The sequence below is a fragment of the Aliirhizobium wenxiniae genome, assembly GCF_014201355.1.
GTDB classification, from domain to species: domain Bacteria; phylum Pseudomonadota; class Alphaproteobacteria; order Rhizobiales; family Rhizobiaceae; genus Neorhizobium; species Neorhizobium wenxiniae.
On the sequence record NZ_JACHEG010000002.1, the window covers coordinates 966304 to 1194576 of the forward strand.

Annotated in this window: 216 protein-coding genes, 5 tRNA genes and 1 riboswitch (2 of these 222 cut by a window edge); of the genes, 87 read left to right on the plus strand and 134 right to left on the minus strand. The window is 58.9% G+C overall.

The features are described from left to right. The 3 genes in view from HNQ72_RS12580 to flhA are tightly spaced (at most 9 nt apart) and all read right to left on the minus strand, a layout consistent with a single transcriptional unit that may run on beyond the window. Window positions 1–74: the 5' portion of a hypothetical protein gene (locus tag HNQ72_RS12580; protein WP_183992566.1), read on the minus strand. 337 nt of this gene lie to the left of the window's left edge; the window shows 74 of its 411 coding nt (coding positions 1–74); it begins with the start codon at window positions 72–74; the stop codon falls past the left edge of the window. Window positions 75–83: 9 nt separating this feature from the next. Beyond that, window positions 84–836 (minus strand): flagellar biosynthetic protein FliR, encoded by a 753-nt coding sequence (fliR, locus tag HNQ72_RS12585; protein ID WP_183992567.1) that lies wholly within the window; start codon window positions 834–836, stop codon window positions 84–86. Then, window positions 833–2923 (minus strand): flagellar biosynthesis protein FlhA, encoded by a 2091-nt coding sequence (gene flhA / locus HNQ72_RS12590; RefSeq protein ID WP_183992568.1) that lies wholly within the window; start codon window positions 2921–2923, stop codon window positions 833–835. Before flhA ends, fliR begins: the two co-directional genes overlap by 4 nt. A gap of 262 nt (window positions 2924–3185) precedes the next feature. Between flhA and HNQ72_RS12595 the strand changes: the two genes are divergently transcribed. Continuing rightward, window positions 3186–5447 (plus strand): DUF1217 domain-containing protein, encoded by a 2262-nt coding sequence (locus tag HNQ72_RS12595; RefSeq protein WP_244654383.1) that lies wholly within the window; start codon window positions 3186–3188, stop codon window positions 5445–5447. Window positions 5448–5552: 105 nt separating this feature from the next. Here HNQ72_RS12595 and HNQ72_RS12600 read toward each other — a convergent pair whose 3' ends face one another. From HNQ72_RS12600 to HNQ72_RS12645, 10 genes are all read right to left on the minus strand, one after another. Beyond that, complete coding sequence (locus tag HNQ72_RS12600) at window positions 5553–6224, minus strand: response regulator transcription factor (RefSeq protein ID WP_183992561.1); 672 nt, start codon at window positions 6222–6224, stop codon at window positions 5553–5555. A 267-nt stretch (window positions 6225–6491) separates the two neighbouring features. Further along, entirely contained in the window at window positions 6492–7061 is a 570-nt protein-coding gene (locus HNQ72_RS12605) for a lytic transglycosylase domain-containing protein (RefSeq protein WP_373289446.1), read from the minus strand. Then, window positions 7021–8487 carry a flagellar hook-length control protein FliK gene (gene fliK / locus HNQ72_RS12610; protein ID WP_183992570.1) on the minus strand — a complete coding sequence of 489 codons (1467 nt, stop codon included), beginning with the start codon at window positions 8485–8487 and terminating at the stop codon, window positions 7021–7023. Before fliK ends, HNQ72_RS12605 begins: the two co-directional genes overlap by 41 nt. Beyond that, a complete protein-coding gene (locus tag HNQ72_RS12615) occupies window positions 8484–9740 on the minus strand; it encodes a chemotaxis protein (protein WP_183992571.1) in 1257 nt (418 codons plus the stop codon). The genes fliK and HNQ72_RS12615 overlap by 4 nt, the downstream gene beginning before the upstream one ends. Before the next feature lie 12 nt (window positions 9741–9752). Continuing rightward, window positions 9753–11084, minus strand: a complete 1332-nt coding sequence (locus HNQ72_RS12620) for a MotB family protein (protein WP_183992572.1) — start codon at window positions 11082–11084, stop codon at window positions 9753–9755. Further along, a complete protein-coding gene (locus HNQ72_RS12625) occupies window positions 11077–11724 on the minus strand; it encodes a FliH/SctL family protein (RefSeq protein ID WP_183992573.1) in 648 nt (215 codons plus the stop codon). The genes HNQ72_RS12620 and HNQ72_RS12625 overlap by 8 nt, the downstream gene beginning before the upstream one ends. A gap of 195 nt (window positions 11725–11919) precedes the next feature. Further along, complete coding sequence (locus HNQ72_RS12630; RefSeq protein ID WP_148144381.1) at window positions 11920–12885, minus strand: flagellin N-terminal helical domain-containing protein; 966 nt, start codon at window positions 12883–12885, stop codon at window positions 11920–11922. Between the two features lie 299 nt (window positions 12886–13184). Then, a complete protein-coding gene (locus HNQ72_RS12635) occupies window positions 13185–14066 on the minus strand; it encodes a flagellin N-terminal helical domain-containing protein (RefSeq protein ID WP_183992574.1) in 882 nt (293 codons plus the stop codon). Window positions 14067–14368: 302 nt separating this feature from the next. After that, on the minus strand, window positions 14369–15253 hold the full coding sequence (locus HNQ72_RS12640) for a flagellin N-terminal helical domain-containing protein (RefSeq protein WP_183992575.1): 885 nt from the start codon (window positions 15251–15253) through the stop codon (window positions 14369–14371). A 321-nt stretch (window positions 15254–15574) separates the two neighbouring features. After that, window positions 15575–16456, minus strand: a complete 882-nt coding sequence (locus HNQ72_RS12645) for a flagellin N-terminal helical domain-containing protein (RefSeq protein ID WP_183992576.1) — start codon at window positions 16454–16456, stop codon at window positions 15575–15577. A 388-nt stretch (window positions 16457–16844) separates the two neighbouring features. Here HNQ72_RS12645 and HNQ72_RS12650 point away from each other — a divergent pair, with 388 nt between their 5' ends. Then, the gene (locus tag HNQ72_RS12650) at window positions 16845–18773 is read left to right on the plus strand and encodes an O-linked N-acetylglucosamine transferase, SPINDLY family protein (RefSeq protein WP_183992578.1); all 1929 of its coding nucleotides are present in this window, start codon (window positions 16845–16847) and stop codon (window positions 18771–18773) included. Window positions 18774–19156: 383 nt separating this feature from the next. Continuing rightward, window positions 19157–19618 (plus strand): hypothetical protein, encoded by a 462-nt coding sequence (locus HNQ72_RS12655; protein ID WP_148144387.1) that lies wholly within the window; start codon window positions 19157–19159, stop codon window positions 19616–19618. Window positions 19619–20051: 433 nt separating this feature from the next. Here HNQ72_RS12655 and fliP read toward each other — a convergent pair whose 3' ends face one another. Genes fliP through HNQ72_RS12705 form a run of 10 tightly spaced genes read right to left on the minus strand, consistent with a single transcriptional unit; the run spans window position 20052 to window position 26191 of the window. Further along, a complete protein-coding gene (gene fliP / locus HNQ72_RS12660; RefSeq protein ID WP_183992579.1) occupies window positions 20052–20786 on the minus strand; it encodes a flagellar type III secretion system pore protein FliP in 735 nt (244 codons plus the stop codon). Then, window positions 20783–21283: a flagellar basal body-associated FliL family protein gene (locus HNQ72_RS12665; RefSeq protein WP_183992580.1), complete on the minus strand. Its 501-nt coding sequence runs from the start codon at window positions 21281–21283 to the stop codon at window positions 20783–20785. Before HNQ72_RS12665 ends, fliP begins: the two co-directional genes overlap by 4 nt. Before the next feature lie 33 nt (window positions 21284–21316). Then, window positions 21317–22036, minus strand: coding sequence for a flagellar basal body L-ring protein FlgH (gene flgH / locus HNQ72_RS12670; protein ID WP_183992582.1), 720 nt, complete (start codon window positions 22034–22036; stop codon window positions 21317–21319). Continuing rightward, window positions 22033–22590, minus strand: a complete 558-nt coding sequence (locus tag HNQ72_RS12675; protein WP_244654382.1) for a MotE family protein — start codon at window positions 22588–22590, stop codon at window positions 22033–22035. Before HNQ72_RS12675 ends, flgH begins: the two co-directional genes overlap by 4 nt. Continuing rightward, on the minus strand, window positions 22587–23708 hold the full coding sequence (locus tag HNQ72_RS12680; protein WP_183992583.1) for a flagellar basal body P-ring protein FlgI: 1122 nt from the start codon (window positions 23706–23708) through the stop codon (window positions 22587–22589). Before HNQ72_RS12680 ends, HNQ72_RS12675 begins: the two co-directional genes overlap by 4 nt. Next, the gene (gene flgA, locus HNQ72_RS12685) at window positions 23705–24193 is read right to left on the minus strand and encodes a flagellar basal body P-ring formation chaperone FlgA (RefSeq protein WP_244654381.1); all 489 of its coding nucleotides are present in this window, start codon (window positions 24191–24193) and stop codon (window positions 23705–23707) included. The genes HNQ72_RS12680 and flgA overlap by 4 nt, the downstream gene beginning before the upstream one ends. Before the next feature lie 21 nt (window positions 24194–24214). Then, on the minus strand, window positions 24215–25003 hold the full coding sequence (flgG, locus tag HNQ72_RS12690; RefSeq protein WP_148144393.1) for a flagellar basal-body rod protein FlgG: 789 nt from the start codon (window positions 25001–25003) through the stop codon (window positions 24215–24217). A gap of 20 nt (window positions 25004–25023) precedes the next feature. Further along, entirely contained in the window at window positions 25024–25371 is a 348-nt protein-coding gene (gene fliE / locus HNQ72_RS12695) for a flagellar hook-basal body complex protein FliE (protein WP_183992584.1), read from the minus strand. A gap of 2 nt (window positions 25372–25373) precedes the next feature. Next, complete coding sequence (flgC, locus tag HNQ72_RS12700) at window positions 25374–25787, minus strand: flagellar basal body rod protein FlgC (protein ID WP_148144395.1); 414 nt, start codon at window positions 25785–25787, stop codon at window positions 25374–25376. Between the two features lie 2 nt (window positions 25788–25789). Beyond that, window positions 25790–26191, minus strand: coding sequence for a flagellar basal body rod C-terminal domain-containing protein (locus tag HNQ72_RS12705; RefSeq protein WP_183993119.1), 402 nt, complete (start codon window positions 26189–26191; stop codon window positions 25790–25792). Between the two features lie 222 nt (window positions 26192–26413). Here HNQ72_RS12705 and flgF point away from each other — a divergent pair, with 222 nt between their 5' ends. The 8 genes from flgF to flhB all read left to right on the plus strand — a co-directional run bounded on the left by flgF (window position 26414) and on the right by flhB (window position 34183). Next, window positions 26414–27148, plus strand: coding sequence for a flagellar basal-body rod protein FlgF (gene flgF / locus HNQ72_RS12710; protein WP_183992586.1), 735 nt, complete (start codon window positions 26414–26416; stop codon window positions 27146–27148). 101 nt (window positions 27149–27249) lie between these two features. Next, window positions 27250–28587 (plus strand): flagellar protein export ATPase FliI, encoded by a 1338-nt coding sequence (fliI, locus tag HNQ72_RS12715; protein ID WP_373289445.1) that lies wholly within the window; start codon window positions 27250–27252, stop codon window positions 28585–28587. A 2-nt stretch (window positions 28588–28589) separates the two neighbouring features. Further along, a complete protein-coding gene (locus tag HNQ72_RS12720) occupies window positions 28590–29159 on the plus strand; it encodes a hypothetical protein (RefSeq protein ID WP_183992589.1) in 570 nt (189 codons plus the stop codon). A 127-nt stretch (window positions 29160–29286) separates the two neighbouring features. After that, window positions 29287–30159, plus strand: a complete 873-nt coding sequence (gene motA / locus HNQ72_RS12725; protein ID WP_148144399.1) for a flagellar motor stator protein MotA — start codon at window positions 29287–29289, stop codon at window positions 30157–30159. A 5-nt stretch (window positions 30160–30164) separates the two neighbouring features. Continuing rightward, window positions 30165–31118, plus strand: a complete 954-nt coding sequence (locus HNQ72_RS12730) for a FliM/FliN family flagellar motor switch protein (RefSeq protein WP_183992591.1) — start codon at window positions 30165–30167, stop codon at window positions 31116–31118. A 71-nt stretch (window positions 31119–31189) separates the two neighbouring features. Continuing rightward, a complete protein-coding gene (gene fliN / locus HNQ72_RS12735; protein WP_183992593.1) occupies window positions 31190–31768 on the plus strand; it encodes a flagellar motor switch protein FliN in 579 nt (192 codons plus the stop codon). Between the two features lie 33 nt (window positions 31769–31801). Further along, window positions 31802–32845 carry a flagellar motor switch protein FliG gene (gene fliG / locus HNQ72_RS12740; RefSeq protein WP_148144402.1) on the plus strand — a complete coding sequence of 348 codons (1044 nt, stop codon included), beginning with the start codon at window positions 31802–31804 and terminating at the stop codon, window positions 32843–32845. Window positions 32846–33103: 258 nt separating this feature from the next. Then, window positions 33104–34183 carry a flagellar biosynthesis protein FlhB gene (gene flhB / locus HNQ72_RS12745; protein ID WP_183992594.1) on the plus strand — a complete coding sequence of 360 codons (1080 nt, stop codon included), beginning with the start codon at window positions 33104–33106 and terminating at the stop codon, window positions 34181–34183. A 13-nt stretch (window positions 34184–34196) separates the two neighbouring features. Here the strand turns inward: flhB and visR are convergent, their stop codons facing one another. The 14 genes from visR to HNQ72_RS12815 form a co-directional block, all read right to left on the minus strand. Continuing rightward, window positions 34197–34943, minus strand: coding sequence for a transcriptional regulator VisR (gene visR / locus HNQ72_RS12750; RefSeq protein ID WP_183992596.1), 747 nt, complete (start codon window positions 34941–34943; stop codon window positions 34197–34199). 12 nt (window positions 34944–34955) lie between these two features. Next, window positions 34956–35678, minus strand: coding sequence for a transcriptional regulator VisN (gene visN, locus HNQ72_RS12755; RefSeq protein ID WP_244654421.1), 723 nt, complete (start codon window positions 35676–35678; stop codon window positions 34956–34958). A 307-nt stretch (window positions 35679–35985) separates the two neighbouring features. After that, window positions 35986–37659 (minus strand): flagellar basal-body MS-ring/collar protein FliF, encoded by a 1674-nt coding sequence (gene fliF / locus HNQ72_RS12760; protein WP_183992599.1) that lies wholly within the window; start codon window positions 37657–37659, stop codon window positions 35986–35988. Window positions 37660–37801: 142 nt separating this feature from the next. Continuing rightward, window positions 37802–38191 (minus strand): chemotaxis protein CheT, encoded by a 390-nt coding sequence (gene cheT / locus HNQ72_RS12765; protein ID WP_183992600.1) that lies wholly within the window; start codon window positions 38189–38191, stop codon window positions 37802–37804. 31 nt (window positions 38192–38222) lie between these two features. Continuing rightward, window positions 38223–38780, minus strand: a complete 558-nt coding sequence (gene cheD, locus HNQ72_RS12770; protein WP_183992601.1) for a chemoreceptor glutamine deamidase CheD — start codon at window positions 38778–38780, stop codon at window positions 38223–38225. Next, on the minus strand, window positions 38777–39166 hold the full coding sequence (locus tag HNQ72_RS12775; protein ID WP_119938792.1) for a response regulator: 390 nt from the start codon (window positions 39164–39166) through the stop codon (window positions 38777–38779). Before HNQ72_RS12775 ends, cheD begins: the two co-directional genes overlap by 4 nt. Next, window positions 39167–40216 (minus strand): protein-glutamate O-methylesterase CheB, encoded by a 1050-nt coding sequence (cheB, locus tag HNQ72_RS12780; RefSeq protein ID WP_183992603.1) that lies wholly within the window; start codon window positions 40214–40216, stop codon window positions 39167–39169. After that, window positions 40213–41121 (minus strand): protein-glutamate O-methyltransferase CheR, encoded by a 909-nt coding sequence (gene cheR / locus HNQ72_RS12785; RefSeq protein ID WP_183992605.1) that lies wholly within the window; start codon window positions 41119–41121, stop codon window positions 40213–40215. The genes cheB and cheR overlap by 4 nt, the downstream gene beginning before the upstream one ends. Then, window positions 41118–41603, minus strand: coding sequence for a chemotaxis protein CheW (locus HNQ72_RS12790; protein ID WP_183823327.1), 486 nt, complete (start codon window positions 41601–41603; stop codon window positions 41118–41120). The genes cheR and HNQ72_RS12790 overlap by 4 nt, the downstream gene beginning before the upstream one ends. A gap of 8 nt (window positions 41604–41611) precedes the next feature. Beyond that, complete coding sequence (locus HNQ72_RS12795; RefSeq protein ID WP_183992606.1) at window positions 41612–43831, minus strand: chemotaxis protein CheA; 2220 nt, start codon at window positions 43829–43831, stop codon at window positions 41612–41614. 16 nt (window positions 43832–43847) lie between these two features. Then, window positions 43848–44213, minus strand: coding sequence for a chemotaxis response regulator CheY1 (gene cheY1, locus HNQ72_RS12800; RefSeq protein WP_119938787.1), 366 nt, complete (start codon window positions 44211–44213; stop codon window positions 43848–43850). A gap of 2 nt (window positions 44214–44215) precedes the next feature. After that, window positions 44216–44509 carry an STAS domain-containing protein gene (locus HNQ72_RS12805; protein ID WP_148144413.1) on the minus strand — a complete coding sequence of 98 codons (294 nt, stop codon included), beginning with the start codon at window positions 44507–44509 and terminating at the stop codon, window positions 44216–44218. Next, window positions 44509–46137, minus strand: a complete 1629-nt coding sequence (locus HNQ72_RS12810) for a globin-coupled sensor protein (RefSeq protein WP_183992607.1) — start codon at window positions 46135–46137, stop codon at window positions 44509–44511. Before HNQ72_RS12810 ends, HNQ72_RS12805 begins: the two co-directional genes overlap by 1 nt. Window positions 46138–46508: 371 nt before the next feature. Further along, window positions 46509–48893, minus strand: a complete 2385-nt coding sequence (locus HNQ72_RS12815; RefSeq protein ID WP_183992608.1) for a cellulose synthase — start codon at window positions 48891–48893, stop codon at window positions 46509–46511. A 243-nt stretch (window positions 48894–49136) separates the two neighbouring features. Here HNQ72_RS12815 and bcsN point away from each other — a divergent pair, with 243 nt between their 5' ends. From bcsN to HNQ72_RS12830, 3 genes are read left to right on the plus strand one after another with little or no spacing between them, the layout of a single operon-like run. Beyond that, window positions 49137–50180 (plus strand): cellulose biosynthesis protein BcsN, encoded by a 1044-nt coding sequence (gene bcsN, locus HNQ72_RS12820; protein ID WP_183992609.1) that lies wholly within the window; start codon window positions 49137–49139, stop codon window positions 50178–50180. Window positions 50181–50220: 40 nt separating this feature from the next. Continuing rightward, window positions 50221–52398 (plus strand): UDP-forming cellulose synthase catalytic subunit, encoded by a 2178-nt coding sequence (gene bcsA / locus HNQ72_RS12825; protein WP_183992610.1) that lies wholly within the window; start codon window positions 50221–50223, stop codon window positions 52396–52398. A 9-nt stretch (window positions 52399–52407) separates the two neighbouring features. After that, window positions 52408–54903 (plus strand): cellulose biosynthesis cyclic di-GMP-binding regulatory protein BcsB, encoded by a 2496-nt coding sequence (locus tag HNQ72_RS12830; protein ID WP_183992611.1) that lies wholly within the window; start codon window positions 52408–52410, stop codon window positions 54901–54903. Between the two features lie 5 nt (window positions 54904–54908). On the opposite strand, the gene HNQ72_RS12835 is transcribed toward HNQ72_RS12830, so the two are convergent. Next, window positions 54909–55457 (minus strand): DNA-3-methyladenine glycosylase, encoded by a 549-nt coding sequence (locus tag HNQ72_RS12835; protein ID WP_183992612.1) that lies wholly within the window; start codon window positions 55455–55457, stop codon window positions 54909–54911. 196 nt (window positions 55458–55653) lie between these two features. Here HNQ72_RS12835 and HNQ72_RS12840 point away from each other — a divergent pair, with 196 nt between their 5' ends. Next, entirely contained in the window at window positions 55654–55890 is a 237-nt protein-coding gene (locus HNQ72_RS12840; RefSeq protein ID WP_183992613.1) for a hypothetical protein, read from the plus strand. A gap of 161 nt (window positions 55891–56051) precedes the next feature. On the opposite strand, the gene HNQ72_RS12845 is transcribed toward HNQ72_RS12840, so the two are convergent. Then, window positions 56052–56312, minus strand: coding sequence for a hypothetical protein (locus tag HNQ72_RS12845; RefSeq protein ID WP_183992614.1), 261 nt, complete (start codon window positions 56310–56312; stop codon window positions 56052–56054). Between the two features lie 290 nt (window positions 56313–56602). Here HNQ72_RS12845 and HNQ72_RS12850 point away from each other — a divergent pair, with 290 nt between their 5' ends. The 10 genes from HNQ72_RS12850 (at window position 56603) to HNQ72_RS12895 (ending at window position 63750) form a co-directional block, all read left to right on the plus strand. Continuing rightward, window positions 56603–57034 (plus strand): DUF2948 family protein, encoded by a 432-nt coding sequence (locus HNQ72_RS12850; protein ID WP_183992615.1) that lies wholly within the window; start codon window positions 56603–56605, stop codon window positions 57032–57034. 54 nt (window positions 57035–57088) lie between these two features. Further along, window positions 57089–58387: a histidinol dehydrogenase gene (gene hisD / locus HNQ72_RS12855; protein WP_183992616.1), complete on the plus strand. Its 1299-nt coding sequence runs from the start codon at window positions 57089–57091 to the stop codon at window positions 58385–58387. Between the two features lie 3 nt (window positions 58388–58390). Further along, complete coding sequence (locus tag HNQ72_RS12860) at window positions 58391–58864, plus strand: UPF0262 family protein (RefSeq protein WP_183823350.1); 474 nt, start codon at window positions 58391–58393, stop codon at window positions 58862–58864. A gap of 1 nt (window position 58865) precedes the next feature. Further along, window positions 58866–59357 (plus strand): arsenate-mycothiol transferase ArsC, encoded by a 492-nt coding sequence (locus tag HNQ72_RS12865; RefSeq protein ID WP_244654380.1) that lies wholly within the window; start codon window positions 58866–58868, stop codon window positions 59355–59357. Between the two features lie 142 nt (window positions 59358–59499). Further along, the gene (infA, locus tag HNQ72_RS12870; RefSeq protein ID WP_004435948.1) at window positions 59500–59718 is read left to right on the plus strand and encodes a translation initiation factor IF-1; all 219 of its coding nucleotides are present in this window, start codon (window positions 59500–59502) and stop codon (window positions 59716–59718) included. Between the two features lie 26 nt (window positions 59719–59744). Continuing rightward, window positions 59745–60365 (plus strand): Maf-like protein, encoded by a 621-nt coding sequence (locus tag HNQ72_RS12875; protein WP_183992617.1) that lies wholly within the window; start codon window positions 59745–59747, stop codon window positions 60363–60365. A 177-nt stretch (window positions 60366–60542) separates the two neighbouring features. Continuing rightward, window positions 60543–60761, plus strand: a complete 219-nt coding sequence (gene yacG / locus HNQ72_RS12880; protein WP_183992618.1) for a DNA gyrase inhibitor YacG — start codon at window positions 60543–60545, stop codon at window positions 60759–60761. Between the two features lie 523 nt (window positions 60762–61284). After that, window positions 61285–61360 (plus strand) — tRNA-Phe (locus tag HNQ72_RS12885). Window positions 61361–62108: 748 nt separating this feature from the next. Beyond that, window positions 62109–63026, plus strand: coding sequence for a tyrosine-type recombinase/integrase (locus tag HNQ72_RS12890; protein WP_244654379.1), 918 nt, complete (start codon window positions 62109–62111; stop codon window positions 63024–63026). Window positions 63027–63351: 325 nt separating this feature from the next. Next, window positions 63352–63750: a hypothetical protein gene (locus HNQ72_RS12895; protein ID WP_183992619.1), complete on the plus strand. Its 399-nt coding sequence runs from the start codon at window positions 63352–63354 to the stop codon at window positions 63748–63750. A 77-nt stretch (window positions 63751–63827) separates the two neighbouring features. Here HNQ72_RS12895 and HNQ72_RS12900 read toward each other — a convergent pair whose 3' ends face one another. From HNQ72_RS12900 to HNQ72_RS12915, 4 genes are all read right to left on the minus strand, one after another. Continuing rightward, window positions 63828–64388 (minus strand): D-glycero-alpha-D-manno-heptose-1,7-bisphosphate 7-phosphatase, encoded by a 561-nt coding sequence (locus tag HNQ72_RS12900; RefSeq protein ID WP_183992620.1) that lies wholly within the window; start codon window positions 64386–64388, stop codon window positions 63828–63830. A 1-nt stretch (window position 64389) separates the two neighbouring features. Beyond that, window positions 64390–64959, minus strand: coding sequence for a D-sedoheptulose-7-phosphate isomerase (locus HNQ72_RS12905; RefSeq protein ID WP_183992621.1), 570 nt, complete (start codon window positions 64957–64959; stop codon window positions 64390–64392). After that, on the minus strand, window positions 64956–66440 hold the full coding sequence (gene rfaE1, locus HNQ72_RS12910; RefSeq protein ID WP_183992622.1) for a D-glycero-beta-D-manno-heptose-7-phosphate kinase: 1485 nt from the start codon (window positions 66438–66440) through the stop codon (window positions 64956–64958). Before rfaE1 ends, HNQ72_RS12905 begins: the two co-directional genes overlap by 4 nt. Window positions 66441–66546: 106 nt before the next feature. Continuing rightward, window positions 66547–68769 carry a capsular polysaccharide export protein, LipB/KpsS family gene (locus tag HNQ72_RS12915; protein ID WP_183992623.1) on the minus strand — a complete coding sequence of 741 codons (2223 nt, stop codon included), beginning with the start codon at window positions 68767–68769 and terminating at the stop codon, window positions 66547–66549. A gap of 332 nt (window positions 68770–69101) precedes the next feature. Here HNQ72_RS12915 and HNQ72_RS12920 point away from each other — a divergent pair, with 332 nt between their 5' ends. Continuing rightward, window positions 69102–70391 carry a discoidin domain-containing protein gene (locus tag HNQ72_RS12920; protein WP_183992624.1) on the plus strand — a complete coding sequence of 430 codons (1290 nt, stop codon included), beginning with the start codon at window positions 69102–69104 and terminating at the stop codon, window positions 70389–70391. Here HNQ72_RS12920 and HNQ72_RS12925 read toward each other — a convergent pair. Next, window positions 70382–70759 (minus strand): hypothetical protein, encoded by a 378-nt coding sequence (locus HNQ72_RS12925; protein WP_183992625.1) that lies wholly within the window; start codon window positions 70757–70759, stop codon window positions 70382–70384. The two genes, HNQ72_RS12920 and HNQ72_RS12925, sit on opposite strands and share 10 nt — an antisense overlap. A gap of 201 nt (window positions 70760–70960) precedes the next feature. Here HNQ72_RS12925 and HNQ72_RS12930 point away from each other — a divergent pair, with 201 nt between their 5' ends. Both HNQ72_RS12930 and HNQ72_RS12935 read left to right on the plus strand, forming a co-directional pair. Then, on the plus strand, window positions 70961–71869 hold the full coding sequence (locus tag HNQ72_RS12930) for an FkbM family methyltransferase (RefSeq protein WP_183992626.1): 909 nt from the start codon (window positions 70961–70963) through the stop codon (window positions 71867–71869). Between the two features lie 561 nt (window positions 71870–72430). Further along, complete coding sequence (locus tag HNQ72_RS12935; protein WP_183992627.1) at window positions 72431–73948, plus strand: capsular polysaccharide export protein, LipB/KpsS family; 1518 nt, start codon at window positions 72431–72433, stop codon at window positions 73946–73948. A gap of 30 nt (window positions 73949–73978) precedes the next feature. Here the strand turns inward: HNQ72_RS12935 and HNQ72_RS12940 are convergent, their stop codons facing one another. Continuing rightward, window positions 73979–74446 (minus strand): hypothetical protein, encoded by a 468-nt coding sequence (locus tag HNQ72_RS12940; protein ID WP_183992628.1) that lies wholly within the window; start codon window positions 74444–74446, stop codon window positions 73979–73981. Window positions 74447–75106: 660 nt separating this feature from the next. Next, window positions 75107–75196 (minus strand) — tRNA-Ser (locus HNQ72_RS12945). Window positions 75197–75553: 357 nt separating this feature from the next. Here HNQ72_RS12945 and HNQ72_RS12950 point away from each other — a divergent pair. From HNQ72_RS12950 to HNQ72_RS12960, 3 genes are all read left to right on the plus strand, one after another. Further along, window positions 75554–76258 carry a GntR family transcriptional regulator gene (locus tag HNQ72_RS12950; protein ID WP_183993121.1) on the plus strand — a complete coding sequence of 235 codons (705 nt, stop codon included), beginning with the start codon at window positions 75554–75556 and terminating at the stop codon, window positions 76256–76258. A gap of 117 nt (window positions 76259–76375) precedes the next feature. Further along, window positions 76376–77338, plus strand: coding sequence for a dihydrodipicolinate synthase family protein (locus HNQ72_RS12955; RefSeq protein WP_183992629.1), 963 nt, complete (start codon window positions 76376–76378; stop codon window positions 77336–77338). Between the two features lie 107 nt (window positions 77339–77445). Continuing rightward, window positions 77446–78690, plus strand: a complete 1245-nt coding sequence (locus HNQ72_RS12960; RefSeq protein ID WP_183992630.1) for an NAD(P)/FAD-dependent oxidoreductase — start codon at window positions 77446–77448, stop codon at window positions 78688–78690. Here the strand turns inward: HNQ72_RS12960 and HNQ72_RS12965 are convergent. Further along, entirely contained in the window at window positions 78687–79262 is a 576-nt protein-coding gene (locus HNQ72_RS12965; protein ID WP_183992631.1) for a hypothetical protein, read from the minus strand. The two genes, HNQ72_RS12960 and HNQ72_RS12965, sit on opposite strands and share 4 nt — an antisense overlap. Window positions 79263–79514: 252 nt before the next feature. On the opposite strand from HNQ72_RS12965, the gene HNQ72_RS12970 reads away from it, so the two are divergent. Beyond that, a complete protein-coding gene (locus HNQ72_RS12970; RefSeq protein WP_183992632.1) occupies window positions 79515–81290 on the plus strand; it encodes a putative bifunctional diguanylate cyclase/phosphodiesterase in 1776 nt (591 codons plus the stop codon). Window positions 81291–81354: 64 nt separating this feature from the next. Here HNQ72_RS12970 and HNQ72_RS12975 read toward each other — a convergent pair whose 3' ends face one another. The 11 genes from HNQ72_RS12975 to mscL form a co-directional block, all read right to left on the minus strand. Then, window positions 81355–82197, minus strand: a complete 843-nt coding sequence (locus HNQ72_RS12975; protein ID WP_183992633.1) for an oxidoreductase — start codon at window positions 82195–82197, stop codon at window positions 81355–81357. A gap of 201 nt (window positions 82198–82398) precedes the next feature. Then, window positions 82399–83691, minus strand: a complete 1293-nt coding sequence (gene murA / locus HNQ72_RS12980) for a UDP-N-acetylglucosamine 1-carboxyvinyltransferase (protein WP_183992634.1) — start codon at window positions 83689–83691, stop codon at window positions 82399–82401. A gap of 105 nt (window positions 83692–83796) precedes the next feature. Then, on the minus strand, window positions 83797–84042 hold the full coding sequence (locus HNQ72_RS12985; protein ID WP_183992635.1) for a hypothetical protein: 246 nt from the start codon (window positions 84040–84042) through the stop codon (window positions 83797–83799). Between the two features lie 71 nt (window positions 84043–84113). Continuing rightward, the gene (locus HNQ72_RS12990; RefSeq protein WP_244654377.1) at window positions 84114–84794 is read right to left on the minus strand and encodes an SDR family oxidoreductase; all 681 of its coding nucleotides are present in this window, start codon (window positions 84792–84794) and stop codon (window positions 84114–84116) included. Then, the gene (gene hutX / locus HNQ72_RS12995) at window positions 84787–85317 is read right to left on the minus strand and encodes a heme utilization cystosolic carrier protein HutX (protein ID WP_183992636.1); all 531 of its coding nucleotides are present in this window, start codon (window positions 85315–85317) and stop codon (window positions 84787–84789) included. Before hutX ends, HNQ72_RS12990 begins: the two co-directional genes overlap by 8 nt. Window positions 85318–85344: 27 nt before the next feature. Beyond that, window positions 85345–86700, minus strand: a complete 1356-nt coding sequence (gene hutW / locus HNQ72_RS13000) for a heme anaerobic degradation radical SAM methyltransferase ChuW/HutW (RefSeq protein ID WP_183992637.1) — start codon at window positions 86698–86700, stop codon at window positions 85345–85347. Between the two features lie 113 nt (window positions 86701–86813). Further along, the gene (locus tag HNQ72_RS13005) at window positions 86814–87950 is read right to left on the minus strand and encodes a cupin domain-containing protein (RefSeq protein ID WP_210319572.1); all 1137 of its coding nucleotides are present in this window, start codon (window positions 87948–87950) and stop codon (window positions 86814–86816) included. A gap of 114 nt (window positions 87951–88064) precedes the next feature. After that, window positions 88065–88877: a polysaccharide deacetylase family protein gene (locus HNQ72_RS13010; RefSeq protein ID WP_183992638.1), complete on the minus strand. Its 813-nt coding sequence runs from the start codon at window positions 88875–88877 to the stop codon at window positions 88065–88067. A 99-nt stretch (window positions 88878–88976) separates the two neighbouring features. Beyond that, on the minus strand, window positions 88977–90011 hold the full coding sequence (galE, locus tag HNQ72_RS13015) for a UDP-glucose 4-epimerase GalE (protein WP_183992639.1): 1035 nt from the start codon (window positions 90009–90011) through the stop codon (window positions 88977–88979). Window positions 90012–90166: 155 nt separating this feature from the next. Further along, on the minus strand, window positions 90167–91342 hold the full coding sequence (locus tag HNQ72_RS13020) for a pyridoxal phosphate-dependent aminotransferase (RefSeq protein WP_183992640.1): 1176 nt from the start codon (window positions 91340–91342) through the stop codon (window positions 90167–90169). A 115-nt stretch (window positions 91343–91457) separates the two neighbouring features. Beyond that, window positions 91458–91889, minus strand: a complete 432-nt coding sequence (gene mscL / locus HNQ72_RS13025; protein ID WP_183992641.1) for a large conductance mechanosensitive channel protein MscL — start codon at window positions 91887–91889, stop codon at window positions 91458–91460. A 210-nt stretch (window positions 91890–92099) separates the two neighbouring features. Between mscL and HNQ72_RS13030 the strand changes: the two genes are divergently transcribed. Further along, a complete protein-coding gene (locus HNQ72_RS13030; protein WP_183992642.1) occupies window positions 92100–95612 on the plus strand; it encodes a hybrid sensor histidine kinase/response regulator in 3513 nt (1170 codons plus the stop codon). 208 nt (window positions 95613–95820) lie between these two features. Next, entirely contained in the window at window positions 95821–97062 is a 1242-nt protein-coding gene (locus HNQ72_RS13035; protein ID WP_183992643.1) for an OpgC family protein, read from the plus strand. 79 nt (window positions 97063–97141) lie between these two features. On the opposite strand, the gene HNQ72_RS13040 is transcribed toward HNQ72_RS13035, so the two are convergent. The 5 genes from HNQ72_RS13040 to HNQ72_RS13060 form a co-directional block, all read right to left on the minus strand. After that, window positions 97142–98110 (minus strand): bile acid:sodium symporter family protein, encoded by a 969-nt coding sequence (locus HNQ72_RS13040; protein ID WP_183992644.1) that lies wholly within the window; start codon window positions 98108–98110, stop codon window positions 97142–97144. Window positions 98111–98227: 117 nt separating this feature from the next. Beyond that, window positions 98228–99001, minus strand: a complete 774-nt coding sequence (locus HNQ72_RS13045; RefSeq protein ID WP_183992645.1) for an amino acid ABC transporter ATP-binding protein — start codon at window positions 98999–99001, stop codon at window positions 98228–98230. Further along, entirely contained in the window at window positions 98998–99678 is a 681-nt protein-coding gene (locus HNQ72_RS13050) for an amino acid ABC transporter permease (RefSeq protein WP_183992646.1), read from the minus strand. The genes HNQ72_RS13045 and HNQ72_RS13050 overlap by 4 nt, the downstream gene beginning before the upstream one ends. Window positions 99679–99820: 142 nt before the next feature. Beyond that, a complete protein-coding gene (locus HNQ72_RS13055) occupies window positions 99821–100606 on the minus strand; it encodes an amino acid ABC transporter substrate-binding protein (RefSeq protein ID WP_183992647.1) in 786 nt (261 codons plus the stop codon). A gap of 150 nt (window positions 100607–100756) precedes the next feature. Further along, window positions 100757–101167: a hypothetical protein gene (locus HNQ72_RS13060; RefSeq protein ID WP_183992648.1), complete on the minus strand. Its 411-nt coding sequence runs from the start codon at window positions 101165–101167 to the stop codon at window positions 100757–100759. A gap of 551 nt (window positions 101168–101718) precedes the next feature. Between HNQ72_RS13060 and HNQ72_RS13065 the strand changes: the two genes are divergently transcribed. Continuing rightward, entirely contained in the window at window positions 101719–102423 is a 705-nt protein-coding gene (locus tag HNQ72_RS13065) for an ABC transporter ATP-binding protein (RefSeq protein WP_210319574.1), read from the plus strand. Then, window positions 102420–103223, plus strand: a complete 804-nt coding sequence (locus HNQ72_RS13070; protein ID WP_183992649.1) for an ABC transporter permease — start codon at window positions 102420–102422, stop codon at window positions 103221–103223. Before HNQ72_RS13065 ends, HNQ72_RS13070 begins: the two co-directional genes overlap by 4 nt. A gap of 19 nt (window positions 103224–103242) precedes the next feature. Here HNQ72_RS13070 and HNQ72_RS13075 read toward each other — a convergent pair whose 3' ends face one another. From HNQ72_RS13075 to HNQ72_RS13090, 4 genes are read right to left on the minus strand one after another with little or no spacing between them, the layout of a single operon-like run. Continuing rightward, the gene (locus HNQ72_RS13075) at window positions 103243–105456 is read right to left on the minus strand and encodes a 3-hydroxyacyl-CoA dehydrogenase NAD-binding domain-containing protein (protein ID WP_183992650.1); all 2214 of its coding nucleotides are present in this window, start codon (window positions 105454–105456) and stop codon (window positions 103243–103245) included. Between the two features lie 13 nt (window positions 105457–105469). Then, window positions 105470–106678: an acetyl-CoA C-acetyltransferase gene (locus tag HNQ72_RS13080; protein ID WP_183992651.1), complete on the minus strand. Its 1209-nt coding sequence runs from the start codon at window positions 106676–106678 to the stop codon at window positions 105470–105472. A gap of 40 nt (window positions 106679–106718) precedes the next feature. Then, window positions 106719–106961, minus strand: a complete 243-nt coding sequence (locus HNQ72_RS13085) for a hypothetical protein (RefSeq protein ID WP_183992652.1) — start codon at window positions 106959–106961, stop codon at window positions 106719–106721. Between the two features lie 51 nt (window positions 106962–107012). After that, window positions 107013–108806 carry an acyl-CoA dehydrogenase C-terminal domain-containing protein gene (locus tag HNQ72_RS13090; protein ID WP_183992653.1) on the minus strand — a complete coding sequence of 598 codons (1794 nt, stop codon included), beginning with the start codon at window positions 108804–108806 and terminating at the stop codon, window positions 107013–107015. 461 nt (window positions 108807–109267) lie between these two features. Between HNQ72_RS13090 and HNQ72_RS13095 the strand changes: the two genes are divergently transcribed. From HNQ72_RS13095 to HNQ72_RS13110, 4 genes are all read left to right on the plus strand, one after another. Then, window positions 109268–113131: a peptidoglycan-binding protein gene (locus HNQ72_RS13095; protein ID WP_183992654.1), complete on the plus strand. Its 3864-nt coding sequence runs from the start codon at window positions 109268–109270 to the stop codon at window positions 113129–113131. Between the two features lie 319 nt (window positions 113132–113450). Beyond that, window positions 113451–114377: a sulfite exporter TauE/SafE family protein gene (locus HNQ72_RS13100; RefSeq protein ID WP_183992655.1), complete on the plus strand. Its 927-nt coding sequence runs from the start codon at window positions 113451–113453 to the stop codon at window positions 114375–114377. Next, window positions 114377–115177, plus strand: coding sequence for a TIGR02186 family protein (locus HNQ72_RS13105; RefSeq protein ID WP_183992656.1), 801 nt, complete (start codon window positions 114377–114379; stop codon window positions 115175–115177). The genes HNQ72_RS13100 and HNQ72_RS13105 overlap by 1 nt, the downstream gene beginning before the upstream one ends. An 85-nt stretch (window positions 115178–115262) precedes the next feature. After that, window positions 115263–117065 carry a chloride channel protein gene (locus HNQ72_RS13110; protein ID WP_183992657.1) on the plus strand — a complete coding sequence of 601 codons (1803 nt, stop codon included), beginning with the start codon at window positions 115263–115265 and terminating at the stop codon, window positions 117063–117065. 45 nt (window positions 117066–117110) lie between these two features. On the opposite strand, the gene HNQ72_RS13115 is transcribed toward HNQ72_RS13110, so the two are convergent. After that, a complete protein-coding gene (locus HNQ72_RS13115; RefSeq protein ID WP_183992658.1) occupies window positions 117111–117899 on the minus strand; it encodes a DUF4394 domain-containing protein in 789 nt (262 codons plus the stop codon). 286 nt (window positions 117900–118185) lie between these two features. Here HNQ72_RS13115 and HNQ72_RS13120 point away from each other — a divergent pair, with 286 nt between their 5' ends. From HNQ72_RS13120 to HNQ72_RS13140, 5 genes are all read left to right on the plus strand, one after another. Further along, on the plus strand, window positions 118186–118737 hold the full coding sequence (locus HNQ72_RS13120) for a sigma-70 family RNA polymerase sigma factor (protein WP_373289444.1): 552 nt from the start codon (window positions 118186–118188) through the stop codon (window positions 118735–118737). Continuing rightward, window positions 118734–119459 carry an anti-sigma factor gene (locus HNQ72_RS13125; RefSeq protein ID WP_183992659.1) on the plus strand — a complete coding sequence of 242 codons (726 nt, stop codon included), beginning with the start codon at window positions 118734–118736 and terminating at the stop codon, window positions 119457–119459. Before HNQ72_RS13120 ends, HNQ72_RS13125 begins: the two co-directional genes overlap by 4 nt. A 103-nt stretch (window positions 119460–119562) precedes the next feature. Next, a complete protein-coding gene (locus HNQ72_RS13130) occupies window positions 119563–120480 on the plus strand; it encodes an alpha/beta hydrolase family protein (protein WP_183992660.1) in 918 nt (305 codons plus the stop codon). Window positions 120481–120555: 75 nt separating this feature from the next. Next, complete coding sequence (locus HNQ72_RS13135) at window positions 120556–120993, plus strand: universal stress protein (protein WP_148148291.1); 438 nt, start codon at window positions 120556–120558, stop codon at window positions 120991–120993. A gap of 40 nt (window positions 120994–121033) precedes the next feature. After that, window positions 121034–121306, plus strand: a complete 273-nt coding sequence (locus tag HNQ72_RS13140; RefSeq protein ID WP_183992661.1) for a hypothetical protein — start codon at window positions 121034–121036, stop codon at window positions 121304–121306. A 32-nt stretch (window positions 121307–121338) separates the two neighbouring features. On the opposite strand, the gene pdeM is transcribed toward HNQ72_RS13140, so the two are convergent. Both pdeM and HNQ72_RS13150 read right to left on the minus strand, forming a co-directional pair. Then, entirely contained in the window at window positions 121339–122082 is a 744-nt protein-coding gene (gene pdeM / locus HNQ72_RS13145; protein WP_244654375.1) for a ligase-associated DNA damage response endonuclease PdeM, read from the minus strand. A gap of 190 nt (window positions 122083–122272) precedes the next feature. Then, on the minus strand, window positions 122273–124801 hold the full coding sequence (locus tag HNQ72_RS13150) for a ligase-associated DNA damage response DEXH box helicase (protein ID WP_210319575.1): 2529 nt from the start codon (window positions 124799–124801) through the stop codon (window positions 122273–122275). Between the two features lie 88 nt (window positions 124802–124889). Between HNQ72_RS13150 and HNQ72_RS13155 the strand changes: the two genes are divergently transcribed. Together HNQ72_RS13155 and HNQ72_RS13160 are read left to right on the plus strand one after the other, a co-directional pair. Further along, on the plus strand, window positions 124890–125393 hold the full coding sequence (locus HNQ72_RS13155) for an RrF2 family transcriptional regulator (protein ID WP_183992663.1): 504 nt from the start codon (window positions 124890–124892) through the stop codon (window positions 125391–125393). 37 nt (window positions 125394–125430) lie between these two features. Further along, a complete protein-coding gene (locus HNQ72_RS13160; protein ID WP_183992664.1) occupies window positions 125431–125892 on the plus strand; it encodes a carboxymuconolactone decarboxylase family protein in 462 nt (153 codons plus the stop codon). A gap of 10 nt (window positions 125893–125902) precedes the next feature. On the opposite strand, the gene HNQ72_RS13165 is transcribed toward HNQ72_RS13160, so the two are convergent. From HNQ72_RS13165 to HNQ72_RS13175, 3 genes are all read right to left on the minus strand, one after another. Further along, the gene (locus tag HNQ72_RS13165; protein WP_183992665.1) at window positions 125903–126547 is read right to left on the minus strand and encodes a YitT family protein; all 645 of its coding nucleotides are present in this window, start codon (window positions 126545–126547) and stop codon (window positions 125903–125905) included. A gap of 1 nt (window position 126548) precedes the next feature. Then, on the minus strand, window positions 126549–127109 hold the full coding sequence (locus HNQ72_RS13170; protein WP_183993127.1) for a YitT family protein: 561 nt from the start codon (window positions 127107–127109) through the stop codon (window positions 126549–126551). Between the two features lie 219 nt (window positions 127110–127328). Then, entirely contained in the window at window positions 127329–128258 is a 930-nt protein-coding gene (locus HNQ72_RS13175; protein ID WP_183993128.1) for a class I SAM-dependent DNA methyltransferase, read from the minus strand. Window positions 128259–128399: 141 nt separating this feature from the next. Between HNQ72_RS13175 and HNQ72_RS13180 the strand changes: the two genes are divergently transcribed. After that, window positions 128400–128666, plus strand: coding sequence for a DUF6460 domain-containing protein (locus HNQ72_RS13180; RefSeq protein ID WP_183992666.1), 267 nt, complete (start codon window positions 128400–128402; stop codon window positions 128664–128666). Window position 128667: 1 nt separating this feature from the next. Further along, window positions 128668–129168 (plus strand): CAP domain-containing protein, encoded by a 501-nt coding sequence (locus tag HNQ72_RS13185; protein WP_183992667.1) that lies wholly within the window; start codon window positions 128668–128670, stop codon window positions 129166–129168. Window positions 129169–129231: 63 nt separating this feature from the next. On the opposite strand, the gene HNQ72_RS13190 is transcribed toward HNQ72_RS13185, so the two are convergent. Both HNQ72_RS13190 and HNQ72_RS13195 read right to left on the minus strand, forming a co-directional pair. Next, window positions 129232–130323 carry a quinone-dependent dihydroorotate dehydrogenase gene (locus tag HNQ72_RS13190; protein ID WP_183992668.1) on the minus strand — a complete coding sequence of 364 codons (1092 nt, stop codon included), beginning with the start codon at window positions 130321–130323 and terminating at the stop codon, window positions 129232–129234. Next, a complete protein-coding gene (locus HNQ72_RS13195; RefSeq protein WP_148148298.1) occupies window positions 130320–130667 on the minus strand; it encodes a DUF952 domain-containing protein in 348 nt (115 codons plus the stop codon). Before HNQ72_RS13195 ends, HNQ72_RS13190 begins: the two co-directional genes overlap by 4 nt. A 131-nt stretch (window positions 130668–130798) precedes the next feature. Here HNQ72_RS13195 and HNQ72_RS13200 point away from each other — a divergent pair, with 131 nt between their 5' ends. From HNQ72_RS13200 to HNQ72_RS13210, 3 genes are all read left to right on the plus strand, one after another. Further along, window positions 130799–131209 carry a hypothetical protein gene (locus HNQ72_RS13200; protein WP_183992669.1) on the plus strand — a complete coding sequence of 137 codons (411 nt, stop codon included), beginning with the start codon at window positions 130799–130801 and terminating at the stop codon, window positions 131207–131209. A gap of 197 nt (window positions 131210–131406) precedes the next feature. Then, window positions 131407–132054 (plus strand): response regulator transcription factor, encoded by a 648-nt coding sequence (locus HNQ72_RS13205; protein WP_183992670.1) that lies wholly within the window; start codon window positions 131407–131409, stop codon window positions 132052–132054. 201 nt (window positions 132055–132255) lie between these two features. Next, window positions 132256–132918, plus strand: a complete 663-nt coding sequence (locus HNQ72_RS13210; protein WP_183992671.1) for a S24 family peptidase — start codon at window positions 132256–132258, stop codon at window positions 132916–132918. A 45-nt stretch (window positions 132919–132963) separates the two neighbouring features. Here the strand turns inward: HNQ72_RS13210 and HNQ72_RS13215 are convergent, their stop codons facing one another. After that, window positions 132964–133839, minus strand: coding sequence for a transporter substrate-binding domain-containing protein (locus HNQ72_RS13215; protein ID WP_183992672.1), 876 nt, complete (start codon window positions 133837–133839; stop codon window positions 132964–132966). Between the two features lie 81 nt (window positions 133840–133920). On the opposite strand from HNQ72_RS13215, the gene HNQ72_RS13220 reads away from it, so the two are divergent. Then, on the plus strand, window positions 133921–135870 hold the full coding sequence (locus HNQ72_RS13220) for a glycosyltransferase family 2 protein (RefSeq protein ID WP_183992673.1): 1950 nt from the start codon (window positions 133921–133923) through the stop codon (window positions 135868–135870). A 50-nt stretch (window positions 135871–135920) separates the two neighbouring features. On the opposite strand, the gene HNQ72_RS13225 is transcribed toward HNQ72_RS13220, so the two are convergent. After that, window positions 135921–136973: a glycoside hydrolase family 5 protein gene (locus HNQ72_RS13225; protein ID WP_183992674.1), complete on the minus strand. Its 1053-nt coding sequence runs from the start codon at window positions 136971–136973 to the stop codon at window positions 135921–135923. A gap of 303 nt (window positions 136974–137276) precedes the next feature. Between HNQ72_RS13225 and HNQ72_RS13230 the strand changes: the two genes are divergently transcribed. After that, complete coding sequence (locus tag HNQ72_RS13230) at window positions 137277–137528, plus strand: KTSC domain-containing protein (protein WP_244654374.1); 252 nt, start codon at window positions 137277–137279, stop codon at window positions 137526–137528. A gap of 82 nt (window positions 137529–137610) precedes the next feature. Here HNQ72_RS13230 and HNQ72_RS13235 read toward each other — a convergent pair whose 3' ends face one another. Next, window positions 137611–138342, minus strand: coding sequence for a Crp/Fnr family transcriptional regulator (locus HNQ72_RS13235; protein WP_183992675.1), 732 nt, complete (start codon window positions 138340–138342; stop codon window positions 137611–137613). Window positions 138343–138513: 171 nt separating this feature from the next. On the opposite strand from HNQ72_RS13235, the gene HNQ72_RS13240 reads away from it, so the two are divergent. Next, on the plus strand, window positions 138514–138666 hold the full coding sequence (locus HNQ72_RS13240) for a hypothetical protein (protein ID WP_183684937.1): 153 nt from the start codon (window positions 138514–138516) through the stop codon (window positions 138664–138666). 126 nt (window positions 138667–138792) lie between these two features. Here HNQ72_RS13240 and HNQ72_RS13245 read toward each other — a convergent pair. Together HNQ72_RS13245 and HNQ72_RS13250 are read right to left on the minus strand one after the other, a co-directional pair. Then, a tRNA-Gly gene (locus tag HNQ72_RS13245) sits at window positions 138793–138866 on the minus strand. A gap of 121 nt (window positions 138867–138987) precedes the next feature. Then, on the minus strand, window positions 138988–140079 hold the full coding sequence (locus HNQ72_RS13250) for a 2'-deoxycytidine 5'-triphosphate deaminase (RefSeq protein WP_183992676.1): 1092 nt from the start codon (window positions 140077–140079) through the stop codon (window positions 138988–138990). Between the two features lie 149 nt (window positions 140080–140228). Continuing rightward, a riboswitch (SAM riboswitch) is annotated at window positions 140229–140306 on the plus strand. Window positions 140307–140352: 46 nt separating this feature from the next. On the opposite strand from HNQ72_RS13250, the gene HNQ72_RS13255 reads away from it, so the two are divergent. Together HNQ72_RS13255 and apaG are read left to right on the plus strand one after the other, a co-directional pair. Beyond that, the gene (locus tag HNQ72_RS13255; RefSeq protein WP_183992677.1) at window positions 140353–141531 is read left to right on the plus strand and encodes an O-succinylhomoserine sulfhydrylase; all 1179 of its coding nucleotides are present in this window, start codon (window positions 140353–140355) and stop codon (window positions 141529–141531) included. A gap of 219 nt (window positions 141532–141750) precedes the next feature. After that, complete coding sequence (gene apaG, locus HNQ72_RS13260; RefSeq protein ID WP_183992678.1) at window positions 141751–142143, plus strand: Co2+/Mg2+ efflux protein ApaG; 393 nt, start codon at window positions 141751–141753, stop codon at window positions 142141–142143. Window positions 142144–142168: 25 nt separating this feature from the next. Here the strand turns inward: apaG and HNQ72_RS13265 are convergent, their stop codons facing one another. The 4 genes from HNQ72_RS13265 to HNQ72_RS13280 all read right to left on the minus strand — a co-directional run bounded on the left by HNQ72_RS13265 (window position 142169) and on the right by HNQ72_RS13280 (window position 146096). Beyond that, the gene (locus HNQ72_RS13265) at window positions 142169–142729 is read right to left on the minus strand and encodes a hypothetical protein (RefSeq protein WP_183992679.1); all 561 of its coding nucleotides are present in this window, start codon (window positions 142727–142729) and stop codon (window positions 142169–142171) included. Between the two features lie 18 nt (window positions 142730–142747). Continuing rightward, window positions 142748–143734 carry an Hsp33 family molecular chaperone gene (locus tag HNQ72_RS13270; RefSeq protein ID WP_183992680.1) on the minus strand — a complete coding sequence of 329 codons (987 nt, stop codon included), beginning with the start codon at window positions 143732–143734 and terminating at the stop codon, window positions 142748–142750. Window positions 143735–143929: 195 nt separating this feature from the next. Then, a complete protein-coding gene (argF, locus tag HNQ72_RS13275) occupies window positions 143930–144847 on the minus strand; it encodes an ornithine carbamoyltransferase (protein WP_183992681.1) in 918 nt (305 codons plus the stop codon). Between the two features lie 52 nt (window positions 144848–144899). Beyond that, entirely contained in the window at window positions 144900–146096 is a 1197-nt protein-coding gene (locus tag HNQ72_RS13280; RefSeq protein WP_183992682.1) for an aspartate aminotransferase family protein, read from the minus strand. A gap of 405 nt (window positions 146097–146501) precedes the next feature. Between HNQ72_RS13280 and HNQ72_RS13285 the strand changes: the two genes are divergently transcribed. Together HNQ72_RS13285 and HNQ72_RS13290 are read left to right on the plus strand one after the other, a co-directional pair. Further along, the gene (locus HNQ72_RS13285; RefSeq protein ID WP_183992683.1) at window positions 146502–147041 is read left to right on the plus strand and encodes a GcrA family cell cycle regulator; all 540 of its coding nucleotides are present in this window, start codon (window positions 146502–146504) and stop codon (window positions 147039–147041) included. A 199-nt stretch (window positions 147042–147240) separates the two neighbouring features. After that, complete coding sequence (locus HNQ72_RS13290) at window positions 147241–147675, plus strand: PACE efflux transporter (RefSeq protein WP_183992684.1); 435 nt, start codon at window positions 147241–147243, stop codon at window positions 147673–147675. A gap of 79 nt (window positions 147676–147754) precedes the next feature. Here the strand turns inward: HNQ72_RS13290 and phoB are convergent, their stop codons facing one another. From phoB to phoR, 7 genes are all read right to left on the minus strand, one after another. Next, window positions 147755–148438, minus strand: coding sequence for a phosphate regulon transcriptional regulator PhoB (gene phoB / locus HNQ72_RS13295; protein ID WP_112458346.1), 684 nt, complete (start codon window positions 148436–148438; stop codon window positions 147755–147757). Between the two features lie 29 nt (window positions 148439–148467). Further along, window positions 148468–149181 (minus strand): phosphate signaling complex protein PhoU, encoded by a 714-nt coding sequence (phoU, locus tag HNQ72_RS13300; RefSeq protein WP_183992685.1) that lies wholly within the window; start codon window positions 149179–149181, stop codon window positions 148468–148470. Window positions 149182–149228: 47 nt separating this feature from the next. Further along, entirely contained in the window at window positions 149229–150044 is an 816-nt protein-coding gene (pstB, locus tag HNQ72_RS13305) for a phosphate ABC transporter ATP-binding protein PstB (protein WP_148148315.1), read from the minus strand. Window positions 150045–150056: 12 nt separating this feature from the next. After that, window positions 150057–151373, minus strand: coding sequence for a phosphate ABC transporter permease PstA (gene pstA, locus HNQ72_RS13310; RefSeq protein WP_183992686.1), 1317 nt, complete (start codon window positions 151371–151373; stop codon window positions 150057–150059). Next, window positions 151370–152854: a phosphate ABC transporter permease subunit PstC gene (gene pstC / locus HNQ72_RS13315; protein WP_183992687.1), complete on the minus strand. Its 1485-nt coding sequence runs from the start codon at window positions 152852–152854 to the stop codon at window positions 151370–151372. The genes pstA and pstC overlap by 4 nt, the downstream gene beginning before the upstream one ends. Window positions 152855–153018: 164 nt before the next feature. Further along, complete coding sequence (locus HNQ72_RS13320; protein ID WP_183992688.1) at window positions 153019–154053, minus strand: substrate-binding domain-containing protein; 1035 nt, start codon at window positions 154051–154053, stop codon at window positions 153019–153021. Window positions 154054–154245: 192 nt separating this feature from the next. Further along, window positions 154246–155463: a phosphate regulon sensor histidine kinase PhoR gene (gene phoR / locus HNQ72_RS13325; protein WP_183993130.1), complete on the minus strand. Its 1218-nt coding sequence runs from the start codon at window positions 155461–155463 to the stop codon at window positions 154246–154248. A gap of 229 nt (window positions 155464–155692) precedes the next feature. On the opposite strand from phoR, the gene ppk2 reads away from it, so the two are divergent. Further along, on the plus strand, window positions 155693–156571 hold the full coding sequence (gene ppk2 / locus HNQ72_RS13330; protein WP_183992689.1) for a polyphosphate kinase 2: 879 nt from the start codon (window positions 155693–155695) through the stop codon (window positions 156569–156571). Between the two features lie 28 nt (window positions 156572–156599). Here ppk2 and HNQ72_RS13335 read toward each other — a convergent pair whose 3' ends face one another. Beyond that, complete coding sequence (locus HNQ72_RS13335; protein ID WP_183992690.1) at window positions 156600–157835, minus strand: hypothetical protein; 1236 nt, start codon at window positions 157833–157835, stop codon at window positions 156600–156602. A gap of 247 nt (window positions 157836–158082) precedes the next feature. Between HNQ72_RS13335 and HNQ72_RS13340 the strand changes: the two genes are divergently transcribed. From HNQ72_RS13340 to HNQ72_RS31240, 3 genes are all read left to right on the plus strand, one after another. Next, on the plus strand, window positions 158083–159039 hold the full coding sequence (locus tag HNQ72_RS13340; protein ID WP_183992691.1) for an NAD(P)H-dependent flavin oxidoreductase: 957 nt from the start codon (window positions 158083–158085) through the stop codon (window positions 159037–159039). 116 nt (window positions 159040–159155) lie between these two features. Then, window positions 159156–159231, plus strand: a tRNA-Thr gene (locus HNQ72_RS13345). A gap of 66 nt (window positions 159232–159297) precedes the next feature. Further along, window positions 159298–159543: a DUF6538 domain-containing protein gene (locus HNQ72_RS31240; RefSeq protein WP_373289419.1), complete on the plus strand. Its 246-nt coding sequence runs from the start codon at window positions 159298–159300 to the stop codon at window positions 159541–159543. Here the strand turns inward: HNQ72_RS31240 and HNQ72_RS13350 are convergent. Together HNQ72_RS13350 and HNQ72_RS13355 are read right to left on the minus strand one after the other, a co-directional pair. Next, window positions 159466–160617: a ceramide glucosyltransferase gene (locus tag HNQ72_RS13350; protein WP_183992692.1), complete on the minus strand. Its 1152-nt coding sequence runs from the start codon at window positions 160615–160617 to the stop codon at window positions 159466–159468. The two genes, HNQ72_RS31240 and HNQ72_RS13350, sit on opposite strands and share 78 nt — an antisense overlap. Before the next feature lie 149 nt (window positions 160618–160766). Then, window positions 160767–161882, minus strand: a complete 1116-nt coding sequence (locus HNQ72_RS13355; protein ID WP_183992693.1) for an NAD(P)/FAD-dependent oxidoreductase — start codon at window positions 161880–161882, stop codon at window positions 160767–160769. 128 nt (window positions 161883–162010) lie between these two features. On the opposite strand from HNQ72_RS13355, the gene HNQ72_RS13360 reads away from it, so the two are divergent. From HNQ72_RS13360 to nadE, 4 genes are all read left to right on the plus strand, one after another. Then, on the plus strand, window positions 162011–162964 hold the full coding sequence (locus HNQ72_RS13360) for a D-2-hydroxyacid dehydrogenase (protein ID WP_183992694.1): 954 nt from the start codon (window positions 162011–162013) through the stop codon (window positions 162962–162964). Window positions 162965–163118: 154 nt separating this feature from the next. Then, entirely contained in the window at window positions 163119–163379 is a 261-nt protein-coding gene (locus tag HNQ72_RS13365; protein WP_183992695.1) for an acyl carrier protein, read from the plus strand. Window positions 163380–163395: 16 nt separating this feature from the next. After that, on the plus strand, window positions 163396–164949 hold the full coding sequence (locus HNQ72_RS13370; protein ID WP_183992696.1) for a class I adenylate-forming enzyme family protein: 1554 nt from the start codon (window positions 163396–163398) through the stop codon (window positions 164947–164949). Continuing rightward, window positions 164946–165944 carry an NAD(+) synthase gene (gene nadE / locus HNQ72_RS13375; protein ID WP_183992697.1) on the plus strand — a complete coding sequence of 333 codons (999 nt, stop codon included), beginning with the start codon at window positions 164946–164948 and terminating at the stop codon, window positions 165942–165944. Before HNQ72_RS13370 ends, nadE begins: the two co-directional genes overlap by 4 nt. Before the next feature lie 12 nt (window positions 165945–165956). On the opposite strand, the gene HNQ72_RS13380 is transcribed toward nadE, so the two are convergent. Together HNQ72_RS13380 and HNQ72_RS13385 are read right to left on the minus strand one after the other, a co-directional pair. Further along, window positions 165957–167081, minus strand: coding sequence for a hypothetical protein (locus HNQ72_RS13380; RefSeq protein ID WP_183992698.1), 1125 nt, complete (start codon window positions 167079–167081; stop codon window positions 165957–165959). A 93-nt stretch (window positions 167082–167174) separates the two neighbouring features. Further along, a complete protein-coding gene (locus HNQ72_RS13385; protein WP_183992699.1) occupies window positions 167175–167567 on the minus strand; it encodes a PRC-barrel domain-containing protein in 393 nt (130 codons plus the stop codon). Window positions 167568–167801: 234 nt separating this feature from the next. Between HNQ72_RS13385 and HNQ72_RS13390 the strand changes: the two genes are divergently transcribed. The 3 genes from HNQ72_RS13390 to pgi all read left to right on the plus strand — a co-directional run bounded on the left by HNQ72_RS13390 (window position 167802) and on the right by pgi (window position 172620). Beyond that, complete coding sequence (locus HNQ72_RS13390) at window positions 167802–169496, plus strand: long-chain fatty acid--CoA ligase (RefSeq protein ID WP_183992700.1); 1695 nt, start codon at window positions 167802–167804, stop codon at window positions 169494–169496. Between the two features lie 143 nt (window positions 169497–169639). Further along, window positions 169640–170887, plus strand: coding sequence for an alpha/beta hydrolase (locus tag HNQ72_RS13395; RefSeq protein ID WP_183992701.1), 1248 nt, complete (start codon window positions 169640–169642; stop codon window positions 170885–170887). Window positions 170888–170994: 107 nt separating this feature from the next. Continuing rightward, a complete protein-coding gene (gene pgi, locus HNQ72_RS13400) occupies window positions 170995–172620 on the plus strand; it encodes a glucose-6-phosphate isomerase (protein WP_183992702.1) in 1626 nt (541 codons plus the stop codon). 75 nt (window positions 172621–172695) lie between these two features. Here the strand turns inward: pgi and HNQ72_RS13405 are convergent, their stop codons facing one another. From HNQ72_RS13405 to pyrC, 4 genes are all read right to left on the minus strand, one after another. Then, on the minus strand, window positions 172696–173622 hold the full coding sequence (locus tag HNQ72_RS13405) for a carbohydrate kinase family protein (RefSeq protein WP_183992703.1): 927 nt from the start codon (window positions 173620–173622) through the stop codon (window positions 172696–172698). Between the two features lie 57 nt (window positions 173623–173679). Continuing rightward, complete coding sequence (locus HNQ72_RS13410; RefSeq protein WP_183992704.1) at window positions 173680–174375, minus strand: orotate phosphoribosyltransferase; 696 nt, start codon at window positions 174373–174375, stop codon at window positions 173680–173682. A gap of 148 nt (window positions 174376–174523) precedes the next feature. Beyond that, window positions 174524–175705 carry a GGDEF domain-containing protein gene (locus HNQ72_RS13415; protein WP_183992705.1) on the minus strand — a complete coding sequence of 394 codons (1182 nt, stop codon included), beginning with the start codon at window positions 175703–175705 and terminating at the stop codon, window positions 174524–174526. Window positions 175706–175832: 127 nt separating this feature from the next. Next, on the minus strand, window positions 175833–176873 hold the full coding sequence (gene pyrC / locus HNQ72_RS13420; RefSeq protein WP_183992706.1) for a dihydroorotase: 1041 nt from the start codon (window positions 176871–176873) through the stop codon (window positions 175833–175835). Between the two features lie 249 nt (window positions 176874–177122). On the opposite strand from pyrC, the gene HNQ72_RS13425 reads away from it, so the two are divergent. Then, window positions 177123–178046, plus strand: a complete 924-nt coding sequence (locus HNQ72_RS13425) for a tetratricopeptide repeat protein (protein WP_183992707.1) — start codon at window positions 177123–177125, stop codon at window positions 178044–178046. Here HNQ72_RS13425 and HNQ72_RS13430 read toward each other — a convergent pair whose 3' ends face one another. From HNQ72_RS13430 to HNQ72_RS13445, 4 genes are all read right to left on the minus strand, one after another. Continuing rightward, entirely contained in the window at window positions 178047–179087 is a 1041-nt protein-coding gene (locus tag HNQ72_RS13430; protein WP_183992708.1) for a 4-hydroxyproline epimerase, read from the minus strand. A 226-nt stretch (window positions 179088–179313) separates the two neighbouring features. Next, window positions 179314–179390: transfer RNA gene (locus HNQ72_RS13435), tRNA-Arg, on the minus strand. Window positions 179391–179524: 134 nt separating this feature from the next. After that, window positions 179525–181021 carry a sensor histidine kinase gene (locus HNQ72_RS13440; protein ID WP_183992709.1) on the minus strand — a complete coding sequence of 499 codons (1497 nt, stop codon included), beginning with the start codon at window positions 181019–181021 and terminating at the stop codon, window positions 179525–179527. A 149-nt stretch (window positions 181022–181170) separates the two neighbouring features. Next, the gene (locus HNQ72_RS13445) at window positions 181171–183183 is read right to left on the minus strand and encodes a methyl-accepting chemotaxis protein (RefSeq protein ID WP_183992710.1); all 2013 of its coding nucleotides are present in this window, start codon (window positions 183181–183183) and stop codon (window positions 181171–181173) included. Window positions 183184–183658: 475 nt separating this feature from the next. On the opposite strand from HNQ72_RS13445, the gene rpmH reads away from it, so the two are divergent. From rpmH to argB, 5 genes are all read left to right on the plus strand, one after another. Further along, the gene (gene rpmH / locus HNQ72_RS13450; protein ID WP_112458319.1) at window positions 183659–183793 is read left to right on the plus strand and encodes a 50S ribosomal protein L34; all 135 of its coding nucleotides are present in this window, start codon (window positions 183659–183661) and stop codon (window positions 183791–183793) included. 24 nt (window positions 183794–183817) lie between these two features. Continuing rightward, entirely contained in the window at window positions 183818–184210 is a 393-nt protein-coding gene (gene rnpA / locus HNQ72_RS13455; protein ID WP_183992711.1) for a ribonuclease P protein component, read from the plus strand. Continuing rightward, window positions 184207–186015, plus strand: coding sequence for a membrane protein insertase YidC (yidC, locus tag HNQ72_RS13460; RefSeq protein WP_183992712.1), 1809 nt, complete (start codon window positions 184207–184209; stop codon window positions 186013–186015). The genes rnpA and yidC overlap by 4 nt, the downstream gene beginning before the upstream one ends. A 134-nt stretch (window positions 186016–186149) precedes the next feature. Further along, entirely contained in the window at window positions 186150–186797 is a 648-nt protein-coding gene (gene yihA, locus HNQ72_RS13465) for a ribosome biogenesis GTP-binding protein YihA/YsxC (RefSeq protein ID WP_210297746.1), read from the plus strand. Window positions 186798–187455: 658 nt separating this feature from the next. Further along, window positions 187456–188343: an acetylglutamate kinase gene (argB, locus tag HNQ72_RS13470; protein ID WP_183992713.1), complete on the plus strand. Its 888-nt coding sequence runs from the start codon at window positions 187456–187458 to the stop codon at window positions 188341–188343. 50 nt (window positions 188344–188393) lie between these two features. Here argB and HNQ72_RS13475 read toward each other — a convergent pair whose 3' ends face one another. Continuing rightward, window positions 188394–189296 (minus strand): DMT family transporter, encoded by a 903-nt coding sequence (locus tag HNQ72_RS13475; protein WP_183992714.1) that lies wholly within the window; start codon window positions 189294–189296, stop codon window positions 188394–188396. A 105-nt stretch (window positions 189297–189401) separates the two neighbouring features. Here HNQ72_RS13475 and HNQ72_RS13480 point away from each other — a divergent pair, with 105 nt between their 5' ends. Beyond that, window positions 189402–190115, plus strand: coding sequence for a pyrimidine 5'-nucleotidase (locus tag HNQ72_RS13480; RefSeq protein WP_183992715.1), 714 nt, complete (start codon window positions 189402–189404; stop codon window positions 190113–190115). 120 nt (window positions 190116–190235) lie between these two features. Continuing rightward, window positions 190236–190895, plus strand: coding sequence for an EF-hand domain-containing protein (locus tag HNQ72_RS13485; protein WP_183992716.1), 660 nt, complete (start codon window positions 190236–190238; stop codon window positions 190893–190895). An 83-nt stretch (window positions 190896–190978) separates the two neighbouring features. On the opposite strand, the gene HNQ72_RS13490 is transcribed toward HNQ72_RS13485, so the two are convergent. Next, complete coding sequence (locus HNQ72_RS13490) at window positions 190979–191839, minus strand: LOG family protein (protein ID WP_183992717.1); 861 nt, start codon at window positions 191837–191839, stop codon at window positions 190979–190981. 138 nt (window positions 191840–191977) lie between these two features. Here HNQ72_RS13490 and dapD point away from each other — a divergent pair, with 138 nt between their 5' ends. From dapD to HNQ72_RS13505, 3 genes are read left to right on the plus strand one after another with little or no spacing between them, the layout of a single operon-like run. Next, complete coding sequence (dapD, locus tag HNQ72_RS13495) at window positions 191978–192838, plus strand: 2,3,4,5-tetrahydropyridine-2,6-dicarboxylate N-succinyltransferase (protein ID WP_183992718.1); 861 nt, start codon at window positions 191978–191980, stop codon at window positions 192836–192838. Between the two features lie 15 nt (window positions 192839–192853). After that, complete coding sequence (dapE, locus tag HNQ72_RS13500) at window positions 192854–194050, plus strand: succinyl-diaminopimelate desuccinylase (protein ID WP_183992719.1); 1197 nt, start codon at window positions 192854–192856, stop codon at window positions 194048–194050. After that, window positions 194034–194630: a hypothetical protein gene (locus HNQ72_RS13505; protein WP_183992720.1), complete on the plus strand. Its 597-nt coding sequence runs from the start codon at window positions 194034–194036 to the stop codon at window positions 194628–194630. Before dapE ends, HNQ72_RS13505 begins: the two co-directional genes overlap by 17 nt. On the opposite strand, the gene truA is transcribed toward HNQ72_RS13505, so the two are convergent. The 3 genes from truA to def are packed head-to-tail and all read right to left on the minus strand — an operon-like array spanning window position 194624 to window position 196901. Beyond that, window positions 194624–195382 (minus strand): tRNA pseudouridine(38-40) synthase TruA, encoded by a 759-nt coding sequence (gene truA, locus HNQ72_RS13510; RefSeq protein ID WP_183992721.1) that lies wholly within the window; start codon window positions 195380–195382, stop codon window positions 194624–194626. The two genes, HNQ72_RS13505 and truA, sit on opposite strands and share 7 nt — an antisense overlap. Then, on the minus strand, window positions 195382–196329 hold the full coding sequence (gene fmt / locus HNQ72_RS13515) for a methionyl-tRNA formyltransferase (protein WP_183992722.1): 948 nt from the start codon (window positions 196327–196329) through the stop codon (window positions 195382–195384). Before fmt ends, truA begins: the two co-directional genes overlap by 1 nt. 56 nt (window positions 196330–196385) lie before the next feature. Then, on the minus strand, window positions 196386–196901 hold the full coding sequence (gene def / locus HNQ72_RS13520) for a peptide deformylase (RefSeq protein WP_183992723.1): 516 nt from the start codon (window positions 196899–196901) through the stop codon (window positions 196386–196388). 112 nt (window positions 196902–197013) lie between these two features. Here def and HNQ72_RS13525 point away from each other — a divergent pair, with 112 nt between their 5' ends. The 3 genes from HNQ72_RS13525 to HNQ72_RS13535 all read left to right on the plus strand — a co-directional run bounded on the left by HNQ72_RS13525 (window position 197014) and on the right by HNQ72_RS13535 (window position 201688). Then, on the plus strand, window positions 197014–198216 hold the full coding sequence (locus tag HNQ72_RS13525; RefSeq protein ID WP_183992724.1) for a DNA recombination protein RmuC: 1203 nt from the start codon (window positions 197014–197016) through the stop codon (window positions 198214–198216). A gap of 49 nt (window positions 198217–198265) precedes the next feature. After that, window positions 198266–199165 carry a ribokinase gene (locus HNQ72_RS13530; protein WP_183992725.1) on the plus strand — a complete coding sequence of 300 codons (900 nt, stop codon included), beginning with the start codon at window positions 198266–198268 and terminating at the stop codon, window positions 199163–199165. Between the two features lie 186 nt (window positions 199166–199351). Beyond that, on the plus strand, window positions 199352–201688 hold the full coding sequence (locus HNQ72_RS13535; protein ID WP_183992726.1) for a methyl-accepting chemotaxis protein: 2337 nt from the start codon (window positions 199352–199354) through the stop codon (window positions 201686–201688). Window positions 201689–201732: 44 nt separating this feature from the next. On the opposite strand, the gene HNQ72_RS13540 is transcribed toward HNQ72_RS13535, so the two are convergent. Next, window positions 201733–202674: a nucleoside hydrolase gene (locus tag HNQ72_RS13540; protein WP_183992727.1), complete on the minus strand. Its 942-nt coding sequence runs from the start codon at window positions 202672–202674 to the stop codon at window positions 201733–201735. 189 nt (window positions 202675–202863) lie between these two features. Between HNQ72_RS13540 and HNQ72_RS13545 the strand changes: the two genes are divergently transcribed. Together HNQ72_RS13545 and HNQ72_RS13550 are read left to right on the plus strand one after the other, a co-directional pair. Further along, window positions 202864–203292, plus strand: a complete 429-nt coding sequence (locus tag HNQ72_RS13545; RefSeq protein ID WP_148145966.1) for an Hsp20 family protein — start codon at window positions 202864–202866, stop codon at window positions 203290–203292. A gap of 43 nt (window positions 203293–203335) precedes the next feature. Next, window positions 203336–203593, plus strand: coding sequence for a BQ00720 family protein (locus HNQ72_RS13550; protein ID WP_148145967.1), 258 nt, complete (start codon window positions 203336–203338; stop codon window positions 203591–203593). Window positions 203594–203617: 24 nt separating this feature from the next. Here HNQ72_RS13550 and trmB read toward each other — a convergent pair whose 3' ends face one another. The 16 genes from trmB to HNQ72_RS13630 all read right to left on the minus strand — a co-directional run bounded on the left by trmB (window position 203618) and on the right by HNQ72_RS13630 (window position 217718). Then, window positions 203618–204322: a tRNA (guanine(46)-N(7))-methyltransferase TrmB gene (gene trmB, locus HNQ72_RS13555; RefSeq protein ID WP_183992728.1), complete on the minus strand. Its 705-nt coding sequence runs from the start codon at window positions 204320–204322 to the stop codon at window positions 203618–203620. A 96-nt stretch (window positions 204323–204418) separates the two neighbouring features. Beyond that, window positions 204419–205681, minus strand: coding sequence for a methionine adenosyltransferase (gene metK / locus HNQ72_RS13560; RefSeq protein ID WP_183992729.1), 1263 nt, complete (start codon window positions 205679–205681; stop codon window positions 204419–204421). 174 nt (window positions 205682–205855) lie between these two features. Beyond that, window positions 205856–206272: a helix-turn-helix domain-containing protein gene (locus HNQ72_RS13565; protein ID WP_148145970.1), complete on the minus strand. Its 417-nt coding sequence runs from the start codon at window positions 206270–206272 to the stop codon at window positions 205856–205858. A gap of 147 nt (window positions 206273–206419) precedes the next feature. Continuing rightward, complete coding sequence (gene lnt, locus HNQ72_RS13570) at window positions 206420–208021, minus strand: apolipoprotein N-acyltransferase (RefSeq protein ID WP_183992730.1); 1602 nt, start codon at window positions 208019–208021, stop codon at window positions 206420–206422. A gap of 75 nt (window positions 208022–208096) precedes the next feature. Next, window positions 208097–209272, minus strand: coding sequence for a hemolysin family protein (locus HNQ72_RS13575; RefSeq protein ID WP_183992731.1), 1176 nt, complete (start codon window positions 209270–209272; stop codon window positions 208097–208099). Between the two features lie 10 nt (window positions 209273–209282). Continuing rightward, the gene (ybeY, locus tag HNQ72_RS13580) at window positions 209283–209792 is read right to left on the minus strand and encodes an rRNA maturation RNase YbeY (protein ID WP_183992732.1); all 510 of its coding nucleotides are present in this window, start codon (window positions 209790–209792) and stop codon (window positions 209283–209285) included. 21 nt (window positions 209793–209813) lie between these two features. Next, window positions 209814–210872 carry a PhoH family protein gene (locus tag HNQ72_RS13585; protein ID WP_112507201.1) on the minus strand — a complete coding sequence of 353 codons (1059 nt, stop codon included), beginning with the start codon at window positions 210870–210872 and terminating at the stop codon, window positions 209814–209816. A gap of 23 nt (window positions 210873–210895) precedes the next feature. After that, window positions 210896–212320 (minus strand): tRNA (N6-isopentenyl adenosine(37)-C2)-methylthiotransferase MiaB, encoded by a 1425-nt coding sequence (miaB, locus tag HNQ72_RS13590; protein WP_183992733.1) that lies wholly within the window; start codon window positions 212318–212320, stop codon window positions 210896–210898. A gap of 55 nt (window positions 212321–212375) precedes the next feature. Then, window positions 212376–213179 carry a lyso-ornithine lipid O-acyltransferase gene (gene olsA, locus HNQ72_RS13595; protein WP_183992734.1) on the minus strand — a complete coding sequence of 268 codons (804 nt, stop codon included), beginning with the start codon at window positions 213177–213179 and terminating at the stop codon, window positions 212376–212378. Between the two features lie 24 nt (window positions 213180–213203). After that, on the minus strand, window positions 213204–213632 hold the full coding sequence (locus HNQ72_RS13600) for a Fur family transcriptional regulator (RefSeq protein WP_183992735.1): 429 nt from the start codon (window positions 213630–213632) through the stop codon (window positions 213204–213206). 39 nt (window positions 213633–213671) lie between these two features. Next, complete coding sequence (locus HNQ72_RS13605; protein WP_183992736.1) at window positions 213672–214166, minus strand: GNAT family N-acetyltransferase; 495 nt, start codon at window positions 214164–214166, stop codon at window positions 213672–213674. Between the two features lie 3 nt (window positions 214167–214169). Beyond that, window positions 214170–214808, minus strand: coding sequence for a tRNA (adenosine(37)-N6)-threonylcarbamoyltransferase complex dimerization subunit type 1 TsaB (gene tsaB, locus HNQ72_RS13610; RefSeq protein ID WP_183992737.1), 639 nt, complete (start codon window positions 214806–214808; stop codon window positions 214170–214172). Window positions 214809–214826: 18 nt separating this feature from the next. Beyond that, window positions 214827–215393 (minus strand): NifU family protein, encoded by a 567-nt coding sequence (locus HNQ72_RS13615; protein ID WP_183992738.1) that lies wholly within the window; start codon window positions 215391–215393, stop codon window positions 214827–214829. Window positions 215394–215506: 113 nt separating this feature from the next. Next, window positions 215507–215998 (minus strand): universal stress protein, encoded by a 492-nt coding sequence (locus tag HNQ72_RS13620; RefSeq protein WP_183992739.1) that lies wholly within the window; start codon window positions 215996–215998, stop codon window positions 215507–215509. 111 nt (window positions 215999–216109) lie between these two features. Then, complete coding sequence (trpS, locus tag HNQ72_RS13625) at window positions 216110–217174, minus strand: tryptophan--tRNA ligase (RefSeq protein ID WP_183992740.1); 1065 nt, start codon at window positions 217172–217174, stop codon at window positions 216110–216112. Between the two features lie 145 nt (window positions 217175–217319). After that, window positions 217320–217718: a VOC family protein gene (locus HNQ72_RS13630; protein WP_183992741.1), complete on the minus strand. Its 399-nt coding sequence runs from the start codon at window positions 217716–217718 to the stop codon at window positions 217320–217322. A 368-nt stretch (window positions 217719–218086) separates the two neighbouring features. On the opposite strand from HNQ72_RS13630, the gene HNQ72_RS13635 reads away from it, so the two are divergent. Then, window positions 218087–218572, plus strand: coding sequence for a YcbK family protein (locus HNQ72_RS13635; protein ID WP_183992742.1), 486 nt, complete (start codon window positions 218087–218089; stop codon window positions 218570–218572). A 31-nt stretch (window positions 218573–218603) separates the two neighbouring features. Here the strand turns inward: HNQ72_RS13635 and murJ are convergent, their stop codons facing one another. From murJ to mutS, 8 genes are all read right to left on the minus strand, one after another. Continuing rightward, window positions 218604–220178 carry a murein biosynthesis integral membrane protein MurJ gene (murJ, locus tag HNQ72_RS13640; RefSeq protein WP_183992743.1) on the minus strand — a complete coding sequence of 525 codons (1575 nt, stop codon included), beginning with the start codon at window positions 220176–220178 and terminating at the stop codon, window positions 218604–218606. A gap of 13 nt (window positions 220179–220191) precedes the next feature. Then, the gene (locus tag HNQ72_RS13645; protein ID WP_183992744.1) at window positions 220192–223002 is read right to left on the minus strand and encodes a [protein-PII] uridylyltransferase; all 2811 of its coding nucleotides are present in this window, start codon (window positions 223000–223002) and stop codon (window positions 220192–220194) included. A 160-nt stretch (window positions 223003–223162) separates the two neighbouring features. Next, on the minus strand, window positions 223163–224173 hold the full coding sequence (locus HNQ72_RS13650; protein ID WP_183992745.1) for a helix-turn-helix domain-containing protein: 1011 nt from the start codon (window positions 224171–224173) through the stop codon (window positions 223163–223165). 136 nt (window positions 224174–224309) lie between these two features. Continuing rightward, window positions 224310–225239 (minus strand): MYG1 family protein, encoded by a 930-nt coding sequence (locus HNQ72_RS13655; protein ID WP_183992746.1) that lies wholly within the window; start codon window positions 225237–225239, stop codon window positions 224310–224312. Between the two features lie 94 nt (window positions 225240–225333). After that, window positions 225334–225816 (minus strand): transcription elongation factor GreA, encoded by a 483-nt coding sequence (greA, locus tag HNQ72_RS13660; RefSeq protein ID WP_183992747.1) that lies wholly within the window; start codon window positions 225814–225816, stop codon window positions 225334–225336. A 138-nt stretch (window positions 225817–225954) separates the two neighbouring features. Next, on the minus strand, window positions 225955–227055 hold the full coding sequence (locus tag HNQ72_RS13665) for an RDD family protein (protein ID WP_183992748.1): 1101 nt from the start codon (window positions 227053–227055) through the stop codon (window positions 225955–225957). Further along, window positions 227045–227236: a DUF4339 domain-containing protein gene (locus HNQ72_RS31245; protein ID WP_183992749.1), complete on the minus strand. Its 192-nt coding sequence runs from the start codon at window positions 227234–227236 to the stop codon at window positions 227045–227047. Before HNQ72_RS31245 ends, HNQ72_RS13665 begins: the two co-directional genes overlap by 11 nt. A gap of 131 nt (window positions 227237–227367) precedes the next feature. Continuing rightward, window positions 227368–228273 carry the 3' portion of a DNA mismatch repair protein MutS gene (gene mutS / locus HNQ72_RS13675; protein ID WP_373289443.1) on the minus strand. It continues 1746 nt past the right edge of the window, so 906 of the gene's 2652 nt are visible here — the last part of the coding sequence; the start codon falls outside the window, past its right edge; its stop codon occupies window positions 227368–227370.

Genomic DNA, 228273 nt, shown 5'->3' on the forward strand with positions numbered 1-228273 from the left:
TCGATCATCTTCTCTATATGCCGCTGGACGCTGACGAGGCGCTTGAGCTTCTTGGATCTGTCCATATCCGCCATTGTCCGCTCCTATAGATTGCCGAAGATGACGAAGAAGCCATCGGCAAACTGGTCGAGAATTGCCGCCATGCCGAAATAAATCAGCAGGATACCGCCTGCCAGCGCGAAAGGCGTGGAAATGAAGTAGAGAGGGATTTGCGGCGCCAGCTTGTTGATGAGGCCAACGACCACGTTGAACAGCAGGCCGTAAAGGATGAAGGGACTCGCGAGCCTCAACATGATCATGAAAGAGGCGGAGAGCGTGTCCGTCAGACTGACCAGCGAGCGTTGCGAGCCGATCAACGAGCCCACCGGAATGCTCTGATAGGATTCGGCCAGCTCCTTGATCATGTAATGGTGGAAATCCAGAACAAAAAGGATGAGAAGCGCGCCCGTTGCCAGAAGACTGGTCAGCGAGTTGTCGGAACTGTCTTCGAATATGTCTCCCGAAGGCGTGGCATTGAACGAAATGGCCATGCCGATTATCGCACCCGCAAACTGGATGCCGAGAACATAGATACGCGCGACGAGGCCAAAGATGACGCCCGTCATCGTCTCGGAGAAGATCGTCACGAGGAAGACTTCGGGCGCGGCCGAGGCGGGCGGATAGAGGATATCCCAGAACAAAGGCAAAAGCGCCAGCGATAACGCCAGCGCCAGAAAAAGCCTGATCTGCATCGGCAGACGTGCCGATGAGAACCCTGGCATCATCATCACGCATCCACCTATTCGGCAGAATGCCAGGAAAAGCGCCATTATGGCGCCCTGGGGATCGGGGATCATGAAATCGAACCGAGTATCTTAATTTCCGTGCCTTTTGCCAACTCGACGTGGGAGAGCACCGGAAGCGTCGAGAACAGGCGTTCGGTGATCATGCGGACATAGGAGCGCGTTTCGGGCAGGGTAACAAGTACAAAAGGCAGACCCTCGTCCATGAATTCACGGATAACCTTGCTTGCCTCGTTGCTGAACTCTTCCAGATGGCGGGGATCGATATCGAATTCGATCACTTCACCCTTGGCGTCGCGCTTGAGCGCCTGCTGGAAAATCAGGTCCCACTTGGTACCGATACGGACGACGCGCAGGACGCCGTTGTCGGAAAGATCGCCGCAGATCTGCTGCGCCATGCGGACACGCACATGTTCGACGATCTGCTCGGCCTTCTTCAGATGCGGCGCGAGTTCGGCCACCGCTTCGAGAATGAGATGCAGGTTGCGGATCGAAACACGCTCGGCCAGCAACAGCTTCAAGATGGCCTGCAGGCCGGAATAGGACATGTGAGACGAGCAGATCTCGTCGGCAAGCTTCTTGTATTCCGGGTCCAGGCGATCGATCAGGATTTTCACATCCTTGAACGACAGAAGCGACGGCAGGTTGTTGCGGATTACCTCGCTCACATGCGTCAGCAGCGCGGAGATATTGTCGATCGGGTGGAAGCCCTCGCGCTTCAGATCTTCGACGAAATGCTCCAGAACTGAGACCGCCGGCATGCCGAAGGCGGGTTCGCGAACCTCGTCGCCAGGAACCGACGGCTTGTGGCGCTTGCCGGTGATGACGAGCACTTCACCAACACGCAGCGTGCTTGCGGCGACCGTCGTGCCATGGATGCGGATCTGGTAGGACTTGTCCGGGATGGCGATATCGTCGGTGACCTTGATTTCGGGAACGACGAAACCGTACTGGACGGCAAACTTCTTGCGCATCTTGCTGACGCGGAAGGCAAGTTCCTGATGGGCTCCCAGCAGGCGCGGCGAAACGAGCTTGCCGAGCGCCAGTTCGATCTCGGTGGTCTTGAGGACGTTCTTGACCGTGTCCTTTTCGACCTCCTGCTTCTGGACAGCCTTCTTTTCCTCCTCTTCGCGCAGGAGCTTGTTCTGCGCCTCGATCTGGCGAGGAACGATCCATGCGCCGGCGGCCAGAAGACCGCCAAGGGCGGTGAACGGCAGAAGGGGCAGGCCCGGAATGAGCGCGAGAACGAACATCAGGCCCGCAGCGACGGACATGGCCTTGGGATAACCGCTCAACTGGCCGATAACGGCCGTGTCGGTGGAGCCCTTGGTACCGCCCCGCGTGACGATGAGGCCGGCGGCGAGCGAGACAATGAGAGCCGGAATCTGGGTTACGATACCGTCACCGACAGAAAGCTTGACGAAGACATCGGCCGCTTCGCCGATTTCCATTCCGTGACGGAAATAGCCGATGATGATGCCGCCGAAAATGTTGATCGCCGTGATCAACAGGCCTGCGACCGCATCGCCGCGAACGAATTTCGAAGCACCGTCCATCGCGCCGTAGAAGGAGCTTTCCTCTTCGAGTTCACTACGGCGGCGCTGGGCTTCCTTCTCGTCGATCGTGCCGGCGGACAGGTCCGCATCGATCGACATCTGCTTGCCGGGAATGGCATCGAGGGTGAAGCGGGCGCCGACTTCCGCGATACGGGTGGCACCCTTGGTGATGACGATGAAGTTGACGACGATCAGGATCAGAAAGACGATCAGACCGATAACGAAGTCGCCGGACATGACCAGACTGGAGAAGCCGGCGATAACACCGCCAGCCGCATCATGTCCCTCATGTCCGTGAGAGAGGATGACGCGCGTTGTCGCAATGTTGAGCGCCAGACGAATCATGGTGGCGATCAGAAGGATCGTCGGGAAGGACGAGAAATCCAGAGGGCGCTGGATCCAGAGCGAAACCATCAGGATGAGGACGGCGAAGGCGATGGAGAAGGCCAGCCCCACGTCGATCATGAAGACCGGGATCGGCAGGAAGAGAATGCAAAGGATCGTGACTATGCCGACGGCAAAACCGATATCGCGGCCCTTCGGCGCGACCTTCGGCAACGGCAGGATACTCTGAGGGGTGGCCATTTCTGCTCCGTCTCGTCATGAGATGCGGAAACCGCCTGAGGCGCTTTCGCTTCCAAAGTCCTTGAATTCGGACAGCCGTCGCAACATCGGACAGCCAGCCGGTTTGGGTAAAATCTAGAAAGCGAAGCTTGCGTGAGAGTGACGGCGCGTTAAGCCATTCCCGGAATTGATGGCCGGACGGGGATGACACAAGAGCATTTTTCAGCTACGTTCATCACGAATTAAGTCCCGAGGGCAAGGATGCCCGGTGGACGTGTGCGCGATGGAAGCGCAAGTCTGGGCCATGATATCGGCCATTGCAGCAAGCAAAAAGGCTTCCATCCGCATGGTTTCAAGCGCATTCTCCACATATACGAGCTATCTTGTCCTCAACAGAGACATCAATTCCTCGTTGTCGCGCGTTGCAAGCCAGGGTGATGTTGCAAGCAACACGGCCTATTACGAAGAAAATATCGGCAAGGTCACCACGGCTGAGGAATTCGTCAACGATTACCGGTTGTTCTCCTATGCAATGAAGGCTTACGGCCTCGAGGAGATGACCTATGCCAAGGCCTTCATGAAGAAGGTGCTGGAAAGCGATCCGAACGACGATTCCAGCTTCGCCAATTCACTCACCGACACTCGATACGCGGATTTCGCCAAGGCCTACAATTTCTCGGGCGATTCGGCGAAGGCACAAACATCGGCCCAGACCGAGAACCTCGTCACTGCCTACCAGGATTCGTTTACGCAGGAAGAAACGGACATCAAGTCCGAGGTGTCCTATTTCCAGAGCAAGATCGGCAGCGTCGATCATGTCAACGACATTATCGGCAATGACCGGCTACGCACTTACGTGCTGGAATCGTTCGGGCTCGACGCGAAATACACCTCCAAGAACTATCTATCTCAGGTCCTGACAAGCGATCTGAACGATCCCGACAGCGTTGCCAATCAGGCAAGCAACGATGCCTGGCGAAAACTGGCTGCGGCTTTCAATTTCAGCTCCGATGGCACAGTCGCTGCGGGCGAGACCGCGCAGAGCGCTGAACAGACATCAGATCTACGGCTCGACTACATTTACAACAAGTCGACCTATCCCTCCGACCTGCTCTTGGATGCGAACCAGTCCTACTGGGAAAAACACGTTGCCGAGGCCGGAAGCGCTTCCGAAATCACTTCGGATTCGCGGCTTCTGGAGTATGCCAAAACGGCTTTCGGACTGCGCGACACGATGATGGCATCGAGCGTTGCCAGTATGATGTACAGCCGGACATTCGCCGAGACGATCGGCAATACTGAGCTACTGGATTATTTCAGTTTCCAGACCGACGGAACGGTTGCGGCCGGTGGTTCGGCCCAGACCAGCGAACAGGCGACCAATCTCGAGGCCAAGTACAAAACGGCATTCCAGGCCACCCAGGCCGATGCCGTGGAAAATGCCGTCTCCAATTTCGAGACCCGCATCGCCGACGTCAAAAGCATTGATGACTTCTTCAAGTCGAATGCGGATGACGACGATGCGAACAACGACGACGTTACCGAAATATGGGATGTCGCGTTACGCGCCTTTGGCATCGACCCAAGTGAGGTCAAGATGACGGCCTTGCGCAAGATCCTTTCCAGCAATCTCGAAGACAAGGACAGCTACGCCAATCAGCTGGGTGACGAACGGTATGTGGCGCTCGTCAAAGCGTTCAATTTCGATACCAAGGGCGACGTCGACACCCCACTTCTGGCACAGTCGGAAAACGTTACCCAGGACTTTACCGCGGATTACCTCAGCCTCAAGACACGCTTCCTGAAGGGCGATGAGAGGCAAAAAGCGGGCGAAACCGCTACTGACGAGATCGAGTATTTCGAAAAGAAGATGGAATCGATTTCGACTGTCGATGAGCTTCTATCGGACAGCAGGCTCGTCAACTTCCTGCTCGAGAGCCAGGAAATCGATCCGAAGAGCGTCACAAAGGACGAGCTGCAGCAGATGTTCGCTTCGGATCTCGACGATCCGAAAAGCTACGTCAACCAGTTGGACAACAAGAGCTTCGCCAAGATCGTCGCTTCCTTCAATTTCGACACTGAAGGCAACCTGACATCCGACACGCTCGGCACGGTCCAGCAGAGGGGCGACGTTTTCCAGACTGTCAGTAACTACTATCGACAGACACTGGAAGAAGAACAGGGTGATACCAACGAGGGCGTTCGACTTGCTCTCTATTTCGAGCGCAAAGCCTCGTCGATCACCAGTGCCTACGACATCCTTGGGGATTCCGCACTACTCAACTTTTTCAAGACGGCCTACAATCTGTCGACCTATTTCTCCAGCCAGGAGCTTGAGAAGCAGGCCGCGACCGTCGAGAAATTCGTCGAGCTCGATAAATTATCCGATCCGGACTATGTGCAGAAGGTCATCCAACGCTTCACCGCACTTTACGACAGCCAGAATGGCGCCACAGACTCGGCTGCCCTTTCCATTCTTCAGGGCAGCTCCTCCTCGATCAGCCCTGACACGCTGCTGGCCGTGGCCCAGCTTTCGGCACGCTAACGAAGAGCTTCATCCATCTTTTTCTGTCATCTCAAATAAAACACCGCCCGAAGCGATCGGGCGGTGTTTTTGAGTTGAACAGGACAGCACCATGCTGTGTCGTCATCAATTCCAGTCGATGCAATAACCGAGGAAGCGCTTTGAATCGATCGGGTCGGTTCCGAGCTTCTTGCGGAGCTTCTTGCGCAATTTGCTGATATGGCTCTCGACCACGTTTTCCTCGACGTCCTCGTCGAAGATGCCGTAGATGGCCGAGAAGATCTGCGCCTTGGAAACACGCCGGCCGCGATTGGCGACCAGATATTCGAGAATGCGGCGCTCGCGCCGCGGCAACGGGAAGACTTCGCCGCCAATCTCGGGATCGCGACCATCGGAATAGACGCGGATCGAACCGATATCGGTGTAATTGGCGATGGCGGTCAGGCGGCGACGGATGGCAGCGGCGCGCGCCAGGATCTCGCGCGGATGAACCGGCTTGCGGACAACGTCGTCGACGCCGGCATCGAACAGCGCGAGCGTTGCATCGAGGGACGGCTGATCGGAAACGGCGATGACCGGTGCAGTGGAACGATCGCGGATGGTACGCGGCAGATCGCAGGCGTTCCTGGTCTGGCCGATAAGGAAGGCTTCGATGGCGCGGATATCGGCATCGGCTGCGGAGTTGACCCACTCGCCGAACTCGACGGGATCGAAGCCTGCCGAGGGGATGCCCTCGCGGCCGAACAGGGATGTGTAACCTTCCGTTACGAGCTCTCGCTCATCAACCACGACGATCATTCACCCATCTCCGAATCAGCAGCGTTCATGTGCTGAGGCATGAGTACGAATCGTGAGAGTCAGCCACAATTATAGAAACTTGTGGGGACTAATTAATAATTGATTAACCACACCTCTCCGATTTGCACTAGATGTAGTGGCGCAAACCAAAACAGGCACAATTTTTTCGGTGGATTTTGACAGATTCATAACAGGATTCGGCATGCCCCTGTTTGACACGCCTCATTGCTGCCAGATCAAAGGCGCGATGTAAATTGGAAAGACAATCTACTTCCAGTTGCCGCCAGCGCAAAAATTCGTCGCTCCTGCGGTCCACTGGCCATATCCTGAAGCGACCAGGTTTGCGATCACGCGACACACGTATCGCTGCTGCGCCGGGTCATTGTTCGGTCCGGCATGGTAACGGGCAACAGCCATCGTCCAGGTCTCGTGCCGATCATACAGCTGCCGCAGAAAACGTGCGGCATAAGCGACGTTCTGGGCCGGATCAAACATATCCTGCAAGGAGGCAAATTCCGCGCCGTGATACATGAGGTTGATCTGCATGCAGCCGATGTCGATCAGCTTTGCCCCCTGCCCCCGAGACGCCGCAACCTGAGTAAAGGCTTCCTGCAGCGAACCGGGAAAGAATGCCTTGCCTTCGACATTCAATGCAAAGGGACTGAGCGAGCCTTTTCGCCCAGTCTCGGTGAGGCCGACAGAATAGAGTATGCCTTCCGGAATGCCATATTGTGCAGCAGCGCGCTGTATCTGCCGTTCGCATGCAAGGCTAGCGCCGACCGCGGCTTCTCCCTTATCAGAGATAAACGGTGTCGGGACGAGTACCAGCGCCGCCAGAACCCGCGCCTTGAGCCGAACCTTCATCCTTACCTCCGGAAGAGCTGACACGCGTACCGATGTCCGACGTATCTGTCAGGCCGCCACTCGTGTTGCCGCCCTGGCGGCCGTTCTGCTGCTGTTGCTGCTGCGCCTGTCCCATATCGGAAGACTGCCTGCTGTTGGAAAATGTATCGCTGCCCTTGTCGGACGAAGTCGAACTGCTTCCGCTCGCAATGCTGACCGTGATCTGGTCGACGCTGTAACCTTGTGACTTCAGGTTATCGAGCATCGTGGAACTGTCGTGCATGAGCTGCCGATAGGCCTTGCTGCTTTCGACGGTGAGATGAATGTTCAGCTCTTCGCCGACCATGCGCATCGTGGCTGTCACATGCCCGAGGTCATTGGGGTTGAGCTCGATCTTGAGCGTATTCACCACCTTGCCCGTGCTGGCATAAAGCGCCTCGTTGGACAGCTTTGCGCTCGGGTTCATGGCAGCCGACCAATCCGGATCCTGACCAAATGCAGTTGCCAGTGAGACCGCGTTGGAGCTCGGTGCCATGCCGATGTATCGACGGTTCTCGGTGACCTGGACCGCAGGCGTCTCCGTGTCGACCGAAAGCTCGCTGTCATGCTCCAGCGCATCGTGAACCGCCGGGGCAACATCGGCGGCAGTCGTAGTCGAATGCTGGGTGTTTTTTGTATCCGTCGCCGCGGTGTTCGTGGCCGTTCCAGCCGCCGCGTCCTTCAACGACAGAGCGGCATTACCGGCCTGTGCCGTTACCGTGTTTACGTCGATTTCAGCGGAATCTGTCTGTACCGGCAGCTGATCGCCGGCAATGTCCGACTGCACGGTCTGGGCAGACGCCGTATCCGGAAGCGACTGGAGCAATGCCAGCGCATCGTCCGCAGCATCCGGATCTGCGGCATCGGTGTCCGTCTTGTCGGTCTTGGCCTGATCGGCGGCGGTGTTGCGAACCGGACTGCTCGGACCCTTCGTATTGGCCGGCATTGCCGCCTGCAGGTCGGCCAAAAGGTCCGCCGCCGTATCGATATCGGCACCGTCGACAGGCACTTGCGGCTCCGCGTCCTGCCCCTCGACCGGCATTTCAACGACGGCCTCCGGATTAACAGCATCCGAGGCCTGGACTGCGGCCTTTGAAAGCATCGTCTCGACAGTCATCGCGAACGGGCGAGCGCCAGCAGCCGCCTTCGGCTCGGCAGCAACCGTTTCCGGCTGATCCTGTCCGGCCTGTGTCGCGGTTGCCGCGCCATCGTCATTCCCCGCGGCGGCTTTTCCGCGCTGGCCCTGGCCGTCGCCATAGGAGTTGAGCGTCTTGGCGAAACCGTCATCCTTGGAAGTCCGCGTACCCTTGTTGGACGCAGAGGAAGCTGCGGTTGAAACATCCGCGCTCGCCGGCAAGGCATTGCTCACTACATTCATCATCGACCCCCAATCTCCTTCGCAAGGAGCGAATCTATCTCACCCAGCTTGTTTCGGCCTTGCGTGACGAAGTCGTCAACGGCCGCATTTGTCGCGGTCGCAGCATTCGGCACGACTGAGCCTGCAGTCGTCGGATCAGGCTTGGCATCGGCAATCCGGGTGCTGCCATCAGGCGTAGGGGTGTCTTCGCTGCTGCCGCTGATATCCACAGGCCTGACAATTTCCTCGCCGACGCGTTGCGCGGCATCGAGAAGTGCCCGGTCGCGATCCGAAAGTCCTTCGCGGGAAATCGACGAAAGCTGGTCAACCACCTGCGAAACATTTGAAGACGGAACCTTGGCAATGTGCTCGTAAAGGCCGGGGAGTAGCGTACGTCCCTTGCCGCTAAGCACATCGTTCAATTTGCGTGCCTCTTCGGCCGTATAGCTCGCCAGATCATATTTACCCTTCAGCGTCGCCAGTCGCGATATGCGCAGGTAAAGCTCCTGCGCGCGGTCCGGATCCATGAGGTCGGCCACTTCTGAAACCCGGTCATGTCCAAGCCCCGGCGCGCTGGTTACCGCGAGGTCGACGAAGAGGTCGGCGAACTGGCTGGCATACGGCGAATGAAGAAAACGCCGCGCATACCGCACAGAATAGCCGAAAGCCCGGTCGACATCCTTCAGACTTGCGCTTGCGACGATGGAGCGGCGCAGCGCCGCCTCTTCCAGGATTGTGCCCGGTGCATCGATGCGGGTGCGATCGTAGAAGATCAGTGCAGCGGTCGGATCAGTCGGATAATTGACGTTGCCGGCGACAAGATTGAGATAAGGGCCGATCGGTGAGCCCTGATACTCCTGGGATAGAGAGGCGATCGAGGTTGCAACCTGCCCGCCACGGCCGTCGAGATATTTCTGCAGGACGTTGACGACACGCGCGTCGAGATATCCCTGAGTGTCGCGGGACGCCAGGAAGTTCAAGGTGGCGGGATTACCGCCACTCATCACGTAAACGAAGACTGCGTCTGCATTGCGCGTATCCGCAAGCGTGCCGTTGTCCGCAGATCGCAGCCTCTTGTCGAGAGAATCGAGCAGATAGCGCTGGAGATCGGAGGCAGAGTGATCTCCGAGCACCAGGGAATCCTGGACGAACTGAAGCGACCTCAAGATCTTATAGGCATCGAGCGACTGGTCCTGGGCGCGCGTCTCGGCGACTCCTGCAGCCAGCGCGGCCGCAAGAAACGTGGAGCGAACAAACCAGTATCTGCGAGCGAACATCAGCGCTTACCTTCAACCATCGGCAATCAGGATTTCTATACGGCGATTGGCTCCGTCCTCGGGATTATCGGTAACCTGTGGTCGGCGATCGGCGAAGCCGGAAAGCTGCTTCACGCGGGTATCTTCAAGACCGCCACGCAGAAGCATGAAATAAGCGGCATGGGCGCGGTCCATCGAGAGCGTCCAGTTATCGGCGTTGCCACCTCGATAAGGCCGGCTGTCAGTGTGGCCGCGAATGACGATCGAACCAGCCTTCGCCTTCAAGACTGCGGCAACCCTCTCCATCGCCAGGACAGTCTCCCTGCGAGGGACGGCCGATCCGAGATCGAACATCGGCGTTGCGGCCTGATCGGAAATGGTAACGAGCATACCGCCCTCGGACGGAGTAACGATGATGCCCTCGGCAAGTTTGCCGGGAACGCCGGTCAAAGCCTTGACGAGTTCTTCCCGCAGCTCCTCGGCCTTCTCGGTTTGCTTCTCCGTCGGCTTTGACGTTGTCTGAGGCCTGTCAGGTTCAGGAGAGCCATCATAAGGCTCCTCTTCCTTCGGCTGACCATTGCCGTCGACAGCGCCTTTGGATGATTGCAGAGCGGCAATCTGTTGCTGGGCCGGATCGGTGCTGGTTGACGCTTGTGCGTCAGACGGCGACTGTTTCTGGGTGTCAGCGCGTGGATGCGCCTGTGCGGCGGCTGTCTCGACCGGCTTGGCATCGGGAGCCGGAGGCAGCTTGCTGTCCTGCGTCACGGCAACGGCACCGTTCTGGCCGTTCTGTGGAGCGGAAACCTGCTTACTCCAGAAGTCGGGGTCGAACGGATCGCGATAGGCCTCGCCGCCGGAAGCGCCGGTCGAAGGGCCGGAATTTGCCGCGCCACCCTCGCCCTTCACGCTGACATTGGCCTGCTGGCCAACTTCCTGAGCGATCTCAGCCAGCACGGCGTAAGGATTTTCGAAAAATGCCTCTTCGGAAAAACTGGTGTTCTCACCGGAAGAAGCCGTCAGATCCTCGCCGGAAGCTGCGGCGGAACCGTCCTGCGTCTTGTCGGCTGCAACGTCCGACTTCTGACCGTTCTGTTCGCCTTGCGCGTCCTTTGCCGGCTCTTTGACACCGTCAGAGCTGGGCTGCTCGTCCGTCAGCTTGATCGGATTGAAGTAACTTGCAATCGAGGCCTTCGTTTCTTCGTTGGAGGCGTTGACGAGCCACATAACCAAGAAGAATGCCATCATTGCCGTCATGAAATCCGCATAGGCAATCTTCCAGGCGCCGCCATGGGCTCCGTCATGATCACCCTTGTGGCGTTTGACGACAATAATTTCGTTCTTGCCGTGATGATGACTTTCACTCATCTATCTGCTCTTCCATCGCTTCGACAAAAGTCTTCAGACGCGTCACGAGAATCGAGTCACCGACTTCCAGCGTCATGTCGATTTCCGACGATTCCTCGTATTCGACTTCAGTCACGAGCGGATCGAGCCGCTTGCGCATCATTTCGATAAATGTTTCGGAACCTCTCACCGAGAGCTTCACTGTCCTGCCCTGCCCGATTTCTTCAGCGACATCGGCCGCGAATTTCGCGCCAGCAGCGCGAGCGACCTCTTCCTGGACAAAAGGTTGCAGGACACGCGCCACCGAAGTGTCTACAGCATCCGAGACTGACGCCTTCATCTCCTGGAGGAAGGCTTCAACGCGTTCGGCAACGACACCGTCGTATTTCGCCGTCAACGCCTCGATTTCCTCGCGATGCCTTGCGGTGATCTGCGCCAACTGCTCATCATGGCGTTCCGTCATTTCGACCACGGCTGCCTCATGGCCTTCGGCGCGCGCCTTGCTCTTTTCCTCCTCGATATCGACGGCAGGCTCTGGCGCCACATCCGGGAGATCGAAGTTGTTTTCGGGAAAATCGAAATCGGAGACGAACTCCGACGGCTGCGGCTGCGATTGCGGAGCGCCAAAATCCTTCAAGTAACGAGCAAGCGGCATACTCATGGAGATATCCCTACCGAGCCGACATGCGGAAAATGAAAAGGCTTACCTCAAAACTGAACAAGTGGAACCTTCCTTCGTGCGTTTGGCAGGCTCGCTTCGAAGCGATCGGCGAGATGCATCCGGGAATGAACGCATTTTCACCTGAAACCAGCTACGATGCCAAACTTGTGCGAAGATGAAGACCCGCCAACGGCACTAGCTAAAAAGGACGCGTGTGCTCTGCTGATGACCGTTGAGCAGGGAGAGCAGTTGTGACGACAGCGACTGCTGGGTTTGGTAGGCCGCCAGCTTGGTGGATTCTTCTTCCATATCCGCATCGACCAGGCGGCCAACGCCCTTGTCGAGAATATCCTGCAGAGACTTCACGAAGCCGGTCTGCTGATCGACACGGGCGGAGACGGTGCCCAGCGAACTTGCCAGCTGATTGAGCCTGTCGGTCAGATGGCCAACGACGGCAATCATATCGTCCAGCTCGGCCGAGGTCGTGGCGTCGGAAACGGCAATCGACGTGCCGGTCGTCGCAATGGTCGAATCCACGTCAAGCAGGTAGTAGTTGCGGGAGGTCGCGGTTCCGTCGGAATTCAATGTATTGGCGTCGATCGCGCCGGTCAGAAGGCCGCGATTGGCATCGGCCGAATCGATCAGCGTCGTATCCGCGGTATCGACGGAAACATAGCTGAGCGATACCGCGCCCGAAACGCTGCGCTGGAAAGACGTCGGGATGGTTTTCGATGCGCCGAGAATTTCATCCGAATTGTAGAGCCAGTTATCGCCGGAGAACGTCGCTGCCTGGAGAACAGAGTTCAGATTTTCCTTAAGCGAGCTAATTCGGCCGTTGAGTGCATCTCTATCCGTACCCTCCTCGTAGGCGGTCACCAGCTGACTGGTGATCTCGTCCATGATGTTAATGGAGGAGGTCACGGCCTCATAGGCCGTATCAAGCTTAGACGCACCGAGGTTGAGCGCATCTCCGATACTACCGAGAACACTTTGGTCGGAGGTCATGTTGGTTGCGGCCGACCAGTAGCCGGCATTGTCTGCCGCAGATTCAACCGCCAGGCCGGATGCCGTGCGCTTCTGGGTTTCTTCGAGATTGTCGCTCGCGAAAAGAAGGGTCTGTAGCGCGCTCTGCACGTAACCGACGGTCATGATCTTCGACATGTTCTAACCACCTATGTTCGGAATCAGGACATGCCGTTTGTGATCCGGCCGCGACGCATCGACTTCATGCTGCCTGCCATATGGCAAGCGCGTCACGTTTATGGCTCTTTGGCCAATACACGAAGGTTAATGAAAACCTACGATTCGGACAAGACGCAAACAACCTTGCGCCAGCATATCGTCTCGGATTCCAGCTGCCATCACTCGGCATAAGCCGTTGATTTTTCTGAATACGTATCGGGCCGCGTCGTTGAAACGCGGCCCGCTTTTTGTCATCGAAATCAAGTGATCGCGAAACTTTAGCCCTGGAAGAGCGAAAGAATGTTCTGCGAAGAAGAGTTGGCGATCGACAGCGACTGGATCGCAAGCTGCTGCTGCGTCTGAAGCGCCGAAAGCTTGGCTGATTCTTCCTCCATGTCCGCGTCGACCAGTCGGCTTACACCGGTTTCGATTGCGTCCGACAGAGTGGCTGCATATTCATCCTGCAGATCGATACGGGTGATCAAAGCACCAAGGGCGGCGCCCGAATCCGTCAGGCTGGAAAGTGCGGCTTCGACCTGGTCGAGGAAGCCCTGAATATCGCCGGTCGTGGATGCCGAGGTCAGAGCGATGCTCATGACGCTACCGAGGATCCCGTCTTCGCCGACGCCGTTATTGATGGTGCCGAACATTGCGTAAGAGGCGACCTGGAACTCAGCGGTCGTAACCTTGACCGTGCCGTCCTCATTCCGGATGAAGCCATCGACGACGACCGTGTTGGAGGCGTTGTCGGCTGCAACCATCCAGTTTTCACCGGAGAACGAAGCTGCCTGCGCAATCGCGCTCAACTGTTCCTGCAGCTTTGCCACTTCGAGCTGGATCTGGTCCTTGTCGGTGGATTCTTCCGTTGCGGTAACCAGCTTGGCCTTGATTTCGTCGACGACGTCGATGGCGCTTTCCATCGCAGCGTAGGCAGTATCGACCTTGGCGGCACCGACGCCAAGAGCGTCAGAAGCGGCGTTAATCGCCTTGTTGTCGGAGTTCATGGTCGTGGAGATCGACCAGTAGGCGACGTTATCAGCGGCTTCGCTGACGCGGTAACCGGAAGAGACGCGATCCTGGGTGTCTGCAAGGCTGCTGCCGATAGCACGAAGCGTCTGCAGTGCGGACATTGCGGAAGTATTTGTCAAAATGCTCGTCATCTCAAATTGCCCCTTGGCTCACGGTTTGGAGGGACATTCCGGCGTGGACCGGTAAACGCGATCAGCTTCATGCCTGGCCGGTGGACGTTGCGTGTTCGCTGCTGCCCGGCCCGCTGTTTCAATGACGAGGAGAAAAACCGATCAGGGTTAATGAAGAGTTAACGCGCGCTTGCGGTTGTTAACACGAATGAACAGAAAGATAACAGCCTCCGATTGAGGAAATACAAAATTAACAAATAAAAACAAGACGTAAAAAAGGGCCGCACCATGGTGCGACCCTGTTATCCGAGAGTGGATTTTTTTTAGCCGCGGAACAGCGTCATGATGTTCTGCGAAGAAGAGTTGGCGATCGACAGCGACTGGACGGCCAGCTGCTGCTGGGTCTGGAGTGCCGAAAGCTTTGCTGATTCTTCTTCCATGTCGGCGTCGACGAGACGGCTTACGCCCGATTCGATAGCGTCGGAAAGGCTGGCTGCAAAGTTGTCCTGCAGGTCGATACGGGTGGTCAGAGCGCCGAGAGCAGCGCCGGCATCCGTCAGGCTCGACAGAGCGGTTTCAACCGTGTTCATGAAGCCGTCGATGGCGCCCTGCGTGGAAGCAGAGGTCAGAGCGATGGTCATGACGGCGCCGAGAATACCGCCGGAACCGACGTCGCTGGCGAGCGTCGCGAACATTGCGTAGCTGGACAGGTTGAACTCAGCCGTGGTGATCTTGACCGAGCTGTTGTCTTCGCGGATGAAGCCGTCAACGACCGTGGCCGTCGTCGAAGTGTTGGAGCCGGAAATCTGCCAGTTTTCGCCGGAGAACGAAGCTGCCTGAGCAACGGCCGTCAGCTGCTGCTGAAGCTTTTCAACTTCCAGGTTGATCTGGTCCTTGTCGGTCGAGCTTTCAGAAGCGGTAACCAGCTTGGCCTTGATTTCGTTGACGATGTCGATGGCGCTTTCGGTTGCAGCGTAAGCGGTGTCGACCTTGGCAGCGCCGACGCCGAGTGCGTCCTTAGCGGCGTTGAGAGCCTTGTTATCCGAGTTCATGGTCGTGGAGATCGACCAGTAGGCAACGTTGTCTTCAGCTGCGCCGACGCGATAACCGGACGAAACGCGATCCTGTGTGGAAGCGAGATCAGTGTTGATGTTCCGCAGCGTTGCGAGAGCAGACATGGCGGAGGTGTTGGTCAGAATGCTGGTCATGAAAGTTGCCCCTTTGGCACTATGATTTGAAGGGACATTCCGGATTTCGCCGGGAACGACAGTCAGCTTCATGCTTGCCGGAAACCGTTAATTTCGGCCCGTCGTTTTGATGAGCCGAGTAGACACCGTTAAGGTTAATAAGTTCCAAACAAGAAAACAAAAAAACGCTATAATTTCATTTACTTCCCGTTAATTTTTAAGCATTTACTTCCTGTTAATATCTGCGATTGGCAGCGGCATTTTCGCTGGAATTCAAGGCGCCCAAAACGAAAAAGGCCGCACCTGGAAGGTGCGGCCCCAATTTCGGAACGATGCCAGTGATTACTGGAACAGACGCAGGATGTTCTGGCCCGAGGAGTTGGCGATCGACAGCGACTGAACAGCGAGCTGCTGCTGGGTCTGGAGTGCCGAAAGCTTTGCGGATTCTTCTTCCATGTCGGCGTCGATGAGGCGGCTGACGCCCGAGTCGATTGCGTCGGAGATCTTGGAAGCGAATTCGTCCTGCAGGGTGATACGGGTGGTCAGCGCGCCGAGAGCAGCGCCGGCATCCGTCAGGCTCGACAGAGCGGTTTCAACCGTGGTCATGAAGCCGTCGATTGCGCCCTGCGTGGAAGCAGAGGTCAGAGCGATGGTCATGACAGCGCCCAGAATACCGCCGGAACCGACGTCGCTGGCGAGCGTCGAGAACATTGCGTAGCTGGACAGGTTGAAGTCGGCAGTGGTGATCTTGACCGTACCGCTGTCTTCGCGGACGAAGCCGTCGACAACCTTGGCGGTGGTCGAGGTGTTCGAGCCGGAAATCTGCCAGTTTTCGCCGTTGAACGAAGCGGCCTTACCGATTGCGGTCAGCTGTTCCTGAAGCTTTTCAACTTCCAGGTTGATCTGATCCTTGTCGGCAGAGCTTTCCGAAGCGGTAACCAGCTTGGCCTTGATTTCGTTGACGACGTCAATGGCGCTTTCGGTTGCAGCGTAAGCGGTGTCGACCTTGGCAGCGCCGACGCCGAGAGCGTCCTGAGCAGCGCCGAGAGCCTTATTGTCCGACTTCATCGTGGTCGCGATGGACCAGTAGGAAACGCCGTCAGAAGCAGAGTTAACGCGCTCGCCAGTGGAGACGCTGTTCTGGGTCTTCTGCAGATCCTTGTTGATGTTGCGGAGGGTTTCGAGAGCCGAAGTAGCGCCGGCGTTGAAGTTGATGCTAGACATGAAGTGTCCCCTAAAGACTGAAAACAAACGGTGAGGACATGCCGGTTCTTAATCGGCTGCGACGGTCCGACATCATGCCACTCGGTTCCGTTTATTCGTTTAGGACACCAACCCGTCGCAGGACCAAATTAGCCAGCCAAGAGTTGCCACAGTCTTAATTTTGGGGGTGAGTCGTCGTCAATTCGGACGCATAGTAAACAAACGGTTAACGCCCGGGGTGCTACGTTAAACATAATTTCCGCGAGCATTTTTCCGGCTCCGGCCAACCAACACCGGTTTCAAGCAAGCTTCGCCGGATAGCAAAGTCGGATCGATTTCTTGCGTTGCCCACAAGCAAGCCTCTGCAACCAACAGACGAACTTGGCCCGGCAACGAAAATACGGAGCAGATGTTGACCGAGATCAGCTACAAGGCCGCGTCCCAGCATTTCCGCAGCGGCGACTACACCTCCTCGCTCGTCACCATCAACAGGCTGCTCGAAGTTCAAAAGGACGCCCGTACCTACACGCTGCTCGCCCGCACGCTGAAGCAGCTCGGTCACAAGGCGGAAGCCGCCCAGTCCTTCCAGTTGGCTGCCGAGCTCGGGGGGCAACATGCCGACGACAATCTGATCGATGCCATCAAGCTCAATTTCGAAATCGGAGAGAAGGACAAGGCACTGGCTCTGGCCAATCGCATCCTTCCAAAGCTGACCCGCGACCCAGAACTGGCTTTCATCGTCGCGTCAACTCTGGTCGAGAGAGGTGAAGCTCGTGTCGCCCGCGTGTTCAAAACCTTGCTCATCAGGAGTAAGGAGCTGCCGCATATGCTGCTCGGCGCCCGGATTTCGCTGAACACCTGGGATATGTTCGATCCGTCCGACATCGAGACCGCCCGTGTACTGCTCAGCCGAATTCCGAACAGCCAGCCGGTGCGGCTGATGTATCTCACCTTCAGCCGCGAACACAGCAAGTACGACGCGATAGAGCGCCATCAGCCGATCATCGACGCTGCAATTGCGTCAGGCGAGACGGACTTCGTCAGGATGGACGGCACCTTCTTCAACCTTCACTGGACCGGCGATGAGCATCTGAACCAGCTAGCTCGCAGCAACACGCCGAGATTTTCCCCGGAGATGACCGCAATCCGGCATCAAATGCCTCATACGTGGGGTGACAAGATTCGTGTCGGTTATCTCTCCTCCGACCTTTTCGACAAACATGCCACGATGAAGCTTATCCGCCGGGTGTTCGAATTGCATGACAGGGATCGCTTCGAAGTGACCCTCTTTTGCCATACCGATCCGAAGATGCTGGCGGCCAATGAGGCAAACCGCGAAGAGTGGGGCAATGTCGTCACCGTGCGCGATATCAGCGATGAGGAGATCGTGGCCGAAATCAGGTCCCGCAATATCGACATCCTCGTCGACCTCAAGGGCCATACGATCGGCACTCGCAATACGGTCTTCAACATGCAGGCCGCACCGATCCAGGTCGCATGGCTGGGCTTCCCAGGCTCCACCGTCAACGTCGATCTCGACTATGCCGTCGGCGACAAATACGTTTTGCCGGATAGTTCGAAACCGCACTATTACGAGAAGTTCTGCCGCCTGCCGGAAACCTATCAGCCGAACGATCCTGTCAACAGGCCGCTTGCCAAGCCTATGACGCGCAAGGAAGTGGGCCTTCCCGAAGACGCCTTCATCTATGGGTCGTTCAACGCGAACCGCAAGATTACGCCGCAGATGCTGGATATGTGGGCAGATATCGTCAAGTCCACGCCGAACGGCATTCTCTGGATCCTGACCAACAATGCCGAAAGCAGGATAAACATACAGAAGAAGCTCGTCGCCGCCGGTGTTCCCGCCAAGCGCATCTTCTTCATGACCAAGATGCAGTTCGAGCACCATCTCAACCGCATCCCGCTCGCTGACCTTGGCCTCGACACCTATCCCGTTAACGGCCACACGACGACTTCTGAGATGCTCTGGGCCGGTCTGCCGGTCCTGACCTACAAAGGCACTAATTTCGCCTCGCGCGTCAGCGAGAGTCTGCTGCATGCAATCGGGCTGCCCGAACTGATTGCGGAAGACGAGAACGACTATGTGCGGCTGGCCGTCGAGTTCGGCAAAAATCCCGAACAGCTCAAGCCTCTGCGGCAGCGCCTGGAAGACAATCGCCTGAAAAGCCCGCTTTTCGACGACGAACGCTTCACCCTGCATCTCGAAACCGCTTACGAGACGATGGTAGAGCGCGCCAAAAACGGCTTGAAGCCCGATCATATCGATGTTGCGTGCCTACCGGCACGTAGCGGGCCTTTCATGGAAAAGCCCGACTGAACACAAACGCCAGGCACAGGCCTGGCCGGACGCGCATTGAACGTTGCGCCCGAAAGCCTCCAAGCATGATGCTGCTCTGAAGCACACCGTTCCCGACACGACGTTGTCCGGAACCGAACATCATTGCCGAGATGCGTGCAAGACGCATCATGACAGCCCGGTATCTAACCTGATGGGAACTGGCGATCGAAAGCCGGCGCGATTTGTTGCGCCAAGATGGTCGCCCAAGCCTTGGAATGTCGAATTTCCTTTTAAATTCAACACTCCATTTCTACGCAAGCCTCATGCTCTAACTTCACTATCGAGCGATCCTCTGAAGTTTCAGGGATCTCGTGACGGCCCGAATACAACGTTAACCATAAAAACTGGCTAGACGGCTCATTATGAAAACATGCCCCTACTCCATCGAACGCGAAGAAATCCTTGCCAAGGCGATTGGCCCGTTGGCGGCCGAACTGAGGCTGCTGGACGCTGCCGATCTCATTTCGCTTCTTCGTTTCGAGTATCATAGCAGCATCGCTGATCTCGTCGATTCTGCTGCCGAACTGTATTTTCATCCGGGGACGGTCCGCTTCGGCGTCGGAGGCGACTATGCTCTCGACTGGTCGACCTACCCGTCGATCACGCTCGATCTGGAGATCAGCCCGCCGGGGATCACCATATACAGCCGATTGAAGCTGGAAGCCGACAAGGCCAGCATCTCGATCAACTACATCAACTTCCACAGCCCGTCTGCCGATCCGAGGGAGAACACATCCATTCTGGCCGACAGCCTCAGGAAGGTGACTTTCCATACGACCAAGGCGCAGGCGGCTCTCGAGCTGAGCAGTCCGGCTCATCACTGAACAGACTATCCGTTCCCTTGCTGCGTGCGTCAGAGGGGAACCGAGCGAGTTATTCACCACTTGCCGCGCCTTGTGCGCGGCAATTTGCGTTTAAGAAGCCCCTCGCCCGGCCGACGGGCATTCCCAGTGCTGCCGCCTCGCATATTGCACACAGGCGAGATCGAGCCACGGGAGCGGATGTGACGTGAAGGAGAGCCATCAACGCGCCCGCTCGTTGCTTGGCCTCACGGATATCCAGGGAGGGAAGCTAGGAATGCTATGGTGTGCCACGGCGCTGAGCGGAGGCGAGCGTAGGACAAAGCCACAGCCGGAACCGACAGGAGAGCCACGCTCGCAACGGAGGTCAGGAGACCTTCAGCATCAGACAGCTGCAGGCCTTAGCGCAACCCGGCAGGCGTGCCGGGCCGAGGGACAGGCGCACAATTTCGATTATTCAGGAGAACGATCTGACCAGAGAGCCGACAAGCAGGTTCCAGCCGTCTATAAGGACGAAAAACAGGATCTTGAACGGAAGGGAGATCGATGTCGGCGGAAGCATCATCATGCCCATGGCCATGGTGATCGTCGCGACAACCATATCGATGACGAGGAAAGGCAGGACAATAAGGAAGCCGATCTCGAAGCCGCGACGGATTTCGGACAACATGAATGCCGGAACGAGCACGCGATAATAGGGCCTGTCGTTCTCCGAAGTCTGCTGACCGCGTTCAGTTGCGAGATCGACAAACAGGGCGAGATCCTTCGGCCGAGTGTTGGCGATCATGAAGCTTCGGAAAGGTTCGGCCGTACGCTCGATCGCCTGCGCTTCCGTTACCTGATTTTGCAACATGGGCTGGATGCCCTCGCGCCACGACTGCTCAAGGGTCGGAGACATGACGTAGAACGTCATGAACATCGCCATGCTAGTGAGGATCATGTTCGACGGCGTGGTGGCGAGGCCCATGCCGGTTCTCAAAATCGAGAAGGCGATGATGAAGCGCGGGAAGCTCGTCACCATGATCAGGATGCCTGGCGCTACAGACAGGACGGTCAGAAGGCCGAAGGTGCGAACGATCCAGGCAGCCGCAGAGCCGTCAACAGGAGCGTTGATCAAATCCTGCAACTGCTGCGCATGCGCAAGACCGGGCACCAAAGCCAATGTGGCAACGAAAATCGCGAGACGAATCATTCGACAACAAAAGTCCTAATCAGGACCTTTGTTACACGCCCTTGGGAACGCAGGCTAGCGATCTCCTCGAGGTCGCCCTTCAAATATGTGAATCCACGCGGCCCCTGCAACTGCTGCAGCGACAGCGTTCGCAGATAGGTCATGATGTTCTGGTTCACAGTTTCGGCCAGCGCCGGGTCCGGCGGGCCGTCAAATACCAAGCCCACCTGCAGCCGGATGAGATTTTCCGCCGGATAGCCGATATTCGTCAATATCGGTGCCAGTTCCAGCATATTGGGAAGGGCCGGCGCGGCCTTTTCGCCCTCGCCTTTCTTCTCGCCCTCGGCAGCAGGGGTGCTTGTCGCTTCCTCCACCGGTTTTGGCGCCGGTGCAATCAGCTTTCCCGTCAGCCAGCCGCCGCCGCCGCCCACCAGGGACAACAGCACCACGGCGCCGATCATCGGGATAAGTGCGTTCTTCTTCTTCGGGACGCTATCGTCCTCAGCCGTGATAGCCATGTGGTTTCACTCCTCGGCAAAGACCCGGACGCCTCAGATCGGCGAGAACAGGTCCATGAGCTGCTGGCCGACCGGCGGCTGTTGAATTTCGGTTACGCGACCGCGGCCGCCGTAGGAGATGCGTGCCTCGGCGATCTTTTCGTAGGAGATCTCGTTCTCCGAATCGACGTCCTGCGGCCTGACGATACCGGCCACGTTCAGGATGCGGATCTCATGATTGACGCGCACTTCCTGCGAACCACTGATCAGAAGGTTCCCGTTTTCGAGGACGCCGGTCACCACGGCTGCTACAAGCAGGTTCAGCTGTTCTGACCGGGTTGTCGACCCTTTACCGTCGGCATTGGATTCGCCGTTGAAGCCGAAGGAAGAATCGGTCTTAGGCTTCCATCCGAAAATTGTGGCATCGGCCTTCCACGCCGTCGTCCGGTCGTTGCTCTTTTCAAGCTTCGTCTCGTTGTCGAAATCAGCCTTGTCGTTGATCTTGATCGTAACGGTCAGGATGTCGCCGATATTGAGCGCGCGTGCGTCCTTGAACAAAGCGGCCTGGCTGTCGCTCCAGAGCGAATAGCCATTATTCATATTGTGCGGGCGCTTGGGATAGGAAGCGAGCTGTGGCGCCTGACTGAACTGCAGGCCACTACCGATGGGGCTCATCGATGGTGCATTGCCGACTTCCCTAATCGTCTGAGGCGTTTGCGAGCATCCCGAAAGAAGCGCTACGGTAGCAAGGATTGCGGGTGCGAGTTTGGTCATGACGGGTCTTTCGACGTGTTGGGATCCGCTGCACTGGCGATGATGGATGCAACGGCCGCAGCCTTCTTGGCGTCCATTTCACTCAGTATCAGACCGGATTGGCGGGGCGGCAGCCGCATGACGATTGCGGCGGCAAGCCCCGCCTGCATTTCGGACAGCTGCGGAGCGGCAGTGTCAGGTTTCATGGTCTTGAAAATGTCGACCAGGCCATTTTCGGCCTGTTTCATGAATTCGTTGCGCCGGCCGATCCAGTCCTCGTATTCGGCCTTGCGGGCCTCCATCACGGCAATGCGGTCATCGACCTCGGCCTGAAGTTTCTCAAGATCCTGTTTTTGCAGGGCATAACGGCGATCGCGCGCCGCGTCGGCAATGTTGCCGCAAAACTGCTGGACTTCGGTCTCGCTCGTCATCCCGGTCGTGTCACGGACCTGCTCCTGGGCATCGGCCGAGGGCAGCGCGACGAGCAGTCCCAGGAGAGCGAGAACCGGAAGTGCAACCGAGGAGCGCTCCCAGGGGCGCAACCGAGCCGGAGATGAAGTGTCTGGGCCAATCATTGCAGTACTAGCTCCGCTTGCAGCGCACCTGCAGACTTGATCCCCTGCAGGATCGCGATAATCCCATCAGGCTTGACGCCGATGCTGTTCAATCCTGCCACCAGCGAGCGCAGATCCGGACCTTCGAGAACAGCAACCGGACCACCGGTCTTCTCGGCCATGATGTCCGTCTGTGGCTGGACATAGGTCTCGCCACGCGAGAAAGGTAGCGGCTGCACGACCTGAGGCATTTCGGTAACCTGAACCGTCAAAGTTCCATAGCTGACCGCGACCCGAGAGATGCGGACATCCGCGCCGATAACGATGGTTCCCGTCCGTTCGTTTATGACGACCTTGGCGGGTGTGTCTGTTTCGACGGCAAGGTTCTCGATCCGCGCCATGAGGCGAGCAAGATCTTCCTGCGGTGGCTTCTGCACAGCGACGACCTGGGAATCGCGCGCTTCGGCAATCGGCATGCGGTAGGTACTAGTGGAGAAGGAGTTAATCGCGTCAGCGACGCGGATTGCCGTAGAGAAGTCCGGATTGCGCAACTGAAGAACAAGATTGCCCGAATCCTTGAAGCGCGAAGGCAGTTCCCGCTCGATGATGGCGCCACCGGGAATGCGGCCGGCCGTGGTAATGCCTTCAGTGACGGTGGCGGCAGCGCCTTCGGCCAGAAAACCGGAAACCACGACTGCGCCCTGTGCAACGGCATAGATCTGTCCGTCGGCACCGGTGAGCGAGGTCATGACGAGTGTTCCGCCGCGCAGCGAGGTGGCGTCACCGAGAGAACTGACGGTCACGTCGATGCGGCTGCCGGGGCTGGTGAAAGGCGGGAGGTTCGTCGTGACCATGACGGCCGCAACGTTCTTGGCGGCCGATTGACCGCCTTGCGTCGAAATACCCAGGTTCTGGAGCATCGCGCGCATTGACTGGTCGGTAAACGGCGAGGCACGCAAGCCATCGCCGGTTCCCTGCAGGCCGACGACGAGACCATAACCGATGAGCTGGTTATCACGTCCGGCCTGGAGCGATACCACGTCCTTGATACGCGCATTTGACGCCGCTTCGACGACAGACGCCGCAGCAAAAAGCACCAGCAGGCTGGCGGCGATCGTTGTTAGCAGTCTACCGATCATTTCTGGACAACCTCGACATTTCCGTCAGCCCTCACCACGCCGGTGACGGTAACTCCACTCTCAGTGTTTCGGACTCGGATCGAGTCTCCGGTCATGGCATCCTGCAGGGCCGATCCGGCGGCCGAAATCGTCAGGCCGCCAACATTGAACATGATACGGATCGCCTTGCCGCGCTCGACCGTGTAAGGCTCACGCAGCGAGGAAACCGGGATAGTCCGTCCCGCCACCAAGGTCCGCTTTGCCACCTTGCCGATGACATCTGTCACGCTTGACGTGTAGCCGCCGGCCAGGTTCGGATTGGTCACTTCGACCTCCATGACCTGGCTTGAGGAGATGATATCGCCCGGGAATATCGTCGAAGTGGGAACGACGGCGTAAAGAGGCTGGGCAACCGCGACCTGCGATCCGGCACCAGCGATGAACAGCAGTGACAGGATAGCCCCGCCGACAGCCGACCGAAGTGCATTTACACTAGGAAACATCATGTTTGCCCGCCTCTTAATCCGTTACTTCAGATTCTTACTGACGATCTGAGCCATCTCATCCGCTGTCGTGATGACCTTGGAGTTCATTTCGTAAGCGCGCTGTGCAGAAATCAGGTCAGTGATTTCCTTGACGGAATCGACGTTCGAGCTTTCGAGATAACCCTGCTTCAGATAGCCGTAGCCGGTATCCAACGGCGAACCGACAACTGCATCGCCGGAAGCTTCCGTGACTGCGAAAAGGTTGTCGCCCAGCGGACGCAGACCTGCATCATTGGCAAAAAGCGCCACCTGCAGCTGACCGACCTGCGTCATGTTATCCTGTTCGCCGATGCGAACCGAGACGGTGCCGTCCTGAGCGATGGTGACTTCGGTAGCGTCCTGCGGAATGGTGATCGCGGGAATGACGCCGTAGCCGTCGATCGTCACCAGACGTCCGTTGGCATCCTTGTTGAATGCACCGGCACGCGTATAAAGCGTCGTACCGTCCGAACCTTCGATCTGGAACCAGCCATTGCCGACGATTGCGGCATCAAGCGTATTGCTTGTCTGGGAAATTTCACCCTGTTCGAACAGCTTGCGAACAGCGGAGGTCTGCACGCCGAGACCGATATTGGCGCCTTCCGGCACAACCGACTGGTTGGCGCGGTTGGCGACGCCTGCGGCGCGTTCGGTCTGGTAGAGAAGGTCGGTAAACTCCGCCCGGCCGCGCTTGAAGGCGGTCGTATTGATGTTGGCGATGTTGTTGGCGATGACTTCGAGGTTCGTCTGCTGGGCATTCATACCCGTTGCAGCAATGGCGAGTGCTCTCATGGACGTGAAACCTCTTTATCCTAGATCTGCATTTTGGAAATTTCGAGATAGGCCGATACGACCTTGTCTCGAAGGGCGACCGCGGTCTGGAGCGTGCGATTGGCTTCCATGACAGCATCGACGACTTCGCGCGTGTCAGCCTTGCCCTGAATGCCGGCAAAGGACATTGCTTCGCCTTGCTTCACGCTATCGAGCGCACCCTTGGCGGCATCTGCGAGAAAACTGCCGAATGTAGGCCCCGCAACACCGGTTGCAACCGTACCGACGGCGGCGCCCAGCATGTTCGACATGCTGCTGGAGGTGGTCTCCGTCTGGTCGAGGCCACTGGACTTTTTCAGCGCACCGATGCTTGAAATGCTATCGATCATAGTTAACCTTTCAACAAATCGATTGTCGACGAGATCAGATCCCGCGTCTGCTTGATGCTCTGCAGGTTTGCCTCGTAGCTGCGATTGGCTTCGCGAAGGTCGGCCATCTCGATCAGCACATTGACGTTCGGATATTTGACCATGCCCTGCGCATTTGCAGCGGGGTGGTCCGGATCGTATTCCTCGGTGAACTTGCCCTCATCAGCGCCGATTTTCTTGACATCCACCATGTTGATGCCGCTGGCGCGATCCATCTCATTGCCGAAGGTGATGATCTTGCGACGATAGGGATCCGCACCCGAGGTGTCGCCGGTCGTACGTGCGTTTGCGATGTTTTCAGAAACGACGCGCAGGCGGGTGGACTGGGCTTCCATTCCACTGCCTGCGATCTTGAGCGAAGCGATCAAAGAGTCCATTTTTATTTACCCAATGCCGTCAGCATCATCCTGTTGATATTCTGAACGAGCAGCGTGTTCAGTTCGAACTGCCGCTTTACCTCGCCCATCTTCGACATTTCCGCTGCCAGCGAGACAGTATTGCCGGATTCCTGAACGCCGATCTCCTGATTGAGCTTGGAGTCCTTCAGTTCAACCCGACCATTGCCGGCGATGTCCGCGGTCATGTGAGCCGCATTCGTTCTGGCCATTTCCATCGACCCGAGACCACTTGCCGACTTGAGTTCGGCATCGAAAGGCGTCAAATCCTTGGAGACGTATTTCGGCGTGTTGGCGTTGGCGATGTTTGTCGTCGTCACCTGCTGTCGAACGGACAGCCATTCCGCCTGCCGAGAGGCAAGCTCGAACAACTGAATCGGCTGCATGGTCATGGTTGTTCTCCATCTTGTTGTCCCGGACGCTAGAGAGACAATCTTGCGCGGGACTTGCGGTAGGCGTAGCCCGCAGATTTGCCGTATCCGCACGCATTTTCCCACTCGCTAACCCAAACAGGTTCGCGCAAGCCCGGGCTCTTAACTGTCTCCTTCAAATCGCCACAGCTCTCCCGCGCGGGGGCATGCGCCGTATCCGTAAATCAGGAGACATCCATGCAATCCGGTATCTATGTCGGCATTTCCTCGCAGATCGCTCTCGAGCGTCGCCTCACCACGATCTCCGACAATATTGCCAACATGAATACGGTCGGCTTTCGTTCGACTGAGGTGAAGTTCGATCAGATCCTCAGCCAGACCCAGAACGATAACAACACCAAGATCGCATTCGTTTCGCAGGGCAATGACTATCTCTCCATGCGCAATGGCGAGCTCGAGCAGACCGGGAATTCGCTGGATTTCGCCGTCAAAGGCGACGCATGGTTCGCCATCCAGACTCCTCAAGGTCAGGTTCTGACACGCGACGGTCGGTTTTCCATGTCGCTTACGGGTGAACTCATTTCGACGAATGGCTACCCCGTTCTCGATGGCGGCGGCGCTCCGATCCAGCTCGATCCGCGAGCCCCGACACCAAAGGTCGGCCAGGACGGACGCATCATGCAGGGCGACCGTACCGTTGGACAGATCGGGGTATTCTCTGTCGACATCGACAAGGGCTTCTACCGCGCTGACAACAGCGGCATCATCCCCACCGACACGCCGCAGGCGGTCGTCGACACCATGGGTGTCGGCGTCATGCAGGGCTTCCTTGAACAGTCCAACGTCAACGCCATCGGCGAGATGACCCAGCTGATCCAGGTGAACCGCGCGTTCGAAAGCATTTCCTCGCTAATGAGCACCAGTGAAGACAACTTCTCATCTGCCATGAGGACGCTGGGCGGTAGCCAGTAGGACGCGCATAGATGACGACGACGGCCCAATCCGATTTTCAGCCGGTTAGCGAACCGGTCGCCCAGCCAGTCGTGATGCCGCGACTGGAACGTCTGTCGGACATGGCGGCGCATTATGCAAATCCTTCGAGCGTCCTGTCCTGGGGCGGTCGGGTGAGGATGATCGCGGCCGGATATTACACCGTCAGCGGCCTTTCCAGACATGTTCGCCTTGGCGAATTCGTGTCGCATCAGAGTGCCACGGGCGCGCATATGGGCGAAGTCGTGCGTGTCGAGCCCGATCTCATCTATGTCTGCCCTATCGAGCCGGGCGAACCGATCGGTGTTGGCGATCTCGTGCTGCGTACCGGTGAATTCCGGCTGGCTCCCAGCGACAGCTGGTGCGGCAGAACGATCAATTCACTCTGCAGACCGATCGACGGCAAAGGCCCACTGCGGGAAGGCTCGGTGCAGCGTTCGATCAACACCCTGCCTCCGCCATCCATGACCCGCAGGCGGGTCGATACCTCGTTCCGCACCGGCGTGAAGGCGATCGATATCTTCGCTCCTATCTGTTACGGGCAGCGTCTGGGCATTTTCGCAGGTTCAGGCGTCGGCAAATCAACGCTTCTTTCGATGTTGGCAAAGGCCGATGCCTTCGACCGGGTGGTCATAACGCTGGTCGGCGAACGTGGCCGCGAAGTGCGCGAGTTCATCGAAGACACCCTGGGCGACAACGTGGCGAAGGCGGTGATCGTCGTCACCACCAGCGACGAAAGCCCGATGCTGCGCAAGATGGCACCGCTGGTGGGCATGACGATCGCGGAACATTTTCGTGATCAGGGACTGAACGTGCTGTTCATCGCCGACAGCGTGACGCGATTTGCGCATGCGATCCGCGAGGTCGCGATTGCCGCCGGCGAGCCGCCGGTCGCGCGAGGTTATCCGGCTTCAGTATTTACCGAGCTGCCGCGCCTTCTGGAACGTGCCGGCCCCGGCATCGAAGGCACGGGCACGATCACGGCGATCATCTCGATCCTCGTCGACGGCGACAATCACAACGACCCGATCGCCGACTCGACCCGCGGTATTCTTGACGGACATATCGTGCTCGACCGTGCACTTGCCGACGAAGGCCGGTATCCGCCGGTCAACCCGCTTTCCTCAATCTCGCGTCTCGCCCGCAAGGCATGGACTGGGGATCAGGAACGACTGGTCTCCAGATTGAAGGGGCTGATCAGCGTTTACGAGGAGACAAAGGATCTTCGACTTATCGGTGGCTACAGGCCCGGCGCGGATCCCGATCTGGACATGGCCGTCAAGCAGGTGCCGATCATCTATGACGTGCTGAAGCAATCACCTGGCGATGCGGCGGTCATCGACGCCTATACCGAACTCGCCAATGCCCTGAAGGCATCTCTCAGCAATACCAATCGCCCAATGCCGGCAGGAAAGAGATGAGTATGAAAACCAGGCTCTTTGATAAAACCAGATCCGGCAGGCATCAAACCTCAGGGCCGGCAACGACTTTAGAAAAGCCGATCGACCGCTGGCTTGTCGCCTCGCTGGTGGGATTTTCGATGTTGTGCGCTGCCTTTCCCTGGTACGTTTTCTTCAACCAGGAGAAATTCGGGGTCAACGTAGCCGGCTGGGAAGGGCTTCGCGACGTTCGCCACGCGCGTCCAGCCGGTGAGTCCGGCATCGGCGCAATGCGCGATCCGCAGCAGGACGAAGTCGAGCGCGCACTTCTGCGCGAGATGGAAACCGACCGACTGACCACCGCTGCAATACCGTCGACGCCATCCGGAAACGGGTCGGATGCAGGCGGCTTCGAAGATCAGGCGTTTCCCGGCGGCACGGAATTCAAGCTGCTGCATGTTGCCAACGGCCGCGCCCTGATCGAAAACGGCAACGGCATTTTTCTCGTCCAGATCGGCTCGAAGCTTCCTGATAGCTCGCGTCTGGCAGGCTTGCGGCAACGCAACGGCAAATGGGAAATCGTGACCTCGGCAGGCAAGGTCTATGGCGAATAGCTGCCCCGGATCTTCTCAGCGGCGTTCGAGGCCATTTGGCCGCATCGACCCGCGAACTACAACAGTCTCACGCAAGGCAGCTGCCTTATCGGTTTAGTCTAGGACAAGCGTTGGATACGAGCTTACAATGAATCTTATTATCGGATTTGTCATCACGGTCGGCTGTATCATTGGCGGCTACATGGCCATGGGCGGGCATGTTGCGCTCCTCATGCAGCCGTTCGAATTGGTCGTCATCGGTGGTGCGGGCGTCGGCAGCTTCATCATGGCGAACCCGATGAAGGTGCTCAAGGATTCCGGCAAGGCGATCGGCGAGATCTTCAAGAATGCCGTTCCCAAGGAGCGGGCCTATCTCGAAGTGCTCGGCGTGCTTTATTCGTTGATGCGCGACCTGCGCACCAAATCACGTAACGAGATCGAAGCGCATATCGACAATCCCGCAGAATCGCCGATCTTCCAGTCAGCGCCATCCGTTCTGAAGGATACCGAACTTACCTCCTTCATCTGTGACTATGTCCGACTGATCATCATCGGCAACGCGCGCTCCCACGAGATCGAAGCGTTGATGGACGAAGAGATCGAGACGATCCTTCATGATCGCTTGAAGCCGTATCATTCGATCCAGCTGATGGGCGACGCATTCCCCGCGCTCGGCATCATCGCTGCGGTTCTCGGCGTCATCAAGGCGATGAGCCATATCAATGAATCTCCCGAGGTTCTCGGCGGTCTGATTGGCGCGGCTCTCGTCGGCACGATGCTCGGCATCTTCCTTTCCTACTGCCTGTGCAACCCGATCGTCTCGCAGATCAAGATCGTGCGCACCAAGCAGCACCGGCTCTACATCATCGTCAAGCAGACCCTGCTTGCCTACATGAATGGTTCGGTACCGCAGGTGGCGCTCGAATATGGCCGTAAGACGATCTCCTCCTCCGACCGTCCGTCGATCGACTCGGTCGAGCAGGAAATGATGAAGCCCGGCGGCGACACAAAGGCGGCGTGACCCCAATGACCAGCAACAACCAAGCTTCGCAAGCACAGCCCGCCATGGAGCGGGCTCTCCTGGCCCGGCTGACAGGGTCGCTCGGTGACCAGAAAACGCTGGAACGCCTGGCACAGGATTTCGGTACCCTCTATCAGAGCTTTCTTCCGGACGTGCTGCAGAGCGAGCTCGGACTTTCGGTCGAAGTTATCTTCGCCGGATACAGATCCGGCCTGATGAGTGAACTGGTTGGCAGGCTGGGCGACAATGTCGTGTTGGCCGATGCAACCTTGCGCAACTGGTGCCCGAAATTCGTCATCGCCTGCGACAATGCCTTCGTCATCACGCTGATGGAAAACATGCTCGGCGCAACGCCGGATTCGATTTTCCAACCGCCGCGCCGGGCTCTGTCACAGATCGAGCTGGATCTTTCGACGATGGTCTTCGACAAGATAGCTCAGGTACTGCGCTCCGGTGTGAACGCACCGGGCGGCTTCGAAACGACGATCGAGAGGCCTCACAATGCCGATGCAAGGCCCATGCTGGAGGATGAAGAGGCCGATCCCTTCGCCATGTCCATCCGGGTCGAGCTGAAGCTAGGCAAGATCGCTTCCGAATTCTTCCTCGTCGTCCCGCAGAAATATCTGCTCAAGACGACCATTACACTGCCGAAATCGAAGGGTGACTTCTCCCGCGAGCAGGATGCCTGGTCGGAAAGCATGTCCGAGCAGGTTCGCCGATCAAGGGTAACGCTGGAAGCCAAGATTTCCCTTGAGTCGCTGACACTCGAGACGATTTCCAAGCTTGTGGCAGGCGACGTGATTGCCTTCCGAGACAAGGAAGAGATCATCGTTGATGTCAGTGCCAATGGCCGCGAGATGTATAACTGCGAGTTCGGCAGAAGCGGCGAGAACTACACCGTCCGCGTCAAGGACAATGTGAGCAACGAAAACGACATTTTGAAACATCTGCTTGGCTAGGGCAGCGGACCTCCGGGGCTTGGTGGAAAAACACCGATAGTCGATAGATTTGGAACGGGAATGCTAATTTCATGGCGACAAAGAAGACAGCTTCGACGGAAGAAAATGAACTGAACCCATCGGATTCGGACTTCGATTTCGACAATGCGGTCAACGAACTCCGTGGCGTGATGAAACACGATGCCGACGGTACGGCGCCGGCAGCTGACGACAGTTTCGGCTTCGACTTTCCGGCCGGCGGCGAAACGAACTCCGAATTGCCTTCATTCGGCGACGTTGCCACCACGAGCGATTTTGGCGGTGACAACGACTTCGGGGCAAGCAGCGATTTCGGTGGGAGCAGCGATTTCGACTACTCCATGCCCGAAAGCCAGCCGACTGCAGGCTCAGGGCTGAACAGCAACCTCGATCTCATCATGGATATCCCCATCGATGTTCATGTTGTGCTCGGAACCAGTCGCATTTCGGTGTCGAATCTGATGAACCTTCAGGAAGGCGCCGTCGTGGCGCTCGACAAGAAGATCGGCGAACCAGTCGATATCACCGTCAACGGGCGTCGCATTGCCCGTGGTGAGATCACGGTTCTCGAAGACGACGACACCCGCTTCGGTGTGAAGCTCATTGAAGTCATGAGCTCCAAAACTTCCTGATCCAGGAAGTCGGAAGCAAAGAGGAAAAAGACCATGATGGACTTTGAAGACTTCGGCGGGGCATTGACAGACAAACCTCTTTCCCAGGCGGAAAAGGCAGCAGCAGTGCTGCTCGCCATGGGAAAGAATGTCGCCGGAAAGCTGCTCAAATTTTTCACCCAGGCCGAACTGCAGGCAATCATCGCCGCGGCGCAAACATTGCGCACCATTCCGCCGAATGAACTTGCACAGCTCGTCAACGAATTCGAAGACCTGTTCACCGAAGGTGCAGGCCTTATGGACAACGCCAAGGTCATCGAGAGCATTCTCGAGGCTGGCCTTACCCCGGAAGAAGTCGACAGCCTTCTCGGTCGACGTATGGCTTTCCAGTCTTACGAAGAGTCCATCTGGGACCGGTTGCAGGAAGCCGATCCCGATTTCATCGCGACTTTCCTGATGCGCGAACATCCGCAGACCGTGGCCTACATCCTTTCGATGCTGCCGTCCGGTTTCGGTGCAAAGGTGCTGCTGAAACTGCCCGACGGCCAGCGCGCGGACATCATGAACCGCACGGTGAACCTGAAGAACGTCAATCCGAAGGCTGCGCAGATCATCGAGAACAAGGTCGTCGACCTGATTACCGAGATCGAACGCGAGAAGAACTCCGTCGGCCCGATGAAGGTCGCGGAACTGATGAACGAGCTGACCAAGCCCGACGTCGATACGCTGCTCAACTCTCTCGAGGAGATCAGCCAGGATGCCGTTGCCAAGGTTCGTCCGAAGATCTTCCTCTTCGAAGATATTCTCCTCATGCCGCAGCGCAGCCGCGTGCTGCTCTTGAACGACATCTCCGGCGAAGTGCTGACGATGGCGCTCAGAACCTCTTCTGCGCAGCTGCGCGAAAGTGTGCTGTCGTCGATCAGCCCGCGTTCTCGCCGCATGATCGAATCCGATCTGCAGGTCGAGATGCCCGGCACCAATCCGCGCGAAATCGCGATTGCACGCCGCGCCATCGCACAGGAAGCGTTGCGCCTCGCCAATTCGGGCCAGATCATTCTCAAGGATCCCGAAGCCCAGGCAGAGGGAGCGGCGGCCTGAACGAGGCCCTGATAACAATCCCGCGCGCCCGGTTCGGCGCGCGGCACCATGCCGGTCGCTGTTGATAACCGCGATACCGCCGGGGCTGAACGATTGCCCCTTTTCGATCCCATGAATAATGTCTGATGACCGCTTGCGTATCGGTGCGGAAACCTCGGGTTTCCTATCGATGCATCGTTATAGGTTTCTGCAGCATCCCTTTTGCGGGGAACGACTGCAGGTTTCGGGGTCTGCTCCAGGGCCGTCAGGAAGGCGCTCGTGTCCGACGATCAGGACAAGGACAGTAAAACAGAAGACCCGACAGAGAAAAAGATTCGGGACGCGATGGCCGAGGGTAATACTCCCTCCTCACGCGAAGTCCCTATCTTCGCGTCGTCTCTCGCCTTCTACATCTATCTGGTCTTCTTCCTTCCGACGGGTGCAGCCAGGCTGGCGGAAACATTGCGCGATTTGCTTGAACAGCCGGATCAATGGCGAATGCAGACCGCCAACGATCTCGTCTCACTGTTTGTCCGCCTGATGTGGGATGCAAGCGCGATGCTGCTTCCGGTGGCGGTTCTGTTCATCATATTCGGACTGGGATCCAACTTTGCCCAGCACATGCCGGAATTCGTGCTGAAGCGTATAACGCCCCAGTTCAACCGGATCTCGCCGATAAAAGGATGGAAGCGCCTTTTCAGCATGGCGGGACTGGTCGAATTCGGCAAATCGATGTTCAAGATCATCGTCGTTTCGATCGTGATGGTTCTGGTTCTGCGAAGCGATTACTTCCGCTCGCTCGATGCCCTCTTCTCCGATCCCCAGGTGATGCTCGTCGAGATGATGGCGATCATGAAGAAAATCATGATCATAATCCTGTTTGCGACCGGCATTCTTGCCATCGCCGACTACATGTGGACGCGCCATCACTGGTATTCGAACATGCGAATGACCAAGCAGGAAGTGAAGGACGAATTCAAGCAGTCACAGGGCGATCCGCTGATCAAGGCTCGCATCCGCTCCATCGGCCGCGATCGCGCGCGGCGGCGGATGATGACCAATGTTCCTCGCGCCACGCTCGTGATCACCAATCCTACTCACTATGCGGTGGCACTCCGTTATGCCCAGGGAGAAAGTGAAGCTCCAATCGTGGTCGCGAAAGGCCAGGATCTGGTCGCATTGAAGATCCGCGAAGTGGCGCAGCAGAACAATATCCCAATCTTCGAGGATCCGCCGCTGGCGCGTTCGATGTTCGCACAGGTCACCGTCGATGGCGTCATCCCGCCGCCCTTCTACAAGGCCGTTGCCGAACTTATCCATCGTGTCTATGCGGCAAGGGCGAAACGCGGCCGGCGATAAGCGGCAGAAGAAATCAGGTGATGTAGCCGAGCCTGATCGCCTTTGCGATCGCCTGGATACGGTTGACGGAATCGAGCTTGATCGTCGCCGAACCGAGATAGGCATTTACGGTGTGGACCGAAAGGCCGAGCTTTTCGGCAATCTCTTCGCTGATGCGACCATCGCCCGCCAATTGCAGGCAGGCAATTTCCCGCTCACTGAGCGATTCCGCCGGAACGCTGCGCCGCTCGTCCAACGCCAGCAGATCCATCATGATCTGGCAGCTTTCCACATGCTGATCGATCACGGATCCCGCATCAAGCGTGAGATGGTCGGCGAAGAACGCAACGTAACCGTTCCCGAGAGCACCTAAGCGCACGGGGAAAACGACGCCCGAAAACGGCAGTACAGCGGTCTCAAGTCGCCGGATAAGCGGTGAAAACTCGCCTGCATCCATGGTGCTGCCGGAACCATTTCCACTCCATACCAGAGGGAGAAGCGACATCTCGACATGGTCGAGCAATGTCTCTTCGAACTCTCGGAGAAGCCGGTTGCTGTTTTCAACCGCGTTCGGCCCCCAGTTCTCCAGCTCACAAACCAGCTTTCGCTTATTCGGAAGCCCGGCTCCCGAGATCCGGAAAACAGCAAAATTACGAGCCTTGAGGCTTTTCTGCATGGCGACGAGTTTCGGAAAGATATCCGATCTGCTCGATCCACGCTGCAAGCGGAGATGTTGAACGCTCCCCGGTCCGTCAGCGGTGCCGCCTCGCGAATAGCCCATTCCGTTGCCGCCCTATACCAGATTGTTGCGAACCGCGTAGGCGATCGCCTCGGAGCGGGTCTTGGTAGCAGTCTTACGCATCACGCTAGTGATGTAGTTGTTGATGGTATTTCTCGAAATTCCGAGGATGACCGCAATCTCGTCGCTGGTCTTGCCTTCGGCAATCCAGAAAAGGCATTCCAGTTCTCGTTCGGTCAGCTCAAAATCGCGTTCCGTGCGGGATTCCACGCTTTCGACAAAGCTTGCACCATAGGCGGCAAGAAGCCCAATTTCGCGTAGATGCTGCTGCGAAAGAATGACGCCCTCGACAAAGAGAAGCATCAACGAAAAACGTGTGCGACCGACCGAAAAGGTCAGGGCGCAATACTGACGGCTCAATTTTTCAGGCAGGACAATTTCGTCCGGCAGAATTGCAAAGCTCGGTGTCAGAACGGAGAAACATTTTTCAAGCTCGGTCGACCGCGTGTAGGCACTGGCCAATTCAGAGCCGAGACGACGAACGAGATCGAAGGGCCAGTTCGAGGTAACGATGAAATCGAGACCCTGTTCCTGGATGAGATCGTAACGAGCAAGCAGAAAATGGGATGCCCCGACGTGATCGGCGAGCAATCGCATGATCACCTGCAGATTTTGCGAACCGGCCAAGGCGGAAAGGCGGCGCACCAACTCATCACGAGACATTAGTGGAGTGCGATCATTCTCCGGAATAGGGCGTCCTTGCGCCGAGACATCCATGCCCGATAACTCCATTCGTTATCTGCTCCTGCTGCGTCGATTAAGACCTCGCCTGAAGAAGCCTATCCGAGTTCCTGTTACCGACACCCGCTGCACCCCTTGCTGAGGGGTTATGAAACCGCCGACGAATCACATTCAGTTTAAGAGAAGCCCACACAATTGCCATCATGTGCTGGGCGAATTTCCCCAGATGCTGCGGTAGTGTCACATCTTAAGTTAAAGTGACGCAGACGAATTGGTTCCAATTTCCGCAAAAAAGGGCCGGATTTGCATCCGACCCTTTGCATCATGTTTTCGTGATTGACCCTTAGGCTGCTTTTTCGAAGGCCCATTTGCGGAGGATTTTCGCTGCGCGCTCTTCGGAAATCTCGACCATGCGGGCGAGACGTTTTTCCGGGCCTTCCTTGACGCGGCGGTTGAAGCCATCGCCTTCGTCGTCGCCCATAAGGTCGTTGCTGCCATCGAAACCGAAGTCTGCGCCGAAACCGTCCATAAGAGCTGGGCTGCCGCCCGCCGGAGAGAAATCGGGCAGTTCCAGGCCGGCACCTTCGCCGATCGTTTCTCCCGATGCGCTCGTACCGGAAACCGTGCGAACCAGAGGACGCAGGCCAAGCCAGATGACCAGGAACGCGACACCGAGGAAAGCCAGCGAGTTGATGATGCCGCCGAGGTTGCGAGTAAGAACTTCCGTGACGCTCGGGCCGGTGGCGGTTTCGTCGAGCAACTGGTTTTCGAGGAAGTCCATGGCCGTGAGGGTAATCACGTCGCCACGATCCGCACTGATGCCAGCGGCAGAGGTCACAATCTTCTGCATCTCGGCAAGGTAGGCGTCGATCTTGGCCTGATCGGCAGGCTCGCCGACCATCTGAGCAATACGGCCCCTGTTGACCACAACCGCAACCGACACTTTTTCAATCAGATAGCTGTTGCGCGTCGTGGCAATGGTCTTCTGGTTGATTTCGTAGTTGGTCTGCTCTTCACGCTTGTCGGACTTGTCGGAAGACTTCGGCCCGTTATTGCCACCCTGGTCAGGTGCCGCCTGGGGAACATTCTGCTCGACTGTCGATGCGTTGTCGTCAGCCGACTGCTGCGACTGGGCGTTTTCACGCGTCGCACGGACCGAACGCTCTACACGTGAATTCGGATCGTAAACGGTCTCCTGGGTCTGCTGGCTATCCGTGTTCAGGGCGGCCGTGACGCTGGAGCGGAAATTGTCCATGCCGAGGAACGGCGCGAGAGCCTTGTCGATATTGGTTTCGATTTCGGACTGAACAGACTGGACGATGCCAAGCGAGCGGTTGATCTGATTGTTGCCGCCGTCGTCGCCCGAAGCAAGCAACTGGCCGGTGGAATCGAGAATCGTTACGTCCTCGACGTCGAGCCCGGGAACGGCCGAAGCGACAAGGTGACGAATTGAAGATGCGGCCTTGCGGCCAGTCGACGATCCCGCACGGATCATCACCGAGGCCGTCGGCTTCTGTTGTGCGCGCCGGAAGTTTCCGACATCGGGCATGACGATGTGGACACGGGCGGCGGAGACACCGCTGATCTGCTGGATCGATCGGGAAATTTCACCTTCAAGCGCGCGGACGCGCGTAACTTCCTGCATGAAGGACGTCAGGCCGAGCGAGCCGACATTGTCGAAGAGTTCGTAACCTGCGTTGGAACTGTTCGGCAGCCCACGTTCCGCCAACAGCAGACGCGCCTTGCTGGTGCTGCCGACCGGAACCAGAATGCTTTTGCCGTCGGAACCGACTTCAAAAGCCAGGTTGGCTTCTGCAAGTGCCATGCTGACCTGATTGAGATCACTGGACTCAAGGTTCACATAGAGTGTCTCGTAGGCAGGCTTATTAACAAACATCGCAGCGGCAATGACGATCGCGATTGAAATCGCACCTGCAGCGGCCAAAGCAATAAGTTTTGTCTGACCGAGAGATGCCAGATTTCTAGAAATTTGTGAAAATTGAGCTAACAGATTCATTCTGTTCCCACATCGCCGAACACGGTTATAGAGCTACTGCCCAAGCGCACCCTATGAGGCGAAGCTTGTGCGAGCGTTTCGGCAATTTGGAATGTGGGGATGCAGACGCGAAAGTTTGTGAGCTGTGCGTCAGCCTACAAGATCAGAAGAAGTCGAAGTCGCCTGCTGCCTTGGTCAGCGGCTGCGAGTGACCATGCCGCATGCCGTTCGCCAGCGATCTCTGCATGTCTGCCAGCTTGACGAGGCTGAGCGCCGTGGAAACATCCACCTTCCACTCATTGGGAATGGATCCCGTGATGGTATCGATGAATTCAGCCAGACCGCGCGTCTTCTGCACGGCAAGATCGATGCCCTGCAAGATCTTCATCGTATCGGGCGACTGCAACACGTTCTCTCCGCCCACTTCGAGAATTTGCGGCTCTACTCGCTCGATCAGATATGCAACATCGTGCAATTCGGAAACCAGCCGCATCAAAACATCCGGCAAAGCCTCCTCCAGGGCAGTGATCGGCGGCGTAACAATGTCGTTCATGGCCATTCCAGAATATGAATTGAGGTGACGATCAGAAGAATTCGATAGCGTTGTCGACGGGCTTGGGTGGCGTACGGACAGGGCGCTGTTCAAGCGCAACCGTTCTTTGAGTCTCCGCACCCGTCAGCGGGTATTGTCTGGCACGTCCGTGGACGGGCCAATATTCAAGCTTTCTTCCATGCTCTCCACCGGTCGACGAGCCGACAACCTGAATGCCTTCGTCCCTCAGGAACTGCATGGCAAAGGCTGCGTTCTGTTCGCCGACATTCGAGAAGCTTGCGATCGTTTTTGCGCCGCCAAAGACCTTTGCCTCCAGCCGGTCGCGCCGGGCGCCCTTCTTCAGGAGACCGTTGATCAGCAGTTCCATCAGATGCACGCCATAGCGCGTCGCATCACCTCCCGAAGCCATGGCCCCGCCCGAGCCAGGCAACAGGAAGTGGTTCATGCCGCCGACACCGGCGACTGGATCACGAAGACACGCGGCCACGCACGATCCAAGTATCGTCGACAGGACGACGTCAGGGTCGTCAATGACCTTGTACTCTCCCTGGATGATATGGACGCGCCTGGACGCGATGGCATCACTCATTTGAGGGCTCCGAACACGGCTTCGATAGCGGCCTTCATCTTTTCGATGGTGAACGGCTTGGCGAGAACGTTGTTAGCGCCAAGCTGAGCCGCCTTCTGCACCAGCGCGCGGTCACCCTGAGCGGTCAGAATGATGAAGGCTGCCTTCTTTGTGGTCGGGTTGGAGCGCACGGCCTGCAGGAAGCCAATGCCGTCCATGTTCGGCATATTGAAGTCGGAGATGACCAGATGATGCGGCTGTTCCGACATGATCTTCATGCCCTGTACGCCATCACCTGCAGAGGTGATTTGCTTGAAGCCGAGCTGTGTCAGAGCATCGCTGAGAAGCAAACGGCTGGTGACCTGGTCGTCGACAATCAAAACTTTGATTTTTTCAGCGAGAGACATTTATTCGGTACCTTCTTTTCGGGCGGCAGTTAATTTCAAGACTTCTTCTCCAATGGAGCCCAGGGGCAGTTGCTGCTCGACGGCGCCCAGTTCATAGGCCACCCTCGGCATCCCATAGACCACACAGGTCTTCTCGTTCTGTCCGATCGTGCGGGCGCCAGCGCTGCGCATCTTCAGAAGTCCGGAAGCCCCATCGCGCCCCATGCCGGTCAGAATTACGCCAACCGCATTGCGGCCGGCCAATTCCGCTACAGAGTCGAACAGGACATCGACCGACGGCCGGTGGCCGTTGACGGGATCTTTTTCGATCAGTCGGCAGCAAGGCGCTGACGGGTTTGCCACCTGCATATGTCGGTCGCCACCGGGCGCGAGATAGATCTTGCCGATCTCCAGCCGCGCACCATCGGTTGCTTCCTCCACGACAGGAGCACAGATACGATTAAGACGTTCTGCAAAACTTTTCGTAAACGTCGGAGGCATATGTTGAGTGATTACTGTCGGCGGGCAGTTTTGCGGGAACTTTTGCAACACCGTAATCAGCGCTTCCACACCTCCGGTAGAGGATCCGATGGCGACAACTTTACGCCCCACGCGGTAGTCGTGAACGGACATCGGCGGCGCAACCGGAGCCGGCGCGGATGTTGCAGTAAACCTGCGACCCGAACGAGCAGCTGCCTTGACCTTTTCGGCCAGATCCATGAACGGACGGCGATCTCCCGGAGCCGGCTTGCCGACGCAATCGAAAGCACCGATCTCAAGTGCCGCAAGCGTTGCGTTGGCACCATGATGCGTCATCGTCGACACCATGATGACCGGCATTGGGCGCAGGCGCATGATCTTTTCGAGGAACTCGAGGCCGTTCATGTTCGGCATTTCGATATCGAGCGTGACGACGTCCGGGTTCAGCTGCTTGATCGCGGCACGCGCCTCCATGGCATCGCCGGCCTGACCGATGACGCTAACCTCCGGATCGGAATTCAGCACGGCGGTGATCAGGCCCCGCATAGTGGGGCTGTCGTCCACGACGAGGACGCGTGCGGGCGCGCTCATGCCTTCCTCCCTGCATGCTTTCCGATATAGCGATAGGTGGTGATCCCGATATTGTCGAAGAGATGCTTCGCATCACCCGACACGCGCTCGGAGTGGCCGATATAGAGGTGACCGGCATCTGGAAGCAGCGATGCGAAACGGGACCAAATCTTCATCTGCGTCGGTTCGTCGAAATAGATGACCACGTTGCGGCAGAAGATCACGTCAAAACCGCCCTTGAATGGCCACTGAGCCATCAGGTTCAGTTCGTTGAAGGTGATCAGCTTCTTCACCTTGTCATCGATCTGGCACTTGCGGCGGCCGTTGATATCCACGTCGCGGAACCATTGCTTGCGCATGGCAGGCGAAATGCTCTCAAGAGCGTTCTCGTCATAGGCACCGGCTCGTGCCGTTTCGAGGATCTTGGGATCGATATCGGTCGCCAGAATACGGAAATCGTAATCGGCGGCGTTCGGGAACATCGCGAGTACGGTAAGCGCGATCGAATAGGGTTCCTGCCCATCCGAGCAGGCAGCCGACCATATGCGCACACGTCCGCCGCTCTTGGCACGGTTGATAAGGCCCGGCAGGACTTCGTCACGCAGATGTTCGAAATGATGGTTTTCGCGGAAGAAGCGAGTGAAATTCGTGGTCAGATGCGACAGCATCTCGCGACGAACAGCTGCGCCTTCCGGCGATGAGACAAGCTCGCAATATTCGCGAAAACCTCTCAAGCCCAGATTGCGGATATGCTTGGAGAGACGCGAATAGACGAGAGAAGCCTTGGAATCGTTGAGATAGATTCCGGCATCGGCATAGATCATTGCAGCGATTTCGGAGAGATCACGGCGCTTCAGCGGATATTCTCCGCTCGCCAATACCTCATCCGGCGACTGCCGGCTATCAAGCGCGCCCAACGGCATCATGCAGCTTCACTTTCCTTGTCGTGAGCTTTCTCGGGGAAAAGGGCTTCCAGCTCGATCAAGCAGATCATTCGCTTGTCGATGGCCAGGATGCCCCTTGCGTATTGCTTCTCCAGGTCCGAGGAGACTTCCGGAACCGGCTGGATATTATCGTCGGTAATCGTAAGGATATCGGAAACGGCCTCGACCAGTAGGCCGACAACCTTACTCTTCACCTGCGCGACGATGATCACGTGGCGCGGGGTCGGTTCTGTTTCCTTCATGCCGAGCCGGGCCGACATGTCGATGATCGGCAAAACCGCACCGCGCAGGTTGATCACCCCCCTGACATAGGCGGGCGCATGCGGCATCGGCGTGGCCTGGGTCCATCCGCGGATTTCGCGGACGGACATGATGTTCACGCAAAATTCCTGATCGCCGATACGGAAGGCAATCAGCTCCCGGGCACCCTGCGACAGAGACTTTACGGCATAAGATACGCTCATGACGCCGGTTATCCTGCTGCTGCGAGCGACATTTCAGGCTTCAGCGACTGACCGCGAGAAGCACCGACGACCGCGTCGACGTCGAGAATGAGCGCCACGCGTCCATCGCCGAGGATGGTTGCGGCGGCGATACCCGGAACGTGGGTGTAGTTCGCCTCGAGCGACTTGATGACGACCTGGCGCTGGCCCTGGATCGCATCGACCATCAGGGCGCGCTGGCCACCGCCTTCGGATTCGACCAACAGCGCGACGCCATCGACCGGATTGGCCTGGTTGGCGCGGAAGTTGAGGATGCGACCGACATCGACCAGCGGGCAGAACGAGTTGCGGATCGAGATGAGCCGCTGGTTCGCGCCAAAGGAGTGAATGGCGGAGGCTTCCGGCTGGAGCGTTTCGACGATTGCCGTCAGCGGCACGACCAAGGTCTGGCCAGCAACCGTGACGACCATGCCGTCGAGAACGGCGAGCGTCAGCGGCAGGCTCATGGTGAAGGTCGAGCCGAGGCCCGGACGCGAGGAGATCGAGATACGACCACCCAGTGCCTGGATCGAACGCTTGACGACGTCCATGCCGACACCGCGGCCGGAAATGTCGGAGATCTTGTCAGCGGTGGAGAAGCCCGGCGCGAAGATCAGGTTGTCGATTTCTTCATCCGAGAGGTTGGCATCGGGGCTGATCAGATCGTTGTCGATCGCCTTCTGCTTGACGCGCTCGCGGTTGATACCGCCGCCATCGTCCTGCAGTTCGATGAGGATGCGGCCCGAACGATGCTTTGCGGAAAGCTTGATCGTACCTTCCGGATCCTTGCCGGCCGCTTCTCGCTTTTCTGGGCTTTCGATGCCGTGGTCGACGGCATTGCGGATCATGTGGGTGAGCGGCTCGGCGATCTTGTCGATGACCGTCTTGTCGACTTCCGTGTTTTCACCTTCGGTGACGAGACGGATCTGCTTGCCGACCATGTCGGCCACTTCGCGAACGATACGCGACATGCGCTGGAAGACCGGCTTGACCGGCTGCGCACGGATCGCCATGACCGAGTCCTGGATTTCGCGGGTGAGCTGCTGCAGCTCTTCCAGACCCATGTTGATCGAGGACACGCCGTTATTGTCGTTCTCGATGACGCTCTGCGAGAGCATCGCCTGGTTGATGACGAGCTCGCCAACGAGGTTGATCAGGCGGTCGACGCGATCGAGATCGACGCGGATCGTCTGGCCGGCCGAAGATGCGGCGGCAGCGGCATTGTTCTGCGTGGCGGCGGCAGCTGCGGCTGCGGCAGCAGCTGCGCTTTCCTTCTTTTCGACAGCAGCATTGACGGCCTTGACGACGTTAGCGGAAGCCTCTTCCGTCGCAGCGGTCTCGGGCTGCGGGGCAGGCTCGTCGTCCAGTGAAGAGAGATCGAAAGGCACCGGGATCATCGGCAGCTCTTCGCCTTCGGATGCTTCGGCCGGCTTGACCTCCAGCTCGCAATCCCATTCGGCGAATTCGAAGACCGCACGGACTTCTTCCTCGGACTTCGGCGTGGTTATGGAGATCTTCCAGCCGAAATAGGATGCTTCCGGATCCATGTTTTCCAGCGTGGGAAGCTGATCCATGTCGCAGGCAATGCCCATCTCGCCGAAGCGGGAAAGATCGCGCAGCAGAAGCGCTGCTTCGTTGCCCTTGGAATAGAGTTCACGCGTCGGCTTGAAAGTGACTTCGTAGGTGAACTGTTCGACCACTTTCTCTTCTTCGCCGAAACCGTCGAAGGTGAAGGGGATCGGCTGGAAACCGCTGTCGTCGGTCGGCTTTGCCGGAGCAGCAGCAACAGGCTTTGCAGCCTTCGGTGCCTCGGCGACCGGCAGAGCTTCGCCGTTTGCCAGAGCCTCCAGTTCCTTTACCAGTCCGCGCGTACGGCTTTCCTCGACGCTGCCGCCATCACGCGAGCAGGTCACGAGGTCGGCGAGCACGTCGGCCGACTTGAGCATGACCTTCAGGACATCCTGGTTCGGCTCCAGCTTGTTGGAGCGCACGCAGTCCAGCGTGGTCTCGAAGACGTGGGCAAAAGCCACGAGCTCTTCCAGACCGAATGCACCGGCACCACCCTTGATGGAATGAACGGCGCGGAAAACGGCGTTGACCGTCTCGGGATCGCGATCCCCATCGTTCAGCTTGAGAAGACCGGATTCCAGTTCAGCGAGCTGCTCTTCGCATTCCTGAAAAAAGATCTCTTTGATTTCGTTCATATCCATCGGAAGAATTCCCGGTTCAGGCGGTTACACGCTCGATCGCATCAATGAGTTTTGCCGGATCGAAGGGCTTGACGATCCAGCCGGTCGCGCCGGCCTGGCGCGCACGGTTCTTCTTTTCGGCATCGCTTTCCGTGGTCAGAACCAGGATCGGGATGGCGCGGTATTTCTCGTTGCGGCGCACGCCTTCGATGAAACCGAAGCCGTCGAGGCGCGGCATGTTGATGTCGGTAACGATGACATCCGGCTCGCAGCCTTCGAGAACCTCAAGGCCCTCGACGCCGTCCTCTGCCTGGATCGTTTCGAAACCGGCATTGTTGAGGGTCACCAGAAGCATGTTCCGGATCGTCCGTGAATCATCCACGGTCAGTACTTTTTTCTTCATTGCTAGATCTCCTTAGCAATTAACTGGGTTTCGCTGATTCCGATCAGCGCCATCGTCTTTTCAAAGGCGTCCGATGCCTTCTCGACGAGGAATGACTTCTTGTCGGCCTGCCATGCTGTGGCACCGGCAACCAGAACCTGGGCGCATTGCACGCCGACACGCTCCACCGCAGAGGCATCGATCACGATGTCCTTGCCGCGCATGGACATGAGCTTGCCGTGCAGCACCGATGCTTCATTGAGGTCGAGAACGGCCGAGAGAGCCAGTTTTCCGGATGCGGCCTTCTTTGCTGCCATCAGCGTATTCCTTGCCGTTTGTAAAAGGGTTGCGCCTCGGCCTCAGCCAATGCGTGATATCGGTCGGACAATGCGCCAGCCGGCTGAACTGCCGGGCGCCTGTCATCGTAGGCATTCTGGATGTCGCGCTCGAAACCCTGCTGACGGGCAATGCGGAATTCGCGCACCGTGCGGCCCAGTTCGAGAATGACGGTATGCAGCTCATCGGCGCTTTCACCGGTATTGCGTGCGAAGCTCGCATTCGCACCGATCTCGTGGCTGAGCGAGCCGATCTCGGAGGTTACGCGGTTCAGCCCGTCGGCCTGTTCGACCGTACGGCGCGCAACGCCGGTGATCGCATCGTTGATCTCGCCGACCTGCCGGACGATGCCGCCGATCGCAGCCTGGGTGCGGTGGACCATCTCGACGCCGGCGCCGACCTGGCTCTTGGTGCCGGTGACAAGCGTCTTGATCTCGCGGGCCGCATCGGCGGAACGCTGGGCAAGCGCCCTCACCTCTTGCGCTACGACGGCAAAACCACGGCCGCTATCGCCGGCGCGCGCCGCTTCGATACCGGCATTGAGTGCCAGAAGATTGGTCTGGAAGGCGATCTCGTCGATGACGCCGATGATCTCGCCGATCTTTTCGGCCGAATTCTCGATATCGGTCATGGCGCTGATTGCGCGGCCAACGATCTCGCCGCTTTCTTCGACGGAACGGCGTGTCGCAACAGCAGCGCTTTCGGCAGCCGACGTTCCAGCAACGCTTTCCTTGACGAGCGCGGAGAGCTGGTGAAGGTCGCCATGCACCGACTGCGCCCGGCGCGCCTGCTCTTCGGAAGCGGCAGCGAAGGTCGAGGCGTTGCGCGCCATGGCGTCGGTGAGACCGATCGCCTGCATGCCGGCATCGTCGATCACGCCGACCGAGTTGCGCATGCCGCCGATCGCGCTTGACAGAAGTTCGGCCAGTTCACGGTAGGCTTCCGGCACGTCATTCGGCAGGGCGGCCGTCAGATCGCGCTCGGCGAGCGCGCCAATGACGGCAGCAAAGGTGTCGACCGCTTCGGCCTGATCGGCGGAACGCTGGTCGGCAAGGGCGCGCTGGTGCTTCTGCCTCTGTTCATTGAAACGGAGCGATACGGCGATTTCGACATCGACCATGACCAGGCGCAGGATGGCGGCGATGAGATCGCGCAGTTCCTGTTCGCGCCGGCGGGCACCGGGAAGGAAGGAGCGCGGCGCAAAATCCTCGACAGCGCCGAGTACGAGATGTTCGAGCATCACCGAATGGCCGGCGATATGCCAGCGCGGGTCGAGACCCATGCGGCTTTCGGTATCCGACAGAACCTTGACGCGATCTGCATAAAGCGCGTCGAAGCGAGCGTCCGTCAGCACCGCCCAGTGGGACGCCTGAAGATCGTTGAGACGGTCGACCTGCTGTTCGGTTTCGAAATGGCTGGAGGCTTCGGGAGAGGACTGCAGGCGTTGAAAGAGATCGCGCAGACCGTTCTTCAGATGGCCTTCGAGCTGGGGGCGACAGCGGCGGAGCAGATCGCACAGATCGCCGTCGAGACCGGCGAATGCCAGTCTCTCGCCAAGGCTGCCTGCCTGGCGACGTCGAACCTGTTCGCTTGGCGTGTCCTGCACCAAAAGTCGTCCCCAAAAACCACACAAACCGAGAATTCGGCGTGAGAGAAGCCATGCGGGTCAGGGACTGGAGATGGACAATGAATGCCTTGGCACACAGGACATGATCCCGTGCCGTGCGAACGCGGTCACCGCAGTTTTCCTGACTTTTCTTGAGCGGATACCGGATTCAAACCGGTACGGCCTTGGCGGCTTCATGCCTTGGTGAGCAGACCGCAGTCGTCCCATTTGCCGTATAGTCCAATTTGTATGGTTAATTCCTTGCCCGAAGGTTAATGGACAGTAGATATCGGCCGTTTTGCTACAAAATGGCCATTGAAACCACGGTATTGGAACACCGTCCGGCAAGGACTGCAAGCAGGGGTTTTATCGGCTCAATTGTTCTTGGTTGTAAGATCGGCAATCGCTCTCAGGCCATCCTTGTTGCCGAGATCGGCCAAGGCCTGAAAGATACGCAGCGCTTCCGCCTGCCTGCCTATGTTGAGCAGGGCGTATCCGCGCAGGCTCATCAGATCGGTCTGTTCGGGCACGATCTGCGCCCGCTGGTCGAGCGCGATCAGCGTCTCTCTGTAGCGGGCCGACTTGAACGAATTGACCGCCCGGTCAGCAAGGATGGATGCCTGCAGTTCGACGGCGCGGGTATTGTTCTGCGGTGCGATCGTTGCGGCGGCAGCCGCCTTGTCAGTCAGGCCGACACGCAGATAAGCCAGGCTCTTGCCGTAAGCGGCGTCGGAACGGGCGGCCTGAGAGGAAGCCATGGTCGCGATATCGAACGCCTGCGCTGCTTCGAGCGGCCGGTTGAGATCCATCAGGCACCAGCCGCGGGCGAGAGCCTGATCCGGTGAAAGTTGGCGAGGATCGACGGTAGAGGCGCACCCCCTGTTGACCGGAGCGCTGCGGGGCGGTGTGGCCCGCGACACACGCGGTGCGGGCCTTTCGACGGGCACAGGCCGGTAAGCCTGTGTGACCGGTTCAGGCTGACCGGCATAAGGCTGCTGGTTTGAGGGCTGCTGGTAGTAAGCCTGCTGGCGCGGCTGCGGCTGTAGTTGTTGCTGCGCCGGATATTGCTGCATCTGCTGCGCAGGATAGGGTTGCGTCTGCTGTTGCTGCGGCGGCGTGAGCTGCGAGAGATAATCCTGCCCCTGCAGACGACGGCGATCGTCCTCGCCGAGATTGGCGATGCGATCGGACCTGCCGGCCCAGGTGCGCTGGATCGCAGCAACACCGGCCCTATCGCCAAGATCGTTACGGCTCAGGACCAGACCATAGGCGGAAGGCTCGTCGTCGGGCTTCCAGGTGAGAGCTGCGGCGAACCATTGAGCAGCCGTCGCCGGCTGGCGCATGTAACGCGCATACCATCCGAACTGCTGGGCTGCGGCGGCATCCTTCGCCTCGATGACGACAGGCGCCATGCGCGACAGCACTTCCTCCTGCAAGATCGGCGGAGGATCAATGGCGAGAAGGTTGGCGACGGCTGCCATATAGGCAGCCTTGGAGCCGGGCGACGTGTCACGCCATTTGTAGAGTACATTTTCGGCTTCTAGCGGAGAATTCTGGCGTGTCAGGGTGAGAGCCAGACCTTCAGCTGCAGAGGCGGTCTCCTCCTTGGTGAAGGCCTTGCGGAACCAACGCTCGGCGCCGCCGAGATTGTCGCGCCGGTAGTAATACCAGCCGAGCAGAAGCGCATCGGACGCCAGTTCATCCTTCTCCGCCAGCCGTTCCAGCCGCGTCAGATATTTGTCGGCGACGACAAGCTTGGGATCGGTATTGCCATCCCCCACCAAACGGCGGGCCAGATCATCGCGAAGGCTCTCGAATTCCGGCTGCCCATCGGCGCCGGTCCGTTCCTTCGACAGCAATTCCTCGATCATGTCCGGCGCCAGCAATTCACTCGCCTTCTGGACGGTGGCAAGCCGCTCCGACGGATTGTCGCAATTGCTGAGCACGTAGAGATAGGCATCGCGCGCGCGCGGCTTGCGGTCGGTATCGGCAAAGGCTTCGGCAAGGCGCCAGAGCACATCGACTTCGCTGCAGGTCAGAAGCGTCGGGTTTTCAGCTGCGATGCGAATGACCTCGTCATAGGTCTTGGCGTCGGATGCCGCCGTCAGCCGGGTGCGCGCTTCGGCAAGCTTCAACCTGTCGAGAAGATCGGCAGGCGGTTGCCAGCTCGGCTCGGCGGCCTGACGATCGGAGATTGCCTTGCGCACATCTGCATAGCGCGACTGTGCGTAGAGCTGCCACATGTTGTCCAACTGTGGATCTGTCGTCGGTCTTGCGGCCAGCGGATCGGCCGGAGGTGTCCAATTGGGATAGAGCGCTCGAAGACGGGAGATTTCGGCCTGTAGACGGGCTGTATCGCCTCGGGCGGCAAAATAGCGGAGCGCGCTTTCATCGACCTGCGGAGCCGAGGCTGATGGCTGAGTGCCCGGCCTAGACTGCGCTTGTGCTGGCGGCTGCGTCTGAGACTGATTCGGAAACTGCTGCGAAATCTGCGCACTCGGCTCTGAAACCGGGGCAGCCTGCTGTGATTGGGCGATTACCAGTGGCGGGCGCCCGGCGCGCTGATCGGCTGGCGCCACGGTCGGAGATTGCGACTGCAATCGGTTCGTACGGTTCACGTCTGTGCCTGCGAAAAACGAATCAGCAGCAGTCAACGAACCGGTGATCTCGTTGAAATCGACGTCAGACGCCTGTTTGTAAGCGATCAATGCCGCTGCGGCCATGCCGAAAGCGGCTAAAGAGATCAGCGAAAACCGCATTTGCACCCCGGTCCCTGTCCATCCAAATCATTTCGGCCCGTGCACACAAGCCCACATTCGACAGCAATTGGTTAAAGAATGAGGGCATATGGTTAACGAACAATTTAGATTTCGTCAGTAAATAAGAAATCACGAATACACAAAGGTGACTCGAACCGGCAGGCATTTCACAAATGGCTGCCCGGTGACCCTCGCAGAAAGCGGGCAATGAGTAATGCGTGTCTGCCCCAGGACTGGATTTTGATGACGGACGGACACTTTACGACTTTGCAGCCGGGTTGGAGCGGTTGCCGTGCTGCTATCACGGCCTCCATAGGATTTGCAGCGCTGAGCCTCACCGGATGCGCAGGAAAGCCGATCCAATCCGAAGCCTTCATAAAGAGCGTTCCGCCGGAACAGGCCATGGTCATGCCACCGCCAGGGGGACCAGCGGTCGTCAACATCATCGAACGACGTTTCAACAACGCCATCAGCCAGGACATCCATCTGGCGACCAACGCGTCCACGCCCGGACAGAACATGCTGAAGGTCCAGCTGTTTGGCACCGAGAGCGCCTACAGCCAGGCCGACAACAGTCTGGGCATGTCGTCGATCACCGAAGGACGCATCTCGTCTGAAATGCGCCAGTCCCTGCCGCGTGTCGCGATGGCGAAATCACAATTCTATGTGCAGAACGCCTATGGTCCATTCGGTTATGCTTTCGGGCGCGGCAGAGGCTCAGATCTGTGCATCTATGCCTGGCAACAGATCCGCACCCGCGACAAAGGCACGCCATTCGCCAATTACGGTGTGATCCAGATCCGCCTGCGGACCTGCGAGGCGAATGCCACCGAAGCAAAGCTCCTTTCGGTCATGTACAACTTTACGATCAACGCCTCGGTCGATGCACTCGGCTGGAACCCTTACGGCGCAAACCGCGAGTTCAACTCTGCTGTCGGCACCACCGGCGCTCCGATCTATCCGCGCCCGGCGTCATCCGAGCCGATTGTCCAGACGCTGCCGCCGCGGCAGACGACGTCTTATGCGCCGCGAGTTCAGGTACGTCGTGTCCAGCCGGCCCCTCAGCCTGTGGCGGCGCCGGTCGCACCGCCGCAGCTTGAGCCGCGTGGTCCCCGCGTACCTTCGCCTTTCGGCAACGGTTATTCTTCTGTCACGGGACGATCCTCCGATGGTTCTGCCGCGACGACGACGCCAAACGGCGCGACGGTACCGGCAGCCCAAAGGGTGGCCGTTCCGTCTCCATCCTGCTCCATGGCAACCGACGGAGCAGACGTTGTCTGCCGTTGATCCTGTTGTCAGTCTTCGGCTCTCATCGAGGTAGTCTGCCATGAGGACACTATATTCAGCCGTCATCTGGGCCATCGCCACGGTGATGATCATCCTTCTGGTGACCTTGCCGATCAACACGCGCACGCAGCTGATCGCAAGCATCCTGATCGTCACGGTGATGGCGATCATCAAGCTTCTGGATGTCGGAGGAAAGTGGCGACTGGTGGCGCTTGCCTTCGGTACAGGGATGGTGCTGCGTTATGTCTACTGGCGCACGACAAGCACGCTGCCGCCGGTCAACCAGCTGGAAAACTTCATTCCCGGCATGCTTGTCTATCTGGCAGAAATGTACAGCGTGCTGATGCTGTCGCTCAGCCTGTTCGTCGTTGCCATGCCGCTACCGCCGGCGCGGCCAAGCAGCCGGTCGAGCAGCGACGAAAACCTGCCGACCGTCGATGTCTTCGTGCCAAGCTACAACGAGGACGAACAGCTTCTGGCCAATACCCTGGCCGCTGCCCGCAACATGGATTACCCGCCGGAAAAACTGACCGTCTGGCTGCTCGACGATGGCGGCACGGTGCAGAAGCGCAAGGCGAGCAATGTTGCCGACGCCCGTGCGGCCGAAGCCCGCCACGAAAAGCTGAAGCAGCTCTGCGTAGAAATGGGGGTGAATTACCTCACCCGCGAGCGCAACGAGCATGCCAAGGCCGGCAATCTCAACAACGGGCTTGCCCATTCGACCGGCGATCTTATCGCGGTCTTCGACGCCGACCATGCCCCGACGCGCGACTTCCTTCTGGAAACGGTGCATTATTTCGAGAGCGATCCGAAACTCTTCCTCGTCCAGACGCCGCACTTCTTCCTCAACCCGGACCCAGTCGAACGCAACCTCCAAACATTTGAAAAGATGCCCAGCGAGAACGAGATGTTCTACGGCATCATCCAGCGCGGCCTCGACAAGTGGAATGCGGCCTTCTTCTGCGGCTCGGCTGCGGTCTTGAACCGCAAGGCTCTGGAAGTATCGAATGGCTTCTCGGGCGTCAGCATCACCGAGGATTGCGAAACGGCGCTCGACCTGCACGGCCTCGGCTGGAACAGCATCTATGTCGACCGGCCGCTGATCGCCGGCCTGCAGCCGGCGACATTCGCCAGCTTCATCGGCCAGCGCTCGCGCTGGGCGCAGGGCATGATGCAGATCCTGCGCTTCCGTTTTCCGCCGCTGAAGCGCGGCCTCTCGCTGGCACAGCGCTTCTGCTACATGTCGTCGACGCTGTTCTGGCTGTTTCCGTTCCCGCGGACGATCTTTCTGTTCGCGCCCCTGTTCTACATCTTCTTCGATCTGGAAATCTTCACCTCATCCGGCGGCGAGTTCCTCGTCTATTCGCTGACCTATATGGCGGTGAACATGATGATGCAGAACTATCTCTACGGATCGTTCCGCTGGCCATGGATTTCCGAGCTCTACGAATATGTGCAGACGGTGCATCTGTTGCCGGCCGTCATCTCGGTCATGCTCAACCCGCGCAAGCCGACTTTCAAGGTCACGGCGAAGGACGAGTCCGTTGCGGTCAGCCGTCTATCGGAAGTCAGCCGGCCGTTTTTCGTGATCTTCTTCATCCTGATCGTCGCCCTCGCGATGAGCGTCTACAAGCTTTATAACGAGCCGTTCAAGGCGGACGTGACACTCGTCGTCGCCGGCTGGAACATGCTCAACATCATCATTGCCGGCTGCGCGCTCGGCGTCGTTTCCGAACGCGGCGAACGCCAGGCGTCACGTCGCGTCAAGATCAGCCGGCGGTGCGAATTCGGCATCGGCGGAAAGTGGTATACGGCGACGATCAACAATGTCTCGGTGCACGGGGCCCAGCTCGAGGTCTATACGGAAGGCGCGACGGGCATTGCCAAGGATACGATCGGGCATATCCGCTTCCAGCCATTCAGCGATCTTCCGGTCAGCGAATTGCCGGTCGAAATCCGTAACTTCGACCGCACCGGCGACGTCACCTCCGTGGGCTGCCGTTACATGCCGCAAAAGGCTCTCGATCACCGATTGATCGCCGACCTGATGTTCGCCAATTCCGCCCAATGGACACAGTTCCAGACCGCCCGCCGGAACAATCCGGGCCTCTTCCGCGGCACGTTGTGGTTCCTGTGGCTTTCCGTCTACCAGACGAGCCGCGGCCTGGGTTACCTGATGCGTGACCTCGGAAAGTCCCGCAGCGCAGAGAAAGGCTAGGAGATCGACATGAACAAGCTCATTGTCCTTGCCCTCGTCGCCTGCGCCGCCACTCCGGTTTGTGCCCAACAGGGCGTAACGCCTTTTGACATGGGTTCGGAGCGTCGCGACCGCGGCATTCAGGAGACGCCGCCGCCCTCCCAGCCCGCACCAACGCCTGTGCCCGTCAATCCCGTGCCGATTGCTCCCAGCCAGCCCGCGCCGACGAGCCAGGCTCCATCGCCTGCCCCTACGCCGCCGATCGCAAGGCCTGCCCCAGCGCCTGCGCAACAGACGGCACCGGCGCAGTGGAGCGCCCAGCCGCCGTCACCCGCACAATCTGCGGCGCCTGCACAGACGGTGTCGGCAGCCGGTTCGATCGATCAGGCACGCCGTTATCTTCTTCCGTTCACGGACATGCGGCTGAATGGAGAAATCGAACAGCGATCCTGGTCCGTCTACCTGACGGCCGATCAGGCAGGACGCGCTGCAAAACTGCATTTTGCCTATCAGAACTCGATCTTTGTCGCGCCTGAAACATCGAAACTGACGATCACGATCAATGACGTAGTCGTTGCCGCAGAGACGATTGCCTCGGCCGAACAGCCCACCGAACGGGCCTTCGAGATCCCGGCCGGATTGCTGAAGGCGGGTGGCAACATGATCCGTTTCGGTACCAGCCAGCGCCATCGTACCGACTGCACGATCGAATCCACCTATGAATTATGGACCGATATCGATCCATCCAAGACTTACCTATCCTTTGACGGCGCCAACGACCGGCGCCTAGGCACTCTGGACGACCTGAGGGCGATCGGCGTGGACGGCAAGGGTAATACCCGCTTCCGGATCATTGCTCCGGCCCTCGATCAGCTCGGCGCCACCGACACGCTGATGCGGCTGAGCCAAGCGCTTGCACTAATCGCCGGCATGCCCAATCAGGCGTTCACCTTCAGCAGACAGGCGGATGGCGACATCCAGCCCGGCGAAGTTGCTGTCTTCATCGGCACGACCGATGAGCTCAGGACCGTTCTTCCAGGACTTTCCACCTCGAACAACAACTCGGCGGCGGCAAGCTTCGTCGATTATCCGCGCAGCAAGGGCGTTTCCTCGCTCGTATTGTCCGGTCCAACCTGGTCTTCCGTCGACGGACTTGTCGAAAGTTTCGTGGCGTCGCTCGACAGCCGTTCGACGCAACGGCGCGAAACGCTTTCAACTGAGAGCTGGCGCGGCATGGATACGCCGCTGCTGTTCTCCGACAAGGTACTCGACTTCTCCGCCCTTGGGGTCAACAGTCAGGAATTTACCGGCCGCCTGTTCAGAACCAGCTTCACGATAGGCGTTCCGGCGGATTTCTACGCAAATGCCTATGGCGAGGCTCGTATTCTGCTGGATGCGGCGTATACGCCTGACGTTCTGCCGGGCAGCCATCTAGACATCTTCGTAAACGGAAACATCGCCTCCACCGTTCCGATCACATCTGCGGGCGGTGCGATCCTGCGGCATCTTCCGATCAAGCTGACGCTTCGGCACTTCCGGCCCGGCGTCAATACGATCACTGTCGAAGCAGCACTGCGTACTGCTTCTGATGGATCCTGTGCCCCCGGCGCGAGCAGCGAGGAAAAACCCCGCTTTGCGATATTTGGTACTTCGCAATTCCACATGCCGGATTTTGCCCGGATCGCCCAGGTTCCTAACGTCGCGGCAACTGCAGGCATCGGCTTTCCGTATTTCCTCGGACAGGACCCGGTATCACTGTTCCTCGGCAGGATCGACGAACATACGCTTTCGGCCGCAGCAACCTTCGCCGGCAAGATAGCCAGCGCATCACATCGGGTTATACCGCTCAATGTAACAATCTCGGCGGCCCGGATGGCGGAGCGCAACGCGATCTTTGTCGGCGGTATCTCCGAGATGCCGCTTAACGTCCTGTCCCAGCTGAAAATCGATCAGGAAAGCCGGAATAGCTGGAGTCCCGATATCGCTCCACAAACGGTTACGCCCTCCAGTATCAGCCTGCAGGACTGGCAGCAGCGCTCCGATGGCAATTTCTTCAGCCGCCAGTTCGAAGAGCTGAGCCAGTGGGCCAAGGACAATTACGATCTGTCGCTTTCCGCCCTGCGTTTTGCGCCGCCTACCGACCAGCTCTACAAACCACCGAAATCCGCCCATCTGTTGGTTGCGCAGGAAAGCGACCCGACGGGACAAGGAACCTGGACGGCGGTGCTTGCGCCGGACAGCGCCCAGCTCGATGAGGGCATGCGGGAAATTTCCAGCCGAGAGGCGTGGGAAAATATGAGCGGGCGCATCGCAATCTACAGCGGCGAGACAGAAGTGATGGGAAGCGTTCCGGTCAGCTGGTTCCGCTTCATGCCAACGCAGGATCTGAGCTTCAGCAATGCAAGGCTGATCACCGCAAATTGGTTGTCGGACAATATAATGTCCTACGCCTTGCTTCTGGCAGCAGGCAGCGTACTGCTCGGACTTGCGACCGGCGGATTGCTCAGTCTGCTCGGCCGTCGCTAAACCCATTAGCCCGGAAAGCGCTTGCTGAGATAAGCCGAGCCCTCAAGGCCGAAGCGCCATGGATTGTCGACCGCCTTCGAAATCCCTATCCGCGGGCCGGTCACAACGCGTGCCGGCTCGCTCGGAACCTTCAGACCGAAGGGATGTTCGAACAGCGATATTCCGTCATGATCAATTGTGATCCCGAGCGCCTGGCAGAGCCGGCCCGGGCCTGAACACAGGAGCAGAGGATCGTCCAGGCGACGGCGCACGCCCATTGCCGCAAGACCAGAAAGCGGCTGGACGGCGCGGATGAGAACTGCGCTACCGGGCCTGCAGACGAAATTCAGGCACCAGTGAATACCGTAGGATCGATATACATAGGCATGGCCGGCCGGACCGAACATGCTGCCATTACGGGCCTTTCGGCCACTAAAACTGTGCGAGGCGGGGTCATCGGGTAGATAGGCCTCCGTCTCTACAATAATACCGCCAGATCCGGCGACATCGAGTTCCACACCGATCAATTCCGCAGCCACGATAGTGGCGTCACGTTCGAAGAAATCCGGTTTCATCTGTCCTGCTGCTCGACCAAGGGGTGCACACACCTGCCACACAGCTATAAGAGATCATCCGCCTTTCGAACAAGATTGTGCTCAGAGCCGATGTTTACTCCCTGCTAACGCCATCTTTGTTTCTCGCTTTCCTATCGGGGAGAAAAGCACATTTATTAGAGCTACCTAAAAAACAATCCTTGGGGTGAAGCAAGGGATGGGAACTTCCAAAACGCCGACAGCATACGAGCCGATCGGGCCTGAAGAACTCGAACGGCTTCAGACCATTTTCGAGACGGCGCGCTACATCGCCTGCATGTCGCGTCATGATCCTGCTGCCGAACGGCTGGCAGCCATGGCGATCCGGTTCTATCAGCTCGGCATTCGCGATGACGATGCGCTCATCCATACGATCGTCAAGACCAACAGGGCATTGCGGCCCATCCAGGCGTGAACAGGTGATTGTGGATTTGGCCTGACACACCAAGCGGCTTAAGGGCCCGTCTTGATCAACAAAAAGATGATGGACTGATGTGCAGTCTCCACGATCAGAGCCTGTCGCGTTCCTCGGACCTTAGATTCTGTCTCATCGAATGTTCTTTTGCGCGGCAGACTTCAGCATTCATCGATCTCCAGCACTTCCGAAACAACCTCGAAAATCTCGGTCTGCGGCATTACGAAAACGATTGCGCGGATGTCGTGAGAAAACTCAAGGCCAGTATGTCGTCGCCGTAGAGCAGACATGCAGCTACGTGCAATTGCGTCGCCGCGATCGGCACTTTCGATTGCAAAGCGATAAATCGGCAGCGCCTTCTGAGAAGCGTCCAGATCTGCGCCCGCATCGCAGTAAAGCGTAACGACATATAGTATTGACATGTTCCCCTCCTCCCAAAGGGCACCGCAATCTTACTTATAGTTGCATATACTCAGATTATTCGCGCCAACAAATGTCAAGTCGACACAAGGAGGGGGTATCCAGGCTCTCCGAGCAGTTCCGTGGAACATCGCTCTCTTCCGCCAAGCGAAATGTCGTCGTCTCGTATCATTCTCCCGCGAGACCTGGACAAGCGGTTGTTTACCGCAAGCGTTCATCCTATCTCCTCGTTATGGAACAACGGCCGCCCGGAATATTGTAAGTCCGGGCGATGCAATCATGGAAAAAGCGCATGACCGAGCTGAAGCTTCTGGCTCTCGATACGGATGATCTGGATGTAATATCCGCCCATATGCAGGATGCGGTTTTCAAGGTGGGCGATCTGCACTGGTCCGCCCCGGAGAAGGCGTTTTCGCTCGCTGCAAACCGCTTCGACTGGGCTGCCGCCGAAGGCAAGCGCAAGGGTTTCGAGCGCCATCGCGCCGCCCTCGTCCTCAAGCGTGTCGAGGCCGTGCGCTCGAACGGCATCAACCGCGCCCGCAAGGAGGACGTCATGTCGCTCCTGGCAATCCGCTTTGCCCAGAAAGGCGAAGGTCCGGACGGTACGGTCGAACTGGTGCTTTCCGGCAATGCCGCGATCGAATTGGATGTCGAATGCATCGAAGTCGCACTTGCGGATATCGGCGGCGCGTGGGAAACCCCAACAAGGCCGCGCCATCCCTGACCAATGTGGGTGTGTCCGGCCCGATGATGGCAGGACATAGGAAGGACGACCCGCGTGGCACTCTGGCTTGAACAGACATCCGACGATTTCGAAGCGCAGTTCAAGGCGTTTCTGTCGACCAAACGCGAGGTCTCGGAAGACGTCAATGCCGTGGTCAAGGCCATTATCGACGACGTGCGCGCCCGCGGAGACGCCGCGCTGATCGACTATTCGTCCCGTTTCGACGGCGTGGATCTCTCCAAGGAGGGCATCCGCATCTCGGAAGCCGAAGTGGATGCGGCGGTTTCGCAGACCGATCCCGCCGTCATCGACGCGCTGAAGCTTGCGGCCGAGCGTATCGAAAAACACCATGCCCGGCAGATGCCGAAGGACGATATCTACGAAGACGCGATCGGCGTCGGTCTCGGCTCGCGCTGGACGGCGATCGAGGCGGTCGGCCTTTACGTGCCGGGCGGTACCGCAAGCTATCCGAGTTCGGTGCTTATGAACGCCGTGCCGGCCAAGGTCGCCGGCGTTCCGCGCCTCGTCATGGTCGTGCCGGCCGGCGGCGGCAAGATCAATCCGGCGGTTCTGACTGCTGCCCGGATTGCCGGCGTTACCGAAATCTACCGTGTCGGCGGCGCGCAGGCGGTTGCAGCCCTTGCCTATGGCACGGATACGATCGCGCCGGTCGCCAAGATCGTCGGCCCCGGCAATGCCTATGTGGCCGCCGCCAAGCGCCAGGTTTTTGGCACCGTCGGCATCGACATGATCGCCGGCCCGTCGGAAGTTCTGGTAATCGCCGACCGCGACAACGATCCAGACTGGATCGCCGCCGATCTTCTGGCCCAGGCCGAGCACGATGCCGGCGCGCAATCGATCCTGATGACCGACGACGCCGATTTCGGCCGCGCGGTGGAAGCGGCTGTCGAACGGCAGCTGAAGACGCTGTCGCGCACGGAAATCGCCACCGCCAGCTGGCGCGATTTCGGCGCGGTCATCCTCGTCGAGAATTTCGAAAGCGCGCTGCCGCTTGCCAATCGCATTGCCGCCGAACACCTGGAGCTTGCGGTTGCCGATCCCGATGCGCTTCTGCCCGGCATCATCAATGCAGGCGCGATCTTCATCGGCCGCCATACGCCGGAAGTGATCGGCGATTATGTCGGCGGGTCGAACCATGTCCTGCCGACGGCGCGTTCGGCGCGCTTCTCGTCCGGTCTCGGCGTGCTCGATTTCGTCAAGCGGTCGTCGATCCTGCGTTTGGGCGCAGAACAGCTCAGGCAGCTTGCGCCGGCGGCGATCACGCTGGCGAAATCCGAAGGGCTGGACGGGCATGCCCGTTCCGTCTCCATTCGCCTCAACCCCGGAGAGTAACGGATGGGCCAGGGGGAGTTTCGTCTTTGCGATGTCGTTCTGGACGACTCGATCGGGCGTTCCACCCCCGACGTGGAACATGAGCGCGCGGTCGCGATCTTCGATCTCGTCGAGGAAAACTCGTTCACGCCGCTCGGCCATGCCGGCGGGCCGTATAAGCTGCGGCTTTCTCTGGTGAACGCACGGCTGGTGCTCACGATCACCACCGAGGCGGATCAGGATGTCGCCACCCATATCCTGTCGCTCACGCCGTTCCGCCGGATCATCAAGGACTATTTCATGGTCTGCGAGAGCTATTACGAGGCGATCAAGACCGCCACGCCATCGCGGATCGAAGCGATCGACATGGGCCGCCGTGGCATTCACAACGAAGGTTCGCAAACCCTGATGGATCGACTGGACGGCAAGATCGGCGTCGATTTCGATACTGCCCGGCGGTTGTTCACACTCGTCTGCGTTCTCTACTGGCGTGGCTGAGATGACCGCCGACGCACCGAACCGGAAACAGGAAATCGGTATCCCGACGGCGATCCTGTTCATGTGCGGGCAGAACTCGATCCGTTCGCCGATGGCCGAAGCCATTGCAAAAAGCCTGCTGCAACCCGATATTTATATACAGTCGGCCGGCGTCCGTTCCGGCGAGCCTGATCCCTTCGTCGATGTCGTGCTGGAAGAAGTGGGGCTTTCGCTCAGCCAAAAGCGTCCGCACAAGCCGCGCACGCTGGAGGAGATCGAAGACGACTTCTTCGATCTGATCGTCACGCTTGCCCCGGAAGCGCACCATACGGCACTGGAACTGACCCGTTCGCATGCCGTGGATGTTGTCTACTGGCCGACCATGGACCCGACGGTGGTGACGGGCACGCGCGAGCAGCGGCTGGATGCCTATCGCCAGGTGCGAGACCATCTGTGGAAGCTGATCGACAAACGAATGAAACCCATCAGGCGCGCACCGCCGGCAAGCGGTTAGGCGGCTAAATTGTGCGTCCAGAAGAATAGCTATTAGGCGTGGTTCACAAACCGGACGCGATTGTGTAGTTTCCGCGCAAATTTCGAGGCGGCGGACGAAAATTTCCTGCCTGCCCGACCTTAGACAGAAAGAAAACCGATACATGGCTAAAGAAGAAGTCCTTGAATTTCCGGGCGTTGTCACGGAACTGCTGCCGAATGCGACTTTTCGGGTGAAGCTCGAAAACGAGCATGAAATCATTGCCCATACGGCTGGCCGCATGCGCAAGAACCGTATCCGCGTTCTCGCCGGCGACAAGGTTCTGGTCGAAATGACCCCTTACGACCTGACCAAGGGCCGTATTACCTATCGCTTCAAGTAAGTTTTTTCGGCGGGATAAGGCCTGAAATGGCGCTTGAGCAAAAGCTGATACTGGCATCGGGTTCTCCACGCCGCCTGGATCTTCTCAACCAGATCGGCATAGAGCCTGCCCGGCTGATGCCGATGGATATCGATGAGACACCGAAGCGTGCCGAGCATCCCCGCTCGCTCGCACGTCGGCTGTCGAGCGAAAAGGCCGAGGCCGCCTATCGCGCCATCAAGGACGACCCGACCTGGCGGCACAGCTATATCCTGTCGGCCGATACGGTCGTTGCCGTCGGCCGCCGCATCCTCGAAAAGACCGAGTATACGGAAGAAGCGTTTTCCGCGCTGCATCTGCTTTCGGGCCGCGGCCACTGGGTCTATACCGGGATCTGCCTGGTCACGCCCGGCGGACAGTTCCGCCAGAAGGTGGTCGAGACGAAAGTGCGCTTCAAGCGGCTTTCGACCCGCGAGATCGACAACTACATCGCGTCGGGCCAATGGCGCGGCAAGGCGGGCGCCTATGCCATACAGGGCATTGCCGGCGCCTTCGTGCAGAAACTCGTCGGTTCCTACACCAATGTCGTCGGGTTGCCGCTCTATGACGTGACGACGCTGCTTGCCGGCGAAGGGTTCGATGTGGCGCAGGGCTGGCCCGAAGCCTGATTTCAAAGCTTTGTCGGCGCTAGTGCATTTCCGCCTTTCTTCGAAACGCGAAATCGCTCTACCTCTTTGTCTTAACGCAATTCCGGACGCAAAACCGGTTCCCACTTTTGCTGGAATTGCTCTAAAGGCGTTCTGCACGCATTGCTCAAACGATTTGACGAAAGAGGAGTAGCTCCCATGACATCCGAACCGATCAAGACGGGCGGCAAGGTCGAGCCGCTCAGGAAAGCCCGGCCCTGCCCGGAATGCGGCAAGCCCTCTTCCCGCGAGGACTATCCCTTCTGCTCCGAACGCTGCCGCACGCTCGACCTGTCGCGCTGGCTGAAAGGCTCCTACACCATTCCGGTGGCAGACGACGAAAGCAAGGCGGATGACGATCGCGACGGACGCGAGTAATCGCCTACAGTCAGGGTAGGTGGCACAGCCCCTGCCCCGCTGCCATTGCGCCCCTGCGCTCGACAGCGGTGTGTCTCTTACTGAGCCTTTTCCCCTCCGACAGCCAACCGGCTTCGGCACCCCCGCTATCGCATCATCCACATTTCCGAGACAGGCCGAAACACGCCCTGCAGAAGATGATGCGCATTACCACCAGCCGGACGTGCTTCCCGAGCCTCGGCGTCCCGTTTCCGCGCCTGTCCCCCAAAACCGGCAACCGGTTTTGGGAAATACGCTCACAGCAACCCGTCCTGCCGCGGCAAAATTTGGCATTTATCCACAGCAGCAACCGCTCCCGGCCTCCGAGAGCCACCCTTTTCCGACTGATTTTGCAGGTAAATTCGGAATTTTCGCAAACCTGTCAAAAAAGTCGGCCGGGGGTGCTGGACATGGCCGAACAAGATGTTATAACCCCGCTCGCTCCCGGGGGTTACATCCTCCGGACGGTCTCAAACGACCGGCAGGCTTCACATAAGCCTAGGATGCCCGGATAGCTCAGTTGGTAGAGCAGCGGATTGAAAATCCGCGTGTCGGTGGTTCAAATCCGCCTCCGGGCACCATTATTTATTGAAACTTCTTAATCTGTCAAAGTCCATTGCAACGGATGCCTTTCAGCTGTGAGGCACAATGCGGTTCCGTAACGGTCAGCCTCTCGGACCTATGAAAACCCTTCTTCACGTTGGAAACAAATTAGGCGCAGACACTGCGCAACCGGAAGACTTCACAAAATTTCACGCGAAGACTGCCATTCAGCAGACACCAATCAAACCATCGTAGTGACACGTAACAGCGACTTTATCATTGATTTTTCCAACAAGAACACCTGAGATACTCACTCAACCATCACACACCGACCGCCGAAACTTGCCTCAAAGAACGACACTCGTTCTACAAAAATGGCAGACAATATGATTGCCATTTAGACTATCTCAGATCATCGCATTTCCATGCCTAATGATACCATAAACATCTGTAAGCAAAAATATTTCTGTGTTTACCTGCCTCAAGAAAGCTCACCTCACATCACCGAATATCCCATCTTGTAGCGAGCTAGAGAGCTAGAGAGCGGCCTACCGGGTGATTTGAGGATCGAAAAATGTTGAGCGACGCGAAGGCGCGGAAGATCAAGCCGAAAGACAAGCCTGTCTCCGACGGCACTGTGCCAGGCCTTTACCTCGTCCCCACAGAGACGTCGGCCGGCACCGGAAAACGGCTCCTGCGTTTCGTGTCACCAGGAACCGGCAAGCGCAGGGAAATGGGACTCGGCAGCTACCGACTATCTCCATCCGCGATGCCCGCCTCAAGGCCATGGAAGCGCGTGGAGCTATCGACGGCGGCAAGGACCCGCTCGACCTACGGCGAGCGCAGGAGCGCGAAATAGCACGCCTGGCTTCGGTACCAACCTTCGAAGTCGCCGCCCGCCAGCATCATGCCGACAAGGCGGAAGGCTTTCGCAATACCAAACACACAGAACAATGGATGACGTCGCTCGAGCAGCACGTCTTTCCGAAAATCGGCAAGCGAATGGTCAACGACCTCACCCCTGCCGACTTCGCCGCGTACCTCAAGCCGATCTGGCTCAAGAAGGTGGAAACGGCCGCCCGCATCAAACAGCGTTGCGATGCCGTCATGAACTGGGCAGCGGCAAACGGGTTCATTCTTGCGAGCCCCGTCACCGTCGTGGACAAGATCTTGCCGAAGCAACCCGGTAAGCGCGAGCGTGTCGAACATCAGCCGGCCCTGCCCTGGCGCGAGCTGCCGGCATTCATCTCGATGCTGCAGGAGGGAGAGACTGTTTCACGGTTGATGTTGGAGCTCCTGATCCTCACGGCCCGCCGGTCCGGCGAGTTGCGCCAGATGCTATGGGATGAAATCGACTTCTCCAATGCGATCTGGGCCATTCCCGCGGCCCGCATGAAAGGCAAGGTCCTGCATCGTGTGCCACTCGGACCTAGGGCAGTCGGAATCCTGGAGAGACAGCTCGACAAGTCAGAAACCGGCGAAGGCCTGGTCTTTCCTTCGCGCTCATGCAAGCCGATGACGGACATGGTCCTGACCAAGTTCCTGCGCGATAAAAAGATCGAAAGCGACACTCCCGGCCGCCTCGCCACCGCCCACGGTTTTCGTTCGAGTTTCCGCAACTGGGCATCGGAGAGCGGCTATCCGCGTGATCTGGCCGAGCGGGCGCTGGCGCATACGATCAAGAACGCGGTAAAGGCGGCGTAGCACCGAACGGACCTGCTGGAGCAGCGACGAGTGATGATGCTAATGGGAGAGGTATTGCTGCGATCGATAGACGATGGGCCAATCTCGGGCTGGTAAGCCAACATCACGATTAAGCTTGGCGCGGGTTACTTAGAGCTGTTGATGACGGAGCCTAGCCAAAAATAAATACGTGACAGCGCTTGATCTGGCGCTATGGCGATTAGGGCAAAAAATCAGATGACCCCGTACGCTAGCTGATATTATAGAGGAGGCATATATGGGTGAGAGTGCCAGACTGAATGAAGTATGCCGTGGCGATGAACCGCTACCGTGAAAGGAGGTGGTCATGAATATCGTTGATGTAATCAAGGACCTGAATTCGGCGAACGAGGGCACACGCGTTTTGGACGAACAACTTGCGCAATTACTCGGATGGGCAAGGCGAACGAAGTCGTTAAGCGACGTGTCTAAGGGAGAAAAAAAAGCGAAGGAGCCTTGGCATTCGGGGGATTCACCAGATCCCAGAAAAGTGCCGTTCTACACGTCCAATCTGGGCCACGCCTTTCAGTTCGCTGAAGAGCTTTGCCCACGCGCGCGTTTGGGAAGCAGTTGGGAGGACAGAAGAGGTAGCGCTCGAATAAATGACGATCGCTATGTACAGGCCGCCACTCCTCAGATTGCTTTGTGTATTGCAGCGCTGATGACGGCGATGCGGGGTGGTTTGTTTTCTCAGCCAAGTTCGTGACGTTGTTAAGTGACGTTTGGTTACGTACGCCTGTGTGACTGCTGACGAATAGCGCCCAAAGATGATACTCAGGGATTTTATTTTGTCTTCACGGGCTCATACGAGGTAGTAACTCCTGCCGCTTCAGCAGCCTCAAAATCGGTGACCTTGTCACCAATCATGATTGATTGGTGAAGATTGATCTGCAGAAGCTTCTGAGCCTCAATAAACATTCCGGGTTGCGGCTTCCGCATCGGATGGTTGGCTACATCCAAAGGGACGTATCCATTCTCGTGGTATCCGCACGCGAGAACTGCATCGATCCGAGCGCCGCGTCGCTCCAATTCCCAATCAATGTGTGCGGTGACGGCCGCGAAATCCTTCCAGGTGAAGTAACCTCTTGCTATGCCGGATTGATTTGTCACAACCACAACTGCCCAGCCAGCATCATTCGCGAGCTTTATCGTCGAGACGATACTCTCAAGAATTACTATTTCGGATGGCTTTGAGGGATAACCACAATCAACGTTGATGACACCATCTCTGTCAAGGAAAAGAGCTGGGCGGCCTGCGAAACATGCACTATCTCCCCTTAACTCAATCCAGAGACCTTTATCTGCCTCTTCCAGTCTGGGATCATTTACGAATTGAAGGCTCAATTTACTCCTCCATTCGGCTTTCGATCGCGCCGCACAGGAAATGGTAAATACTAAGGTGCCCCTGCTGTATCATTGGCGTGAAACTGGAAGGGACATCCAACAAAACGTCAGACAATGAGGCCAGCGCTCCCCCGCCCCGCCCAGTTAGAGAAATCACCGACATGCCGATCGCACGAGCAGCTTCGGCCGCGGCCACGACATTTCGCGAGTTCCCTGACGTCGATATTGCAAGCAGCACAGAGCCTTGCGAGCCATACGCTTGGACCTGTCGAGCGAGTAGCGTTTCGTATTGGTAGTCATTGCTCCAAGCGCTTGATACCGCTGCATCAGTGCTGAGGGCTATAACGTTATATGCGCGACGTTCCCTGAGAAACCGGCCGACAAGTTCACCCGCAATATGTTGAGCATCCGCAGCCGACCCCCCATTGCCACAAACCAGCAGCGGCTTATGCGCGCGCAATGCGTTTACAATCGTGATGACGGCTTGATCTGCTTTTTCATCGAGGCGGGCGGCCTTCAAGTCATTTAGAGCATCAAGCGACTGGCTGAGATAGTCGTCCAGCTTGATCATTGGGCATTCCTTTTTTCAGGAGAACTGGACGACATCTTACGAAGTGTCGCCGTGGTGGAATATCCGTCCACCGTTGGGGAAATATGAACGCGGCCACCGTTGCTGAGCACCACATCGGCACCAACTACCGTATCTATCGTGTAGTCACCACCTTTAACCAAGACATCCGGCAAAACAGAACTGATGACGTTCAGCGGCGTGTCTTCGTCGAAAAGGACAACCGCATCCACAGCTTTGAGAGCTAGTAGCATTGCTGCTCGATCAAGCTCCGAATTGATCGGGCGGGTTGGCCCCTTGTTGCGCCTAACCGATGCGTCTGTATTAAGCCCGACAATTAGGCGATCACAATGAGATCGGGCATCGGCCAGCTGAGAGGCGTGACCAACGTGCAGTATGTCGAAACAACCGTTTGTGAAACCAACCGTAAGGCCTTCATGCTTCCACGCAGCTGACAGGTTCGCTGCCGCCGTCGTGTCAAGGACCTCGCGGGCATGATCGCGCCAACCAAATGTAAGGTTGCTTAAAAGTTCATCCCGACTGGTCTGGGCAGTGCCGCGTTTACCAACGACGATTCCCGCTGCAACATTCGCAATCTCTGTCGCAACTTCTCTTTCTCCTTCTGCGGCAAAAGCCAATGAGAATGCTGCAATGACTGTATCTCCGGCACCTGAAACATCAAAGACTTCTCGGGCAGTCGTCGGGACATGCACAGATGTGTTCGAATCCACGATGCTCATACCCTCCTCGCTGCGCGTCGCAACGACGAAGTCAAATGAACATTGCTGACACAGGAGACGCGCTGCGGCGACGATTTCGTCATCCGAAGAGGTCGGCAAGCCAGTAGCAACACGCAACTCGAGGCGGTTCGGCGTCACCGCAGTTGCTCCAGTGTATATAGTATAGTCCGCGCCTTTAGGATCAACGATCACAGGAATGGCTGCAGTTTTGCAGATCTCAATCAACATCGCTGCAACGCCATCGGAAAGAACTCCCTTCCCATAGTCGGACAGAATAACAATGTCGGCTGAAATGACTGCTGTAGAGAAGGCCGTCACCAGCGCCTCTCGATCCGCGTCATTTAGGACCTGGATCACTTCTTCATCAAATCGGAAAAGCTGTTGTTGCGCAACAAAACGCGTTTTGCGCGTCGTGCTTCGCGCGGCGCTGGAAATTAGGTGGCTTTGATCGACATTTGCAAGCCTAAGAAGCGTGCGGAGCTGAGTTCCGGCGTCATCCGTTCCAATTACCGAAATCGGTATCACATTGGCACCGAGAGCGGCGACGTTCGATACAACGTTTGCCGCTCCGCCCAGCATGACCTCGTCACCATTAAAATTAAGAATGGGGATTGGAGCTTCCGGTGAAACACGCTTGACCGCACCATATACAAAACGGTCAAGCATGAAGTCTCCAACTACCAACGCAGTCAGGTCGGAGAACTTGGAAAGAATGCTTGGATAAGAATGTCTTTTAGTTACCATGATACCACAGTCCAAATGGCGTATGCTTAGGCTTATTCAATGGGTTGACTTGCTCCGAGATGAGCAAAGATAAAATCGAGGCCGACCAACCTTTCAGCCACAATAATTAAACCTTCATAACATCGAGCACAGCGGCCTTAACTTTCTCGACCGTAACGGTGGCGATATCTAGGTCAGATGAGCGTGTAAACGCTCTAATCTTATCGATATTTTGAGTTTTCAGCATTTTTTCAAAGTCAGGCACGAGCACCTCCCTTATGTTGACGGCATCGGGGTGTGTTTCTGGATAATGCAAGAAAGTAGAATAGGAATTGCCGTTGGAAATGACCACGGTGCGCTTATGAAGGGCAACCGCCAGGTGATAAAATCCGGTATCGTTTGATATCACCAAAGAGCTGGAAGAAATCAAGGAGACCACCTGTTCGATCGGGAGTCTGCCGAGTGAGAGCGTGATATTCTTGTCGCCGGCTATATCCTTGGGAACCGTCGTCGGTAGCTCACTTTCACCGATTAGGGTAACAGCTAGTCCGTGTTCCTTCGAGAGCCAAGACGCTACTTCGAGATAACGCTCGATTGGCCAACGCCGCTTGGCGTGAAATGCTCCAACCACCATGACGACGGAGGTCGTCTTTAGCTGTTGAGACGACGGCAACGATTTTTTTTCAGGTGCCAACGCACCGAAGAAAGCCTTCTCCAGATCGTAGCGAAAATACTTCAAATGGTCGCCTGAAATGGGAATCGAGATTGAGTATCTCGACCTCTTGAAGTCCATCGTTGCCAAACCAACCGTATATTTGGGCTTCATCCAATGAAGGAACAGAAGAATAGTGTTGCGCAAACGACGATTCCAGCAGCATACAATGATGCAATCGTAGTCCGATTTCCGGATGCCTGTTTTAATGCCTAACGAGTAAACCAGATAGAGGTACGACAGAACATCAAGGACCTTACGGAGCGTACCGTCAGCGTCCTGTCGCAGTCCTTCCAACCAATTCATAAAGCGGTTGGCACGTCTGTTGACCCACTTGAAGTTCGTGAAAAAGTCTCCATCCAATGCTTCCGGTACACCGCGATATCCCGAATCGCCGAGAAGCGAGAATTCGGCCCCCTTTAGGTACTCGGAATTCTTGAGTGAGCGCATTGGGTCACGCGCCAGGATGTAGTCGCCAATCCCGTCCAGCTTTATGATTAGCACTTTTTTTGCGCGATATTTTTCATCAAAGAACTGCTTGCGCAGCGACAATATGTTTTCGCTCGCCCGTTCGAGGGTTGTCTCGGTACCATCTACATCAAAGTAGTGTGAATAATCGAGATAGAAGGCTTTGAAGAGTTGCTCGATGGTTCTCGGATGATCCGCACGCCTCGTTACCGGTTTGACATCCTCGGTCAGTCCCCAGCCTGCGTACCATGGCGTTCCGTATACCTTAACCTTCTTTTCAAGCAGGAGGGCCTCAAATCCCATCTGCGATGAATATACGTAGACTTTGTCCACATAACGTAGAAGCGAAATGGGATTGATACGAAAATTGAGAAAATGAAGTTTGTCGCTTCTGTCGTTTATGTAGCTGCGATTCGATTTGATTATTGTATCTGGATGCGTCTTTACCAGAATGTCGGCGTCGGGATTTTCCTTTATGGCGTCGCTGAGCATCCTCTCGAATACGGCTGTGTCGCCGCCGGTAACTTCAACTGAAGCGTCACCGTAACTCTGCAATATGATCAGGACCTTCTTGTCCCGCGCTCCGATGCAAACATCGTCCATAATCGGCTGATCGTTGTATTTGGTCAGCCTTGTGTCGACTATGAAATCAATTTGACGCCGGATCTCCGCTGTCTCTGCAAGTTCCATTGGCTGTTGAGCCTGGATTATCTGCTCAATCCTGCTCGGATAATTACCATCATAGTGCGGCGCCAGATCATCGAAAGTGAGGCTGCAGCTCAGACTATATTCTTTTTTCTCATTTACGAGCGAGCCTACAACGCTCCGTATGTAGCTGTCCTCGACGAACCAAGCGGGAGCGTCGTTCTGCATAGCCTTCGCAGCGAGACGATCAATACGACCGAATTTGGCACCCCAGAAAAGATATCGCTCGGTCCAGAGTCGATTGACATCACTCATACCTTGTATGTTGTCTCGGTAGAGCTTTCGCAGAAGAGGCTGATGAGAGTCGATCTGGTCGTCGTAGACGCTAACAGCAACCGTCTTGCTTTTGTCGAGCGGAGTTTCAGAACTGGAAGCGCGGCGTTTCGCAAGGTAAGCAATCAACGCCCGATACGTGTTATAGCTCGATCCTAGGATGGAATTTTGCTGTTCCTTATTAAGCTTCACCTAATCCACCTGATTCCATTAAATTCGTGACACACAGATATAAAGACCGTGCCGCGGGTGTAAACGGTGGTGAAGTGTCGTCGTTCATTCAGGATCGGCAAAAGCGCACAACCGCTAGTGGGAACACGTCTTCAACTTCATTTATCGTTATGCCACAATCACCCTTCGCGTCTCCAATGGGCAAACTGGTGAGGCCGTCAGGTCTCTTTAATCTGATTGGGCAAGATTATGAGATTTTTGCCGTCCAGTCCTCACGAGCTCAACTGATTCACCGACTCTATCCACATTAGCCTCCAACAGGTCACCCGGCCGCATATACGCTGCGTCAAAATATGGAGCAGAGACGTGCGGTTTATTATCCTATCGCGAGGCTTTGTCTGTCGGCTATAACTCTCATCGATTTTGATTCACCGACGACGGGTTCTCTCAGCATGCCGATCAGCCGACTTATAAGAGCGTTTCGTGGAGTTACTGATCCCAGAGGTAATCGAGATAGGATACTCGCAGCCGGTGACAGTCACTCGCAATTCTGGTCGGGTTACAATAACCTTTCCTCGGAAAAGAGCGTCTTTGCCGGCGTCGACCTCCTGCATGTAGGCCCTGCGACCGCTTATGGATTGAGCAAGCCGGGAACATCTACGCGGGCTATCGAAAAGATAACGGATCATCTTGATCGCCGCAGGGAAGAATACGGCTGTCTGCTTTTGAGCTTCGGCGAAATCGACTGTCGCGTGCACATAGTAAGAAACGCAATCATAAACGGTACTTCGCTTGATGTGGAGGTGGCCAAGGTCGTGAATAAATACCTAGATGCGGTCAACTCGCTTGTGAAGAAGTATGATATCCCTTGTGTGATATGGGGCCCTATCCCCTCATCGCCTCCCGGCAAGGTTAATTACCATCCGAGTTTCCCCACAGTTGGCGGCGTCCTTGAGCGGAATTACGCCGCGAAACGGTTCAATGAACTATTGGCCCAAAAAGTCGTCGAAGGCCGGATCGAGCATATAACAGTCTTCGATCATCTGATCGACGTCGGATATGTTACCAGAACTGAAGTCCTCTACGACGGATGCCACCTCTCCAACGTCGTCATGCCCCTGGCTGAACTTGAACTGCGCAAATCGCTCGAAAGGCTCGGCCTTGCTGAGAAGTTGAGTAGTGTCCTCAGTCGAGAGTGGCCGATTGCCCCGTCGATCAACCTGAGGAACGTAGCCATTGGCGCGAAGTGTATCCCCAGCAGCGTTTGGAAAGGCTTCGCTCCGAAACCATTTGGGCCGAAGCCTCTAGGAAAAGTGCATTTCCACACGAACAAGGATGATGTGCCAAGCCTGACCGTGAATCTCGATGCAGCTTATCTGATTCGACGAGTGGAAATAGATAACAGATCAGATGATCACGCTGCTCGAGCAGCAAGGATTGCAATCTCGGTTTCAGCAGACGGCAAGGAGTACACTGACGTTTATTCCCCAGATGATCGCATTTTTTTCGGTGCGGGTGATGATCGCTTAGTCGTAGAGATCGACCTTGATAAACCAGTTCGATTTGTCAAAATTTACCTGCGCGAGAAATCCTATCTCCACTTGGAGCACGTCTCGATATGGGCCCCCAGCTTCTACGCATGACGTGAAGCGTAATTTAAACAGGCGATGCAAAGGGCGACTGCTGGATCTTTGTGGTAAACCAAATCCTCTCCCTCGAAGGTAACTCGGGCTGCGTCAGATTCAATCACAATGGCGCAAGCACCCTGAGGGGAGATTTCTACCGACAGTTCATAACCTGCCTGCAGGTCGGTCGTATAATGCGGAACGAACCCAGGTTGTGATGTCTTCGGGTCAATCCACACGGTCTTGTAGACCGAAAAGCCACTAGCCTTATCGGTGGTCTCTACCTTTGCTGTGCCCCAGCCAAAGATAGTGGCCACTTCCAGATCCAAGTCGCGTGACCCCTGCTTGGCAGATTGCAGCGCCCTGATGGTGTCGTATAAGCCCATTCATATTCCCTTTTAATTGCCGGGCGATCTTAGACATCACGTCCAAGGTCGTAAACCGCCCACAGCCGAGAGACAGCCATTTGGACACGGCGGAAAGGGTGAATCGCGAATCTTCTAAATTGCGCGTATATGTCACTGTGACCTGTTGCCTCTGCGTAACGCTCCGTACATTATTCTGTGAGTGTCATTGGGAAGCGCTTTATGAACAAGATTGGTGTATCTCTTCAGCAGCAGGAACTTTACGACATTATCCTCAAGCGGGCTAAGTGGCGCCCCAAATCGAATATCATCCTTATCCCCTACATCAGGCATATGCAGAACTGGAACGCAATGCTGCGCCTCCTCTTCCCGCGATCGGCGGCCGGTTTGGATATGGTGCGGATCGGCGGCGCTAACGATGGGGGCTATGTGATGCTCGACCCTGGTCGAGATGGGGTGGCGTTAAGCCTGGGCGTGTCTTTGAAATCCCCTTGGGATCTCGAAATGGCAGAACGGGGTTATAAAGTTTATCAGTATGACGGGACCATCGAAAACCATCCGGATGAACATCCAAACTTAATTTTTACGAAGGCTAATATTGGAGCCGGCGCGAATTTACCGGAAGATTGGCAAAGCATTTCGGATGTCATTGCGACCCGTATCCCGAACGGAAAAGATGCGATTCTGCAGATCGACATCGAAGGTTCCGAATGGGATGTCTTCGAAGCCATGAGCGTCGAAGATCTGAAGGCGTTCAAACAGATTATCGTAGAGTTTCACGGTATCCGGCCTGATGTAGCAGCTTTCGCTCGTTATCTATCGGTCATGCGCAAGATCGACACGACACATGCGCCGGTTCACCTCCATTTCAATAATTATAGCGGCACCTATTGGTTTCCCGATCACACCTACGGCGTTACATCGTTGGAGGTGAGTTATGTCCGGCGCGACCCTGGCCTCGATTTTCGCCCCTCGGAACAATCATTCCCATGCGCATTAGATGAGCCGTGCGCTCCAGATATGGATGATATTCCCATCGGCACGTGGAAAAATATCAGAGACCGCATAGACGCCATCGACGGAGAGATAGCCGAGCGTAAGAGGCAGGAGAGCTTGGCCAAGGCTGGATAACGGTTAGTCTGTTGACCACCTGTTTTTAGCCGCCCTCAGGGCGGCTATCTTGTTTCCTATGAGGATGGATATGCCGCAGCGATGATAGACGTTGTTTTCGGTGGGGCTGTCGCAGCTAAGTCCGCATGCACGATCTTGAAATGGCGTAGTGTGAGACGATGACACCGCGTACCTTTTTCCTTCGATATTACTCGCGGCAGCGGACCTTTTGATATTATACGTCGCCATCGCAGCGAATGATCAGCTTTAGGTGGTGGTATGATTGGGTTTGTGGAGAGAAGAGTACGCGCTGGCCGGAACTTACCCGTCATGCGTATCATTCTCGCCGCCGCTGCATGGCTTTTGCCTCCCTTGAACACCACAAGGAAGGCCTCCGCTCTTATCTTTGAAGGTCGTCTTCTCATCGAATATCACGCCGGGCGACCGGCAGCGGCTGAGGACATTTTTTTCCGATATGCAAAACGGAAACAGCTCACTTTTTGGGCCGTCAGCACCTACATCGCGAAGGTGGTCGATCCTGGACACTCTCGGCGGCTCGAGGAGATTCGGCGGCATCCGCATTTGTCAGCAGGCGCTGCAGCCTTATTGGCCGAGGCGGCATCGAGGCTTGCCGGTGATGCTGCAGGAGACTCGTCGGGAGACCTGGCCCAAGAGCAGGCTGACCAGCTGAGCTATCATCAACGTCTTGCCGAGGACGGTTTGATTTTCATGCGGGCCGAGCCTGACTACGTTGACCTTACGCTTCCTCTATCAACAGCACTTTCCGCCGAAGCCTGTGATCGAGAGGAGATTTTTGCGGCTGCGATTACGCTTCTTGTCGCACAGTTGGCGAAGGTGGAGAAAAACAGGTCTCTCTCGCAAGAACATCTCGTCGATGTTGTTGCTGCTAGACTGAGCCTCTTTGATTTGCATGGCGCGCTGGCGTTTCTGAAACACCCCCATGTCGCGGGCATGGCGAAGGCACGCCAGCTTACGGCCGAGGTCGTCTCGCTTATCAACGAGACTGAGGATTATGGCTGTGCAGTCGGCATGGCGAACGAGGATATTCTGGCCCGCGCCGCGGGAGCGCGCACACCTTTGGACAAACGGCCAGTAATCCTTATGCCCGCCGCAGCCTTCCGCAGAAACAAGATCGACTATCCAGGGTTTCGCGCCGATATCAGGTTCGGTCTTTCGGCCATGTTGGCAGCCTTCGAAAACAATAAGGTCCCTTATGCTGTCAGGAGCCGTCTCAGAACTCACGGCTTCATCGACCTCCCCGCCCCCAGCTTTTCCTACCACACGATATCGCGCGGCAATCTGGGGCTCCATTTCAAGGAAACCGACAGGCCGTCTCTCTTCAGCTTCGATAGCCGCGGTTATGCGGGCTGGTCGGAGTTTTCGGATTTTTCGTTGGAACAATTGCGCGCTGCGGCTGTCGATCAGCAGGAAGCCGACGCATTTTTCGAAGAAGAAAAACGGCGCGTTATCGGCGGCAATCTGTCGAAATACCGGCAGGCTTCCGTGGCCGACAACGAGGACCTGCCGAAAAACTTCATCTTCGTTGCCTTGCAGTTGATCGGCGATGCCGTCAGCCAGCTTGCCTATCTCAGCCTGTTCGAGATGGTGGAAGAGGTCGTTCGGACGGCCGAGGCGAAAGGACTTTCCGTCGTTATCAAGCGGCACCCGCTTTGCACGACGTCGGAGGTTTCGCGGTTTCTGTCGAAGCTTGTTGCCGAGGGGCGAGTGGTCCAGGTCTATTCCAGCATTCACGCCATCATCCCGAAAGCCTTGGCCGTCTGCGTCGTCAATTCCGGCGTCGGCGCTGAGGCTCTGCTGCATGAGAAGCCGGTCTATGTGTTCGGCAGGGCCGACTACATGGCCGGCTGTTTTGTGTGCCGCCAGCCGGGCGATTTTGCGGCTCAGTTCGTTGCCGGAGAATCCAGGCTGAGGCCGGATGAGCTGCGGAAGTTCTGGTTCCTGCTGCGGAAACGCTACGCGATAGATCTACGAGACCGGGACAAGGCCGCTGCCGAGATCGAAGCACGCGTCATGGAGCACTTGAGGTTAACAATGCGGGATGCGCCATCATCCCAGTGATCCTGACCGAGCGCCCGCGGGAGGTTAGAGTTAGGCAAAAGCGATCAGTGCCCGGTTTCGGCGCTGAAGAAATGTATTGGCAGGCATCGCACCTACAACCAACAGGATTTCCTCGTGTGAGGGGTAGTCCTTGCTTTTCGGGACATTGGCGGAATTTACGAGACGACGCTGCGGCGTGAAATATTCATGCAGGTGGGCCGGCACGTTCTCATATCCAGGCTGCTTGGCGAGCCATTCGAAGAAATCTTTCAAATGGCCGAACGAACTGACGATTGTTTTCAGTGCCAGTTCTTTGCCGGAAGCCCCCTGCTCCTCGAGCTTGTCCTTGTAGCGCACAATCGCCTCTTTATCGATATTCCGGAAGTCGATGTTCCCCGTCAGCTCGAGGAATTGCCATATGTGCTGGAGCATAGCGTTGACCGTTTTCGGGTGGCGTGCCCGAGCATGCGTGACATGCATCTGATATTCGTAGATCGGGAAAGCATTCGCGTTGGTCATGCGGTTTCCATGCCTTTCGTGCCAGCGGACAGTCCATGATCTGCTTTTTCGGAAGCAAGCCGGCGGTCTCCATCTCCTGGCGGTCGTATTCGATAAGTTCCGCAAGGCACCACCGAGTGGTCGTACCCTGGAATTTCGTGGGCTTCGGGAACGTCGGAGAGCTTTTCGCCCAGCTCCAAATGGTCTGCTTTTTGACGCCGTAGCGCTGCGCCACGTCTTTATCGGACAGGAACGGTCCAAGGTCCGAGGGAGCCGCTTTAAGCGCAGCGGGTTCGCGTACCTCGCCCAACTCCTTCTTCTTCGGGCTTTCCTTCGTGGCCGCAGAGATTGCCTTATGGTCGCCGACGCAGAAGAGATCCGTCGTCGGTTCATCCAAGCCTGCCTTCTGAGCAGCGTATCGATTGGTGGGGGAGAGTTGATCCGGGCTCTTTGGCCGGCGCGGAATGGCAGTTTGCATGCTAAATCCTTTCGCCTATCGGCGAACAGAGAAATTTAGCACCTCTTGCGTATGGACCTTTCGAGCCCGTAATAAGGGGTGTACCCGACCGCACCCGGAAATGACAATCCGAGCCTAGAGAAAAATCACGAAAAAATGGTGTGATGGGCCAGCAATCGCCAACCTTGGAAAACATAGAAAAATCAATATTTTACGAAGAATAATGGCGGACAAGGTGGGATTCGAACCCACGGTACGCTTTCACGTACACACGCGTTCCAGGCGTGCGCCTTAAACCACTCGGCCACCTGTCCTTCAGGATGTTCTGTGTCGCTGCGGACCCAAAAACGTTGGAACGGCGCGATATATACCGAGGATTTTTTCAGGATCAACCTCAATCTGAGAAAAATGAAGAGATAATGACATTTATCCGAAATTAGATGTGTCTCGATTTCGAGCTGGCCGATAATCAGGCCTGCCCGCCGTCAAATTGCGGCAGAATTGCCGTCATCGTCGCTTTTACATCCATGTCCCGGCGCCGCTCGCGCCTGCGGTGCCTTGTCATCAACTCGTTGATGGAGCAAGCCGAGGAGAACGATGTGCCTTTGGCTTAACGCCTCACGCCTAATGCGCTAACATGAAAAGACATCATGTCGACAAGCGAGGTGCAGATGACCAATGACGATTCGAGCCAGATCACGGAACGCAAGCGCGGCTCCGGGGTCAAACTGGTCTATGATCTGTTGCGTGACGAAATTCTCGACCTGAAGCTTGTTCCCGGCAGCGCCATCGACGAGGTGCAGCTTGCGGCGCGTTTCGGCATGTCGCGCACGCCGATCCGCGAGGCGCTTGTGCGGCTTGCCGGCGAAGGGCTGATCGAGACCCTGCCGAACCGCTCGACCATGGTGTCGAATATCGATTTTCTCGGCATGCCCGCCTATTTCGATGCGCTGGTGCTGATGTACCGCGTCACCACGCGGCTGGCTGCCCAGCATCACAGGGCAGACGATCTTCTTATCATCCGCGAGCGGCAGGCGGAGTTCAGCGCGGCGGTGGCGGCGCAGGATGCGCTGGCGATGATCGCCACCAATGCCGATTTCCATTCGGCTATCGCCGCTGCCGGCCGCAATGCCTATTACGCCAATTTTTTCGACCGGCTGCTCGGCGAGGGCCGCCGCATGCTGCGCCTCTATTACCAGTCCTACGAGGACCGCCTGCCGGCGCGTTATGTCGACGAGCATGAGGAAATCATCGCCGCCGTCGAGGCGCGCGACGTGACCGAGGCCGACCGTCTCGGCAAGGCGCATGGCGAGCAGATCGTCGAACAGATCGGCCGGCTTCTGACCCGCAACGACCGGCTCGATATTGATCTTTGACATCTTGTATTTTTTTTGTCGACAAAGAAAATGGAAGGCGTATTCTGTGATCCAGAGGCCAAGGCCGAAGGTTAGGAATCGTCTCCGCCGGCCGTTTTGATATCGAGGACTTGCAAGATGAAATCGAAGATTTTCTCCGGCGTCGTACCGGCACTGATGACCCCCTGCAAAAGCGACCGCACACCGGATTTCGACGCGCTGGTGGCCAAGGGCAAGCAACTGATCGAAGCCGGCATGTCGGCTGTCGTCTATTGCGGCTCGATGGGTGACTGGCCGCTTCTCACCGACGCGCAGCGCATGGAAGGCGTCGAGCGCCTGGTGAAGGCCGGCATTCCGGTCATCGTCGGCACAGGTGCGATCAATTCGGCTTCGGCCGTGGCGCTTGCTGCCCACGCCCAAAAGGTCGGCGCACAAGGCCTGATGGTCATCCCGCGCGTCCTGTCGCGCGGTTCGGTGATCTCTGCCCAGAAGGCCCATTTCAAGGCAATCCTCTCGGCGGCTCCGGATCTTCCGGCGGTCATCTACAACAGCCCCTATTACGGCTTTGCCACCCGCGCCGACCTGTTCTTCGCGCTGCGCGCAGAACATCCGAACCTCGTCGGCTTCAAGGAATTCGGTGGTCCGGAAGACATGCGTTACGCGGCCGAGAACATCACCAGCCGTGACGACGACGTGACGCTGATGATCGGCGTCGATACCGCCGTCTACCATGGTTACGTCAATTGCGGCGCAACCGGCGCCATCACCGGCATCGGCAATGTTCTGCCGAAGGAAGTGCTGCATCTGTGCAATCTCGCCCAGGCTGCCGCCAAGGGCGATGCGGATGCACGTGTGCGCGCCAAGGAGCTGGAAGAGGCGCTCGGTGTGCTTTCCTCCTTCGACGAAGGTCCGGATCTGGTGCTTTATTTCAAGCACATGATGGTATTGAAGGGGAACAAGGAGTTTGCCCTGAACTTCATCGAGACCGATGTGCTTTCCGACAGCCAGCGCGGTTATGTCGAGGCGCAGCTGAAACTCTTCGACAGCTGGTATGCCGACTGGAGCAAGCTGCCCGGCGCAGTTCAGACCTGCAAGGCCTGATATTCGAACATGCAAAGCCCTCCCACGCGGAGGGCTTTGTCGCATCAGAACAAGGGGAACATGCGCGAAGCCGGGAAACGGCCGCGCGAGGCGGGACGATCAGGGAAATGGCAAGGTCGGATATAGTCGTCATCGGGGCGGGGGTCGTCGGCCTTTCCGTCGCCATCGCTGCGCAGATGCGCGGTTTCAACGTTACGGTCATCGACCGCGAAGGCCCGGCGGCGGGTGCTTCGGCAGGTAACGCAGGCGCCTTCGCCTTTACCGATATCCTGCCGCTTGCCTCGCCGGGCATCCTCAAAAAAGCGCCGAAATGGCTGCTCGATCCGCTCGGGCCACTCTCCATCCCGCCTGCCTATGCGCTCAACATCGCGCCATGGATGTTCCGGTTCTGGCGCGCCTGTTCGGCCTCGCGCGTGGCGCATTCGACCAGCGCCCAGACGGCCCTGATGGATCTTTCCAAGGCGGAGCTCGAACCTTTCCTCTCCGCGACCGAGACGCTGCCCATGCTGCGCAAGGAAGGCAATCTGCAGGTCTACGAAAGCGATGCTGAATTCCGCGCCTCGCTGCCCGGCTGGGAGGCGCGTGAACAGCATGGCATCGAGTTCCGGCATATGGATGCAGCCGAGATGGCCGGCATTCAGCCGGGCATCGCCCCCCGTTTCATCCGCGGCACGTTCACGCCCGGCTGGTATTCGATCGCCGATCCGAAACTCTACACGCTGGCACTCGCCGAAAATTTTCGCGCCCGCGGTGGTGTGATCGAGATTTCCGAGGTTAAGGGATTGCGCCCGGTGGCGGATGGCGTCGATATCGTTCTTGCGGGCGACGTGGTGCGGTCGGCCGGCAAGGTCGTGCTGTCGGCCGGGGCGTTCTCGCATCGCATTGCCCGAACCCTTGGCGAAAACATCCCGCTGGAGACCGAGCGCGGCTATAACACCACCCTCCCCTCCGATGCTCTTGACCTGCGCACGCAGGTCACATTCGGTGGTCATGGCTTCGTCGTTACGCGGCTGACGAGCGGCATTCGCGTCGGCGGGGCGGTGGAACTCGGCGGGCTGTCATTGCCGCCGAATTATGCGCGCTCGAAAGCGATGCTGAAAAAGGCAAAAGCCTTCCTGCCGGGCCTGAAAACCGAAGGCGGCGTGCAGTGGATGGGCTTTCGACCGTCCATGCCGGACAGCCTGCCCGCAATCGGCCGGGCAAAGGCGAGCGCAAAGGTCATCTTTGCCTTCGGCCACGGCCATCTCGGGCTAACGCAATCGGCAGGCACGGCGCGACTGGTGGCGGATCTTCTGCAGGATCGGCCGCCTGCTATCGATCTCAAGTCGTTTTCGCCCAGCCGCTTCGCTTAAGCTCGCAACACTCCGGTAATCAGCGTCACGGATACGACAGCCAGCCAGATGGAGGCGGCACGCTGGACCAGCAGCAGCCGTCTGTTGCCGCCATCACCCGCCTGGGTCAGCCGGCCGAAGCCGCCCCACAGCATGGCAACAACCATGACCATGATGCAGAAGGCGCCAAGACGCGGCAGGAACTGGCTGTCGGCCGGTGCCGGTAAAAGCACGAGGCCGAAAATCAGGGCCTTGGGGTTGAGCACAGTGGTGAGATAGACACGGCCGGCGGTCACGCCGCTGCCGTTTTGCGCATCGCCCGGCATGCGCCAAAGCCTGACGGCGAGAAACATGACCCACGCAGCGGCAACCACTTTCAATGATACGGAAGCGGATGGAAAGCGGGCCAGAAGCTCAGCGCCCAGCCATGTCAACGGCAGGATCGTCGTCAGGTAACCGGCAAGCTCCGCCGGAAGAAGCCTGGCGGATGCGCCAAGGCCGCCACGCGCGCCGGCAATGCCCATCAACGTGTTCGTCGGCCCCGGCGCCAGAAGAAGCGCAAGAACCGCGGAGAGGAAGGCAAAATATGTCATGTGCAGATAGGATTCCCCGAGAGCTGCCCGGACGCTAGGGCGGGCGGAGGTGCGAAACATTGACCTGCGTCACCTTCGCAACCATATTTCTCAACAATATCGACGTTTTATAATAATTACGCCTGCCAGAATAACCTTATACTTACCTTTGAACGGACATCATCGGAACATTCAATATCCAAGTCATTTAGAACCGGGAAATTTTGACGGATGGCAGTCGTGAGGGGACGACTTCAACAGGAAATACTGGATATGCTTGCCCGTGGTTGCTCGGTGAGGGAGGCCGGCAATCATATCTGCAGTCATGCCGAACAGATGGCCGAAGGCGTGCTCTGCTCACTGGTCACCGTCGATCGCAGCGGCCATCTGCATCCTTTGGCCGGCCCAACCATTTCGGAAGAGTATTCGGCAGCACTAGACGGTATCGCGATCGGGCCGGGTGTCGGCTCCTGCGGTACTGCCGCCTTTCTCGGTCAGCCGATCGCGGTCGAGAATATCTTCACCGATCCTTACTGGCTGCCGTATCGGGCGCTCGCGGACATTCTGGCAAGAGAACACGAGGTCATGGCCTGCTGGTCGAGCCCGATCCTGCAGAGCGACGGTCGTGTGCTCGGTGCCTTCGGTTTCTACTACAAGGAAAACCGGGGACCGACCGAAGAGGAGCGTATGATCGTTGCCGAATGCGTCGACCTCTGCTCGCTGGTGCTTGAACGCGAAGAGATGAAGGCGGAGAACCAGCGACTTGCCTATTTCGATATTCTCACAGGGCTGGGCAACCGCGCCAATTTTATCAGAACGGTCGAGGAGAGGGCGAAGAACAATCCCGATCCGTTCGGCATCCTCTTGATCGATATCGACCATCTCGGGCAGATCAACGATGCCTTCGGCCACACGACTGGCGACCGGCTGATCCTTGAGGCGGCGCATGCGATCACGCGGAATATCGGACCTGAGCAAAGCTTCAGAGTCGATGCCGACGAATTTGCGGTACTGATCGACAACGATCCGTCGGATCTGGCCACGGTCTGCACGAGCATCCTGGACGCGATGGCAGAGCGCAACCTGCAAGAAAACAGCCACACACTTCGCCTCTCGGCAAGCTGCGGCGGTGCCATCTGCGACCCATCGCATCCGTCCGGCGTTCCGTCCTATCTGCAGCATGCCAATCTCGCGCTTCATCATGCGAAACAGACTGCGCGCGGCAGTTTCGTTCTTTACAGCGACGAGCTTACCGGCGCGATGACGGAGCGTTTTCGTGTCCTTCAAACAGTGACCAACGCACTTATCGAAGAGCGTATAGAGCCGTATTACCAACCGATCGTCCGGCTAGACACCAAGCAGATCGTCGGGTTGGAAGCGCTTTGCCGCGTGCGCACGGCGGACGGACAGGTTCTTTCGGCCGGAATGTTTGCGGAAGCCTTGCAGGATGCGTCGCTGGGCCATCAGCTGACGAACCTCATGCTGAAGCAGGTTGCCCGCGACATGCGCTCATGGCGCGATCGGAATATTCCGCTTTCCTATGTCAGCGTGAATGTGTCGATGGCCGATTTCGATCAGGGAGATCTGCGGGCGCGGATCAGCCAGATCTTCTCACAGGAAAAGGTGCCGCCCGAACAGGTCGTCGTCGAAGTCACCGAAACGGTCTATATGGACGAACGCGACAGCAAGGTCGGCCAGACGATCGAAGGCATGCGTGCCGATGGACTGCTGGTGGCACTCGACGATTTCGGTACCGGTTATGCCTCGCTTACCCATCTCCTGAATTTCCCGGTCGATATCGTCAAGATCGACAAGAGCTTCGTCGATCGCATGTCGGGCGGCCCCGGCGAGGTGATCATCAAGGCGCTGCTCGGCATGGCGAGCGGACTGGGTGTTCGCATGGTGGCGGAAGGTGTCGAGACCACCGATCAGGCGCTTCGCCTGCAGCGTCTCGGTTGCGGTTTTGCACAGGGGTATCTGTTCGGTCGGCCTGCAGATCGCGAAACGACAACCGAAATCCTTCGTCAGGCGCAGCAGCGATCGGCCTGAACGTACGCAACAAAAAGCCGGAGCGAATACCACGCCCCGGCTTCGTCCAATGGGTGTCAAAAGCTTATTTCGGGAAATCGGCAGAGAGGCTGACATCCTTCCAGCTCTCGATTTCGGCAAGGCGCTCCGCAAGCTTGCCGGTGATGCCGTTATAGGCAAGTTCACCGAGCACGAGATGGCGCGGCGGGTTTTGCGTTTCGGTCGCCTTGATCATCGCCTCGCCTGCACGAACCGGATCGCCCGGCTGCTTGCCGCTATAGCCGGCAGTTGTCGTCATGCGGCTGCCGGCGGTGTCTTGATACTCTGCGATCTTCACCGGTGTCTGTTTCAGGGAACGGCCAGCCCAATCGGTACGGAAAGGCCCCGGCGCCACACAGGTCACCTTGATGCCGATCGGAGCGCCTTCGGCGGCGAGCGCATCGGAAAAGCCTTCGACCGCATGTTTGGTGGCGGCGTAATAGCCCGATCCGGCAAAGCCTATGAAACCGGCCTGTGATGTGAGGTTGAGGATATGGCCCTTGCGACGGGTGCGCATGCCGGGCAGGACGGCACGCGTCATGGCGAAGAGTCCGAAGACATTGGCGTCGAACATGTCCCTGATTTCGGCTTCTTCACCTTCCTCGAGCGAGGCCTGATAGCCGTAGCCGGCATTGTTGACCAACACATCGATGCGGCCGAATTTTTCTTCCGCAGCCTTCACCGCGGCCTCGATCTGGGCCTGATCCGTGACGTCGAGATCGACGGCCAGTGCATTGTCATAATCTTCAACCAGATCGGCAAGACGGCTCTTGTCGCGTGCGGTGACAACGGTCGGCCAGCCGCGGTCGAGCGTCAGCTTGGCAAGGTCGCGACCAAAACCGGTCGAGCAGCCGGTGATGAACCAGACGGGGGAAGAAACGTCAGCCATGGGAAATCTCCGATGAGAGCAAGTTCAGCAAAAGTGGGCGCCGATTCTGCGTCCGGAATTGCGTGGAAACAAAGAGAACGAGCCGGATCATAAAATATGAGGCGGGAAGACAATGGGATGCCGCTTCAACATAGGGATACGAAAAAGGACGGCAAGGGTTTCCCTGCCGTCCTTTCAAAGACTTTGTGATTTAGGCGACGATCAGTCGCTGACGCGTTCGACGATTGCGCCGCAGCGGGTGAGCTTCTCTTCCAGACGCTCGAAACCGCGGTCGAGGTGGTAGACGCGGCTGACCATCGTGTCGCCTTCGGCGGCAAGGCCGGCGATGACGAGCGATACCGAGGCGCGCAGGTCGGTCGCCATAACCGGGGCGCCCTTCAGCTTGGAAACGCCTTCGATCCGCGCCATCTGGCCCGAGAGCGAGATCTTGGCACCGAGGCGGGCCAGTTCCTGCACGTGCATGAAACGGTTTTCGAAGATTGTTTCAGTCACATGCGAGACACCGGAGGAACGGGTCATCAGCGCCATGAACTGCGCCTGCAGGTCGGTCGGGAAGCCCGGGAAGGGTTCGGTGACGATGTCGACCGGCTGGATGCCGTTACCGTTGCGCACGACGCGCAGGCCGCTTTCGGTCTCGGTGATTTCGGCACCGGCGAGACGCAACGTGTCCAGCGCGTTATCGAGCAGCGAGGCGCGTGTGCCCGTCAGCGTTACATCGCCGCCGGTCATGGCGACGGCCATGGCATAGGTGCCGGTCTCGATACGGTCAGGCAGCACGCGGTGACGCGCGCCATGCAGGGAGGAAACGCCTTCGATGGTGATCGTCTTGGTGCCGGCACCGGTGATCTTGGCGCCCATGGCAATCAGGCAATCCGCCAGATCGACGATTTCCGGCTCGCGCGCGGCATTGTCGATAACGGTCGTGCCCTTGGCGAGCGTCGCTGCCATCAGCAGAACGTGGGTGGCGCCGACCGAAACCTTGGGGAAGGTGTAATGCGCGCCGACGAGACCGCCCTTCGGGGCGGATACGTTGACATAACCACCATCGATCTCGATCTCGGCGCCGAGTGCTGCAAGGCTGTCGAGGAAGAGGTCGACCGGGCGCGTGCCGATGGCGCAACCGCCCGGCAACGATACACGGGCTTTGCCTTCACGCGCCAGAAGCGGGCCGATGACCCAGAAGGAGGCGCGCATCTTCGAGACCAGCTCGTAAGGAGCGGTGGTGTCGACAATCGTGCGGCAAGTGAACTGTATGGTGCGGGCATAGCTGTCGGTTTGGCCTTCGCGGCGTCCGTTGACGGAGATATCGACGCCGTGATTGCCGAGAATGCGCAGAAGCTGCTCGACGTCTGCCAGGTGCGGCACGTTTTCAAGCGTCAGGGTGTCGCTGGTCAGAAGCGAGGCGATCATCAGCGGCAGGGCGGCGTTCTTGGCGCCGGAAATCGGAATGATGCCGTTCAGCTTGTTGCCGCCGGTAATGCGAATGCGATCCATGGTTGAAAAACTTTCCCTCTCACGCTCGGAAGGTCGCGTCCTTAGACGAAAACCCCTGGCGCTTCAATGTTTCTGAAATCTCGTGACGTCCCGTGACCGCTATAGTCAGGATGATTCGTCCGATTTTGCGGCAGACGGTGTGGATGCCGGAAGTCCCTGTGTATCGTCCGCTTCGCCGGCACGGCGGGCGCGGGCCTGTCCCTTGCGACGCATCAGATTTTCGCGAAGCTTTGCTGCGGCCTTTGCCTTGCGCTCGGCCTCTCGCGCCGCCTGCGCCCTGCGGGCGCGATCACCGCGGCTTTCGCCCCTTGCGAGGGCATCATCTTCATTTACGTCGTCATTTTCGGCCATGGATGTCCATAACCAAAAAGCCCGGAAAACAAAAGCGCACTCGGTGCTTTTATCACCGGGTGCGAAATGCCTCACGCGAGCGGAAAGGGCTCGACCGGCGTGTCGCAACTCATCCGGTTGCGATCGACGGCGGCCAATGCATGGCGGGATGTCGCAGGATCACGAAGCACCCGGAAGGCAAGCAGCGCGACATCAGCGCGGTGAATGAAACCGTGGACCCGAGGGTTCCGTGTCAGAAGCCCATTGCCCGTGGCCGGTTCGGAGACGAGACCGCCCGGACGCAGGATCGTCCAGTCGAGACCGCTCTTTTTCAACCTGTCTTCGGCAAGCGTCTTGGCGTCGACGACCGCACCGAAGGCCGCGATCGCTCTTTCCGACCGATAGGGCGCCATGTCTCCGCAGCCCATGGAGGTGATGAAAACAAAGCGCTCTGCCCTGCCGCTTGCAGCCGCCGCTTCGATGACGTTGATATTGCCTTCGTCATCGACAAGCCGGCCATCCTCGCCTCTGCCGCTCAATGTCGAGACGATATCGAACGGGCAGGCCATGTGCTCCAGCGCCTGCTCTACCTCCTGCCGCGACAGGGCATCGCCGCGCAGGATCTCGATGCCGATTTCCTGCAGATACCCGGCATCCGATTGCTGCCTCAGCATCGCTGCCACCGGACGACCGGCGGCGCGCTCGAGCCTAGCCAGTTCGAGGCCGACGCCGCGGCTTGCACCGAAGATCAGAAGCGGCCGCATGTCAGGCATTGCCTGCAGGCCTGGCAAACTGGATGGCAAGCCGTTCGAAGCGCTCGACCTGCACGGCCTTCAACTTGCGTTCCCTGTCGCGCCCAACATAGATCTTGAAAATGGTCTCCCCTTCGGCATTGAAAAACTGGATCGACCTGGTTTCCATGCCCATGAAGAGGCGGCGGACGAAGAAGATCGCGGCGCAGTTTTCCGGGCGCAGATGGCCGGAAAGGCCGCCGGGGCCGCCGTGCAGATTATACATGCCGTGGCCCATCTCTCCCTTGGGCAGAGGGCCGGAAAACTCGATGATCGCGTCCTTCGAATGGCAGATGAACATGACATCGCCCCAGTTGGCGATATCCGTCAGCACATCGATGAAATGGCGTCCGTCAATGCGGGTGACGCCTTCCGGCAAACATTCGAGCACCGTCTGGAACGGGACGCCATGCTGCGCGGCGAGCGCTTCCAGAACGCCGTCCGGCTTTTCGGCGATGGCCTGTTTGATCTTCGTGATGGCTTCGGCGTGGTCGAGGTCGGGCATGTCCCAGCTCCGTTCGCAAGAGGTCGTTCAGGCCGCGTCGCGTGACGGGCCCAGTTCAAGGGTCAGAATGTCGTGGAGGGCCGAAATCAGGTTCGAGTACCAGAAGCGGCCCGCGGTGGTGAGTTCGACGATGCCGCCCGCAAACGACAGGAGGCCTGCTTCCTGCCACTGGGCAAGCAGCGGCTCCAGCACCGGCGTCATTGCTCGCCCCGAGGTCCGGTCCAGCTGGCCGAGATCGAGATGTCCGACCTCGAAACCTGCGGTCACAAGCGTGCGCAGGGCGGAAAGCTCGTCGGAAATCATCATCATGCCGAGCGATTTGCGGCCGGCCCTTATGTCGTCGGCATAAACCGCCAGGTCGCCGCTCAGGCCGTAACCGACCGGACCGATGGAGCCGCCGGCGCCAGAACCGAAGGCGATGCAGTCGGCGCCCTGCTTGATCAGCAGGTTATAGAGATTTCTCTCGCGCGTGGTGCGGGCCCAATGGTTGTTGCTGATCTGGCGCCAGTTCCTGCGCCGGAAAAATTCAGCCCCGGTTCGGTAAAACGCGCCGATCTGGTTCAAATTCGGCGTTGCCGGAAACTTTCCGGCTTCAATCGCTTTGAAGAGCGGCGTTGTCGGGATGAGGTTCAACCCATAGAGATCCAGCCCATCGGGGCCGATATCGGCTGCGGTTTCGAGATCCCTCTGCCATACATCCAGCGTCTGCCCCGGCAGCCCGTAGATGAGGTCGATCACCACGGCGGCGCGATCCTGGTCGCGGAGATATTCGAGAAAGCGGACAGCCTCCTCGCGGCTGGAGCGACGCCCCTGCCTTTTCCTCACATCCGTATCGAAGGTCTGGACACCGATCGAAAACCGGTTCGCCCCCGCCTCCAGGCAGGCATCGATCTTGTCCGGCGTGAAATGGATGATCCGGCCTTCGACGGTGATCTCGCAATCGGGCGCGAGCGGCAGCTCGGTCCGGACCGTCGTGATGATCCGCGACAGTTCTTCCGCGCTCAGCGCCGTCGGCGTGCCACCGCCGAGATAGACGGCATGGATCGGGTTGTGACGCAGGGCATCGGTCTGCGCCTCGCGCCTGATTTCCTCAATCACCAGCTCGGTATAGTCGGCCCCGGTCTGCGGCACATAGGCATTGCGGTAAAAGCCGCAGAACAGGCAATGGTTGGCGCAGAAAGGGACATGGATATAGGCGAGCCGCTTGCCCGGTTTAGCCGGCTGCGACTGAAGTTCCAGCCAGACATCCTGCATCTCTTCCGGCGGCAGACGCCGCTTGCCGCGAAAAGGCATCACAGCGCCCCGGCGGCTGAATGCCTCACTGAGTGGATCGAGCCCGGTTCCGGCCGCAAAATAGCGCGCCAAGTCCTCACTCGATGCCATGCCCAAACTTCTCCGCTGATTACCGATCGTCAATATGACGGCAATCTAGAGGCTGGAGAGATTGGAGCACTTGCTGCAGATCAAGTGACTTGAGAGTTTAACTCATGTTTTCATCAGCGCACTACGGCCTCGCGTGACCGGCGCAGAGCGTTCATCACCGTATCGTCGAGGCCGAGATGTCCGCGAATGAGATCCGGTGGGGTCAAAGCCATCCAGCGGTTGAGCGAGATGTCGCTGCAGAGGCGGCTGTTGAAGACGTTGATCATCCTGACCGGGGTCGTGCCGACATTTTCGATATAATGGCCGAGCGTGCGCGGCACGAAGCCGACATCGCCGGCGCGATAGTTGAAGGTGCGCGCCTTGGAGGTTGCATCGAACACGGTCATCCGCGCTTCGCCCTCGATGTAATATTGCCATTCATCGGCATCGGGATGCCAATGCATTTCGCGCATGCCGCCCGGCTCGATCTCGATGATCAGCGCCGACAGCGTCGTGACCGGAAAATCGCGGGCATCGATCGTCTTCACCGTGCCGCCACTGTAGCGAACCGCCTCGATGCCGGACGCATGGAAAACATAAGGCTGCGGGATCGGGCTGTCAGGCAGTTCCGCTCGAACGGCCTCAAGCGGCTTCGCCACGGGCAGGCGGAAAATGTATTTTTCCGACTTCGGTATGCCTGCAAAATGATCGCTCGTTACGCCGAAATTCCTGGCGAGCACGCTCGGTGGGGTATGAGCCATATATTCGGTGATCAGCAGCGTTTCGTTTTCGGAGAAATTGCCGTCGTCGAAGACAAGCAGGAACTCCGTTCCCTCCTCCATGCCCTGGATGGAATGGGGAATGCCGGCCGGCACAAGCCACACATCTCCCGACTTCAAATCGTCGATCGACAGATTGCCGTCGGGATCGACCACGGTCAGGCGCGCGGTGCCCTGTAATATGTAGGCCCATTCGGCTTCCTTGTGCCAATGCAGCTCGCGCACGACACCCGGGCCGAGCCGCATGTTGACGCCGGCCATGGATTTCGCCACCGGCAATTCGCGGACTGTTACCTCCCGCGCCCATCCGCCGTCTTCCAGCCGGTTATGCGCCATGGCGAAGGGAAATTTCAGGTTGGGCAGCGATCCGTTGTCGGTTTCCGGCGGCAGAAGGATATCCGGGTTCTGCAGATCGAGCGGCAAATTGCGCGGACCGGGATCGTCGGCACCATGCGTACCGCGGATCGGTTCGAATTTCGGCTGGTCTGTCATGGTCATCATCCCTGTGGGCTTGCCTTTCGGCGTTGGGACGATGATTGCAGGTCAGGCCGCCTTGTGATTGCCAAAACCCACGAATTTTGGCGAAAACCCCGCTAATCGGGAGGCTCAGAACAGGCCGGGGCGCTGCGCGGTCGTATCGTTGTCGCCGACTGTCTCGACATCGGCCAGCCGGACGAATTCGACGCCGCGGGCCTTGAGCTTCAAAATAGCATTGGCGACACCCTGCCCTGCCGCATGGGTCGGCTGGTTGATGTGGGAGATGACAACATCGCCATCCTTTGCCCCCGCAATGCGCTTTTCGGCGGCGCCTGCGCCCAGCAGCGAACCGTCATCGCCGTTCAGCGAATAACCGGCGACGCGATAGCCCATCTTGCGGATCTCATCGATGGAACTCGCATCGTATTTCGCCGTCGCGCCGCGGAACCAGCGCGGCGCAGAGAAACCCGCCGCGATCACCGCTTCGGCGCCCTTGCCGACTTCCCGCGACACGGCCTCAGGCGATCCGGCGGACGGGATGCCGTAGACGGGCATGGCGACATCGATCGCCGGAATGTGGTTCTCGCCGTGGTTCTCGATCTCGAACAGGTCCGGATTGGCAATGAAGGTCGCCACCGTCTGCGGGTTCTTTCTCAGCCAACGGGCAGTGACGAAGATCGTAGACGGGATACGTTCCTTGATGAGTGTCGACAGTATGCGCTCATCAACGGCGCCCATGCATGCGTCGAAGGTCAGAGCGACACGCGACTTGGCGCCGGCCCCACCCTTGGCAAGATGCAGGCGCGGCTCGACCAGCTTTATCTTTGGCAAGGCGGCTGACGACGATTGTGCGGCAGCCTTGGGGATATCCGAGGCGTAGGTCGGCAAGGCGGCAATACCGCAGAAAAGAAGAACAAGACCGGCTGTCAAAGAGAGGCGCATGATATCCGTCGGATCAGAGTGGTTGCGCTTCCTTTACTCCTCAAGCAATCGCTTATCCATAATCATTTCGGCATGACACCCCTGCCGTTTGACCGCACATCAGAAGCGCACGGCGGCCAGACGCTGGTGGAGCGAGCGGAGATCTTCCACCCGGCGACCGGCCAATTGCCCTTCCCAGGCGATCGCGGTCTCGACGATCAGGTCTAGATCGTCATGGCGCGGCTGCCATTCGAGAAGCCTGCGGGCGAGTGTCGAATTGGCAACGACGCTTGCCGCATCTCCCGGACGGCGCGGGCCGTAATGAAACTCGAACGAGTGGCCGCTGACGCGCTTCACCGCGTTCAGCACTTCCAGCACCGAATAACCGCGGCCATAGCCGCAATTGGCAATCAATGGCTCGCCGCCACGGCGCAGATAGCTCAACGCCTTCAGATGCGCTTCGACCAGATCGGTGACGTGGATATAGTCACGCACACCGGTGCCATCCGGCGTGGGATAATCGGTGCCGTAGATATCGACGCCCGGCCGCTCACCGAGCGCTGCCTCGCAGGCGAGCTTGATCAGATGTGTCGCTCCGACGGTGGACAGACCGGTGCGACCGAGCGGATCGGCGCCGGCGACATTGAAATAACGCAGGGCGACAAAGCGGAAGTCGTAGGCGGCAGCGGCATCGCGCAGCATCAGTTCCGACATCAGCTTCGACTGGCCGTAAGGGTTCTTCGGTAGCGTCATCGCGCTTTCCAGAACCGGCGTGTCATCCTTCTGGTCGCCGTAAACTGCGGCTGTCGACGAAAAGACGAAATGCCGGATGCCGGCCTCGATCGCGGCCGCCGCCAGAAGCCGGGTCTTGCTGGTATTGTTCTCGTAATAATCGAGTGGATGGGCGACAGACTGCGGCACGACGATCGAGCCGGCGAAATGCATGATCGCCTCGATCTCGTTTTCCGCAAAGATCTGGGCAAGCAGGGCCTGATCGCCGACATCGCCGAGATAGAAGCGTGCCGCATCCGGCACGGCCCAGCGGAAGCCGGTGGAAAGCCGGTCGAGCACGACCACATCTTCCCCGGCATCCAGCAATGCCCAGGCCATGTGGCTGCCTATATATCCTGCACCGCCCGTTACCAGGACTGCCATGATCCACTTCCCTGCCTTTTGTTTTCGGCAGGTAAGCATTGCGGCGCTTGATCATCGGTTACTTATGACGCTGTGGCCCAACTATATCCGGTGGCGTGGATAAGAGAGGTTTTCGGGGATATTTCGAATTTTAGCGAATATCCCCGACAGGTGTCTCAAAGTGCCTTGATATAACCCGCAAGCCGGTCTGCGGCCTCTTCGACATGTTTCGGATTGCGCAGGAAGCAGGCGCGCAAAAAGTTCTCGCCGCCCTTGCCGAAGGCCGATCCCGGCGCCAGCGCCACGCCAATCTTGTCGACGATATCGAGGGCCGCCGCGCGGCTGTCGGTGATGCCGTCGACCTTGAGGAAGGCATAGATCGCCCCCTCCGGCTTCAAGGTCTGAACACGATTGGTGGCGATCAGCATGTCGCAGAGAATATCGCGGGACTGACGGGCACGCTCGATATTCTCCTCGACGAAGCCATCGCCTTCATTCAGCGCCACGACTGCGCCGCGCTGCATGAACTGGGCGACACCGGAATTCGAATACTGGATGAGGTTTTCGATGACCTGCCCGAGTTCCGGCGGGGCAACCAGCCAGCCGACACGCCAGCCGGTCATCGACCAGTTCTTGGAGAAGGAATTGGCATAGATGATGCGGTCGTTCGGCTCGGCTACATCGAGGAAGGACGGCGCGCGCCGCGTGCCGCCGAAATAATAGCGGGAATAGATTTCGTCGGCGATGATCCAGAGGCCGTGTTTGCGGGCAAGCCCCAGGATGCTGGCCAAATCTTCCTGCGTCGCGGTCCAGCCGGTCGGGTTGGACGGCGTGTTGACGAACAGGCCCTTGGTCTTCGGCGAGATCATGGCTTCGAGCTTGTTCAGGTCGAGCGACCATTTACCGCCGGTGAACTCAAGCGGCAGGCCGGTGGCAACCGCGCCGGAAAGCTCGATGGCCGAGACGATGTTCGGCCAGGTGGGCGACAGATAGATCATCTCGTCGCCCGGTCCGCAGATCGCCTGCACGGCCATCATGATGGCATGCATGCCGGAGCCGGTGACGTAAAAATGTTCGGGCGGCAGGGTGACGGCGAAATGGCGGGCGTAATAATCGGCCAGTGCCTGGCGCAGTTCGGGAATGCCGCGCTGCCAGGTGTAGAATGTCTCACCGCCGAGCAGTGCGTCGGATGCCGCGCGGTTGATGAAATCCGGGCTCGGCAGATCGCCCTCACCCGCCCAAAGCGGGATCAGATCGTCACGGCCGCCGATGCGGGCATGGGTGATGATCTCGACAATGCCGCTTTCAGGAGCAGCAAGAGCGCGGGAACTGAGGGAGCCAAGCAGAGACATGCGGATTTCCTGTTTTTCGTGTGCCTTTCATAGCGCAGAAAAGTCCGGAAATCCCATGAGTTTCCTTGAGCCTGCAATTCATTGTTCTGATGAGTTGCAGGCTCAAGGCGTCTCGTTACTTGGTCTTCAAGATATCGCGGATTTCCGAAAGAAGCTGGATATCGGCCGGCGGCGGTGCAGGCGTTTCATCGACCGGCTTCTTTTCTTCCATGGCGCGAAGCCTGTTCACGCCCTTGACCATCAGGAAGATGATGAAGGCGAGAATGACGAAGTTGATCATAACAGTGATGAAGCTGCCATAAGCGAAGACCGCGCCCTGCTTGCGCGCTTCTTCCAGCGACGGTGCCGTGACGGCGCTCGACAGTGCGATGAAGTAATTGGAGAAATCGAAACCGCCACCGGTGATCGCGCCGACGATCGGCATGACGATATCATTGACAAGCGATGTAACAATGCCGGTAAAGGCGCCGCCGATAATGATACCGACCGCCAGATCGATAACATTGCCCTTCGCAATGAATGAACGAAACTCGCTGACTACAGACATGACTTGACCCCTCTCTCGGTTGCCGTCGGGCTTAACATAGCGTTTCATCAGATACTGAAAAGGTGCAAAAAGCCAAGGGTTTAAACCTGACAAATCCTCGGAGACGCTTCGGCTGCATTGAACTTTTTGACGAGGCTGCGCCGATTTCCAACGCTTCATGTTTCGCTTAATCTCATCTCCTGTCCGCACATGCCTGCGGGGGGAGGAAACATGCTTCCAGGCTGGGTCATTCTTGTCTCGGCATTCGCCTATATCCTGCTGCTTTTCGCAGTGGCGAGTTACGGCGACAGAAAGAGCCGGCTTTCGGGTGTACCCAAAGGCGGGCGTCCGCTCGTCTATGCCTTGAGCCTTGCCGTCTACTGCACCTCCTGGACTTATTTCGGCGGCGTGGGCCTTGCCTCGCAGCGCGGGCTGGAATTTGCGGCAATCTATGTCGGGCCTATCCTGGCGTTTACGCTCGGCATGCCGATCATTCGCCGCATCGTGGAACTGGCCAAGGCGGAGAAACTCACTTCGATCGCAGACTTCATCGCCGCCCGTTACGGCAAGAATGCCACGGTGGCGGCGATCGTCGCGGTGCTCGCGCTTGTCGGTACCGTCCCCTATATCGCTCTGCAGCTGAAAGCCGTGTCCAGCTCCGTCGCGGTGATGGTCAATCCGTCCGATTTCGGCATCGGTAGCGGCAACCTGCATTTCATCGATCTTGCCCTGATCGTCACCCTGCTGATGGCCTGCTTTGCCGTCGTCTTCGGCACACGCCACACGGATGCCACCGAGCATCAGGACGGCTTGATCCTGGCTGTCGCGATGGAATCGCTGGTGAAGCTCCTGGCCTTTGCGACCGTCGGCATCGCCGTCGTGTTCTTCATGTTCGACGGGTGGTCGGACCTCGCGGCCAAGGCTTCGGAAAACCTGCTTGTCGCCTCCGCCGCATCCTACGAGACGCCGCTCAGCCGATGGGTGCTGGTCATTCTCCTGTCGGCGTTTGCGATCGTCATCCTGCCGCGGCAGTTCCATGTGACGGTGGTGGAGAACCGCACGCCAAAGGAACGTCGCGCCGCCGGTTTCCTTCTGCCGGTCTATCTGATCGCCATCAACATCTTCGTCATCCCCGTGGCGGCGGCGGGCCTCATCACCTTCGGCGGCATGGGTGATGCCGACCTTTACGTGCTGACGCTGCCGCTCGAAGCCGGGCTTCCCTTCGTGACGCTTATGACCTTCATCGGCGGGTTTTCGGCGGCAACGGCGATGGTGATCGTGGAATCGGTGGCGCTGTCGATCATGATTTCCAACGATATCGTGCTGCCGCTTTTCCTGCGTCGGAAGCTCGCCTCGCATGCCGGCGCACAACAGGACCTTACCCGCACTCTGCTCAATATCCGCCGTGCGGCGATCTTTGCCGTCATGCTGCTCGGCTACGGTTATTACCGGATGGCCGACAGCCAGTCGGGGCTGGCCTCGATCGGCCTTCTCGCCTTTGCCGCCATCGCACAGATCGCCCCTGCCCTGCTCGGCGGCCTGATCTGGCGGCGGGCCAATGCGCGCGGCGCAATCCTCGGCCTCTCCTTCGGCTTCCTGTCCTGGGCCTATCTGCTGTTTCTGCCGAGCCTTGGCGGACCGGACAATTCGCACATCGCGGCGGCCGTGCTGAACTTCATCTTTCCGGGGGCTGCGATCTTTTCCGGTCCGGAAATCGATCCCTTCGTCACGACGACGATCTTCAGCCTGGCGCTCAACACGATTGCCTTTGTGCTAGGTTCGCTGTCGCGCAATCCGCGGCCGGTGGAGCGGCTGCAGGCGGGGATTTTCGTCAAGCGCCAACCGCGGTCGCAATTTGCCACGCGCGGCTGGAAGACCCGCATCGGCGTCGGTGACCTGAAGACCGTGATCGCCCGTTATCTCGGCGAGGAGCGGATGCTGCGCTCCTTCTCCAATTACGAAAAAACTGCAGGGCGCCGGTTCCGGGACGACCAGCAGGCCGATATGGCGATGATCCATTTTTCCGAACAGCTGCTCGGAAGCGCAATCGGCTCCTCGTCAGCACGGCTCGTGCTTTCTCTCCTGCTGCAGAAGGTAGAGGACACCAATTCCGATACGGCCTGGCTGCTCGATCAGGCGAGCGAGGCGCTGCAATATAACCAGGACATGATGCAGACGGCGCTTTCCCACATGGATCAGGGGATCGCCGTCTTCGACAGTTCCGACCGGCTGACAGTGTGGAACCGGCGGTTCCGCCAGTTGCTCGATCTTCCGGAACAGGCAGGTCAGGTGGGCTTCCTGCTGTCTGATATCGTGGCGCTGCTGGTCGAACGCGGCGATGTAAGCGAGAACGAGAAAGAAGCGATCACCAGCCAGTTCAAGGATCTCGGAACGACCTTCTCGCTTATGGTGCAGGGCGGCGGGCGGATCATCGAAGTGCGCAGCAACCCAATGCCGGATGCGGGTTTCGTTGCGACCTTCACCGACATCACGGCGCGCGTGGCCGCAGACCAGGCGCTGAAACAGGCGAACGAGACGCTGGAGCAGCGGGTCGGAGAGCGCACCGCCGAGCTTACCCGCGTCAACCGCGCGCTCGGCGAGGCTCGGGCATCGGCCGACGAGGCGAATGTGAGCAAGACCCGCTTCTTTGCGGCCGCCGGCCATGACATCCTGCAGCCGCTCAATGCCGCCCGGCTTTATTCCTCGACACTGGTCGAACGATTGGCCGGCGCGGACAAGAATGCAGCGATCGCCCGCAATATCGACAGTTCGCTGGAATCGGTCGAAACTATCCTCGGTGCGGTGCTGGATATTTCAAGGCTCGATACCGGTGCGATGAAACCGCGTTTCGGCTCGATCGAGCTGGACGATCTGTTCAAGCGGATCGACACTGATTTTTCGCCGATGGCGCGGGAGAAGGCTCTCAAGTTCGTCGTCATGCCGACTTCGCTGAAAGTGGTATCCGACGCCAACCTGCTGCGCCGGCTGGTGCAGAACCTCGTTTCCAACGCGATCAAATATACGGTCTCCGGCAAGGTTATCGTCGGCGCACGCCGGCGCGGCGACAAGGTGATCATCGAGGTGCTGGATTCAGGCATCGGCATACCGTCATCGAAATTCCGCACCGTGTTCAAGGAATTCGCCCGACTGGAGGATGGCGCGCGGACCGCAAGCGGATTGGGGCTTGGCCTTTCCATCGTCGACCGGCTGTCGCGGATGCTGAGCCATCCGGTGCAACTTGCCTCGCAGCCCGGCCGCGGCACGACCTTCCGCGTCGAGATCCCGCGCGACCTTGCTGCGCCGAACGCGTCTTCGGCCAGAATTCGACGCGAGCGTGCAAAACCCGCCAATGTGTTGAATGGATTGCGGGTGCTCTGCGTCGACAACGAACCTCAGATCCTCGAAGGGATGAATCTTCTGATCACCGGCTGGGGCTGCACGGTCAGCCAGGCCCGCTCGCTTGCCGAGATCGACACGATCATCACGGGACGCGAACCGCCGCCGGATGTCGTCATCGCCGATTACCATCTCGACGACGGTTACGGGATCGAGGCGATCCTTGCGCTCAGATCCCATTATCAGGCAGCAATACCGGCGATGATGATCACGGCCGACCGGACGCCGGAAGTTCGGGCCGAAGCCGAGCGGCACGGAATTGCTGTCCAGCACAAGCCGGTGAAACCTGCGGCAATCCGCGCCTATCTCACGCAAAGCGTCGGATTGCGCCGGGTCGCAGCCGAATAGTTTTCCACACCCACTGACAAATGCCGTTCATGTGACAGTCATCACGGACTGTTTACGGTTGAAATGTCTGAACGTCGGGTAATACCGATTCTTGCCGGAACTCTCCGGCTTCTCGCGACGTTTAGGCGCGTGACTTCCTGGCCCGCAGAGGCCTTACGGACCGAGGGGCTCAAACCATCGGAACCGGCAGAGACGGAGACCGCGACCGATGAAGCGCTTTGAAATCATTGACGGAATGCGAGGGTACTTCCTCGTCTTCATGGTACTCAACCACCTTATCTTTGCTGGTGGATACCTGCTTGTAAAAATCAATCACAACCAGCTCGCCTTCGTCGAAGACGCGCAGGGTTTCGTATTCCTGTCCGGCCTGATGATCGGCATGGTTTATGCCCGCAAGATGATGAAAGCGGGGTATGCGGCCGGTCGCTCGGCGATCTATAGCCGCGCGTTCGAGCTTTATCGTTATGCCATGGGCATCGTGATCGCGGTCATGGTGGCGCAGATGGTGCTGCCGGGCGCATATTCGATCTGGTTCAACTGGCTTGGCTACACGACCTTCGATGATCCGCTGCGTCTCGCCGCGATCGCGACCTTCCTGTACCAGCCGACCTTCATGGATATCCTGCCGCAATACATCATCTACATGCTGTTTGCGCCGATGCTGATCAAGCTCGTGCTGGACGACAAGTGGCACTATGTCGTGGCCGCCTCGATCATGCTGTGGATGGCCGGTCAGCTTGGCCTGCATCAGTTGCTCACGATCCCGCTCAACGAACTGGTCATGGGTGCAGACGATCAGGGCCTGCGCGTTTCGTTCAACCTGTTCGGCTGGCAGATCGTGTTCTTCTCGGGTCTGGTGCTCGGCGCGCTTACGTCGTCGGGCAAGATCAACTGGGGCAATGTGCTGTCGCCTGACAACACCTTCATCCCCAAGGTCGCGCTGGTGCTGGTGCTGTTCTTCCTGCCGCTGCGCCTGATCACCGCCAACGAGCTGATGCCGCCGCACATGATCGGCAAGTTCGCCTCGATGGAAATCCGCGCCGATTTCGGTCCGGTCTATCTGCTGAACTTCGCCGCGATGGGCCTGCTCGTCACATGGCTGCTGGTTGCCGGTCCCAAGCACAAGGCTGCGTGGGTTCGCAATGTCGCAGCAGCGCTGACCTGGGTCTTCACCCTGCGCTTCCTGCGCCTGCTCGGCCGCCACTCGCTTTATGTCTATGTGTGGCACGTCGCGATCGTTTACTTCGTCTATTATTTCGACGGTCGTTCGCCGGAGCTGGACGAACTCACCAAGACGGCCATTGCGGTGGTCGCGGTTGGCCTGCTTGCCATCCCGGCCGTCTGGCGGGAACGCGACAAGTATCTCGGCACCGCGGAGCCGGCACCGGCCAAGGCCTGCGACCCGAAACCGGCCGCTTCCACCGGCCAGCAGCAGATGGTCGTGCGGTAAAACCAAACGGATCGAGAAATTGCAAAGGGCGACCCGAGGGCCGCCCTTTTCGTTTATGGAAAGCGATCCGCCTTGTGCTTCAGTGCGGGACAACGACCCGGTTGGTTGCGGCATCCGCATCGACATCTTCCTTGCCGGCAAACCAGTTGGCGAGAAGTGCGCCGGAAATGTTGTGCCAGACGGAAAAGATGGCGCTCGGGACTGCGGCAAGCGGCGAGAAGTAGGCGGTGGCAAGGGCTGCACCGAGGCCGGAATTCTGCATGCCGACTTCGATTGCGAGCGCCTTGCGCTTGTAGAAATTCAGGCCGAGCGCCTTGGCGGCGAAATAACCAAGCAGATAACCGAGGCCGTTATGCAGCATGACGACGGCGAAGATCAGCAGGCCGGACTGGGCGATCGCACCCTTCGATGCACCGACAACTGCGGCGACGATCAGCACGATGCCGACGACGCTGACCAGCGGCAGGACCGGGATCGCGGCGCGTACGAGGCCGGGGATCAGCTTCTGCGCCAGGAAACCGAGCGCCAGCGGCAGGATGATGACTTCGAGAATGCTGACGAACATCGCCCAGGCATCGACCGGAAGATACTGGCTGGCGAACATCCAGACGAGGAAGGGCGTGACGATGGGGGCGGCAAGCGTGGTGACGCTGGTGCAGGCAACCGACAGAGCGACATCGCCACGGGCAAGATAGGTCATGACGTTGGACGAAGTGCCGCCCGGGCAGCAACCGACGAGAATGACGCCGGCGGCGACTTCCGGCGGCATCGGGATGATCTTCGTCAGCAGCAGGGCAAGTGCCGGCATGATGGCGAAATGGGCAACGACGCCGATCGCCACTTCATAAGGGCGGCGGGCCAGTTCGCGGAAATCATCGACCGAAATGGTGAGGCCCATGCCGAACATGATGATGCCGAGAAGGGCGACGATCCACGGCGTCACCTGTTTGAAGGTGTCGGGGAAGAAGAAGCCGAGAACGGCGAACAGGATGACCCAGATTGCGAATGTTTTTCCAACGAAGGCGGAGAAGATTGCCAAGGATTTCAAGAATGCACTCCCGAACGAAATAAAGTGTCGCGCGGTCTAATCCTCTCAAGCCCGGCGTCAAGGCCGATTTGACGAATATCAGTTCCCTATCCGTCCGTTTCGGCCCTCATCAGCCGATCAGATCCCCTCCCCGTAGCCGGACTGCACGGCAGCGCTGATCGACGAAACGAAGCGGCGGGTGCGCTCGTGTTCCGGTGCGCCGAAGACGCGATCGGCCGCGCCCTGCTCAACGACCTTGCCGGCTTCGAGGAAGACCGCATGATCGGCAACGCGGGAGGCGAGGCGCAGGTCGTGGGTGGCAATGACCATGGTCGTGCCTTCGGCCGCAAGCTTGCTGAGGACCTCGACGACTTCGGTCGCCAGTTCCGGATCGAGCGCCGAGGTGGGTTCGTCGCAGAGCAGCACGCGCGGCGACATGGCGAGTGCGCGGGCGATCGCCACGCGCTGTTGCTGGCCGCCGGAAAGGGTCGAAGGCCATGCGTCGATCTTATGCGCCATGCCGACCTTGGTGAGCAGTTCACGCGCACGGGCATCTGCCTTCTCACGCGGCCATTTCAGCACCGTGACAAGGCCTTCCATGACGTTTTCCAACGCCGTGCGGTGCGGGAAAAGCTGGAAATTCTGAAAAACCATGCCGGTCTGGCGGCGGATTTTTTGAACTGCATCCCAGCCGACCTTTTTGCCGGGAGCGAACTCGATTACCGCCTCACCCAGGCGGATCGTGCCGGAGGTCGGGATTTCGAGCAGGTTGATGCAGCGCAGAAGCGTGCTCTTGCCGCCACCCGACGGGCCAACAAGGGCGGTGACGCTGCCTTCTTTCACCTTGAGGCTGATATCGTCGATGACCTGAAGGTCGCCGAAATTCTTGCGGATGTGGGAGAGCTCGATCATCGGTTGGCCTCCAGCATGCCGCCATATCTCGAAAAGCGTTTTTCCAGCCGCACCTGCAGCGCCGAGAGCACGGAGCTGAGCGCCAGATAGATGATCGCCGCCTGGATATAGAGGATCAGCGGTTCGTAGGTTGTGGCGACGATGCGCTGCGCGGCCTGAAACAGTTCCGGCACGGTGATGGCGGCGGCAAGCGAGGTATCCTTGACCAGCGAGATGAAGGTGTTGGAGAGCGGCGGCACGGCAACGCGGGCGGCCTGCGGCAGAATGGTGCGGGCCATGGCCTGACGCCAGTTCATGCCGATCGAATAGGCGGCTTCCCACTGGCCCTTGGGCACCGAGGCGATGACGGCACGGATGATTTCGGACGAATAGGCGCCGATATTCAGCGTGAAGCCAATCAGAGCAGCCGGGAAGGCATCGAGCAGGATGCCGACGCTGGGCAGGCCATAAAAGATGACGAAAAGCTGGACGAGCAGCGGCGTGCCGCGGATGACCCAGACATAAAACCTTGCGATCAGCACCAGCGGGGTGGGGCCGAACAGCCGGGTGACGGCAGTGATGAGACCGAGCGTCAGGCCGAAGGCGAAGGAGAGCAACGTCAGCGGCACGGTGAATTTCACGCCGGCCCAAAGCAGGGTCGGGAATGAATCCATCATCAATTGAAGCCAATGCGGCACGGGCGAAGTCCTCTACTTTCAAACATTGCGGTCTCACGAACGCGAAAACGCCCGGCCAAGGCCGGACGTTGTGGTTCAGCTTTCGCCAAATCCTAGCACGGTTCAAACCGTCGTGGATCGGACGAATATCTCTTTCAATCTCTTACTTGGAGACGTCCTGACCGAAATACTTGTCTGAGATCGTCTTGTAGGTGCCGTCAGCCTTGATATCGGCCAGGGCCTTGTTGACCTCGGCCACCAGCTCGTCGTCACCCTTGCGCAGAAGGATGCCGGAATAGCTGGCTTCAGCCTGTTCGGCGACGATCTTGACCGGGGCGTCTGCCTTCTGCTTCTTGAAGTCGAGGAAGGAGAGGCTGTCGTTCAGCGTCGCATCGGCGCGGCGGGTGAGAACCAGCTGGATCGACTGGTCGAAACCATCGGTGCCGACGAGTTCGGCGCCTGAAGCTTCAGCCATCTTGCCATAGTTGCTGGTGAGCGACTGGGCGGCCTTCTTGCCCTTGAGGTCAGCAAAGCCCTTGATATCGGTGTTGTCGTCACGGACGATCAGCACGGCCTTGGAGGCAATGTAGGGTTCGGAGAAGGCGTATTTCTGCTTGCGGGCATCGGTGATGCCAACCTGGTTGATGACGGCGTCGTAACGATCCGCATCGATACCGGCGATCAGGCCATCCCATTTGCCTTCGACGAACTGCGCCTTGACGCCGAGCTTCTTGGCTACCGCTTCACCGATCTCGACATCGAAACCGACGAGCTTGTTTGCGGCATCGTGGAAGGTGAAGGGGGCATAGGTGCCTTCGGTGCCGATGCGGATGACGCCGGCCTTTTTGATCTTGTCGAGGTTTTCACCGGCGAAAACCGGAGCGGCAAAAGCGGCCTGCACGAGCAGGGCTGCGGCAACGGCCTTGAGAGTGTTTTTGACGAGGTTCATTTCGGTATTCTCCAACGAATGAGTTGGTGTGGTGATCGCAGAAAATAGGCGCGTTGTGAGGAAAGAAAACTGCCGTCGAAAGCGGCAAATGCGAATATTTTTTGCTCCATCCACGGGCAAGTGCTCAAAATGCCGATTTGTCGCAGGTTTTCATGAGGTTTCATCGCTATCCGCAGCACGATCTGACGCTCGACCGGCATATTTGGGTGTGTCATCAGGTGCAGCGGCCCTGCCATAGATTTCGTCCATGGCCGCAAGCGCTTGGTCGTGCGGCAACGTACCCTTGCCGAGACAGGGCGGAAAAGCATCGTGATATCCACCTTGCTGATATTGCGTCTCGCTGATGAAGCCTTTGCATGCCCTGGCACGGCGGCAGGCAGGCAGTTTGCAGGTCTTGTGGCGACCGAGATAGGTCATGACGGGCTGGGTGAATTTCTGGTACTCATGCGACCTCTCCCGCGGGGAAAGCCGGTCTAGCTCGCCCCATGTCATCCAGGGTAGGGCAAGCTGGCTATCCGCTTCTTCGATGATGCGCCGTTTTTCCGCCTCGCTCCTTGCCATCCTCGCCTTCTCCTTCAGATACGATCCATCCTTTACGCGACCGGTTTCGGTCCGCACGATCGCCTTACTGATTTTGCCGGCGTACCGGGTATGCACTCCAATTCATTCGCAAAACCCTGGAGAGCCCACGCGAGTGCGGAACCTCACTTTGGTTTTTAGTCTGTGGCTCCGCACTCGCGTGGCCTTCGGCGTTTTCTCGGGACTTCCGGTCCCTACGGGTGATCTTCTCGCCTCGCTGCACATCGGCTCTCGCTGATGCTTGGACGGCTCAACCGAACCCGGCATGGCTGCCAGGGGGAGGCTTGATAGGGAGAGAGTTGCCGCTCTCCCATGCGTTTCACCCCTTCCGCCCTTGCCGCACGTTACGGATCAGACGAAAGCGCCGGCCCCCACCTGCCCGCGAACGTCTCGCGCAACACTCCGGCGGTGAGAGCGAGTGGATTGTAGGCATAGGTTGGGAAGGTGGGGATGAAGTTTGGCGTAAGAGGTTGGTTTTGTTTGGGCCGGGCGTGATTTCATCCCCACCATGATGGGGGCGAGCGTCGAGGCGCTTGGATGACCTCACCCTTGGACCTTTCGATGGCAGAAACACTTTCAACCGTGCAACCAATCGCCACGCCATATTGCGCCCCCGCTTTTCCGGTGCCATTACCAACCTCATGCAAAATCCCGCCATCAGACTGAAAGCCAAGGGGCTGAAATTCCAATCGGTTGGGCCGATCGAACTTGAGGTGGCGGCGGGGCGGTGTCTGGCGGTGAGCGGGCCTTCGGGGGCGGGAAAGAGCCTGACGCTGCGGATGCTGGCCGATCTGGTGCCGCATGAGGGGGATTGTTTTGTCGACGGGGTGGCTTCCTCTTCCATGACCGGGCCGGCATGGCGTCGGGTGGTGCGTTATGTTTCTTCGGAACCCGGCTGGTGGGCGGCAACCGCTGGCGAGCATTTTGCCGATGCCAAGGCGCAGGCCGAGGGAATGAAACGGCTTTTTCTCGATGCCTCGCTTCTGGAGGCTGCACCGGAGCGGCTTTCGACCGGAGAGCGGCAGCGCATGGCGTTTTTGCGGGCAATCGAGGATCGGCCGAAAGTGCTGCTGCTGGACGAGCCGACATCGGCGCTGGATCCGGATTCGGTGAAGGCGGTGGAAGAGATCGTCAGGGAGTTGATGGGGGGTGGATGCGCCGTGGTGCTGACATCGCATGACCCCGAACAGGTGGAGCGGCTGGCCGACCATGTGATGACGCTTGCGAGGCCTTTATGAACGGTCTGGTTTTCGGCCCATGGGAGCTGGCGTTTGCGGCACTGCTGGTTCTGGTCAATGCGGCGTTGTCAGTGGCTTTCAGCCTTGGCATTCACCGGTCGATCCTGATTGCGGCGCTGCGCATGGTGGCGCAGCTTCTGCTGGTCGGTTTTGTGCTGGGTTTCATCTTTACCAGCGCCGACCACTGGCTGAGCCTTCTGGTTCTTTTCGCGATGCTTATGGCTGCGACATTCGAAGTGGGATCGCGGCAGCGCAAGAAGTTGATCGGTTTCTGGCATTACGGGCTTTCCGGCATTGCCGTCTCCGGCGGCACGATGCTGGTGGCGGCCTTTGCGCTGATGACGGTGGCGGGATCGGAAGACTGGACGACGCCCAGGATCGTCATTCCGATCTTCGGCATCATTTTAGGCTCGGCGATGAGCGCCAGCAGCATTGCGCTCAACAATATTTTTGAGGGCGTGTCTTCGCAGCGGGCGGCAATCGAGGCGCAGCTGGCACTCGGGCACACGCGCGCCCAGGCCATGGCGCCGCTGATGCAGCGGGCGATCTATGCCGGGACGCTGCCGGTCCTGAACCAGATGGCGGGGGCTGGCCTTATCACCCTGCCGGGCATCATGAGCGGGCAGATATTGGCCGGGGCCAATCCGCTCATAGCGGCGCAATCGCAGATTTTTCTGATGCTGCTTTTATGCGCCGCCTCGACGGCCAGCGTGGTGACCGCCGTGTGGCTCGCCGCCAAAAGCCTGAGCGACGAGCGGGAGCGACTGAGGCTCGACCGGTTTCGGGTGAAGAAGGGATGAGAGCCTCTGGAAGGCGGCCTTACGCCGCCTCCCCTAGTTTGCCATAGGGGTTGAAACGCTCGTAGAAGGTTTCGCCGTTGGCAGTCATGTCCTTCAGGAGCGGCGTCGGGGCGAAATGATCGCCGTATTGTGCCGCCAGTTTTTCCGCCAGAGCGACGAAGGTTTTTACGCCCATGCCGTCGATGTAAGACAGCGTGCCGCCGGTGTAAGGGGCGAAGCCGAAACCGAGGATGGAGCCGACATCGGCTTCTCTTGGGTCTGTGACGATGCCTTCCTCGACCGTCCGTGCGGCTTCCAGCGCGATCGTGACGAGGAAGCGCTGCTTGAGCGTTTCGACGTTGATCTCGTCAGGACGTTTCTGGGGGTAGAGATCCTTGAGGCCAGGCCAGAGGGACTTTTTCGCGGGCTTGGCCGGGTAATCGTAAAAGCCCTGGCCGTTTTTGCGGCCGCGGCGGTCCAGCACATCGACCATCTTGTCGATCAGGGCCATGTGTTCCTGCTTGACCGATTTCGGGCCGAGATCGGCGATCGAGGCCTTCATGATCTTCTGGGAAAGATCGACGGCGACTTCATCGTTGAGCGACAGCGGGCCGACGGGCATGCCGGCCATCTTGGCGGCATTCTCGATCATCGTGGCCGGCACGCCTTCGGCGAGCATGTCATAGGCCTCGTTGATGTAACGGAAGACGCAGCGGTTGACGAAGAAGCCGCGGGTATCGTTGACGACGATCGGGGTCTTCTTGATCTTCGCGACGAAATCCAGCGCGACGGCCAGCGCCTTGTCTCCGGTCTTTTTGCCGAGGATGACTTCAGTCAGCATCATCTTTTCGACCGGCGAGAAGAAATGCACGCCGATGAACTGGTCCGGGCGTTTCGAGTTTTCCGCCAGACCGGTGATCGGCAGGGTGGAGGTGTTGGAGGCGAAGACTGTGGTTTCCGGGATGACGGCTTCGATCTGTTCGATGACGGCCTTTTTCACCGCGCGGTCTTCGAAGACTGCCTCAATGACGAGATCGGCATCCGAGAGCGTGGCGTAATCGGGCGTGGGGGTGACGAGCGATAGCAGCTCTTCGCCCTCTTCCTTGGTCATACGGCCCTTGGCGATGCTGTCGGCCACCAGCTTTTCGGAGACGGTCTTGCCCTTGTTGGCGGCCTCCTGATCGCGGTCGATCAGGACCACGGGGATGCCGGCTGCGGCGGTGACATAGGCGATCGAGGCGCCCATGAAGCCGGCGCCGACGACGCCTACCTTGTTGAACTCGCTCTTTTCGACGCCGGCCGGACGGCGGGCGCCCTTGCCGAGTTCCTGCATCGAGATGAACAGCGAGCGGATCATCGAGAAGGCTTCGGTGGTCTGCAGAACTTGGGTGAAATAGCGCTGTTCGACCTTCAGGGCCGTATCGAAGGGAAGCTGCAGGCCCTCATAGACGCATTTGAGGATGGCGAGCGCGCCCGGATAATTGCCGGCGGTTTCGCGGCGCAGGATCGCCGGGGCTGCGGGCCAAAGCTGGGCGGCCTGGGGCGTCCAGATGCCGCCGCCGGGAGCCTTGAAGCCCTTTTCATCCCAGGGGGCGACGGGTTTCAAACCGTCCTTGATCATCTGCCTGGCGGCGGTGATCAGTTGATCCGGCTCGACGACCTGATGGACGAGGCCCATGGCCTTGGCGCGCGCAGGCGCAAGCGACTGGCCGGTGGTCATCATCTGCAGGGCGGACTGGGCATCGGTGAGGCGCGAGACACGCTGGGTGCCGCCGGCGCCGGGGAAGATGCCGACCTTGACTTCGGGCAGCGCCAGCTTGACGGACTTGGAATTGGCGACGACGCGACCGTGGCAGGCGAGCGACAGCTCGAATGCACCGCCCATGCAGGTGCCGTTGATGGCCGAGACCCACGGCTTGCCGCTGGTTTCAATGGCGCGGAACAGCCAGGTCATGCGGCCGGCGACATCGAAGAGTTTTTGCGCGGCGGCAGCGGGATCTTTCGCGCGCTCGTCCTGCAACATGGAGAACATGCCGCGGATCATGGTGAGATCTGCGCCGCCAGAGAAGGTGGATTTGCCGGAGGTGAAGACGACGCCCTTAATGGCGGTGTCCTCGACGGTTGCTTTTAGGATCGCTTCGAGTTCGTCCATCACTTCCTGCGTGAAGACGTTCATCGATTTGCCGGGCATGTCCCAGGTGATCAGGGCGATGCCGTCCGCGTCGGTTTCGACGGTGAAGTTTTTGTAGGTCATCGTCTCTCTCCCCTTAGACGCGTTCAATAACCGTTGCCGTGCCCATGCCGGCGCCGATGCAGAGGGTGACAAGCGCGGTGTTCAAATCGCGGCGTTCCAGTTCGTCCAGAACCGTGCCCAAAATCATCGCGCCGGTGGCACCGAGCGGGTGGCCCATGGCGATGGCGCCGCCGTTGACGTTCATGATGTCGTGCGAAATGTCGAAAGCCTGCATGTAGCGCAGGACGACGGCGGCGAAGGCCTCGTTAAGCTCGAAGAGATCGATATCAGAAATCTTCATGCCGGTGCGGGCCAAGAGCTTTTCGGTGACGTCGACCGGACCGGTCAGCATCAGGGCCGGATCGGAGCCGATATTGGCGAAGGCTTTTATGCGGGCACGGGGTTTGATGCCCATCGATTGACCGCCGGCCTTCGAGCCGATCAGCACGGCAGCGGCGCCATCGACGATGCCGGACGAATTGCCGGCATGGTGGACATAATTGATCTTTTCGATTTCCGGATGGGCCTGGATGCCGACGGCTTCGAAACCGCCCATTTCGCCGGGCATCTGGAAGGAGGCGTTGAGCGAGGCCAGCGCCTGCATGTCGGTTCCCGGACGCATGTGCTCGTCGCGGTCGAGGATGATCAGGCCGTTCTGGTCCTTTACCGGGATGACGGAGTTCTTGAAGTAACCGGCATCCCAGGCTTTGCCGGCGCGCTTCTGGCTTTCGACGGCATAGGCATCGACGTCATCGCGGGAAAAACCGTATTTGGTGGCGATCAGATCGGCCGAGACGCCCTGGGGCATGAAATAGGCCGGGAAATTGACCGAGGGGTCCATGTACCAGGCACCGCCGGACATGCCCATGCCGACGCGGGACATAGACTCGATACCGCCGGCGATGACGATGTCGTCAGAGCCGGCTGCAATCTTGCCTGCGCCAAAGTTGATGGCGTCGAGACCGGAGGCGCAGAAACGGGAGATCTGCATGCCGGGGGCTTTTGTCGAATAGCCGGCTTCGAAGGCGGCGGCCTTGGGGATGACGGCGCCGCTATCCATCACCGGATCGACGCAGCCCATGATGATGTCGTCGACGGTCGTCGTGTCGAGGCCGTTACGGTCGCGGATGGCTTCGAGCGTTTTGGCGGCGAGGCGGACGGAGGGGACCTCGTGCAGCGATCCATCCTTCTTGCCGCGACCGCGCGGGGTGCGCACATGGTCGTAAATGAAGACTTCGGTCATGGTGTTGTCTCTCCCTACAGCCGTCATCGGCAAGTAAATGTTATTTCAGTGTCCACTTTCCTCGCCGATCATCGTCAGCAGGGACCATCAGACCCTTTTTTCTAAGTTCGGTGGCCGCCCAACGCATGTCGTATTGCCAAGAATAAAACAGATCGTGGCCTGCGAGATCCTTTTCATGATGCTCCCAGATATGACGCGCGACATAAAGGATTGATGCCTCACCACCATTGGATTTGAGGGCGTCAATTACCCAACCAGTCAAATCAGCTTTAGCAACCGTCAAAGTCCCCTCCCCAACCCTCCCCACAAGGGGGAGGGAGCACCTCAGCGCAAATCAGAACGCTTCCGCCGCCAGTTCCATCACAGTATCGCTGCCCGCCTCGATACGCACCTTGCGCAGTGCCGTTTCCGGCATCACCTTTTCCATGAAGAACCTTGCGGTGACGAGCTTGTTCTTAAGATAGTCCTCGCGCGGGTCGCCGCTGCCAAGCTTACCTTGAGCGGTTTTGGCCATTTTCGCCCACATGTAGCCCAAGGTCACGAGGCCGAAGAGGTGCATATAGTCGGTGGAGCCGGCGCCGGCGTTGTCGGGCTTGGCCATGGCGTTCTGCATGAACCACATAGTGGAGGCCTGCAGGTCGTTGAGGCCCTTCTTCAAACCCTTGGTGAAGGGAGCCATCGCCTCGTCGGAACGGTTTTCCTCACAGAAATCACCGATTTCCTTGAACATGGCCATGACGGCGCGGCCGCCGTTTAACGCCAGTTTGCGGCCGACCAGATCGAGCGCCTGGATGCCGTTGGCGCCTTCATAGATCATGGTGATACGGGCATCGCAGACATACTGGCTCATGCCGTGTTCCTCGATATAACCGTGACCGCCGAAAACCTGTTGGGCCATGACGGCGTGGTCGAAGCCCTTGTCGGTCAAGACGCCTTTGAGGATCGGGGTGGCGAGGCCCAAGAGATCGTCGGCATTCTGGCGTTCGGCCTCATCCGGTGAGCGGTGGGCGATGTCGGATTTCAGTGCGGTCCAGAGCAGGAAGGCGCGGCCTGCCTCGTTGAACGACTTGATGGTCATCAGCGAGCGGCGGATATCCGGATGGACGATGATCGGGTCGGCCTTTTTATCCGGTGCCTTTGCGCCCGAAAGCGAGCGACCCTGGATGCGTTCATTGGCGTAGGCGACGGCGTTCTGATAGGCAGTCTCGGCGATCGACAGGCCCTGCAGGCCGACGCCGAGGCGGGCCTCGTTCATCATCACGAACATGGCCGAGAGGCCCTTGTTTTCTGCACCGATGAGATAACCTACGGCATCGTCATAATTCATGACGCAGGTGGAATTGCCGTGGATGCCCATCTTTTCTTCGATGGCGCCGCAAGTCGCGCCGTTGCGGCTCCCAAGCGAACCATCCTCGCCCACCATGAATTTGGGGACGATGAAGAGCGAGATGCCCTTGGTGCCTTCCGGCGCACCTTCGATGCGGGCGAGAACCAGATGGATGATGTTGTCAGTCATGCCGTGTTCGCCGGCGGAGATGAAAATCTTCTGGCCGGAGATCTTGTAGGAGCCATCGCCCTGCGGCACGGCCTTGGTGCGCAACAGGCCCAGATCGGTGCCGCAATGGGGTTCGGTGAGGTTCATGGTGCCCGACCACGTGCCTTCGACCATTTTGGGCAGATAGGTGGTCTTCTGCTCATCCGAGCCGTGCACGAGAATGGCGGCGATAGCGCCCTGCGTCAGGCCCGGATACATCATCAGCGACATGTTGGCCGACGACATGTATTCGCCGACGGCGGCATGCAGGGTATAGGGAAGCCCCTGCCCGCCGAACTCTTCCGGCACAGCAAGACCAATCCAGCCGCCCTGGCAATACTGGTCATAGGCTTCCTTGAAACCCTTCGGTACGGTGACCGAGCCATCATCCCTTCGGGTGCAGCCTTCCTGATCGCCGGAAAGGTTGAGCGGAAACAGCGCTTCCTCGGCCACTTTTGCCGCTTCGCCGACGATTGCTTCGACCATATCCGGTGAGGCATCGGCGAAACCGGGCAGGTTGCCATAGCGCTCAAGGCCCAGAACATCATTGAGAATGAAAAGCGTATCGGTGGTCGGGGCCTTATAGACTGGCATCGATGAGCATCCTCCCTGTCATCTTCAGCGGCAGCACCACTCCTTCTGCGCCTCGTTTCCGAAAGCGTCCCCATGAAGGGCCGCTGCGCTGGCACTGCCAATTCTTGCATTCGTCATTTAATTGACGTGCGCGTAAACGTCAATTGGTACTCACAGGCAATTTATGAGGCCACGGGCGCGGAGATAGGGCGGGTAAGTGCGAAGTCAGCCGCATCAGCACATATTAGAATCTTATGGAATAGTTAAAATCTGAGGCGCCCTTAACGGGTTGTTTACCATGTTTGCAGACATAGTGAGCGATCTGACGGTTCGATGCGTTTGCTTCGAAATGCGTTCAAACCGTCACAATGGCAAGTCTTGCGTAAGGTTGCTCTAATATTCGATTTTACTCATGGAGGAATGCCTCCGGGGGAAACGTTCAGAGTCGGACCGGCAGGATCAACGTCGAAACGAGCGAGCACATGAACGGATCACGATCGGCACATCCTCGTCACGGCGACCGAGACCGCTCGTCGCTGGATGCGCTGAGCCGCACAATCGAGGGATTGGAAGCACGCATTCAGGGCCTGATGGCAGGCGGACGCGCGCCCGCACAGGCGCCTGCAGCAGCACCGCAAAGAGCCATTGACGACAACCGTCAGCCGCACATGCCGGCCGGTCCTGATCCGCGTGCGAAGGCGAGCCCCGCCGGTACGGGTTACGCGGAGCGTGCGCGCGACCCGCTGGCAGAAATCCGCGAGCGGCAGCGCATGCTCGAACAGGCAGGCCAGAGCAGCCGCCGTTTTGAAAACAGTGCAGCAATGCCTGTAGCGCCGGCGCGCGCCGAGCAGCGATCTGACCAGCGCACCGGCACCCGCCGCGAAGACATTCGCCAGCCGGCGGTTGCCACGCGCGTGGCCGAGGCCAACCAGCGCCGCGCCGACATTCGTGAATTTACCGAGACGCTTTCCGGCCTGAGACAGGATCTCAAGCGCGACATTTCCGAGGGCGTATCGCATGAGATGCGGTCGCTGAAGGAAGAAGTGCGCGCGATCCGCGCCCAGGCAGAAGGCTCGCGTTTCACGCAGGATGTGCAGGCGGACCTTGCGCGGCTTGCCCAGGGTATCGACCAGCTGGCGATGCAATCGGCTCCCGGCGCTTCCGGCCTGCGTTCCGAATTCGAGGATCTGCGCAGCGTCATGGACGGGCTTGCCCGGCAGGAATCGCTGCGGCAGATGCAGGACCAGTGGGTAGGGCTCGAAGAACGGCTACAGGACGCCGACACAAGCGCGTTGCGGGAAGAACTGGTGGCGCTTGCCTACCGGGTCGATGAAATCCGCAACCAGCTGGGCGTGATGGCGGACAGCCCGACCATTCGCGCGCTGGAACAGAAGCTGCTGGCGCTTGCCGGCATGATGGAACAGCTCGGCTCTCGCATGAAGCCGAATGATGCGGCGATCACCGAACAGTTCAGCCAGCTGGATCACAGGCTGGATGAGATCAGCCGTGCAATCGCCGCCAATTCCCGCGCCAGCGCCGCCAATACGCAGGACGAGCTTGCAATGCAGCGGCTGCAAGACCGGATTGAAGACCGTTTGGCCGGGCTGATGGAACAGGTGGAAACGATCGGCCGCTACACCGCCGACCAGAGCGCCACTGACGGGCTTTCCATGCGGATCGAACTGCTGGCCGGCAGAATAGAAGAAATGGCCGAGGAGCAGGCGACAGCCCAGCTTCAGGAGCGGATCGAACAGCTTTCGGTGCTGGTGCAGCAGATGCACGCTCCCGGTCGGCAGGAAGACGTCACCAACTACCTTTCCGACATTTCGCGCAAGATCGACGCGCTGGACACGAGCTTCAGCGCCGAAGGACTTGGCGAGCGGCTCGACTATCTGTCACGCCGGATCGACGAGATGGAACACCAGCCGCGGCCCGCAGACGATGACGGCGCTTTCGTGCGGATCGAGGACAGGCTGAGCGCCATTGCGGCGCAGCTGGACGAGGCAACTTCGGCGCCACGCAATGACGACGAGGCCCTGCGCGGGCTGGAAGCACAGATCGCCAATCTTTCGACGCTGATTTCGCAGCCGAGCAGCGCGCCTGCCGCATGGCCGCCGGAATTCGACAACCGCATGGCGGCGATCGAAGGCTACATGGCAACCAATGACGAATATATCGTCGAGGCCGCCCGGCAGGCGGCCGAAGCGGTGGTGGAAGCCTATTCCCGCAATCTGGGCGCGGATGCCCCCGGTACCAGCGGCGACATGGCAGCACTTGCCGCACTTGCCGACGACCTGAAGCATCTCGAAGAGCTGACGCGCGGTTCCGAAAGCCGGACGCACCAGACCTTCGAGGCGCTGCATGGAACGCTGGTTCAGATCGCCGAACGGCTGGACCAGCTGGAAGGCCAGTTTACGACTGCGCCTGCCGTGTCCTATCGAAACGAAGAGCCTGTTCGCCAGCCGGCCTTTACGGCTGCACCGATCCAGCGCGACATGCCGGTGGCGCGTGAAGCTGTACTTTCCGCTGACGTCGCCCAGGAGCTTGCCGGCACGGAAATGCCGCGCACGGAAGCCCGGCTGAGAGAGACCAGCGCGATCGGCTCCACCATGGCCGATCATGTTCCGGCGATGCTTTCGCCGGTCGATGCCGAGACGAACATTGAAGACGAAACAAAGCCTGCGAGGAAGAGCCTGCTCGGTGGTCTGGCCAAGCGCCTTCGCCCCGGCTCGAAGCAGGAGAAGCCTGCCAAGACACGGACCTTCGTCGACCCGACGCCATCGATCGACCCTTCGGCAGATGATGCCGTGGTTGCCGGCGACACGCTGGAGAGCGAAGGCGAAAACGACCTTCTGGAGCCGGGTTCCGGTGCGCCGGATGTTCGCAAGATCCTCGAGCGGGTGAGAGCCAGCCAGGCGGCCGGCGAATTCGGCGCTGAGCGGGGCGGCGATCGCACAGGCGACCGCGCCGACTATATCGCTGCTGCCCGCCGCGCTGCAAAGGCCGCCGCGCAGGAGGCTGATCCTTCGCAGATGGGCTCGCTTGCAAAGGCCAAACCCGCCAAGGCCAAGCCTGCTGTTGGCAAGGCCGAGAAGGAAAAGGGTGTATCGGCGTTTTCACGCCATCGCCGGCCAATTCTGATGGCAGTCGGCGCCGTTCTTCTGGCGTTGATGGCGATGCCGCTGATCAAGACCGTGACGAGCGGCAGCCCGGCACCGCAGGTGGCTTCCGTCGAGCAGCCGGTGATTGCGGCCGCTCCCGAAGCAAGCGCGCCGACGCCTGCCGCTCTTATTCCGCAGACGCCGACGGCTTCCGAGGCTCCGGTCTTACCGCAGAGCGCTGCGCCTGAGATAACGGCTCCGCCGACGGAGCAAATGGCAAATGCACCCGAGGCTGCAGCGCCGCAGGCAACCGATTCGGATGTGGCTGCGGAAGCTCCCGCGGAAAACCTCCCAGCGGCTCCGATCGCGCCGGTCGAACACGCCTCGATCGTTGTGCCTGCCGGTATCGAGCCACAGTCGATGGCCGATGCGGCAGCGGCCGGTGACGCCAATGCGCTGTTTGAAATCGGCGCACGCTTCAGCGACGGCCGCGGAGTTACGACCGATCTCGGCGAAGCCGCCAAGTGGTACAAGCTTGCTGCCGATCGCGGTCTTGCACCTGCGCAATATCGGATGGGCAACCTTCTGGAAAAGGGAACCGGCGTCGAGCGCAATCTCGGCGAGGCGATCTCCTATTATCGTCAGGCGGCGCAGGCGGGTAATGCCAGCGCGATGCATAACCTGGCGGTTCTCTATGCTTCGGGCGCAGCTGGCCAGCCGGACTATGCCGCAGCCGTCGAATGGTTCCGCAAGGCAAGCGAACTCGGCGTCGCCGACAGCCAGTTCAACCTTGCCATCCTCTATGCCCGCGGCAACGGGGTGAAACAGGATCTCGAAGAAAGCTACAAGTGGTTCGGCGTGGCCGCCAAGGGCGGCGATACGGATGCCGCGGCCAAGCAGGAAGAAGTGGGCAAGGCGATGCGCAAGGAGCAGCTGGACAGCGCCCGCGCCAAGCTGAACTCCTGGACCGCCAAGCCGCTCGACCCGAATGCCAATGCCGTCAACCTGCCAGACGAATGGGCTTCCGGCAAGAAACTGACGACCGCATCGATCGACATGACCAAGGCGATCCGCAACATCCAGGCCATTCTGAACAAGAATGGTTTTGATGCCGGCACGCCGGACGGAAAGATGGGTGCGAAGACGGTTGCGGCGATCAAGTCGTTCCAGAACTCGATCGGCCAGGAGCCGACCGGCAAGGTGGACGACGCCATGGTGCGCGAACTTCTCAAGCGAAACGGATAAAGCTCCCGTCGCCGGACCGGAGACGGCATGTCCGTTTCCGGCCCGGCTTTTTTGGTATCTCCAATCACGACTAAACCGACGGGTTTGCGGTGACGCGGCATATTCGCCACGCCGCGAAGAAAACGGCCAAATCAAGGGCTTGCGGTACCCTGACGCGCCTTTGCGGGTTTGACACCCAACACTTGGCGCAGGCATGTGGATCAGACATCTTCATGCCTTGTTCACCCGGCATGTGAGACACTTTCCCACCACCTCATCAGACAAGCGAGAGATCGCCTGCCGGACGAGGTTGTTCTGTTTCGCCTTGTCGGGGTTAACCGTGACGATCTACCTGCCCATAGCAGAGCTTTCGGTGAATATTTTCATCATCCTCGGCATGGGTGCGGCCGTCGGTTTCCTGTCCGGCATGTTCGGCGTCGGCGGCGGGTTTCTGATCACGCCGCTTCTGATCTTCTACAATATTCCGCCCGTTGTTGCGGTCGCGACCGGGGCAAACCAGGTGGTCGCGTCCTCGGTTTCCGGCGCAATCACCCATTTCCGGCGCGGCACGCTGGACATGAAGCTCGGCACGGTGCTGCTTGTCGGCGGTCTCGTCGGAGCGACGGTGGGCGTGTGGATCTTTTCCTGGCTGCGCAGCATCGGCCAGCTCGACCTGTTCATCTCGCTTCTCTACGTCGTGCTTCTGACGACAATCGGCCTTTTGATGCTGCAGGAAAGCCTGCGTGCCATGCGCAAGGCGAAGCTGAACCAGCCGCTTCCCCTGAAACGCCCCGGCCAGCACAACTGGGTGCACCGGCTGCCCTTGAAGATGCGGTTCAAGAAGTCGAAAATCTATCTTTCGGCCATTCCGGTCGTGACGCTCGGTTTCCTGATCGGCATCCTCACCTCGATCATGGGTGTCGGCGGCGGCTTCATCATGGTGCCGGCGATGATCTATCTGTTGCGCATCCCGACCAATGTCGTTGTCGGGACGTCGCTGTTCCAGATCATCTTCGTTACCGCCTATACGACCATGGTGCAGGCGGCGACCAACTATTCCGTCGATATCGTGCTGGCCTTCATCCTGATGGTGGCGGGCGTTATCGGCGCGCAATACGGCGTGCGCGTCGGGCAGAAGCTGCGCGGCGAACAGCTGCGTGCGCTTCTGGCGCTGCTGGTTCTGGCGGTCGGTATCCGACTTGCCATCGGCCTGTTCATCCGCCCGCAGGATCTCTATTCCGTCGCAGTCGGGGGGATCGGTTACTGATGTTTTGCCGCCTCGCCCTGATCTTCTCGTTTCTGCTAATCCCTGTGACCCAGGGATTAGCGCAGATCCCGATGGGTGAAGCCTCGACCGCCAAGGAAGGGCTCGATATCGGGGTTTCGACCAATGAAATCGCGATCACCTCGGATTTCCGAGGGGCGGACCTGACCGTGTTCGGGGCGATGACCAATGCCGACGACCTGCTCTTGGCAATCGGCAATTACGACATCATCGTCACGCTCGAAGGCCCGCGCGACTATGCAACGGTGCGCAAGAAGGAACGGATCTTCGGCGTCTGGGTGAACACGGATTCGATGATCTTCGAACAGGTGCCGGAAAGCTATTCGATCGCCAGCACCCGTCAGCTCGACGACCCGACGCAATTGCCACCGATCAATACGGCCGGTGTCGGCATCGAACATCTGGCACTGAATCCGATCGGCTATATCCGCGATGTCGGCGAGCTTTCCGATTTCCGGGAAGCCTACCGGCGACTGAAACTGGCTGGAGGCCTCTACCAGAAGGAAGCGAGCGGCGTTCGTTTCGTCTCGTCCAGCCTGTTCCGCGCCTCGCTCAGGCTGCCGGCCAATGTTCCGGACGGGGTGCATATCGTGCGCGCCTATCTGTTCAAGAGCGGTACGTTGCTCACCCAGCGCGAGATTCCGCTGCGGGTGGTCAAGACTGGCCTCGAACAGGCGATTACCGATACCGCCCATAACCAGCCGTTTGCCTATGGCCTGCTCTGCGTGCTGATCGCGCTGGTAACCGGCTGGGGTGCAAGCATCGTCTTCCGCAAGGATTGATTACGTCCGACCTGTTGCCGCCGTCTTTGCTTCGGCGAAACCTACTCTAGTTAGCGATCGATATCGCAAACCCAGACTGCCCAAGATGTTGAAACGCCTCCTCGACCGCCTGCCAGATCGATTGCCAGATTGGCGCCACCTGCTGCATCCGACCCAATTGCGCATATTGATCAGGCGCAGCGAATTCGGCCTGATCGCGATGGCGGCTGTGGTCGGCATGCTTGCCGGGCTTGCCGTGGCGGCGATGAGTTTCATCGCCCACGAGATCCAGGTACTGATCTTCGGGATCGGTCCCGACGAGAGGCTTAGCGCGGCAACCTCGCTCGATCTGATGGTGGTGCTCTGGGCACCGGCCGCGGGCGGCGTGGTAATGGGGATCGTGTTCATGATCCTGAAGAAGTGGCGCAAAAAGCCGATGGTCGACCCGATCGAGGCAAACGCGCTGCATGGCGGCCGGTTGTCGTTGACGGACAGCATCGTGGTTGCGGTACAGAACCTGATTTCCAACGGTTTTGGCGCCTCGATAGGATTGGAGGCCGGCTATACGCAGCTTTCTTCAGGTATCGCCTCGAAGATCGGTCTCATTCTGCAATTGCGCCGCTCGGACATGCGCATTCTCGTCGGCTGCGGGGCAGCAGGCGCAATCGCCTCGGCGTTCAACGCACCACTGACGGGGTCTTTCTACGCCTTCGAGCTGATCATCGGCACCTATACGATCGTCAGCCTTGCGCCGGTGGTCGTCGCGGCACTGGCCGCGACCTTCGTGACACGGCTTTTCGTCGGCGACGAATTCATGATCGATATCGGCGAGATCGGCACGGTCGTTCCGGCAGACTATCTTCCAGCCGTCATGCTCGGAATTCTGTGTGCGGGCTGCGGCATCCTGTTGATGAAAGGCGTCTCGAAGGTCGAGGAACAGGCGCGCAAAAGCTCGATCTCACCCATCTTCCGTCCTGCACTCGGAGGACTGATCGTCGGGCTGCTGGCGCTGATCGATACGCGGGTGCTTTCGGCCGGGCACGGCGCGCTGCATGAAAGCCTCAACCGGCACATGGCGATCGGGGCGGTGATCGGACTTCTGCTGCTCAAGTCCGTTGCATCGGCAATCACCATCGGCGCTGGCTTCCGTGGCGGCCTGTTCTTCGCCTCGCTGTTTCTGGGCGCGCTTATCGGAAAACTGTTTGCCTATTCGACGCCGTTCCTTTTTGCCCATGCAACGCTGACGCCGGTGATCTATGCGGTTGTCGGAATGAGTGCGATGGCGGTGGCGGTGATCGGCGGACCGCTGACGATGACGTTTCTGGCGCTGGAAGTGACCGGCGACTTTCCTATCACGGCGCTGGCGCTTGCGGCGGTCATCACGTCATCGGTCGTTGTGCGAACCAGCTTCGGCTATTCGTTCGCGACGTGGCGTTTTCACCTGCGCGGCGAAGGGATCAGAAGCGCGCATGATATCGGCTGGATCCGCAACCTGACGGTGGACAAGCTGATGCGCTCCGATGTGAAGACGGCGCAGGCGGGAATGACACTCGACCAGTTCCGCAAGGAATTTCCGATCGGTTCGACGCAGCGGGTGATCGTCATCGACGAGACCGAAAAATATGTCGGGATCATTCTCACCCCGGAAGTCTATTCGGCAGCGACCGAGGGCGGCGAGGAGAAACCGGAGCTCTCCTCGTTCATTCGCTACAAGAACGACGTGCTGCTTCGAAGCATGAATGCCAAGCAGGCGGCAGCAATGTTCGACCGGACGGAGGCGGAAGCGCTGGCGGTGGTGAACAACCAGATCGAGCGCAAGGTGGTGGGGCAGCTTTCCGAAAGCCACACGCTGCGGCGTTATACGGAAGAGCTGGACCGGCGGCGGCGCGAAATGTCCGGCGAGATCTGAGTGTGGGCAAGGGCGAAGCCGACACTCCGCCCCTGCACTCTTGCCTTACATGGTCGGAAGGATGGCGATGTCACGCACCTCATTTTCGATTCCGGTGATGGCACCGACTTCGGTGGCCGCGCCGGTTTCCAGATTGACCGTGTAGAGCATCTTACCGGCCGCGAGATAGGCGGTATTCTTGCCGCCTTCTTCGCCATGGATGTCAAAGGCGTATGTCGCCGGCATTTCCTTGATGCCGAGCTTGCCGATCGCCTTCAGGGTGCCGTCATTCGGCTTGGTCTGCTGGATCAGCGCGCCGATGGTGGCGTCGATATTGTACATCGCCGTCTTTTCCGGTTTGCCAATCGAATTGGTGTAGGCAGCCGCGACGATGTTCGGGGTTTCGCCCTTGTGCATGTCGCCCTCTTCGAAAGCCAGAACGCCATCGACCGTGACGGCACCCGTATCCGGGTGGACACGATGATTGGTGGTACCGGTCATGAAGCGCAGGCGGTCGGCCATGGGGTTGAAGTCGACCACGACCGGGGCTTCCGTCATGGTCAGCATCTTGTCCATCTTGGCGACTTCGGTGGCGGCGCCGGTTTCGAGATTGATCGAGACGATAGCGTGATCGGGCGTGACGCCGATGACCGTCTTGTTGCCAGGGCGGAAATCGATGCCGACCAACTTGTCGACGCCGGTCACGTCCATGGTCTTGGTCACTTCAGGTTTTGCGGTATCGAACATGACCAGGGTCTTGTCGCCGGTCAGGCCGAGGACGGGGGCAGCCATTGCAGCGGCGGCAGACGCGGCAAGCATGGTGGATGCGACGAGTGCGGTGCGAGTGATTTTCATGTGTCTCTCCCGTTGTGTTTCCAGCATGATCAAGAGCGGTAGGGCACACGGCCGCTGAAGCACTCTCGATGGGTAGACACATCGCGGGATGCCTCTGGATGCAGCCGATGAAAATATTTATTTACCTCGCATCCATTTCCGCACCCGGCGTGTCTTCCATATGCAGTCTCAGGATGGCTGCGGGAAACCGGAAACACTGGACGAGCGCATGTCCGTCGCCAGAACTACAGAGATGGAATATTCGCAACTGCGCGATTATTCGGGGAGAGAGGACAGCCTGGCCTTGGTGACAGACCAATCGACGGACTTGGAGGCGGCGCTCGCCGCCTGCGCCAAGGGCGACCGCCGCGGATTGCGTGACATATTCGATGCAGAGGCCGGCAAGCTGGTGAGTGTCGCACAGCGGATCGTCAAGCGGCGAGAACTTGCCGAAGAAGTCGTGCAGGAAGCGTTCATCCGCATCTGGACACACGCGCATCAATACAAGCCAGAGCGAGGATCGGCGCGCGGCTGGATCTACGCCATCGTGCGCAACCGGGCGCTCAACATGCTGAGGGACGGAAGCCGGGAAGACCTGATCATCGAAGATCAACTGGAGACCATTCAGGACGCCGAGCAGCTGGAACAGATCATGGCGGCGTGGCACAGGCTCGACCATAACAGCCGGTTGAAGGAATGCCTTGGCCGTCTGGAAGAGACAAGACGGCGTGGGATATTGATGGCCTATGTCGGCGGATATACTCACGGCGAAATCGCCGGTCGGCTGAAACTTCCGCTCGGCACGGCAAAGTCATGGATAAGGCGCGGGCTCTTGACGCTGCGGGAGTGCATGGCATGAAGTTCGCCAGCGAAAACGTTGCTCATATCGCCGACGAATATGTGCTTGGCCTGCTGAGCGAAGCAGACGTGGCAGAGGTGGAAAACGAGATCGAGCGCAATAGCACGCTCGCCACCGCCGTTGCGGAAGCGCGTGAGCGATTTCTGCCGCTCGACACCAATGTCGATCCGGCTGCCTTGTCACCGGTACTATGGCAAGCCATCGATGCCCGTCTTCCCGAACAGGCCACGATGGAGACGCCATCCATCGCCTCCGTGTCGCCGCGTGTTCCGACAGCGGGGAACGACAATGTTCGTTCCGGCTGGCGATCGGCAGCAATTTCGGCGATTGCCGCCTCGCTGATCCTGGCTGTTGGGTTGGTATGGAGTGTGACGCGCACCGTGGAGCCGCTGGTTGTCGCAGTGCTCGTCAACGAGGCCGGTGAGGTTCAGGCGGTGGTAGAGGATTTTGGCAACGATACGGCCAGCATCCGGCTGCTGACGGATTTCAATGTGCCTGAAGAGAAGACGATGCAGGTATGGACGCTTCCTTCCCGCGAGATGGGGCCGATGTCGCTCGGCCTGCTGGAAGATGCTCATTCCGCCTGGCTGAGCGGATCCACACTGCCGAAGCCACAGGATGCGCAGCTTTATGAAATCACGCTGGAACAGGCAGGAGGATCGCCGACCGGGCGACCGACCGGGCCGATCCTTGCCAAGGGGTTTGCCAAGCTGACCCGTTGACACCAATCTGCCGGAAAGGGTGCTACCCCTGCCTTGGGATAATTGCATCGTCGGTATGCTCGACTATTCTCAGGCTTGCCGGTAAGCCAGTCGGGAGGATCGCATGGCCGAAATCGCGCTATCGACATCCCGTCCGACCGGGACTGCAACAAGCTTTACCTGCCGCGACGGCGTTAGGCTCAACGGCCATATCTGGCCAGCCCGAAAAAAGCCCGTCGCTCGCGTGATCATCAACGCCGCCACCGGCGTGCTTGCCCGTTATTATCACTACTACGCGGACTTCCTTGCCGGCGAAGGGTTCGAGGTCCTGACCTATGACTATCGCGGCATCGGTCTTTCGCGGCCGGAAACCCTGCGCGGCTGCGGGTATCGCTGGCGGGACTGGGGCGAGCAGGATTTCGATGCGGCGCTGCGGTTCATGACCAAAAGAGCGCCGGAACTTCCGTTGATGGTGGTGGGGCACAGTATCGGCGGTTACCTGCCTGGGCTTTCTCCCGAAGCCCGGCGGATCGACCGGATGCTGACGATGGGGGCGCAATATGCCTGGTGGGGAGATTATGCGGCAGGGCATCGATCGAGGTTGTTCTGGCGCTGGCACATGGTGATGCCTGCCTTGACCGCGATCTACGGGTATTTTCCCGGCAGGAAGCTCGGCTGGCTAGAGGATCTTCCGGCAGGTGTCGCCAATGAATGGAGCTTTCGCGGGCCGCGAATGGAGCGGACGCATCCGAGGCATGAACGCGAGGCTGTGCTTTCGCGATTTGCCGCCGTCACCGCGCCGATTCTAGCGATCTGCGTGACCGATGATGATATCGGTTCGGCCGCGGCGATCCGGCGGACGCTTTCCTACTATTGCAATGCCGAGCGGATCGAAGCCGGCCTGTCGCCATCGCATTACGGGTTGGATGCGATCGGGCATTTCAGTCTTTTCCATTCCCGCCATGCCGATGGCTTCTGGAAGGATACGCTCTCGTGGCTGAAGAATGGCGTGAACCCCTTTGAGGGCAGCACTTCGGTTTGAGACAGGTCAATGTGCGACAATGGGCCGGTGCGAAGATGATCTCGACCAGGGAGGTCACTCAAGGAGGTCAACAAAATGTTCAAACATATCCTCATCCCGACCGATGGTTCGCCGCTATCGACCCAGGCACTCGAAAAGGCGCTCGACTTCGCACGCGAAAGCGGCGCCCAGGTAACGGTGCTGGCGGTGATAGAACCGCTGCAGGTCTTTACCGTCTATCCCGTCGGCATGGATATCGCTTATGCCGAATACGAGCAGCGGGCGAACGAACAGGCAGACGGCATTCTGGCCGATGCAAAAGCGGCCGCCGCACAGCGCGATCTGACCTGCGAAGCGATAAAGCTCCAGAGCGTCGATCCGGCCGGCTGCATCGTCAAGACGGCAGAAAAATATGGCTGCGACGCGATCGTGATGGCATCGCACGGACGTTCGGGCTTCAAGGCGTTCATGCTCGGCAGCGTGACGATGAAGGTGCTTGCCGGATCGAAACTGCCAGTGCTGGTTTACAGGTAACGTACTTGCCTTCAGCCGGCTCTTCCGGTCTTTAGCCGCCATGAGCACAGATCTGACACGGATACGGAATGCCGGCTGGACCTTATGGGATCCGATTGGGCTGAAAGATGGCGCTCAACCGCCCGAGGAGGCTGTCGACGAATATGACAGCTACCTCCTGCAGGTGATCGACATGCTGCGCCATGGAGAGCCCGTGGAAATGGCAATCGACTTCCTGATGGAGATCGAGAGCGAACATATGGCATTGGGGCCTCAGCCGGACGCGCGGGATCGCGCGACGGAAACGGTCGAGGCTTTGCAGGAGCTGGCCTAGTCTCTTCAGTTACGAGAACGAGGGAGAGGACGTCAGCCCATAAGGCTACCGTAGCGCACCGAATAGATGCGGTCGCGGCCGAGCAGATGGGCGACGAGCGTTTCCTGCTTGAACAGGCCGTGCATCGCGCGATGGCGGATATCGAGGCCGCCGGTGAGCACGCCGAAGGCCGGCATGAGCAGGCGGTGGCCATCGCTGGCGAAACACGGGCGACGAACAGACTTTTCGCGGCGCCGGACGGTAGCGGCGGGGTGGAGGTGCCCGGCAATCTCGCCCTTTGCCGAAATCAGGCTCGGTTCGTGGCGAAAAACCAGTCCCCCATAAACAAGTTCGTCGCTTGAGATACCCGGCAGGTCGGTGGTTCCATCGGGATCGTGATTGCCGTTGATCCAGATCCAGTCGCGACCGCGGGCCATATCGGCGATCATTTTTCGCAGGTCCGCAGGCAGGTGTTCGGAGCCGCTACGATCATGGAAATTGTCGCCGAGCGAGACGACGAGTTTCGGCTCGTAGCGGGCAATGACGGCGTTGAGGATGTTGAGCGTGGCGATCGTGTCATAAGGCGGCAGCATCATGCCGCGACGGGCGAAGGCGGCGCCCTTTTCCAGATGCAGGTCGGAGACGACGAGGGTCTGCGTTTCCGGCAGGTAGAGGCCACCGAGCGGATCGCAGACGGCGGCAGTGCCGTGGACGAGGATTTCCTGGCTCCCCACGGGGGTGCCGGTTGCTTGTCCTGCAATCACGGTGCGGGCGGCAAGCCCCAGGCGGTGTATCAAAGTTGGTTCGTCTTTCTTTTTTGTTGTCAAAGAAATGAGGGGGCGTCTGCCCCTCATCCGGCTGCCGCCACCTTTTCCCCGTAAGCGGGAGAGGGATATGCCGCGCCGTACTGCCCCTACCACCAGAGAGGAGCGGGCCACCTCCCCTCGCCCCCCGTTTACGGGAAGAGGGTGAGGGGCATTCACTGACCTACCCCATGGCCTCCGCGATCAACTCGTCCGCCGCCTCCTGCAGCACCGCGTCCTGTGCTTCGCCCGGTACCGGTTCCTTGCCGATTTCCAGCATGATCGGCACGGCGAGCGGCGAGACGCGATCGAGCGGGCGATGGATAATGTGGCCCCTGATCCGCTTCAGCATATCGCCAAGCCTGCCGATATCCAGCAGCCCCGACGCCGCATCCCGGCGCGTCGCTTCCAGAAGAATATGGTCCGGCTCGTGGGAGCGCAAAACATCGTAGACGAGATCGGTCGAGACCGTGACCTGGCGGCCGGTCTTTTCCTTGCCCGGATGACGGCGTTCGATCAAACCGGAAATCACGGCGCAATTACGGAAGGTGCGCTTAAGCATGTAGCTTTCATCGAGCCAGGCTTCCAGATCGTCGCCCAGCATGTCCTCATCGAAGAGGTCCGAGAGGTTCAGGGAGCCATCGGCAATCATCGCACCGATATCCTCGAGGCCCCATATGGCGAGCGAATAATCGGTGGCGACGAAGCCGAGCGGGCGGGCGCTAAGCCGTTCGAGACGGCGGGTCAGGAGCATGCCGAGCGTCTGGTGCGCGAGCCTGCCTTCAAAACAGTAGGCGATCAGGAAAAAGCGTTTGCCGCGCGGAAAGGTCTCGATCAGCAGTTCGTCCTGTTTGGGCAGCATGGAGCGTTCGAGCTGGATCGATAGCCAGTCGCGGACCTGATCGGGCAGGCTCACCCGACGATCGGGATCGGCCAGCATGGCGCGGACCTGATCTGCGAGGTAGGTGGTGAGCGGGAACTTGCCGCCGGCATAGGCGGGGATTTTCGGATCGAGCGAAAAGGCGTTGGAGACTAGGCATTCGTTTTCGCGGATGCCTTCGAAGCGCAGGACCTTGCCGGCGAACAGGAAGGTGTCGCCCTGGACGAGCTGTTCGAGAAAATATTCCTCGACCTTGCCGAGCGACATGCCGCCCCTGCCCAATGTGCCTTTGGCATTGCGCTTTACCAGCCGGACATTGAGTTCGGCTGCCTCGACGATGGTGCCGAGGTTCATGCGGTATTGCTGGGCGATCTGCGGGTTGGAAACGCGCCAGCGGCCGTCCTCCTGTTTCCTGATCTTTGCGTAGCGCTCGTAGGAGCGCAAAGCGTAGCCGCCGGTGGCGACGAAATCGACGATGCGTTCGAACATTTCCCAGGAGAGGCCGGCATAGGGCGAGGCGGAGGTGATCTCGTCATAGAGTTCGACCGGATCGAATGGTTCGGCGCAGGCCATGCCCAGAACATGCTGGGCAAGAACATCGAGAGCGCCCTCGCCTACCGGCGCCGTATCCTGCGCGCCGAGATAATTGGCGTCCAGGGCCGCCTGGCATTCCATGACTTCGAAACGGTTGGCGGGGACAAGGATGGCCTTGGACGGTTCGTCCATGCGGTGATTGGCGCGGCCGATGCGCTGGGCAAGCCGCGAGGCACCCTTGGGCGCGCCGACATGGACGACCAGATCGACATCACCCCAATCGATGCCCATGTCGAGCGTCGAGGTGGCGACGACGGCACGCAGCCTGTTGTCGGCCATTGCCGCCTCGACCTTGCGGCGCTGGCTTGCATCGAGCGAGCCGTGATGCAGGGCGATCGGCAGGTTGTCCTCGTTGATGGTCCAGAGCGACTGGAAGAGAAGTTCGGCCTGAAACCTCGTGTTGACGAAGATCAGCGTGGTCTTGTGGCGCTTGATCTCCTCGTAGACCTCGGGGATGGCATAGGTGGAGACATGGCCGGACCAGGGGATGCGGGTCTCCGTGCCCAGAATGGTGATATCGGGTGCGGCACCGCCTGTGACATGGACAAGGCCGGCGGGAGGTGCCTGCAGGGTGCCTTGAGGGGCGAGCCAGCGCTGCAGGTCCATCGGGTCGGCGACGGTGGCGGAGAGGCCCATCGTCTGCATTTTTGGCGCATGTTTGCGAAGACGGGCAAGGCCGAGAGAGAGGAGATGGCCGCGTTTCGAGGTGACGAGCGAATGAAGCTCGTCGAGGACGACATATTTCAGGTCCTTGAAGAACCGTGCCGCTTCCTTGTTGGCGAGAAGCAGCGCCACCTGTTCGGGTGTCGTCAGCAGGATATCGGGCGGGGTGAGCTTCTGGCGCTGGCGCTTGGATTGCGGCGTGTCGCCAGTGCGGTTTTCCACCGTGACGGCAAGGCCCATCTCGGTGACGGGCTTCATCAGGTTACGCTCGATATCGACGGTGAGCGCCTTCAAGGGCGAGATGTAGAGCGTGTGGATGCCGGTGAAGGCTGAACCGGGCGGGATCTTTCCACGGGCGACCAGATCCGTGAGCGAAGGCAAAAAACCGGCAAGCGTCTTGCCGGCACCGGTCGGCGCGATCAGCAGCATGTTTTCGCCGGCCTGGGCTCGCCCCAGCAGTTCCAGCTGGTGGGCGCGCGGCTGCCAACCCTTTTCGCCGAACCATTTGAGGAAGGGCGTGGGCAGGGTGGCGGCCTGATTGCCGGAAGGTTTGGTTTCGACGAGATCCACGCGCAAAAGATAAGCCTTCCGACGCCAAAAAGAAGGCCTCTTGACTCGCGGCCAATAATCATGGATAAATTTTATCCGTGATTAGGAGATCGAAATGAAACTGAGTGACGGCGTCGAACAGGCAATCCACTGTGTGGGCATGCTCTCCAGCCTTTCGGAAGGCGGGGTTTTGTCCGCGGCGGCACTTGCCGAGTTTCACGGCGTTTCGACGAGTTATCTCCTCAAGCACCTGCAGGCGCTTTCCGGCGCCGGTATCGTTGCCACCGTGCCCGGCCCTAAGGGCGGTTACCGGCTGGCGAAAACACCGGACCGGATAAGCCTGCTCGACATTGTGCTGGCCGTGGAAGGGCCGGCGCCGGCCTTTCGCTGCGCGGAAATCCGCCAGCGCGGACCGAACCCGCTGCCGGGGCGGTATTTTACCAAACCCTGCGGGATCAATGCGGCGATGCTGAAGGCCGAAAAGGCCTATCGCGCCGAACTCGCCAAGGTGACGATGGCATCGATCCTTGCGGAGCTTGCAGCAGACGACGACGGCGGGATCGCCGCCCGCGGCTGCGCCTTCATGGAACTGAACGAACGCAAATCGGCCCGTGGATAGGGCCATTAAATTCCCCCCGCCCTCAAAGGAGACGACCATGCATCCGCGTTTCAATCCCTTCAAAGCCAGCCAGGAAGCCTACAAAGCCGTGATGGCGCTGGAAGACTATGTGCAGAAATCCGGCCTGGAGCGCCGCTTCATTCACCTGATCAAGCTTCGCGCCTCGATCATCAACGGCTGCGCCTTCTGCGTCGACATGCATGTGAAGGAAAGCCGCCATGACGGGCTTTCCGAACAGTGGATCAACCTAATGAGCGTGTGGTGGGAATCTCCCGTCTATGACGAACGCGAACGCGCCCTGCTGGGATGGGTCGACTCGGTCACCAAGATCGCCGAGACCGGTATTCCGGACAGTGCTTATGAACCGCTGAAGGCCCATTTTACCGAAGAGGAAATGGTCAAGATCACGGTTGCGATCGGCGCGATCAACATCTGGAACCGTCTGGCCGTCGGCTTCCGCTCGCAGCATCCGATCGACAAGGTGGCCAACGCCGCCTGACCGGCCTGAATTAACGGACGATATATCTGTCGGTGCGGTGGTTGATGGCGAGCGTCAGGTTCAGCGTCACCGCCGCAACGATGGAGCAGGCAATGACGAAGGGGCTGGCGACGAAGAAGGACAGGAAGAGCACGACGCAATCCAGTCCCAGTTGCACGAAGCCGGCGCGCCAACCAAACCTGTCCTGCAGATAGAGTGCCAGAATGCCGAAACCGCCGAGCGAGGCGCGGTGGCGGAAAAGAACGAGCATGCCGCAGCCGATCAGAAGACCGCCGAAGAGTGCGGCGGTGATCGGCTCGATAATGTCGAAGCTGATGAGTTTCGGCAGGATGCCGGTGAGCACGGAGGTGAGTGCGACGGCGGCGAAAGTTTTTATCGTGAAGACGAGGCCGAGGCGCTTATAGGCCAGCCAGTAGAAGGGCAGGTTCAGCACGAAGAAGGCGGTGCCGAAGCTGACGTCGACAGAATAGCGCAGCAGGAAACCGAGACCGGCCGTGCCGCCGATCAACAGATGGGCTGCCGCAAGCATGGTAACGCCGAGTGCGGCCAGCATGGAACCGGCAACGACGCCCTGGATATCCTCGATGATCGAGTGCTTTTCGGTGGAAGAAGCCCAGAAGCCGATCGGGCTTTTCTTGTCCGCCGCATCCGCCATGTCAGCGCACCGCGATATACCGGTCGGACCGGTGATTGATGGTGAGAAGCAGGTTGAGCACCACCGCGCTCAACAGCGACCAGAGGACCGTCATCGGGCTGACGACGAAGAAGGCGGCTGCCATGACGCAGAGATCGAAGCCGAGCTGGACAAGGCCGGCCGGGATCTTGAACCGGTCCTGGATATAGATGGCGAGAATGCCGATGCCGCCGAGCGATGCCCGATGGCGATAAAGACCGAGCAGGCCGAAACCGATCAGGATGCCGCCGAGAAGCGCCGCCCAGAACGGATCGAGATGCTGGATGACGATGAATTTCCGCTCGAGCTCGGTGATGAAGGAGACCATCAGGATGGCGACGAAGGTCTTGAAGGAAAAGCCGATGCCGAGGCGTTTGAACGAGAGGTAGTAGAAGGGCAGATTGACGACGAAGAACAGGACGCCGAAGGGGATATCGAAAGCGTAGTGCAGCAGAAAGGCGACACCCGCGGTGCCGCTGGTGAGGAACCCGGCCTGGCTCAGAAAATAAAGGCCGAGCGCTGCGACCATAGCGCTGATGAACATGCCCTGAGCATCTTCCAGCTTGGTGTGTCGGGCCGGATCGAGGCTATAAAAGCCCAGCCGACGCTTCTGCGCGCTCTGTTGGTCAGCCAAATTGTTCCCCTTGGTCCATTCCGGGTTTTCGCGCCGGTTTTTCAGCAATTGTGCATTGCGATAGCGGCTTCATCAAGCGTCATCAACAACGCGTGAGTGCTCAAAGCGAAATCGCAAGAAAACGCCGGTTCAGGCGGTTTTGCGCGACAGAAACAATATGCCCTTGACCGGTTTTCCGGCATCCATGCGAATGGTGGTCCGCTCGATTTCCAGAAGTTCCAGCCGGTAATGGGCAAGCAGCAGCCGGATATGGGCTTCCGAATGGGCATAACGGAGGCTATCGCGCAGCACGAAACCCTCCTCCTCTGCCGCATCCTCAACCGAAAAGGCGAACAGGCCATGAGGTGCAAGCAGATCAGCTACCAGCGGAAAGACGGTTTCCAGCGAACCGAGATACATCAGCACGTCAGCGGCCGATACGAGATCGGCGCGATGTCGGGGAAGATCAGGGCCGAACAGGCCGCTTTCTTCGGCTGAAAGACTGAGGTCGGACTGGCCGAGATGATCGTAAAGCCCTTTTTCTCCGGCCTTGGCGAGCATGTTGGCGGAGAGATCAAAGCCCTCCAGACGTGCCGTATCCTCCCTGATTTCCGCGCCGAAAAGCCCGGTGCCGCAGCCGAGATCGACCGTAAGGACAAAAGGCGCATGGGGAAGCACGAGCGCTGCGAGCTTTCCAGGAACGGAATAATCGAGCTTTTCGACCAGTGCTGTGTCAAAGCGCTCGGCATATTCGTCAAACAGGCTCTCGACATAGCGGCTAGGCGGCTGGTCCGGCGCGTCGCGCGCACCGATGACGGCCAGTTTCAGCGTTGCGCCGAAAACGTCTTCGGGTTCGAGTTCCAGCGCGCGGCGATAGGCATCTTCCGCCGTCTCCAGTTCCGCCTTCTCGCGATATTCGCCAAGGCGGAACCAGCCTGCGGCCCAGCCGGGCGCGAGTTCCAGCGCCTGTTCCATCAGTTCGGCGGCAGCGGCGAAGTCACGGCCTTCCGCCAGCATGCGAGCGTAATCGGCACGACGGTCGGCGATCACATCGCCGGAAGAGAACTGGCTCATCGATATTGTCCTGAAATCATCCCGCTCATCGCCGAAGCCACAAAAAAACTCAAGTTCTATTTGAGAGGCGAACGTCAATGCCTATCTGACGGTTGCAGGCGCTCGCCGCCGCGGCTATGGCATTTGAAGCAACGGAGACGGTCAAGAATGGCGGATGGTGTGAACAGGTTTCTCGGCGACTCGATCGGCCGGACGATCATCAAGCTGATCGTGGTCTGCCTGATCGTCGGTTTCGTGCTCGCCTTTTTCGGCTATACGCCAAACAATATCGTCGGCAGCCTGCGCTATCATTTCTACGATATCCTGCATAACGGCTTCGATGCGCTGGGCGATATCGGCAATTACCTTGTTCTCGGCGCGATCGTGGTCATCCCGGTCTTCGTGGTTCTGCGCCTGATAAGCTATCGTCGCTGACATGACCGAGTTTTCCATTCCTTCGCGACGGGGTTTTCTCGTTCTTTCCGGCCTGACGCTTGGCGGTACTGGCCTCTTGCTTGCCGGCTGTTCCACGACTGCCGTCATGACGCCTATGCCGGGCTCCGAGGACGATACTGTCGCGGCACTGCCGATGGTCAACAAACTGCGCGCGTCCAAGGGGCTTGCTGCACTTTCGCTCGATGCCTCGGCACGCAAGGCAGCCGGCATCCAGGCAATGCGGATGGCGAAGGCCGAAGAAATGAAGCACCTGATCGGTCTCGGTGACGATTTCGGCGCACGGATGAAAAAGAGCGACGTGGCGCTGCCGGCCGCGGAAAACATCGCAGCCGGCCAGAAGTCTGTCGATGCTGCCGTACAGGCCTGGATCGACAGTCCCAAGCATCTGGAAAACATGCTCGGCAATTACCGCGGCCTGGGCGTCGCCATGGCACCGGCCAAGGACGGCAGGCCCTATTGGGCCATGGTCCTTTCGGGTTAGTGCATCCTTTTTGACGCCCTTCCCGATGCAAAACCGCTCGATTTTGCGAAATGGCTTTGACGATCAGAGCGGCCGTGCGGCCCAGTAGTCGACGCGGGTATCGCGTAGATCGCGGATCGAGGCGACGCCGTCACGGTCGAGCAGTTTCGACAGACCGCGGTTGATATTTCCCGGAAGAGCCGGGCCCTCATAGACCATGCAGGAATAGACCTGCACCAGATCGGCACCGGCGCGGATCTTTTCCGCTGCGTTTTCGGCGCTTCCCACGCCGCCTACACCGATAATCGGCAAATGCGGACCGACGCGTTTGCGCATGCGGGCAAGCACGGCCGTCGATTTGGCAAAGAGCGGCGCTCCGGACATCCCGCCTGCCTGTTTCGCCTGAACCTGATCCTTCAGGCCCTCACGCGAGAGCGTCGTGTTGGAGACGATCAGACCGTCCAGTTCATGGGCGAGCGCTTCAGCTGCGACATCATCAAGACCTTCTTCGGTCAGATCCGGGGCGATCTTCAAAAAGACCGGCAGGCGCTTTCCGGCACGGTCGGCTTCTTCATTACGCGCGGCAAGGACGGCGGACAGAAGCGCTGCCAGGCTTTCGCGCGCCTGAAGGTCACGCAGACCAGGCGTGTTGGGCGAGGAAATGTTGACGGTGAAATAGGTCGCGAGCGAATAAAAACGGCGGATGCCCAGAACGTAATCGGCGATGCGATCGGCGCTGTCCTTGTTGGCTCCGATATTGATCCCGACAATGCCCTTTGAATTCCCGCGGGCGCTCAAGCGGGCAAACACCGCGTCATGGCCCTGATTGTTAAAACCGAAGCGGTTGATGACGGCACGATCCTCGACCAGGCGGAAAAGGCGCGGCTTGTCATTGCCCACCTGCGGTTTCGGCGTCAGCGTCCCGACTTCGACATGGCCGAAGCCAAGCTTCAGAAGCGTATCCGGCACTTCGGCATTCTTGTCGTAACCCGCGGCGAGACCGACCGGGTTTTCGAACCGGATGCCGGCAACGGTCTGTGTCAGACGCGGATCGGGCTTTGGCGGACAGACCGGCGAGATGCCCGTTTTCAGAGCGGTAATCGACAGGTTGTGGGCAATTTCGGGATCGAAAACGAAGAGGCTACGGGAGGCAATTCCCGCGAGGCGGCCGATCATGGCATTTTCTCCGGAAAGGCATGCTGGCCGTCAACGCCGATCAGGAGGGGCATCTCCCAGATCACCGCCGAGAGCGGCAAGCTGCCATAGAGGTGAGGGAAAAGATCGCCGCCACGGGACGGCTCGAATTTCAGGTCTTCGCCAAGAGGCCGCGAATCCACCGCGACCAGCATCAACCCGGTCATGCCGGCGAAATGCAGTCTTGCCGTTTCGCGCGCCTGGGTGCCGGTGGAGAAATGGATATAACCGTCACGGTGGTCGATCTCGGCCCCTTCGAAGACGCCCCTCGCCTTGGCTTCCCGCCAGATGGTTTCGGGCACGATCTTGTAAACGGTATCCGTCATCACACATCTCCATTGAGATTTAGGGCTTGTGAGAACTTTGAGGCCTGCGAACCCGTTAGAGCAGATAAGCGGCGTTGCGGATCGTTTGCCGCAAAGGCGGCGAAAAGTCCATTACTATCGGAGGAGACAAAATGCGCATTTCGGCAATCAGCATTGCCGCCGCTTCTCTGACCGGCGCCTTGCTCGTTTCAGCGGGGGCAGAGGCACAGCAGAGGTTCCAGCTGGAGCAGACGGACCAAGGCCTCGTGCGGCTGGACACGGAGACGGGGGCGATCACCACCTGCACACAGGAAAACAACGAGTTGACATGCCGGATGGCACCGGACGAGCGCGCGGCCTATGAGAAGGAACTCGACCTCCTGGAAAAACGCGTAACGGCGCTCGAGGAACGTATCAGCCAGACACCGCCCGGACGATTGCCGAGCGACGCGGAAGTCGATCGGTCGCTATCGATCATGGAGCGCTTCATGCGAACTTTCATGGGTATCGTGCGCGAATTTACCGGAGAGCCGAACCCCGCGCCGCAACCGGACAGGACCTGACGTGCATCACTGCGCGACATGGCGGGTTGTCGCATAATCGATACAGATCCGTTGGCCTTCTACTCGCGGAAGATGTGCAGCAGTCAAAGGCCACTCTTGTTTCGGCTCATCAACAGCGTTACAAATTGACGCAGGCCTTGAGGAGGGCCCGGGATTTCGATCTCAGCACAACTATGCCTTTGGGAGGAGGCGTGGGAATGCAGACACTCACAATCATCATCGCAGACGATCATCCCCTGTTTCGCGGCGCGCTGGTCCAGACGCTTCAGGCAATGGCAGAGGATGTCACCATCATCGAATGCGGCGAGTTTTCCGCCGCGCTCAAGGCAGCCGACGAACATCCGGATGCCGACCTGATGCTGCTTGACCTTGCCATGCCAGGTGTCAGCGGATTTTCCGGGCTGATGACGCTGAGGGCGCAGTTTTCGGCGCTTCCGATCGTCATCGTATCGGCAACGGACGACAGCAGCACCGTGCGCCGGTCGATCGAACTGGGTGCGTCCGGCTTCATTCCGAAATCATCCGGCCTCGACGACATACGCATGGCGGTCAAGACAGTGCTCGACGGTGGGATATTCTCACCCGGCAGCGACACCAGCCAGCCGGAGGACGATCCCATGCTGATCGAAATTCTCGACCGGCTGAAGACGCTGACACCGCAGCAGAACCGGGTGCTCACCATGCTTGCCGAAGGCCTGCTCAACAAGCAGATCGCCTATGAGCTGGGTGTCTCGGAAGCGACGATCAAGGCGCATGTCTCGGCGATCCTTCTGAAGCTCAATGTTGACAGTCGAACCCAGGCTGTGATCAAGCTCGGCAAGATCAACATGGCCATGGTGGCGTAAGCAGAAAAAGGATTTTATTCCTCTCCGAGCTTTACGTGCAGGTGACATTCGGCTAAAATCAGGTGTGCCGGAGACGCTCTTTGGCATTGGGCGCTGAATGCCGGGATCGGTGAGCGCGTCATCTCTGATTGAAGGCTGCATGGCGCCCCTCTTCAAGCGGTCGCGGACTGGAGCCGGGTAAAGGCCGGGGCACGGGCGAAGATGCTGTCACATGACGCCATATGGAACGCGATCGACAGGCTTGCCGAACGTCATCAACTGACGCCATCCGGGCTTGCGAGGCGGGCCGGACTGGATCCGACCTCGTTCAATCGTTCAAAGCGTCTGGGGCCTGACGGGCGGCTGCGCTGGCCCTCGACGGAATCGATCTCGAAGGTACTCGATGCGACCGGGGCCACGATCGACCAATTCATGAGCTATCTGCCCGCCGGCGGCCGCAACCAGATACCCGAGGGTAATTTTCCGCCGCAGGCCGGCAATATTCCGTTGCTCGGCTTTGCCCAGGCAGGTGCCGGCGGCTTTTTCGACGATGGTGGATTTCCGGCCGGACAGGGCTGGGATGTCGTCGAGTTTCCCGTCGATCCGTCACGCAAGGCGGGCGTCTATGCGCTCGAGGTGCAGGGGGAATCGATGATGCCGCTTTATCGCGACGGTGACGTGCTGATTGTCGAGCCGGGCGCGCAGGTGAGACGCGGCGACCGCGTCGTGTTGAAAACCAAGGAGGGTGAAGTGATGGCCAAGGTGCTGGCACGCCAGAGCCCGAAAAGCGTTGAAGTGATGTCGCTCAACCCGGAGCATCCCAACCGGACCTTTGATCTTGTCGATGTGGAGTGGATGGCCCGGATCATCTGGGCGAGCCAGTAAGGTCCAAGTTTTCGCCTTTACCGGCTACAGGAACAAATTCCCAGCTCAATATAACCCGTTTGGAAAATAGCGCAGATAGAGATCCTGCAGCCTGCCGTTACGGGACAGTTCGGCGAGTGCCTGATCGAAGGCCGAGACCAGAAGCGGGTCGGTGCGACGCACCATGACGGACAGGCCCTCGCCCAGGAATTTTTCCGAAAGATAAGGACCGTCGAAAAGCATGCAGCATTTTTCAGAAGCGTCGCTGGCGACCCAGAAGGGCAATCTCAATCCATCGGAAAAAACGGCGTCGATCTTTTTTTCCTTCAAAGCCGCAGTCATTGCCTCACCGGTTTCGAACGGCACGGCGATGATGCCTGGAAAAAATGCCTTGAGCATCGCCTCATGCGCGGTTTCCTCGACCACGCCGACACGACGCCCGGCAAGGGCTGCAGCAGTATCGCCCGGTATGTCGGCGGAGCGGCTTTTGGCAAAACGCGCCGGGATGCCGATATAGGAGCGGGAGAACAAAAAACGCTCCCGCCGGTCCGGATTGACCGCGATGCCAGCCATCACCGCCTCACCGCCATTGGCCTCCAATGTCCTTTCCAGTTCGTCGAACGGTATGGCCTGGATCTGGCATTTGGCCTCAAGCTTCAGTTCAGCGCAGATCTCGCGGGCAAGATCGACGTTGAAACCGGATAGGCGCCCCGTCTGGTCGGTGAAGTTGAAAGGCGGAAAATCCACGGTTGTCAGAATGCGCAGGCGAACGATCGTCGACAGATCCGGGCGGGCCAAGCGTTCGCGGCTGTCGAACATCAGCGGCAGGCGATCTCCACTTTCGGATGCAAGGCTCGTCGGGGGTGCTGTGGAAGCGGCCGCCAACATCATGAAAGCTGCAAAGAGATCGCGCGCCCCCCGCCAAACTAGGGATGTAATCATCCGGTGCCTCATTATGATCGTCTGCGGGTCAGGCAGGAGCCCCCCCTATCGGTTGCTCCTTGGGGACGGTGTAACAGAACCATGCGCTTCGGGGAATATCCGCCGCAGGGATCGGCGATCTATGACGACGAGCCTGCCACGAGCTTGCCGAACGGCAGTTCTGATGGCCATCAGGCCAATGACCAAGATTTTCGGGGAGAGGCTGATCCGGATCCAGCGGAGGCCGAGGCCGCGGTTCTTGCCGCTCTCGGTTTCTCCAAGCCGATGATTGCCCGAATGCACGAGCGCGCGCTGCGTCACGGCACGTCGATCGAAGCCGAGCTGCTGCGCTCCGGCGAGGTGTGCGAAGAGGCCTATTACGGCGCGATCGCGCGGTTGCTGCGGTTGCCTTTCATCGACACGATCGATCCCGGCCTTGTGCAGGACGCAATGACGCTGGACAGCCAGCTTATACGTCCGACCATGATCCGGCTTGCTCATCGCAGGCGGGAGCCGGAAACGGTCATCGTGCCGGAGGCGGCGCGACTGACGGAACTTGCCGCAGCCCTGACCACCATGCCCATGCTCGGCCGGAACCTTGCCATCACGACACCAGGCGCCATTCGCAAGGCCGTGTGGGCTGCGGGAGCCGGACGGCGCGGGCAGGAAACGACGAACGGGCTTTTCGAGCGGCAACCAGCTTTCTCCGCCCGGACGGTGCTTTCGGGCGAGCAGGGATTTTTCGCAGGTGCGCTCGTCGCCGGAACGAGCGCGGCCTTCCTCATCATACCGGTCGTGACGCTTCTCAGCCTGCATATCATTCTGTCTCTGACCTATCTTGCTTCGCTATTGCTGCGGCTGACGGCGCTTGCTTTGAAGATGCATCTGCCGCGCCCTGCTACGAGGTTCAACCTCAAAGCCGACCCGTTACCGCGCTACACGGTCATGGTGGCGCTTTACCGAGAAACCCCCGTCGTCGGCCAACTCATAGCCTGCCTCGAACGGCTCGACTGGCCCCATACACTCATCGATATCAAGCTCGTCTGCGAGGACGACGACGCCGAAACGATTGCCGCGCTGACCGCGCTTGAACCCGGACCACAGTTCGAAATCGTCACTGTGCCGCCAATCGGTCCGCGAACCAAGCCAAAGGCACTTACCTATGCGCTCTCTTCGGCACGGGGTGAATTTCTGGCCATATATGACGCGGAAGACCGGCCGCACCCGCTGCAACTGCGCGAAGCGCACGCCACCTTTGTCAACGGGCCGCCCGAACTGGCCTGCCTGCAGGCGCCGCTGATCATTGCCAATGCCCGGAAATCACCGCTCAGCGCCCTGTTCTCGCTTGAATATTCAGCACTGTTCAGGGGGCTTCTACCGATGCTTGCCAGGCGAAGAATGCCCCTGCCGCTCGGAGGAACGTCCAATCATTTCAAAACCGAAATATTAAAGAAAGTCGGCGGCTGGGATCCATATAATGTGACCGAGGACGCGGATATGGGGCTGCGCCTCTATCGGCTCGGCTACCGTTCGGACGTGTTGACCTGCCAGACACTGGAGGACGCGCCGGTACAGATTTCCGTCTGGATGGCGCAACGCGCCCGCTGGTATAAAGGCTGGCTGCAGACATGGCTGGTGCTGATGCGCGATCCGGCGAGGCTGATGCGGGAGATGGGCCTGCCCGCTTTTGTGACTTTCCAGCTGATGGTGGGCGGGATGCTGATCTCGGCATTGCTTCACCCCTTGATCTTCGTTTTCCTCTGGCTCGGGGCATCCGCCATGCTCGACGCACCAAAAAACGACCTGCCGCTCGGTGTCGTCTCGCTGTTCGTCATGGATTTCGTCAACATCCTCGGAAGCTACCTGATCTTCCTGGGATTGGGGGTCGGTTCGATGATCGACCATGAAAAGCGGCAGATCGGCTGGCGATGGGTGATGGTGCCATTCTACTGGCTGATGATCTCTGTTGCAGCCTGGCGGGCGGTAATCGAACTCAAGACCAATCCGTTCCACTGGAACAAAACACCGCATGCGCCGACATCAACAGACTGAAACCGCATGACGACAATTTCCGTCGAGTGCGTTTAGACGCTTTACCGGTCTCACGGACCTTCGAGCAGGATCTTCATGCGCGGATCATCCGGCGTTGCGCCCGAAAAGTCCTGCGCATCGGGTCCGCCCGGGTCGATCGAATACCAGAAGCCCTGATCAGGCGTATGGTAGCCTTTCTGTCCTGCATAGACACCAAACCAGGTGTAGCCGGTCCAGACATCGGTATTGGCCGAAAAATATGCCAGAAGGTCTCGCAGTTCCTTATAACAGGCCTCATTTTTGGCTACCGCGAATTCGCCGAGAAACAGCCGCATCCTGTTGGCGCGCGCCCACTCCGTCGCCTCGACCAGAACCGAGGTGCCGGATCCGGGATTGCAGATCTGCTTCTGTCCGGCACTGTAGTCGTCAAGATAACGGTGAACGTCGATGACCAGATTGTTGCCGGGATCACGGACGAGCGGCCCAAGCGGCTTTCCAAGCGGTTTCCCCGTCCATGACAGGTCGTGGGCGAAACCGTATCCATCCAGTAGAATCGTGTTGGTCGCGCCGATTGCGCGAATATCGCCCAGCACCCTATTGTAGGTCGCAGCAAGCTTGATGCCATCCACATCGTGCGGCTCATTCATGATGCCGAACATGACGCGGGGATTTGCCTTGAATTTCATCGCGAGCCTGACCCAGAGATCAGAAAAATGGGCGGCCGAGACTTCCTGAGCCTCGCCGATGATGACCTCATTCTTCGGTTGCCTGTCGAAATTGAGGTCCCGGCGCATGAAGTTATGCACATCGACAATGACGGTGGCCCCAGCACTCGTCAGAAAATCAACCTCCCGTTCAAGCGCCGCAAGCACGGTTGGATCGAGATCTCCGCCGAGCCTAGGCTGAATCCATTCCCAGGCGAAAACCAGGCGGAAAACGCGCATGCCCTTGCCCAGGTAATATTTCATTCCCTCATCGGTCGCCCAGGTAGTGGACTGGGTATAATAACCGTTATTCCCGACGAGATTGACGCCACGCCCGAATAGGAGGTTCGTCGAAGCAGCCGATACAGGGAAGCCCAAAAGCACGATGAAGAGACCAAGCAATGCGGCAAACTTCTGCATGGAGATTTTTTTTCCCGAAATAACGTGCGTCGTCACAATTGTCTGGCGTCATCCATCACATCAACATGCGAAAGATGACAAACACATTTTCAAAAAAGCAAAGTCGAACCGAACTCCCGCTCACATTTCCGACAGATGCAATACAACAATGAAAACTTCCTCGCGTATTGTCACGATTATTTCCCAGACCCGCAACACAACAATTTTTTATTTACTTGATTTTCGCTCCCCAATAACAGGCCTACACACGCGGACGCTGCAAAACATATTAATAGATCAATTTATCCTTATTGACTCGATGGCATGCCCGACTATCTTCAATGCAGGGAGGCTGGAGAAGCAGGATGGGAACTCATGCGTATCCACCTCAGATCAAAGCTTATCGATTCCATCGAGTATGACGAAATGTCGTTCCGCATGACGGTATTCATGTCCAACGGGCAGGTCCGCGAGTTTTGCGAGGTTCCCGTCGTTGTCATCGCTGATCTTTGTGATGCAAGTTCGCCTGGCAACTATTACATGCGCGCGATTCGTAATCGATATCCTGCGCCCTGAAATCATGCCGGCATACCAACCAAGACGGGTGGTCGTTGATGGCCTTATCCGGCTGCGGTGCTGGAACGCTGAGACGCAGCCTTCAGTCTAGCCCAGAAAAAGCGAACAGCTCGGACATTCTGAGTTCTAGCTGCCACGGCGTAATTCGCCGCACCAAGCCCTTCTTCTCCAACGTTTTCATCGCTCGTGTCACGGTCTCTGCTGAGGTTCCGATGTGGTCAGCGATATCATGCCTGGATATTGGTACCGTAAGCACCTGATTTTCATCGTCGAAATGTTGAGCATGGCCGCAACAGTCGACGAGAAAAACCGCGAGCCGTCGTGTAACGTCGAGTGCTCCCATAACAATAAGCCGCCGTTGAGCCAGCCGAATGTCATGACTGGCCTTTAAGAGCAATTTCTGCTGGATACGAGGGCGGCGTGGAAGATATTTCTCCAAATCCTTGATGGGAAATTTATACGCTGTGCAATTGGTCACGGCTTCCGCCGAGTTGAAAAAACAGCCATCACGAGGCAAACCGAAGAAGTCGCCGGGCCAAAACAACGCCACGCTTTGTCGAACCCCGTTACGGATCGTATGCCTTCCCTGAACAACTCCCTCATCCAGATAATACAGGTGTTTTGCTCGTTCGCCCTGCATGAAAATCGGAGCGGAGTGAGCCTTTACTGTGAGAAGTTCACCAAGCAGCAGAAGCTCAGTCCTCTCGCTAGGTAGCAGTTCGATAGTCGATCCATTTTGGTCACTCGACTGCCATGGATGTTCAGCCCGAAGAGCCAAACTCGGCTGATCGGTTCGTGCGGCACGGAATTTCATTTTAACCTAACAGTCTAGGTGGTCGCACAAAAGTCGCTCTCAAACTGACTTTTGTCAGTGCGTCGCACCTCTATCGCTGCAAGTTATGACCCGCTCCATCGGCAGATTCTTTGATTAGGAACAAGCGGATGGAATTTTACGCAGTGCGATAATCATTGCAGGGAGCCATGCTTGGAGGATTTCATCGCGCGCAAGAATATCGAGCGCTATAAAAAGCTGCTGGAGGAACGGAGCTGGACCGCTCTGGAGCGGCAAACGCTTTTAAACCTCATCCAAGAAGAAGAGCATAAGCTGATTAGCAAGGGGTCCGGCCGCGACAAATAAACCGCACCGCCTTTACCGAAAGTGGCGGTCACCGCACATCGTTGCACGTAGCTACACGCACGCGAGTGCCTAGCCTTATCTTCCTAGGCACTTTGTCATTTTAATAAACACTGATGGCAAAATCGCTGGAGCGGGTGAAGGGAATCGAACCCTCGTATTCAGCTTGGGAAGCTGCTGCTCTACCATTGAGCTACACCCGCTTGCGCCACGCAGGTTTCCAACAACGGATGGCGGCTGTCAAGGCCGGGTGGGTTGTCTGCGGCATCGGGATTGGTCGAGCAAATCCGGTTCGAAACGCCCAACCGGGACCGAGCGTGACGCTCAGCCGCGGAAATGCTTGGAGAGTTTCAGGCCCTGAGCCTGATAGTTCGAGCCGAGGCCCGAGCCGTAGAGGCCTTCCGGAGCCTGCAGCATATGCTCGTAGACGAGGCGTCCGACGATCTGGCTGTCTTCGAGGATGAACGGAACCTCGTGGCTGCGGACTTCCAGGACGGCGCGGCTGCCACGGCCGCCTGCGGCTTCGTGTCCGAAGCCCGGATCGAAGAAACCTGCGTAATGGACGCGGAATTCGCCGACCAGCGGATCGAAAGGGGTCATCTCTGCGGCATAAAGCGGCGGCACGTGCACGGCCTCGCGGGAAACTAGAATATAGAACTCATCGGGATCGAGGATCAGCTCGTTGCGGCCGCGGCTATAGAGCGGCTCCCAGAAATCGAAGACATCGTGCTGGGCCTTCTTGTCGACATCGACAACGGCCGTGTGGTGCTTGCCGCGATAACCGATCAGGCCGTTGGCATCGCCCTTCAAATCGATCGACAGCGCGATGCCGCCGCCCGAGACGTTCGGCGTCGAGGACGCGACCAGCGTTTCGGTCTCGTGGAGATGCAACAGTTCCGGTTCGGACAAGATGGCATTGCCGATGCGGAAGCGGATCTGCGACAGGCGCGAGCCCTGGCGGGCGACGATCGGGAAGGTGCGCGGCGAGATTTCGAGATAGAGCGGACCGCGGTAACCGGCCGGGATCTTGTCGAATTCCTGCGCATGATCGGTGATGACGCGAGTGAAGATATCGAGGCGGCCGGTTGAGGATTTCGGGTTTGCCGAGGCGGACATATTTGCCGGCAGATCGAGGCTTTCCATCAGCGGCACGATATAGACGCAGCCGGTTTCCAGAACCGCACCTTCGGACAGATCGACGACATGCAGCTTCAGCCGGTCGAGCTTGTCGGAAACAAGGCTGTTGGGGCCGGGCATGAAGGAGGCGCGAACGCGAAAGGCCTTGGCGCCGAGGCGCAGGTCGAGGCTTGCGGGCTGGATCTGATCGTGGTCGAGTTCACGCTCGGAGATCAGCCGTCCCGTTTCGAAGAGCGCCGCTATTGCGCGGTCCGCCAGAATTCCCGTTTCGCGTGCCATGACATTTCTTTCCCGCGTTTCGACCGGGCGAAACGCAATTCCGGATTTACAGCGTCTCTTGCGCACCCATTGGGCGCGCGGCGCTGTCGTTTGGCGGTGACAAAACCAAATGAAGGCCATTGACGCAAGCGGATGCGAGGCGTAAGCCCGATTTATCCCGTGGTGATTTGCCGGTCGGCTTGCAGCCACGTTAAACAAGTGGCTAAAAAGACCGGGTTGCTAAAACCGGTCTGCTTTCGCGGCCGGTTTTTTTGTTTTGGATTGAGGACTGACATGACAAACAAATGGCGCCCGGCAACTACACTCGTTCACGGCGGTACGCTGCGCTCGCAATATGGCGAGATGTCCGAAGCGATCTACCTGACGCAGGGCTTTGCCTACGACAGTTCGGAAGCCGCGGAAGCGCGGTTCAAGGGCGAGACCGACGGTTACATCTATGCCCGTTACGGCAGCCCGACCAATGACATGTTCGAAAAGCGCATGTGCGCGCTGGAAGGTGCGGAAGAAGCCCGCGCCACGGCATCCGGCATGGCCGCCGTTTCCGCCGCCCTGCTCTGCCAGCTGAAGGCCGGCGATCATATCGTTGCAGCCCGCGCGCTGTTCGGCTCGTGCCGCTGGGTGGTCGAGACGCTTGCTCCGCGCTACGGCATCGAATGCACGCTCATCGACGGTCGCGATCTCGCCAACTGGGAGAAAGCCATCCAGAAGAATACCAAGGTGTTCTTCCTCGAAAGCCCGACCAACCCGACGCTCGAAATTGTCGACATTGCCGGCGTAGCCAAGCTCGCCAACCAGATCGGCGCGAAGGTGGTGGTCGACAACGTGTTCGCCACGCCGCTTTTCCAGAAGCCGCTGGAACTCGGCGCTCACATCGTCGTCTATTCGGCCACCAAGCATATCGATGGCCAGGGCCGCAGCCTTGCCGGCGTGATCCTTTCCGACAAGGAATGGGTGGATGAACACCTGCAGGATTATTATCGCCACACGGGCCCGGCCATGTCGCCTTTTACCGCCTGGACGCTGATCAAGGGTCTTGAAACCCTGCCGATCCGCGTCAAGGCGCAGACCGACAACGCCTCCAAGATCGCCGACTTCCTGGCCGAGCACAAACACGTCGCCAAGGTCATCTATCCGGGCCGCAAGGACCATCCGCAGGCCGACATCATCGCCAAGCAGATGACCGGCGGATCGACGCTGGTCTGCTTCGAGCTGAAGGGCGGCAAGGAAGCTGCCTTCAAGCTGCAGAACGCGCTGGACGTGGTGACCATTTCCAACAATCTCGGCGATACGCGCAGCCTGATTACGCATCCAGCAACGACGACGCACAAGAACCTCACCGACGAGGCACGTGCAGAGCTCGGCATTTCGCCCGGCACCGTGCGTTTCTCGGCCGGCATCGAGGACGGCGAGGATCTGCTTGAAGATTTTGCCAAGGCTCTGGCTTCTATCTGAGGTCTTTCCGGCCCGTCGATATGGTGAATCCGGTGTTCGGATTCACCATATCAGTTATCCCTAATTCCAAGAATAGATCACAGTTTCTCGCGTAAACCGCGAGTTTTCTTGACGTTCGATGCCGCGTGTACGATATGCGGGGATGTAGATTCCATGTTCTACGGCGTGGTTGGCGTGCAAGAAACGATGTCCGGCGCTGTAGTTTTGAGGTATTTGTCCATGTATCGCGCCCGGACAAGAGATATAGAAGTTGCCGTCGAGCCGTTCTATCTGGAGGAGCAATCCAGTCCGGAAGACAGCCGCTATGTCTGGGGTTACCGCATCGTCATCGAGAACCACTCGATTCATACGGTAAAGCTCGTTCATCGCTACTGGCATATTACCGACCAGAACGGCCTCGTGGATGAAGTGGATGGGCTCGGCGTTGTCGGCGAACAGCCGCGCCTACAGCCGGGCGACAGCTATGAATACTCTTCGGGCTGCCCGCTCGACACGCCATCCGGAATGATGTTCGGCCACTACGACATGCAGACGGAAGAAGGCGAGGTCTTCAAGGTCGACATCCCCGCCTTCTCGCTAGATTCCCCCGGGCTGAACCGGGTGCTGAACTGAGGCTCTGATGACCGGGCGGGCCTTATTAACTATCGGCTGAAATTCCAGTTTCCAACAGAAGTGCTTTTCGCGTTCCCATGACATCCAACTGGATGTTCATGCCTGAAACCTCCCAACTCCATGGCGGCTCAACGAAGGTTGACCAGAGTTTTTCACCAGTGACTTTCCAAACAGCGAACTCCAGTTCCGCGGACATCAGGATATAGTCACCCTGCCGACTCCAGCCAAAAAAGCCACATTCAGTCCAGTCTTCGAATATTCTCTTTCGGCTGAGCAGATTATATCCTAGCAGGCGCTCTCCTGCCCCCACGAACAGCATTGATGCTTCGGGAACAAGCAGGATGCCGGGTTTTAATGTACCTTGAGCATCCTGATATCTCTGAGTTATGACTAGCTCTGGCCATAGATGAGAAGCATCCGCGCGATCGGCATTTGCTTTAATGGCGATAAACAGGTCACGCCCGTCATCCTCGGCTGGAACCACGCGATCGACAAAAACGGCGTTGCCAACGTAGCTCTGGTAAAGATCAGGAAGCCTGCCATCTTCGATTAGCAGCTTCCAGTCTCCAGCCTCAACAGTCAGCAACACCGGTATTCCTTACTCTCAGGCCGGAGCGAATTCCGCCACTTCGTAACGATAGGTGGTCGAGCAGAATTCGCAGGTGACGGCGATCTGGCCGTCTTCCTGGCTTGCCTCGATCTCTTCTGCCGTGAAGCCGGCAAGCACGCCCTTGATCTTGTCGCGCGAACAGCTGCAGCGGTCGAAAACCGTCTGCGGCTCATAGACCCGCACGCCACGCTCGTGGAACAGCCGATAGAGAAGCCGCTCGATGGCGACCTGCGGATCTGTCAGTTCGTCGGTATCGATCGTCTCGACCAGCGAACGGGCCTCATCCCAGGCGTCATCGGAAACATTGGTCTCGCGCTCGTCGCCGTCACCGCCGTGGAGATCCGGATGACGCATGCGCTCCGGCGCCTGGGGTAAAAACTGGGCAACCAGACCGCCTGCCCGCCAGTTATGACGCGGCTTGCCGTCTTCATCGCGGTCGAAAAGCTCGGCCACGCCAAGACGGACACGGGTCGGTATCTGTTCCGACTGACGGAAATAGACGCCGGCAATCTCTTCCAGCGACGAGCCGTCCATCGGCACGATACCCTGATAGGGCTGCATGCCCTTGCCCTGATCGATGGTGAAGGCGAGCACGCCCTGACCGAGAAGCTCCGGCGGCGACGTCTTGCCATCCTTGACGGCAGCAGCCAGTGCATCCTCGTCGTAACGGGCATAGGCGCGAAGCGCATCCGGCGTGGAGAAATCAGCCACGAGAAGATCGACCGGTCCGTCGCCCTTGGTCTGAACGGTGAACTTGCCATCGAATTTCAGCGAAGTACCAAGCAATGCGGTCAGCACCAGTGCTTCGGCAAGCAGCCTTGCAACCGGCGCCGGATAATCATGGCGACCCAGAATGGTGTTGAGAAGCGGCCCGAGCTGCACCGCACGGCCACGAACATCCAGGCCTTCGACCTGGAAGGGAACAACCCTGTCGTCTCCGGCAAAGTGGAGGTCCTTCAGTTCCACGGTTGCTTCTGCCATCATCTTACTCCTTCACACCGATCGTCTCGGGTCTTGCCCCCGACCTTTACACAAACAGGCCAGCAAGCGGAACCGCTGGGCCGCTTGAAAATGCCAGGGATGTCTGTTGAAGCGCCGGCATGAAAGCACGGCGCATTTGAAAGCCGACAGATGGTGGCGGCTTCAATCCAATTCAAGACCGAGACCGGTACCGGCTCAGATTGCGCCGAAGCACCATGCCAGAATGGACTTCTGGGCGTGGAGACGGTTTTCGGCCTCGTCGAAGACAACCGATTGCGGGCCGTCGATCACGGCGTCGGTGACTTCCTCGCCACGGTGAGCCGGAAGGCAATGCATGAACAGCGCATCGGGCTTGGCCTGCTTCATCAGCGCTTCATTGACCTGATAGGGTTGGAAGATGTTGTGGCCGCGCGCCTTGTGTTCCTGGTTCATCGACACCCAGGTATCGGTGACGACGACATCGGCGCCTGCAACCGCACGCTCGACATCATGGGTCAGCATGATCTCGCCGCCGTTGTTGCGCGCCCAGTTCAAGAACTTGTCATGCGGCTCGGAGCCCATCGGGACGGCCATGTTCATGCGATAGCCGAAACGGGCCGAACCTTCGACCAGCGAATGCAGCACGTTGTTGCCGTCACCCGTCCAGGCGATCGTCTTGCCGGCAACGGGACCGCGATGTTCCTCGAAGGTCATCAAGTCGGCCATGATCTGGCAGGGGTGGGTGTCGTCGGTCAGCGCATTGATGACCGGGACCGTCGCATGCTCGGCAAGCTCGATAAGGCGCTTGTGATCGGTGGTGCGGATCATGATCGCGTCGACATAACGCGACAGGACCTTGGCGGTGTCGCCGATCGTCTCGGCGCGGCCGAGCTGCATTTCGGTGCCGGACAGGAACAGCGTCTCGCCGCCCAGCTGGCGCATGCCGACATCGAAGGAAACGCGGGTACGGGTGGACGGCTTCTCGAAGATCATGGCCAGCATCTTGCCGGCCAGCGGCTTGTCAGCCGTGCCGGCCTTGGTTGCCTGCTTTCGCACCTTCGCATCATCGAGGATGGAGCGCAGGTCGCCCGCCGACACAGCGGAAAGATCGAGAAAATGCTTGGGAGATGCCATTACCTTGTTCCCTAAAGGAGGGAACCCAGACAGGCGCCCTCTCTACGTATTCTTAAGCGGATTTCTTCAGCTGTTCAGCCGACAGCACCTCGGCGGCGCGCTCGATGCGGCGCAGACCTTCTCGCGCCTCCTCGGCGGTGACGACAAGCGGCGGCAGAATGCGCACGACGTTATCGCCCGCCATGACGGCCAGCATGTGCTGATCGCGCATGCCGGAAATCAGATCGCCGGCCGGTACCTTCGCCTTGATGCCAAGCAGAAGGCCTTCGCCGCGAATATCCTCGATCACCGTCGGGAAACGATCCTTGAGCGCTGCAAGGCCCTGGCGGAAGACGAGCGCGACATCACGGACGTTTTCCAGGAAGCCGTCAGCCAGCACGATATCGAGTACGGCATTGCCGCAGGCCATGGCCAGCGGATTGCCGCCATAGGTCGTGCCGTGGATGCCGGGCTTCATGCCGGATGCAGCTTCTGCCGTTGCAAGGCAGGCGCCGAAGGGGAAGCCGCCGCCGATACCCTTGGCGATCGCCATGATGTCCGGGGTGATGCCGGCCCATTCGTGGGCAAAGAGCTTTCCGGTACGGCCGACGCCGGTCTGGACTTCGTCGAGGATCAGCAGCAGACCTTTTTCGTCGCAGATGCGGCGCAGCTCGCGCATGAATTCCTTCGGAACCGGACGCACACCGCCCTCGCCCTGGATCGGTTCGATCAGCAGCGCACCGGTGTTTTCGTTGATCGCGGCGTTCAGCGCATCGAGATCACCGAACGGGACCTGATCGAACCCCTGAGCCTTGGGACCGAAACCCTCCATATATTTTTCCTGACCGCCGGCGGCGATCGTTGCGATCGTGCGGCCGTGGAAGGCACCTTCAAAGGTGATGATATGGAATTTTTCCGGGTGCCCCTTGGAATAGTGATAACGGCGGGCCGTCTTGATGGCGCATTCCAGCGCTTCCGCACCCGAATTGGTGAAGAAGGCCTTATCCGCAAAGGTTGCGTCGACGAGGCGGCGCGCCAAACGCTCCTGCTCCGGGATTTCGTAAAGATTGGACAGATGCCAGACCTTCTCGGCCTGCGACTTCAGCGCTTCGACGAGATGCGGATTGGCATGGCCGCAGGAGGTGACCGCGACGCCCGCACCAAAGTCGAGATATCGCTCGCCGCTTTCCGTCACAAGCCAAACGCCTTCGCCGCGCTCAAAGCGCAGCGGGGCCCGGGCAAAGGTGTCGAAAAGCGCAGATTCAGCCATGGCGGCTCACTCCTAATGCATCCGATTGCGGATATTCCAAAAAATCAAAATGCCGCCCTCGGGGCGGCCGCGGCACTATCGCCACTCAGCCCTGCGATGTCAACAAAACTCGCGGAATTACGGGGTTTCTGGACATTTTGCTGCGCGGACGCAACCCTGCCGACAGCTGTGACATAAATGACTCTCTCAGACAGCAAGTTGGGGAAAACCGGGAAATCGATTCGTGGCGATTCCGGGGACTCTTGTCACGGAGTCTGCGGACCTCTAGGTTAAAGATCAATTACTAGACTGCATGCGGCGGAACTAGTCACCAAAAGCATAGATATAGTGCCTGTTGCGAGATGTATCACGCGACATTGGTGAGGGATTCTGCATGCCACCAACGTTCAAAGGCGGAGAACGGGCATGAATTGGACGGACGAGCGCGTTGAAAAACTGAAGAGGTTGTGGTCGGAAGGCTTGAGCGCCAGCCAGATTGCCGCACAACTTGGAGGCGTAAGCCGCAATGCCGTGATCGGCAAAGTCCATCGCCTCAATTTGCCGGGCCGCGCAAAGGCGGGCGGCACGATCGCGACGAACCGTACGGCAAAGCGCCCAGCAGCAACTGCGCCCCGTCCCCAGCAGACATTCGCCGCCCGTCCGGCAGCACGCCCGGTCGCCCGTCCGGTCGGCGCAACCGCGCTCAAGGAAGAAGTCGAGTTCGAGGCTTCGCAGGAACTGGTCTACCGTCCCGCTTCCAATGTTGTTCTGCCGATTTCCCGCAAGCTGGCGCTGACCGAATTGACCGAACGCACCTGCAAGTGGCCCGTCGGCGATCCGCTGACGGACGATTTCCACTTCTGCGGCTGCGAGTCCCCGGATAATTCGCCCTACTGCACCTACCATGCGAAGCTCGCCTACCAGCCGGTCAACGAGCGCCGCCGTCCGAGCGCCGCACGGGCCTAAGTTCGGCACCATAAACGATGATCAAGCGGGCTTCGGCCCGCTTTTTTTGTTTCCCATGCTGCGGATTCTGCAAGGCAGCCTTGCCCGCCTGCACCTTGCCTCCTGCGCCACAAACACCTATCTGAGGCTCCGTGAGGACGGCCTCCCCCAGAATGGGCATGAAACCGGGACGACCCGGAAAACCCAAAGGGGGTACACAATGCGTACGACACGCGACCGTATTCGTCACGCGATCAGCTTCGAAATCATCGGGCTTGCCATTTTTACGCCGCTCGCCTCTTTTGTTTTCGGCATACCGGTCGAACATATTGGCGTCGTCGGCATCGTTTCGGCAACGCTCGCGACCGGCTGGAACTATCTCTACAATCTCGGCTTCGACCACCTGATGCAGAAGTATCGTGGCGGCACGCAGAAAACCATGGCGCTGCGCATTGCACATGCGGTTCTGTTCGAACTCGGACTGCTGATCGTGCTGATGCCCTTCATCGCCTGGTATCTCGGCGTGAGCCTGATGCAGGCGCTGGTGATGGATATCTCGTTTGCGCTGTTCTACCTGGTCTATGCCTTCTTCTTCAATCTGGCCTATGACCGGATCTTTCCGCTGCCCGAGTGGCAGAAAGAAGCCAAGGCCTGAAGGGCCAAAATGCTTCAGCCCGAGGCGGATGACCGCACTCGGGCTGAGAAATTTTCATCAAGGATCTTAATCCTGCAGATCAGGATTCCATCGAATAGCCGGCACCGCGAACGGTGCGAATGACATCCTGCATGTTGGAGAAATTCAGCGCTTTGCGCAGACGACCGACATGCACATCGACGGTTCGTTCATCGACATAGATGTCGTGACCCCAGACGCCATCCAGAAGCTGAGAGCGCGAGAAGACGCGGCCAGGCGAGACCATAAGGAATTCCAGGAGACGGAATTCGGTCGGGCCGAGACGCACTTCACGGCTCTTGCGATGAACGCGATGGGTCTCGCGATCAAGCTCGATATCACCACATTTCAGTACGCTGGAGAGAACCTCCGGCTTGGCACGGCGAAGCATCGCCTTGACGCGCGCCATCAGTTCCGGCGTAGAGAAGGGCTTGACGACATAGTCGTCGGCACCGGTCGCGAGACCGCGAACACGTTCGCTTTCCTCGCCGCGCGCCGTCAGCATGATGATCGGCAAGCGCTCGGTCTCTGGCCGCATGCGCAGGCGCCGGCAAAGCTCGATGCCGGAAACGCCAGGCAGCATCCAGTCGAGAACCAGAAGATCCGGAGCACGTTCCTGAAGCCTGATTTCGGCCTCATCACCTCTCAGAATGGTTTCGACCTCGTAGCCTTCGGCTTCGAGATTGTAACGGAGGAGGACGCTCAGCGCCTCCTCGTCTTCCACGACCGCAATTCTCGGCTGCATACTAGATACACTCCATCAGACAGGCAAAATCAGTCGGCAATCGCGCCAACGGTATTCGCCGTGTCGTCCTTGGGGCGCTCTCCTTCCGGCACAGCACCCGTCGTCATGTAGTAAATGGTTTCAGCGATGTTGGTCGCGTGGTCACCGATACGCTCTATGTTCTTGGCGCAGAACAGAAGATGCGTGCAGGTGGTGATGTTGCGCGGATCTTCCATCATGTAGGTCAGAAGTTCGCGGAAGAGCGACGTGTACATGGCGTCGATTTCTTCGTCGCGCAGGCGGATAGCTTCAGCCTTTTCGGCCGAACGGCTGGCATAAACATCCAGCACATCCTTCAACTGAACCGCTGCGAGATCGGAGAGGTGCTCCAGGCCGCGGGCGAGCTTGCGCGGAACGCCATGGCCCTGAACCGCGATGACGCGCTTGGCGGTGTTCTTGCCCAGATCGCCCACACGCTCGAGGTCAGCAGCGATACGCAGCGTACCGATGATTTCGCGCAGGTCGTTTGCAACCGGCTGGCGCTTGGCAATCGTCACGATTGCCTTGTCCTGGATCTCGCGCTCGGCGTGGTCGAGGATCACGTCGTCGGAGATGACCTTCTGGGCAAGGGCGGAGTCGCCATGGACCAGAGCGCGCACGGCATCGCCGCACATCTGCTCGGCAAGGCCACCCATTTCAGAAATGCGGCGGCGCAGATACTTCAGTTCTTCGTCGTAGGCAGAAAGGATATGACTTGATACCATCTTCTTGTCCTCAAAATCCGTAGCAGCGGGCAACAGGCAACGGCCGATCAGCCGAAGCGGCCCATGATGTAATCCTGGGTGCGCTGGTCATCCGGATTGGTGAACATCTTGTCCGTGTCGTTCTCTTCGACCAGCTGGCCGAGGTGGAACATTGCGGTGCGCTGCGAAACGCGAGCGGCCTGCTGCATCGAGTGCGTGACGATGACGATCGTGTAGTTGGCGCGCAGTTCGTGGATGAGTTCCTCGACCTTGGCCGTTGCGATCGGGTCAAGCGCCGAGCAGGGCTCATCCATCAGGATGACTTCCGGCGAAACAGCAACCGCACGGGCGATGCAGAGACGCTGCTGCTGACCACCGGAGAGACCGGTGCCGCCTTCATGCAGACGATCCTTGACTTCCGCCCAGAGGCCGGCGCGCTGAAGGCTGGCCTCGACGATCTGGTCCATATCCGCCTTGTTGCGGGCAAGACCGTGGATGCGCGGGCCGTAGGCGATGTTTTCGTAGATCGACTTCGGGAACGGGTTAGGCTTCTGGAACACCATGCCGACGCGGGCGCGAAGTTCCACGACGTCGATTTCCTTGTCGTAGATATCGTCTTCATCAAGGGTGATCTTGCCGGTGACGCGGCAGCCCTCGATCGTGTCGTTCATGCGGTTCAAGGTGCGCAGGAAGGTCGACTTGCCGCAACCTGAGGGGCCGATCAGCGCCGTCACCGTGTTTTCGCGGACGTTAAGGTTCACGTCGAAAAGCGCGCGCTTCTCGCCGTAATAGACCGATACGTCCTTGCCAATCATCTTGTACGCGACTTCATTCATCTTCTTGTCCAGCGCCTTCTCAACTGCTGCTTCTGACAACATATTCATTGTGTCGATCTCCTACCACCGGCGTTCGAAGCGCCGACGCAACAGAATTGCACCAACATTCATGACCACGAGGAACAGGAGCAAGATGATGATCGCTCCCGAAGTTCTTTCGACGAAGGCGCGTTCCGCCTCGTTTGCCCACATGTAGATCTGCACCGGCAGGGCGGTCGACGGATCCATCGGCGTCGTCGGGTAATTGGCGACGAAGGCGACCATGCCGATCAGGAGCAGCGGCGCGGTTTCGCCGAGTGCGTGTGCCAGGCCGATGATCGTGCCGGTAAGGATGCCCGGCATGGCAAGCGGCAGGACGTGATGGAAGATGGTCTGCATCTTCGATGCGCCGAGGCCGAGGGCTGCCGCGCGGATCGAGGGCGGAACCGCCTTCAATGCTGCGCGGGTGGCGATGATGATCGTCGGAAGCGTCATCAACGTCAGGACCAGGCCGCCGACCAGCGAAGCCGAGCGCGGCAGGCCCATGAAGTTGATGAAGACCGCCAGACCCAAGAGACCGTAAACGATGGAGGGAACGGCCGCGAGGTTGTTGATGTTCACCTCGATCAGATCGGTGAACTTGTTCTTCGGCGCGAACTCCTCGAGATAGATCGAAGCCGCGACGCCGATCGGCAGCGCCAGGACGAGCACGATCAGCATCATGTAGAAGGAGCCGATCAGGGCGACACCGACGCCGGCGGCTTCCGGACGGCTGGAATTGCCGTTGACGAAAATGCCGGTGTTGAAGTGTTTTCCGAGTGCGCCGGATTCCGCAAGCTGGTTCATCCAGCCAACCTGCTGGTCGGAAACCTTGCGGTTGTTTTCCGAAACCGAGAGATCGATCTGGCCCTTGAAGGCACTGTCGATATCGCCGGCGGCAAGCAACGAGACCGTCTGGGTCGTGCCGATGATCTGCGGATTGGCGACAACCATGTCACGCAGCTGGCCACGAACGCCGTCCGAGATCATCTGGTTGACGGCGCGAAGACCCGAACGATCGGTCTCGGCAACACCAAGCACCTTGGCGACTGCGTTACGGGCGATCAGCGGGTAATTGGCCGTCACCAGCTTCTGCGGATCGGTGGCGCGCTCGTTATCCTTGTCGATGATCTGTTCGGAAAACTCGACCGGAACGGTGATCATCGTCTGCTGGAATGCGGTGTAGCCCTTGGAGACAACCGAATAGAGCAGGATGAAGAGAAACAGGATGCCGAAGGAGAGCGCCGCAATGCCATAGGCACGGAAGCGTCGTTCGGCAGCATAGCGGCGCTTGATGCCGATATCGCGGCGGGCGGGCTTGGCTGAAGCGCCGGCGGGGAAGGAAACCACGTCGGTCATTCGTACTGCTCCCGGTATTTGCGCACGATGAAGAGCGCGTAGATATTGAGGCAAAGCGTGATCACGAAGAGCGTGATACCCAGTGCGAAGGCGACGAGCGTCTGCGGCGAGGTGAATTCAAGGTCGCCCGTCAGCTGGCTGACGATCTTGACCGTCACAGTCGTCATCGGTTCGAACGGGTTGAGCTGCATGCGGGCTGCAACACCGGCCGCAAGAACCACGATCATGGTTTCGCCGATGGCACGCGAGGCGGTCATCAGGAGAGCGCCGACGACACCCGGCAGCGCTGCCGGCATGACGACCTTCTTGATGGTTTCCGACTTGGTGGCGCCAAGGCCGAGCGAACCGTCACGCAGGGCGCGGGGCACCGCGGTGATGATGTCGTCCGACAGCGAGGAGACGTAAGGGATCAGCATGATGCCCATGACGAAACCGGCAGTCAGAACCGACTGCGCCTGGATGAAGTTGGCGAAATCACCCGTTGCGATGCCGTTGATACTGGACGAAAGGTCTCGCAGGAACGGGCCGACCGTGGTCAGGGCGAAGAAGCCGTAGACGATGGTCGGGATACCAGCCAGGACTTCGAGCAGCGGCTTGGCGACCGAACGCAGCTTCGGCGACGCGTATTCCGACATATAGATTGCCGAGAACAGGCCGACAGGAACGGCGACGAGCATGGCGACGAAGCCGATGTAGAGCGTACCGAGAAGCAGCGGGATGAGACCGAACTGGCCTTCCGAAGCAGCGGCACCGGCGGCCGCGAAACGCGGATCCCAGACGGTACCAAAGAAGAACTCCCAGGCCGGGACGCGGCCGAAGAAGTGGCCGGCTTCCGTCAACATCGACATGACGATGCCGATTGTCGTGATGATGGCGATCGACGACGCGACGACGAGCGCGCCGAGGATGACACGTTCGACCCGGTTGCGGGCGCGGAAACGATGCGAGATGCGGGTGTAGGAAAGACCTGCACCGATCAGGGCGACAATCAGGACAACAGCCGTCATGACGCGGTTGCTGATCTTGTTCATCGCATTGAGGTCGCCGGCGGACTCGACCATGTAAGGTTCGGGATCACCGGCAAGCGCAACACCCTTGGCGCCGAGCGCGCTGCGAAGCTCGGCAGGATTGGCGCCGACCTTGTCGATCTCGTCGAGTGTCAGGATATCCATGCCGCGGGCGAGCGAATTGACCATGCCGAAAGCGAGACCCTGCTCAGCTTCTGACTTGGCCTTCACATCTTCGGGGAAACCGCCGCGGATGGTGGAATTGATGTAGAGCGGGCTGGCAATGAGCCAGGCAGCCAGAACGATCGCGGCCGGCAGGACGGCGCAGATCGCGACGAACGAACCATAATAGCCGGGACGAGAATGGAGTTTGGAGGACAGACCGCCAGCGATCGCCAGCGCATGTCGGGTCCCAACGACATAACAGACGACCGCAATGATCGCCAAAATCAACAAGATCAGTGGTGTGCTCATCAGAATCCCCCGGCCTACCGCCATCGGCGGCAGCCACTACCGCACAATTCCCATCACCGGAACCGAATTGGTCGCAAATACCCAGTTAAAAGGCCGCCTTGCGAAGACGCCGGCGGAATGCCGGATAAGAGACCGGCGCCGCCAAAGCGGCGCCGGATCAAGCATTACATGGTCTTGCCGGCAGCGAAGTCCTTACGGACCTGTTCGCGCTGGTCGTCCGGAGCGGCAACCAGGCCGTATTCGGCGAGCGGGCCTTCCGGGCCAACCATGTCGTCAGAGATGAAGAACTCTACGTATTCCTTCAGGCCCGGGATAACGCCCAGGTGAGCCTTCTTGACGTAGAAGTACAGCGGACGGGAAACCGGGTACTTGCCGGAGGAGATCGTTTCGGTCGAAGCTACGACGTCCGAAACGGTTGCAACCTTCAGCTTGTCCTTGTTGTTTTCGTAGAAAGCCAGGCCGAAAACGCCGAGGCCGGTCTTGTTGGCAGCGATACGAGCGAGCGTTTCGGTGTAGTCACCGTCGATGTCGACAGCAACGCCGTCCTTACGGACTGCAACGCACTTGGCAGCAGCCTGCTTGGCATCGGTGATAGCAGCCTTGATGACGTCGGTGGCGCCGGCTTCCTTGCAGCCTTCAGCCATGATCTTCTCTTCGAAGACTTCGCGGGTGCCGTGCTTGGAGCCCGGGATGTAGGCAGCGATCGGGCCCTTCGGCAGGGTAGCGTTGATGTCCGACCAGTTCTTGTAGGGGTTGGCGACGAGCTTGCCATCAACAACAACTTCAGCAGCGAGAGCCTTGTAGAGGTCCTTCGGCTCGATCTTCATGTCGCCGTTGGAAGAGTCGGCAGCAAATACGATACCGTCGTAACCGATGCGGATTTCCTGAACGTCGGTAACGCCAGCAGCCTTGCAGGCTTCGGCTTCGCTCTTGTTGATAGCGCGCGAAGCGTTGGCAACGTCGATCGTGCCTTCACCAACGCCCGAGCAGAAAGCCTTCAGACCGCCGCCGGTGCCGCCGGATTCAACAACCGGAGCCTTGAAGTTCGGGAAGGTTTCCGCGAAGGTTTCAGCAACGATCTTTGCATACGGCAGAACGGTGGAGGAGCCGGCAACCTGGACCTGGTCGCGCGCAGCGGCAGCGCCGGCGAATGCGACAGAGGCCACGAGGGCAGCTGCAGAAAGTTTCAACATGTTCATCGATCTCTCCCATGATGGGGTTTGTGAAAGCGTTGGTCGCCGGTTTTCGCACCTGCCGGCTTCTTGCCCGCTCCTATTAGCGGCCGTTGACCTCAGCTTTTATGTCACTTCGATGAAACATTTGTGACAATTTAAATATCTGATTTCACTACACAATATAGTTGCACGCCTGTGCATCGTGTAGGTTTTATGTCAGAATCTGACGGTAAACTCGGATCCCTTGCCCAATTCGGACTTCACGATGAGGCGGGCGCGGTGTCTGGTGAGGATATGCTTGACGATGGCAAGCCCAAGGCCGGTGCCCTTTTTCGACCGGCTGTCGGCGACGCTGACCCGATAAAAACGCTCGGTAAGTCGCGGAACATGTTCCGCAGGGATGCCGGGACCGCGGTCGACGACGCTGACTTCGACCGGCTGGGATGGCTCGTTGCGCAGGAAGACATCGACGAACTTGCCCTCCTGACCGTATTTGCAGGCATTCTCGATCAGGTTCTCGACAACTTCCACCAGTTCGTCGCGATCCCCCAAGACCTCGACCTTTTCTTCCGGCAGGTGAAGGCGGATTTCGACGCCAAGCTCCTCCGCCAGCGGCAAAAGCGCGTCACGGACATGGCCGATAACCGGACGAAGATCGACTGACTGGTCCGGCGCGATATGGGATTTCAGTTCGAGCCTCGAAAGCGACAGGAGATCGTCGACAAGGCGGCTCATGCGGGTCGACTGATCCAGCATGATCCCGAGAAATCGTTCCTTGGCGGCATCATCAGAACGCGCCGGTCCCTGCATGGTCTCGATGAACCCGCGCAAAGAAGCAAGCGGGGTGCGCAATTCATGGCTGGCATTGGCGACGAAATCGGACCGCATGCGATCGAGCCGGCGAAGTTCGGAGATATCCTTGAACGACAGGAGGAAGAGTTTTTCCGCACCGAAAGCACCCTGCGGCTCCATTGCCGCGATGCGCAGGAGATAGACGCGTTCCGACGGGAGCCTTTCGGAATGTTCGATCTGGTTCGGCTCGCCGGTTGCGATCGTCTCCTTGACCATATCGAGAATACCCGGCGAGCGCAGGCGCGCCGAGAGATGCGAGCCGATCGGCAGCAGGCCAAGCGCCTTTTCCGCCGCCTTGTTTTCCCACAGAACGATCGCTTCGGCATTCAACAGCAGGACCGGGATATCGAGAGCGGAAAGCGTCGCTGCGATACTGGGCGGTGGATCCGGCGCCTGCTCTTCTTCCTCAATCTGCTCCGGCTCTACGACGGGCATGACGACCGGAGGCCGTGCCGAAACTGCCAGAACAAGGATCAGCCAGACCAGAGCAACCCAATACCAGGGCAGACCTGCGGCAATCGCGGCCAATGCAGACACAGTCAGCAACAAGAAGAGACGCCATTCTCTTCTCATCGCGGCGATAAGACCTCCGCCTGCCTGCTCTGCATTCGACGCCATGACAACCCCAACTGGACCCCGGGCCACATCCCGGCATTTTGCTTGCTAAACACGTGGTCATATAAGCCTTCCATGACACTTGTGCATCAAGGCCTATGGAAAACCTATGCCGGAATGCCACCTTTCGGATAGCGTGTCGCCATGGCGCAGCGCGTCGTTACCAGAGATATCGAGGACAAAGAGGAGAGCATGCATGTCAACGGGTGAAAGTAGGACGGTCGATCTGACAATCGGGGGAAAGAAACGCCGGTTCGACATAGACAACCCGACCCTGCCGGGCTGGATCGACGACCAGGCACTGGCCTCAGGCAATTATCCCTATGACGACAAGCTGAACCGGGAGAAATACGAAAAGCAGCTGGAAAAGCTGCAGATTGAACTGGTGAAGATGCAGTTTTGGATGCAGGCGACCGGAAAACGCATGGTGGCGCTGTTCGAGGGCCGGGATGCTGCCGGCAAGGGCGGCACGATCTTTTCGATCCGCACCTATCTCAATCCTCGCTCAGCGCGTGTCGTCGCCCTGACCAAGCCGACGGAGACCGAAGTCGGACAATGGTACTATCAGCGCTACGCGACGCATTTCCCCACCAAGGGCGAGATCGTGCTCTATGACCGCTCCTGGTATAACCGCGCCGTGGTCGAACCCGTCATGGGGTTCTGCACGCCGGCGCAATATGACAGCTTCATGCGGGCGACGCCGCGGTTCGAAAAGCTGCTGGTGGAAGACGGCGTACATTTCTTCAAGTTCTGGCTCGATATCGGCCAGGAAATGCAGCTGAAGCGCTTTCACGACCGACGTCATGACCCGCTGAAGATCTGGAAGCTCTCGCCGATGGATATCGCCGCGCTGACGAAATGGGATCAGTACACCGAAAAACGCAACAAAATGCTGGAAGAGACCCACACCAAGGAGGCGCCTTGGGCGATCCTGCGGGCCAACGACAAGCGGCGTTCAAGGCTGAACGCGATCCGCCACATCCTTCTGTCTCTCGACTACGAAGGCAAGGACAAGGATGCCATCGGCGAAATCGACGACAAGATCCTCGGGTTCGGGCCGAAGTATCTCAAATAAGGACGATCCGGCAGGCGAAGCTGCCGGGTCACTGACCCGGCAGAGCGCGAACGGAATAGATAAAGACCGGGCGATCGGCACCCTGAATACCGGTGTTGACGATGATGCGGCCGGGCGCATTGGGCGCCATCGTGCGGTCGAAGCTCACCTTGAACAGCGCGTCGAGCTTTTCCTGCGTTGCCGTGAAACGGTGGCGCGAACAGCTGCCGAGGCTGCCGAAATCGCAGCGGACCGAAATCTGAGAGTGCTGGTTTGCTGCCGACTGGATGGTCAGCGCCAGCGTGGAACTCTTGCCGGCAAGCTCGCGCAGGATTTCCACCGGCACCGCGATTGCGACATCTCCGGCGGCATCCGACGTGGCAGAGGTAACCTTGAGTGCCTGAGCTTCGGTGCCGGTCGCGATCTCCGCCCTTGCCTGAGAACCCGCGGTAAAGGCGGCGCCCTGCTGTGGCTGGAAGATCGAGGCCCATTCTTCCGAGAAGCCTCCACGCGAGGAAAGCACGGACGGCCCCTGCCCCGAGGACTGAAGCGCCGACGGTCGATTGGCGCTGCGCACCGCATCCTCGATGATCGATTGCACCATGCCCGACTGATAGAAGAAGAAGCAGCCGACCGCGACCACGCCAAGCGTTATGATCCAGGTGAGCAGATGAGACAGAAAGCCACGTTTCTTCCGGCGGCGGCGTCCAGCCGGAATTTCGGCGGAAGCCTTCACCTTGCGACCTTTGCGCCCTTTAGCACCGGTGGGCTCTGCAACCTCGCCGACGGGGGAGGCTTCCGGCAGCGTGCCGGGTACCGGTTCGGATTCATACCCTGCCGGCGCGATATCGGGGGCCATCGAGGGTCTTTCGGAGTGATGGTCTGCGGTCGCCCCTGATCGGGTTACACCACCAAGTGCACCTGCCTCAGCCACGTGGGGAGCGGGCGCACGCGGTGCGTCGACAGATACGGAGACGTCGGGGACAACGTGTGATGTGGTCTGGCGGACAGGCGCATCGATTTCGACAAAGGGATCGACATCGGGAGCCGGAACAGGCTGGGCCGACTGCGCCAGGCGGTCGATCTCCTCGTTCTCGATCTCGCTGATCTTGTCTTCCAGCCGCTTGCGCTGCTGCATGATGACAAGGTTATCGGTGACGCCCTGCTTACGCAGGCCGGCATCAAGTGCCTGGCGGGCGGACTGATAGATCCGGGCGCGCACCTGGCCATCACCACGTTCGGCACGATCCAGGGCATTTCTTATGGCTGTTTCCAGGCCGCTCACTGCCGGTCCTTCCGGTTCATTCCAACTGGCGAGCGTAATCGTGTCACGCTCCTATTTTTAACCTCTCGGTAACGTCTCAGGCGCCGAACTGCAAGAAGGCGACCCAACTCATCCCGTGGTGAGACGGCCGAAACATGGTGGCAAATCCATGGCGGGTAAGTTCGATCGGCTAAACCGAGGCGACTTCCCCCCATGAAACTCATCTGATACACCATCTTACGTAAAGGTAATTCGGGAGGTTTCCTTCATGCTTCCAGCGGTCCTCAAGGACAGGCTGCGGCTACCGGTCGTAGCGTCGCCGCTCTTCATCATATCGCATCCGCAACTGACGCTGGCGCAATGCAGGGCGGGTGTCGTCGGGGCTTTTCCGGCACTCAATGCGCGGCCGGAAAGCCAGCTCGACGAATGGCTGGCGCAGATCACGGAAGAGCTTAGCGCCTATGATGCCGCCAATCCCGACAGGCCATCTGCGCCGTTCGCCGTCAACCAGATCGTCCACACGTCGAACAGGCGGCTGGAGCACGATCTGATGATGTGCGTGAAATACAAGGTGCCGATCGTGATCTCCTCGCTCGGCGCCGTGCCGGAGGTGAATGCCGCCGTGCATTCTTATGGCGGCATCGTGCTGCATGACATCATCAACAACCGGCATGCGAAATCTGCCATCCGCAAGGGTGCCGACGGTTTGATCGCAGTTGCGACCGGTGCCGGCGGCCATGCGGGCACGTTGTCGCCCTTCGCACTGGTGCAGGAAATCCGCGAATGGTTCGACGGGCCGCTGCTTCTGGCCGGGGCGATCGCTACCGGCGGCGGCATTCTGGCGGCCCAGGCCATGGGCGCCGACATGGCCTATATCGGCTCGCCCTTCATCGCGACGGATGAAGCACGCGCTTCGGACGGCTACAAACAGATGATTGTGGATTCGAACGCAGCCGACATCGTCTATTCCAACTATTTCACCGGAATCCACGGCAATTACCTGAAGGGTTCGATTGCGGCGATGGGATTGGATCCGAATGCACTGCCCGAGGCCGATCCATCAAAGATGGATTTCGACAAAGCAACCACCGGCGCGAAAGCCTGGAAGGAAATCTGGGGCGCCGGTCAGGGCGTAGGAGCGGTGAAGGCCGTTTCGTCGGTCGCCGAACTGGTCGATCGACTGGAGGGGGAATATATGCAGGCGCGGCGAAGGCTATCGCTTTAAGCTGGCCGCGCTCCATTGCGGGAAAAACGACAGGATCGCGAAAACCGGCTTGAAATCGGAATTGGTTGCCTGTATCAGCGCATCACTCGCAGATTGGCGCCGGTCGCCACTGTCGGGCCGCTTTAGCTCAGGTGGTAGAGCACATCATTCGTAATGATGGGGTCGCAGGTTCGAGTCCTGCAAGCGGCACCATTTCCTCGAAAATCAAAGATTTGAATACCGGTTTCCGCAGGTGGGACATTTCGGTGAGACAATTCTTTGTTTATCCCCTCCTACATTCTCAAATCCCGGCACGGCATATTCTATTTCCGCTGGCCACTGCCAAAGCAGCTACGCCCGCGCCAGAAAGCAGAATCAATCAAGCTTTCTCTACAGACGCGCGATCCACAAGAAGCATTGCGCTTCCCGTTCACCTTAGTTCCGGCTTCAGTGGGGCGGGGACGCAGAACTCAGCTCGCTCGTCTCGGTGCCAATCGTCATCGTGTTGCCGCGCCAGTCGAATGAACCACTCAGCCAGCTTCTCATCCAGATTGCGGGTGACAACACGTCGCGCACAAGCATAGCCGGAAGCGTCCAAACCGAGAGGTGCCAGTTCTTTGCCCGGATCAGAGCGAGCTCGGGAAGATAGACGGCTGCGAGGACGGCAAGGGTGACCATCGAGAATGAGATGGTGCCGGTCGACAAGGCTGCCGCAGCAAGCGCCAGCAAAAGCGGCGGCAGGCAACCGAGCAGGATTTCCGGCACGAAGAAGGCAGGAAAGGTGACCCGGCGCAGGCGCGCCCAACGGGCTTGTCGGGACCATATCTGGGTGAGTTCGCGCCTGCCGAGCGGCTGTTCGAATGGCGAGGCGACAAGATGGACCTTGCGTCCGAGACCGCGCACCAGCTTGGTCGCGGCAGCGTCCTCGGCAATTTCAGCGCCGAGTGCGGCAATGCCGCCTTCCGCATCCAGCATTGGCTTGAACCACAACATGCTCTTGCCCTGGGCAAATCCGAGGCCAACTGCTTCGCCCGCATATTGCCAGCGGGCCTGCTGGGAGTTCAGGAAGGCACATTCGACTTCTGCCCAGAAACCTTCCGGGCGAGAGCCGAGCGGAGTAGAGCAAACGAGACCTGTGTTCGGTCGGCGCGCCGCCATGAGATGGCCAATGTAATCGCGCGGCATCAGAACGTTGGAATCGGCGAGCACAACCCAGTCATTCACCGCTGCGCGCCACCCCTTGACGCAATTGTTAAGCTTGGGGTTGGCGCTGACACGATCGTCACCGATCAATAGGCTTGCCCTGATTTCAGGATGCCGTGCCATAGCCTCTTTCACTGCCGGGATGACCGGGTCGCGCGCATCGGCAACGCAAAAGATCAGCTCGTAGTCCGGCCATTCCAGATCAAAGGCGCGTTCGAGCGTCAGAGGAGTAAAATTCTCGATGCCACAAGCCGGGATGACGACGGAGACAGGTGGCTTTTCCGTGAGCGCGGGTGCCGGGCTGCCATTGCGCGACAGGCGACCCATCGCAATGCCGATACTGATGCCGTTGGCAGCGATCAGTGCCCCGGAAGCAAGGCCTAGAATAAGCGACATCAAGCAATCTCCGTTGAGCCTCGATATGTCAGGTTCCGCCTTCATGGGGCGCGGCTCATCGGGCTTGGCGAAGGAGCCAAGCACGGACGGATGTCAGGGACATGACACGAAGGCAGATGCCGGGGCTGACCGGTCCATACCCACGACTTTTATTCGGAAATCAGCCGCCAGACCTCGTCGGCGATGGCAAGCGACGAGGTGAGACCAGGAGATTCGATACCGTAAAGCGCCACGTAACCAGGATGTCCCGTAACCTGCGGTCCCTGGATGATGAAGTCTCCGCCACCACCGCCTTCGGGGCCTACCGTCTTCGGTCGCACACCGGCATAGGCAGGTTGCAAAGAGGCATCCTTCAGATGCGGCCAGTATTTGCGGATCGCAGCATAGAACTTTTCCGAGCGCGCCGGATCGACATCGTAGTTGGGGGCTTCCACCCATTCGACATCCGGCCCGAAGCGCGCCTGGCCGGCAAGATCGAGGGTCAGATGCGTGCCGAGGCCACCCGGTTCCGGAACCGGATAGATCAGCCGGCTGGCCGGTGCCTTGCCGGACAGGGCGAAATAATTGCCCTTGGCATAGGAACGATGCGGGATCGTTGCCGGATCAAGCCCCTTGAGGTTTGCCGAGACGGACCATGCTTCCAGACCCGCCGAATTGATGACCAGTCGGACATTGGCGGTGAAAGGGTCATCGCCGCCGACCGAGAGCACCAGGCCATCGGCCGTCAATTCACCGGAGAGAAGCGGAGAGTTTACGACGATCGTTCCGCCATGCGTCTCGATATCAGTGATATAGGCGTCCATCAGGCCGTGGCTGTCAATGATGCCGGTCGAGGGGGAAACCAGCGCCGCATGGCCAACGATTTGCGGTTCCAGCGCATGCAGTTCTGCGGCATCTATGAGATAACAGTCGTCGACATCGTTGGCTGAGGCCTGTTTCAGCAGTTTTTCCAGATAGGCGACCTCATCCGGATTGGAAGCGACGACAAGCTTGCCGCATTGACGATGCGGGACATGGTGCTCGCGGCAATAGGCGTAAAGCGCATCCCTGCCCTTGACGCAGAGTTCCGCCTTGCGGCTGCCGCTTGCATAATAAAGCCCGGCATGAATGACCTCGCTGTTGCGCGAGGAGGTGACGCTGCCCGTCAGCGGCTCGCTTTCGAGGACCACAACCTCACGCCCCGCTATCGCCAGTCGGCGGGCAATTGCCAGGCCGACGACACCACCACCGACGACCACGCAATCGAGGTCGAGAACTTCCCCCATGCAACTCCCCCATACAGGTCAACTTGGCCGTTCTTCGGGCTTTCGCGGCGGCCCGAATGTTGTAGGACTACATTCCTCAAACAGGCGCGCGCCGAATGCAAGCCGGAACTAATTTTTGGGAGGCTTTGATGACGAAGATTGTTTTCCTCGATCGCGACACGATTGGTCCTGCGGTGACGATTAGCCGGCCGAGCTTTCCCCATGAATGGGTCGAATACGGCAAGACGCCAGAATCCGAGGTGACGGAGCGCATCCGCGATGCCGATATAGTCATCACCAACAAGGCGCCCGTGCGCGAGACTTCGATCAAGGCTGCGCCGAAGCTGAAAATGATTGCGGTGGCGGCAACCGGCTATGACGTAATCGACCTGGCCTTCGCCAAGGAGCGCGGCATCGTGGTTTCGAATGTGCGAGGTTATGCGGTCAATACCGTGCCGGAGCATACGTTTGCGCTGATTTTTGCGCTGCGCCGCTCGATCGTCGGCTTTCGCGAGGATGTAATCGCAGGCGAGTGGCAGCGCGCCAACCAGTTCTGTTTCTTCAACCATCCGATCCGCGATCTGGCCAATTCCACGATCGGCATTTTCGGCGGCGGTACACTGGGCCAATCGGTGACCCGGATTGCCGAGGCACTGGGCATGAAGGTGATGTTTGCCGGCCGCAAGGGCGCAAGCGAGGTTGCGCAGGGTTACACGCCATTCGAAACGGTGCTCGAAGAGGCTGATATCATTTCACTGCACATGCCGCTCAAACCGGAGACGCGTGACCTGATCGGGATCGAAGAGTTCCGCAAAATGAGAAAACATCCGCTGATCATCAACACGGCGCGCGGCGGACTGGTGAACGAGGCCGATCTGGTGACGGCGCTGAATGAAGGGCTGATTGCCGGGGCCGGGTTCGACGTGCTGACCAGGGAACCGCCGGCTGCGGACAACCCACTCCTGACCGTGCTCGATCGGCCGAATGTCATCCTCACCCCGCATGTCGCCTGGGCAAGTGACGAAGCGATGCAGGCGCTCTGGGCGCAAGTGATCGGGCATGTCGAGAATTTCGAAAAAGGCACGCCGTCCAACGTTCTATAGAGTATCGACCTGAACATTTTCGGGAATGTATCAAAGTGGAAATGCGGGCTTAGCGAAAGATTCAGGTGTTTGATGCAGGGTCAGCCCACGGGTAATAGTGGCCGCGCGTGTTTAGATCGCTGAATAGGCCACTCTCTGGGGAAGGCTTATTCTGATGACCGACAAGTTCAACGCTCCCGTGCGGGAATTCATTGCGGAAAACTTTCTGTTTCGCGCCGATGCTGAGCTCGACGACAACCAGTCATTGCTGGAAAGCGGCGTGATCGATTCCACCGGCGTGCTCGAAGTCATCGCCTTTCTGGAGCAGACTTTCGGCATTTCCATTGCAGACGACGAAATCGTCCCGGAAAATCTCGACAGCATCGCCAGCATGACACGCTACCTGGCATCGAAACTGCCGGCTGAAGCGGCTTGAGGCCAGCGGACCGGCCATGCGTATCGAGGATCACCTTCGCCAAAGCGCCGGTCGTTTCGGTCCAAAAACGGCGCTGATCGCCGGCGGGACCCAGCTGTCCTACGGGGAGTTGGACAGGCTGTCGGACTATCTGGCGGCAAGCTTGGTCGCGAACGGTATCAAGGCCGGCGATCGGGTTTTGATGATTGCCGAGAATTCGGTAGAGGCGATCGTCGCATTTTTCGCTGCCTGGAAGGCCGGAGCGGTACCCTGCCCTCTCTATGCCTCGATCAAGCAGGACAAGCTGCGCGCCATCATCGATAGTACAGAACCTTCTACTATCTTTGCGCAGGCCCGTTTCCTCAACGTGGTGGACAGTGCACTCAGCGGTGCGGATCATATTCCTCTCAAAATTGCATTCGGTACCCTGCCAACGAGCGCCACGGAAGATTGGCTGGTCTATGAGGCGATTGCCACTCATGACGGCGAAGCCGAACTGCCGCGGCAGGTGGACAGCGAAGCGCTGGCACTTCTGATCCACACGTCGGGTTCGACAGGCACGCCGAAGGGCGTGATGCATAGCCATGCAAGCCTGCTCGCCGCATGTGGCTCGATCATCGAATATCTGGAAAACCGCTCAGACGATATCATGCTCAGCGTATTGCCGATCTCCTTCGGTTACGGGATCACCCAGATCCTGACCATGGTGATGGTCGGTGGAACGCTGGTTCTGGAGAAGAGCTTTGCCTTTCCGCGCAAGGTGCTTCAGCGACTGGCAGAAGTGAAGGCGACCGGATTTCCGCTCGTACCGCCGATGGCGGCGTTGATCACGGGCATGCAGGATCTTCAACCGGGCTTCCTGCCCGATCTGCGCTATATCACCAGCGCTGCAGCCGCCATGCCTCCATCGGTCAGCCAGAGGCTTCGTACCCTCCTGCCGGATGCTCGGCTTTTTCTGATGTACGGCCAGACGGAATGTATTCGCGCAACCTATCTTGCGGCGGATGAGGCCGATCGCCAGCCGCTTTCCGTCGGCCGGGCCATTCCCGGCACCCGTGCCTTCGTCATCGATGAGGATGGCCGCTTGCTCGGCAGCGGGGAGATCGGCGAACTCGTGGTCGAAGGGCCGCATGTGATGAGCGGCTATTGGGGCGACGCGCTGGCGTCGTCCGCCAAGCTTCTGCCCATCACCGGCGGCAGGCGACTTCATACCGGCGACCTTTTCAAAACCGATGAAGACGGTTTTCTCTATTTTGTCAGCCGACGTGACGACATCATCAAGACACGTGGCGAAAAGGTCAGCCCACAGGAAGTGGAGCGGGTTCTTTATGCGCTTTCCGGCATTCGCGAGGCGGCCGTGGCCGGTATAGATGATCCCGTCTTCGGCCAGCTGATCCGCGCCTATGTTGCGCTGGAAGCTGATGCCGGGCTTTCCGAGAAGGATATCCTGCGCCACTGCGCGACGCATCTCGAAGACTATATGGTGCCGAAAAGCGTCGAGTTTCGTGACGCGCTGCCGAAAACCAGCACCGGCAAGATCCGCCTTTCCGCCGAACAATCCACTCCCGACATCGAGGACAATGTCGCATGACCAACGCCCCTGCCCGCTCGAAACCGACCGCACCGTTTTCCGCGCAAAACCTCGTGCTCGATGCCGAGGCTGAGATCGAGCGCATCTGCGAATGGCTGCGCCTGACCGTGCTGAAGGACCTGCGCAAGCGCGGGGCCGTTCTCGGCCTTTCAGGCGGCATCGATTCCAGCGTCACGGCAGCGCTTTGCGCCCGTGCGCTCGGCACGGGCAAGGTCACCGGCGTGTTCATGCCCGAACACGATAGCGACCCGGACAGCCTGCGGCTCGGCAAGGCACTGGCGGACGCTGTCGGCATAGAGACGGTGCTTGAGGATATCGGCCCATCGCTTGCCGCCCAGGGATGCTACGCGCGCCGCGACGGCTTTATTCGTCAGGTCGTGCCGGAGTTTTCCGAAGGCTGGGGCTGCAAGGTGGTGCTGGAGGATGCGCTGACCGGGCGCGGTTACAACATCTCCTGGCTGGTGGTCGCCAACCCGGCCGGCGAGCAGAGCCGGCACCGGATGCCGCTCGATGTCTATCTCGGCATGATCGCCGCTGCCAACATGAAGCAGCGGACGCGCAAGCAGATCGAATATTACCACGCCGATCGTCTAAATTTTGCCGTTACCGGCACACCGAACCGGCTGGAATACGACCAGGGCTTCTTCGTCAAGAACGGCGACGGCGCAGCCGATTTCAAGCCGATCGCCCATCTCTACAAAACCCAGGTCTATCAGCTGGCGGAGGCGCTCGGCGTGCCTGAAGAAATTCGCCGTCGCCCGCCGACGACCGACACCTGGTCGCTGCCGCAGGGGCAGGACGAATACTACTTCTCGCTGCCCTATGACCGGATGGATATCTGCCTCTATGCGCTGGACAACGGCATCTCCCGCGAAGAGACCGCGGATGCCGCGGGGCTCACATCGGATCAGGTGGATGCGGTCTGGCGCAATATCGCATCGAAGCGGAAGGTCGCCGATTACCTGCACGCCCAGCCGCTTACGATGCTCGGCTGAACCCGATTGGGCTCAGTCGAAATCGTCGCCGATCAGACGCATCCAGTTTTCTCCGGCGAGCCCGCTGATCAGGGCTTCGCCGGCCTTGATCGGCTCCAGTAGGCTTTTGTCCTTTGCATGGGCGACGAAAAAGGCGCGGCCGTAAAACAGCGTCTTGCGGCTGATGAGTTCAGGCGTCAGCCACGGATGGCCGGCGCCGCGGATAGCAACACAGCCTGCTGCATCGGCATGAGCAAACAGATCGTCGACCATTTCGCCGGCGACATTCGGTGCGCAGACGGCCTGCAGTAACCAGCCGATGCCACCCGGGCGGCCGTAATAAACGTAACAGCCGACCAGTTCTCCGCTGCGGGATTCGGCGATACGCCATGAGGGCTTGCCGAACTGGCGCTTTTCCTGCGCATGATCCATGAACCAATCCAGCGACGCGCGGTCCCATTGCGGACGCAGGGGAAAGAGTTCGGAGAGTTTCAGCACCGCTTCGGTAAAATCTTCCCGCGATGCATCCCAGAAATTTACGCGCCCTGCCCCATGGATCGGCGGCGCCCGAAACGCTTTCACGCCCATGCGCTCGATCATGGCATCTGACAGCGATGCAACGGGGCGCAGAAAACGCGCAGCTTTCAGCCCGCGCTCGGCAACCTGAACGGCCGTGCCTGCAGGGCGCAGTATCCGCAGCCAGTTGAGGCTGTAAGCGATATCCAAAGGCAGGGCGAGCTTCTGCCACATGCCGAGCGCCAGTGCATTGGCGGTTTCCGTCAGTGAAATATCCTGCGGCCCGGTGAGGAAGGCACGAAGCAGACGGGCACCTGCCAGCGGATTCTGCTCGTGCCGATCCACCATCATGGAGCCGGCAAAGGCCGCGCGGATGGGGCGGCCGTTTATTTCGAGGCGGGATGGAAATACGCCGATGAAGCCCTGCACGCCGCCGCTTTTGTCGATGAAAACCTTGGAACGGATTTCCTCGTCATACCATGGATGGTCGAAGAGCACCTCGCGCAGATACTGAATCATAGATGGGCGTGCAGGCTCTGAACCACGGAATGTCTTCTGGAAGAGTTCGGCCACGGAAGGTAGGTCCTCCCGCTCCAGATCACGCACCCCGCCCGCCTTTTCCGCCATGACACCAATCCCCATTGGCTAAATCGCCTTGGCGGGACCGTGCCAGAATAGGCTTAAGCAAACGAAAAGAGGCCCGCTTGGGGCCTCTCTCTGAACCATCAGATCGGACTACATCCAGTAAGGCGGAACGCCGTAATAGTCGTAAACCTTCCGGTCATTTGCTCGATAGAAACTATCGTCGTCGAGGTCGTGATATTTCGGAGCACCGGTAATCTGATCCTTGGTCAGGTCGATGCGGTAACCGTCGAGCTGTTCGTCATAGCGCAGCTTTTCCCATGGCAGCGGGTAGTAGTCATCGCCGATACCAAGGAAACCGCCGAAGCTCAGGACCGCATAGCTGACACGGCCACCGCGCTTTTCGAGCAGAAGCCGTTCGATCGAACCGATCCGCTTACCGTCGGCGCCATAGACTGCAGTGCCTTCGACCTTATCACTGGCGATCAGTGAAGGCGTATCCTTCACATACGGATCCTGACCTGCACGGGGTTCCTGATGCAACATGACGTACCTCCTTTTGTCATTTTTCGTCATGTGAATAGAACTTCCCCCCACGGCAATCGTTCCCGAAAAATCTTCTCGGCCTGCGACAATTGACGCTTACGTTAAAGTCATCTAGCTGTTCGAGAATGGACCAGTCTTTTCCGGTTCCGGTGAATGACCTAATATAGCCTTTGGAGAAGTGGAGGACTTTTCCATAGGCTTCAGGTAAGGGCAACGAGCATGGAGGATGCTCTCATGAACGAACAGGTGGCGAGAGCCCCGACGAACCCGCGCAAGATCTGGCTGAAGTCCTATCCGCCCGGAGTGCCCGAAGAGATTCCGCCGCTGGCTCATCGCTCGCTCGGGCAGCTTTTCGAGGAGAGTTGCGCCCGTTATGGTGACCGGCCCGCCTTTACCAGCATGGGAAAATCGCTGACTTTCCGTCAGCTTGAAGCTGAGAGCCGCAGGATTGCCGGCTGGCTTCAAGCCAAGGGTCTGGAAAAGGGCGACCGCGTGGCGGTGATGCTGCCTAATGTCCTGCAGAACCCGGTGATCGTCTACGGGATCCTTCGCGCTGGGCTGGTGGTGGTCAACGTCAATCCGCTCTATACGCCGCGCGAACTCGAATATCAGCTGAAGGATTCCGGTGCGAAAGCGCTGTTCCTGCTGGAGAATTTTGCCGCAACCGCGCAGCAGGTATTGCCGGCGACAAGCGTCAAACATGTGGTCGTCGCGACGATGGGCGACATGCTGGGCATCAAAGGGCATATCGTCAATCTGGTCGTGCGCAAGGTGAAAAAGCTGGTACCGGCATGGTCGCTGCCCGGCCATTCCAGCTTCAGGGCCGTACTCAATGAAGGTGCAGGAACGGCGCTGAGGCCAATTGACGTCGGCCCGCATGATGTCGCTTTTCTTCAATATACCGGCGGAACGACCGGCGTATCCAAGGGTGCAATCCTTACCCATGCCAACCTTCTCTCCAACAAGGAGCAGATGGGCACCTGGCTGGAGACCGCCTTTCTCAACAAGCCGCGCCCGGAGCAGTTGCAGTTCCTCTGCGCACTGCCGCTCTATCACATCTTCGCGCTGACGGTGAATTCGCTGATGGGGGTTGCGACCGGCAGCCATAACCTCCTGATCGCCAATCCACGCGACATCCCGGCCTTCGTCAAGGAACTGCAAAAACACCCGGTTCATATCTTTCCGGGGCTGAATACGCTGTTCAACGCGCTGATGAACAATGCCGACTTCCAGAAGCTCGACCACTCGTCGTTGATCCTCGTCTTCGGCGGCGGCATGTCGGTGCAACGGCCGGTGGCCGAACGCTGGCTTGCCATGACCGGCTGCCCGATTACCGAGGGGTACGGGCTTTCGGAGACCTCGCCCGTCGCGACGGCCAACCGGCTGGATACACAAGAATTTTCCGGCATGATCGGCCTGCCGGTCTCGTCGACAGAAATTGCGATCCGCGACGATGACGCTCATGATGTCGAACCTGGCGATGTCGGCGAAATCTGCATTCGTGGCCCACAGGTGATGGCGGGCTACTGGAACCGGCCGGATGAAACCGCGAAGGTGATGACGCCGGACGGCTTTTTCCGCACCGGCGACATGGGCTATATGGACCGCCAGGGCTATGTCAAAATCGTTGACCGCAAGAAGGATATGATCCTCGTCTCGGGCTTCAACGTCTATCCGAACGAGGTCGAGGAAGTGGCGGCGATGCATCCCGGCGTGCTGGAGTGTGCAGCAGTCGGCGTTCCCGATCCGAATTCCGGCGAGGCGGTGAAACTGTTCGTGGTGAAGAAGGACCCGAACCTGAGCGAGGCCGATCTCAAGGCTCATTGCGCCGCGAACCTGACCAACTACAAGCGGCCGCGAGTCATCGAATTCCGCGATCTGCTGCCGAAATCCAATGTCGGCAAGATCCTGCGGCGGGAGTTGCGGTAAGCGCTCAATGCCGTTGCAACACAGCGACAGGTCAGAACCAAGAGTGACTTGTCGCTGTCATCTCCTCCGTTTAGCAGTGGACGGCACCTTCGCGCTCCAATACTCACGAGTTGTGGTGCCGGGGATAAGCTGTTGGAGTTCGCTTGCAAAACCGTGCCGGATTTTCGTTTCGCCTGATTGCCGTTGCTTCTCTCGTCGCTGCGCTTTCGAGCTGTGCCGGCAGGCCCGAAGGCGTGCTCATTCCGACTGCGACTGCGTCCGTTCCCGATACCTCGACCGTCGATGTGCTGGTGGCGACGACCCGCAAGCCGAGCGAAGCGCCCGGCATCCTGTTCTCCGGTGAACGCGGACGAGAACCCTCCGTCACCGAAATCAAGGTTTCGATACCGCCCGACAGCGCACGTGAGGTGGGCCAGGTCCAGTGGCCGAAAAAGCTACCAGCCAACCCGGCCAAGGAGTTTGCCACGCTTTCGGTCACCCCGTTGCAGATCGGCGGTGCACGCAACTGGCTGCATCATAACCTGCCCAAGAGCCGCAGGGTGATGGTGTTTGTCCACGGGTTCAACAACCGTTACGAGGATGCCGTCTATCGCTTTGCGCAGATCGTCCACGATTCCAATACGGACGTGGCGCCGGTGCTTTTCACCTGGCCGTCGCGCGGCAGCATCTTTGCCTATAACTATGACAAGGAAAGTACCAACTATTCCCGCGATGCACTGGAGAACATGCTGCGCCAGCTTTCCACCGACCCTGCGGTCGGCGAAGTGACGATCATGGCGCATTCGATGGGGTCCTGGCTTACCGTCGAAGCTCTGCGTCAGATGGCGATCCGCGACGGGCGCGTGGCGCCGAAAATCCAGAATGTCATTCTCGCTTCGCCGGATCTCGATGTCGACGTCTTCGGCCGGCAGTTTGCCGAACTTGGGCCGAAGCATCCGCATTTCACGCTTTTCGTGTCCCGTGACGACCGGGCGCTCAGCCTGTCCCGGCGCATTTCCGGCAATATCGACCGACTGGGCCAGGTGGACCCGACCGTCGAGCCCTATCGTACCGAATTCGAGAAAGCCGGGATCGTTGTTCTCGATCTCACCAAGCTCAAGGGTGGCGATCGCCTGAACCATGGCAAGTTCGCTGAAAGCCCGGAAGTGGTGAAACTGATCGGCAACCGGCTGATCGCGGGACAGACAGTGACCGACAGCGATGTCGGGCTTGGCGAACGGCTGGGGGCTGTGGCGCTCGGCACCGCGCAAACGGTGGGCGGTGCCGCGAGTGTCGCCGTCAGCACGCCGATCGCGATCTTCGATCCGGCAACCCGACGCAGCTACAACGATCAGGTCGGGCGTTTCGGACAGGCTGTCGGCAACACGATGGAGACCGCCGTCGGTCAATAAATGGACAATTGACTGAGCCGTTACGCAAAAGACGCAACGGTGGCGCTTGATTTGAACAAGAAAGCGAATACGTTCCCCTGCATCATTCAGCAGAATGCGAGGAAATCATGCAGACCATCGTCCAAGAGCTCAAGGCAACCGCAGACGCTACCAAGGCGACGGACATTCGTGCCGCTTTCGCCAAGGACGCGGGCCGCTTCGAAAAATTCAGCGCCCGCTTCGATGATCTCACCATGGATTATTCCAAGACCGCGGTGAATGAAGATATCCTCACGCTGCTTGAAAAGCTTGCCGATGCCGGTGGCGTGGCGAAAAAGCGCGAGGAGATGTTCTCCGGCGTCGCCATCAACTTCACCGAAGACCGCGCGGTTCTGCATACGGCGCTGCGCAACAGGTCCAACACACCGGTTCTTGTCGACGGCAAGGATGTCATGCCGGACGTCAATTCGGTTCTGGCGGCAATGGGCAAGTTTGCCGACGGCATCCGTTCCGGTGCACTGAAGGGCGCAACCGGCAAAAAGATCACCGATATCGTCAATATCGGCATCGGCGGTTCCGACCTTGGGCCAGTCATGGCGACGCTGGCGCTCGCCCCTTATCATGACGGCCCACGTGCGCATTTCGTCTCCAATGTCGACGGCGCCCATATCGCCGATACGCTGAAGCTGCTCGATGCGGAAACAACACTGTTCATCGTCGCGTCGAAGACCTTCACGACGATCGAAACGATGACCAATGCGGCAACTGCCCGCAGGTTCATTGCCGACACGCTGGGCGATACCGCCGTAGAACATCATTTCTGCGCCGTCTCCACCGCGCTCGACAAGGTCGCGGCCTTCGGCATCGACCAGAGCCGCGTGTTCGGCTTCTGGGATTGGGTCGGCGGTCGTTATTCGATCTGGTCGGCTATCGGCCTGCCGCTGATGCTCGCCATTGGGCCGGAGAATTTCGGCAAGTTTCTCGATGGCGCACATGCGATGGACAAGCATTTCCGCGAGGCACCGGTGCGTAAAAACCTGCCGATGCTACTCGGCCTGATCGGGTTCTATCATCGTAATGTTCTGGGTTATCCGACCCGCGCGATCCTGCCCTATGACCAGCGCCTGCTGCGTTTCCCGGCCTATCTGCAGCAGCTCGACATGGAATCGAACGGCAAGGGCGTGACGATCGACGGCACGCCGGTCGAGGGCAATTCCGGCCCGGTCGTCTGGGGCGAGCCCGGCACCAACGGTCAGCATGCCTTCTACCAGCTGATCCACCAGGGCACGAGCATCATTCCGGCCGAGTTCATGATCGCGGCCAACGGTTTCGAGCCTGAGCTGCGCCACCAGCACGACCTCCTGATCGCCAATTGCCTGGCGCAGTCGGAAGCGCTGATGAAGGGCCGTACTTTCGAGGAAGCAAAAGCCCAGCTGACCTCCAAGGGCATGGACGACAAAAAGGCCGATTTCATCGCGCCGCACCGCGTGTTTACCGGCAACCGCCCGTCGATCACCTTCGTGCAGGACAAGCTGACGCCGTTTGCCTTCGGCCGCCTCGTGGCGCTCTACGAGCACCGCGTCTTCGTCGAAGGCGTGCTCTTCCGCATCAACTCCTTCGACCAGTGGGGCGTGGAGCTGGGCAAGGAACTGGCAACCGGCCTGCTGCCGGTCGTCGAAGGCAAGGAGAGTGCCGCGGGTCACGATTCATCGACGCAAGGATTGGTGAAGACGCTGGCCGGACTGAAGAAGTAATCTCGTATAATCAAACAAAAAGCCCTCCGGAACGACATTTCCGGAGGGCTTTTTTATTGGCCGTAGAAGGCTCGCTTAAAGCCCGATCTCGTTCGCGAAGGGTGGGTTTGCCCCTGCCCGCGAAACCGTCACGGCAGCCGCCTTGGCGCCGAGGGCCAGTGCCCTGGCGATCTGGTCTTCGGTCAGGCTTGCCACCTGCGTCTTGGTGAGCAGGTTCTGCATCTTCAGCGACGCGAGAATACCAGCATCGAATGTGTCGCCGGCGCCGACCGTATCGACCACCGTTACCCGTTCACTCGGAACCATTACCTTATGATCCGCCGTATAGCCGACAGCACCTTCGGCGCCGCGGGTGACGACGACGAGCTTTGCACCGTGATGCAGCCAGTGGCGGGCGAGCGTATCCTCGTCGCCTTCCAGGCCGAACCAGGCGAGATCCTCATCCGAGAATTTTACGATATCCGACATGGCGGCCATGCGGCGGATACGGGCGAGATGGGCCGCCTTGTCCTTGATGAAGCCCGGACGGATGTTCGGATCGAGCGAGATGACGCGCTTTTCGTGCTCGCGCAGCATCAGCGCCTCATAGGTCGAACCGCAGGGTTCGGGGATCAGGCTGATCGCGCCGAAATGCAGCGCCTCACATTCATCTCCGATCGCCGGCAGATCGGCTTCGGTGATCATGCGGCCTGCCGTGCCTTCGTCGTAAAAGGCATAGGTCGCATGGCCATCCACCAACTTGACGAAGGCAATGGTCGAAGGTCGCGATGCGATGGCGCAATAGCTGAAGTCGACATTGCTCTTGCGCAGCGTGTCGCGCAGGATGTCACCCATCATGTCATCGGCAAGACCGGTGAAGAAGGCCGTCGGGACGCCCAGACGGCCTAGAGCGATGGCGGTATTGAAGACGGCGCCACCGGCATAGGGCGAAAACGCCGGTTCGCCGAGCGTCGTTTCACGCGGCAACATGTCGATCAAAGCTTCGCCGCAGCACAGGATCATCGATTTCCTCCCGAGATCATTGTTTCGCCCATCGATACCTGAGCTTTTGTATTAACACTAGAGCGAAAGCTCAGTAATGCCACCATGACGGCCGGACCATTCCATCGGTGCGTCGAGGAAGGATTCGACTTCCGACAGCGTGTTTTCGTCGAACAGCTTCTGGTCACGGGCAACAGCCAGAACGTTGCGCCAGGTGGCGATGTAATGGAACTGAACCCTGCCATTGGCAAAACGCTCGGCGACCTGCGGATACATGTCGTAAAAGAACAGCGACATACCATGGTCAACCACGCCGCCTGCCGCGCGGATGGCGTCAATGAAGGTGAACATGCCGCCGCCGACCGTGACGAGGTCTTCGATAACGAGGACACGTGCACCCTCCGGCAGATGGCCTTCGATCTGCGATGCACGACCGTGGCCCTTGGGCTTTTTGCGGACATAGATCATCGGCAGGCCGAGGCGTTCTGACAGAAGGGCAGCAAAAGGAATGCCCGCAGTTTCGCCGCCCGCGATACAATCGAACTTCTCAAAGCCGGCTTCGCGCAAAGCGGTGGCTGCGGCAAAATCCATGATGGTGGAGCGAACACGAGGGAAAGAAAGCAGCTTGCGGCAGTCGATATAGACAGGGCTCATCATGCCGGAGGAGAACTTGTAGGGCTTGTCGGCGCTGAAATGCACGGCTCCGATTTCCCAGAGCATCTTTGCCATCAGTTCGGCCATTACATTCCGGTCGATAAATGTGGTCTGGATCATGCGCCCGCTCCTTGATCGCTGCTTTTCTTTATTCGCAAGTCCGAACGCGAAACCGCTGCAGATTTTCGCTGGACATTGCTTCAAACCACGCGCCGCAATAGCAGCATGGCGTCGCATGCGCCAGTGGAGAGATTAGGCGTTCAAATTTTCAGGCTGAAGTGCGGCTGTCAGGCGCAGGACGGATGGATCGGAGATAGGTTGCGATTTCGACCCGATCACGCCCGGCGCCCTTTGCTTCATAAAGTGCGCCATCAGCAAGGTTCAGAACGGTTTCGAACGGCTGGCCTTCCGGGGTGCCGACGGAGACACCTCCGCTGACCGTGCAGCGAACAAGCTTTCCGTCGATGAAGATGTCACGCGCCGCGAAACGCATACGTACTGCATTGGCGATCCTTTCGGCCCGGCCGGGCATGACCTCGCCGACAACCATGGCAAACTCTTCGCCTCCCAGCCGCGCTGCCGCTCCCTCGGCAAGCATTTCCGACAGCATGTCCTGTGCGAAGAGTTTCAGAACCTCATCGCCGGCGGAATGGCCAAACCGGTCGTTGATCGACTTGAACCTATCTATATCGAAGACGATCACAGCGGTGGAGACGCTCAGCTTGCGTCCGCCATACTGATCGAACAAGGCACGGCGATTGATGAGACCAGTCAGGGCATCGGTCATTGCTTCACGCCGGTGAAGGGCCGCCATGCGCCACTGATGAAGCGCCAGCGACAAAGCACCGATACCGGTCATACCGGCGATGCAGATGCCGATATTCAAGTTTTCCGCCCAGTTTACCGGCGGTTCGCCAAGGCTCAGACGGCCATCCGCAATGAGAACACCGGCACAAAGCGCGAATGAGAAACCGCTGACACAATACAGAATGACCATGCCAAGCAAAGGACCATGAGCCTCTTTGCGTGCCGTCCAGTATTGGCACCCTGTGCCGACAAGAAGGGTGGCTGTCAGGACATTCATGATGATCAGGCCGAGCCCGTCGAGCCCGGCGAGAATTAAAGGCAAGCCAAGGGCAAGGCTGACAAAAGACAGAGTGCCGGCCAATCGCCAGGGTGACATTCCAGTACGAAACTGGACCGAAGCGGCATAGATGGTGGAAAAGCCGATCATGAACAGCGCATAGGCTATAGCAGCGGGAGCAAGACCCGATTGAGCAGAGAACGTGCTGTAGACAGCAATGCCGGCCACCACAAGGCATAGTGAAATGGCCAGGGTCAAAAGAAAAGAATCCGTTCGGCGGGAAAACCACGTGCCAAACAAGGTGACCATCAGGCATGCGGCGGAAACGCCAAGCGCAAGCAGAAGAGACGGATAGTCAAGCATCATGCCGGAATTCTCTTCGAAGATTTATTCAATATACGAGCAGAAGCTAAGATGAGAATCTCTCCAAAGTGTTACCTTTGGAGAGCTACAACTCGAATAAATATCAATCCGGCAGAAACAACCAGTAATTTCAGTCCACGACATTCCAGAAGATTTGGAAACCGGGATCGAACACAGTGATTACACCGGCGCCGGTATCGCGTTTTGCAGGAAACTCGACCTGAACGTCCTGTTTCTCAAGCGTTATCTTATCTTCGTTCGGCTGCAGCCCGTACCAAGCCGGACCGTTCAACGATGCAAAGGCTTCGAGTTTGTCCAGGGCATTATCCTGCTCGAAAACATGGGCAAGGCAGCTCATCGTGTTCACCGAAGTATAGATGCCGGCACAGCCACAGGCGCATTCCTTCAACGGGTCGACATGCGGTGCGGAATCCGTGCCAAGGAAGAAGCGATGGTCGCCGGATGTCGCAGCGGCGCGCAAGGCCAGGCGATGGCTTTCGCGCTTTGCAACCGGCAAGCAATAGTAATGAGGACGAATGCCGCCGACCAAAATGTCGTTACGGTTGATGATGAGGTGATGCGTGGTAATCGAACCTGCAAGGTTTGCCTTGGAAGACTTGATGTAGTCGATGCCATCCGAGGTCGTGACATGTTCCATCGTCACCTTGAGTTCCGGAAGCCGCTTGCGCAGTGGATCAAGCACCGTCTCGATGAACACCGCCTCGCGATCGAAGATATCGACTTCGGGCGTCGTGACCTCGCCATGCACGCAAAGTGGAAGACCGATCTTCGCCATGCGCTCCAGAACAGGCATAGCCTTTTCCAGATCACGCACACCGCCATGAGAATTGGTGGTGGCACCCGCGGGATAGAGCTTCACGGCAGTAATGAGACCGCTCTTTTTGCCTTCCTCCACATCATCGGGATTCGTGTGCTCCGTCAGATAGAGGGTCATCAGTGGCTCGAACCTATGCCCTTCCGGCAGGGCAGCCATGATGCGTGAGCGATAAGCTGCGGCATCGGCCGTAGTCACGACCGGCGGAACGAGGTTCGGCATGATGATCGCACGGGCAAAGTGACGGCTTGTATCGCCGATCACACCCTCCAGCACTGCGCCGTCCCGCAGATGGAGATGCCAATCGTCGGGGCGGCGAATCTGAAGCGTTTTCATGGAGCTGTTCCGCTGAGTGTTTTGGGGATGCCGATCCCGCTTAACATCAAAGCAGACGCAAAGACAATCTCACACCCATTCCGAGAAACACCGGAACATCCAATCGATGCCGACAGCATCACGTTAAACTTCACGAAATCGTGCGGATTACTGAGGCTCTGAAAGGACTCTCGATGCGAATACGCGGAACAAGCACACGAGTGCTGCGTTCATTAAGCAATCTGAAAGCGTTTTGAGTCGGAGCGAACAATGAAATCCCGGACTCTGAAAGTCAACAAGGGTTTTGCGATTACCACAGGTGCTGCTGTCGCGCTTCTCGCGCTGACTGTCTCGCCTGATGCAGCGGAGCGCAATAACCTCGTTCTTGCATCGGTGCAGCAGGGTGATTGCGATCGTCTGGCGGGCAGCCCTTATGACCAGCAGCGCAACGGCGATTTTGCGCCTGTCAACATTGCAGACATAGGAAATCAGGCTGTGCAGGCATGCCGCATTGCTTTCGATGCGACAGGCAACCCGCGTTTCGCGTATCAGCTGGGCCGCGCGCTCAACAGCATCGATCAGCCTGATCAGGCGATGAGTGCCTATAGCACTGCCGTCAAGGACGGCTACGCGGCTGCCATGGTGAACTACGGCATGCTTATGGGTCGCCTCGGCGACGACAAGGCTGAGTTTGCCTATTACCAGCAGGCAGCCGACAGCGGCAACACACTTGCCGCCTATAATCTCGGCGTTGCCTATCGCGATGGTCTGGGCACGCAGCCCGATGTCGACAAGGCGCTTCAATGGTTCGAGAAGGCTGCCGCCGACGGGGATGACACGGCCGCGTTCAATATCGGTGCCATCTATGACGAAGGCCAACTCGTCCAGGCCGACGACCAGACTGCAATCGCTTGGTACGACCTTGCTGCGCAGCGCGGCAATACTGACGCAATGATCAACCTTGGCATCATGTATGAGACTGGCGAAGGCATTGCGGCCAATGCAGCAAAAGCTGCCGATATGTATCGTCAGGCTGCAGAAAAAGGCGACATGTTCGGCGCGTCCAAATACATGCAGATGCAGGAACTGGGTGTTGTGCCTGCTCCCAACCAGCAGGGCGTCGAAGGCGTAAGCTCGCTGGTACTGAAACAAGGTGATGTCGAAGCACCTGCCAAGATCGGCAGCGAGATCTGATCAGATTATCTCGCCTGCCGAAGGCCCCCAGATGTCGGTCATTGCAAAACCATCGGCCAACGGATCGAATGGGTCGAGTGCGACCTGATGCAGGCCGAAGGTAAATCCTCGACCGGCGATCGTCGGAATGATGGCAGGCTTTCCCGCAACCTCGGTTTCGGCAGAAAGTCCAACTTCGAACTGCGTCCCAATAATCGAGCGTGACAGGAACATATCGCCCACCGCCACCCTTCCGCGGGCGTGCAGCGTTGCAAGATTGGCGGAGTTGCCGGTGCCGCATGGCGAACGATCAGCCCGGCCCGGCCACATGGTCGTGCAGGTGCGCACTGTGCCATCCGCTTCCGTATCGCGGAACATCACATAAGCGACGCCGGAAATTGCAGGGATTTCCGGATGAACCACAGGGATCTGGCGGTTGATCAGATCCTTCAGGATCATGCCTGCCTGCACGAGGGCAGCGGCGTTCTTCTTCTCGATGGTGAGGCCGATCTGGGATACGTCAACCAGGCCGTAGAAAATGCCGCCATAGGAAATGTCGAGCGTGATCTCGCCCCATTCCGACGTCTGAAGCTTCACGTCCAGCTCGTGGACGAAGGACGGGACCATGGTGAGCTTCACCTTCTCGCACCGGCCGTCGCGGCAGGTGGCGACAGCTCTTACGAGGCCGGCCGCCGTTTCCAGCGTGACGACGGTTTCCGGCTCCTTCATCTCGACAATGCCGGCCTCCAGCAGCGCCGTGGTGGCGCAGATCGAGTTGGAACCCGAGCTTGCATGCGCCTGATCCGGCTGCAGGATGATGAAGGCTGCATCCGCATCCGGATGCTTGGGCGGCAGGAGAAGGTTGACGGAACCGATCGGGGTGCCGCGCGGCTCAAGGCAGAGGAAACGGCGAAGCTCCTGCCCCTTCGGATCGGAATTCATCCAGGCCAGCTGCTCGGCAACGGTGTTACCGGGAATTTTCGGGACGCCGCCGATCGCCACCCGACCGATCTCGCCTTCAGCATGAACATCCAGCAACTGGATCGTACGCTTCCATCTCATGAAATCCGACTCCGAACGGACCGCAGCCGCTCGAGGCGGCTGTGCAACAAAAGAACTGATTCACAGGTCTGTTCTGGATAGCGCAAGCTGCGTGCTCTGCCCATCGGGCGCACGGAGAAAACGAAATGAATTTCAATCGAAAATCAGTCGATCCGGCATAGGCCGAATGCCCTGCAACAGACGATACTATTGCGCTTTAATCAGTCTTTTATGGGAAAAGAAAGAATGGCGCACCCGAAGAGATTCGAACTCCTGACCCCCAGATTCGTAGTCTGGTGCTCTATCCAGCTGAGCTACGGGTGCGTCTGTCAGCGTGTGTTTCGCTGGCGTGGCGATCCTCTAAAGGCTGCCGAGAATGATTGCAAGCGATTTTCCCCGGCTTGATGTCATTTTATCTTCGCAAACATATCAAGCCATTGTTTTAAAAGGAATATTAATCACGCCCTAGCGCGGTAGTCTTCCAGAGAGACGGGACGGTCTGGAATTTCGATGCGAAATTGCGTGCCGGGACCGGGCTTCTCTACCAAGGCAATCGTGCCGCCATGCGCCAGCACAAGCTCGCGTGCGATGACCAGCCCCAGACCTGTGCCGCCCGAACGCGCAGAGCCCCTGAAAGCGGAAAAGAGGTTCTCTCGTGCCTTGCGCGGCATGCCCGGCCCGGTGTCATCAACGGTGATGCTGACGACGCTGCCGAGGCGATGTGCAGTCAGTGTGACCCGCCGCACAGCCTTCGGATCATTGGCGTCATGCGTGAGCAGCGCCTGTACGGCGTTACGGCACAGATTGTGGACTACGCGGAAGATCTGCTCCCCGTCACAATCGACCTCCACGCCTTCCGAGATTTGTTCGATGAATTCGATGCCTGACTCGGGATCGATTGCCAGCATGTCGCGCACTTCCTGGCAGAGGTCGGTCAGATTGACCCGGCGGCGGCGTGGGGCGGCTTCCGATGCCTGACCATAGGCCAGGACCTCGTTGGTATAGCCGACAGCACGGTCGATAGTGCGCAGCAGTTTCGGTGCGAAACTCCTGACCATCGGGTCCTCGACATCCGTCAGGCGGTCCGACATCAGCTGGGCAGAGGCCAGGATGTTGCGCATGTCGTGATTGATCTTCGATACGGCCAGACCAAGATCGGCGAGGTTCTTCTGCTGCTTCAACGTCCTTTGAAGCTCGACCTGCATAGCGGCAAGGTGGCGCCCTGCGACGGCCAGTTCGCCGCGAGAACGATCGGCGGAGAAAACCCGGGAAGGGTCATCGGGCCGCTCTGAAAAAAGTTGCATATTGTGCGTCAGCCGCCGGATCGGTGAAATCATCATACGGTTGATCGCGAGGAAGATAAGCACTGCCGTGATCAACGAAATCAGCAAGGAGATGAGAAACATCATCTTCGAGTAGATCAGCATATCCTTGCGAAGGGCGTTATCGGTCATGACCAGTTCGATGATCATATCGCTTTCACCAACCGGACCGAAAACACGCATCACCCGGTTGCCACCGAAGACAAGCGTATCCAGCGCATCACGCATGGAGCCCAGCATCGACGTGTGAGCAAGATCGTATTGAGCGTCGATCTCCGGCGGAACCTCGATTGCGGCCAGAAGCCGGGAGGTTCCATCCTTGCGCAACGCGATAACCTTTGTTCCGGTCGCCAGCAGTGTGTCGTCCTGCACGGCGCGCGGCAATTCGGCAGGCTGCAACCCGTCGATCACGATGCCCGCGGCGGCGGCAGTATCCAAGCGATCACGAAGCCAGTTCATGCGCATGCCGGAGATCGACGGCATGAAAATCAGGATTTCTGCCATCATGACGAATATCACCGTCAGCCAGAGCAACCGCCCGGAAAGACCGCGCAGGATGGTCGGCATCGGCTCCGGTCCGGCGCCGTCCGGCCATGTCCCCTGACGTTCCGAGGTGTGAACCTCGCTATCCATACGGATCTCCAATTCCAGCCACGGGTTTCAACTCCGCGTGTATGCGGCCATTTTACCGCGTCACCAAGATTTGAACACCCCGCGCAAATGCAAAAGGCGGAGGCAAAAGCCGCCTCCGCCTTAAATTTCGGTAATGTTCGGGCTGGAATTCAGAATTCTTCCCAATCCGCAACGCTGGCCGCTGCTTTGGCCGAGCCGCCTCCGCCCAAGGCACGGCTGAGTGCTGCGGTCAGTTTTCTTGCCGGTGAAGCTTGCGGGCGATGAGTGGCTTCGGCCGGCACAAGACGAGGCAAGCGGCTATCTTCCTCGGCAATCCTGAAGTGCGATACGAGACGATAAAGTGCATCGGCTTCGGTAGATAGCTTGCTGGTCGCAGCAGAACTTTCTTCAACCATGGCGGCATTCTGCTGGGTGACATGATCCATCTGGTTGACCGCGGTATTTACCTCGGCAAGACCGGTCGCCTGCTCCTTCGATGCCACGGCGATCGAATGGATATGGTCATTGATGCGGCTGACGCGCGCTTCGATTTCCGACAGGGCCGCTCCGGTCTTCTGAACCAGTTGAACGCCGCCTGCCACTTCCTCGCCTGACTTGCCGATCAGCGCCTTGATATCCTTCGCCGCACTTGCGGAGCGCTGTGCGAGTTCGCGGACCTCCTGGGCGACAACGGCAAAGCCCTTGCCTGCCTCCCCGGCCCTTGCCGCTTCCACGCCCGCATTGAGAGCCAGAAGGTTGGTCTGGAACGCGATCTCGTCGATGACATTGGTAATCTGGGCGATCTCACGCGAGGCCTGTTCGATCCGTCCCATCGCTTCAATAGCATTGCGAACGACCGCGCCGGACTGGATCGCGCTTTCTTTCGCCTCGCCTACCATGGTGGTCGCTTCATTGGCCCGCTCGGTCGAGGTCCTCACGACAGAGGTGATCTGATCGAGAGCGGCCGACGTTTCTTCAAGGGCTGCCGCCTGCTGCTCGGTGCGCTTCGACAGATCGTTGGCGGCGCTGCTCAGTTCGGACGCGCCGCCATTCATGGCGCCGGTGGCATTGCGCACCTTACCCATGGTGGACTGAAGCGTCTGCATCGTACCGTTGACGTTTTCCTGGAGTTCTGCAAATGCGCCCTTGAAATCTCCCTGCATGCTGTCGGTGAGATCACCCTCGGAAAGGCTTTTCACGACGCGGCGCGTTTCCGATACGCCGGCATCGACGCTTTTGACGAGCTGGTCGATATTGCGGGCCACACGGTCGAGGCTTTCAACACCCCATTGCTTATCGATGCGACGAGTGAAATCGCCCTCGGCTGCCGCCTGGACAACGGCAGACATACGCGCCTGCAGATCGTCGCTCTTGGCCTTCAGGCCTGCCTCAGCATCGGTCATGCGGGCAACTTCCAGGCCGTTCTTCTTGAAGACCTCGACGGCTGCCGCCATATCGCCGATCTCGTCCTTGCGGCCGGAAAACGGGACAGCGGCATCATAATCCCCGTGGGCAAGGCGCCCCATGGAAGATGTCAATTTCAGGATCGGACCGCTGATCTGGCTGCGGCCGAGATAAAGGCCGAAGCCCAAGCCACCGCCGACACCGAGAATGGCGACGAGAAGAACCGAGTAGAAGATCAGGTTACCGAAGGACGTCATCTCCGCGCTCAGCACGTCGAGATCGGCAAGATCGGAGGCAACCACCTTGTCGATCTCGGCCTGATAGGCCTTACGGTTGGCGCGGTTGGCGTCGTTATTGCCCTGAACATTGGCGGCCTGCGGCCCCTCTGTCGCGCCGAGACGCACCGTTTCGGTGCGGAATGCCTTGAATTCCGTGAAACCCGCAGTGAGCTTGTCGAATTGCGCCTTCTGCGCCGCAGGAATGACAGAAGCCCAATCGGCAACCAGCTTTTCCATGTCTGCGAGGCTTTTCGTCACGCCTTCACCGAAAGGCTTGGCGGATGAGACATCCTTTGCCGCATACATGCCGCGGGCATCCATCACCACCGCCGTCACCAGACGGTTGAGCCGCTCGCCCTTGTAGACGCGATCAGCAATATTAGCGTAGGCGCTCTGCTTGTCATGGTATTCGCTCACCGCGAATACCGACAATCCGGCAATTGCGCATGCGACAAGGCTCATCAACCCTACGAGAAGGTTGATCTTTACTCCAATTTTCACGGTAACGCCCTCCAAAGACACCAGAACAACGCCAAGATCAGCCGCTATTCTTGATGACTGTGAAAATTAGCATAAAATCGTTAATAATGGCTGATCGAACGCATAACCTGACTTTAAGTGCGCAAGCAAAATTCTCCCGCTCACATGACTTATTTCGCGATATATTTTCTCACGACTTGAGCCATTGCCCACAACATAGAAAAAACTTCGCAAAAAACACAACCAAAGAAACCGCATAAAAGGCGAACTATATTAATAATTGCATTCGCAGTCGCTTAAATATGGATGGCGAAATGGCGGCTTTCCGGTCATCCGGGGCTTGCGGATTGACTTTCGGGCTTAACGTGAACTATATGCCCGCGCGCTCAGGCAGCGGCTCGCAACCTGCACACCCGCATGCCAGCGCATTTTCCGAAACGCTCTTGCCTCATAGAGGCAATCTTTAAGAAGGGCCGCACACCGCGGCATTAAAAAAATGAAGCGTACCTACCAACCGTCCAAGCTTGTTCGCAAGCGTCGTCATGGTTTCCGTGCCCGTATGGCTACCAAGGGTGGCCGCAAGGTTCTTTCGGCTCGTCGCGCTCGCGGCCGCGCCAGTCTGTCGGCCTAAGGGCCGACTTGCCCGGACCGGGCAGTGAAGACGAGTAAAGACAAGAAAACGACTGTCGGGCGGCTGAAAAGCCGGCCGCAGTTTCTTGCTGTTCGGAACGGCGAAGCACGCCGCGGGAGAACCTTTCTCCTGGAAGTTCTCGACCGAAAGCAGCCTGATGAGCCGCCACGTGTCGGCTTCACCGTTACCAAGAAGCACGGAAACGCCGTCGAGCGGAACCGGATGCGCCGACGGCTGAAGGAAGCGGTGCGCAAATCTGCCGGATTTGCAATGGAAAACGGACACGACTATGTGATCGTCGCGCGCAGGGAGGTGCTCGGCATTTCCTTTTCAAATTTGACCGAACAACTTGCAGCACGCATTGAAGGCAGGCAAAAGCCCAAGTCTGTCTCAGGAACCTCCTCCAGGAAAGCATGATGGAAAAAAACCGAAATTACTTCATCGCGATCGGCCTATCGGTCGTCATCGTCCTTGCCTGGCAGTTCCTTTATATGAACCCGCGCATGGAAGCGCAGCAGCGTGCCGCTGAAGCCCAGCAGGCACTGCAGCAGCAGCAAGCCGCGCAAAACCCGACCCCTTCGCCGGAAAACGCCGGGGCTACCGCGACGACCGGCAACCTTCCGGGTGCAGGTCAGGCCGAAGCGACCGCGACACGCGAGCAGGCGCTTGCCAAGTCACAGCGCGTCGAAATCGACACTCCGGCCGTCTCCGGCTCGATCAACCTGGCCGGCGCGCGCTTCGACGACCTGAAGCTGCGCGAGTATCACGAGACCGTCGACGACTCGAGCCCGCTCATCACACTCTTCTCGCCCTCCGATACAAAGGAAGGCTATTTCGGTGAAATCGGCTATATCGGCAGCGATAACAGCGGTGCCGTTCCCGGTCCGGGCACGAGCTGGACGCTCGCAAGCGGCGACAAGCTGACCACGACCACGCCGGTGACGCTCTCCTATACCAACGACAAGGGCATCGTATTTAACCGCACAATCTCGATCGACGATCACTATATGATCAGCGTCTCGGACAAGATCGAGAACCCGGGTGCTGACGCCGTAACACTCTCGTCCTATGGCCGCATCACCCGCAACAACAAGCCGGTGACGCCTTCCGTATGGGTCATTCACGAAGGTTTCCTCGGCGTTTTCGGCTCCGACGGCAGCCTCAGCGAGCACACCTATTCCAACGTTGAAGAAGATGCAGTCACGAGCGCCAAGGCAACCGGCGGCTGGCTTGGCATTACCGACAAATACTGGGCCGCGACGATCGTACCGCCGCAGGCACTGCCTTATGAAGGCCGCTTCACCCACTTCACCGATGGCCAGCCGCGCTATCAGGCTGATTACAAGAGCGATGCGCTGACCATTCAGCCGGGTCAGTCGACCGAACTGAAGAACATGGTATTCGCAGGCGCCAAGCGCGTTCCGCTCGTCGACCGTTATGCCGAAGAATACAAGATCCCGCATTTTGACCTGCTGATCGACTGGGGATGGTTCTACTTCATCACCAAGCCGATGTTCCAATTGATGGACTTCTTCTTCCGTCACGTCGGCAATTTTGGCGTTGCCATCCTTCTGACGACCATCGTCGTGAAGCTGATCTTCTTCCCGCTGGCCAGCAAGCAGTATGCTTCGATGGCCAACATGAAGCGCATGCAGCCGAAGATGGAAGAACTGAAGGCCAAGCACGGCGACGACCGCATGGCGCTGCAGCAGGCAATGATGGCGCTCTACAAGGAAGAGAAGATCAATCCGATCGCCGGCTGCTGGCCGGTGCTCCTGCAGATCCCGGTCTTCTTCGCGCTCTACAAGGTTATCTACGTCACGATCGAGATGCGCCATGCACCGTTCTTCGGCTGGATTCAGGACCTTTCCGCGCCGGACCCGACCTCGCTGTTCAACCTGTTCGGTCTTCTGCCCTACGACGTGCCGCACTTCCTGATGATCGGTGTCTGGCCGCTCGTCATGGGCATCACGATGTTCCTGCAGATGCGCATGAACCCGACGCCGCCGGATCCGACCCAGCAGATGATCTTCAACTGGATGCCGCTGGTGTTCACCTTCATGCTGGCATCCTTCCCGGCCGGTCTGGTGATCTACTGGGCCTGGAACAACACGCTTTCGGTCACGCAGCAGGCAGTAATCATGAAGCGCCACGGTGCCAAGATCGAGCTCTTCGACAATCTCAAGGGCCTGTTCAAGCGAAAGCCTGCGACAAGCAAGTAAATCAGGAAAACCCCGGCATTGACCGGGGTTTTCTTTTGAAGGCGGCATTGCGCATCTCACCCGAGATGCTTGACATCTGACGCCAAAACCCGGATGCGGTCTATTTTCCGGAAGATGCAGAGATAGAAAAGCGGATGACAACCAACGACAAGCCCCTGTTCGGCCGGCCCTGGATCTTCATCCGCGGCGTGCCTTCGATGAAGTTCTTGCCGCCGGAAGGCCCTCTGGAAGTTGCCTTCGCAGGTCGTTCCAACGTGGGCAAATCATCGCTCATCAATGCTCTGGTTGGCCAAAAAGGCTTGGCGAGAACCTCCAACACACCCGGTCGGACGCAGGAACTGAACTATTTTGTGCCGGATGGATATTCGGGTCAGGAGGGCGACCTGCCGCCAATGGCTCTGGTCGACATGCCTGGCTATGGCTATGCGCAGGCGCCGAAGGAAATGGTCGATAACTGGACGAAACTCGTCTTCGACTATCTACGCGGACGTGCGACGCTGAAACGCGTCTATGTACTGATCGACAGCCGGCATGGGCTGAAGAAGAATGATGACGACGTTCTGGACCTTCTCGACAAGGCTGCCGTATCCTATCAGATCGTGCTGACCAAGACCGACAAGATCAAGGAACCGGCCGTGCCGAAGCTGATCGAGGAAACGCTGGAAAAGATCCGCAAGCGCCCGGCTGCGTATCCGTTCGTTCTTTCTACATCATCGGAGAAAGGAAAGGGGTTGGACGAGTTGCGAGCTGCGATTGGCGAGGCCGTAACGCTTACAATCTAAACGCCGGCGGACATGTTCAGAGTGCGAGCCATCCCGACTGGAAAGCCGCGTAGGTCACGATACCGAAAACCAACATCGCGCACATTGCACGCCAGAAGCTAATCGAGTTCCAGCATCTTCCTGCAGCGGCCAGTTCGCGGCTGAAGCTTCTTTTTGTCACAAGAACCGGAAAATGTGCCTGAAGCCTAAGTCGCGCTTTGGGATCGGTATACGGGTCCTCGTAATCCGAAAGATTGTCTTCCCATCGCCGGACCGTTGCCGCAAAAGAGGGATCGCGAGCCATACGCTCCTCGATGCCTCGGCGGGCCTCGGGAGGCAACACGCCCAATACATATTCGCCCGCGAGAACTTGATCTCGTGAACGGTCACTTTCGCTCTGGTTCGGAGTCGTCATAAGTCGCGCGATCTTTTTCCGGTGTTGTGTTCTTTGTCTTTTTATTTGGGTACGCAAACAAGGCACGAACACCAAAACAGGGTCGGCTTCTCGTTGTCTTCTGTCAACACGCCCGGCATCACTAAACGGTGGGTAATGCGCCTGCGCAATGCGTCATAAAGACAGCAAGGCCACGACGCGATCATTCCGAAAACTTTGTGGTGATTATTCCTTCTGACAAAAACTTGCGCTAAAAGCGCCCCACCTTTGATGTGAGGGATTTTCATGACGACGTCGGACAGCGAACTCCAGGCCAAACTTCTCGCTCAGGCTCTGCCTTACATGCAGCGCTATGAGAACAAGACGATCGTGGTGAAATATGGCGGCCACGCGATGGGCGACACCGAGCTCGGCAAGGCTTTTGCCGCCGATATCGCGCTTCTGAAACAGTCCGGCGTCAACCCGATCGTGGTACATGGCGGCGGCCCGCAGATCGGCGCAATGCTTTCCAAGATGGGCATCGAATCGAAGTTCGAAGGTGGCCTTCGCGTTACCGACCAAAAGACGGTCGAGATCGTCGAAATGGTGCTTGCCGGTTCGATCAACAAGGAAATCGTCGCGCTGATCAACCAGACCGGCGAATGGGCTATCGGCCTCTGCGGCAAAGACGGCAACATGGTCTTCGCCGAAAAGGCGAAGAAGACGGTTATCGATCCCGATAGCAATATCGAGCGCGTACTCGATCTCGGCTTCGTCGGTGAGGTGGTCGAAGTCGACCGCACGCTGCTCGACCTGCTTGCCAAGTCCGAGATGATCCCGGTCATTGCTCCGGTCGCTCCGGGCCGCGATGGCGCGACCTACAATATCAATGCCGACACGTTTGCCGGTGCGATCGCCGGTGCGCTGCATGCAACGCGTCTGCTCTTCCTCACCGACGTTCCGGGTGTACTCGACCGCGACAAGAACCTGATCAAGGAACTGACAGTCGCGCAGGCACAGGCGCTGATCAAGGACGGCACGATTTCCGGCGGCATGATCCCGAAGGTAGAGACCTGCATCGACGCGATCCGCTCCGGCGTCCAGGGCGTCGTCATCCTCAACGGCAAGACCGCCCATTCCGTGCTTTTGGAAATCTTCACGGAACGCGGCGCCGGCACGCTGATCGTGCCTTGATCGCTTCATGACATCGAATGACGAAGGCGCCGCGAGGCGCCTTTTTCGTTTCAGCCTGCCAGAAGCCCTAAAATGCCAGCCACGATCAGCAGGCAGCCGATCACTTCCATGCGGTTGATCCGCTCGTGGAAGAGGAAATAGGAGGCCATGAAGGTGAAGACGAGTTCGATCTGGCCGAGCGCGCGGACATAGGCCACCTGCTGCAGCGTCATGGCGGTGAACCATCCGGCAGAACCGAAGACGCTGGCGAGGCCGACCAGCGACGAGGAGCGCCAGGTCTTCAGCACCGTGACGATCTCGCCTTTGTCCTTCCATGCCATCCAGACCAGCATGAAAATCGTCTGAAAGGTCGTGACGCAGGCAAGCGTCATCGCCGCCTGCATGATCGAGTTCGGGCCATCGAGCGACAGGGACGCGCTGCGATAGGCGACGGCGGAAATACCGAAGACGGCACCGGAGGCGATGCCGACCAAAGCCGTGCGGCTGGCGAGAGCCGTGACCGTGTTTTTCCACGACAGCGGCATGCGCGCCATCGAGATCAGCATCACGCCGATAACGCCGGTGATGATCGCGCCGATCGCGCCGACCGTCAGCTTTTCGCCGAGCAGGATGAAGCCGAAGATCGCCGCCTGGACCGGCTCGGTCTTTGAATAGGCCGTGCCGACGGCAAAGTTCCTGAGCGAAAAGAGATGGACCAGCATGATGGTGGCAAAGATCTGCGCCAGACCGCCGATCACGGCCCAGAGCGCAAAGGTCCAGTTGATCTTCGGAATTGCAAAACCTGCGAGCTGGTGCAGCAGCACGACATAGAGGATCGCCACCGGAAAGCCGTAACCGAAACGGACGAAGCTTGCGCCGCGGGTGCCGAGCCTGCCCTGAAGATGCTTTTGCAGCGCCGACCGCAGGTTCTGCAGAAAGGCAGCGGCAATGGTGATGGGGATCCAGAATTCCATATTTCAGCCGGTATCATGCGAGCGGATTTATCGCCAAGCCGCAAGCGGCGGCGAGCCGTCGCCTTTTCGATTTTCTTTATCGGCAAGGCAGTGCATAAGCGGGATATGGACAAGAAACCCAAAACTGCCGCCGACGTCACCGATTTCTCCAAGATCCGCGACTGGGTCTTCGATCTCGATAACACGCTCTATCCGCACCACATCAATCTCTTCGGGCAGATAGACCTGAACATGACGGCCTATGTGCAGGAATTGCTTCAGCTGGAACGCGACGAAGCGCGTGCCTTGCAGAAGCGGTATTACCATGAGCATGGCACGACGCTGCAGGGGCTGATGTTGCACCACGGCATCGATCCGGACGGGTTTCTGGAAAAGGCGCATGCGATCGATTATTCGGCGCTGCTGCCGAACCCGGAACTGGGTGATGCGATCAAGGCGCTTCCCGGCCGCAAATTCATCTTCACCAATGGCAGCGTGCCGCATGCGGAAGCGACTGCCCGCGCACTCGGCATTCTCGACAATTTCGACGACATTTTCGATATAGTCGCGGCAGGATATGTGCCGAAGCCAGCAGGCGAGACCTATGACAAATTCGCCAGCCTCCATAGGATCGATACGGCGAACGCCGCCATGTTCGAAGACCTGCCGCGTAACCTTACCGTTCCCAAGGCGCTCGGCATGCGGACCGTTCTGCTGACGCCGCGCAATCTCGACGACGTGCTGATCGAGCGTTGGGAAATGCTGTCGGAGGAGGACGATCACATCGATTACGTGACCGATGATCTCGCCACATTCCTCAAGGGGATCGTGCAGAACTAAGGCTTGAAGCTCTGGTTCAGCATTACAAAGAATTCATCCACATTACGGGAGTTTAAGTGGTCGTCGGCGCTCGACGGGCATAGCTTCAGGTCATCGAAATAACAGGGAAGGAACCCGCCGATGACCGCCAAGAAGATCGTTATTGCGACCCTCGGAGCCGTACTGGTCGCAGGAGCCGCAATCCCGGCATTCGCCGCACCGGAGCGCCCCGATCGCGGCCCCGGCGGCCCGCATGGCCATCACGGCATGATGCGCGGCGCAGCGATGCAGGACATGACTTTCGTTCGTTTGCTGAAGACCGCGGACACCAACAAGGACGGCAAGATTTCCAAGGAGGAAATGGCGGCTCGTCAGGATGCGCTGTTTACCGAGATCGACGCCAACAAGGATGGCAATATCACCCGCGGCGAGCTTCTGGATTACCGCATCGCCAAGCGCGAGGAGTTTCGCAAGAACAATCCGCGCCCTGAAATGGCCGACGACGACGGCGAAAATCGACCGGAGCGCGCCGAGCGCAAGGACGGCGATGGTCCGCGCCACGAACGTGCCGACCGCGACGATCGACGCCATGACGGTCCGCGCGGCGAATTCCGCAAGGCCCGCTTCGAGCGCCACGGTGGCATGGGCGGCGGTCGCTTCTTCCGGATGATCGACGAAGACCGCGACAACAAGATCACCAAGGCCGAGGCGTCGGCTGCCAGCGACAAGCTGTTTGCCCGCATGGATACCAACAAGGACGGCGTAATTTCCATCGACGACCTGCCGGACCGCCCCCTCTAGTTCCCCGCCCCCCCGCATAACGGAACTAGCCCGGCAGTTGTCGACAAAGGCCCGCCTCTCCCCCGAGGGGCGGGTCTTCTATTTCATTTCTCGTAGAAATCCTGGATGACTTTCCAGGCTTCGTCGGCGGTCTCGACGAAATTGATCAGCTCGATATCTTCCGGCGCGATCGTGCCGAAATCCGCCAGCGCCTCGAAATTGATGATGCTGCGCCAGAATTTTTCGGCAAACAGGATGAGCGGAATGCGCTCCATCCGCTTGGTCTGGATCAGCGTCAGGGCCTCGAACATTTCGTCCAGCGTGCCGAAGCCGCCGGGGAAGACCGCAACCGCTTTTGCCCGCATCATGAAATGCATCTTGCGGATGGCGAAATAGTGGAAGTTGAAGGAGAGTTCCGGCGTCACATAAGGGTTCGGCGCCTGCTCGTGCGGCAGCATGATGTTGAGACCAATCGTCGGCGCACCGGCTTCCGTCGCACCACGATTTCCGGCCTCCATGACGCCGGGACCTCCGCCGGTGACGACGACGAATTCCTTGTGGTCGAACTTCGCCGAATATTCCCCACAGAGCGCGGCAAATTTTCGCGCCTCGTCATAATAGACGGACGCGGCCTGAAGATTGTTGTGCTGGGTCTCGTTATGGGCCGCCCAGGGCTTCTGGCCGGGTGCAGGAATACGAGCGCCGCCGAACAATACTACTGTCGAAGCAATCCCCTTTTCGGCCAGGATCATCTCGGCTTTCAGAAGCTCTAGCTGCAGCCGAAGCGGCCGCAATTCCTTGCTGCAGAGGAAATCTTCATCGGTGAAAGCAAGACGGTAGGAGGGAGATTGCGTCTGCGGCGTCTTGGGCTGGGCAGCGGCCGCATGCTTGTCAGCCTTGCTATCCTTCAGCGGTTCCCACACCTTGTCCTCGGCCCCGCGCGCTTCTGACCTTCTCTTTGTCATGCTGATGCTTCCTTCCCGCGCCAACCGTTGTTGACGCCAATTCACATTGACGCTTGAGTGGCGGTCGCTTAGAGCAAATGGGACCAAATGACCACCTTCCCAGCCATCACGATACCGCGTGACGTTTAAGGATCTTCCATGAGCAGCTTCGACCTCGCCGCCCTCGAAAAGACAATCGAGACCGCTTTCGACAACCGCGACAGCGTGACCATCTCGACCAAAGGCGAAGTACGCGATGCCGTCGAAGAATCGCTCAACCTGCTCGACGCCGGCAAGGCCCGTGTTGCAGTTCGCGGTGAAGATGGAAACTGGACCGTCAACCAGTGGCTCAAGAAGGCCGTTCTTCTCTCTTTCCGTCTGAACGACATGGAGGTCGTCAAGGGCGGTCCGGGTAACTCCACCTGGTGGGACAAGGTTCCTTCCAAGTTCGAGAACTGGGGTGAAAACCAGTTCCGTTCGGCCGGTTTCCGCGCCGTGCCGAACGCCGTCGTGCGCCGCTCGGCTTATATCGCCAAGAATGTTGTGCTGATGCCGTCCTTCGTCAATCTCGGCGCCTTCGTCGATGAAGGCACGATGGTCGACACATGGGCCACCGTCGGTTCCTGCGCACAGATCGGCAAGCATGTGCATCTCTCGGGCGGCGTCGGCATTGGCGGCGTGCTTGAGCCGATGCAGGCCGGCCCGACGATCATCGAAGACAATTGCTTCATCGGCGCCCGTTCGGAAGTCGTCGAAGGCTGCATCATCCGCGAGGGTTCGGTCCTCGGCATGGGCGTCTACATCGGCAAGTCGACCAAGATCGTCAACCGCGCCACCGGCGAAGTGACTTACGGCGAAGTTCCGCCCTATTCCGTCGTCGTTGCCGGCTCGATGCCTTCTGGCAATGCCACGATGCCGAACGGCCTTGCCGCCCCGCACCTCTATTGCGCCGTCATCGTCAAGACCGTCGATGAGAAGACCCGTTCCAAGACGGGTATCAACGAGCTGCTGCGCGACTAAGTCTGGACGAATTCGATGTCTGTTTCCGATCCGATTGCAAACCTGCAAACGCTGATCCGTTGCCCTTCCGTCACCCCGGCGGAAGGCGGCGCGCTCTCGGCACTCGAAGCGATGCTTGCGCCGCTCGGCTTCAAGGTCGAGCGGATGATCGCAACCGAGCCGGGTCTGCCCGATATCGAAAACCTCTATGCCCGTCTGGGAACAGACGGGCCGCATCTGATGTTCGCCGGCCATACGGATGTCGTCCCGGTCGGCGATGAAGCTTCGTGGAGCCATCCGCCCTTCGGCGCCGAAATCGCCGATGGTGAAATGTTCGGACGCGGTGCTGTCGACATGAAGGGCGGCATTGCCTGCTTCATCGCAGCCGTCGCCCGTCATATCGAAAAGCATGGTGCACCGAAGGGCTCCATCTCCTTCCTGATTACCGGCGACGAGGAAGGCCCTTCCGTCAACGGCACGGAAAAGCTGTTGAAATGGGCTGCCGAAAAAGGTGAACGCTGGGACGCCTGCCTTGTCGGCGAACCGACCAATCCGGACGCACTCGGCGACATGATCAAGATCGGCCGCCGCGGCTCCGTTTCCGGCAAGGTCACGGTTTTCGGCGTGCAGGGCCATGCGGCCTATCCGCATCTCGCGGACAACGCCGTTCGTGGTCTGCTGCCGCTCAGCGCTGCCCTGATGGACCCGCCATTCGATGCAGGTACGGCAGAGTTTCCAGCTTCCAATCTGGAAGTCACGACGGTCGATGTGGGCAATCCTGCGACCAATGTCGTACCGGCCAAGGCGACATTCGCCTTCAATATCCGTTTCAACGACACCTGGACCGCCGATACGGTCAAGGCCGAGATCATCCGCCGGCTGGACGCGGCTGCATCCGACCAGACGCTACGCCCGGACCGCCAGCCGACCAGATACGAAATCACCTGGGCCGAGCGTCCGAGCCATGTGTTCCTGACCCGCAACAACGCGCTGATCGGCTCGCTTTCGGCGGCCGTTGAAGCCGTGACCGGCAAGCAGCCGACACTGTCGACAACCGGCGGCACATCGGATGCGCGGTTCATCAAGGATTATTGCCCGGTCGTCGAATTCGGCCTTGTCGGGCAGACCATGCATATGGTGGACGAGCGTGTGGCCCTTGCCGATCTCGAGACGCTGACCCAGATCTACGGAACCTTCCTCTCCCGCTGGTTTGGCGATGCCACCCTTTCCTGAAGTCAAATATTACGTCAGCGGCCTCTGGCTGCTCTTCAAAGGCGATGCGCAGGGGCTGAAGCGGCTCGATATGACCGATCGCGGCATGATGCGGTCGTTCTGGGCCTTCGTCTGGTGCCTGCCCGCAATGTTCGTCTACTGGGCCGGGATGCGGTTCGCCTTCCTCTCTGCTAGCACGGAAGGAACAAAGGCGGGTCTCGGTTTCTTTCTCAGGCTCTTTATGGTCGAGGCGATCAACTGGATCCTGCCGCTGGTCCTGCTCGGTGTTCTTTGCCTGCTGTTGAAGACCGAACGCAAGTTCACCGCAATCGTGGTGGCGACCAACTGGCTGTCCGTACCGGTCTCCTATGCCTATGCAGTGCTGACGCTTCTGCTGTTTCTCGCACCCTTTGCAGCCGGCCTTATCGCGCTCGTGCAGCTCATACTGCTGATTGCGACGATCTTTGCGATTTCGCGCTTTGTCCGGCAGATTTGCGGACCGGAGCCGCTTGTCGTTGCGACAACCATGCTGGTGCTGCTGGTACCGGGTCTCATCGTTGCAGACCTGCTGCAATCCTATCTCGGCGTATCGCCCTACTGATTATCGCCCGGATAATCGACCTTCATGAAATACAGGCCTTCCGGTGGTGCAACCGGGCCGCATTCCTTGCGATCCCGCGCTTCGAGTGCGCGACGCACGTCATCGGGTGACATCTTCGCCTCGCCAGCGAGCTTCAGCGTACCGGCGAAGGAGCGGATCTGATTGTGCAGAAAACTCTGGGCACTCGCCCGGATCTCGATCAGGTCACCGCTGCGTGTTACGTCCAACCTGTCCAGCGTCCTGACCGGGCTTTTTGCCTGGCAATGGGCGGAACGGAAGGTGGTGAAGTCATGATGGCCAACCAGCATCTGGGCGGCGGCGTGCATGGCCTCGTGATCGAGTTCCTTTGGCACCCACCAGGCCTGCCCAGCCTCTATTGCAAGAGGTGAAGGCCGACTGATGATGCGGTAGAGATAATGCCGCTTGATCGCCGAAAAGCGGGCATCGAACTCGTCGGACACCTGCTGCACGTCGATGATCGACACACGTTCATTCGCCATCATCAGATGGGCGTTGAGCGCATTGCGCAGCTTGAAGGGTTGCCACTCACGGGAAAGATCTGCGTGAATGACCTGTCCCCTGGCATGAACACCGGAATCCGTGCGACCTGCACCGCGGATCGAAACGGTTTCGCCGGTCAGCGACAGAATGCCGTTCTGCAGGGCTGCCTGCACCGAATGGCCGTTTTCCTGCATCTGCCAACCGACATAGGATGTGCCGTCATATTCGACGGTCATACGGAAACGCGGCATCAGGCTGCCCCGACCGGGAGTGTGGTGCCCTTGAGCAAATGCGTACCGCGCAGGAAATCACCAGCATCCAGCGGCTTGCCGCCCGCCTTTTGCAGGCGCGTGAGCCGCACCGCGCCTTCGCCACAGGCAATGGTCAGCGCGTCGTCGAGCAGCCGGCCGGCGGGACCGTTTCCATCCCCGATGGCCGACGCGAGAACCTTGATACGCTCCGGCTTGCCGTTGATTTCCGCCTCGAACCAGGCGCCCGGAAAAGGCGAAAGGCCGCGTATATGGTTATGCACGTCACGCGCCGGCCGGGAAAAATCGATGCGGGTTTCGCCCTTGTCGATCTTGGCGGCATAAAGCACGCCCTCTTCCGGTTGCGGCGTTAGCGGCAGGTCATCGGCTTCGAGCTTTTCCATCGCCTCGACCATGGCGCGGGCGCCGACGAGCATCAGCTTGTCGTGCAATTCGCCGGCCGTCATCGCTTGCGTGATCTCGACTTCCTTCGTCAGTGCCATGGGGCCGGTATCTAGGCCTTTTTCCATCTTCATCACGATCATGCCGGTCTTTTCGTCACCGGCCATGATGGCGCGCTGGATCGGCGCTGCACCACGCCAGCGCGGCAGGAGCGAGGCGTGGCCGTTGTAACAACCGAGCTTCGTGCCTTCGAGGATCGCCACCGGCAGAAGCAGGCCATAGGCCACGACGACCGCAACATCCGCGTTGAAATCACGGAACGTCTGGCGATCTTCCTCCGCCTTGAAGTTCAAGGGTGTGAGAACCGGAATACCGAGCAGTTCGGCTGCCTGGTGGACCGGCGACTTGGTCAGATCAAGCCCGCGGCGACCGGCCGGACGCGGCGGCTGGGTGTAGACCGCAACGATCTCATGACCGGCCTGCTTGAGGTTCTGCAATGTCGGCACGGAAAAATCCGGCGTGCCCATGAAGATGATGCGAAGTGACATGGGACTTCTCGCGCCTCGCGGACGCGCCTTCCGTTTTCAGCCAGGCAGACAGAGACCTAGACAGCCTTGCCCTTGGCAAGCTTGGTGAATTTCTTGATCACCATTTCCCGCTTCAGCCGCGAGATATGGTCGATGAAAAGCACGCCGTTCAGATGGTCGATCTCATGCTGCAGGCAGGTGGCAAGCAAGCCGTCGGCTTCAAGCATATGTTCCTTGCCGTCGCGTCCGACATATTTCACGCCGATCGTGGCCGGCCGTTCGACTTCGGCGTAGTAGTCCGGGATCGAAAGGCAGCCTTCCTCGTACACCGAAAGCTCATCCGAAGATTTGACGATCTGCGGATTGATGAAGACCTGCGGGTTCTTTTCCTCGTCCTCGCGCGACACGTCGATGACGAGCATCTGCTTCGGCACGCCGATCTGGATCGCGGCAAGGCCAATGCCCGGCGCGTCATACATGGTTTCGAGCATGTCGTCGGCGAGCTTGAGAAGCTCGGCGTTCACGGTTTCGATCGGCGCTGAGACCTGCCGGAGAAGCGGATCGGGAAGGATGATGAGCGGCTTGATTGTCATGCCGCCCCCATAGCGCATCTTTTGCGCCGATGGAACAGGTATGCAGCATGCATCTTGCTTCATGTTCACGTTTTGATCTTTCGTTGCCGATGCAATCTGCTAGAGTGGTGCCATGAGAGAGACCCTTGCCGACATCCTGCCGCCTGATTTTGCACCGCCAATCCTGCTCATCGGAGCATCCCTCGCCGTTCTGGCAGTGATGATCGCGCTTTTTGCCGTCCTTCGCGGCGGCCGCCAGCGCGAAGAGATGACGCAGCGGACGATGGATGCGGAAGCGCGTCTGGCCGAACTGGTACGCATGCAGGGCGAGATGCATGGGCGCGTCGCCGCCATGGCCGAGACGATCACCAGCCGCCAGGCGGAGCTCAACCATGCCGTCAACCAGCGGCTCGACGGCATGACCCACCGGCTGGGCTCGACGATTACCGAACAGACCAAATCGACGCATGAAAACCTGCGCAAGCTGCAGGAGCGGCTCGCCGTGATCGATGCGGCGCAGAACAATATCCAGACGCTCGCCAAGGATGTCGTCGGCCTGCAGGCGATCCTTTCCAACAAGCAGACGCGCGGAGCATTCGGCCAGGGCCGGATGGAGACGATCGTCGCCGACGGTCTTCCTCAGGGCGCCTATTCCTTCCAGTCACCGCTTTCCAACGGAACGCGACCGGATTGCGTGGTCCGTATGCCGAACGGCGCACCGCCGCTCGTCATCGACGCCAAATTCCCGCTCGAAGCCTGGACCGCCTTTCGCGAGGCCGCCTCACCCGATGCTCGGCGTGCTGCGGCCCAGCAGTTCCGGCGCGATATGGACGTCCATATCAAGGACGTATCGGAAAAATACCTGATTGCCGGCGAAACGCAGGATACCGTGCTTCTCTTCGTCCCGTCTGAATCGATCTTTGCCGAGATCCACGAACATTTCGATGCAGTGGTACAGAAGGCCCAGCGCTCCCGCGTGGTCATCGTCTCGCCGTCGCTGCTGCTTCTGTCTATCCAGGTCATCCAGGCGGTCCTTCGTGACCAGCGGATGCGCGAGCAGGCGCATCTGATCCAGGGCGAAGTTGGACTGCTGATGGAGGATCTCACCCGACTGGACGACAGGACACGCAAACTGCAATCGCATTTCCTCGCCGCGGAAAAGGATGTCGAGCAGATCCTGACCTCCACCGAAAAGCTGACCCGGCGCGGCAACCGGATCACCTCGCTGGAACTGGAAACACCCGCGAAAGCCGAGCAATCGGCAGATGCTCCGCCGCCAAAATCGGTCGAGAGCCGTACAGGTCTTCTGCGACTTCGGGTAGTTGACGAGGACTAGCGCTGTCGGGCAGTGTCCGCTCATATCAACACGCATGGCAGGGCACTTCATGATCACCGTCTTCGGCTCCATCAACATGGATCTTATCGCCACAACGGCAGAATTGCCCAAGCCGGGCGAGACGGTTCCGGGTCAGACATTCTCGACGGCAGCTGGTGGCAAAGGCGCCAATCAGGCGCTCGCGGCACGGCGGGCTGGCAGCCGCGTAAAAATGTCGGGTGCAGTCGGGAGCGATACATTCGCAGACCCGGCACTGGAACTGCTGAGGGCTGCCGGCACGGACCTGTCCTCTGTTCTAAAGGCTCGTGAACCGACGGGAACGGCACTCGTCCTTGTCGGCGGCGATGGCGAGAACATGATTGTCGTCATTCCCGGTGCCAACGGTACGATCACCGCGGATGAAGCTGTCAAGACTGTCGATGCAATGGCCGCGGGCGACATCCTGATGCTGCAGCTCGAAATTCCGCCAGCTGCAGTCGAGGCCGTGTTCAAGGCCGCGCGGGAAAAAGGCGTCACTACAATCCTTAATACCGCACCATTCACGAATGAGGCGATCCGGCTGTCTTCTTTGGCCGATATCGTCGTTGCCAACGAAACGGAATTCGATCTGGTATCAGGCGAACCTGCCGCCAGTGCCGAAGCCCGCATAGCGGCCCTGAATAAGCTGCATTCGGAAAGCGGCCAGACATTCGTCGTGACGCTCGGCGGCGATGGTGTCATCGCCATTCGCGATGGCGAGATTCTGACGGCCAAGGGACTTGTCATTGAGCCAGTCGACACGGTGGGAGCCGGCGATACGTTCTGCGGCTACCTGGCTGCCAGCCTCGACCAAGGCATGACCTTTGCGCAGTCCCTTCGTCGGGCGGCGGTCGCCGGGTCGCTCGCCTGCCTTTCGCGTGGCGCCCAGCCTTCCATCCCGCTTGCCGAAGCCGTGGATCAGAAAGTTTAGAACCCGCTTATCGGCCTGGAAAACCGGGCCGATGCCTAGTTGCAATTTCAGTCAAATTTAACAGATGCCAGGTAGCGTAGCCTTGGCATCTTCCTCTCGCGGCTCCATCTGCGCAGAAAGGCCCTATGACCGGGTCTCAGCTTGCCATGTCAGCGATCTTCGCCCTACGGATCCACGAGGCAAGTCATGTCCTTCCTGCGCCTGAATTCCCTTTCGAAAAAACTGATCGTCGTCACCAGCATCGCCATTGCACTGCTGCTCGTCGTCTCGAACTTCTTCATGATCTCCCAGACAAGCGATAGGGTTACGTCGCTGACACTTGAGCAGGCCAACGCCGAAGCCCGCTCGATAGGCAACGAGGTGGCTGCGGAAATCGGTCAGCTCGCCGGCGCTGCGCGCTCGATGGCCGGCGTCATAGGCCGCGGCCATGATGCGGGTTACCTCGACCGCAAGGGCGTCATCGATGCGCTGAAGGCCAATCTCGAACAGAACACGTTTGCTTACGGGAGCTGGTTTGCCGAAGTGCCCGGTACGTTCGACGGACGCAACGCCGAGTTCATCGGTAATGGCGATTTCGGCGGCAACAAGAAGGGCGAACTTGCTCCCTACTGGACCAAAAACAAGGCCGGCAACATTGCCTATAGCGTCTTCGAGGTCGACACTCAGGCGGAATGGTATGCCCTGCCGGCAGCTTCAAAGAAAGGCGCGTTGACCCAGCCCTATATCGAAAGCTCGACCGGCGACAAGACCGCCATGAGCTCGATCGCCTATCCCGTCATGTCCGGCGACAAGCTCATCGGCATTGCCGGCGTCGACGTTTCGATGGCAACGCTTTCAAGGACCCTGCAGGCGATGCGCCCCTTCGGTTCCGGCCGCGTTCTTCTCGTTTCGCAAGGTGGCAAGTGGATCGTTCCGGATATCGCCGACAATCTGATGAAACCGGTCGAGGGCCAGGACACGGACGTGCTGCTTTCGACGCTCAAATCCGGCAAACCGGCTACGATCGATAATCTGGCCGGTCCTAATGGCGACCTTTACGAGCGGGTTGTCTATCCGTTTACCGTTCCGGACCTGAATACCAGCTGGGCTGTCGTCGTCGACGTGCCGATGAGCGTGATCATGGCTCCGGTCAACGACCAGACCTTTATGATGATCGTCAGCGGCATCCTCCTGCTCGGCGCCGTTATCGTCACCCTTTCGCTCGCCAGCGGCTCACTTCTGCGTCGTCCGCTGAATGCCCTGCTTGCAAGCGTCGGCCAACTCGGCGAAGGCAAGTACGATGAAGCCGTAAAGGGGCAGGACCGAAATGACGAGGTCGGTGCGCTGGCAAGATCGCTCGAAGGTTTCCGCCATACGCTGGCCGATGGCAAGCGGCTCGCCTCGGAGGCGGAAACGCAGCGTGGTGCGGCAGAAGACCTGCGCCATCGTTCCGCCGCCGAGCGTGAAGCCGCTGCCCGTCAGCAGGCGCATGTGGTGGAGCTTCTCGCTTCGGGCCTTGCGGAACTTTCCAACGGCAACCTGCAGCACCGCCTGACGGGCGAATTCCCGGGTGACTACGAAAAGCTGAAGCACGACTTCAATAGTGCTGTCGAGAGCATCGAAAACACCGTGATCTCGGTCGCCTCGTCCGTGCAGAATATCGGTAACGGCACGCGTGAAATCACGGCCAGCTCCGGTGACCTCTCTCACCGCACCGAGCAGCAGGCGGCAAGCCTTGAACAGACCGCCGCAGCGCTGAACGAATTGACCGAGCAGGTCAACTCTAGTGCCGAAAACGCCGGCACTGCAGCCTCAACCGTCAACCTCGCCTGTGAAGATGCAGAGAAGTCCGGCGAAGTGGTGCAGAAGGCGGTCGCCTCCATGCAGGCCATCGCGCATTCCTCCCAGGAGATCTCGCGCATCATCAGCGTGATCGACGAGATCGCCTTCCAGACCAATCTCCTGGCGCTGAATGCCGGCGTCGAGGCGGCCCGCGCCGGTGAAGCCGGCAAGGGATTTGCCGTCGTCGCGCAGGAAGTGCGGGAGCTGGCGCAGCGTTCTGCGACCGCGGCAAAGGAAATCAAGACCCTAATCAACGCCTCGACGACGCAGGTCAACGAAGGCGTCGATCTTGTCGGTAAGGCCGGCGATGCGCTGCAGAAGATTGCAATCCAGGTCATGCAGATCAACGGACTGATCCGGCAGATTTCCTCTTCCGCCGGCGAACAGGCGGTGGGGCTGAAAGAGATCAATTCGGCCGTCAACCAGATGGATCAGGTCACACAGCAGAATGCCGCTATGGTGGAAGAGACAACCGCTGCCAGCGCCGTTCTCAACGGCGAGGCGGAAACGCTACGGGATCTCGTCCAGCGTTTTCGCACCTCTTCTCCGACCGTCGGTTCTGCGCAGCCGCTTCGCCAGATGGCGCAGAGAATGCAGTCTGCTGCTCCACGCCGGGCAGAGACGCCGGCCTATGCACCTCGTAAGGTGGCCGCGGTTTCGCACGGCTCGGCAGCAGTTGCGGAAAGCTGGGAAGAATTCTGAGAAACATGAGAGGATGCCGCCCGCGACGGGCGGCATCCTGAACGTCAAAGGCGCGCGACGCGTTCCGTCAGCAGCGCGAAGAAGCCGTCGGCATCGACCTCGCGCATGAAGGTCGCGTTGCGTCTGCGGTCAGTCACATGCCACCAGTCGACCACCGTCATGCCGACCGTCAATTCGGACTGGACCTCGATCTCCACATTGCACAGACGACCCGAGAAGAGTTCCGGCTTCAAGAGATAGGCAATCACGCTCGGATCATGCAGCGGCCCGCCATCGGAGCCATATTTCTCGATATCGAAGCGCTCGAAGAAGGCCAGCCATTCGACCAGAACCTGGGCGGGGCGCGTACCGACTTCCGCGATCTTTGCAACGCGATCCCTGGTCGTCAGAAGCTGATGCGTCACATCCAGCGGCATGATGACGATCGGGATGTCTGCGTCGAAAACGATCTTGGCGGCTTCCGGATCGACATAGATGTTGAACTCGGCCGCAGGCGTGATGTTACCGCCTTCGAAGCAGCCACCGCCCATCATCACCAGTTCCTGGATGCGGCTGGCAATGTCCGGTGCCTTCTGGAGCGCAAGCGCCAGATTGGTCAGCGGGCCTAGCGTGCAGATCGTCACAGTGCCGGCCGGTTCGCGGCGCAGCGTCTCGATGATGAAGTCGATCGCATTCTGTTCCTGCGCCTGCATGGTGGGCTCAGGCAGTTCGGCACCGTCCAGCCCGGTCTTGCCATGCACATGCTCGGCGGTGACCTGTGGGCGGTTGAGAGGCTTCAACGCACCTTCATAAACCTTGGCGTCCGGCTTGCCGCAGAGTTCGCAGACGATGCGCAGATTGCGGCTGGTAAACGAAAGGGGGACATTTCCGGCGACGGCGCAGAGGCCGAGAATTTCAAGTTCTTCAGGACTGGCGAAGGCCAGCATAAGCGCGGCGGCATCGTCCTGACCCGGGTCGGTATCGATAATAATCTTACGTGGCGGCATTGTTTATCCCCTTAATTCCGTGGGGATTGGTGGAGGCGTGCGCAGGGTTTGTCAAGGACAGCCAGATCTGCTGTCGGTTGCTTCATATTGTGTCACAGCTTGCGATCTTCATCTCGACAACCCATATGACTGGAAGTTCCCGCGTGCCTTATGGGCGCTGGCATGGTCGCTTGATACAAGGACTGAACGATGACCCGGATGACACCCTTCGCAAGCCCGCTACTGCTGGGCTTCGATGCGATGGAAAAAACACTCGAACGCCTCGCCAAGGCGAATGAAGGCTATCCGCCATACAATATCGAGCGAATCAGGTCGGGCATTGCCGATGGCCATGAGAAATTGCGCATCACGCTTGCCGTCGCCGGCTTTTCGGAAGACGAACTCGACGTTACGACCGAAGAAAATCAGCTGGTGATCCGCGGTCGCCAGATCGAGCAGCCGGAGCGCGATTACCTCCACAGAGGCATTGCCGCACGCCAGTTTCAAAGGGTTTTCATGCTTGCAGACGGGATGGAAGTCTCCTCTGCCCTCTTGAAGAACGGCCTTCTCTCGGTCGATCTGGTGCGCCCGGAACCGCAGCGCGTAGTGAGAAAAATTAACATTTCCGTCTCAGACTAGAACGTGTCGGCATCAAGGCCGACGCCCTCAAGCGGAGGCTGGAATGCTTTTGAAAGAAGCGAACACGCATTTGTCGCAATCCGAACTCGCCCATCTCGGTGCCGGTGAAGTTGGGTATATTCGCAGGATGCGGTCTGAAGAAGTTTCTCGCTGCTTTCCCGAAGCTCCCGATATGGACCCAAGCTTGGACCTCTGGGCGTTGTTCGGCGCCGATGGCACGCCGATCCTGTTGACCGACAATCGGTCCAGCACCTTTTTCAAGGCAGCAGAAGACGACCTGAAGACGGTCAGCCTGCACTGACCGCCTTTCTCTTAAGGGCCGTGCTCAGGCCCTGATAAAGGTCAGATAGGCTGAGGAGCGCCCTTCCCTGCGGGCCTTGTTCTCGTAGCGCGTTCCCGGCCAGCCGGCATAAGGCGTCAGCCAGTCGGAAGACTGCTCCGCCTGCCAGGCAAAACCGCCGTGGTCACGGCAATGCATCAGCGTGTGATTGATATAGGTGTCGATATCCGAGGCGAAGCAGAACATGCCGCCGGGTTTCAGCACGCGATGGAAACGCTCCAGGTTCACCTGTGAGACGAAGCGGCGCTTCCAATGCTTCCGCTTGGGCCATGGATCGGCGTAGAGAAGGTCGATCTGGTCGATCGAGCCGGTCGGCAGCCAGTCCAGAACCTGCGTCGCATCGTCGTCGTAGACGCGGACATTCTTCAGATCATGGATCTCGACCTGCGACAGCAGCTTCGCCATCGAGTTGACGAAGGGCTCGACACCGATGAAACCGGTAGTTTCGTTTTCCCGGGCGCGATGAACCAGATGCTCACCGCCGCCAAAGCCGATTTCGAGCCGCATGCGCTCGATCGCAACGGGATAAAGCGCACGCAGGTCGTCGGGCGCCGGTGACGCTAGATCGAGCTTGAGGGCCGGCAAGAGCGTCGCCATGCCTTCTGCTTGACGCTCGCGAAGAGGCTTGCCCTTGCGGCGGCCATAAAACGCTTCCGTTGCACGGGTCGGGTGCTGCTGCTCGTCACTCATGATCAAGTCGTCCAAAAACAAAGAAGCGGATGCCCGCAGAAGGCACCCGCTTTAGCGTGTGATTACCGGATCGGTAAAGCCCCGATCGGAAAAGCCTTACTCGGCAGCGACCAGAAGGTCTTCCTTCAGCGCGTCCTTGAGCGGCTTCACAAGATCGGTCTTCTCCCAGGAGAAAGAGCCGTCACGGCCGGACTTGCGGCCGAAGTGACCGTAGGCCGAGGTCTTGGCATAGATCGGCTTGTTGAGGTCGAGATGGCGGCGAATGCCGGTCGGCGACAGGTCCATGACCTTGCGGATCGCGTTCTCGATCTGGTCTTCCGTGACGTTCTTGCCGGTCTGGTGCAGGTCGACATAGATCGACAGCGGCTGGGCGATACCGATCGCGTAGGAGATCTGGATCGTGCAGCGATCTGCGAAACCGGCTGCGACGACGTTCTTGGCGAGGTAACGAGCAGCGTAAGCCGCCGAACGGTCGACCTTCGTCGTGTCCTTGCCGGAGAATGCGCCACCGCCATGCGGAGCTGCGCCGCCATAGGTGTCGACGATGATCTTGCGGCCGGTCAGGCCGGCGTCACCGTCCGGGCCGCCGATGACGAACTTGCCGGTCGGGTTGATGTACCACTTGCAATCGGCAGCGATCGGCAGATCACCGAGCGCTTCGCGGATGTAGGGCTCGACAACCTGGCGAACCTTCTTCGAATCCCAGCTGGCATCGATATGCTGCGTGGAAAGAACAATCGAGTCGACTTCGGTCGGCTTGCCGTTTTCGTAACGTACCGTCACCTGGCTCTTGGCATCGGGACCGAGCTTGCCGGCATCGCCCTCGCCCTTCTTGCGGGCAGTCGCGAGCAGCTGCAGGATCTTGTGAGAATAATAGATCGGGGCCGGCATGAGATCCGGCGTTTCCTTGCAGGCATAACCGAACATGATGCCCTGGTCGCCAGCGCCTTCATCACCCTGCTTGTCGGCTGCGCTATCGACGCCCTGCGCGATATCGGCGGACTGGGAATGCAGGAGAACATCGATCTTCGCCGTCTTCCAGTGAAAACCGTCCTGCTCATAGCCGATGTCGCGGATCGCCTTGCGGGCTGCCGACTTGAACTTCGACGGGTTGATGACGTCGTTACCGTTCTTGTCCTTCTTCATCAGGCTCGGCGGCAGGCGTACTTCACCGGCAATCACCACGCGGTTCGTGGTGGCGAGCGTTTCGCATGCAATACGAACCGTCCAGGGATCGACGCCGGTCTTGGCGGCTTCGCGGTAAACCAGGTCGACGATCTCATCGGAAATGCGGTCACAAACCTTGTCCGGGTGGCCTTCTGCCACGGACTCGCTGGTGAACAGATAATTGGCGTGCATGCGGGGAACCCCTCAAAGAATGGATTGTAAAATGTTTAGTGAGTTCGACTGACAAAAACAAGAACACAACGACATAAATATATCTTTATGCCTAAAATTGCCCCTGCACTGAAATGAGGACAAAAAAAAGCGGCCGTAAAAGCCGCTTTCTCCTCCCCGTCTCTTGAAGAGAGACTATTCCTCCGCCTCGGCTGCGAGAGCCTTGACGAGATCGACGAGCCTGCGGCGAACCTTGGGGTCAGCGATCTTCACGAATGCGCGGTTGAGCTGAAGACCTTCCGAGGACGACAGAAAGTCAACGACGTAGTTGGAGCTGGATGCTTCGGCCATGCCGGTTGCACCGCCGGACTGCTCGCCCGGCGCGTCTTCAAAGAAGAAGGACACCGGCACGTTGAGAATGCTCGAGATGTTCTGCAGACGGCTCGCGCCGACGCGGTTCGTCCCTTTTTCGTATTTCTGGATCTGCTGAAAAGTAATGCCAAGGCTTTCGCCCAGCTTTTCCTGACTCATGCCCAGCATCGTTCTGCGCAGGCGGATCCGGCTCCCGACGTGAATGTCGATCGGGTTCGGCTTTTTCTTGTTTTCAATCATAATGGGGGTCCTGGTGAAGTTGCAGTTAGGTTTTCAACCCGGTCCGCGTATGGAGAATACACCTCACGATTGGGACGACAGAACCAATGCGCGAAGCATATGACGAGACGGTAGGCATTCTTACTATGCAATTTTGGGGGTTTTTGGTCAATTCTCGCGGGAATTAAAACTTAGACGCGAGGACACTGCAATCACAGACATAAATCCCACAACCAACCAGAAGTACCACTGTCGGCTTCTATTACTCCAATATAGAATATATTTACCACCTATAGATGCGTCAATCACACCCTTTTGATTGTATCCGAGACCCTGCACTACACGGCCAAATGGGTCCACGACCGCCGAAATGCCGGTATTTGCCCCGCGAATCAGGAACATTCCGTTCTCGACGGCCCTCAGACGGGCTTGCTGGAAATGCTGATAAGGACCGGGCGTTGCACCAAACCAGCCGTCATTCGTCACGTTCAGGATAGCGGATGTCCGCTCAACATCGGCGCCGATCTCATTCGGGAAGATCGCCTCATAGCAGATGAGCGGATAAAGAAGTGCACCACCCGGGAGAGTGAGAAGGCTGCGCGAAGAGGCGGCCGTAAACCCGCCCGGCATGGCGATCGCCTCGGTAATCCCAAGCGACGCGAGGATGCTTTCATAGGGTACATATTCGCCATACGGAACAAGATGCACCTTGTCCGCCGCCGATATGATTTGCCCATCACTATCAATAACATAGATGGAATTATAATATCGCGGCGCGACGCCGGCGCCGGCGTTTTCGGAACGCACGGCGCCGGTGACGAGCACCTGGCCATCTTCAAGAACCTCGGCAATCCGAGCCAGCGCGTCCGGATTTTCCGTCAGGATGAAAGGCACCGAAGTCTCCGGCCAGACCACGATATCCGGGCGGGTCTCACCGTCTTTAAGCGGCGCTGCCGTGAGGCGCAGATGTTCGTCGAAGATCTCCGCGCGGTTCGTATCGTCCAGTTTCTGGGCCTGATCGATCATCGGCTGAACAATACGTATGGTTGTTTTTTTGCCGTCTCCGGCAGCGAGTTTTTCGTCTGCGACATTTAGTCGCCATGCGCCAAAGCCGACATGCGCCACCGCCAGAAGCACGGCAGCGGCAAGGCCAAGGACCTTGCCCTTCCCCGTGCCGAGCAGCGCGGGAGCCGCAAAAACGAAGACTGCGAGCACCGTCACGCCGAAAATCCCAAGAACCACATCCGATTGCATCATCAGCGGAACCGGCATTGCCCCGTAACCGATGGCATTCCACGGGAAGCCGGTCAGGACAAAGCTGCGCAGCCATTCCGCCACCCCGAAGGCAGCGGCGAGTGCGGCTAGGCGACCGATGCCGTCAGACCAGAACGCGCGAGCGAGCGCCGTCGCCAGACCGTAGAAGATTGCCAGATAGGCGGGCAGGCCGAAGACGGCGAGAGGCAGCGCCCAGGCGAACTCCTCGGCATCGACCAGCAGAGCGTTGCCGAGCCACCAGAGGTTGGCGACGAAATAGCCGAATCCAAACAGCCAGCCGATCACGAAAGCCGCGCGCAAGCGGCTGATTGCCCCGCCGCCGGGATTGCCCGTCGATCCGTCGATGAGCCAGACGAGAAGCGTGAACGATATGAAAAGCGTGGCGAAAATGCCGAAGGGAGGAAGTGCCAGCGCACCAATGGCACCCGCAAATATTGCGAGTGCAATCCGGGACCACCCCGAAAGAAGCATGACCTTGCCCGCCAGCCGCTCCATGACAGTCCCCTTTTTCGCGAATCAGGGGCGCAGTGTTTCAAAAAAACTGCGCCCTGTCGCGGGTCGGGCGGTGGATCAGGCTTCGGGACGCGCGGCGCCGTTTTCGGCCGGAGCCGGCAGCAGTGCTGCCGGTTGCGGCGGCGCGGTAATCAGCGCTTCGCTCTCGCCCTTCACTTGCCGGCGGCGGGCAAGAGCGCGCTTGCGCAGGATCTTGACGCGCTTGATGCGACGCGGATCGGCATCGAGGATCTGGAATTCGAAGCCGGGGACAGCCTGGACGACCTCGCCACGGACCGGAATACGGCCAAGTGCCGAGAAGATCAGGCCGCCGAGCGTATCGACATCCTCGATGCGGTCGCGGACATCGAAATCGGGACCGATGGCTTCGGAAATCTCTTCAAGCTCGATACGGGCATCAGCGATGAAGACATCATCACCGGCCTTGGACAGCATGACTTCCTGATCGTCATGTTCGTCCTCGACATCACCGATGACCATTTCGACGATATCCTCGTGTGATACGAGACCGTCCGTGCCGCCATATTCGTCGATGACCAGAGCCATCTGCGTGCGGGCAGCCTGCATGGAACGCAACAGATCCGAGGCCAGCATCGAAGGCGGCACGAAGAGAAGCTTGCGAACAAGCCCCGCTTCCGCAACCGTCTGGTCGAGGTTTACCCGGCCGAGATCGAAGGCGGCCTTCGGCGTGCGAACCGGCTTTTCGGTACCGTTGACGGCAGCAGAGATCTGCACCGTGGAGGCCTTGGAGCTGACGCGGCGCTTGTTGCGCGCCTGCTTGGCCAAGTAGGAGAGGAGGTCGCGAATGTGGACGAAGCCGCGGGCATCATCGAGATTGTCGCTATAGACCGGCATGCGCGAACGCCCGGTCTCCTCGAAATGGATCATCAGCTCGCCGATGGTCATGTTCATGTCCACCGCCTCGATATCGGCACGCGGCACCATGATGTCCTCGACACGAACTTCGCGGAAGCGGAGAATGTTGTGCAGCATCGCCCGCTCGTCGGGCGAAAAGGCGTTGCTGACATTGGTATCCGTCATCAACGCGTCGGCGAGATCCTCACGGAGCTGTTCGCCTTGCGACGGCCGAAGCAGGCGCACGGCCCTCGACCAAAAGGAGTTGTGGGATTTTGGGTGATGTTCGGACCTTGCCGAACTACTGCCCTCGTCCGACGAGGGTGAGTCCGAACTGTCCTTGCCCTCTCGGGCGACATTGCTCGAATAATCGTTCATTGTTCCAAACTTATATCAACGGGTCCTGCCCCGCATAGGGGTCAGATAGGCCGAGACCGGCCAAAATGCGAGTCTCAAGTGCTTCCATCTCTTCCGCCTCGTCCTTTTCCATATGGTCGTAACCGAACAAATGGAGGAAACCATGGACGAGCAGATGGGTCAGATGATCGTCGAAAGTCTTGTCGAGATCAACTGCCTCGCGCTCAACAGTTTCTCTGGCAATGACGATATCGCCCAGCATGGGGCCGGGCATGCCGCCGGGTTCGAGCGGAAAAGCAGGGAAAGACAAGACGTTGGTCGGCTTGTCCTTGCCGCGCCACTCGGCGTTAATTTCCTGGATGGAATCGTCATTGGTGAAGACCAGAGACAGTTCCGGCGCCATTTGCGGGAAGGGTTGTTCCTCTTCGCGGGCCAGAAAGTCTGCGGCAGCACCAAGCACACGCTCGCTCAAAGCGGCAAGCACGGCCTCTTCCGGCCAGCCGCCATCTTCCACACTGATCTGTATGTCTAGTTCGGGCATGAATGGTGAGCCCGACCGGTATTACCGGTCGAGAGCTTCCTCGCTTTCCTCGTGGACTGCGTATTGCGCGTCATAGGCCCTGACGATGCGACCGACCAGCGGATGGCGGACGACATCAGTATCCTTGAAGCGGACGACCGAGATGCCCTCGACCCCCTTGAGGATCTGCAGTGCCTCGACCAGACCCGACTTCACGCCGCGCGGCAAGTCGACCTGGCTCGGGTCGCCGGTGATGATCATGCGGCCGTTTTCACCGAGACGGGTCAGGAACATCTTCATCTGCATCGATGTCGTGTTCTGCGCCTCGTCGAGAATGATCGCGGCATTTTGCAGCGTGCGGCCGCGCATGAAGGCAAGCGGCGCGATTTCGATGACGCCGGCGGTGATCGCACGATCGACCTTGTCGGCCGGGATCATGTCATAGAGCGCGTCGTAAAGCGGCCGCAGATAGGGATCGACCTTTTCCTTCATGTCGCCGGGAAGGAAGCCCAAACGCTCGCCAGCTTCAACGGCCGGTCGTGTCAGGATGATCTTATCGACGGCACCGCGTTCCAGAAGCTGGGCTGCGTGGGCGCAGGCGAGATAAGTCTTGCCGGTACCGGCAGGCCCGACGCCGAAGACGAGCTCGGCGCGTTCCAGCGCCCGCATATAGGCGTCCTGGGTGGGCGTGCGGGCCTGAATGGTCTTCTTGCGGGTGGAAATCTGCGCCATGGAGAGCTTTGCCTTGCGTTCCAGCGTCGGTAGCGACAACTGGTCGTCAGCGGCCTGCGCCATGCGGATCGCACCTTCGACGTCGGAAGCTTCCACGGAACCGCCTTTCTGCAGACGTTCATAGAGGAAATCGAGGGCGCGGCGCGCCTGATTTGTCGCGATCACATCGCCTGAAATGGAAACCGAATTGCCGCGCGGACGGGCATCGATGTTGAGGCGCTGTTCGAGAAGCTTGAGGTTCTGGTCGAACTGACCGAAAAGTTCGCTTGCTAATCGGTTATTCTCGAACGTCAGAACAAAGTGGTTGGCGTCGGTCGCTGCGGATCGGGGTTGGCGCGCTGTCGAAGAAACCAATTCTGATGCGTTCAAGTAAGCAAGCTCCTCAACTTGAATTAGACCTCGATTAAACTCTCAACCGGCTCGGCAAACAAGCTGTTCGGACCGGTGCCGATGATTCGTACACTGATAATCTCACCGATTTGCGATGTTTTTGCATCAACATTCACAGACTGCAGCCAGGGCGAGCGTCCGATCACCTGACCGGGCATGCGGCCGGGCTTTTCCAGCAGCAGATCGATGGTCTTTCCGACACAGGATGTGGCGAAGTCGGCCTGCTGTTTCAAGAGCAGGGCCTGAAGCCGCTCCAGCCGCTCGGTCTTCACATCCTCGGCCACATGGTCGGGCAGATCCGCGCCCGGCGTGCCGGGACGGCTCGAATATTTGAACGAGAAGGCCGAGGCGTAATTGACCTCTTCCACGATCTTAAGCGTGTCTTCAAAATCCTGATTCGTTTCGCCAGGGAAACCGACGATGAAATCGCCCGACATGGCGATATCGGGACGGGCGGCGCGGATACGCTCGATCAGCCGAAGGTATTCGGCGCCGGTGTGGCGGCGGTTCATCGCCTTCAGGATACGGTCGGAACCTGCCTGAACCGGAAGATGCAGATAGGGCATGAGGATGCGCAGGTCGCGATGCGCCTCGATCAGCCGGTCGTCCATGTCGCGCGGATGGCTGGTCGTATAACGCAGGCGGGCGAGGCCCGGAACGTCGGCGAGCCGATAGAGAAGATCGGCAAGACCGAGTGCCTTGCCTTTTTCATCCTGCGACTGCCAGGCATTGACGTTCTGGCCGAGCAGCGTGATCTCGCGCACGCCGGCATCCACCAAGCGCTTTGCCTCGTCGATGATCTGGCCGACCGGACGGGAGACTTCCGAACCGCGGGTATAGGGCACGACGCAGAAGGTGCAGAACTTGTCGCAACCTTCCTGCACTGTGAGGAAGGAGGTAACACCGCGCGAGCGGATAACCTTCTTTTCCGTTGCCGGCAGGTGCGCGAACTTGTCCTCGACCGCATATTCCGTATCGACGACGCGCTCACCGCCGCGCGCCTTTTTCAAGGCATCGGGAAGCCGGTGATAGGTCTGCGGGCCGATGACCACGTCGACGGCCGGTGCGCGACGGATGATCTCCTCGCCTTCAGCCTGGGCGACGCAGCCGGCAACGCCGATCATGAATTCGCGGCCTTCGGCGGCACGCTCCTTTTTCATGTCACGCAGGCGGCCGAGCGCGGAATAAACCTTTTCCGCCGCCTTCTCGCGAATATGACAGGTGTTGAGGAGAACGAGATCCGCCTCTCCCATGTCTTCCGTCGTCACATATCCCTCGCCCGCGAGCGCATCGCCCATGCGGGTAGAATCATAGACATTCATCTGACAGCCGTAGGTCTTGATGAAGACCTTGCGGGTGTTGGGACGGCTGTCCGGACAGTGGGCGGCCTCATCGGCCGGCGCGGGAATGGAGACATGTTCGTTCATGCCGCTTCCATACCGCAAGAAAGGACGGAATTGAAGCGGCACATAAACCGTACGCTCAATCCGCATCATACTCCCGCTGCCGCAGATGCCTTATCAGCATGCGGCGGAGCTGGGCGGTGATGTTCTGGCTCAGATGTTTGCGGTTGTCGCCGGTGCGGAAATCGACCGTATCGCCGAAAGCGACCTCCACATCGAGCGCGCCTTCCTTCAGCACGCCAATCAGGTGCGGCATCAGCTCGATATCGCCCGGCCAGGCGGCAAGCGGGCGATGAAACCGCCCCATCGCCATGCCATGGACACGGGTATAGGCGATCGCGACCGGCTGGACGTGTACGACACCATCGGGCGTGTGAGGCACCGCTGCTGCAGCAGCTCCGAAAAGCGAGGATTTCACCTCCAGCAGACGGTTGCCGTCCGACGTCGTGCCTTCGGGAAAAAGCACGACGATCTCGCCGGCATTCATGCGTGCGGCAATCTCGTTGACCTGATCGCCGGTGCGGCGCTTTTCCTCGCGCACGACGAAGATCGTCTTCTGCAGCTTGGCGAGAATGCCGAAGACCGGCCAGTTGGCCACTTCCGACTTGGCAATGTAGACGACATCGGCAACCGCGCCGAGAACGAGGATATCTTTCCACGAGGCATGATTTGCCGCGAGCATCAGCGGCCGGCGGCGCTCGATATGACCATGGACCCGGATACGGATGCCCAGCAGCCAACAGGCGGAACGATGCCAGAGACGCGGAACGTAACGGCGGATCTTCCAGTCAAAGGCGAGGCCGAGAAGCTGAAACGGCAGAAGCGCCAGTGTCACGATCACGAGACAGGCGACAACAAGGCCGATCCGGATGGAGGTGATCACTTATCTTGTCCCTACCGGTTCCGCTCAATCATCGTTCTTGTCGAGGGGAATGCCGTAAAGCTCGAGCCGGTGGCCGACCAGCCGGAAGCCGAGCTCACGGGCGATGCGCTCCTGCAGCGCCTCGATCTCGGCGGACTGAAACTCGATGACATTGCCGGTATTCAGGTCGATCATGTGATCGTGATGTTCTTCCGGCACGGTCTCATAGCGGGAGCGGCCATCGAGAAAGTCATGCTTCTCGATGATGCCCTCGTCCTCGAACAGTTTCACCGTCCGATAGACCGTCGAAATCGAGATGCGCGGATCGACCTTGGACGAGCGGCGATAAAGCTCCTCGACGTCCGGATGATCGTCTGAATCCTGCAATATGCGGGCAATGACCCGGCGCTGGTCGGTCATGCGCATGCCCTTTTCGGCACACAACTCTTCCAGGGTCTTGGAAAGGTCTCTCATGACGTTCTGGCCTTCGAAATATTCACGTATGCTGAGGGACTAGCGAAGATCACGGCTCATGACAAGCGCTGCGGTCCGTCGGCCATCCGCTCCCAGATAATAAGCCGGCCTCTCTGCCACCTTGGCAAAACCGAGTTTGCCGTAAAGCCCGACGGCAGGCTTGTTTTCGGCCTCGACTTCAAGAAACATGCCGTCGGCGCCGCGCGCGATTGCCTCACGCACCGCCGCCTGCATAAGGCGCCAGCCGAGCCCCTGGCGACCGAACTTTTCGGCGACCGCAACCGTCAGGATTTCCGCCTCGCCGCCAGCCTCGCGACTGAGCACGAAGCCGCCGAGTGGCTTGGAGAAGAATGCGTTGGTCTGGCGTGCGACGAAGCCGAAGACATTTTTCTGCGAAAGAAGGTCCTGAAACTCAGCTTCACTCCACTGGCGCGGAAAACGCAGGCCGTGCAGTTCGGAAATCTCGTGGCAATCGACATCCTCGATCGGCACGACTTCGAAAAACGGCTTCCAGGTCAGATAGTCGTCAAACATGGGCTACACCCGTGCCAGAGCAAAACCCGTCTGGGGTTTTGCATCGGGTCCACGCAAATAAAGCGGCTTCGGCCGTGCTCCAGCGACATCCTTTGCAGCGCCGATACGCGCGACAGTTCCGATATCGAAGCGATCACCTGTCTTGGAAATCCACGAGCCGGTAGACTCGGCAGAGAGGGATTTGACAAGATTGTCGACGTCTTCTGCCGAAAGCGCTGCCGGTTCGTTCAGCGCAGCGCCATCGACGGCGAAAGCCTGCGCATAGATTTCCTCGCGCTTGGCATCCATGGCGACGAGTACCGGCTTGTCGGAACCACTGGTTGCCCGATGCGATGCGCCGAGCGTTTCGAGCGTCGAGACGCCGACGCAATCGATCCCGAGCGAAAGAGCCAGACCGCGAGCAGCCGCAACGCCGACACGAATGCCGGTGAAGGAACCGGGGCCGATGACGACGGCAATTTTTCCGACCGCATGGAGATCGACGGCAGCTTCATCCAGCGCCTGATCGATGACCGCCATCAGGCGTTCCGCATGCCCCTTGCCGATTTCTTCCGAGACGGCAGACAAAAGCCTGCCGGCGGAACTGTCAAATACCGCCGCAGAACAATCGATGCCTGCAGTGTCTATAGCGAGAACGATCATGAACAGGTCTTGCGGGTATCAGAGGGCCTCGACCGCCTGCACTTCGGGAACGAAGTGCTTGAGCAGGTTCTGCACACCATGCTTCAGCGTTGCGGTGGAAGACGGGCAGCCGGAGCATGCGCCCTTCATGTTGAGGTAGACGGTACCGTCCTTGAACCCCTTGAAGGTGATGTCGCCGCCATCCTGAGCCACTGCAGGGCGGACGCGGGTTTCCAGCAGTTCCTTGATGGTCGCGACAAGTGTCTCGTCGCCTTCGTCGAAGAACTCGCCTTCCTCGTCCAAATCTTCGGCCATCGCCGAACCGCCGCCCATGACCGGCTGGCCGGACATGAAATGCTCCATGATCGAGCCTAGGATAGCTGGCTTCAGGTGCTGCCACTCGGAATCGGACTTGGTGACGGTGATGAAATCGTAGCCGAAATAAACGCCAGTGACGCCGGGAACGTTAAAAAGGCGCAGGGCCAGCGGAGAGGCTGCTGCTTCGGCTTCATTGCGAAACTCGGCCGTGCCTTTTTCCATGACAACCTTGCCGGGAAGAAACTTCAGGGTCGCCGGGTTCGGCGTGGCTTCGGTCTGGATGAACATGGGCTTGCTCCTGGCCGACGAGCGGCGCTCAGTTTAGAACTCTTCCAAATAAGATAAACGTTCTCATCTTTGGGTTCAAGTGCGCCTTTGTCCGTTCATGGTCAATAGTGAGATCATGCCAGCGAGTCGATTTCCTCGTCCGAGAGCGTATCGGGAAGAACCGTGACCGGGATCGGAAAGGCTGCACCGCGACCGGCAACAGCGGAGACCAGCGGTCCCGGCCCTTCCTTTGCCGAACCGGCCGCGAGCACGAGGATCGCGATATCGCGATCTTCCTCGACCAGCCCGTTGATCTGCTCGGGAGCGCTGCCCTCACGAATGACGATTTCCGGGTCGATGCCAATCGCTTCACGTACCCGGTGGGCGGCCTTCGCCATTACCGCTTCGGCCTCTTCCATCGCTTCGGCGCGCATGATCTGCTCGACACCCAGCCATTGCTGGAAATCGCCTTCGGGAATGACATAGAGGAGAACCAGACCGCCATTGGTATTCTTGGCGCGGCGCCCGGCATAATGAACCGCCTTTTCGCATTCCGGCGTGCCGTCGATGACCGCCATGAACTTGCGCCTATGGCCTTCAAGCCGCGAAAGTCTCTTGGAAACCATAACGCCCCCTGTGTTGCCGAAGCAGTCTCGCCGCGGACCTTATACCAACGTGTAAAAATGAAAACCCGCCGCTTTACGCGACGGGTTTGCCTATTCATTCTACCTCAAAAATCAGCGCAGGAAGCCGATGATGTCGAAGACTTCGTCCATGACCTTCTGCGCACGGGCGCCGGCGCGTTCGCCGCCATCCTTGAGGATCGCGTCGATATGCGTGGTGTCATCGAGAAGGCGGCGCATCTCGGCACCGATCGGGGCGAGGACCTCGACCGCCAGTTCAGCAAGCGCCGGCTTGAAGATGGAGAACTGCTGGCCACCGAATTCGGCCAGGACATCGGCCTTGGTGCGATCGGCAAGCGCTGCATAGATACCGACGAGATTGTCGGCCTCCGGGCGACCGGCCAGGCCTTCGATTTCGCTCGGCAGGCCTTCCGGGTCGGTCTTGGCCTTGCGGATCTTCTTGGCGATATCGTCGGCATCGTCCATCAGGTTGATGCGCGACAAATCCGACGGATCGGACTTCGACATCTTCTTGGTGCCGTCACGCAGCGACATGACGCGCGGTGCCGGACCATCGATCAGCGGTTCGACCAACGGGAAATAACCGTGGATCGGCTCTTCGCCGACGACCATGTCGACACCCGTGCCCGTGGCGCGGATCTTGTCCTGGAAGTCGATGTTGAACTTCTGGGCGATGTCGCGGGCCAGTTCCAGATGCTGCTTCTGGTCGTCACCAACCGGAACGTGGGTGGCGCGGTAGACGAGGATATCGGCCGCCATCAGGCTCGGATAGGCAAGCAGGCCCAGCGAAGCGTTTTCGCGATCCTTGCCGGCCTTGTCCTTGAACTGCGTCATGCGGTTCATCCAACCGATGCGGGCAACGCAGTTGAACACCCAGGCAAGCTCGGCGTGCTGCGGCACGGCCGACTGGTTGAAGACGATGTGCTTCACCGGATCGATACCGGAAGCGATAAAGGCTGCGGCGATCGAACGGATCTGGCCACGCAGGTCGTCATGCACGAGCTGGGCGGTGATCGCATGCAGGTCGACGACGCAATAGATGCAGTCGTTGTTTTCCTGCAGCGCCACGAATTTGCGGATCGCGCCGAGATAATTGCCGAGATGGAGATTGCCGGTCGGCTGAACGCCGGAGAAAACGAGCGGCTTGAAGGTGTTCATGATGTCCTCGAACAGGCGGTTGGAAGGCCTCAGACCTCAAGGTTACGCGCTCCCGGCAGGTTTGAACGTCTCCGGCAATCGCGCCCCGCGGGCCATGTAGCTAACGCCGCGCTCTAAGCACGTCGGGCGGGGCAAAATCAAGGCCTCAGCGCGGAGCATGCTCAATCAAATCCCAGGTGTTGCCGTAGGGATCGGCAAACACGGCTACCGTGCCGTAAACCTCACGGCGCGGTTCCTCCATGAATTTGACGCCGCGGGCACGCATTGCCGCGTGGTCGCGGGCAAAGTCATCGGTTTTCAGGAAGAAGCCGACCCGTCCTCCGGCCTGGTTGCCGATCGCGGCCAGTTGCCTGTCATCCGCGGCCTGAGCGAGAAGCAGAGCCGCACCCTCATCGCCCTTCGGCTTTACCACAAGCCAGCGCTTACCATCGGCAAGAGACGTATCCTCCACGCAGTCAAAGCCAAGGTCACCGCAGTAGAAAGACTTCGCCCGATCGAAGTCATCGACCACCAAGGTCACGAGAAAAAGTGATCGGACTGGCATGGGCGGCTCCTGAGTTTCGCGTAGTGATCTGGCTAAAATCATGGGCCTTAGCAACCATTAAGGGAATTTTTCGCAATTTTATCCCTCAGACCCCAATTTTTTTGGGGGTTTTGACAATCAACTTCGAAGACGTTGCTGTAGAAGCTCGGAGCGCCGCTATGTAACAGTTTTATAACGAAGTTTTGGCGCTCCCCGAACAACTATAACAAGCATCAAGACTGCAATTGGTTAACGAATATTAAGATTCATGACCTATTAATCTCAGTTTGAGGTAAATCCCACCTTATTCACGTCACTTTTCAGAATGAAATACCCCGCTACGACGAAGTCGATCGTCATGACGACTGGTCTTTTCTTAGGGGACAACCATGCGCATCTTTTCTCGCGTCGCGCTGGCCTGCCTATTGGCATTCAGTATGAACGTAAACGCCGAGGCAGCAGGCAAGAACGACAAACGCCGCAGCACAGCAATTCAGCACGATTACTCCGCTTTCTACACGGTACAGCGTGTCAGTGTCCGTACCGGCTGTTTTCCCGAAAAACTGGAAGCGATCCTTGCCCATATCGCCAAGCAGACCGGCAAGAAGCCGATGGTCACGTCAGGTCATCGTCCGCGTTCGGGCAAGTCGCAACATAGCCGCTGTTTCGCCGCTGACATCCGCGTGCCGGGTGTCTCCGAAAAACGTATCCTGGCAGCAGCCCGCACCGCTCCTGGGATCGGCGGCATCGGCCGTTACTGCAATGGCATCGTGCATGTTGATATCGGCCCAAGCCGTACTTGGGCGCACTGTGGCAAGAAGGGTAAGGGCAGCCTTGCCAACCTGAAGCCGAAGTCCAAGAGCAGCGATACGTGATCAAGGCGGCTTGAAAAGCCACCTGCTCCTTTTATGACGATGCCTTAGGCTTGCGCTTCAGGTTGCGGCGGATCATGCCGAGATCGGCACCGCCGATCAGGAAGGCCACGCCGAAATAGACGACCATCGCAAGCGCAATCAGAACGCCAAGAGCCGTGACTTGGCTCAGCAGATGGGCGCCCGGCGCCAGCCATGATCCGGCATAGGGCAAGGCATAGATCAGCACCGCAGCCATCACGCCTGCCGATACGATCAGCAGAACCGTGCGCCTGGCAAGCTGCCATTCCCAGACGAGATCGCCGCGCCAGACCAGGATCGTGAACAACAGCACGGTATTGAGCCAGCCAGCCGCCGCTTCGGCGGTGGCGATACCGCGTTCGGCAAGGATCGGGAAAAGCGAAATCGCCAGACCCGAATTGATCACGACCGCGAGCATGGTGATGCGCATCGGCGTCTTGGTATCCTCGCGCGCATAAAAGCCCGGCTGCAGCGCCTTGATGAGCACGAAACCGGGCAGGCCCAGGCCATAGATCGCCAGAATGCCGGCAACGACCGAGGTGTTTTCAGCAGAGAAGGCCCCGCGTTCGTAGAGCACGCGGATGATTGCATCCGACAGGACCCAAAGACCGGCTGCGGCAGGCAGTGTCAGGAACAGGACGAATTCGATCGACCGGTTCTGGATCCCGGCCGCTTCCTTCGTCTTGCCGCCTTTGAGCGCTCGAGACAGCTCCGGCAAAAGAACGACACCGACGGCCACACCCACCACGCCGAGCGGCAGTTGGTAAATACGGTCGGCATATTGAAGAGCCGCGATCGCCCCTTCCTTGCCGGAGGCGATCGCTTGGCCAATGATCTGGTTGATCTGGGTAACGCCACCGGTAATCGCAGCCGGAACCGCCAGCCATAAAAGCCGCTTGACGTTCGGCGTCATGCGCGGCCGGCGAAAGCCGATATTGATGCCGGCATGGCGCACGCCGATATAAACGACGGCAAGCTGGAGGACACCGGCAACCAGCACGCTCCAGGAGAGATACCAGGCGATCAACTGGGGCTCGGCACCGATCCAAAGGCCGTAGACCAGAGCGGCGATCATCACCACGTTCAGGAAGACCGGCGCAATTGCCGCCGCGAAGAAATGATGCAGCGAATTCAGCATGCCGCTCATCATCGCTGTGAGCGACATGCACATGAGATAGGGGAACATGACCGCGGCCATGCGGATGGTCAGCGACATCTTTTCGGCGTCGTCGGCAAAACCCGGCGCGATGATGAAACGCACCAGCCAAGGCATGGCGAGTTCCATGGCGATGGTGATGAGGAGGAGCGCCGAAAAGAGCACCCCGAAGACCTCTTCCGAAAAGCGCTTGGCGCCCTCGACGCCATTCGCCTCGATCTCTTTCGAGAACAGCGGCACGAAGGCAGCGTTGAAGGCGCCTTCGGCAAACAGCCGGCGAAACAGGTTCGGGAAACGGAAGGCGGCGTAGAAGACGTCAGCCATCGGGCCCGTGCCGAGCGCTGCCGCCATCGCGGTCTCGCGGGCGAACCCGAAGATGCGGCTGCCGAGCGTCGCGCCGCCCACGGTTGCGAATTTCTTGACGAGGCTCATGGTCGGATATCCGTCACGCGCGCGCCTTGCTCTTGCGCGGCGGCTGTTCTTCTGTGGCCGGTGTCGGGTTCTTCTTCGCCTCTTCTTCCTGATCGGTCATGACCAACTTCAGCCGTGCAGAAATGGTGTTCTGGCGGTTGTCATTGGTGACCTTCTGACCAACCAGATCGGTGACGTAGAAGGTATCGATGACCTTTTCGCCGAATGTGGTGATGCGGGCCGACTGGATGTCCAGCGACAGATCGGCCAGACCGGCGGTGATATCCGCCAGAAGACCGGTGCGGTCGAGGCATTCAATCTCAATGACCGTGAACTTGTTGGAAAGGCTGTTCGAGATGGTGACCGAAGGCGGGATGTCGAAGGCCTTGGTCTTCTTGCGGGTCTTGGCGCGGGTGGCGATGACTTCCGGCAGGCGGCGCTTGCCCGAAAGCACATCCTCGATCATCCGGCCGATCGTGCCGGCGCGGCGGAGTTCATCCTCGTCTACAGCAAATTCCCGGTTGATCAGGATCGTATCAAGGGCACGGCCGTCGCTGGTCGTGAAAATCTGCGCATCAACGATGTTGGCGCCGGCGGCAGCACAGGCGCCTGCAATGATCGACAGAAGCCGTGGATGGTCGGGCGCGAGCACGGTGATCTCGGTGATTGCCCGGAAGGCATCGGTGCGGACCATGGTCGCAAGCGCATGGCCGGCGCGATCAGTGTCGCGGATGAAGGTTGCATGGCGAACCTGATCGTTCAGCGAAACGGCCAGGAGATAGGGCTGATAATGGAGCGACGAATAGGTCTTGCGCTCCTTCCCGTCCCAGGAAGACAGCGCATCGAAAAGCGCCTCTTCGGCAACAGTCGCGCGCTCGCGACGCGGCAGGTCGGAAAAGCCGCCGGAGAGCAGGATCTCGGTCTCGTAGTAAAGGGTACGCAGAAGCTGACCCTTCCAGCCGTTCCACACGCCTGGACCGACGGCGCGCGTGTCGCAGATCGTCAGGACGAGCAACAGCTTCAGCCGGTCCATGGACTGCACGACAGCAGCAAAATCGCTGATCGTCTTGCGGTCATGCAGATCGCGGGTCTGGGCGGTCATCGACATGACCAGATGCTGCTCGATCAGCCAGACGACTATTTCGGTCTGCTTATGATTCAGGCCAAGCCTCGGGCAGAGTTTCCGCGCCATACGGGCGCCGGCGATCGAGTGATCTTCCTGGCGGCCCTTGGCGACATCGTGGAAAAGAACGGCGACATAAAGGGCTTCACGCTCCTCTATGCCCGGCATGATCTTGGTGGCAAGCGGATGCGCTTCCTGCATCTCGCCCTTGTCGATCTCCGACAGGGCTTCGACCGAGCGGATCAGGTGCTCATCGACCGTATAGTGGTGATACATGTTGAACTGCATCATCGCCACGACCTTGCCGAATTCGGGGATGAAGCGGCCGAGCACACCGGCCTCGTTCATCCGACGCAGCATCAACGCCGGATCGCGGCGCGAAGTCAGAATGGAGAGAAACAGCCGGTTGGCTTCCTCGTTCTCACGCAGACTGTTGTCGATCAGCGTCAGCGAACGGGTCATGCGCTTCAGCGCATCGGGATGCAATTCGAGCTGATGAATATCCGCGACATGGAAGAAGCGGATGATGTTGACCGGATCGCGGCTGAAGACGTCCGGCGACGCAAGCGTGATGCGGCCACGGTCGGTGACAAAATCCGTCGTGCCGGGGATCTTGTGCAGACGATGGGTGAAACGCGAGAGGACGCGATTGGCAAGCCCGGGTGCCGCCTTGGCCTGCTGTTCTTCCAGCGCCGCGCAGAAGATGCGCGTCAGATCGCCGACATCCTTGGCGACAAGGAAGTAATGCTTCATGAAACGCTCGACGGCGGAAAGGCCGGGGCGGGAGTGATAACCGAGGGCCGAGGCGATATCGCGCTGGATATCGAAGGACAGGCGCTCCTCCGACTTTCCGGTGAGGAAATGCATGTGGCAGCGAACCGCCCAGAGAAAATCGTCCGCTTTTTCGAACAGCCGGAATTCACCACGAGAGAACACCCCGAGCTTGACCAGTTCGGCGGCATCCTTGACGCGGTAGTAATATTTGGCGATCCAGAACAGCGTATGGAGGTCGCGCAGGCCGCCCTTGCCTTCCTTGACGTTCGGCTCGACGAGGTAACGGGTGTCACCGGATTTCTGGTGACGCTGGTCGCGCTCGGCAAGCTTGGCGCTGACAAATTCGGCACCGGTATCGGCGACGACTTCCCTGTCGAAACGGGTCTCGAGATCCGCAAACAGGGTCGCACAACCGCAGATCAGGCGGCTTTCCAGGATCGCAGTGCGGATGGTCATATCCGTCTTGGAGAGGCGGATGCACTCCTCGACCGTGCGGGTCGCGTGGCCGACCTTAAAGCCCATGTCCCAGAGAATATAGAGCAGGAACTCGACGGCCTTGCGCATCTCCTCAGAGTTCTTCGCCGGCAGAAGGAACAGAAGATCGATATCCGATCCGGGTGCAAGCGTTCCTCGGCCATAACCGCCGACGGCCGCAATAGTGATGTCCTTGCCTTGCGGATGTACGGCGGCGGCGACGATGTCATGCAGGACGCAGATGATCTGATCCTGAACCCAGGAAATGCGCTCGGCGCAATTGAGCCCGCTGCCGTCTTTTTCGAGCAGTTCACGCGCCTTCTGGCGGCCCTCGTTGCTGGCACGGCGCATGATAGGCAGAAGCGCCGAGCGCAGTTCCAGAAGTGGACGGTCCGTCTTCATCACCGCGCAGCATTCGGCCTTCAGGGCATCTACATCGAGAAGTTCGGAGAAATTGATTTCGTGTCTGGCCATATCATTCCTGCCGATGCCAGTTTGCCGGTCGGCTCCAGAGCGTTTCCGGGCGCAAAACCGGTTCCCAATTTTGCTGGAGTTGCTCTAACGAATTCTGGTCACCTTGACCACCAATTATGGCAGCAGGTCGTTTCCAAGTTGTTGCCTTGCAGCATGAAGTTCAAGAGAGGGTTGTTTCGACTTTCGACCTCGCACGCCACTGGCGCGGGCTCATGCCCGTTGCGCGACGAAACTCCCGGTTAAAGTTCGATTTTGTCGAGAATCCGACGTCGAGCATGATTGCCGTCGCCGATTGTTTTGTTTCATCCAACAGGCGGCAGGCTTCGCCGACACGACGGTTGTTGACGAACTGGGAGACGTTGAGACCTGTGGCACGGTTGATGGCGGAAGACAGGTCGCGCGCCGGAATTTTCGCCTTGCGGGAGATTTTCGCGAGGCTGAGATTTTCGTCCCTGTAGAGTTCGCCTTCGCCGAGAGCCGCCGTGACGCGCTCGACGATTGCCGCATCAGCCGGATCGGGCAAAGCCGACACTTTCGGTGAAACGGCAGCGCGATCCGGCTCGGGCAGGAGGTAGTAGATGCCGGTTGCCACAAGCGCGACGACGTTCATGATCGCCACCGCGAACGGAACGCCTTCGGCACCGGCAATACCCGCATAGACAGCCACGGCGAGATCGCTCAGGGCGAAGAAGAACATCAGGATTGCGGTCAGACGCGCGGCGCGCAAAGCCGGGCGCATGCGCTGAAGGCTTGCCTCCGCCATCACCTCGTCATCGCTGGCTCGCGTCAGGCGCCAGAGCGCCGTGCCGTAAACGAGGAAGATCACAAGCAGCAGCGGATCGACCAGCACCTGCAGAGAGGCGACCGAAAGCGCGATGAAAGCCGGTGCCCAGAGATGGATCCAGGGTTTGGGTATAGACGCATCCGTCAGGCCGCGAAACGCCAGGAAGGCGAGCGGCGGCATGACCGAGGCGGTAATCGGCTGGATCGGCGCAAGCGCCTTGACGCCGTAGCCGAAATGCAGGCCGACAACCACGCCCTGCAATGCATAAAGGATCAGGAAAGCGACGAAATACCGGCGGCTTCCCGGCGCTTCCACGCCCTTGAGGCTGTGATGGAGAACCAGCGCGAAGATCAGTCCGGCAATGAAGGGCAATGGTATGGCGAGCAATGGACGATCCCGATGGCGCTCAGAAAAGCCTGAAGAAAATTCTACGACGATCTATATCATCTTCGGGCCCGAAAGGGAGATCGGGCTACCCGCAAATAGCAGGTAGCCCGATCCCGGCTTCGCCAGTCTTAGCGGTTCAAGCCGTTGCCAAGGCTTCCTTGACGGCAATCTCGGCCATGGCAAGGGCAGCTTCACGGCTGGTAGCTGCGGCGATGAAGCGGCCATTATGGCAGAAGGTGGCGCCCTTGACGCCGGATGCGGCCTCGAGATCGCCATTCGTCAGGCCAGCCCAGGACTTTGGCAGGTCGGCGCGCAGTTCAAACCCGTCGTCGGCACGGCGGATGCCGGTGACGCACCAGTCCTTGCCGTCGCGCGGGTGGACGACGAAAAGAAGATGATCGGCTCCGGCCTTCACGATTGCCGGGCGGAAGGGCATTCCCATGGGAAGCTCAAGAACGCGCCCCTCACCCGTCTTTTCGATCGCGTTGAGCACGAGTGTCTCGGCCCGCAGCTTTGCGGCGCGCTTGCCGACACCGGCTTCGACAAAGGCGCGTGCGATGGAAAGGGCAGCGTGGAAGGCGCGCTCATCGGCACCCTCTTCCTTCTCGTCGAAACTGGGCTTCAGCGTTTCGAGCAGGCTCGAGAGGGTGAGCCCGGCCAGAGGACCGGCGCTGGACGGGCTGAGTGCGCCGTTATCCATCAGGTCGATCGGCAGGACGAAGCTCTTGTCGAAGGATGCGTGCAGAGCATCGATATGGGCTTCGGGAACGTTCATCGCCGCCAGATAATCGCGACCGTAGTGCTTCCAGATCAGGCCGAAGGAGCTGTAGGGCGCCTCGTCTTCACGCAATGGCGCGCCGCGCTGGTGATGGTCGAAAATCTGCTTCTCGGCATCATAGGCGCCGCCGACATCATAGATGATACGATCGCTGCCGGGCGTGATCCATTCGGGCGCGCGGCTGCGAACGATCTTCGCCTCCGGAAAAAGCCGGGTCAGGATGACGCTGGAAAGAAGCTCATCGGCATGGAAGCCACCGGAATGGGTGACGAGATAGTTGGGGGTCATGCCGCGGGGCACCTCTGTTTGCATGGGAGTGCGAGGTGATAGCTGCAGACGCCCGACTTCACAAGCGCAGCCACGCTTCGAGTGACAAAGCCGATTACAAAATCGCGATGATTTCGAGTTCCTGATTGCCGACGGTCACCAGATCGCCGACGGACTTGCCGTTGAGCGCGCGGGCGACCGGCGACACATAGGAGATCGTACCAGCCTTGGGATCAGCTTCGTCTTCGCCTACGATGCGATAGGTCTGTTCGCGGCCATCATCGCGGCTGAAGCGGACAGTGCTGCCGAATGAGACGCTATCAGCTGACGCCGGTGCCGGGATGAGTTGGGCTGTGTGGACCCGTTCGGCGAAATAACGGATGTCTCGCGCTGGTCCTGCCGCCTGCCGGCGACGCTCATTGATGTCGTCGATCGCGTTCGCTGCTTCATGGGCATCGCGAGCAGATTGCAATTGCTGCTCAAGCGCCTTCAGGCCTGCCTCGGTGACAAGGTTCGGGTGGGACGAAATCGGCCGATCGGGCAGCACCGTTTCGGCGGCCGTCTCAGCACTTTCTTCCTTCATGAAGGCAACGCTCACGCGCGAATTCCTCTTGCACCCATTTCAGTCCGCCACATAACGGTGGCTTCGGCATTTCTACCGCACCTAAACAATAGATGAGAGGAACGGCAAGTGCCATCTTGCCCGGCAAAACCCACTCGCCGGCGGCGATCTGATTTATGATGGAGCAAGCAAAGCATTTGGCGACAGTGCGGAAAAGCAGGTTTCCTCATCACATGGCATATTTGCCGGGACATTGATGTCCTTTGCCGTCGACATGAGGGATTTAATCAGTACCTCCCTGATCGCGAGCTTGCCTAGAGGTCGCCCCTCAACGAACAAGAGCATTCGCCAGGCGCTCCGGCCGACGATAACAACGGTCAATTCAACATTCACGTCCTTCAACTTCGTCTGCACCCCGGTGACGCGTGCAGCATCCAGACCATTCAGCTTGAACGGCTCCCACTGGTCACTGATGGAAATATCCTCAGCAACCACGCTTTGCAGCGCCTCACCGTAAGCGACTGCGTCGACCGATGGCTGATCCATGGGCTCATAACCAAACAGGATTTCGGAGGACAGGTTGGCTGCGCCGAAATGATAGAGCTTGCCGCTTTCGGCTTTAAGCTCTTCAAAGACCCAGGTGGACCAGAGATCAGCCTTCTTGCCAGTGGCGGGATTTTCCCAATAACGATAACTAGAGGCCATGCGCTCTTCCGCGCGCAGCATGTTCACATATCCGATGGTCATTACAGTCAGCAGCAGTGCGACGGCAGTCGTTGCGGCGGCGGCGACAGAGCGGGAGAGTCTGCCTGTTCCCCAAACGACGGCTGCACCGTCGTCATACCAGGCAGGTCTTCCCCTGGCGACGCGCCGATATTGCAGCATGCAGGGGATGAGCGAAATATAGGGAATGCCGGCAATTCCGATAAAGAGCCAGAGCTTGAACTCCCGCCTCATATAGAACCGCCAGTCCGGTGTGCCCGACCTGTTTTCCACCCTCACCCCGGCAACCAACTTGCCAGGGGTGGTGCCAAACAGCGTCATGGATCCCCACAAAATGACGCTCGTGATCGCGGCAAGGAGAAATATGGTCGGAAGATTGTCGGCTAGCGGGAAATTCGTACCAGTACCAGGCATATAAGGCTGAACGAGATATCCGAGCGGCAATCCGATTGCCGCCCCGATGATCCATTCATCTGCAATGCGCGCCCAAAAACGCGGCCATGGTCCCGCAATCATCAGATCGGGCGAGGAAACCGACACCTCACCTGGCAATTCGAACTCGAAGGGGGAGGCCCAATTCCTCGACTTCCGAAGCCTTGGCCCAATCTGCAAGGCCTGCGTGCCAAAGCAATGTGTCCGGCTTTATCGTACCCTTGCCGACCAACCCGGCAAGGGCTTCGGCGGGAACAGGACCAGCCTGTTTCCGTCCTAGCTTATAATACCAATAGGTCATTTAAATCAGTCACATCCCCGTTTCCCCATGAACGAGGCTATAGGAGCATGCGAACTCGATGCAAATGCCAAGTTGTATCAGCGGTCGTTGACCAACAGCTTCTGCCCCTCTGCAATGACACGCCCAACAGATCAAGCCTTTTCGGCGGCCTGCTTCTTGAGTGCATAAAGCGCTTCGAGCGCCTCACGCGGGCTCATGTCATCCGGGTTGATAGCCTTCAACGCTTCATCGACCTTGGAAGATCCACCACGCTTTTCTTCCTTGCGCACCGCGACCTGGAAAAGCGGCAGATCGTCGATCAGCTGGCTTGCCGGGTTCTTGCGATCGGAATCCTCCAGCTTGGTCAGGACATCCCGGGCGCGGTTCACGACGCTATCGGGAAGACCGGCAAGGCGGGCGACCTGGATGCCGTAAGAACGGTCGGCAGCACCGGGGCCGACTTCGTGCAGGAAGATCACTTCGCCATCCCATTCCTTCACCTTCATCGTGGCATTGGAAAGGCGGTTCAGCTTTTCCGACAGGACGGTCAACTCATGGAAGTGGGTGGCGAACAGGCCGCGGCAGCGATTGCCCTCGTGCAGGTGCTCAACCGAAGCCCAGGCGATCGACAGGCCGTCGAACGTGGCGGTTCCACGGCCGATCTCGTCAAGGATGACCAGCGAACGGTCGGTTGCCTGATTGAGGATGGCCGCCGTTTCGACCATCTCGACCATGAAGGTGGAGCGGCCGCGGGCGAGATCGTCCGAGGCGCCGACGCGTGAGAACAGCCGGTCGACCACGCCGATGTGAGCAGAGGCTGCAGGAACAAAGGAACCCATCTGGGCAAGAATGGCGATCAGCGCGTTCTGGCGCAGGAAGGTCGATTTACCGCCCATGTTCGGGCCGGTGAGAAGCCAGAGCGCGCCGAATTCACCGCCGTTTTTCGGTGACAGATCGCATTCATTGGCGATGAACGGGCCGGAGGACTGGCGGCGCAGGGCCTGCTCGACCACCGGATGGCGGCCGCCCTCGATCGCGAACATGCGGCTGTCGTCGAC

What these genes read in the sequence shown, in the direction of transcription:
- fliR (WP_183992567.1), bottom strand. Translation starts at nt 836, where the DNA reads ATGATCCCCGATCCCCAGGGCGCCATAATGGCGCTTTTCCTGGCATTC.
- flhA (WP_183992568.1), bottom strand. Translation starts at nt 2,923, where the DNA reads ATGGCCACCCCTCAGAGTATCCTGCCGTTGCCGAAGGTCGCGCCGAAG.
- HNQ72_RS12595 (WP_244654383.1), top strand. Translation starts at nt 3,186, where the DNA reads ATGGAAGCGCAAGTCTGGGCCATGATATCGGCCATTGCAGCAAGCAAA.
- HNQ72_RS12600 (WP_183992561.1), bottom strand. Translation starts at nt 6,224, where the DNA reads ATGATCGTCGTGGTTGATGAGCGAGAGCTCGTAACGGAAGGTTACACA.
- fliK (WP_183992570.1), bottom strand. Translation starts at nt 8,487, where the DNA reads ATGATGAATGTAGTGAGCAATGCCTTGCCGGCGAGCGCGGATGTTTCA.
- HNQ72_RS12615 (WP_183992571.1), bottom strand. Translation starts at nt 9,740, where the DNA reads ATGTTCGCTCGCAGATACTGGTTTGTTCGCTCCACGTTTCTTGCGGCC.
- HNQ72_RS12620 (WP_183992572.1), bottom strand. Translation starts at nt 11,084, where the DNA reads ATGAGTGAAAGTCATCATCACGGCAAGAACGAAATTATTGTCGTCAAA.
- HNQ72_RS12625 (WP_183992573.1), bottom strand. Translation starts at nt 11,724, where the DNA reads ATGAGTATGCCGCTTGCTCGTTACTTGAAGGATTTTGGCGCTCCGCAA.
- HNQ72_RS12630 (WP_148144381.1), bottom strand. Translation starts at nt 12,885, where the DNA reads ATGTCGAAGATCATGACCGTCGGTTACGTGCAGAGCGCGCTACAGACC.
- HNQ72_RS12635 (WP_183992574.1), bottom strand. Translation starts at nt 14,066, where the DNA reads ATGACGAGCATTTTGACAAATACTTCCGCAATGTCCGCACTGCAGACG.
- HNQ72_RS12640 (WP_183992575.1), bottom strand. Translation starts at nt 15,253, where the DNA reads ATGACCAGCATTCTGACCAACACCTCCGCCATGTCTGCTCTCGCAACG.
- HNQ72_RS12645 (WP_183992576.1), bottom strand. Translation starts at nt 16,456, where the DNA reads ATGTCTAGCATCAACTTCAACGCCGGCGCTACTTCGGCTCTCGAAACC.
- HNQ72_RS12650 (WP_183992578.1), top strand. Translation starts at nt 16,845, where the DNA reads ATGTTGACCGAGATCAGCTACAAGGCCGCGTCCCAGCATTTCCGCAGC.
- HNQ72_RS12655 (WP_148144387.1), top strand. Translation starts at nt 19,157, where the DNA reads ATGAAAACATGCCCCTACTCCATCGAACGCGAAGAAATCCTTGCCAAG.
- fliP (WP_183992579.1), bottom strand. Translation starts at nt 20,786, where the DNA reads ATGATTCGTCTCGCGATTTTCGTTGCCACATTGGCTTTGGTGCCCGGT.
- HNQ72_RS12665 (WP_183992580.1), bottom strand. Translation starts at nt 21,283, where the DNA reads ATGGCTATCACGGCTGAGGACGATAGCGTCCCGAAGAAGAAGAACGCA.
- flgH (WP_183992582.1), bottom strand. Translation starts at nt 22,036, where the DNA reads ATGACCAAACTCGCACCCGCAATCCTTGCTACCGTAGCGCTTCTTTCG.
- HNQ72_RS12675 (WP_244654382.1), bottom strand. Translation starts at nt 22,590, where the DNA reads ATGATTGGCCCAGACACTTCATCTCCGGCTCGGTTGCGCCCCTGGGAG.
- HNQ72_RS12680 (WP_183992583.1), bottom strand. Translation starts at nt 23,708, where the DNA reads ATGATCGGTAGACTGCTAACAACGATCGCCGCCAGCCTGCTGGTGCTT.
- flgA (WP_244654381.1), bottom strand. Translation starts at nt 24,193, where the DNA reads ATGATGTTTCCTAGTGTAAATGCACTTCGGTCGGCTGTCGGCGGGGCT.
- flgG (WP_148144393.1), bottom strand. Translation starts at nt 25,003, where the DNA reads ATGAGAGCACTCGCCATTGCTGCAACGGGTATGAATGCCCAGCAGACG.
- fliE (WP_183992584.1), bottom strand. Translation starts at nt 25,371, where the DNA reads ATGATCGATAGCATTTCAAGCATCGGTGCGCTGAAAAAGTCCAGTGGC.
- flgC (WP_148144395.1), bottom strand. Translation starts at nt 25,787, where the DNA reads ATGGACTCTTTGATCGCTTCGCTCAAGATCGCAGGCAGTGGAATGGAA.
- HNQ72_RS12705 (WP_183993119.1), bottom strand. Translation starts at nt 26,191, where the DNA reads ATGCAGCCGATTCAGTTGTTCGAGCTTGCCTCTCGGCAGGCGGAATGG.
- flgF (WP_183992586.1), top strand. Translation starts at nt 26,414, where the DNA reads ATGCAATCCGGTATCTATGTCGGCATTTCCTCGCAGATCGCTCTCGAG.
- fliI (WP_373289445.1), top strand. Translation starts at nt 27,250, where the DNA reads ATGGCGGCGCATTATGCAAATCCTTCGAGCGTCCTGTCCTGGGGCGGT.
- HNQ72_RS12720 (WP_183992589.1), top strand. Translation starts at nt 28,590, where the DNA reads ATGAAAACCAGGCTCTTTGATAAAACCAGATCCGGCAGGCATCAAACC.
- motA (WP_148144399.1), top strand. Translation starts at nt 29,287, where the DNA reads ATGAATCTTATTATCGGATTTGTCATCACGGTCGGCTGTATCATTGGC.
- HNQ72_RS12730 (WP_183992591.1), top strand. Translation starts at nt 30,165, where the DNA reads ATGACCAGCAACAACCAAGCTTCGCAAGCACAGCCCGCCATGGAGCGG.
- fliN (WP_183992593.1), top strand. Translation starts at nt 31,190, where the DNA reads ATGGCGACAAAGAAGACAGCTTCGACGGAAGAAAATGAACTGAACCCA.
- fliG (WP_148144402.1), top strand. Translation starts at nt 31,802, where the DNA reads ATGATGGACTTTGAAGACTTCGGCGGGGCATTGACAGACAAACCTCTT.
- visR (WP_183992596.1), bottom strand. Translation starts at nt 34,943, where the DNA reads ATGGGCTATTCGCGAGGCGGCACCGCTGACGGACCGGGGAGCGTTCAA.
- visN (WP_244654421.1), bottom strand. Translation starts at nt 35,678, where the DNA reads ATGGATGTCTCGGCGCAAGGACGCCCTATTCCGGAGAATGATCGCACT.
- fliF (WP_183992599.1), bottom strand. Translation starts at nt 37,659, where the DNA reads ATGAATCTGTTAGCTCAATTTTCACAAATTTCTAGAAATCTGGCATCT.
- cheT (WP_183992600.1), bottom strand. Translation starts at nt 38,191, where the DNA reads ATGAACGACATTGTTACGCCGCCGATCACTGCCCTGGAGGAGGCTTTG.
- cheD (WP_183992601.1), bottom strand. Translation starts at nt 38,780, where the DNA reads ATGAGTGATGCCATCGCGTCCAGGCGCGTCCATATCATCCAGGGAGAG.
- HNQ72_RS12775 (WP_119938792.1), bottom strand. Translation starts at nt 39,166, where the DNA reads ATGTCTCTCGCTGAAAAAATCAAAGTTTTGATTGTCGACGACCAGGTC.
- cheB (WP_183992603.1), bottom strand. Translation starts at nt 40,216, where the DNA reads ATGAGCGCGCCCGCACGCGTCCTCGTCGTGGACGACAGCCCCACTATG.
- cheR (WP_183992605.1), bottom strand. Translation starts at nt 41,121, where the DNA reads ATGATGCCGTTGGGCGCGCTTGATAGCCGGCAGTCGCCGGATGAGGTA.
- HNQ72_RS12790 (WP_183823327.1), bottom strand. Translation starts at nt 41,603, where the DNA reads ATGAGCGTATCTTATGCCGTAAAGTCTCTGTCGCAGGGTGCCCGGGAG.
- HNQ72_RS12795 (WP_183992606.1), bottom strand. Translation starts at nt 43,831, where the DNA reads ATGGATATGAACGAAATCAAAGAGATCTTTTTTCAGGAATGCGAAGAG.
- cheY1 (WP_119938787.1), bottom strand. Translation starts at nt 44,213, where the DNA reads ATGAAGAAAAAAGTACTGACCGTGGATGATTCACGGACGATCCGGAAC.
- HNQ72_RS12805 (WP_148144413.1), bottom strand. Translation starts at nt 44,509, where the DNA reads ATGGCAGCAAAGAAGGCCGCATCCGGAAAACTGGCTCTCTCGGCCGTT.
- HNQ72_RS12815 (WP_183992608.1), bottom strand. Translation starts at nt 48,893, where the DNA reads ATGCGGTTTTCGCTGATCTCTTTAGCCGCTTTCGGCATGGCCGCAGCG.
- bcsN (WP_183992609.1), top strand. Translation starts at nt 49,137, where the DNA reads ATGACGGACGGACACTTTACGACTTTGCAGCCGGGTTGGAGCGGTTGC.
- bcsA (WP_183992610.1), top strand. Translation starts at nt 50,221, where the DNA reads ATGAGGACACTATATTCAGCCGTCATCTGGGCCATCGCCACGGTGATG.
- HNQ72_RS12830 (WP_183992611.1), top strand. Translation starts at nt 52,408, where the DNA reads ATGAACAAGCTCATTGTCCTTGCCCTCGTCGCCTGCGCCGCCACTCCG.
- HNQ72_RS12835 (WP_183992612.1), bottom strand. Translation starts at nt 55,457, where the DNA reads ATGAAACCGGATTTCTTCGAACGTGACGCCACTATCGTGGCTGCGGAA.
- HNQ72_RS12840 (WP_183992613.1), top strand. Translation starts at nt 55,654, where the DNA reads ATGGGAACTTCCAAAACGCCGACAGCATACGAGCCGATCGGGCCTGAA.
- HNQ72_RS12845 (WP_183992614.1), bottom strand. Translation starts at nt 56,312, where the DNA reads ATGTCAATACTATATGTCGTTACGCTTTACTGCGATGCGGGCGCAGAT.
- HNQ72_RS12850 (WP_183992615.1), top strand. Translation starts at nt 56,603, where the DNA reads ATGACCGAGCTGAAGCTTCTGGCTCTCGATACGGATGATCTGGATGTA.
- HNQ72_RS12860 (WP_183823350.1), top strand. Translation starts at nt 58,391, where the DNA reads ATGGGCCAGGGGGAGTTTCGTCTTTGCGATGTCGTTCTGGACGACTCG.
- HNQ72_RS12865 (WP_244654380.1), top strand. Translation starts at nt 58,866, where the DNA reads ATGACCGCCGACGCACCGAACCGGAAACAGGAAATCGGTATCCCGACG.
- infA (WP_004435948.1), top strand. Translation starts at nt 59,500, where the DNA reads ATGGCTAAAGAAGAAGTCCTTGAATTTCCGGGCGTTGTCACGGAACTG.
- HNQ72_RS12875 (WP_183992617.1), top strand. Translation starts at nt 59,745, where the DNA reads ATGGCGCTTGAGCAAAAGCTGATACTGGCATCGGGTTCTCCACGCCGC.
- yacG (WP_183992618.1), top strand. Translation starts at nt 60,543, where the DNA reads ATGACATCCGAACCGATCAAGACGGGCGGCAAGGTCGAGCCGCTCAGG.
- HNQ72_RS12890 (WP_244654379.1), top strand. Translation starts at nt 62,109, where the DNA reads ATGGAAGCGCGTGGAGCTATCGACGGCGGCAAGGACCCGCTCGACCTA.
- HNQ72_RS12895 (WP_183992619.1), top strand. Translation starts at nt 63,352, where the DNA reads ATGAATATCGTTGATGTAATCAAGGACCTGAATTCGGCGAACGAGGGC.
- HNQ72_RS12905 (WP_183992621.1), bottom strand. Translation starts at nt 64,959, where the DNA reads ATGATCAAGCTGGACGACTATCTCAGCCAGTCGCTTGATGCTCTAAAT.
- rfaE1 (WP_183992622.1), bottom strand. Translation starts at nt 66,440, where the DNA reads ATGGTAACTAAAAGACATTCTTATCCAAGCATTCTTTCCAAGTTCTCC.
- HNQ72_RS12920 (WP_183992624.1), top strand. Translation starts at nt 69,102, where the DNA reads ATGGAGCAGAGACGTGCGGTTTATTATCCTATCGCGAGGCTTTGTCTG.
- HNQ72_RS12925 (WP_183992625.1), bottom strand. Translation starts at nt 70,759, where the DNA reads ATGGGCTTATACGACACCATCAGGGCGCTGCAATCTGCCAAGCAGGGG.
- HNQ72_RS12930 (WP_183992626.1), top strand. Translation starts at nt 70,961, where the DNA reads ATGAACAAGATTGGTGTATCTCTTCAGCAGCAGGAACTTTACGACATT.
- HNQ72_RS12940 (WP_183992628.1), bottom strand. Translation starts at nt 74,446, where the DNA reads ATGACCAACGCGAATGCTTTCCCGATCTACGAATATCAGATGCATGTC.
- HNQ72_RS12950 (WP_183993121.1), top strand. Translation starts at nt 75,554, where the DNA reads ATGACCAATGACGATTCGAGCCAGATCACGGAACGCAAGCGCGGCTCC.
- HNQ72_RS12955 (WP_183992629.1), top strand. Translation starts at nt 76,376, where the DNA reads ATGAAATCGAAGATTTTCTCCGGCGTCGTACCGGCACTGATGACCCCC.
- HNQ72_RS12960 (WP_183992630.1), top strand. Translation starts at nt 77,446, where the DNA reads ATGGCAAGGTCGGATATAGTCGTCATCGGGGCGGGGGTCGTCGGCCTT.
- HNQ72_RS12965 (WP_183992631.1), bottom strand. Translation starts at nt 79,262, where the DNA reads ATGACATATTTTGCCTTCCTCTCCGCGGTTCTTGCGCTTCTTCTGGCG.
- HNQ72_RS12970 (WP_183992632.1), top strand. Translation starts at nt 79,515, where the DNA reads ATGCTTGCCCGTGGTTGCTCGGTGAGGGAGGCCGGCAATCATATCTGC.
- HNQ72_RS12975 (WP_183992633.1), bottom strand. Translation starts at nt 82,197, where the DNA reads ATGGCTGACGTTTCTTCCCCCGTCTGGTTCATCACCGGCTGCTCGACC.
- murA (WP_183992634.1), bottom strand. Translation starts at nt 83,691, where the DNA reads ATGGATCGCATTCGCATTACCGGCGGCAACAAGCTGAACGGCATCATT.
- HNQ72_RS12985 (WP_183992635.1), bottom strand. Translation starts at nt 84,042, where the DNA reads ATGGCCGAAAATGACGACGTAAATGAAGATGATGCCCTCGCAAGGGGC.
- HNQ72_RS12990 (WP_244654377.1), bottom strand. Translation starts at nt 84,794, where the DNA reads ATGCCTGACATGCGGCCGCTTCTGATCTTCGGTGCAAGCCGCGGCGTC.
- hutX (WP_183992636.1), bottom strand. Translation starts at nt 85,317, where the DNA reads ATGCCCGACCTCGACCACGCCGAAGCCATCACGAAGATCAAACAGGCC.
- hutW (WP_183992637.1), bottom strand. Translation starts at nt 86,700, where the DNA reads ATGGCATCGAGTGAGGACTTGGCGCGCTATTTTGCGGCCGGAACCGGG.
- HNQ72_RS13005 (WP_210319572.1), bottom strand. Translation starts at nt 87,950, where the DNA reads ATGACAGACCAGCCGAAATTCGAACCGATCCGCGGTACGCATGGTGCC.
- HNQ72_RS13010 (WP_183992638.1), bottom strand. Translation starts at nt 88,877, where the DNA reads ATGCGCCTCTCTTTGACAGCCGGTCTTGTTCTTCTTTTCTGCGGTATT.
- galE (WP_183992639.1), bottom strand. Translation starts at nt 90,011, where the DNA reads ATGGCAGTCCTGGTAACGGGCGGTGCAGGATATATAGGCAGCCACATG.
- HNQ72_RS13020 (WP_183992640.1), bottom strand. Translation starts at nt 91,342, where the DNA reads ATGTCTCTGCTTGGCTCCCTCAGTTCCCGCGCTCTTGCTGCTCCTGAA.
- mscL (WP_183992641.1), bottom strand. Translation starts at nt 91,889, where the DNA reads ATGTCTGTAGTCAGCGAGTTTCGTTCATTCATTGCGAAGGGCAATGTT.
- HNQ72_RS13030 (WP_183992642.1), top strand. Translation starts at nt 92,100, where the DNA reads ATGCTTCCAGGCTGGGTCATTCTTGTCTCGGCATTCGCCTATATCCTG.
- HNQ72_RS13035 (WP_183992643.1), top strand. Translation starts at nt 95,821, where the DNA reads ATGAAGCGCTTTGAAATCATTGACGGAATGCGAGGGTACTTCCTCGTC.
- HNQ72_RS13045 (WP_183992645.1), bottom strand. Translation starts at nt 99,001, where the DNA reads ATGATCGAGCTCTCCCACATCCGCAAGAATTTCGGCGACCTTCAGGTC.
- HNQ72_RS13055 (WP_183992647.1), bottom strand. Translation starts at nt 100,606, where the DNA reads ATGAACCTCGTCAAAAACACTCTCAAGGCCGTTGCCGCAGCCCTGCTC.
- HNQ72_RS13060 (WP_183992648.1), bottom strand. Translation starts at nt 101,167, where the DNA reads ATGGCAAGGAGCGAGGCGGAAAAACGGCGCATCATCGAAGAAGCGGAT.
- HNQ72_RS13070 (WP_183992649.1), top strand. Translation starts at nt 102,420, where the DNA reads ATGAACGGTCTGGTTTTCGGCCCATGGGAGCTGGCGTTTGCGGCACTG.
- HNQ72_RS13075 (WP_183992650.1), bottom strand. Translation starts at nt 105,456, where the DNA reads ATGACCTACAAAAACTTCACCGTCGAAACCGACGCGGACGGCATCGCC.
- HNQ72_RS13080 (WP_183992651.1), bottom strand. Translation starts at nt 106,678, where the DNA reads ATGACCGAAGTCTTCATTTACGACCATGTGCGCACCCCGCGCGGTCGC.
- HNQ72_RS13090 (WP_183992653.1), bottom strand. Translation starts at nt 108,806, where the DNA reads ATGCCAGTCTATAAGGCCCCGACCACCGATACGCTTTTCATTCTCAAT.
- HNQ72_RS13095 (WP_183992654.1), top strand. Translation starts at nt 109,268, where the DNA reads ATGAACGGATCACGATCGGCACATCCTCGTCACGGCGACCGAGACCGC.
- HNQ72_RS13105 (WP_183992656.1), top strand. Translation starts at nt 114,377, where the DNA reads ATGTTTTGCCGCCTCGCCCTGATCTTCTCGTTTCTGCTAATCCCTGTG.
- HNQ72_RS13110 (WP_183992657.1), top strand. Translation starts at nt 115,263, where the DNA reads ATGTTGAAACGCCTCCTCGACCGCCTGCCAGATCGATTGCCAGATTGG.
- HNQ72_RS13115 (WP_183992658.1), bottom strand. Translation starts at nt 117,899, where the DNA reads ATGAAAATCACTCGCACCGCACTCGTCGCATCCACCATGCTTGCCGCG.
- HNQ72_RS13125 (WP_183992659.1), top strand. Translation starts at nt 118,734, where the DNA reads ATGAAGTTCGCCAGCGAAAACGTTGCTCATATCGCCGACGAATATGTG.
- HNQ72_RS13130 (WP_183992660.1), top strand. Translation starts at nt 119,563, where the DNA reads ATGGCCGAAATCGCGCTATCGACATCCCGTCCGACCGGGACTGCAACA.
- HNQ72_RS13135 (WP_148148291.1), top strand. Translation starts at nt 120,556, where the DNA reads ATGTTCAAACATATCCTCATCCCGACCGATGGTTCGCCGCTATCGACC.
- HNQ72_RS13140 (WP_183992661.1), top strand. Translation starts at nt 121,034, where the DNA reads ATGAGCACAGATCTGACACGGATACGGAATGCCGGCTGGACCTTATGG.
- HNQ72_RS13155 (WP_183992663.1), top strand. Translation starts at nt 124,890, where the DNA reads ATGAAACTGAGTGACGGCGTCGAACAGGCAATCCACTGTGTGGGCATG.
- HNQ72_RS13160 (WP_183992664.1), top strand. Translation starts at nt 125,431, where the DNA reads ATGCATCCGCGTTTCAATCCCTTCAAAGCCAGCCAGGAAGCCTACAAA.
- HNQ72_RS13165 (WP_183992665.1), bottom strand. Translation starts at nt 126,547, where the DNA reads ATGGCGGATGCGGCGGACAAGAAAAGCCCGATCGGCTTCTGGGCTTCT.
- HNQ72_RS13170 (WP_183993127.1), bottom strand. Translation starts at nt 127,109, where the DNA reads ATGTTCATCAGCGCTATGGTCGCAGCGCTCGGCCTTTATTTTCTGAGC.
- HNQ72_RS13180 (WP_183992666.1), top strand. Translation starts at nt 128,400, where the DNA reads ATGGCGGATGGTGTGAACAGGTTTCTCGGCGACTCGATCGGCCGGACG.
- HNQ72_RS13185 (WP_183992667.1), top strand. Translation starts at nt 128,668, where the DNA reads ATGACCGAGTTTTCCATTCCTTCGCGACGGGGTTTTCTCGTTCTTTCC.
- HNQ72_RS13190 (WP_183992668.1), bottom strand. Translation starts at nt 130,323, where the DNA reads ATGATCGGCCGCCTCGCGGGAATTGCCTCCCGTAGCCTCTTCGTTTTC.
- HNQ72_RS13195 (WP_148148298.1), bottom strand. Translation starts at nt 130,667, where the DNA reads ATGACGGATACCGTTTACAAGATCGTGCCCGAAACCATCTGGCGGGAA.
- HNQ72_RS13200 (WP_183992669.1), top strand. Translation starts at nt 130,799, where the DNA reads ATGCGCATTTCGGCAATCAGCATTGCCGCCGCTTCTCTGACCGGCGCC.
- HNQ72_RS13205 (WP_183992670.1), top strand. Translation starts at nt 131,407, where the DNA reads ATGCAGACACTCACAATCATCATCGCAGACGATCATCCCCTGTTTCGC.
- HNQ72_RS13210 (WP_183992671.1), top strand. Translation starts at nt 132,256, where the DNA reads ATGCTGTCACATGACGCCATATGGAACGCGATCGACAGGCTTGCCGAA.
- HNQ72_RS13215 (WP_183992672.1), bottom strand. Translation starts at nt 133,839, where the DNA reads ATGATTACATCCCTAGTTTGGCGGGGGGCGCGCGATCTCTTTGCAGCT.
- HNQ72_RS13220 (WP_183992673.1), top strand. Translation starts at nt 133,921, where the DNA reads ATGCGCTTCGGGGAATATCCGCCGCAGGGATCGGCGATCTATGACGAC.
- HNQ72_RS13225 (WP_183992674.1), bottom strand. Translation starts at nt 136,973, where the DNA reads ATGCAGAAGTTTGCCGCATTGCTTGGTCTCTTCATCGTGCTTTTGGGC.
- HNQ72_RS13230 (WP_244654374.1), top strand. Translation starts at nt 137,277, where the DNA reads ATGCCCGACTATCTTCAATGCAGGGAGGCTGGAGAAGCAGGATGGGAA.
- HNQ72_RS13235 (WP_183992675.1), bottom strand. Translation starts at nt 138,342, where the DNA reads ATGAAATTCCGTGCCGCACGAACCGATCAGCCGAGTTTGGCTCTTCGG.
- HNQ72_RS13250 (WP_183992676.1), bottom strand. Translation starts at nt 140,079, where the DNA reads ATGGCACGCGAAACGGGAATTCTGGCGGACCGCGCAATAGCGGCGCTC.
- HNQ72_RS13255 (WP_183992677.1), top strand. Translation starts at nt 140,353, where the DNA reads ATGACAAACAAATGGCGCCCGGCAACTACACTCGTTCACGGCGGTACG.
- apaG (WP_183992678.1), top strand. Translation starts at nt 141,751, where the DNA reads ATGTATCGCGCCCGGACAAGAGATATAGAAGTTGCCGTCGAGCCGTTC.
- HNQ72_RS13270 (WP_183992680.1), bottom strand. Translation starts at nt 143,734, where the DNA reads ATGGCAGAAGCAACCGTGGAACTGAAGGACCTCCACTTTGCCGGAGAC.
- argF (WP_183992681.1), bottom strand. Translation starts at nt 144,847, where the DNA reads ATGGCATCTCCCAAGCATTTTCTCGATCTTTCCGCTGTGTCGGCGGGC.
- HNQ72_RS13280 (WP_183992682.1), bottom strand. Translation starts at nt 146,096, where the DNA reads ATGGCTGAATCTGCGCTTTTCGACACCTTTGCCCGGGCCCCGCTGCGC.
- HNQ72_RS13285 (WP_183992683.1), top strand. Translation starts at nt 146,502, where the DNA reads ATGAATTGGACGGACGAGCGCGTTGAAAAACTGAAGAGGTTGTGGTCG.
- HNQ72_RS13290 (WP_183992684.1), top strand. Translation starts at nt 147,241, where the DNA reads ATGCGTACGACACGCGACCGTATTCGTCACGCGATCAGCTTCGAAATC.
- phoB (WP_112458346.1), bottom strand. Translation starts at nt 148,438, where the DNA reads ATGCAGCCGAGAATTGCGGTCGTGGAAGACGAGGAGGCGCTGAGCGTC.
- phoU (WP_183992685.1), bottom strand. Translation starts at nt 149,181, where the DNA reads ATGGTATCAAGTCATATCCTTTCTGCCTACGACGAAGAACTGAAGTAT.
- pstB (WP_148148315.1), bottom strand. Translation starts at nt 150,044, where the DNA reads ATGAATATGTTGTCAGAAGCAGCAGTTGAGAAGGCGCTGGACAAGAAG.
- pstA (WP_183992686.1), bottom strand. Translation starts at nt 151,373, where the DNA reads ATGACCGACGTGGTTTCCTTCCCCGCCGGCGCTTCAGCCAAGCCCGCC.
- pstC (WP_183992687.1), bottom strand. Translation starts at nt 152,854, where the DNA reads ATGAGCACACCACTGATCTTGTTGATTTTGGCGATCATTGCGGTCGTC.
- HNQ72_RS13320 (WP_183992688.1), bottom strand. Translation starts at nt 154,053, where the DNA reads ATGAACATGTTGAAACTTTCTGCAGCTGCCCTCGTGGCCTCTGTCGCA.
- ppk2 (WP_183992689.1), top strand. Translation starts at nt 155,693, where the DNA reads ATGTCAACGGGTGAAAGTAGGACGGTCGATCTGACAATCGGGGGAAAG.
- HNQ72_RS13340 (WP_183992691.1), top strand. Translation starts at nt 158,083, where the DNA reads ATGCTTCCAGCGGTCCTCAAGGACAGGCTGCGGCTACCGGTCGTAGCG.
- HNQ72_RS13350 (WP_183992692.1), bottom strand. Translation starts at nt 160,617, where the DNA reads ATGTCGCTTATTCTAGGCCTTGCTTCCGGGGCACTGATCGCTGCCAAC.
- HNQ72_RS13355 (WP_183992693.1), bottom strand. Translation starts at nt 161,882, where the DNA reads ATGGGGGAAGTTCTCGACCTCGATTGCGTGGTCGTCGGTGGTGGTGTC.
- HNQ72_RS13360 (WP_183992694.1), top strand. Translation starts at nt 162,011, where the DNA reads ATGACGAAGATTGTTTTCCTCGATCGCGACACGATTGGTCCTGCGGTG.
- HNQ72_RS13365 (WP_183992695.1), top strand. Translation starts at nt 163,119, where the DNA reads ATGACCGACAAGTTCAACGCTCCCGTGCGGGAATTCATTGCGGAAAAC.
- HNQ72_RS13370 (WP_183992696.1), top strand. Translation starts at nt 163,396, where the DNA reads ATGCGTATCGAGGATCACCTTCGCCAAAGCGCCGGTCGTTTCGGTCCA.
- nadE (WP_183992697.1), top strand. Translation starts at nt 164,946, where the DNA reads ATGACCAACGCCCCTGCCCGCTCGAAACCGACCGCACCGTTTTCCGCG.
- HNQ72_RS13380 (WP_183992698.1), bottom strand. Translation starts at nt 167,081, where the DNA reads ATGGGGATTGGTGTCATGGCGGAAAAGGCGGGCGGGGTGCGTGATCTG.
- HNQ72_RS13385 (WP_183992699.1), bottom strand. Translation starts at nt 167,567, where the DNA reads ATGTTGCATCAGGAACCCCGTGCAGGTCAGGATCCGTATGTGAAGGAT.
- HNQ72_RS13390 (WP_183992700.1), top strand. Translation starts at nt 167,802, where the DNA reads ATGAACGAACAGGTGGCGAGAGCCCCGACGAACCCGCGCAAGATCTGG.
- pgi (WP_183992702.1), top strand. Translation starts at nt 170,995, where the DNA reads ATGCAGACCATCGTCCAAGAGCTCAAGGCAACCGCAGACGCTACCAAG.
- HNQ72_RS13405 (WP_183992703.1), bottom strand. Translation starts at nt 173,622, where the DNA reads ATGATCCTGTGCTGCGGCGAAGCTTTGATCGACATGTTGCCGCGTGAA.
- HNQ72_RS13410 (WP_183992704.1), bottom strand. Translation starts at nt 174,375, where the DNA reads ATGATCCAGACCACATTTATCGACCGGAATGTAATGGCCGAACTGATG.
- HNQ72_RS13415 (WP_183992705.1), bottom strand. Translation starts at nt 175,705, where the DNA reads ATGATGCTTGACTATCCGTCTCTTCTGCTTGCGCTTGGCGTTTCCGCC.
- pyrC (WP_183992706.1), bottom strand. Translation starts at nt 176,873, where the DNA reads ATGAAAACGCTTCAGATTCGCCGCCCCGACGATTGGCATCTCCATCTG.
- HNQ72_RS13425 (WP_183992707.1), top strand. Translation starts at nt 177,123, where the DNA reads ATGAAATCCCGGACTCTGAAAGTCAACAAGGGTTTTGCGATTACCACA.
- HNQ72_RS13430 (WP_183992708.1), bottom strand. Translation starts at nt 179,087, where the DNA reads ATGAGATGGAAGCGTACGATCCAGTTGCTGGATGTTCATGCTGAAGGC.
- HNQ72_RS13440 (WP_183992709.1), bottom strand. Translation starts at nt 181,021, where the DNA reads ATGGATAGCGAGGTTCACACCTCGGAACGTCAGGGGACATGGCCGGAC.
- rpmH (WP_112458319.1), top strand. Translation starts at nt 183,659, where the DNA reads ATGAAGCGTACCTACCAACCGTCCAAGCTTGTTCGCAAGCGTCGTCAT.
- yidC (WP_183992712.1), top strand. Translation starts at nt 184,207, where the DNA reads ATGATGGAAAAAAACCGAAATTACTTCATCGCGATCGGCCTATCGGTC.
- yihA (WP_210297746.1), top strand. Translation starts at nt 186,150, where the DNA reads ATGACAACCAACGACAAGCCCCTGTTCGGCCGGCCCTGGATCTTCATC.
- argB (WP_183992713.1), top strand. Translation starts at nt 187,456, where the DNA reads ATGACGACGTCGGACAGCGAACTCCAGGCCAAACTTCTCGCTCAGGCT.
- HNQ72_RS13475 (WP_183992714.1), bottom strand. Translation starts at nt 189,296, where the DNA reads ATGGAATTCTGGATCCCCATCACCATTGCCGCTGCCTTTCTGCAGAAC.
- HNQ72_RS13480 (WP_183992715.1), top strand. Translation starts at nt 189,402, where the DNA reads ATGGACAAGAAACCCAAAACTGCCGCCGACGTCACCGATTTCTCCAAG.
- HNQ72_RS13485 (WP_183992716.1), top strand. Translation starts at nt 190,236, where the DNA reads ATGACCGCCAAGAAGATCGTTATTGCGACCCTCGGAGCCGTACTGGTC.
- HNQ72_RS13490 (WP_183992717.1), bottom strand. Translation starts at nt 191,839, where the DNA reads ATGACAAAGAGAAGGTCAGAAGCGCGCGGGGCCGAGGACAAGGTGTGG.
- dapD (WP_183992718.1), top strand. Translation starts at nt 191,978, where the DNA reads ATGAGCAGCTTCGACCTCGCCGCCCTCGAAAAGACAATCGAGACCGCT.
- dapE (WP_183992719.1), top strand. Translation starts at nt 192,854, where the DNA reads ATGTCTGTTTCCGATCCGATTGCAAACCTGCAAACGCTGATCCGTTGC.
- HNQ72_RS13505 (WP_183992720.1), top strand. Translation starts at nt 194,034, where the DNA reads ATGCCACCCTTTCCTGAAGTCAAATATTACGTCAGCGGCCTCTGGCTG.
- truA (WP_183992721.1), bottom strand. Translation starts at nt 195,382, where the DNA reads ATGCCGCGTTTCCGTATGACCGTCGAATATGACGGCACATCCTATGTC.
- fmt (WP_183992722.1), bottom strand. Translation starts at nt 196,329, where the DNA reads ATGTCACTTCGCATCATCTTCATGGGCACGCCGGATTTTTCCGTGCCG.
- def (WP_183992723.1), bottom strand. Translation starts at nt 196,901, where the DNA reads ATGACAATCAAGCCGCTCATCATCCTTCCCGATCCGCTTCTCCGGCAG.
- HNQ72_RS13525 (WP_183992724.1), top strand. Translation starts at nt 197,014, where the DNA reads ATGAGAGAGACCCTTGCCGACATCCTGCCGCCTGATTTTGCACCGCCA.
- HNQ72_RS13530 (WP_183992725.1), top strand. Translation starts at nt 198,266, where the DNA reads ATGATCACCGTCTTCGGCTCCATCAACATGGATCTTATCGCCACAACG.
- HNQ72_RS13535 (WP_183992726.1), top strand. Translation starts at nt 199,352, where the DNA reads ATGTCCTTCCTGCGCCTGAATTCCCTTTCGAAAAAACTGATCGTCGTC.
- HNQ72_RS13540 (WP_183992727.1), bottom strand. Translation starts at nt 202,674, where the DNA reads ATGCCGCCACGTAAGATTATTATCGATACCGACCCGGGTCAGGACGAT.
- HNQ72_RS13545 (WP_148145966.1), top strand. Translation starts at nt 202,864, where the DNA reads ATGACCCGGATGACACCCTTCGCAAGCCCGCTACTGCTGGGCTTCGAT.
- HNQ72_RS13550 (WP_148145967.1), top strand. Translation starts at nt 203,336, where the DNA reads ATGCTTTTGAAAGAAGCGAACACGCATTTGTCGCAATCCGAACTCGCC.
- trmB (WP_183992728.1), bottom strand. Translation starts at nt 204,322, where the DNA reads ATGAGTGACGAGCAGCAGCACCCGACCCGTGCAACGGAAGCGTTTTAT.
- metK (WP_183992729.1), bottom strand. Translation starts at nt 205,681, where the DNA reads ATGCACGCCAATTATCTGTTCACCAGCGAGTCCGTGGCAGAAGGCCAC.
- HNQ72_RS13565 (WP_148145970.1), bottom strand. Translation starts at nt 206,272, where the DNA reads ATGATTGAAAACAAGAAAAAGCCGAACCCGATCGACATTCACGTCGGG.
- lnt (WP_183992730.1), bottom strand. Translation starts at nt 208,021, where the DNA reads ATGGAGCGGCTGGCGGGCAAGGTCATGCTTCTTTCGGGGTGGTCCCGG.
- HNQ72_RS13575 (WP_183992731.1), bottom strand. Translation starts at nt 209,272, where the DNA reads ATGAACGATTATTCGAGCAATGTCGCCCGAGAGGGCAAGGACAGTTCG.
- ybeY (WP_183992732.1), bottom strand. Translation starts at nt 209,792, where the DNA reads ATGCCCGAACTAGACATACAGATCAGTGTGGAAGATGGCGGCTGGCCG.
- miaB (WP_183992733.1), bottom strand. Translation starts at nt 212,320, where the DNA reads ATGAACGAACATGTCTCCATTCCCGCGCCGGCCGATGAGGCCGCCCAC.
- HNQ72_RS13600 (WP_183992735.1), bottom strand. Translation starts at nt 213,632, where the DNA reads ATGAGAGACCTTTCCAAGACCCTGGAAGAGTTGTGTGCCGAAAAGGGC.
- HNQ72_RS13605 (WP_183992736.1), bottom strand. Translation starts at nt 214,166, where the DNA reads ATGTTTGACGACTATCTGACCTGGAAGCCGTTTTTCGAAGTCGTGCCG.
- tsaB (WP_183992737.1), bottom strand. Translation starts at nt 214,808, where the DNA reads ATGATCGTTCTCGCTATAGACACTGCAGGCATCGATTGTTCTGCGGCG.
- HNQ72_RS13615 (WP_183992738.1), bottom strand. Translation starts at nt 215,393, where the DNA reads ATGTTCATCCAGACCGAAGCCACGCCGAACCCGGCGACCCTGAAGTTT.
- HNQ72_RS13620 (WP_183992739.1), bottom strand. Translation starts at nt 215,998, where the DNA reads ATGGTTTCCAAGAGACTTTCGCGGCTTGAAGGCCATAGGCGCAAGTTC.
- trpS (WP_183992740.1), bottom strand. Translation starts at nt 217,174, where the DNA reads ATGAACACCTTCAAGCCGCTCGTTTTCTCCGGCGTTCAGCCGACCGGC.
- HNQ72_RS13630 (WP_183992741.1), bottom strand. Translation starts at nt 217,718, where the DNA reads ATGCCAGTCCGATCACTTTTTCTCGTGACCTTGGTGGTCGATGACTTC.
- HNQ72_RS13635 (WP_183992742.1), top strand. Translation starts at nt 218,087, where the DNA reads ATGCGCATCTTTTCTCGCGTCGCGCTGGCCTGCCTATTGGCATTCAGT.
- murJ (WP_183992743.1), bottom strand. Translation starts at nt 220,178, where the DNA reads ATGAGCCTCGTCAAGAAATTCGCAACCGTGGGCGGCGCGACGCTCGGC.
- HNQ72_RS13645 (WP_183992744.1), bottom strand. Translation starts at nt 223,002, where the DNA reads ATGGCCAGACACGAAATCAATTTCTCCGAACTTCTCGATGTAGATGCC.
- HNQ72_RS13655 (WP_183992746.1), bottom strand. Translation starts at nt 225,239, where the DNA reads ATGACCCCCAACTATCTCGTCACCCATTCCGGTGGCTTCCATGCCGAT.
- HNQ72_RS31245 (WP_183992749.1), bottom strand. Translation starts at nt 227,236, where the DNA reads ATGACCTATTGGTATTATAAGCTAGGACGGAAACAGGCTGGTCCTGTT.